Origin of the sequence: Pseudomonas sp. 10(2024), from assembly GCF_045164175.1 — a bacterium.
Lineage (GTDB): Bacteria > Pseudomonadota > Gammaproteobacteria > Pseudomonadales > Pseudomonadaceae > Aquipseudomonas > Aquipseudomonas alloputida.
Window position 1 is genome coordinate 2038668 of record NZ_CP174006.1, and the last position, 225830, is coordinate 2264497.

The following is a 225830-nucleotide window of genomic DNA, read 5'->3' on the forward strand; positions in this document are numbered from 1 at the left end:
TTCGATGGGGAAGACGAAACCTACCAGGCCATTGACCAGGAGATGGTCAAGCTGGGTGGGCTGCAGGAAGCGTCTATCGACTGGGACTACATCGAGGAGGCCTCTGGTCAGTACCTGGAGCGACAGTGCAAGCATCTGCGGATCGTCGCGCACTTGAGCGTTGCGTGGCTGCGCAGTGGTTGTTGGGAGCGCTGGGGGTTCACCTTGGCGTTGCTGGGCGGAATGATCGAAGGCTATTGGGAAACCGCTCATCCAGCGCCTGGCCCGAAGGGCTTCCTGACCAAGCGCAAGGTCGTTGGCCTGGTGCTCAATCGCTTGATCGATGCGCTGCCGCGCCTTGATCGTTTCACTTACACCCCGGCTCACGCCGCAGCGGCGAAGGGTGCATTGGCCCGTTTGCTACGTCAGCAGGAAGCCGCCCAGCTTGACCCGGCTGTTCTGGGTGAGCTGGAGCGCCTGTTGCGCAAACACACGGCGCTTGCCAACGGTATTGGCGAGTGCGATGCGCCCAAGAACCCGGTGGAGAGCCCCCAACCTGCGCCGCTGGTGGATGTCATCGCCACGCCGAAACCCTGCATGTCGATCGGTAACGAGCGCGAGACGCGCCGAGCCATCCTGAGCATGGCCGAGCTGATCAACCAGCAGGACCCTTACGACCCGACCGGCTACCAACTGCGTCGCTTCGGTCTGTGGGCCCACATTCAGGCCGCACCGCAAACCCGGCAGGGCAACCGTACAGAGTTGATGGCAGTGCCGCGGGATATTGCCAGCGACTACGAGGAGGCCATCGCCGGTACCGTAATCGACGCGGCGTTGCTCCAGCGGGTTGAAAAAAGTGTGTCGGCTTCGCCCTTCTGGATTCGCGGCAGCTTCCTTGCCGCAACCGCCGCGTCGCGGCTGGCGATGGGCGAAGTGGCTGAGGCCATCCGTGCGGCGACCGCTCGTTTCGTGCTGCGCATGCCAGCGCTGCAGCAGCTGTGCTTCAGCGACGGTCGGGTGTTTGTCGACGACCAATGCCTGGTCTGGCTCAAAGGGGCAGACGGGCAATCCGAGCAAGCCGGAGCTTCCCAAGAGTTCACCAGCCTTCGCGAAGAACTGGTCAGCCAGCTGGAAAGCGGCGGCGTAGAACCGGTGTTGCTAAGGCTGCAGGGGATGCAGGCAGATTTTCGAGCCCCTCGCGAGCGCTGCCATACCACCCTCATCGCAGCGGACCTGTTGGCCGCACGAGGCGTGTCCTGGTTAGCCCAGGACCTGTGCGCCGGGGTAGCGCGCACGATGCAGCAAACCACCGCCAGCGACTGGGAGCCCGAGGTATTCCAGCGGCTTCAACAATACGCGTCCTCCCACGTGCTGGCCGATCGGAACAAGGAGCAGGAGCCTCGATGAATCAACTCTGGAAGTACCTCAAACGTTGGGGCTGGCCGCTGATGACCCGTATCGGTCTGGCAATGCCGCTGCTACTTGGGCTTGGCGCTGTGCTGATGCTGGTCGCCATCTGGTGGCTCGGCCCGCAATGGACGTGGCGCGATCAGCAGCCGTTGGCCAGTGTGGCGCATCGTAGTATGGCCAGCCTGGTGTTCGTGTTGGTGGCGCTGTTGTGCTGGCTGGTTGTCTTGAGAACGCGCTTTCGCCGCTTGCAAGCAGAACGTCAGCAGGCGATGGCTGCCGAGGTGGATCCGGCGCAACCGTTCGTTCATGCACAAGAGAAGGCGTTGAGCCAAGGGCTCGCACGCTACCTGGACAATGCCGGTGGGCGTCGCGCGCTGTACCGATTGCCGTGGTACCTCGTGCTGGGCGCCAGGCAGGCCGGCAAGAGCAGCTTTATTGACTGCACCGATCAAAGTTTCTCGTTGACCCGCATCGACAAGGCGCAGGCACGGGGACGGCCAGCGCAGGCGCTCGCCTACCCCGTGGGGTGGTGGATCAGCAATGATGCGGTGATCATCGACCCGCCCGGTGCCTTTATCAGCCAGAACGGCCCCGCAGATTCGCTGGGCAGTGACTCCACTGACGTTGAGTCTTCGGTACCGTCTGGAACCCAAGCCAAACTGTGGCAGCATCTGTTGGATTGGCTGCAGCGCAATCGAAGCCAGAGAGCCCTCAACGGCCTGGTGCTGGTTGTCGACCTGCCCGCGCTGCTGCACGGTACCGTCGAGCAACGCACGGCACTTGCCCACCTGCTGCGCACACGTCTTTACGAGGCGAGCAGCCAGTTGGGCTCGCGCTTGCCGCTGTATGTCGTGTTGAGCAAATTCGATCTGCTGGACGGCTTCGACCAATTCTACAGCAAGCTTTCGGCCGCCAAGCGCAACAGCCTGTTTGGATTCACGTTCAAGCTGGATGCTGTCGACACCTTCGACGCTTGGCTGGGCGAGTATGGCGAACACTACGATCGGTTGCTGGAGCAGCTGTTCGAGCAGGTGATCGATCATCTGGACGTGCAGGGTAGCCCTGCGTTGCGTTCACGTCTCTACTCACTGCATAGGCAGTTGCTCGGGTTGCGTCCAATGCTGTTGAGTTTTCTGCGCGAGACCTTGGCAAGTGACCGTTTCACCACCCCGGCGCTGGTGCGCGGTGTGTATTGGTCGTCAGTCGTACAGCACGGTGACGTGCGCAACGCCTTTGTCCGTGAGGCGGCGCAGCCTTACAAGACCAGCCTCCCCTTGCTGGAGGGCAAGGCGCAGGGCAAGGCGTTGGCCTACTTCATTCAACAGGCCTTTGGGCGGGTCATCTACAAGGAGGCCGGCCTTGCCGGCGACAACGTCAGGGTGGCACGGCGCAAGCGACAATTGCTGTGGGTGGGTGCTTCTGTAGGCGTCCTGGCCTTCTGTGTCGCTATTGCCAGCTGGCATCGTTACTTCGACATCAATGGCATCAAGGCCGCCAGCGTGCTGGCCAAGAGCCGGGAGTACAGCCATCACGAAGTGGATCAGCGTCTGGACCCGACCGGGCGCAACTTGCTGGAGCCGCTGGACCAGATCCGCGATGCGGTAGCAGTGTTTGGCGACTACCGCGCTGCGTGGCCGGGCGTTGCTGATCTGGGGCTGTATCAGGGCCGCGCCATCGGGCCGACCGTGGATGAGGCGTACCTCAGTTTGTTGTCCAGGCGTTTCTTGCCTGCGTTGGCCAGCGGCGTGATCGATGCCATGGATGCGGCGCCCCCCGGCAGCGAGCAGCAAATGGCCGCGCTCCGGGTTTACCGGATGATCGAGGATCGCCGGAACCGCCGAGCGGAATGGGTCGAAGACTGGATGGCGCGACAGTGGCAACAGGCCTTCCCCGGCCAGGGGCAGCTGCAACGTGACCTCATGCGGCACCTGAAGTATGCCCTGGCCTACGCGGATACCGACCTGCCGCAGTATCGCCAGCGTGTCAGCGACGTGCAGCAGACCTTACGCAAGGTGCCGTTGCCACAACGCGTGTATGCAGGCCTGAAGCAGCAGGCCCAGGAGCAGTTGCATACCGGTCTGGACCTGCGTCATCAGGTGGGGCCTGCGTTCGATGTCGTTTACCAGCTGTCTTCCGGCTCGAGCCAGGGCGACAATGGTGTTTTGCTGGCGCCCATACTCACCGCCAAAGGCTTCAAGGAGTATTTTGAACCGCGTAGTCAGCGCTTTACGGAAATGGCAATGATCGACCAGTGGGCACTGGGGGAACGTGCTCAACTGGACTACTCCGATGCCGACCAGGCTGCGCTGAACGAGCGCCTGCGCAACCTGTACAGCGCCGACTACATCGACAGCTGGCGCCGCGCCTTGAACGCATTCTCCGTGGCGGATTTTCGAGACCTGGATCATGGCATCACGATCCTTGAACAGTTGGCCGGGCCAGCGGCGCCGTTGCACCGATTGCTGGAGACGGTTCGCGACAACAGTTCGCTGTTATCACCAATGAATGTTGGCGTGGCGGATGAGGCCCCCTCTCTTGTTTCGGTCAACGGCAAGCCCGAGCAACAACAGGCGCTGGCCATCCAGCGGGCGTTTGCAGGCTTGAACGCCATGTTGCACGCTGCAGGCGAAAAACCGAGCTATTACGATGAAACCCACGCAGCCATAACCGCCGTCCACGACTATGCCAAGGCGGTACAGGGTAGCCCACACCGGGGCAAGGCCGCGCTGCACGCGGTGCATCAGCGCTTTTCAATGACCGGGCACGACCCCATCGGCACCTTGCAACGCGTCGCCACTGGCTTGCCGGAGCCAATCAATCATCACGTCAGAAAGGTGGCAGAGCAAACGGCGCAAGTGCTGAACGTTGAAGCGCTGCGCGAGCTGGAGCGACGGTGGGATGCTGAAGTCTACAGCTTCTTCCAGCAGCGCCTGGCCGAGCGCTACCCATTCGTCGTCAGGGCACCCGACGCTTCGCTGGAAGACTTTGAAGCGTTCTTTGGACCGAATGGGCGACTGCAGCAGTTCCAGGATCAATACCTGAAGCTCTTCCTCAAGGACAATCTGGAGGCCTTGCAGGCTGGTCTGCAGGGGCGTTCCCTGATCCGTACTGATGTGATCGAGCAGCTGAAACTGGCTGATCGCATCCGCGAAACGTTCTTTGATCAGCGCGGTAACCTCAGCGTGCAGTTCAGCATCGAGCCATTGGGGCTCAGTGCAAATCAACGCACCAGCCTGCTGGATCTGGATGGCCAGCTGATTTCCTACACCCACGGCCCAAGCCAGATCACCGGCATTGTCTGGCCCAATACCTTGGGGCAACACGTGCGCAGCAACCTGACCCTGCTCAGGCAGAACGGCAATAGCAGCAGCCTGGAGTATCGAGGGCCTTGGTCGATGTTCCGCCTGCTGAGCCGCGGTTCGCTCAATGGACGTACGGCAACCAGCGTGGACCTGAGCTTCAGGACGGGTGATGGTGTGATGCGCTACCGGCTGAACGCGGAAAAGGCTTTCAACCCAATTACTCAACAACCGTTCAAAGGTTTTCGGTTGCCCCGAGGGTTGTTGCAACAGCCAGCCAGGGTGGTGTTGGTCGAACAGGCGGATGTGCCTGTCATGTAAGCAGGAGGTGGTGCAAAACGAAGCGCGAGTCCAGGCGCGGCATTACTGTACCCAGGCTATCGAGCAACTGAAGTCGGGCATGCGCTCGGGCAGGGACTTACAGGCATGTTGAAGCGCTGATCAAGCCCAGAACCCAACCAGCACCAACGCCGCCACACCCAGCCCGACCGCAACCGAGCAGCCACCCAGCGACAGCGCCGCCCGGCCTTGCCGATACCAGCCGTCATGGCCCAATTGCCGTGCCGGCGCCAGCAGGCTGCGCCACCGCAGTTCCGTATCGTGAAACGCCTGCAAGTTCGCCGTATCGGCATCCAGCCAGCGGCGGAAGTCGATACGCTCGCACGCCGTCACCTGCGGGCTCTGCAAGCGCACATACCATTGCCCGGCCACGCTCGCCAGCACATCCCGGCGCGAGCGGCCAGCTTGCAGCGCCTGGCCCATGTTGCGCTCGATACTCGCCAGTGGCAGGTCAAGGCGCACAGCAATGCTGGCGAAGTCCAGCTGATCGAGGCGGTTGAGCAGGAATACTTGCTGTACGCGCCGTGGTAGCCGCCTCAGTGCATGCAGCAGGGCATCGTCGGCATCATGCTCGGTAGCAGGAGTGGGGTGCTCAAGGGGCAGTAGCAGACGGGTCATGGACAGCTCCTTGCTCTATAAAGGGGAGGAGGGGGCATCTTCCTTGATGCGGAAACAGCGTAGTAGAAACGAGATTGATTCTCAAGTGCTGATTCCGCAAAGTTTTGTAACGAGCGTTCACGCCCTGAAACACCTTTGCTATCATGCGCGCCATCACGATCTTCATTAGCCTGAAGAGCCAAAAAAAAGACCCGGCAAAAAAGCCGGGTCAAAAACCGTGATTAGCCTGATGAGGAGATAATCTGAGAGCGACCTAAGCTTTCAGGTTATCCAGCGGATCTCGCGATCAGCTGAGTGCAATAATAATCGTTATCATTTGGCAGTCAAATGAATTTTCGCTAATCCGGTAAAAAAGTTTTACCGGCGCGCTTCCTTGTCCCGGCAATCGGGGCTTTTGCCGTTACGCGGCCATCACGTTCTCTCCCTCCTTTCTTGTCTATAAACCCGGTCACTCGGTGTGTTTGTGCTCCAGCAGTGCGCGAGCCATGTCCATCATGTGCATCAACGCGAACGTCAGTTCGCGCTGGCTGCCGTGCTGGTGGGTGGCGGTTTCCTGGGCGGTGGCCGCAGCGCAGCGCAGTAGGGCGATGGCGTGTTCCTTGGCCTGTTCGCCGGTTACGCCTTCGTGCAGGGTCCAGATCCTGTTGTCCAGGGTGGGCCGCGGTGGGTTGGGGTTGAGGTAATAGTCGAGCGCGCGGCGGGCTGCTTCGCTGTCGAGATCTGTTTCGTCGTTTTTCGGTAGTTTCATCCTGATACCTGCCGGAGCCAGTAGGGAAGGGGTCAGGTCGATGGTAATACCTACAGTATTTTTATTCTTCCCGATAAATAATACTGAATGTTTATTGAGCGCTTGAAGGCAGTCCGTATCGTGCCAGCGATGAATATGGATAAATGGATTGCCCTCGTCCGTGACCGGATGGAGGAGCTAGGGCTCACTCAAGAGCAGCTTGCCGAGCGCGTTGGTGTGTCTCAAGGCAGTGTCGGTCATTGGGTGAACAAGCGGCGTCAGCCGAAAATCGAATCGATGAACCGCACGTTCGTCGAGCTTGGAATGCCTCATTACAACGTCAGCCTGCAGCTGCGTATCCAGGGGCAGGTTGGCGAGGAGCGTAGTGTTTACGAGATAGCAGACGATGATGAACTCGACCTCATGCGGTACATCGTTTGCTTCCGTTACCCGGTGCTGGGTTGGAGTGAGTTAGAGGCTGCGACGGCTGTAGAGCCTGCTGTTTTCGAGCAGACTGACTACCTGGCACAGGGCAAGGCGTTCTGGCTAACCGTGGAAAACGATGCCATGAGCGCTGTCAGTGGCCGCAGTGTGCCGCAGGGCATGCGGATGCTGGTGGACCCAGGTGTAGAGGCTGAGGCGGGGCGTTTGGTTATCGCTCGTCAGCCGGGCAAGCCGGCGATTTTCCGCGAGCTGGCCGAGGAAGGTGGGCAGCGTTATCTGAAGGCATTGAACAGTAACTACCCGGCGCTGTTGTGCGAAGAGGGTTGCGAATTTCTTGGGGTGGTCGTGCGGGTGCATGGGGCCTTTTGAAAGGGTTTGAGTAGCGGCGGCAACGGTGAACGGCGGGTGGAAGTTGGCCAGCAGGGCCGGCCCTTTCGCGGGTAAACCCGCTCCTACACGCGGCCTGTGCCCAATCACCGATGTGTGTCCACCCCCGATCAGGTGTAGGAGCGGGTTGGGCCTGCCCCGTGACAACGGACGCCAAGAAGCGATACTTACATCGCTATCTTGGAGGTTGTCATGTACCCAACCACTCGCCGTAATTACACCGATGAGTTCAAGATTCAGGCCGTTGCGCTGGCTGAAACGCTTGGCAGGACGGAAGCTGCTCGCCAGCTGGAGATGTCTGTGAAGACGTTGGACAACTGGGTCAACGCTTCCCGCAACGGCCAGCCGTTGAGCTCTCCTGACCGTCGCGCAATCACCAGAGAGGACAGCGAGTTAGCACGATTGCGAGCCGAGAACGCCGAGCTGAAACTGGAGCGTGAAATCCTAAAAAAGGCGGCGGTATTCTTTGCCAAAGAGTCCAGGTGAGATACGCCTTCGTCGCTGAAGAAAGGGCTCAGTTCCCGGTGCGTCTGTTGTGCCGGGTAATGGGTGTCTCGGTTTCAGGGTTTTACGACTATCAGCATCGCCAAGGCCGTCCAGATCCGGATGCACAGATTCGCATCGATCTCCACAAGGTTTACGCGGCTAGCCGCAAGACCTATGGCCGACCACGGCTAGTCGAGGCACTACGGCAGCAAGCCTATGCGGTAGGTCACAAGCGCATTGACCGGCTAATGCATGAAGAACACATACAGGGCCGATCCAAGGGCGGTTTCAGACCGTGCACCACCGACAGTCACCATGCGCTGCCAGTGGCGAGCAATTTATTGGGTCGTCAGTTCTCCGTTCAAAGCTCCACCCCAGCCTGGGTCAGTGATATCACTTACATCGCTACGAAAGAGGGCTGGCTTTATCTGGCAGTGGTACTGAGCATCCAAACCCGCCAGGTGCTGGGGTATAGCCTGGCGGACAGGATGCCTGACGACTTGGTCGAGAGCGCTTTCATGAACGCCTGGAACGCATGTTTGGGCGTCTACGGAGTGATTTTCCATTCCGACCAAGGGCGCCAGTACGCGAGCAGCAGGTTTCGTCTCGCTTTGGCCAAGAAGGGCTTCGCGCAAAGCATGAGTCGGAGAGGAAACTGCTGGGATAACGCCGTAGCTGAAAGTTTCTTCGCTACATTGAAGAGAGAGGAAGCTTGCGCGGTCTACCCCACAAAGAAACAGGCTCACCTGGCAATTGCCAGCTACATCCATGGGTTTTACAACAGCTGTCGACTGCATTCAGCGCTGGGTTACCGTTCACCGAACGAGTACGCAAAAGGCTTAAGGCAGTTGGCTCAGTAACCAGCTTCTTGGCGTCCGCTGCCACAGGACAGGCCCAGGTTTACCCGCGAATACGGTAGCGGCGGCAACGGTGAACGGCGGGTGGAAATTGGCCAGCAGGCCCGGCCCTTTCGCGGGTGAATCCGCTCCTACACGCGGCCCGTGCCCAACCACCGACCTGTGTCCACCCCCGATCGGGCGTAGGAGCGGGTTTACCCGCGAATACGGTAGCGGCGGCAACCGTGAACGGTTGGTGGAGATTGGCCGGCAGGACCGGCCCTTTCGCGGGTGAACCCGCTCCTACACGCGGCCTGTGCCCAATCACCGATGTGTGTCCACCCCCGATCGGGCGTAGGAGCGGGTTTACCCGCGAATACGGTGGCGCCGGCAACAGTGAACGGCTGGTGGAGATTGGCCGGCAGGACCGGCCCTTTCGCGGGTGAACCCGCTCCTACACGCGGCCTGTGCCCAATCACCGATGTGTGTCCACCCCCGATCGGGCGTAGGAGCGGGTTTACCCGCGAATACGGTGGCGCCGGCAACAGTGAACGGCGGGTGGAAATTGGCCAGCAGGGCCGGCCCTTTCGCGGGTAAACCCGCTCCTACGGCGGCCTGTGTCCAACCCCCGAGGTGTGTCAACCACCAATCTGCGTAGGAGCGGGTTTACCCGCGAATACGGTGGCGCCGGCAGCGTTGAACGGCTGGTGGAGATTGGCCAGCAGGGCCGGCCCTTTCGCGGGTAAACCCGCTCCTACGGGCTGTTGCAGGGGCGGCCTTGTGTTGCGTTAGGGCCGCAAAGCGGCCCTCCGGCACCGTTATTCCACCAGTTCGACCAGCACAGTCCCTTCGCTGACCATATCCCCCTCCAGGCAGAACAGCGCCTTCACCGTGCCGGCATGCGGCGCACGAATGCTGTGCTCCATCTTCATGGCCTCCAGTACCACCAGCGCAGTACCGGCTTCCACCACCTGGCCAGGTTCGACCAGCACCCGCACGATACTGCCGTTCATGGGCGCACCCATCCCACCCTGATGGCTGTGGCTGGCTTCAGCCTCGGCAATCGGGTCGAAAGCTTCGATGGCATGCATTTCACCATCCCAGTGCAGGTACAGCGTGCCACCCCGACGGATTGCCAGATGCTGGCGACGCACGCCGTTCTGGTCATGCACCAACTGCTCACCTTGCAGCTGCCAGGTAGAAGCAGCGCTGCGTTCCAGGGCCACTGCCTGATCTTGCCCAGCGCTCACCAGATGCAAGCTGCTGCGTGCCGGTAGGCCCAAGCGCAGGCCGTTACGCCCGCCCCAAGGTGAATGGCGGTCGTCTTCGCGCTGATGGACCCCCTGGCCCTGCAGCCACGCCTCTGCCGCCGCTTCCCAGAAGGCTGCCGGCAGTGCTTGCGGCGCAGGCAGCAGAACCGCCTGATGACGCGGAATGAAGCCGGTATCCAGCTCCGCCGCAGCAAATGCCGGGTGGGCGAGAATGCGCCGCAGGAAGGCAATGTTGGTCTTCAGCCCGCCAATGGCAAACTCGTCGAGCATGGCCAGCAAGCGCAGGCGTGCCTGTTCGCGGTCTTCGCCCCAGGCGATCAGCTTACCCAGCATCGGGTCGTAGAACGGCGACACCACATCGCCTTCGCTGACCCCGCTGTCCACCCGCCGGCCTTCGCCAGGCGCCGATTCACGGTACAGCGCCAATTTGCCGGTCGCGGGTAAGAAATCGTTGGCCGGGTCTTCGGCATACAGGCGTACTTCGATGGCATGGCCGATCAGCGGCACCTGTTCCTGTGTGATCGGCAGGGCTTCGCCGCAGGCCACGCGAATTTGCCAGGCAACAAGGTCCAGGCCGGTTATGGCCTCGGTGACCGGGTGTTCCACCTGCAGGCGAGTGTTCATCTCCATGAAGAAGAATTCGCCACGTGCATCAAGCAGAAACTCCACGGTGCCGGCACCCACGTAACCGATAGCCTGAGCGGCACGCACCGCCGCTTCGCCCATGGCCCGGCGCAGTTCGGGCGACAGGCCGGGGGCAGGGGCCTCTTCCACCACCTTCTGGTGGCGGCGCTGAATGGAACAGTCGCGTTCGTTGAGGTACAGGCAGTTGCCGTGCTGGTCGGCGAACACCTGAATCTCCACGTGGCGTGGCTTGAGCACGTACTTTTCCACCAGCATGCGCGCATCGCCGAACGACGACTGTGCCTCACGCTGGGCCGAGGCCAGGGCGTCGGCCAGTTGGCTTTCTTCCTCGACCACTTTCATGCCCTTGCCACCGCCACCAGCGCTGGCCTTGAGCAGCACCGGGTAGCCGATGCGTTCGGCCGCAGCGCGGAAGGTGTCCAGGTCCTGGGCCTCGCCGTGGTAGCCCGGCACCAACGGCACGCCGGCCGCTTCCATCAGTGCCTTGGCTGCCGATTTGCTGCCCATGGCGTCGATGGCGCTGGCCGGTGGGCCGAGGAATATCAGCCCGGCCTGCTCGATGGCGCGGGCGAAACCTGCGTTCTCGGACAGAAAGCCATAACCTGGGTGGATAGCCTGGGCGCCGCTGGCCTTGGCTGCTGCCAGCAGCTTGTCGACCAGCAGGTAGCTTTCGGCGGCCTTGGTGCCACCGAGATCCACGCGGATGTCAGCTTCGCGGCTATGCCGGGCGTCACGGTCGGTGGCGCTGTGCACGGCAACAGTGGTCAGGCCCATGGCCTTGGCGGTGCGCATCACCCGGCAGGCGATTTCGCCGCGGTTGGCGACCAGCAGGGTGGTCAAAGCGGGGCGGCTCATGGGCGCGGCTCCTTCTTGTCAACGGTTTGCCAGGCAGGGCGGCGTTTTTCCAGGAAAGCGCGCAGGCCCTCCTGGCCTTCGGCGCTGACGCGGATGCGGGCGATGGTGTTTTCGCAGTAACGGCGCAGGGCCGGGCTGAGTTCGCCGTCGTCCACTTCGCGCAGCAAGTCCTTGGTGGCGCGCAACGCTTGTGGGCTGTTCTGCAGCAAATTGCTTACCCAGGCTTCCACGTGGTCGTCCAGTTCGCTGGCCGGGTATACCTCGGCCAACAGGCCAAGCTCGCGGGCGCGCACGCCAGTGAAACGCTCGGCGGTGAGGGCGTAGCGGCGCGCGGCGCGTTCGCCAATGGCCTTGACCACGAACGGGCTGATCACCGCCGGGGCCAGGCCGATGCGTACTTCCGACAGGCACAGTTGGGCGTCTTCGGCGCCGATGGCCATGTCGCAGCAGCTGATCAGGCCCAGCGCGCCGCCGAAGGCTGCGCCTTGCACCACGGCCAGGGTCGGGGCCTTGAGGCGGTGCAGGGCGTACATCAGCTCACCCAGTTCGTGGGCGTCATCCAGGTTGGTGTTGAAGTCCAGTTGTGCCGACTGCTGCATCCAGGCCAGGTCGGCACCGGCGCTGAAGTGCCGGCCACGGCCGCGCAGCAGCACAAAGCGCAGGCTGGCGTCTTCGGCCAACTGGTCGATGGCCACGATCAGCTCGCGGATCATCTGCGCGTTGAAGGCGTTGTTCTTGTCCTCGCGGCTTAACCACAGGGTGGCGAAGCCGCGTGGGTCGCGGATCACTTCGAGGGTGCTGAAATCGCTCATGGGTCACATCCGGAAAATGCCGAAGCGGCTCGGTTCGATCGGCGCGTTCAGCGCGGCAGACAACGCCAGGCCGAGGACGTCTCGGGTCTGTGCCGGGTCGATGACGCCGTCGTCCCACAGGCGGGCACTGGAATAATAGGGGTGGCCCTGACGTTCGTACTGGTCGAGGATCGGCTGCTTGAGCCTGACTTCGTCTTCAGCGCTGAATGGCTGGCCGCTGCGTTCGCTCTGCTCGCGCTTGACCTGGGCCAGCACCCCGGCGGCCTGTTCGGCGCCCATCACGCCAATCCGCGCGTTGGGCCACATCCACAGGAAGCGCGGGTCGTAGGCGCGGCCGCACATGCCGTAGTTGCCGGCGCCAAAGCTGCCGCCGATGATCACCGTGAACTTTGGCACCTGGGCGCAGGCCACGGCGGTGACCAGTTTGGCGCCGTGCTTGGCGATGCCGCCTTCTTCGTATTTCTTGCCGACCATGAAACCGGTGATGTTCTGCAGGAACAGCAAAGGGATGCCGCGCTGGCAGGCCAGTTCGATGAAGTGCGCGCCTTTTTGCGCAGCTTCGGCGAACAGGATGCCGTTGTTGGCCAGGATCGCCACCGGGTAGCCGTGCAGGTGGGCGAAGCCGCACACCAGAGTGGTGCCGAACAGCGCCTTGAATTCATCGAACACCGAGCCATCGACCAGGCGGGCGATCACCTCGCGCACGTCGAACGGTTGCTTGGCATCGGCCGGAACCACGCCGTACAGCTCATCGGCCGCATAAAGCGGTGCCACTGGTGCCAACCGCTGCAGCTTGCCGAGCTTGTGCCAGTTGAGGTTGGCCACACTGCGTCGTGCGATGGCCAGGGCGTGTTCGTCGTTGTCGGCATAATGGTCGGCGACGCCGCTGGTGCGGCAATGCACATCGGCGCCGCCGAGGTCTTCGGCGCTCACCACTTCGCCGGTGGCGGCTTTCACCAGCGGCGGGCCGGCGAGGAAGATGGTCGCCTGCTGGCGCACCATGATCGCTTCGTCGGCCATGGCCGGCACGTACGCGCCGCCAGCGGTGCACGAGCCCATCACCACGGCGATCTGCGGGATGCCTTGCGCGCTCATGTTGGCCTGGTTGAAGAAAATGCGCCCGAAATGCTCGCGGTCGGGGAACACTTCGTCCTGGCGTGGCAAGTTGGCGCCGCCGGAGTCCACCAGATAGATGCACGGCAGGCGGTTCTGCAGGGCGATGGTTTGTGCACGCAGGTGCTTCTTCACCGTCAGCGGGTAGTACGAACCGCCTTTTACCGTGGCGTCGTTGGCCACGATCATGCATTCCACGCCTTCCACGCGGCCGATGCCGGCGATCACGCCCGCCGCTGGCACGTCTTCGCCGTACACCTCATGGGCGGCCAACTGGCCGATCTCGAGGAACGGCGAGCCTGGGTCCAGCAGGCGGTCGATACGCTCGCGCGGCAGCAGTTTGCCACGCGAGGTATGCCGTTCCTGGGCCTTGGGCCCGCCGCCCTGGGCAACCTGGGCGAGCAGGCCGCGCAGGGCCTGGACCTGTTCGAGCATGGCCGCGCTGTTGACGGCAAATTCTGCCGAACGCGGGTTGATCTGGGTGTGCAAGGTAGCCATGTGCGCCGTCCCTTATGTTCAGCGGGTTTCGTTGAACAGTTCGCGGCCGATCAGCATCCGGCGGATTTCACTGGTGCCGGCACCGATTTCGTACAGCTTGGCGTCGCGCAACAGGCGGCCAGCCGGGAATTCGTTGATATAGCCGTTGCCGCCAAGAATCTGGATCGCTTCCAGGGCCATTTGCGTGGCACGCTCGGCGGTGTACAGGATCACGCCGGCAGCGTCCTTGCGGGTGGTTTCGCCACGGTCGCATGCCTGAGCCACGGCATACAGGTAGGCGCGGCTGGCATTGAGCTGGGTGTACATGTCGGCAATCTTGCCCTGGATCAGCTGGAACTCGCCGATGCTCTGGCCGAATTGCTTGCGGTCGTGGATATACGGCACCACCAGGTCCATGCAGCTTTGCATGATGCCGGTCGGGCCGCCGGACAGCACCACACGTTCGTAGTCCAGGCCGCTCATCAGGACGCGCACGCCGCCGTTGAGCTGGCCCAGAATGTTCTCAGCCGGCACTTCCACGCCATCGAAGAACAGCTCGCAGGTGTTGGACCCGCGCATGCCCAGCTTGTCGAACTTGTTGCTGCGGCTGAAGCCTTCCCAGTCGCGCTCGACGATGAACGCGGTGATGCCGTGCGCACCCTTGTCCAGGTCGGTCTTGGCGTAAATCACGTAGGTATTGGCGTCGGGACCGTTGGTGATCCAGGTTTTGCTGCCGTTGAGCACGTAGTGATCGCCGCGTTTTTCTGCGCGCAGCTTCATCGACACCACGTCGGAGCCGGCATTGGGCTCGCTCATGGCCAAGGCGCCGATGTGCTCGCCGCTGATCAGCTTGGGCAGGTACTTGAGCTTCTGCTCGTGGGTGCCGTTGCGGTTGATCTGGTTGACGCACAGGTTGGAATGGGCGCCGTAGGACAGCGCCACCGAGGCGGAGCCACGGCTGATCTCTTCCATTGACACCACATGGGCCAGGTAGCCCAGGCCAGCGCCGCCGTACTCTTCCGGTACGGTGATGCCCAGCAGGCCCATGTCACCGAACTTGCGCCACATGTCGGCGGGGAACAGGTTGTCGTGGTCGATCTGCGCGGCGCGCGGGGCCAGTTCGGCGGCGACGAAGGTGCGCACCTGGTCGCGGAGCATGTCGATGGTCTCGCCCAGGGCGAAGTTCAGGGAGGGGTAATGCATGCTGGGGCACCTTCTTGTTCTTGAATTTGGGTTACACCATAGCTTGGGATCCAGCCCCGCCCCCTGTGGGAGTGGGCATGCCCGCGAATACGTCAGCAGGGTCACCGTCATTACCTGATCGGTCGCATTCGCGGGCAAGCCCGCTCCCACAGGGGGTGGCGTGACGCCTCAAGTGGGTGTCGTTCATCACCTTTACGTTAACGTAAACCTGCATGAGGTCACTGTCAATCCACTCGTCACCTTTACGTAAACGTAAATCTGCGCCAGAGTATTCCCGCTTGCTTCAGCCGTGCCCAAAACAACCACAAGAAGGGACACCCATGAGTCAACCGAGCTATACCCGCGGTCGCCAGGACCGACCCTTGCTGACCCAGACCATCGGCCAGGCCTTCGATGCCACCGTGGCCCGCTGTTCCGACAGCGAGGCCCTGGTGTCCCGCCACCAGGGCCTGCGTTACAGCTGGCGGCAGTTGGCCGAACAGGTCGAAATATACGCCCGCGCCCTTATCGCACTGGGCGTGAACACCGGCGACCGTGTTGGCATCTGGTCGCCCAACTGCGCCCAGTGGTGCATCTTGCAGCTGGCCAGTGCCAAGGTCGGTGCCATTCTGGTCAACATCAACCCGGCCTACCGTGTGGGCGAACTGGAATACGTGTTGCGCCAGTCCGGCTGCCGCTGGCTGGTCTGCGCTGAAGCCTTCAAAACGTCTGATTACCACGCCATGGTGCAGGAGCTGGTGCCTGAACTGGCCAGTGCCGCGCCTGGTGAGCTGGCCAGTGAATGCCTGCCCGAGTTGCGTGGCGTCATCAGCCTGGCCGCCAACCCGCCTGCCGGCTTCCTGCCCTGGCACGCATTGGCCGAGCGGGCAGGGCAGACGTCTGCCGAAGCCTGCACAGCCCGTCAGCAAAGCCTGCAGTTCGACCAGCCGGTAAACATCCAGTACACCTCCGGAACCACCGGTGCGCCCAAAGGTGCCACGCTCAGTCACTACAACATCCTCAACAACGGTTTCATGGTGGGTGAAAGCCTTGGCCTGACGGCCCGCGACCGTATGGTGATCCCGGTGCCGCTGTACCATTGCTTCGGCATGGTCATGGCCAACCTCGGCTGCATCACCCACGGCAGCACCATGATCTACCCCAACGATGCTTTCGACGCCGAACTTACCTTGCGCGCCGTGGCCGAGGAGCGCGCCACCATCCTCTATGGCGTACCGACCATGTTCATCGCCATGCTCGACCACCCGTCCCGTGCCCACATGGACCTGTCGACCCTGCGCAGCGGCATCATGGCCGGCGCTACCTGCCCGATCGAGGTGATGCGCCGGGTCATCGACCAGATGCACATGGCAGAAGTGCAGATCGCCTACGGCATGACCGAAACCAGCCCCGTGTCGCTGCAGACCGGCCCGGACGACGATCTGGAGCTGCGCGTGACCACCGTCGGCCGCACCCAGCCGCAGCTGGAGAACAAGCTGGTGGACGCCGATGGCTGCATCGTCCCTCGCGGAGAGATTGGCGAACTGTGCACCCGCGGCTACAGCGTGATGCTTGGCTACTGGGACAACCCCCAGGCCACGGCGGATGCCATCGACCCGGCCGGCTGGATGCATTCGGGTGACCTGGCGGTGATGGACGAGCAGGGCTATGTGCGCATCGTCGGGCGCAACAAGGACATGATCATTCGCGGCGGCGAGAACATTTACCCGCGTGAGCTGGAAGAGTTTTTCTACACCCACCCGGCGGTGGCCGATGCGCAGGTGATCGGCATTCCGTGCAGCCGCTATGGCGAAGAGATCGTCGCCTGGATCAAGCTGCACCCGGGGCACAGCGCCACGGTCGAGGAGCTGCAGGGCTGGTGCAAGGCACGCATTGCCCACTTCAAGGTGCCGCGGTATATCCGCTTTGTCGACGATTTCCCGATGACGGTGACCGGGAAGGTGCAAAAGTTCCGGATGCGTGAGATCAGTGTGGCGGAGATTGCAGCTGCATCTGCGGGTTGATGTGCTGGCGCGGCCGGCCTCTTCGCGGGTAAACCCGCTCCTACACAGGGGCAGCGCCGCATTCAAGGCCGGCACGGTCCCTGGTAGGAGCGGGTTTACCCGCGAAGAGGCCGGCCCGATCAATGCAAGATCTTCACCTTGCCAAGCACCCGGTCATCCTCAACCTTTCAATGAAGCAGCGGAGATCAGCTGTTCACGCTGGTGCCGTGGTCTACCCTTAAGCCTTCACCGGTGGCTCCTGGCTCGGCGGGTCACCTACCGTCGGCGGCACGGTCGGCTTGATCGGCAGCTCGTCCGGGTCTTCTTCCGGTACGGGTGGCGGCAAGCTCGGGTCGTCGATGTTGGGATCGGGTGTCTCCGGTGGAATGGGAATGTTCATGGCCTGACCTCGCGTGGGTGGGTGAAGAGGTGCTGTAGGCTCTGACCGCTGGCAGCTGCCGTTCGCTCAATTATTTTGAACCCCCCGCCTGTGCCCGGCTCTGAACCCTTACCGCCACCAGCCTGAGGGAGCAAGGTCGATGTCACGAAACGAGCCCTTTGAAAGCGTGCCCATGGCGAACGATCACCCGGACCAGGCCATTAGCCTGGCCCAGGCGCTGTTGGCGCCACGCATCGTGATCGAAGACACCCAACCCGTGCTCGACGCCGGCAGCTTCGCCGCCAAGGCCGTCAGCGGCCAGCCTGTGGCCGTCAGCACCAAGGCCTACAGCGACGGCCACGACCGCCTGGCGGTGATGCTCAACTGGCGCCAGGCCCACAGCCGGCGCTGGCATTGCGTGCCGATGCAGTCGGCGGGCAACGACCTGTGGCAGGCCGAATTCACCCCCACCGAGCTGGGCCCGCACCGGTTCAGTATCGAGGCCTGGATCGACCCGTTTGCCACCTATTGCCACGATCTGGAGAAGAAGTACCACGCCGGCGTCGAGGTAAAACTGGAACTGGAAGAAGGCCGCTTGATGCTGGGCAAAGGCATCGAGCTGTGCAGCGGCGCCCTGCGCGAGGCGCTCGAGGCCGTGCAGAGCCGCCTGGCCACGCTCAGTACCGATGATCAGGTGGCCGTGTTTCTCGACCCGACCACCGCCCGCCTGATGGGTGAAGCCGAACACCGCAGCTACCTGACCCGCAGCCCTGATTTCCCCCTTGATGTCGACCGCCCGGCCGCATTGTTCGCCAGCTGGTACGAGCTGTTCCCGCGCTCGATGACCGACGACCCGCAGCGTCACGGCACCTTCAACGACGTGCACGAACGGCTGCCGATGATCCGCGACATGGGCTTCGACGTCCTGTACTTCCCGCCCATCCACCCCATCGGCATGCAGCATCGCAAGGGCCGCAACAACGCCCTCAAGGCCGACCCGGGCGACCCGGGCAGCCCTTATGCCATCGGCAGCCCGGAGGGCGGCCACGAGGCGATTCACCCGCAACTGGGCAGCCGCGATGACTTCCGTCGACTGGTGGCTGCGGCGGCGGAACACGGCCTGGAAATCGCCCTCGATTTCGCCATCCAGTGCTCTCAGGACCACCCCTGGCTCAAGGAGCACCCGGGCTGGTTCAGCTGGCGCCCGGACGGCACCATCCGCTACGCCGAAAACCCGCCGAAAAAGTACCAGGACATCGTCAACGTCGATTTCTACGCCCCAGAGGCCGTGCCCTCGCTGTGGCTCGCCCTGCGCGATGTGGTGGTCGGCTGGGTCGAGGAGGGCGTGAAGACTTTCCGCGTCGACAACCCGCACACCAAGCCGCTGCCGTTCTGGCAATGGCTGATCGGCAATGTGCGCAGCCAGCACCCCGACGTCATCTTCCTCGCCGAAGCCTTTACCAAGCCGGCAATGATGGCGCGCCTGGGCAAGGTCGGCTACGCACAGAGCTATACCTATTTCACCTGGCGCAACCACAAGCAGGAGCTGCGCGAATATTTCGAGCAGCTCAATCAGCCGCCGTGGAGCCAGTGCTACCGGCCCAACTTCTTCGTCAACACGCCGGACATCAACCCGTTTTTCCTGCACACCTCAGGCCGCGCAGGTTTTCTTATCCGTGCGGCGCTGGCGACCATGGGCTCAGGCTTGTGGGGCATGTACTCGGGCTTCGAGCTGTGCGAGGGCACGCCGTTGCCGGGCAAGGAGGAGTACCTGGATTCGGAGAAGTACGAAATCCGCCCACGCGATTTCACCCAGCCCGGCAACATCATCGCCGAGATCGCCCAGCTCAACCGCATCCGCCGGCAGAACCGCGCCTTGCAAACCCACCTGGGCGTGGCCTTCTTCAATTGCTGGAACGACAACATCCTGTACTTCGCCAAGCGTACGCCCGAGCGGGACAACTACATCCTGGTGGCCGTCAGCCTCGACCCACACAACGCCCAGGAGGCGCACTTCGAGTTGCCGCTGTGGGAGTTGGGGCTGGACGACAACGCCGAAACCCAGGGTGAAGACCTGATGAACGGCCACCGCTGGTCGTGGTACGGCAAGACCCAATGGATGCGCATAGAGCCCTGGCACCTGCCGTTCGGCATCTGGCGCATCGAGAAAGCCGGGTAAAACCGGTCTGTAGCCTTTTCCCCTGTGGGAGCGGGCCTGCCCGCGAACACCGGCAGAGCCGGTGCCAAGCACCGCGGTGGCTGATTCGCGGGCCCGCCCGCTCCCACAGCGATGGTGCAAGAAGGGGCAAACATGCAATTGAAAGGAGTCGCACATGGCCAAGCGTTCCCGCCCGGCAGCCTTCATCGACGACCCGCTGTGGTACAAGGACGCCGTCATCTACCAGCTGCACATCAAGTCGTTCTTCGACTCGAACAATGACGGCATCGGCGACTTCGCCGGGCTGATCAGCAAGCTCGACTATATCGCCGAGCTGGGCGTCAACACCCTGTGGCTGCTGCCGTTCTATCCCTCGCCACGCCGTGACGACGGTTACGACATCGCCGAATACAAGGCCGTGCACCCCGACTACGGCAGCATGGCCGACGCCCGCCGTTTCATCGCCGAGGCCCACAAGCGCGGCCTGCGGGTGATCACCGAGCTGGTCATCAACCACACCAGCGACCAGCACCCGTGGTTCCAGCGCGCCCGCCACGCCAAGCGCGGCAGCAAGGCGCGCGATTTCTACGTGTGGTCGGACGACGACCAGAAGTACGACGGCACGCGCATCATCTTCCTCGACACCGAAAAGTCCAACTGGACCTGGGACCCGGTCGCCGGCCAGTACTTCTGGCACCGGTTCTATTCCCACCAGCCGGACCTCAATTTCGACAACCCGCAGGTGCTCAAGGCGGTGATCGGCGTCATGCGCTTCTGGCTCGACCTGGGTGTAGATGGCCTGCGCCTGGACGCGATCCCTTACCTGATCGAGCGCGACGGCACCAACAACGAAAACCTCGCCGAAACCCACGACGTGCTCAAGGCGATCCGCGCCGAGATCGACGCCAACTACCCCGATCGCATGCTGCTGGCCGAAGCCAACCAGTGGCCGGAAGACACGCGCCCGTACTTCGGCGAAGGCGACGGCGACGAATGCCATATGGCCTTCCACTTTCCGTTGATGCCGCGCATGTACATGGCCTTGGCCATGGAAGACCGCTTCCCGATCACCGACATCCTGCGCCAGACCCCGGAAATCCCGGCCAACTGCCAGTGGGCGATCTTTTTGCGCAACCATGATGAACTGACCCTGGAAATGGTCACCGACCGCGAGCGCGACTACCTGTGGAACTATTACGCCGAAGACCGCCGCGCGCGCATCAACCTGGGCATTCGCCGGCGCCTGGCGCCCCTGCTGCAGCGTGACCGTCGGCGCATAGAGCTGCTGACCAGCCTGCTGTTGTCGATGCCCGGCACGCCAACCCTGTATTACGGCGACGAACTGGGTATGGGCGACAATATCTATCTGGGTGACCGCGATGGCGTTCGCACACCCATGCAGTGGTCGCCAGACCGCAACGGCGGTTTTTCCCGCGCTGACCCGCAGCGCCTGGTGCTGCCGCCGATCATGGACCCGCTCTACGGTTACCAGACCGTCAACGTCGAGGCGCAAAGCCACGACCCGCATTCGCTGCTGAACTGGACCCGGCGCATGCTGGCGGTGCGCAAGCAGCAGAAGGCCTTTGGTCGCGGCAGCCTGCGCACCCTCACGCCCAGCAACCGGCGCATCCTTGCCTATATCCGCGAGTACACCGACGCCGACGGCAATACCGAGGTCATCCTCTGCGTGGCCAACGTGTCCCGCGCCGCCCAGGCTGCCGAACTCGAATTGTCACAATACGCCGACAAAGTACCGGTGGAGATGCTTGGCGGCAGCGCGTTCCCGCCAATCGGCCAACTGCCGTTTCTGCTGACCTTGCCACCTTATGCGTTCTACTGGTTCCTGCTGGCCAGCCGCGATCGTATGCCCAGCTGGCACATCCAGCCCACCGAGGGGTTACCCGAATTGACCACATTGGTACTGCGCAAGCGCATGGAAGAACTGCTGCAAGCCCCCGCAAGCGATACGCTGCAAAGCACCATCCTGCCGCAGTACCTGCCCAAGCGCCGCTGGTTCGCCGGCAAGGAAGGGCCGATCGATGCCGTGCGCCTGTGCTACGGCGTGCGTTTCGGCACCGCCACCACGCCGGTGTTGCTCAGCGAAATCGAGGTACACAGCGACGGCACGGCCACCCGCTACCAGCTGCCGTTCGGCCTGCTGCGTGAGGAACAGATCCATACCGCGCTGCCGCAGCAGCTGGCGTTGTCGCGGGTGCGCCGTGCCCACCAGGTTGGCTTGATCACAGACGCCTTCGTCCTCGAACCGTTCATTCACGCCGTGATGCAAGCCTGCCAGGATGGCCTGCGTCTGCCGTGTGGCGACGCTGAGGGTGAATTGCGCTTCGAATGCACAGAGCAGCTGGCCAGCCTGGCGCTCGACGAGGAGAGCGAAGTGCGCTACCTCAGCGCCGAGCAGTCCAACAGTTCGGTGGTCATTGGCGACCGCGTGGTGCTCAAGCTGATCCGCCGGGTCAACCCGGGCATCCATCCAGAGCTGGAAATGAGTGCCTACCTGACCGCCGCCGGCTTTGCCAATATCTCGCCGCTGCTGGCCTGGGTCAGCCGGGTGGACGAACAACATGCGCCGCACCTGCTGATGATTGCCCAAGGTTACCTGAGTAACCAGGGCGATGCCTGGGGCTGGACCCAGAACACGCTGGAAAGGGCCATCCGCGACCAGATGGAGCCCACCCGCAACGACGCCGAAACGCACACTGACGCATTGGCCGAACTCAGCGGCTTTGCGGCCTTGCTTGGCCAGCGCCTGGGCGAGATGCACCTGCTGCTGGCCGCACCCACCGAAGACCCGGCCTTCCAGCCGCGCCCCAGCGATGCGCAGGACAGCGAGCGCTGGCGTGCACAGATCAGCACCGAACTGACCCACGCCCTCGACCTGCTGGCCCAGCATCGCGACACGCTGGACGGCGACAGCCAGGCCTTGGTCGACGATCTGCAGCAACAGCGTGACGGCCTGGCCCAGCACATCGGCAACCTCGCCGAGCAGGCTCAGGGTGGCCTGCTGATGCGTGTGCACGGCGACCTGCACCTGGGCCAGGTGCTGGTGGTGCAGGGGGATGCGTACCTCATCGATTTTGAAGGCGAACCCGCCCGGCCCCTTGAAGAGCGCCGGGCAAAACACAGCCCCTACAAGGATGTCAGCGGCGTGCTGCGATCCTTCGACTATGCTGCTGCGATGATCTTGCGCAGCGCGTCTGCGGTGGACCTTTCCGAGCCGGCGCGGCAAGCCCGGCAGCGGGTTGCCCGGCAGTACTTGCACCAGTCCCGGCATGCCTTTGTCGAAGCCTATGGCCTGGCCACTGCCGCCATGCCCCACGCCTGGCAGCACGCCGAGGGCGAGCGAGCGGCACTGGAGCTGTTCTGCCTGGAAAAAGCCGCCTACGAGATTACATACGAAGCCGAAAACCGTCCGAGCTGGCTGGCCGTGCCTTTGCATGGTCTGCATGGACTGATCAGTACCTGGGGAGAGTCAGAATGAACGTTACAACGCGTGAAAACGGTGGCCTTCGGCAACGGGACCTCGACGCCCTGGCCCGCGCCGAACACGCCGATCCTTTTGCGGTACTCGGCCCCCACGGCGACGGCGCAGGCGGGCAGGTGGTCCGCGTCTTTCTGCCCAATGCCCTGAAAGTGCACATTCAGGCCCGGGAGGACGGGCGAGTCCTCGCCGAAATGGAGCAGGGCAGCCTGCCCGGTTTGTTCAGCGCGCACCTCGATAAGGCACAGCCCTATCAGCTTCACATCGTCTGGGCCGGCGGCGAGCAGGTTACCGAAGACCCCTACAGCTTCGGCCCGCAATTGGGAGACATGGACCTTCACTTGTTTGCGGAAGGCAATCACCGCGATTTGTCCGGGCGCTTCGGTGCCCAGCCGACTCAGGTCGATGGCATCGACGGCGTGTGTTTCTCGGTCTGGGCGCCGAATGCCCGGCGGGTGTCGGTGGTGGGTGATTTCAACAACTGGGATGGTCGCCGCCACCCCATGCGCCTGCGCCACGGCGCGGGGGTGTGGGAGCTGTTCATTCCGCGTCTGGGCGTGGGCGAAACCTACAAGTTCGAAGTACTCGGCAAGGAAGGCATACTACCGCTGAAGGCCGACCCGCTGGCCCGTGCCACCGAGCTGCCGCCGAGCACGGCATCCAAGGTAGCCGGTGAACTCAGCCACGCCTGGCAGGACCATGACTGGATGGCGCAACGCGCCCAGCGCCATGCCTACAACGCGCCGTTGTCGATCTACGAGCTGCACCCAGGGTCATGGCGCTGCGAGCTGGACGAAGCGGGGGAAATCGGGCGTTTCTACAATTGGCGCGAACTGGCCGAGCGGCTGGTGCCCTATGTGCAGGAACTGGGCTTTACCCACATCGAACTGCTGCCGATCATGGAGCACCCGTTCGGCGGCTCCTGGGGCTATCAACCACTGTCGATGTTCGCGCCCACCTCGCGCTACGGCAGTGCCGAAGATTTCGCCGCGTTCATCGACGCCTGCCACCAAGGGGGCATCGGTGTGCTGCTGGACTGGGTGCCGGCGCATTTCCCCACTGACGAACATGGCCTGGCGCGCTTCGACGGCACGGCCCTGTACGAATACGACAACCCACTGGAAGGCTACCACCAGGACTGGAACACGCTGATCTACAACCTCGGCCGCAACGAGGTACGCGGCTTCATGATGGCCTCGGCGCTGCACTGGTTGAAGCATTTCCACATCGACGGCCTGCGCGTCGATGCGGTGGCCTCGATGCTGTACCGCGACTACTCGCGCAAGGCCGGCGAATGGGTACCCAACCGCCACGGCGGGCGCGAGAACCTGGAAGCCATCGACTTCATCCGCCACCTCAACGGCGTGGCTGCCCACGAGGCCCCGGGTGCGCTGATCATCGCCGAGGAGTCCACCGCCTGGCCCGGGGTCAGCCAACCTACCCAACAGGGCGGCCTGGGTTTTGCCTACAAGTGGAACATGGGCTGGATGCACGACACCCTGCACTACATCCAGAACGACCCGGTGCACCGCACCTACCACCACAACGAGATGAGCTTCGGGCTGATCTATGCCTATTCCGAGCACTTCATCCTGCCCATTTCCCATGATGAGGTGGTGCACGGCAAGCATTCGCTGATCGACAAGATGCCCGGCGACCGCTGGCAGAAGTTCGCCAACCTGCGTGCCTACCTCACCTTCATGTGGGCACACCCGGGCAAGAAGCTGCTGTTCATGGGCTGCGAGTTCGGCCAGTGGCGTGAGTGGAACCACGACAGCGAGCTGGACTGGTACCTGCTGCAGTATCCCGAGCACCAGGGTGTGCAGCGCCTGGTGGGCGACCTCAACCGCTTGTACCGCGAAGAGCCGGCGTTGCACGAGCAGGATTGCCAGCCGCAGGGTTTCCAGTGGTTGATCGGTGACGACGCGCAGAACAGCGTGTACGCCTGGCTGCGCTGGAGCAGCAGCGGCGAGCCGGTGCTGGTGGTGGCCAACTTCACCCCGGTACCCCGAGAGGGCTACCGCATTGGCGTGCCGTTCGGCGAGCGTTGGCAGGAGCTGCTGAACAGTGATGCCGAGCTGTATGCCGGGTCGAATGTCGGCAATCTCGGGGCGGTGGCCAGTGACGAAGTGGCCAGCCACGGGCAGCCATTATCGCTGGCCCTGAACCTGCCGCCGCTGGGGGTGTTGATCATGAAGCCCGCCTGATCGGTTGGCCGCACTGGCCTTTTCGCCTGTAGGAGCGGGTTTACCCGCGAATCCGGTAGCGGCGGCAACCGTGAATGGCCTTTGGAAATTGGCCGGCAGGCCCGGCCCTTTCGCGGGTAAACCCGCTCCTACGCAGCTACCGCACCCGGCGGTGGCCCGTGTAGGAGCGGGTTTACCCGCGAAGAGGCCGGCCCTGCCTACCACCGCATCCGCACCCCAAGGCTGCCAATCAACCCGTTCAGGTCATTGTCATCCACATCACTGCTGTAATCGGCGCTGACGAACAACGCCACCGAAGGCGTCACCCGCGCCACCAGCCCCAAGCCTAACTCCACCGTGGTGGAGTAGCGCGAACTGGAGATCTTGTCGACCTCGTCCAGTTTCAGTTCATCGGCATTGCTGAAGTCATACCACACGTTGGTCCGCACATAGGGTTCGATGGGCATGCCGCGCACTTCGTAGCGCCCGGACAACTTGGCACCGACCCGGCCGCTCCAGCTCGGCTGGCTGTCGAAGGCTTGCAAGGTCTCTTCCTGCACTTGGCTGCCAGGGAAGAACTGCTGGTTGATCAACTGTGCCTGGGGCTCGATGACCCAGTTGCCCCCCAGGCGGATCGGGTAACCGCCCTCTACCGAGAAGGTCATTGCGTGGCCACTGTCGTCCAGGCGCTGGCCGTTTTCGCCACGGCCCATCACGTCGATCCGCGAGCCCATGGCCACGGCATCCAGGTGCCAACCCTGTTCATGGGTCATGCTCCAGTACACCCCCAGGCTTTCCCCGCTCAAGTTCACCGCTTTGCGCTGCTTGTCGCCCAGCAGAGGGCGCGCGCCTCTGAAGCTGCTTTGCAGGTTGTTGTGCCCCACGAAAATCCCTGCGCGGTGCACATCGCCCGCTGCAGTTTCACGCACGAACAGGTCCGGGCCGATCATCAGTTGCTGGCTGGGCGCCTCCAGCTGTGCCGGGGGCAGCGCGCGGCCGCGCGCACTGGTGGGGAAGAACTGCGCCCACTGACTGGCAATCAGGTCGGGTGCCGGCTGCTGGTGGCGTTCGCTCATCTGCTGCGAAAACGCATTGAGGGTGCCGAGACTCAACCCACTGGCACTGAGCGGGTCGAGCGACAGTTGCGCCGCCACGGGTTGCTGCAGATAGCCGGGGGAAGTGGGGTCACCCTGCAGTTCGTACGCGATCGTTTCCACTGGGGTTGCCAGAAGCAGCGACGTGGAAACCGCGTAGAAAATGCTGTCGAAGCGCAAGGGGTTCGAGGTGCTTTTCATGGCGGATCTCCTTTGTTTTTGTGGTGCAGCCCGAGAACCTGGCCTGTTGTCACGAGCTGTACGGCAAAAACAGTGGGCGACCCAAACCAGCACGCCAGTTATCGCAAACGCGCACGAAGGCGCGAGCTAGAGGCCCGGCGCAAGTTTTTTACAGCTTGGTACTGTTCAGCTAAGGAGAGGTCGCGGCTTGCGTCAAGAAAGCGTGAAGGAAGTGCTCAGGGTGCGTCGTAACGCCCAACCTGTTGTTTTATCGGTAAAAACAGCAGGGTATAGCGGGGATCGCTATTTGCCGTGCCGTGGCTATGAAGAATGATTGCTAAAGTCGCACTTCAACGGCCAGCGGCAGGTGGTCTGACAGGTGCGACCAAGGTTTGTGCCCCAGAATCCGCGGCCCATGGCTTTCGGCGTTACGCAGGTAAATGCGGTCCAGTCGCAGCAGTGGCAGGCGGGCCGGGTAGGTGCGCGCGAGGTGGCCGTGGTGGCGTTCGAAGGCTTCGTGCAGGTCGCGTTGCAGGCCAAGGGTGCGGTTGCCGTGGCTTTTCCAGTCGTTCAAGTCGCCGGCGATGATCACCGGGGCGTTGGCCGGCAGGGCGTCCAGCAGCTTACGCAGCAACTGGAGCTGCTTTTGCCGGTGGCTTTCCAGCAACGACAGGTGCACGCAGACCGCATGCACCTGGCCTTGACCCGGCACCTCCAGCACACAGTGCAACAGGCCGCGGCGTTCGGGGCCGGTGATCGACACGTCCAGGTTGCGGTGCTCGATGATCGGGTATTTGGACAGCAACGCATTGCCGTGGTGGCCGTCAGGGTAGACCGCGTTGCGGCCATAGGCAAAGTCGCTCCACATGCTGTCGGCGAGGAATTCGTACTGCGAGGTCTGTGGCCAGCCGGGGTAGCGCGCGGCGTGGCGGTCGTGGCTGCCGAGCACTTCCTGAAGGAAGACAATGTCGGCCTGTGTGCTGCGCACGGCCTCGCGCAGCTCCGGCAAGATAAAGCGCCGGTTGAAGGCGGTGAAGCCCTTGTGGGTATTCACCGTCAGTACCCGCAGGCGTTTCACGGCCGGGGCCTGGCTGACGCTGGCGAAACCATTACTGCCGGCTTCGAGGCTCACGATTCCTCCTGAAGTTAACCCTGCCTCACTGTCGCCGCCAAACCCTGTGGGGGCTGGTACACCGCTCCCACCGGGTTTGGCGTGGCGATCACAACGTAGGACCTGCCTGGGCTATCACCGTTCACTCCTCGTCGTACTGCAACACCATCAGCAGCATCGACCGACCCTTCACCTCGAAGGTACTGTCGAACTGCAGGTGCTGCCCCTTGCGCAACTCCGGCCGGTCGGTGTCGACCAGGCAGCTCCAGTAATCGCCTTCGGGCACGGCCGGTAGCTTGAATGGCACGATGTCATGGTGGGCATTGACGATCAGCAACACGGTGGCCTCGGCACCTGGCCGGGCGATACCGCTGACCTGCGCGCGGCCATCTATCAGCATGCCCAGGCAACGCCCGTGTGGGTCTTCCCATTGCTCAACGCTCATCTCGCTGCCATCGGGTGCCAGCCAGGTCACGTCCTTGACCCCAATTGCCTCATTGTAGTCACCCACCAGAAAGCGCGAGCGGCGCAGCACCGGGTAGGCCAGGCGCAGGCGCGTCAGGCGCTTGACGAAGGCCAGCAGCTCTTGGCCTTCCTCGTCCAGGTCCCAGTTCACCCAACCGATCTCGCTGTCCTGGCAGTAAGCGTTGTTGTTGCCGTGCTGGGTGCGGCTGAACTCGTCGCCGGCAACGATCATTGGCGTGCCCTGGGCCAGCAGCAAGGTGGCGAAGTAGTTGCGCATCTGGCGCATGCGCAGGGCATTGATCGCCGGGTCGTCGGTCGGCCCTTCGACGCCGCAGTTCCACGACAGGTTGTTGTCGGTGCCGTCCTGGTTGTTTTCGTCGTTGTCTTCGTTGTGCTTGTGGTTGTAGGACACCAGGTCGCGCAGGGTGAAACCGTCGTGGGCGGTGATGAAGTTGACCGAGGAATAGGGCCTGCGCCCGCGGTTGTTGAACATGTCGCCCGAGGCGGTCAAGCGCGCGGCAAAATCGGCCAGCTGGCCTTCGTCGCCTTTCCAGAAGGCGCGTGCGGTATCGCGGAAGCGGTCGTTCCATTCCGCCCAGCCCGGGGCGAAGTTGCCCACCTGGTAGCCGCCGGGGCCGCAATCCCACGGTTCGGCAATCAGCTTGACCTGGCTCAGCATCGGGTCCTGGCGGCAGGCGACCAGGAAGCCATGACGCTCGCTGTAGCCATCGTGGTAACGGCCAAGGATGGTCGCCAGGTCGAAGCGAAAGCCGTCCACGTGCATTTCGCCGGCCCAGTAGCGAAGCGAGTCGGTGACCAACTGCAGCACGCAGGGGTGGCTCAGGTCCAGGGTGTTGCCGGTGCCGGAGTCGTTGATGTAGTAGCGCTTGTCGTCCGGCATCAGGCGGTAGTACGAGGCGTTGTCGATGCCGCGCATCGACAGGGTCGGGCCGCGCTCGTTGCCTTCGGCGGTGTGGTTGTAGACCACGTCCAGGATCACCTCGAGCCCGGCGTCGTGCAGGTGCGCGACCATCTCCTTGAACTCGGCGATCTTGCCGCTGGCCAGGTAGCGCGGGTGCGGGGCGAAAAAGGCGATGCTGTTGTAGCCCCAGTAGTTGTTCAGGCCCTTGTCCAGCAGGTGCTGGTCGTTGACGAAGGCGTGAATCGGCAGCAGCTCGATGCTCGACACGCCAAGGTCCTTGATGTGTTTGAGCAACTCGTCGTTGGCCAGGCCGGCGAAGGTGCCGCGCAGTTCTTCAGGCACAGCCGGGTGGCGCATGCTGATGCCGCGGGCATGCGCTTCATAGATGATCGTGCGCTCCCATGGGATCTGCACGCGCTGGTCGCGGCCCCAGGTGAACGCCGGGTCGATGACCTTGCATTTGGGCACGAAAGGCGCGCTGTCGCGCTCGTCGAACGACAGGTCACCATCGGGGTGGCCGATGGTGTAGCCGAACAGTGCCTCGGACCATTTCAGGCTGCCGACCAGTTGCTTGGCATACGGGTCGATCAGCAGTTTGTTGGGGTTGAAGCGGTGGCCGTTTTCCGGCTCGTAGGGGCCATACACCCGGTAGCCATAGACCAGGCCGGGGTGAGCGTCGGGGAGGTAGCCATGGTAGATCTCATCGGTGTATTCGGGCAGCTCTATGCGCTCGAGTTCCTGCTCGCCGGTGGAGTCGAACAGGCACAGCTCGACCTTGGTGGCGTTGGCCGAGAAGAGGGCGAAGTTGACCCCAAGGCCATCCCAGGTGGCGCCGAGGGGGAAGGGCATGCCTTCGCGGATGCGCGATGGTGCTACCGAGCGGGTTTTCTTTGGGGTGCGGGGGCTCATGACGATCCTCGAGTGGCCGTGATGGGAGGGGGATTTGGGCTGTCCGGCATGGCCTCTTCGCGGGTAAACCCGCTCCTACAGGTCATCACAGGTGCCTGTAGGAGCGGGTTTACCCGCGAAGAGGCCAGGACAGGTTTAACCGGCAGTAGGCTTTTTCACCGCCCGGGGCTTTTTCACCGCAGCGGGTTTAACCCCTGGCAGGGCAGCCGCCTTGGGTTCGGCAGGCGCCTTTGGCTTGGCCGCTGCTTTCTTGCGCGGGGCTGCCTTTGGCGCCAGCGCTTCGGCCTCGGCCAGCTTGCGGGCCATTTCCCAGTGGCGTTCTTCTTCCCCTACGGGCTTACCTTCGGATTCCCAGATCTGGTAGGCAAATTCGCGAATACGCTTTTCATCGACACTCATCATGACGCTCCTGATGCTCAAGATTGTTGTATCAACACGTTGACCGGAAATTCCGCCAGCACGGCGCTCAACGGCAACTCCTTTGAAGAGCTGACCGCCGCACAGGCGAAAAGTCCCGTCGAGTTGGCAGGTGACAAGGCAAACGGCAATACCAGCCGGGTGTCGTCCCAGTTCTGCGCCGGGATCAACGGTGTAGCGGCACCTCCGAGCAGGCTGCTGGCCAGGCGCGGTGCGACGACGATGGCGTGCTCGCCTTCCCCCAGGCGAGCAAAGGCAATGACCTTGTCAGCGTGCCGGCCCTGTACGGTCAGTGGCAGGTAGGCACCGCGGCGGAACAGCTCGGCATGGGCCTGGCGGCAGTCCAGCACGCGGGCGATCAAGGCCTGTTTGACACGGCCGTCGCGCCAGTGCGCCAGCAGCTCGGCGGCCGGTGTGGCATCGTCCAGCGTGCGACGCCTCGAAGCGTAGTCCACGGCGCGGCGGTTGTCCGGGTCGACCAGGCTGAAGTCCCAGTATTCGTTACCCTGGTACAGGTCGGGCACACCGGGTGTGGTCATGCGCAACAGGGCCTGGACCAGGCCATTGAGAGCGCCGGGGCAGGCCAGCAGCTGCGCCGCGTCGGCCAGCGACTTGCGCAGTTGCTGGTTCTCGCTGTCCAGCAGCAGGCCGTCGAGGTAATGAGCGCAGGCGCCTTCGTAGGCCTCGTTCGGTGCGCTCCAGCTACTGCGCAGCTTGGCCTCGCGCAGGGCCTTCTGCTGCCACTGGCGAACACGCTCGGCGTATTGACGCAGGGCATTGTCGTCGTTCAGGTCGAGGTCCAAGGGCCAACTGCCGAGCAGGGTTTGTAGCAGCATCAACTCGTCGCCGGGGCTGGGTGCCAGCCCGTCGTCCAACTGCGCGCGCAGGGGGGCGGCCAGCTCACGCCAGTGCTCTACCCGGCTGGCCAGCCACGTGCCGCGCTCGCTGAGTACGGCCAGGCGTGCACGCGTGTCTTCGCCGCGCTTGTGGTCGTGGGTGGCGGTGGTCAGCAGGTTGTCGGGGAAATCGCGCAGGCGCCGCTGGGCCTCGTTGTGGAAATGCATGGGGGGTGCGCTGAAGCGCTCGGCCTCGAAACCCACGTCGTTACGCGACAGCAGCCGCGCGCTGCGGTAGAAGGCGGTGTCTTCCACGGCTTTGGCGGCGCTGGGCGCAGTCAGTTGCTGGAAGCGCACGCAGGCGTGGCGCAGTTGCTTGCGGGCGCGCCCCGGTGGCAGATGCCGCCAGGCTTGCCCGCCCAGCCACCGTTCAAGTTGGTCCAGTAGCGGCCAGTCAGCTTCGGCAAGGTCTTGCCGGGCATTGGTCAGGGCCTGCTGGAAGAACGTTTCGTCCTGCGCCGGGCGCCCGCAGGCATTGAAGTAGGTTCGGTAAACCGGGTAATGCGCCACCAACGCCTGCAAGGCCCGGCGAATCGCGCCCAGGGTCAGGTCACGGGTCATCAGGTCGTTGCGCGCGACCTGCAACAGTGCCTGGGCCACCGACTCGCAGTCACCGGCCAGGCTGGCGTTGAGCACCAGGTGACGGGCCTGGCGCACTTCTTCAGGGAAGTCCGGGCGCTCGCTGACGTTGCTCCACAGTTCGCTCAGCGGCGCTTCGCCGGCCGGATCATGCTGCAGCAGCGACACCTGGTTCATGAACTCGTAGCCGGTGGTGCCGTCGGTAAGCCAGTCGCGGTGCAGGTGCTCGTCGGCACCCAGGATCTTTTCCACGTACAGGGGGAAGTGCTCCAGCCCTGCATTCAGCGGCCGCCGCGCCAGCAGGTTATCAACCCGCCGGCGCAGTTTGCGGCAGTAGCCACGCGGGTCGGCAAGGCCGTCGATATGGTCGATGCGCAGGCCGTCCACCAGGCCGCGTTCGATCAGTTCGAACAGCTTGGCATGGGTGGCTTCGAACACCACGGCGCGCTCCACGCGCAGGCCGCCCAATTCGTTGATGTCGAAGAAGCGCCGCCAGTTGATGTCGTCGGCAGCAGTACGCCAGCTGGCCAGGCGGTAGGTCTGGCGCTCCAGCAGCAGGTGCAGGCGCTTGAAACCGGCCTCGCTGCGGCTGTCGAATGCCACCAGGGCCGATTCGAGGTCGGCACCTTCGCGCACCAGGCGTGCCAGTTCGGCTTGGAGCGGCAGGCTATCGGCCAGCGGGGTGGACGAGTCGCCCAATGCCGTGAAGCGCTCGGCCAGCACCTTGAGTGCAGGTTCCGGGCTGAGCGCGAGAATCCAGCCGTAATCGACCGGGCAGATCGGGAAACGATGCGCGTAATGGGCCACTTGCAGCAGCCCCTGCTGTTTGTCGAACTGCAGCGGTATCTCGCCATTCTTGAGCGCCACGCCGTAGTCGCTGCCGAGGAACGGCAACAGCAGTTGCCCGGCCAGCAGTGGGTCGCTGGAGTGCCACTGGATGTCGAAAAACTCGGCATACGGACTGCGCCGTCCCCAGGCCAGCAGGCTTTGCCACCAAGGGTTGTCGGCACCGCCTACGGCCATGTGGTTGGACACCGTGTCGAGGATCAGCCCCATGCCATGCTGGCGCAGGGCGGCAACCAGGCGCTCCAGCGCGGCCTCGCCGCCCAGCTCCGGGTTGACGCAGGTAGGATCGACCACGTCGTAGCCATGGCGCGAGCCAGCGCGGGCCTTGAGGATGGGCGAGGCATACAGGTGGCTGATGCCCAGCTGGGCGAAATACGGCACCAGCGGCACAGCGTGGTCGAGGGTGAAGTCGCTGTGGAATTGCAAGCGCAGGGTCGCGGTCAGTGGCTTCATCGGTCACGCTCCCACGCCTGTTCGCGGGCCTGGGCCAGCAGCTCCAGGCGCCGTGCGGCATCCTCGTCGTCGAGCAGTTCGCGTACCGGACGGGCAAAGCGCCGCCGCCAGTTGGGATGGCCATTGGTGGTGCCCGGCAGGTTGGGTTGCTCGTCGCAGCCCAGCAGGTCTTCCAGCGGTACCAGCACCAGCGGCGCACGGGTATGGCCAACGAAGCGGATGGCCGCATCGATCAGCGCGTCGTTGTCCTTCAGTTCGCCGTAGTTGGCCTCCAGGATGCGGCGCAGGCCTTCGCGTTCTTTCTGACGCTCGTGTCGCCAGTGCAATTCGGTCGCTGCGTCGATCAGTTGCAAACGGTGTCTCCAGTCGATGTCGCGGTTTGCCAGCCAGCCGGCCAGTGGCGCCAGGTCGTGGGTGCCGGTTGTGGCCAGGGCATTGTCGGGCCAGTCGAGAATCGGCTTGAACTGGCCCGGCTGGGTTTGCTCGAACGGCAGCACGCGCATGCCCAGCACCGCTTTCTCGGCCAGCTTTTCGCGCAGGCTGTCGGGCACGGTGCCCAGGTCTTCACCCAGGATGATCGCCTGGTGACGCACCGACTCCAGCGCCAGCAGGCGCAACAGGTCGTCTAGCGGGTAGTCGAGGTAGGCGCCCTCGCTGGGTTTGGCCCCCTGCGGGATCAGCCATAGCCGGCGCAGGCCCATCACATGGTCGATGCGCAGGCCGCCAGCGTGGGCGAGGTTGGCCCGCAGCATCTCGATGAAGGCGCGATAGCCATTGCGCTTGAGGCCCTCGGGCGAGAAGGCGCAAATGCCCCAATCCTGCCCTACGTGGTTGAGGATGTCGGGCGGCGCACCCACGCTCAGGCCGGCCAGCAGTTCGTCCTGGCGGCTCCAGGCCTGGCTGCCGGCACCGTCGGCACCCACCGCCAGGTCGGCGATCAGGCCCACGGCCATGCCGTTGCTGCGGGCCGCTTCCTGGGCGCGTTGCAGGCCACGTTCGGTCAACCACTGGCAGAAGGCGTGGAACTCGACCTTGGCCGGGTAGGCATTGGCTAAAGCCTCCACTTCCGGGTGGTAGGGGTCGTGCCAGGCTTTGGGCCAGTTGCGCCAGTCGGCCCCGAGGCCGTGCTCCACCGCCTGGGCCTGCAGCACCTCGAAGCGGCAGTGGTGCTCCAGCGTCTGGCCGCCGGCTTCGCGGAAGCTGTCAAAATCAGTGCGTAGCGGGTGGTCGCCGTGGCTGAAGCCTTGGTAAAGCGCTTCAAGCAAGCGCAACCGGGCGCTGGCGGCGCGTGGCCAGTCGACCAGAGGGCGTTGCTCCAGCTCTTCGAGTTGTTGCTCCAGCCCGCAGGCTTCGATGGCCATGCGCACTTCCCGTTCACCCAGCAGGGCCGCGGGGCTGGTGTACAGGGTGTTGAGCAGCAGGCGACTGGAAGGTGAGTAGGGGCTGTAGTGTTCCTGGTCGATGGCCGACAGGGCGTGAATCGGGCTGATAGCCAAGGCATCGGCGCCGCGCTCGGCGGCCGAGCGGGCTAACTGCTCCAGCGCCAGGCAGTCGCCGAAGCCACCATCGCCGGGGCGGCGCAGGCTGTAAAGCTGCACTGCCAGGCCCCAGCAGCGTGGTGGCGGCTGTTGCACCTTGTCTTCCAGGCTGTGGCAGCGTGTTGGCGCCACTGCCACGGTGAAGCGGCGGCTGTCGATTTCCACCTGGTGATAGCCGATGGGCAGCTCGCCGGGCAGGCGCGCCTGGTCATCGAGGCGGATGGTGACAGAGGTGTGGTCTTCCAGGGTGCAGTGGGCCACGCTGGCGGCACTGAAGTAGCGCGAGAGCGCTAGCGGCTGGCCTACGTCGGCGGTCAGCAAGGGCGGCAGGTGTTCGCTGTCTTCGGCGGTTTCCACCGCACGCAGGCTGGCGGCAACGGCCGCGTCATCGCCGGCCGGGTGGCCAAGGCCTTCGAGGATGTTGCGCAGCACGTCGTCGCTGACACGCTGGGGCCTGGCATTGGCGTCGATCCAGTCGCGGCTCAGCCCGACGCTGGATGCCAGACGGTGCAGGGCGGTTTCGCTCATGGGTGCTCCTGGGCAGGGGGAAGCAGGCTGACCACACAGCTGTAGGCAGCCAGGTGGGTATCCGGGTGGCGGGTGTCGCTGCTGTCGAACAGCCGTGTGAATGGCGCGGGCAGTTCGACCGCCTGCGGGGTGTCGGCCAGGTTCAGGTCGATGCGCAGAGTGTTGCCGTTGCCCAGCTGCCAGCGCGCGGTCAGCGCTTTGTCAGCGTGCACCTCGGCGCCCAGCGCACGGCTACCGGGCAAGTGCGGGATGATGTGGCGGCGGCGCAGGTCGAGCAGTTGCTGGTAAAGGCCGTGCCAGCCGGCGATCACCGCCTTGTTCTGCGGGCGTGAAGAGGTGAAGGTCTGTTCGGCGTTGGGGTCGGGAATGTGCTCACGCTGCTCGGGGTCGGCGAACGCGGCGAAGTGGGCGAACTCGCCACGACGGCCTTCGCGTACCGCGTCGGCCAGCGCGTCATGGAAGTCGGTAAAAAACAGGAACGGCTGGCAACTGCCGGCTTCGTCGCCCATGAACAGCAGCGGAATCATGGGGGCCAGCAGCAACAGGCCGGTGGCTGCACGCAGGGCTGGCGCGGGGCATAGGCGGGTCAGGCGCTCACCCAGCGCGCGGTTGCCGATCTGGTCGTGGTTCTGCAGGAACAACACGAAGGCGCTGGGCGGCAAATGCCCGCTGGGTTCGCCGCGTGGTTTGCCATGCCGGTTGGCCTGGCCCTGGAACACGAAACCTTCGCCAAGGCACCGTGCCAGTTGGTCGATGGGGCGATGCTGGAAGTCGGCATAGTAACCTTCGGTTTCACCGGTCAGCAGCACGTGCAGGGCATTGTGGCCGTCATCGTTCCACTGGGCGTCGTAACCCTGTTCCAGCAGGCCCGCCTGGTTGTGCTCGTTCTCCAGCACCAGCCACACGTGCCGACCCGGTTCTACGGCGGCGCGCACCCGTTGGGCCAGCTCGATCAGGAAGTCGGGCTGGTCGATGGCATGCACCGCATCCAGGCGCAGGCCGTCGAAGCGGTAGTCGCACAGCCACATCAGGGCGTTCTGGATAAAGTACTCGCGCACCTGCGGGCGGCGAAAGTCGATGGCCGCGCCCCAAGGTGTCTGCCGGTCTTCACGGAAGAAAGGGCTGGCGTACTGGTGCAGGTAATTGCCGTCGGGGCCGAAGTGGTTGTACACCACATCGACCAGCACCATCAGCCCGTGGCCGTGGGCCTGGTCGACCAGTGCGCACAGCTGCTCGGGGCTGCCGTAGGTATTCTGTGGGGCGTATGGCAGTACGCCGTCGTAGCCCCAGTTGCGTTCGCCGGGGAACTGCCCCAGCGGCATCAGCTCGATCGCGCTGATGCCCAGTTCGGCCAGGCGCGGCAGTTGCCGGGCAACCCCGGCGTAACCCCCGAGCAGGCCGACATGCACTTCCTGGATCACGGCCTCATGCCAAGGCCGGCCTTGCCACGGGTGTTGCCAGGCGTAACCGGCCACATCCACTACCTGGCTGGGCCCGTGTACGCCGTCGGGCTGGTAGCGCGAGGCCGGGTCGGCCACCTGCAGCTCCCCGTCGATACGGTAGTGGTAACGGTCACCGGCCTGGCATGGCGCAACGCCGCTGTACCAACCCTCATCATCCGGCAGCAGTTCGATGGCCGGCTGCCGCTCCAGTTCCACGCTCACGCTGCGCGCATCCGGCGCCCAGAGGGCGAAGCGCGCCGACGTGGCGTCCAGCAAGTGTGCGCCATGTCTGTGCATCTTCCGGCCCCCGCTCAGTAATGGCTCAGTTGTGTCTGCTTGACCAGGTCCTCGTACAGGCGGGCATAGGGTTCAACCGCCTGGCACCAGTTGAACGGCTGGGTCATCGACAGGCAGCGCATGGCGTTCAGCAGGTCCTTCTTGCCGTAAACATAGAAGGCGCGGCTGAGTGCCTCGCGGTAGCTCTCGACGGTGGACTCGTTGAACAGGAAGCCCGTCACGCCGCACTCGATGGTGTCGGCCAGGCCACCGGTATTGCGTGCTACCGGCAGCGAGCCGAAGCGTTGCGCGTACATCTGGCTGAGGCCGCACGGCTCGTAGCGCGACGGCATCAGCAGGAAATCGCTGCCGGCGAACATGCGCCGGGCATCGGTTTCATTGAAGCCGATACGCACACCGATGCGGCCCGGGTGGCGCAGCGCCAGCTCGCGCATGGCCTGTTCCTCTTCCGGCTCGCCGCGGCCGATGATCGCGATCTGCCCGCCTTGCTCGACGATGTAGTCGGCCACGCCCAGGGTCAGGTCCAGGCCCTTTTGATAGACCAGCCGCGACACCACGGCGAACAGCGGGCCTTCGGAATCGTCCAGGCCGAACAGCTCGCGCACCTCCTGGGTGTTACGTGCTTTGCCCTCCCAGTCATTGATGCTGAAGTTGTGCTGCAGGTGCTTGTCGGTAGCCGAGTCCCAGCTTTCGTCGATGCCGTTGGGGATGCCACCGAGCAGGCCTTGCTGGGCCTTGCTGGCGAGGAAACCGTCCAGGCCGCAGCCAAATTCCGGGGTGGTGATTTCCCGGGCATAGGTGGCGCTGACTGTGGTGATGTGGCTGGAGTAGGCCAGGCCGGCCTTGAGGAACGACAGCTTGCCGTAGAACTCCATGCCTTCTTGCTGCATGGCATGTTCGGGTATTGCCAGCTCCGGGCTGCAGCCGCGGCTGTACACACCTTGGTACGCCAGGTTGTGGATGGTGAACAGTGTGGGCGTATTCAGGCCGCGCCAGTGCATATAGGCCGGGGCCAGGCCGGCGGGCCAGTCATGCGCGTGCACCACTTCCGGCGTCCAGTGGATCTTGCCTTCGCCCGCAGCGATTTCGGCGGCAGCCAGGCCCAGGCGGGCGAAGCGGATGTGGTTGTCAGGCCAGTCGCGACCATTGTTGGCACCATAGGGTGTGCCGTCGCGCTGGTACAGTTCGGGGCAGATCAACACATAGATGACCAGGCCGTCGGCCATGTCCATGCGCCCAATCTTGCAGGGCGGCAGGGCCGCATGGCCGCCCAGTTCACCCACGATATGTATAGGGTTGTCGCTTTCCATCACCTGGCGGTAGCCGGGGATGAGGACCCGCACATCGTGCAGGTGCGCCAGGGCACGGGGCAGGGCAGCGGACACGTCACCCAGGCCACCGGTTTTCACCAGATCGGCGATTTCCGAGGTCACGAACAGAATCTTGCGCATGTTCGGGTTTTGCTGGCGCTGGGCGCCGGGTGCCTTGGCTGTCGTGGCGAAATCCGGGGTAAGCGGCTCGCGGTTATCCGGTTTGAAAGCGTCTACGTGAGGCTCGACAGCGGCACTGATCATACTTCTCTCCGTCCCTATGCTTGGTCGGGTGCTGGCACCCGTGGCGATGTTTCGTGCTGGTTCTCTCTGCTTGCTGAATGCTGCGTAGTGCGTTCCATGCCCCAGTGTTGTGCGCGCACGCACGGCGCGATCGGCGTTCCGGCCGAAAGCGATTGGGCTGTTGGGTTGGTGGCCGTGGCTGGGAAGTCCCTTTGCGTTTGGCCTACTTAGTTCCTGACCTGCCCGCTTTCCGTAAAGTTCGACTTTTTTCGTCACTCTTCCATTGAGCAAATGGCGGGCCGAAACCTGAGTGTAGGAGAGAAATAGATAAAAAGGTGACCCACTGGTCACCATTGAGATGCTGCGGAATAGACGCAAACGTTGGCGTATGGAAGCGGATGTGAACGCATGGCTGGCGAAGAGAGTGAGGGGCGAACGGCATGCCCCATTCATGACGGTTGCGCACTATTTTGGTGCGTGCTTGTACCGCCAAATGGGGCTGCGGGTGCATGTCCGGATGTGCCCAGTCCTATATCGGTGCGACGCCCTGCACAGGGGCGAGTATCCAAGCAGTTCCAAAAGTTTGGCTCGAATAATTATCTGAGTTACAGGGTCGGCAGTCAGGCAAACGGATCGCATGATAAAAAGTTGTAAGTTCATGCTGTAGGAAATTGCCTGCGGAATCTCCATTTATATTAAACCCACCGTTCCTGTCTTATCGTGGTGATACGGTTTAGGTTGCTCCTCAATCCACTGCCTCATCCTGATCGCCATCATGGGGTGAAGCCCGAAATGCCAAGCATTTAGCGGGCTTGCACCTTGGTGGCAGGCCAATTTCGTTCGACATTCTCATCTTGAAGAAAGCCAGGGTGTGGTTGTTTTTTCGCCGATAAACATGATGGCGGGTAGAGCAACTCATGAAACAGTCTGACTTTCGCTTCAGTTTTCAGGCACTCGCCGGGCGCACGGAATTCGAAGTGGTTTCATTCAAGCTGGATGAAGCCCTCAACCAGCCATTTGTACTGAACCTGGAACTTGTCAGCTACGAAAGTGATATCGACTTCGGCCACGTCCTCGACAAGCCTGCGTTATTCACCCTTTATTGCGCAGACCGGCCACTGCGTCATGTGCATGGCTTGGTCAGTGCCTTCAGCCAGGGTGAAACCGGCTTTTGTCGCACGCGCTACCACGCCGTGGTCGAGCCGCAGCTGGCCCGCGCGCGGTTGCGTTCGAACTGGCGGATCTTTCAGCACAAAACCGTGCCGCAGATTCTTGAACTCATGTTCAAGCGTCAGGGCATCACCCGCTTTGAGCTGAAAAGCAGCGCGCAGCACCAGGTGCGGGAGTTCTGTGTCCAGGCGGGTGAAACCGACCTCGACTTCATCCATCGCCTTGCCGCTGAAGAGGGGTTCGTCTACCGCTTCGAACACTGCGCCCGGCAGCACACGCTGATCGTTACCGACCGTTTGCTGTCGTTTGGGCTGCTCAGCCGGGGCGCGCTCAAGGTAGGGGAAGACGAGGCGCTTTGGCTGGATGAGGATGATGTCGGCCCCGACAAGGTGCTGTACCACGCCAGCAGTGGTGGCGACCAGGCCCGCGCCTGCCTGCGGCGCTTGCGCTATTGCGAGCAGGTACGTACTGCGCGGCAAGTGCAGCGCGACTACACCTTCACCAACCCGGCCTACCGGCAGGAGCACAAGGCCCAGACCAATGGCGTCACGCACCAGTCACTGGACTACGAGCGCTTTGATTACCCGGGGCGCTACAAGCGCGATGCGGTGGGCAAGCCCTTCACTGAAACACGGCTGACGGCGCTGCGCCACGACGCATGCCTGGCCAAAGTGCAGGGCGACGACGTGCGCCTGCAGACAGGTCTGAGCTTCACCCTCATCGGCCACCCGCGGGAAGACCTCAATGTTCACTGGCGCGTGATCAGCCTGAGTCACGAAGGTACCCAGCTCACCAGCCTGCAGGAAGAAGCTGCTGGCGCAGAACAAGGCACCCGCTACGTGAACGATGCGCTGCTGGTGCAGGGCATGGCCGAGTGGCGCCCGGCCCCCATGGCCAAGCCGCGCATTGATGGCCCACACATGGCTACCGTGGTCGGCCCGCCTGGTGAGGAGATCTATTGCGACGAATGGGGGCGGGTCAAGGTCAGCTTCCCGTGGGACCGGGAGAGCAAGAACAACGAGTTCAGTTCCTGCTAGGTACGGGTGTCGCAAGGCTGGGCCGGTGGCAGCTGGGGTTCGATGGCCATCCCGCGTATCGGCCAGGATGTGATTGTCCAGTACGTCAATGGCGACCCCGACCAGCCGATGATCACCGGGCGCACCTATTGCGGTGACCAGCTGCCGCCGTACGACCTTCCGGATCACAAGACCCGCATGACCATCAAGAGCCAGACCCATAAAGGCGATGGCTTCAACGAGTTGCGCTTCGAGGACGAGCTGGGGCGGCAGGAAGTGTTCATTCATGCCGAGCGCGACCAGAACAATGTTGTGAAACACAACGAAACCACGCTCATTGGCAATGACCGTAGCGAACGCGTCGAGCATGACGAAGTGGTGGACATAGGTGGCAACCGCAGCGTCACGGTTGGCGCCAGCAAGCGCGAAACGGTCGCCCTTGGCAAAGTCGAAAGCATTGGCCTAGGCAAGTCGCTGGCCGTTGGCGGGGGGCTAAGTGTAATGGTCGGCCTTGAGGCCACCGAGCAGGTCGCGCTGGACAAGCGCGTGCAGGTCGGCGGGCAACTGCGGGTCGACGCCGATGAGGATGTGTCGATCACCAGTCATCACGGCCACGTGCATATCGACAGCCGAACGTCGCTGACCCTGAGCTGCGGCGGGGCCTTTATCAAGCTGAGCGATGGCCGCATCGAAATCGGTTGCCCCGAACCACTGCTTTTATACGCCATCGCCCAGGTCAAGGCGCCTGCACGTTACGGAGTGCCGCCTGCACCCGAGCAGGACGAAATCGAGTTTCGCCTGGTGCATGCCGACGGTACGCCGATTGCGGGCACGGCCTACGTGGCAACGTTGTCCGATGGCACCCAGCGCCAGGGCGTGGTCGACCAGAACGGCTATGCCCGCCTGGCTGGCGTTACCCCCGGTTGCAGCGCCCAGGTGCGCTACGAAGTTGGCCCTGGCCCGCTGCAGCTGACGACCGCTACCGAGCTGGATACTGCCTTGCAGGCATTGCTTGCCGGCTGCACCTCGGCAGGTGGCCAGCCATGAGTTCGACAGCTGACTGGCTGGATGAAGCAGTGGAAAAAGTGGCCGACGGCTTTGGCTGGCTGCGTGACCTGGTGCTTGGCGAGTTTGCCGAGGAGCGGCCACTGAGCGTGGTCATCGCCGACATGCTGCTGTCGTTGGTGCCGGGGGTGGTGATCGTGCTCAGTGCCCGCGACCTGGCTGCGGTGTGCCTGCGCCTGGGCAAGCGCTACGCGGCGGACGGCAGCCAGGCAACGCCGCAGCCGCCAGAATGGCAAGAGTGGGTGTTGCTGGTGGCCTGCCTGATGACCTTGATCGCGCCGATCATCGGTGCTGTGGCGGGGGCTGTGGGCACGCCCGTGGGCTCGGTGGCAGGAGCACTGGTTGGGCAGGAAGCAGCAGCGTTCTTGCGTGGTTTGTGCTTGCTGTTGATACGTGAAAGTCAGGTCATCCTGCAGACAGTGGTTGCGTTTCTCGGCAAGTTCACCCGCGGCAGCGTGGAGTTCTGGCTGCACCAGGTCAGGTTCGCGAGCTATGAAAAGGACTTGCTGGCCTACCTGAACCTGTTTTTGACCAAGGTTCTCGCGGCAACGGCAAAGCTTCGCAGCTACCTGGGCAACTGGCCGTTCAACCAGGCGGCCTCGCACCTGTTGGTGCGGTTGCAGGCCATGGAAGCGCAGTTCTACGCCGTGCAGGTGCATGCCTTGCGGGAAATCCCGCATGCGCTGATGCAGCTCGATGCCAGGCTGGCCAAGGTTCTGGAGCAGGCCAGCGACCTGCCCGCGCAGGTTGCGCAAGCCGGGGTGCATGCGCAAAAGCCGGTGCCCATGGCCATGAGTGGTGGGCGGGTGACCTCTGGCATCGGCATGCGCCCGCGTTACCTTGAGCGCCCCGAAGGTGTGCTCGGCCCGCCCGTGCCCACGTCGCCGACAGTCGCTGCGCAGGGTGCCAATGTGCACGTGTTCGATCACGCGACGGCGACGCGGGCGCAGAAGGGCATTTATGGGGAGGTGGTTAGTGATCAGTACATGCTCGGCAAGGGCCATGAAAACCTGTTGTCCGCCGCGCGTGGGCCTCGCAGCCTGGAAATGAAACCCACCGGGCGTGGGCTGGATGGCGTCTATCGTAATGCCCATCCGCCACCGCCGTTCATTATTACCGAGACCAAGTATCGAACGGGGGGCGTGTTTTCGCCGGGTAGTTTGCCGGTTACGAAGGGGAGTGAGGGGTATCCGAGTGCCCGGCAGATGAGTGATGCGTGGATTGGCCCCAGATTACAAAGCGCGTTGGGGCGTAAGGAGGGAGATGCGATTCGAGAGGCGGGGTACGAGCGGTGGCTAATAGTTGTAAACGAAAACGGGGTCGTATCGAGTGTGACTAAGCTCGACGGTAATGCTAGAGCCATTGTTGATACTGTTCGATAGGAGGTGTCAGGTGCATTTTGATCGGGTTAAAAGAGAGCCGCTCCTGCAAGAGAAGCTTTATGTGGATGATGTGTCTTATCTGAAGGAGAAATATTTTGAGCGGAGCGCTGAAGAGTTTTTGGCTAAGTCTTGGCCAGATTATGTTAATGTGGAGGGGTTAAGTTGGGGGTGGTGCTATCAATCACTTGAGCTATTGATTGAGTTGTATTCAGGAGGCGAGCCATTAGAGACCCTCCGGCCCTATGCTGAGCACGTGTTTTCTCAGTTTCAGCGTCATAAACAGGCCTATCCGAGCTTCTCGCTGAAACTATGGGAGCCCGACGCATACCAATTTGCTCTTTGGCTTTTGTCTTTGGCAGTGCTGTTGAATATGCCCGGGCGCCTCACGCAAATTGTAGGCTATTTAAGTAAAGATCCTGATGACGGTGAAGACATCTTGTTGCGACAACTGTTTTCTCGTGTTGGGGTGACTATCCCTGGGAGCACATTGATTCATGAGCGCCCTTATCATGAATTGCTCAATGCTTTAAATACTGAGAAGGATGAGCAGCAACAGTCAATGCGTAGTTACCTGAAGCAGTGGTATCGAGGCATGCGCAACTGTTATTGGCATGATCGGCACAAAGTACGAAGCGATGCGGGTTTCTTTGGCTACTGGGCATTTGAGGCAGGATTGGTCACTGTGCTGTGGGGCGTCGACGATGCACCCTACAGAGACCTTCCTTTTTACCCGAAGGATTTGGTAGACGATGCTCGCAAGCGTCAAGTGATCAAAAGCTTCCCAGAACACCTGCAAAGTGCGCCGTATTCGGATGCACTTGCCAAGTCGGGTGAAATTTGCCCGCGCACGGGAGTGTGGGTGTGTGATGAATGGGCTGTAGGGCCTCAGACATTCATGCAAGGCGTAGAGATGCCGAGCGAAAATGGGCGCTCCGTGGTTTGGCGCTTGGTGAAAGGCTTATAGCGTGCGGGAGGGCCTATGGACCCGTTCGACAGCATCAAGCGCGACCCGTGGATGGTCGAGCAGCATTACCACGCCTCGACCCGTGAAAAAGAGCAGGAGTTTGCCGACCCTGATACCCAGGCATTGCTGGCCGAGTCCGCCGAGCGCAAGCATCATTACCGTGGCCTCAGTCGCGACTGGGCGCACATGGCACTTGAGCTGGCCATCCAGCGCTACTCGGGTGGCGAGCCGATGGAACTGGTGGAGGCCTATGTTGATTACGCGTTCGCCCAGTTCACCCGGCATTTTACGGCGTACCCGACAACCTGCGAGCAACTGCGCCCCTGGGTGGCGGACGAATACCGGGTTGCTTTGTGGCTGCTGTCGTTGGCCGTGCTGTGCGGTTACCCCGATCGTGTCGGCCAGGTGCTGGGCTGGCTGAACCAGGACGACGAGCGCAGCCCCGACCTGCTGCTGCATCGCCTGTTCCTGCGGCTGGGCAAGGCATACCCGGGGACCTCGCTGCTTCACCCCGAGACCTACGCCGCCTTGCTGGAGAGCCTCGACCTGCGTGGCCAAGCGCAGCATGAAGCGCTCTTGCGCTATCTCGAACGCTGGTATGCCAAGGCGCACGTCTGCTATTGGCACGAGCGCCATGCCCGGGCACGGGGTGACCACCTGGGCTACTGGGCATTCGAAGCGGCGCTGGTAGCGTTTTTATGGTCTGTGCCAAGGGATGCTCTGGAGAGCGCCCCACATTTTTTTCCAAAGGCACTCATCGCAAGGGCGCATTACCGACGACTGGGCAAGCAGTTCCGCGACCCGGAAACCGCCAGGCGCGAGGACGCTCCTGGCTGGCCTTCTGGCACCCCTTGCCCATGGCCCGGTCATTACACCTGCGTCGAGCGCAGTGTGGGTGAACAGGTGTTCATGCACCAGACACCCTTCCCCAAGATCGATGGCCAGGTGGTGCACTGGCGGCTGTCGAGGACATTCTGATTGGCGCTGCCGGCATGAGTGCCTGGCGCTTTACATGATTCAGGAGTGGCGACAATGCCTGCCATCGTTCTGCTTGGTCACCCTCACCATTGCCCATTGTGCGGCTCCACCAGCGTCAGCAGCGGCTCCAGCCTGTTCTTCGTCAACGGCAGGGCGGCCGCCAGGGTTGGCGACAGGCTCGGCTGTGGGGCGGCGATCACCAGCGGCTCGGCGCTGATGATGGATGAAGGACAGCCGCTTGCTAGGGTAGGCGATGCTACCAGTCATGGCGGCGTCCTGGAAAATGGCGATAAAAGTTGGTTGCTCGATTAAGCGAAGTGGGAGCGGTTCAGCCCCCACAGGGAATGGGCAAGATCAGAGGCTGACGGCCTTGCCATCGGTGCGCGCTTGCGCCAACAGCAGGTTCAACTGGGCGACCTGCTGACGCAGCTGGTCACGTTCGTCTTTAAGTTTACGCAGCTCATCACGGCGCACGGAGACATAGAGGGTCTGGGGTGGGGTTGCTGGCATCAATGTACCCATGAGCACACCTCGCGGTTTTGGCTGGTGACAAGTCAAAGCGTAGACGCTTCACGCGGGGCGCATTCTGAATTCTTTCACCGGGCTTGGGAACTTTTTTGTTTATTGTGGTCTTGCCGTTCGTCGCTGAACCCTCGGGCGGCATGCTGGACTAATCTGAAAAGCTGGACTGTCGTCATCCATTTCGAAAAGGGAGCATTGGCTCATGCAACTGGGAATCATCGGGCTGGGCCGTATGGGCGGCAATATCGCAAGGCGCCTGATGCGCGCCGGTCACCGCACCGTGGTGCACGACCGCAACCGTGAAGCCATCACCGGCCTGGAGGGCGAAGGCGCCCAGGGCGCGCATGACCTCGGTGCACTGGTACAAAAGCTGAAAGCGCCGCGCGCGGTATGGGTGATGCTGCCGGCTGGCGACGCCACCGAGCAGACCATCGCCCAGCTGGCCGAAATGCTGGAGCCGGGCGATGCGATCATCGACGGCGGCAATACCTTCTACAAGGACGACATGCGCCGCGCCGCCGAACTGGCCAAGCGCGGCCTGCATTATCTGGACGTCGGGACTTCCGGCGGCGTGTGGGGCCTGGATCGCGGCTACTGCATGATGATCGGCGGCGAAAAGGACGTGTTCGAGCGCCTCGAACCGCTGTTCAAGGCGCTGGCGCCGGGCGTAGGCGACATCCCGCGTACCCATGGCCGCAGCGGCGAGCACCAGCGTGCCGAGCACGGCTACATCCATGCCGGCCCACCCGGCGCCGGGCACTACGTGAAAATGGTGCATAACGGCATCGAGTACGGCCTGATGCAGGCCTATGCCGAAGGCTTCGACCTGCTGCGCAGCAAAGGCGGCAACGAGCTGCCCGAAGACCAGCGCTTCGACCTGAACGTGGCCGAAATTGCCGAAGTATGGCGACGCGGCAGCGTGGTGACCTCGTGGCTGCTCGACCTCACCGCCGATGCGTTGGTGGCCGACCCTCAGCTGTCGCAATTCAGTGGCTCGGTGTCCGACAGTGGCGAAGGCCGCTGGACCATCGACGCCGCCGTCGAGCAGGCGGTGCCGGTGCCGGTGTTGTCCAGCGCACTGTTCGCGCGCTTCCGTTCGCGCCAGCAACAGGGCACCTACGGTGACAAGATTCTCTCGGCCATGCGCCTGGGCTTCGGTGGCCACGTCGAGAAGAAAGGCGAATGACTAAACAGACCCTTGCGGCCGCCCCCCCTTGTACCCTGTTCCTGTTCGGCGCCAATGGCGACCTGGTCAAGCGCCTGCTGATGCCCGCGCTGTACAACCTCAGCCGTGACGGTTTGCTGGACCGTAACCTGCGCATCGTCGGCGTTGACCATAACCCGGCCAGCGCCGAGGATTTCGCCGCGCGCCTGCACGCGTTCATGGTCGAGCGTGACAAAGGAAGCGAGGGCAGCGCCAAGTGCCTGGACGAGAAACTATGGGCCCGCCTGGCCAAGCGCCTGGATTACCAGACGGGCGACTTTCTCGATCCGGCCACCTACCAGGCCCTGGCCAGGCGCATCGACAAGACCCGCCATGGCAACGCCATCTTCTACCTTGCCACGTCGCCGCGCTTCTTCCCCGAGGTGGCGCAGCGCCTTGGGCAGGCCGGCCTGCTGGACGAATCTGCCGGTGGCTTTCGTCGGGTGGTGGTAGAAAAACCGTTCGGCACCGACCTGGCCAGCGCCGAGGCGCTCAACGCCTGCCTGCTGAAGGTGATGGGCGAGCGGCAGATCTACCGCATCGACCATTACCTGGGCAAAGAGACGGTGCAGAATATTCTGGTCAGCCGCTTTTCCAACGGCCTGTTCGAATCGTTCTGGAACAACCACTACATCGACCACGTGCAGATCACCGCAGCGGAAACCGTCGGTGTCGAGACCCGTGGTGCCTTCTATGACAGCACCGGCGCCCTGCGCGACATGGTGCCCAACCACCTGTTCCAGTTGCTGGCGATGGTGGCCATGGAGCCGCCGGCCGCGTTCGGCGCCGATGCGGTGCGCGGTGAAAAGGCCAAGGTGGTCGGCGCTATTCGCCCATGGTCGGCAAAAATGGCCCTGAAGAATTCCGTACGAGGCCAGTACAGCGCCGGCAAGCAGGGGCGCAAGCCGTTGCCAGGCTACCGGCAGGAGGCCAACGTCGCGCCGGATAGCCAGACCGAGACCTACGTGGCGCTGAAGGTGATGATCGACAACTGGCGCTGGGCCGGCGTGCCGTTCTACCTGCGCACCGGCAAGCGCATGAGCGTGCGTGACACCGAGATTGCCATCTGCTTCAAGCCCGCACCGTATGCGCAGTTTCGCGAGTCGGAGCTGGAACGGCCCAAACCCAACTACCTCAAAATCCAGATCCAGCCCAATGAAGGCATGTGGTTCGACCTGCAAGCCAAACGGCCCGGGCCAGAGCTGGTGATGGAGAATGTCGAGTTGGGTTTTGCCTACAAGGACTTCTTCAAGATGACCCCGGCCACTGGCTACGAGACGCTGATCTATGACTGCCTGACCGGTGACCAGACCCTGTTCCAGCGGGCTGACAACATCGAAAACGGCTGGCGAGCGGTGCAGCCGTTTCTCGATGCCTGGGCCCAGGGCGGCGAAGTGCATGAGTACTCGGCTGGCGAAGACGGGCCTGAGGCCGGCAATGAATTGCTGACTCGCGACAAGCGGGAGTGGCACCGGTTGGGGTGAGAGGTTTGCAAGCCTGTGCTGGCCCTTTCGCGGGCAAGCCCGCGCCTGCAGGGAATTCCATTTTCCCTCAGGCACCTGCGAAGAGGCCAGCACAGGCAACCACACAAAGGAGACCTAATGCCTGCCCATATCGAAGACTACGCCCTGCTGGGCAACTGCCGCAGTGCGGCGCTGGTCAGCCGCGATGGCGCGCTGGACTGGCTGTGCCTGCCACGCTTCGACGCCCCCGCCGTGTTCGCGGCCCTGTTGGGCAACGAAGAAAATGGCCGCTGGCGCCTGGCCCCTTGCGACCCGGTAACGCACAGCAGCCGCCAATACCTGGGCGACACCCTGGTGCTGGAAACCACTTGGGTCACCGCCAGCGGTCGTGCCCGGGTGCTCGACTTCATGCCCCTGGGCGAAGTCAATTCAGTGGTGCGCATCGTCGAAGGCTTGTCTGGCGAAACCCATTTCGAAATGGACCTGGTCATGCGCTTCGACTACGGCCGCAGCGTGCCCTGGGTGGAACGACTGGACCCACTGACCCTCAGCGCCGTCGCCGGCCCTGACCGGTTGATCCTGTGCAGCACCGTGCCCCCGCAAGCCCGCGACCACCATACCGGCTGCCGCTTTCGCGTCAGCACGGGCCAGCGCCAGGTCTTCAGCCTGCGTCACCAGCCCTCGCACTTGCCGGTGCAGCCTGACTGCAACATCGACCAAGCCCTGGCAAACACTTGCGAGCAATGGCAGGCCTTCGCCGACCGCTGCCCGCAGGTAGGGCCGTATACCGCCCTGGTGCGCCGCTCGCTGCTCACCCTCAAGGCCATGACCTACGCTCCCACCGGCGGTATTGTCGCTGCCGTCACCACGTCGCTGCCCGAGCGTGTGGGCGGGGAGCGCAACTGGGACTACCGCTTCTGCTGGCTGCGCGACGCGACCATGACCCTGCTGGCCTTCATGAACCTTGGCTACTTCGACGAGGCCCAGGCCTGGCGCGAGTGGCTGCTGCGCTCGGTGGCCGGCAACCCCGAGCAGATGCAGATCATGTATGGCCTGGCTGGCGAGCGCGACCTGCAGGAGTACACCTTGCCGTGGTTGGCCGGTTATGAGCATTCGCAGCCGGTGCGGGTGGGCAACGCCGCTTCGGCGCAGAGGCAACTGGACATCTATGGCGAACTGGCCGATGCGATGACCCAGGCGATCAAGGGCGGGTTGCCCCGCCACCCGCGCAGCGCCGCCATTTCGCGCTTGATATTGCCTTATGTCGAACGCATCTGGCGCGAGCCGGACGAAGGCATCTGGGAAGTGCGTGGCGGCCGGCAGCAGTTCGTGCACTCCAAGGTGATGGCCTGGGTCGCCTTCGACCGCGCCGCAGGGCTGGCCGACACCACGGAAGAAGGCCGCGAGCGTGGGCAGCATTATCGCCAGGTGGCTGACGAGATTCACCGCGACGTGTGCGAGCACGGCCTGGACCCCAGCGGCCGGTTCTTCGTCCAGGCCTATGGTTCGACCGAAATGGACGCCAGCCTGTTGCAGATCGCCCTGACCGGCTTCCTGCCGGCGGATGACCCACGCTTCATGCGCACCCTCGAACAGATCGAACAGCGTCTGATGAAGAACGGCCTGCTGCTGCGCTATGACAGTGACAGCTGCAGCGACGGCCTGACGCCGGGAGAGGGCACCTTCCTGGTGTGTTCGTTCTGGCTGGCTGACGTTTATGTATTACTGGGGCGCCAGGCCAAAGCCGAAGCGCTGTACCAACACCTGACCGGCCTGTGCAACGACCTCGGCCTGCTGGCCGAACAGTACGACCCGGCCGGCCAGCGCATGCTCGGCAACTTCCCCCAGGCCTTCAGCCAGATAGGCATCATCAACACCGCGCTGAATCTGCACCGCGCACAGTGCCCGGCGCGCGACCGGGCGCGTTGTGGGTAGCGAATGAGTAGGGCGACTGCCTTGACCGGAGTAGACTAGGCCAAACCCTTTCGGCACGGAGCATACATGGGCATTCGCGGTACTGACCGGCAGATCGACAACATCGAGTTCAATGTCAGCGACATCTCACGGAGCAAGGCCTTCTATGGCAGTGTGTTTGGCTGGGCGTTCACCGACTACGGGCCGACCTACACCGAGTTCAGCGATGGCCGGTTGACGGGTGGCTTCACCACGGGTGAGCCGGTGCGCCCGGGCGGGCCGCTGGTCATCCTGTACGCTGACGACCTGGAGGCCACGCAGCAACGGATCGAAGCTGCCGGGGCGAAAATCAGCCGGGCGACCTTTGCCTTCCCCGGCGGGCGGCGCTTTCATTTCATCGACCCGGACGGTTATGAGCTGGCGGTGTGGACGGCCCAAGCCTGATGGCCAATCACAAGATCGAAATCCGCCGACGCAATATCGAAAAAATCCTGCAAGCGGCGGAAAAGGTGTTTGCCGAGAAGGGCTATGGCGCCACCTCCATGGGGGATATCGCCGAGCAGGCTGAGCTGCCACGCTCCAACCTGCATTATTATTTCAGCACCAAGGACGAGCTGTTCCGCGCGGTGCTGCAGGACCTGCTGGATGTGTGGAAGCAGGACGCCCTGTGCTTCGAGAACTTCGACGACCCGCGTGTGGTGCTGACCAGCTACATCCGGGCGAAGATGGGGCATTCGCGCTCGCGGCCGCTGGGCTCGAAAATCTGGGCCGAAGAGATGCTGCACGGGGCGCCGGTGCTGGGGGTTAACCTCGACGAAAGCCTGGTGCCCTGGGCGAAGATGAAAGAAGCCAAGATCCGCTGTTGGGTGGAAGAGGGGCGCATCCTGCCGGTGGAGCCGTCGGCGCTGCTGTACATGATCTGGGCCTCGACCCAGCATTACGCCGACTTCGGCTACCAGGTGCAGTTGCTAAACGGCGGCGAGATGCTGTCGGACATGGCGTTCGAGAGTGCGGTGCAGACGGTGACCAGCGTAATCTTGAGGGGGATCGGGCTGGAGCCGTGAACCGGCGATGGAGGCCGCTGCGCGGCATTCGCGGGCTTGCCCGCTCCCACAGGTTCTGCGCTGTCCTCAGAAATGGCGCAGTCCTGTGGGAGCGGGCAAGCCCGCGAAGGGCTGCATGGCAGCCCCCATTGCTTCAACTGGCCTCGCGGTACGGGTTACGCGGATCCTGCGTCCAGTTCAGGTACGGCTTGCCGGTATCCTGTGCCTCCATTTCGATGCAGTTTTCCACCGGGCAGGTGATCTGGCACAGGTTGCAGCCTACGCATTCCTCTTCGATCACACTGTAGGCATGCGTGCCGTCAGCCTTCAGCGTGCTGGCAATCGCCTGGTGCGAGGTGTCCTCGCACGCAATGTGGCAGCGCCCGCAGCCAATGCACGCCTCCTGGTCAATGTGCGCTACCGATTTATAGTTGATATCCAGGTATTTCCAGTCGGTGGTGTGCCCCACCGCCTGCCCGCGGAACGCTTCGATAGTGGCATGCCCATGCTGGTCCATCCAGCGTGCCAGGCCGTCCTGCATGTCCTCGACGATACGGAAACCATGCAGCATCGCTGCCGTGCACACCTGCACGGCGCCACTGCCCAGGGCCATGAACTCGGCGGCGTCACGCCAGTTGCCGATGCCGCCAATGCCACAAATCGGCAAGCCCCGCGTTTCCGGGTCGCGGGCGATTTCCGCCACCATGTTCAAGGCAATCGGCTTCACTGCCGAACCGCAATAACCGCCATGGGTGCTCTGGTCTCCGACGATCGGGTGGGCCACCATGCGGTCCAGGTCGACGCTGGTGATTGAGTTGATGGTGTTGATCAACGACACGGCATCGGCCCCGCCTCGATGCGCGGCGCGGGCCGACTGGCGGATATCGGTGATGTTCGGCGTAAGCTTCACGATCACCGGCAGCGCGCAGTACGTCTTGCACCAGCGGGTGACCATTTCCACATATTCCGGCACCTGGCCGACGGCCGCCCCCATGCCGCGCTCCGGCATACCGTGCGGGCAACCGAAGTTCAGCTCGATGCCATCGGCCCCCGTGGCTTCCACCAGCGGCAGGATGAACTTCCACGATTCCTCTATGCACGGCACCATCAGCGACACGATCAGTGCGCGGTCGGGCCAGTCCTTCTTCACCTGGGTGATCTCGCGCAGGTTGATTTCCAGGGAGCGGTCGGTGATCAACTCGATATTGTTGATCCCCTGTACCTGACGGTTGGGGCCATAGTGCGCCGAGTAGCGCGACGACACGTTGACCGCCGCAGGGTCTTCGCCCAGGGTCTTCCAGACCACGCCGCCCCAGCCGGCCTCGAAGGCGCGGACCACGTTGTAGGCCTTGTCGGTTGGCGGTGCGGAGGCCAGCCAGAAGGGGTTGGGTGCCTTGATGCCGGCAAATACGATAGACAAGTCGGCCATTTACGCTGCCTCCACGTTGAGCATGAGTTGGGCATGGATGGCTTCGGCGGCCAGCTTGCCGTGTTGCACGGCCTGCACGGTAAGGTCCTGCCCCAGCGCGGTGCAGTCGCCGCCTGCGTACACGCCCGGCAGGCTGGTCTGCAGGTTTTCGTCAACGCGGATGCGCTCACCCTCGCGGGCCAGTTGCGCAGCCACCGGGTCGGCGAGGCTGGCATCGTCAAAGCGTTGGCCAATGGCCTTGAAAATGGCGTCCGCAGCCAGCTCGAAGGTTTCGCCGGTATCGCGCAGGCGGCCTTCCGCCAGCTCGGTGCGGGCAAAACGCATGCCGCGGACCCTGCCGGCGTCATCCAGCAGCACGGCATCAGGGCGGGCCCAGGTGTGCAGGCGTACCTGGTTGGCCTTGGCAATGTCCTGCTCGTGGCCGGTCGCGCCCATGTCGGCGTGGCCACGGCGATAAACCAGGTTGACGTCGCGGGCACCCAGACGGCTCATCTGCACGGCCATGTCGATGGCCGTGTTGCCAGCACCGATCACCAGGCAGCGGTCGGCCAACGGTAGCTGGCTCAGGTCATCGGCCTGGCGTAGCTCACGGATGTACTCGGTGGCGGCGAGCATGCCGGGTGCTTCCTCGTCGGGCAGCCCTAGCTGGCGCACGGCATTCAGGCCGAGGCCCAGGAACACCGCGTCGTACTGATCGCGCAGTTCGCCCAGGCTGAGGTTGCCACCCAGGCGCTGGCCATGGCGGACTTCGATACCGCCAATGCCCAACAAGAAATCCACTTCACGCTGGGCATAGTCGTCTACCAGCTTGTAGCGGGCGATGCCGTACTCGTTGAGGCCACCGGCTTTGTCGCAGGCCTCGAACACCACCACGTCATGCCCGTGCATGGCCAGGCGGTGGGCGCAGGACAGCCCTGCCGGGCCGGCGCCCACCACGGCGATACGCTTGCCGGTGGCTGCCGAGCGCTTGAACGGGTGTGCGCTGAACTGGGCGTTGTCCAGGGCGTAACGCTGCAGTTGGCCGATCAGCACCGGCGCGCATTCCTGGGCGTTGTTGCGCACGCAGGCTTGCTGGCAGAGGATTTCGGTGGGGCACACGCGGGCGCAACTACCGCCCAGAATGTTGGCCGAAAGAATGCGCTCGGCGGCGCCTTGCAGGTTTTCGTCACTGATGCGGTGTATGAACGAGGGGATGTCAATTTCGCTGGGGCAAGCGTTGACGCAGGGGGCGTCGTAGCAGTACAGGCAGCGTGCACTTTCCAGGGCGGCCTGGCGCGCGGTGAGGGGTGGGGCCAGGTCGCTGAAGCGCTCGGCCAACTGGTCGGCGCCGGCCCGGGGGCGCGGCAAATGGTTCAGGGCGTTGGTCACGGTTGTAGCCTCTCTATTTTTTTTTGGTGCAGGCGACAGGTATTGCGGTCGATTCTGGGGCCGCTCCCACAGGCGATGGCGGTCCTTGTGGGAGCGGCCTTGCGTCGCGATGGGCTGCACAGCAGCCCCAATGACTTCAGCGCTGAACAGGCATCGGCCGCTGATGCTCGGCCCGGCGCCCCAGCACCTCATACACCGCCGGGTACGCCGGCCGTTCCACATAGCGCCCCGCGCCCGGCTCGGCGCGCAGGTCGCCATCGGCCCAGAGCACCTTGCCCTGGCTGATGGTGTGGCTTGGGATGCCGCGCACGGTGCGGCCTTCGAAAATGTTGAAGTCCACTTGCTGGTGGTGGGTTTTGGCGGAGATGGTGCGGGTGCCCTGCGGGTCCCACAGCACCAGGTCGGCATCGGCACCCACGCGGATAGCGCCCTTGCGCGGGAACAGGTTGAAGATTTTCGCCGTGTTGGTAGAGGTCAGCGCGACGAATTCGTGCATCGACAAACGCCCGCTGTTGACCCCGGCATCCCACAGTACCGCCATGCGGTCTTCGATGCCGGCGGTGCCGTTGGGGATGCGGCTGAAGTCGTCGCGGCCCATGGCTTTCTGCTCGGCGCAGAAGCAGCAGTGGTCGGTGGCGGTGGTGTGCAGGTTGCCCGACTGCAAGCCGCGCCACAGCGCCTCCTGGTGTTCGCGTGGGCGGAACGGCGGGCTCATCACATAACCGGCGGCGGTGGCCCAGTCCGGGTCGCGGTAGACACTGTCGTCCAGCAGCAGGTGGCCGGGCAGCACCTCGCCATACACCGGCTGGCCCTTGCCTCGGGCATAGGCGATTTCATCCAGTGCCTCGCGGCTGGAAATGTGCACCAGGTACAACGGCGTGCCGAGGGTTTCGGCAATGCGGATGGCGCGGCTGGCCGCTTCGCCTTCAACCTGCGAGGGGCGCGACAGCGGGTGGGCTTCCGGCCCGGTCATGCCCTGGGCGAGCAGTTTTTTCTGCAGGTGGTACACCAGCTCGCCGTTTTCGGCATGCACGGTGGGCACCGCGCCCAGTTGCAGGCAACGCTCGAAGCTGGCCACCAGGGTATCGTCGGCGGCCATGATCGCATTCTTGTAGGCCATGAAATGCTTGAAGCTGTTCACCCCGTGCTTGGCCACCAGTTCGCCCATCTCTTCGGCCACCTGCTCGCTCCACCAGGTGATGGCGACGTGGAAGCCATAGTCGCTGGCGCTTTTCTGGGCCCAGCCACGCCAGGTGTGGAAGGCCTCCAGCAACGACTGCTGCGGGTTGGGAATGACGAAGTCGATGATCGAGGTGGTGCCGCCAGCCAGGCCCGCAGCGGTGCCGCTGAAGAAGTCCTCGCTGGCCACCGTGCCCATGAACGGCAACTGCATGTGGGTGTGCGGATCGATGCCCCCAGGCATCAGGTACTGGCCGCTGCCGTCGAGGATCTCGCAGTCGGTGGGCGGTTCGAGGTTTTGCCCGATGGCACGGATCAGGCCATCGGCACACAGGACATCGGCGGGGTAACTCTCTTCGTGGGTAACCACGGTGGCGCCACGGATCAACAGGGACATGCCGTTTTCCTCGCAGGCTGACCGGTCTTGGCCGGTTCTTTGCATTGTCATGGATGCAGGACGGGCAGGGCGGTCAATCCTGTCAGGCCTGACAAGATTCGAGGCTAGATGCTGATTCTGGATTCAGCAAGAAAATTTTCCCATTAAATTTGTGGTTTTTAAGTTGTTGATATCAATAGGAAAAAATTAACGCGCGAATGGGCTCCGGGGTTTTCCGGGTATTTGACTAACTTGACAAGATGAAAATCTGGTCGAGATTTCTAAGCACATTCCGCGTGCGAACTCCGGTCATCGAATCAGCCTGATGAGCGAAAAAATAGAAGAAAAACTGGAGAAGGGCCTATGCAACAGAGCAGATCGGAAGTGGTCGAGCAAGATGGCCTGTTCGAGCTGTCCGAGGGCAGCGATGTCCTCGACAGCCCGCGCTACAACCCCGACATAGCACCGACCAAGGTGCACCAGCGCACCTGGAACAAATGGCACATCACCGCCCTGTGGGTGGGCATGTCCATCTGCGTACCCACCTACACCCTCGGCGGTGTGCTCACCGCCTACTTCGGCCTTAGCGTTGGCGAAGCGCTGCTGGCGATTTTGCTGGCCAACGTAATCGTGCTGATACCGCTTACCCTCAATGCCTTTCCCGGTACCAAGTACGGCATCCCGTTTCCGGTGCTGCTGCGTTCGTCGTTCGGCATTCTCGGCTCCAACGTACCGTGCCTGATCCGCGCGGTGGTGGCCTGTGGTTGGTTCGGTATCCAGACCATGTTTGGCGGGCTGGCCATTCACCTGTTCCTGGGTTCGGTGTTCGACGGCTGGAAGGCGCTGGGCGGGACAGGCGAGGTGATTGGCTTCATGATCTTCTGGTGCCTGAACCTGTGGGTGGTGCTGCGCGGCGCCGAGTCGATCAAGTGGCTGGAAACGCTGTCGGCACCGCTGCTGGTGGCGGTGGGCGTCGGTCTGCTGTTCTGGGCCTTGCCGCACATGTCGATGACCGAGCTGTTGGCACAGCCGCCCAAGCGCCCGGAAGGGGCGAGCGTGGTCAGTTACTTCTGCGCCGGGCTGACGGCCATGGTCGGTTTCTGGGCGACACTGTCGCTGAACATTCCCGACTTCAGCCGCTACGCCCGCAGCCAGAAGGATCAGATTCTCGGGCAGATCTTCGGCCTGCCGCTGACCATGTTCCTGTTCGCTGCGCTGGGTGTGGTGCTGACCGCCGCTTCGGCGTCGCTGGTGGGCGAGACGGTGTCCGACCCGGTCAGCCTGATCGGCAAGATTCAAAGCCCGTTCTGGGTGGCCCTGGCCATGGCGCTGATCGTGATCGCCACGCTGTCGACCAACACCGCGGCGAACATCGTCTCGCCCACCAATGACTTCCAGAACATTGCCCCACGCCTGATCGGCCGAAGCCGCGCGGTATGGCTGACCGGCTTTATCGGCCTGGCGCTGATGGGGCATGAACTGCTGAAGAAGCTGGGCCTGATTGTCTCTGACCTTAGCCTGGAGAGCGTGTACTCCAACTGGCTGCTGGGCTATTCCAGCTTGTTGGGGCCTATTGCCGGCATCATGGTGGTGGACTACTTCCTGATCCGGCGGCAGAAGCTGGACCTGGCCGGGCTATACCGCGACGACGTGTATCCCGCGTGGAACTGGGCCGGTTTTGCCGCCTTCGCCTTGCCAGTTGGGCTGACGGTAATGGCGATTGGCAACAGCAGTTTCAGCTGGTTCTACGACTACGGCTGGTTCACCGGCTCGCTGCTGGGCGGTGCACTGTACGCCATGCTTGGCGGTTTGGCGGCACGCAACCCGGTGCGGCTGGCCAAACCCTCGCCTTGAGGCCTCGAAGAGGCCCGTACAAACAATAAGAAGCCTGAAGGAGAAGCCCGTGACCCCCGTCAAAGAGATCCTGAAGACCAACGCCCGTCACGTCGACAGCACCCGCCTGTGGCAGTCGCTGATGGACCTGGCCCAGCTCGGTGCCACTGCCAAGGGCGGTGTCTGCCGCCTGGCCTTGACCGACCTCGACCGCCAGGCCCGTGATCTGTTCGTGCAGTGGTGCGAGGCGGCTGGTTGCTCGGTCAGCATCGACGCCGTCGGCAACATATTCGCCCGCCGCCCGGGCCGTAACCCCAAGCTGCCGCCGGTGATGACCGGCAGCCATATCGACACCCAGCCCACTGGCGGCAAGTTCGATGGCTGCTTCGGGGTGATGGCCGGGCTGGAGGTGATCCGCACCCTCAACGACCTTGGCGTGGAAACCGAAGCGCCGCTCGAAGTGGTGGTGTGGACCAACGAAGAAGGTTCGCGTTTTGCGCCGTGCATGATGGGGTCTGGGGTGTTCGCCGGCAAGTTCACCCTGGAAGACACCCTGGCCAAGCGCGATGCCCAGGGTGTCAGCGTTGGCGAAGCATTGAACACCATTGGCTACGCCGGTCCGCGTGCCGTGTCGGGGCACCCGGTGGGGGCGTATTTCGAAGCGCATATCGAGCAGGGTCCTATCCTTGAGGACCAGGCCAAGACCATCGGCGTGGTCCTCGGCGCCCTGGGCCAGAAGTGGTTCGACCTGACCCTGCGCGGTGTTGAAGCCCATGCCGGCCCTACGCCGATGCACCTGCGCAAGGACGCCCTGGTGGGTGCAGCCGCTGTGGTAGAGGCGGTCAACCGCACGGCACTTGCCCACCAGCCCCACGCCTGTGGCACGGTGGGTTGCCTTCAGGCGTACCCGGGCTCGCGTAACGTGATCCCGGGCGAAGTGCGCATGACCCTGGACTTCCGCCACCTCGAGGGCGAGCAGTTGAATGCGATGATTGCCGATGTGCGCGGGGTGATCGAGGCGACCTGTGCCAAGCATGGCCTGAGCCATGAGCTGGTGCCCACGGCCGACTTCCCGGCGCTTTACTTCGACAAAGGCTGTGTCGACGCCGTGCGCGAGTCGGCCAAGGCGCTGGGCCTGCCGCACATGGACATCGTCAGTGGCGCGGGGCATGACGCGATCTTCCTGGCCGAGCTGGGGCCGGCGGGGATGATTTTCGTGCCGTGCGAAAACGGCATCAGCCATAACGAGATCGAGAACGCCACGCCCGAAGACCTGGCGGCGGGCTGCGCGGTCTTGTTGCGGGCGATGCTGGCGGCGTCGGAGGCAATTGCCAGCGGGCGCCTGGCGGCCTAGGCACTGGCCTCAAGAAGGCCGTTACGGCCAAGGTGATAGCGCTGCAGGTCCTGCGCCAGGGTCAACTGCCCGCTGTAATGGGCGAGGGCCTCGTCGCGCACGTTGTCGATGTGCGGGCTGCGCCGTGGGTCGTTCTGGTAGCGGGCGCTGAAATGCGTCAGTACCAGGTTGCGCACGCCAGCGGCCTCGGCAAAGCGTGCCACCTCAGCGGCGGTGCTGTGGCCGAACGTGCCCCCGGTGCGTTCGACCACCGTCTGGGTGAAGGTGGCTTCGTGCACCAGTACATCCGCACCCCTGGCGACGGCTGCCAGCAGTTCTGGCTTGTCGTTGTCCCCGCACACGATCACCCGCCGGGGCGGACGCGAAGGGCGCAGGTAGTCGTTGCCGTTCAGCAGTTGCCCGTTGTACGTCACGGTCAACCCCTTGGCCAGCTCGCCCCACAGCGGACCACGCGGTATGCCCTCGGCGTCCAGGCGCTGGATGTCCAGGCGTGGCTCAGGGTTGATTTCGGTGAATACGAAACCCACGCTGGGCACCCGGTGCGACAGTTGCACGGTGGTCACCTGCAGGGTCTCGCTGCGCCATGCGATCAGCTCTTCCACGGACAACAGGCGCAGCTCGAACGGCAGGAAGGTGTCGCTGGCAACCAGGCCCTGGCGTACCCAGTCGTGCAGTACGGCGGGCAGGATCACTTCCAGCGGCTGGGTGCGCCCGCTCATGCCCGCGCTGGCCAGCAGGCCAGGCAGGCCGAAGCAATGGTCTCCATGCACGTGGGTGATGAAGATCGCGCGCAGGTCGCGGATCGAAAGCGGGGTGTGCAGCAGGCGGTGCTGGGTGCCTTCGCCGCAATCGACCAGATACCAGTGGCTGCCACTGGCTTCGATCACGGCTGTGGCGCTGACATTGCGTGCCTTGGTGGGCACCCCGGCGGAGGTGCCAAGGAACAGCAGGTCCATGCTCAGGCTCCTGTTTCAGGCCAGAAGCGGCCAAGGTGATACGGGGCGCACACCTTAGCCGGATTGCCGCCCGCCGTCGACGGCCTGCTAGTTATCCTGCCGCCAGATGAGCTCGCTGGTGTCATAACCTTGCTCTCGGGCGATTGTCAGCAGTTGCTCGCGCTGCTGGTCGGTGACCGCTGGCGTGCGCGAAAGCAGCCACAGGTACTCGCGGTTGGGGTGGCCGACCAGTGCCACGCGGTAGTCCTTGTCGTGGTAAAGCACCCAGTACTCACCCTTGGTCAGGCCCGGTGCCAGGCGGCTGAACCAGTTGTCGAAGCGCACCCACAGCTTGTCGGTGCTGCCCGGTTGCTGAGCCTCGGCGATGCCCTGGGCTTCATTCCACTGGCCGTCCTTTTCCTGGCAGCGGTTGGTTACATCGATACGGCCGTCCTCGCGCAAGCCGTAGCGCGCCTCGGACTTCACGCAGTTACGCTGGAAGAACATCGGCAGTCGCGCCAGTTCGTACCAGGTACCCTGATAGCGTTGCAGGTCCACCTGCTGGGTACGCGGCGGTGCCGGGTGATCGTTGCCGGCGCAGCCGAGCAGGGCCAGGGTCATGCAGGAAAGCAGCAGTGTTGTGCGCAGCGCCATGGGTGACCTCCTTGGAGCGGATGGGGCGTACCTGTGTTTCGACGCCTGTGCGGGGAAAAAGTTGTAGACGATCTTGCCTGCGGCGAAACCCATGCAGGAGCGGGTTTGCCCGCGAAAGGCCCCGCACAGGTCCGCACAGGCCTGCCTCACAGCCAGTACGTCACCGCCCACCATCCCAACCCGCCCATCACCACGGTATAGGGCAGCGCCATCCACACCATCCGCCCATACGACAGCCGGATCAGCGGTGCAATGGCCGAGGTCAGCAGGAACAGGAACGCCGCCTGCCCGTTCGGCGTCGCCACGCTTGGCAGGTTGGTGCCGGTGTTGATCGCCACCGCCAGGGTTTCGAAATGCTCGCGGCTCATGCTGCCATCGAGAAATGCCTGCTTCACTTCGGTGATGTAGATGGTGGCAACGAACACATTGTCGCTGATCGCCGACAGCAAGCCGTTGGCCAGATACAGCATGCCCGGTTGCTGTTCGGCCGGCAGCGTCAGCACCCAGTTGATCAATGGGCTGAAAAGCTGCTGCTGATGAATCACCGCGACCACGGCGAAGAACACCACCAACAGCGAAGTGAACGGCATGGCGTCCTGGAAGGCACGGCCCAGGCGGTGCTCGTCGGTGATGCCGGTGAAGGCCGTGATCAGTACGATCACCATCAGGCCGATCAGGCCGACCTCGGCCACATGCAGCCCCAGGCAGATGATCAGGATCAGTGCAGCGAGCCCTTGTACCCACAGCGCGATGCGCTGGGCCTGGGTGCGCGCCGCATCGTCTTCGGCCGCATAGGCGGTCAGCACCCTGCGCACCGGTTCGGGCATCAGCGTGCCGTAGCCGAACAGGCGCGCTTTTTCCAGCAGCACGCAGGTCACCAGGCCAGCACCCAGCACTGGCAGCGATACGGGCGCCACCTTCAAGAAGAAGTCGACGAAGTGCCACCCCATCTCGTGGCCGATCAACAGGTTCTGCGGCTCGCCCACCAACGTGCAAACGCCGCCCAAAGCGGTACCCACAGCGCCATGCATCAGCAGGCTACGCAGGAAGGCGCGGAATTGGTCGAGGTCTTCCCGGTGCAGGTGAGCGACTTGCTGGTCGCTCTCCAGTGCGCTGTCCTCGCGCGGATTGGCCCCGGACGCGACGCGGTGGTACACCGCGTAGAAGCCGACCGCAGCGCTGATGATCACCGCCGTGACGGTCAGGGCATCGAGAAACGCGGATAGAAACGCCGACAGTACGCAAAACAGCAGCGCCAGAATGGCCTTGGAACGCACCCCGAGCAAAATGCGTGAGAACAGGAACAGCAACAGTTCCTTCATGAAGTGGATGCCGGCGACCATGAACATCAGTAGCAGGATTACCGGGAAGTTGTGCTGCAGTTCCTCGTACAGCGCCTGTGGCGTGGTCATCTGCAACAGCAGGGCTTCGATCAGCAACAAGCCACCGGGCATCAACGGGTAGCATTTCAGGGCCATGGCCAGGGTGAAGATGAATTCGAGCACCAGTGCCCAGCCGGTCGCAACCGGGCCAATGGTTACCAACAACAGCGGGTTGAGCACCAAAAACAGGCAGATGACCACCTTGTACCAAATCGGCGACTTGCCCAGAAAACCGTGGGCGAGGGCGCCGGTCAGGGGGCGTGACATAAATATGTATCCTTATAATTCAGCGATGGCGCACGGTGCCGGATATACGCGTCTTAGGCAAGGCGCACAGTCCCGTTTTTGGCACATGTACGGCCATTGGGCTGGGTTACCATCGGTGTCATGAACCTTTCATCCTCAGGAGTGCCGCCCGTGACCGAGTACAGTGCATTCAAGGTCGAACTGACCGACAGCGTCGCCCATGTTCAGATCAATCGCCCAGAGAAGGTCAACGCGATGAATGCGGCCTTCTGGGAGGAAATCGTCGACATCTTCCAGTGGATCGATGACACCGATGCCGTGCGCGTGGTGGTGATCAGTGGCGCTGGCAAGCATTTTTCCGCCGGTATCGACCTGATGATGCTGGCCTCGCTGGCTGGGCAGATGGGCAAGGACGTGGGCCGCAATGCACGCTTCCTGCGCAAGACCATCCAGCGGCTGCAGGCTTCGTTCACCGCTGTAGACGCGTGCCGCAAACCCGTACTGGCGGCCGTGCAGGGCTACTGCATCGGCGGCGCCATCGACCTCATCTCGGCGTGCGACATGCGCTACTGCAGCAGAGACGCGCAGTTCTCGATCAAGGAAATCGACATGGGCATGGCTGCCGATGTCGGCACATTGCAACGTTTGCCACGCATCATTGGCGACGGCATCATGCGTGAGCTGGCGTTTACCGGGCGCAATGTCGAGGCCGACGAGGCGCTGCGTATCGGCCTGGTCAACCGAGTCTATGATGATCAGGCTGCACTGATGGACGGCGTCTTTGCCATTGCCCGCGAGATTGCCGCAAAATCGCCGATCGCCGTGGCCGGCACCAAGGAAATGCTCAGCTACATGCGTGACCATCGCATCGACGATGGCCTGGACTACATTGCCACCTGGAACGCCGCAATGCTGCAGTCCGAAGACCTGCGTGTGGCTGTGGCGGCGCACATGAGCAAACAGAAACCGACGTTCGCCGACTGATCGGGCCGGGGGACGCGCAGTAAAGGAACCCCCGACATGTCAGCACGCTGGACTACTGCAGTACTCGACCCACAGATGACCGGGGGGCTGGCCTTGGCCCGCAGCCCTGAAGGGTTTCTGGTGGACGCCAACGGCGCGCTGTTCCCCCGCGACTGGCTAAAGCGCCAGGACCTCGACGTGCTGTGCGAGCATGGCATCGGCCACTTTGACGGCCAGCCGGTGTTCCTGCTGGAACTGCGCAGCGCCACTGATGTGCCTGGCTGCAGCTGGCGCGGCCTGCGTGCGTTCATGCTCGAAGGCGACTTCGACACCTACAAGGTGCTGGGCTATGCCGCACAGATCGGCACCTGGGCCCGCGAGCATCGCTTCTGCGGCAGTTGCGGCCAGGCGATGACGCAAATTCGCTGGGAGCGGGCGATGTATTGCCAACCCTGCGACCTGCGCAGCTATCCGCGAATTTCACCCAGCATGATCGTGCTGGTGACCCGCGGCGATGAAATCCTGCTGGCGCGTTCGCCGCGCTTCGTCACCGGGGTTTACAGCACCTTGGCAGGTTTTGCCGAACCGGGTGAATCGGCCGAAGACTGCCTGGTGCGCGAAGTGCGCGAAGAAGTGGCGGTGGAGGTGAAGAACATTCAGTACGTCGGCAGCCAGTGCTGGCCGTTTCCGCATTCGATGATGCTCGGTTTCCATGCCGAGTACGCCGGTGGCGAGATTGTCATGCAACCGGACGAGATAGAGGACGCCAAGTGGTTCAGCGTCCACGACCTGCCGCCGCTGCCGGCTGGGCGGTCGATTGCCCGATACCTGATCGACCTGTATGTTGCGCGGCGGCTGGGCTGTGATATCCCTGCTTTCCCGTCCTAGCTGCAGTGAGAAGTGTTCATCGCCCCTCACCGACAGGCCCATGCACAGGCCGGCGATGTAGTCCACCTGCCCGGAAATGATGAACACCGTCAGCGCCGAAATGTTGCTGACGAAGTTCATGCTGCGCGCCACGTCGCTGGCGCGAACCGGGTCGATGGGTATTCAGGAATCGTTATTCTGATTACTGGTATATGCTCGGGAATCTGGTGTCGCTTGGGGGGAGCTCCCTGCCCTACGTATGGTATTCCTTGCCTGAAAAAAAGGGTTGGGGAGACCTAAGCTATCTGGGCTAGTTTCGGAATACGGCGGTGGTGGAAGACCTTGATTTTGTGAAAGAGCAGCAGCTAATTCGTGCGGGGTCAATCCAGACTGTAGTTCTGCAAGCCTGCTGTCAGTGGCTTCGATCTTAGCGGTGACATACTGTAATCGTTTTACCAGCTTTGGGAGGAGGTTATACGATCGAAGTTGTGCTGCTTCTGGTATGTCGCGCTCAAGCTGAGCCTTTTCTGCCAGTCGTTTTGGTAGCTTTTTCGCCATTTTAACATCCCAGCCAGTTGCCTTGCTGCTGAAACGCCACCCCGAGTACTTTTGCAGTTCTGGATGGTCGTGAGCGGCTATTATCTCTGTCATCTTATAAGCAGGTTCGGGGCGACTGAACAGTTTCTTGATCCAATTCTGGCCTGAATGATCTAGCCTGTTTATTGGGTCGGCAGAGCAATAGGCGTAGGCGTTTATGCCTCCTTTGCTAAAAGGGCTTAGGCTGTCGGGCGAGAGGAACCTCATCAAATTCGGGTTATAAGTACGCTTGCCGTTTCCCAGTAGGTAGCAGCCTGTCCATATGTCGCGAGGTGCTCCCGTGAAACCCAGTACGTAAATATTCCCTGGCTTAGCTGAGGCTCCATAGCAGGTATATTGGAAGGAAATAACCTTGCTTTGCATTTAGATATTTCCGTTGATGAGAGGCGTCATATATTTACAATTCCTTGCGCACCCCTCAACTGGCATAAATGATAGTACGGCTGATGGGCCTCATGATCGGGTACAAAGGTTCAGGCCTGCCCGAACCAGTGTTGCCACGCTAAGCGCACGGTCAACGCCAGCACCACGGTGATGAACACCGGGCGGATGAACTTGCTGCCACCGCTGATCGCCGTGCGCGCGCCGAAAAAGGCGCCGACCATCACCGACAGGCCCATGCACAGGCCGACGATGTAGTCCACCTGCCCGGAAATGATGAACACCGTCAGCGCCGCGATGTTGCTGACGAAGTTCATGCTGCGCGCCACGCCGCTGGCGCGTACCAGGTCGATGGGGTATAGCAGCAGGGTACTGACCGTCCAGAACGCCCCGGTACCTGGGCCGGCTACGCCGTCGTAGAAGCCCAGGGTGAAGCCTTGCGGCACTTGCCACTTTTTCTTGATCGGTGCATCGGCATCCAGCGGTGCCTTGGGCGTGCCGCCGAACAACAGGTAGATGCCACAGGCGAAGACGATCACCGGCAACATCTTGTTCAGCCATTCGGCTGGCATGTAGTGGGCGATGACGGCGCCGAGCGACGCCCCGGTCAGTGTGGCGAACAATGCCGGGCGCCACTGCGCCGGGTGGAACAGTTTGCGTTTGTAGTAAGTGAAACCTGCAGTGGCCGAGCCGAAGGTGGAACTGAGCTTGTTGGTGCCCAGGACCAGGTGCGGTGGCATGCCGGCAGTGAGCAGGGCCGGAGTGGTGAGCAGGCCCCCGCCACCGGCGATGGCGTCGATGAATCCGGCGACGAAGGCGACCAGCGCCAGGATCAGCAGGGTGAGGGGTTCTACGGTGAGTTCGAAGGGCATGGGTTTTTGACAGGCAGGGAGGCAAGGAGGCGGCAAAGTGCTGCACTAGAAGGGGAGCATGGTAATCCTGGGGAAGGTGCGTTGCCAGTGCCGGCCCTTTCGCGGGCAAGCCCGCTCCTACGAAGATGGCGTAATCCCGTAGGAGCGGGTTTACCCGCGAAAGGGCCGGTACTGGCGAAAACATCAACTACGAATAAACGCCAGCAAATCCGCATTGATCACATCGGCATGGGTGGTGGGCATGCCATGCGGGTAGCCTTTGTAGGTTTTCAGCGTGCCATTGGGAAGCAGCTTGGCCGAAAGTACCCCGGAGTTTTCATAGGGCACGATCTGGTCATCGTCGCCGTGCATCACCAGTACCGGCTGCTGGATGCCCTTCAGGTCGTCGGTGAAATCGGTCTGGGAAAACGCCACGATGCCATCGTAATGGGCCTTTGCACTGCCGATCATGCCTTGGCGCCACCAGTTGCCAATGATGCCTTCGCTGGCTTCGACCCCTGGGCGGTTGTAGCCGTAGAACGGCCCTGTTGGCACATCCCGGTAGAACTGCGCCCGGTTGCTGGCAACCTGGGCCTGGAAACCGTCGAATACCGACTTGGGCAGGCCACCGGGGTTGCCGGGGGTTTGTACCATCAAGGGTGGTACGGCCGCGATCAGCACGGCTTTGGCCACCTTGTCTTCAGGGTACCGGGCCATGTAGCGCACCACCTCGCCGCCGCCGGTCGAGTGGCCGACATGCACGGCACCCTGGGTGCCCAGGTGGGCGACCACGGCGGCTACGTCGTCGGCATAGTGGTCCATGTCGTGGCCGTCCCATACCTGGCTGGAGCGGCCATGGCCTCGCCGGTCGTGGGCGACCACGCGGTAGCCTTCAGCGAGGAAGAACAGCATCTGCGCGTCCCAGTCATCGGCACTGAGCGGCCAGCCGTGGTGGAAGTGGATCACAGGTGCATCGCGCGGGCCCCAGTCCTTGTAGAAGATCTGTACGCCGTCCTTCGTGGTTACATAGCTCATGGTCGTGTCTCCTGAGTGCAGGAAGCGAAGGGAGCTATTGAGAATAGGAGGAATTTTGGCGGGTATCGGGATGTTGTGTTGCCTGTGCGGGCCTCTTCGCGGGTTCACCCGCGAAGAGGCCCGCACAGGCAAGAGTCATGCCCTTCAGACGCGATCGCGCATGCGGTACCAGGCCTTTGCCGCCGCTTCCAATGGCGCAGCCAGCAGGTCGCCACCGGGGAAGCGGCCGTTGTCGATGCCTTGGTACAGCGCCAACAGGTCTTCATCGCCGAGAATGGCATCACTCACCGCACGCGCCGCCGCCAGGGTCGGCAATACGCCATGGCCGGAGAAACCCTGCAGCCAGTAGCGCTGGCCCTCGCGGCCGACGTCCGGGGTGCGCTTGATGCTGCAATCGATGTGGCCGCCCCAGGCATAGTCGATGGCCACCCCGGCCAGTTGCGGGAATACCCGCTCCAGGTACGGGCGGGTGGCGCTGGCGACGTCCTTGGGAATGCCGCCCAGGTAAGTGCAGCCACCGCCGAACAGCAGGCGGTGGTCCGGGGTCAGGCGGAAGTAGTCGGGCACGAACTGGTTGTCGATCACGCAACTGTTGCGAGGTAGTAACGAATGGGCGAAGTCGGCATCCAGAGGCGCAGTGGCTACCTGGTAGGAACCGACTGGCAACAGGCGGCGCGACAGACTGCGGTCAAGGCGATCGATGTAAGCGTTGCAGGCCAGCACCAATACCTGGCAGCGAACTTCGCCACGGTCGGTACGGGCGACATAGCCGTCGCGAGCCTGCTGGTAGCTGAGCACCTGGCTCTGTTCGTAGATTCGCCCGCCGCCAGCCTCGATGGTATTGGCCAGGCCCTGTGCCAGTTTCAGCGGGTTGAGGTGGGCACCTTTGGCGTCGTACAGCGCGGCCTGGTAGCGCGGGCTGTCGATCCATTGCGGCAACTCGTCACGGCCGATCAGGCGCAGGGCGTCGTAACCCCATTTATGCTCGGCATCATGCAGGGCCTCTTCGAGCATTTTCACCCGGCGCGGCAATACCGCAGTCCACAGGCTGCCCTGCCGGTAGTCGATGTCGAAGCCGTGGCGTTGGGGCAGTTCGCGCATTTCGTCGGCGGCCCAGCACATGCTGGCCCATAGCCGTTGGGTGCGTTCGATGCCAAGGGCCTGCTCCAGCGGCGGCATGTCGCACGACCAGCCCAACAGCGCCTGGCCACCGTTGCGTCCGGAGGCCGCCCAGGCAACCCGGCTGGCCTCCAGCAACGTTACGCGTTTGCCGGCCTGGGTCAGGCGCAGGGCAGTGTGCAGGCCGCTGAAACCGGCGCCGATGATCAGCACGTCGGTGTCTTGAGCGCCTTGCAGGGTAGGGCGTAATGGGATGTTGGCGGGGTAGGTCTGTGCGTAGTAACTGGCGACGTGCTGGGCGGATTGTTTGAACATGCCGGATTTTCCGTGAAAATTATTATGTTTATTTTCATGAAAAGTTAGCAGTTAAATTTCACGTTGCCAATGTGTTGGTCGGGGTTTGTGGTTTGCCTGTGGTTAATGTGTTGCCTGGGCTGGCCTCTTCGCGGGTGAACCCGCTCCTACAGGGGGGCTCGCTTTTTTCGCGCCTGCCGTGGCTTGCCTGGGGTCGCCTTGCTTCCAGTCGCTTTGCTCTTCCCGCCACCGCGACGTTTCTTTTTCCAGGGCGGGGCCGCCCCGGCCGCTGGCCCGCTGATGGTCATGCGCATGCCGCTGCAACGCTCGACCAGCTTGCCCATCCACGCCGACTGTCGGGCAACGAACTCTTCCAGGGTCATCTCGCCGCTTTGCACCATGTCCAGCGCCTGCTCCCAGATCGCCGTGGTGCCGGGGTCGGCAATCGCGCGGGGAACCGCGTCGATCAGGCTGAAGGCCGCAGGTGTGGCCGACAACGCCTTGCCGTTCTTCACCAGGTAACCGCGGTCGAGCAGGCCCTGGATAATGCTGGCGCGGGTGGCTTCGGTGCCGATGCCGGTGGTTTCCTTGAGCTTTTGCTTCAGCCGAGGGTCATCCACCAGCTTGGCCACGCTTTTCATCGCCTTGATCAGGTCGCCTTCGGTAAACGGCTTGGGCGGCTGGGTCCACAGGTCTTTCAGTTGCAGGCCGTGTACGTTGCAGTCCTGGCCTTCGCGCAGCGCCGGCAGCACCTGGGCTGGTGCTGCCTCGCGGCCTTTGGCCGGGGTCAGCGCCTCGGGCAAGGCGCGGCGCCAGCCCGGCTCGACGATCTGTTTGCCCACAGCACGCAGCGCATGACCGGCGCAGTCGAAGTCGGCCTGGGTGCGGTCGTACTCATGGTTGGGCAGGAACTGCGCCAGATAGCGGGCGCGGATCAGGGTGTAAACGGCCTTGTGCTTGGCCGGCAGGCGCGAGGGGTCGCTGGCGGCGGCGGTGGGGATGATGCCATGGTGAGCGCTGACCTTGGCGTCGTTCCACGCCCGCGAGCGGCGTTGCGGCTCCAGGTAGGGCTGCAGCGGCGCAAGGCTGGCATCGGCCCGTTGCAGGGCGGCAAGGATGGCGGGTGCCTCGGCGTGCTGGCTTTGTGGCAAATAGCCGCAATCGCTGCGCGGGTAGGTGATCAGCTTGTGTGTTTCGTACAGTGCCTGGGCAATGTCGAGGGTTTCCTGGGCGCCGAGGCCGAACTTTTTCGAGCACAACTCCTGCAGGGTGCCAAGGTCGAAGGGCAGCGGTGCTGCTTCGCGCACACGCTCGGTCGCCACCTTTACCGCTCGGGCAGTGCCGGCATGGCCGATGTCGGTGGCGGCCTGCTGTGCCAGGCTTTGCTTCAGGCAGCGGCCTTGGTCATCGCAGGCGTCTTCGGGGGCGCGCCATTGGGCATTGAAGCGTTGGCCGGCGTGTTCCAGCTGTACGTCGATGGCCCGGAACGGCACCGGCACGAAGTCGGCGATGCTGCGGTCGCGGTCGACCACCAGGCGCAAGGTCGGCGTTTGCACGCGGCCTACCGGCAGCACACCCTGGTAGCCGGATTGGCGGCCTAGCAGGGTGAACAGCCGGCTCATGTTCATGCCGATCAGCCAGTCGGCGCGCGAGCGGCCCAGCGCCGAGTGGTACAGGTTGAACGTCTCGTGGCCTGGCAGCAGGCGTGCCAGGGCCTTGCGGATGGAGGCGTCGTCCAGTGCCGACAGCCACAGGCGCTGCACCGGGCCCCGGTAGCGGCAATGCTCGACCAGCTCGCGGGCAATCATTTCGCCTTCGCGGTCGGCGTCGGTGGCAATCACCAGCTCCCGCGCTTCACCGAGCAGGCGCTTGACCGCCTTGAACTGGCTGGCGGTCTTGGGCTTTACCAGCATCTTCCACTTGTCTGGAATGATCGGCAGGTCGGCCAGGTTCCAGCGCTTGTAACGTTCGTCGTAGCTGTCGGGCGGGGCGGTTTCCAGCAGGTGGCCGATGCACCAGGTTACGCAGATGTCGGTGCCTTGCCAGCAGCCGTCGCCTTTGCGGTTGGCGCCGAGCACTTTGGCGATGTCTTTTGCCTGGGAGGGTTTTTCGCAGAGAAACAGGCGCATGGCCGGGGACGCTTCATCGGGGTGGTGGGCCATAGGATGCGCAAGCGGGGGCGCAGAGGCAAGTTTTATCTGGATGGATGTACAGGTTTTTTGTCAGCGGGGATGTATATCGCCTGAGCCGGCCTCTTCGCGGGTAAACCCGCTCCTACAGGGAAGCGCGGTGCTTGTAGGAGCGGGTTTACCCGCGAAGAGGCCAGTGCAGGTAATGGATCAGGCGCGCGAGTCGCGCACCATGTCGACATGCGGGATGCCAGCTTCGAGGAATTCCTCGCTGACTACGCGAAAGCCCAGCCGCTCATAGAACGGCGTGGCGTGCACCTGGGCGCTGAGCATCTGCTGTTTCAGGTCGCGGTTCTGCGCTTCGACGATGACCGCATTGACCAACGCATCGCCCACCTTCAGGCCACGCCAGTCCTTGAGCACCGAGATGCGCCCGATGGTGCCGTCGGCCAGCAGGCGCGCAGTACCGATTGGATAGTCGCCTTCCAGGGCCAGGAAGTGCAGGGCGTCCTGGTCTTCCGAATCGAACTCCAGCTCTGGTGGAATGTGCTGCTCGGCGACGAACACGGCTTCACGGATACGGCGGATGTCGGCGTTGTCTTTGTGCCAATCGGCGAGGCGAACGCTGATCTTATTCATTGGCGAATCCCAGGCTCCCTTGCTTGACCAGCTGCTGTACCAGCATCAGGCCATCCTCATCCTGCAGCCACTCGGCCAGGTTATCGATGTGCAGGGCGTCGGCCGCACATACCAGCTTCAGCAGCTCTCGCAGTTTGCCAGGCAGTGGGCAACTACGGCCGCTGGCGAACAGCAGCAGGTCGTCTTCGAACTCGGACCAAGCCAGGCGTGCGCTGGGGTTGCGGATCAGGATGGCGCCTTGCTCAAGGGCATTGATCAGCTCTTCCTCGCTCAGCTCTTCGCCAACGATCTGCTCGGGGTAGCGCGGCTCGGTCATGAACTGGCCGAACCAGGTCAGCAGCAGGTCCTTGTCGCCCATGTGCTTGTCGAGCAGCGCCTTGAGGCGGTCGAGGGCATCGTGCTGGATCTGGTGCGGGTCGCTGACCGGCTGGGCGTCGGCGTCGCTGTAGCGCTCTTCGTCGGGCAGGAACTGGCCGAGGAAGTCGGTGAAGTGGGTCAGCACTTCGGCAGCGCTCGGTGCGCGGAAGCCGACCGAGTAAGTCAGGCAGTCATCCACGGCCACGCCGTAGTGGGCCAGGCGCGGTGGCAGGTAGAGCATGTCGCCGGGCTCCAGGGTCCACTCGCCGCTCTGCTCGAACTCGGCCAGGATACGCAGGTCGGCGTGCTCCAGCAGCGGGCTGTCACTGCTGCACATCTGGCCGATCTTCCAGTTGCGCTGGCCGTGGCCTTGCAGCAGGAACACATCGTAGTTGTCGAAGTGCGGGCCGACGCTGCCACCCGGGGCGGCGAAGCTGATCATCACGTCATCGATACGCCAGCTGGGCAGGAAGCGGAAGTTTTCCAGCAGTTCGGCCACTTCCGGAACGAACTGGTCAACGGCCTGTACTAGCAGGGTCCAGTCTTTTTCCGGCAGTTCGGCGAAGGTGTCTTCGTTGAACGGGCCGCGGCGCAGTTCCCACGGGTGAGCGCCATGCTCCAGCACGATACGCGACTCGACTTCGTCTTCCAGGGCCAGGCCGGCGAGCTCGTCGGGGTCGATCGGGCTGATGAAGTCCGGGAAGGCCTGGCGTACCAGCAGCGGCTTCTTCTGCCAGTAGTCGCGCATGAATTCGCGGGCCGAGATGCCGCCGAGCAGCTGCAGTGGAGTATCAGGATTCATGTTCAACCTATTGAAAAAACGTAATTTTCGTACGGGAATAAAAACGCCCGGCCAGGCCGGGCGTTGTACGCGACGCTCAGCTTAGATGCGTTTGGCCTGGGCTGCCGCGTTACCGATGTAGGTAGCGGGGGTCAGCTGCTTGAGCTCGGCCTTGGCTTCGGCTGGCATGTCCAGGCCGTCGATGAAGGTCAGCAGCGCTTCTGGGGTGATGCCCTTGCCACGGGTCAGCTCTTTGAGCTTCTCGTAGGGGTTTTCGATGTTGAAGCGGCGCATCACGGTCTGGATCGGCTCGGCCAGCACTTCCCAGCAGGCGTCCAGGTCGGCGGCGATGCGAGCTTCGTTGACTTCCAGCTTGCCGATGCCTTTCAGGCTGGCCTCGAAGGCGATGACGCTGTGGGCAAAGCCCACGCCCAGGTTGCGCAGCACGGTGGAGTCGGTCAGGTCACGCTGCCAGCGCGAGATCGGCAGCTTGCTGGCCAGGTGCTGGAACAGCGCGTTGGCGATACCCAGGTTGCCTTCGGAGTTTTCGAAGTCGATCGGGTTGACCTTGTGCGGCATGGTCGACGAGCCGATTTCGCCGGCGACGGTCTTCTGCTTGAAGTAACCCAGCGAAATGTAGCCCCACACATCACGGTCGAAGTCGATCAGGATGGTGTTGAAGCGGGCGATGGCGTCGAACAGCTCGGCGATGTAGTCGTGCGGCTCGATCTGGGTGGTGTACGGGTTGAACTGCAGGCCCAGCTCGTCTTCGATGAAGGCGCGGGCGTTCTCTTCCCAGTCGATCTGCGAGTAGGCCGACAGGTGGGCGTTGTAGTTGCCCACGGCGCCGTTGATCTTGCCCAGCAGCGGCACGGCGGCAACCTGGGCGATCTGGCGCTCCAGGCGATACACGACGTTGGCCAGCTCTTTACCCAGGGTGGTCGGCGAAGCCGGCTGGCCGTGGGTGCGCGACAGCATTGGCACTTCGGCGTGGGCGTGGGCCAGGGCGCGGATGGCGTCGGCGACCTGGCGCATCAGCGGCAGCAGCACTTCGTCACGGCCGGCGCGCAGCATCAGGGCGTGGGACAGGTTGTTGATGTCCTCGCTGGTGCAGGCGAAGTGGATGAACTCGCTGACCTTGGCCAGCTCAGGCAGCTTGGCGGCCTGCTCCTTGAGGAGGTATTCAATGGCCTTGACGTCGTGGTTGGTGGTGCGCTCGATTTCCTTGACGCGCTCGGCGTGCTCCAGCTTGAAATCGGTGGCCAGGCTGTCCAGCAGGGCGTTGGCTTCGGCGGAGAACGCCGGCACTTCGCCGATTTGCGGGTGGGCGGCCAGGCGTTGCAGCCAGCGCACTTCGACCAGGGCGCGGAAACGGATCAGGCCGAATTCGCTGAAAATGGGGCGCAAGGCCTGGGTTTTGCCGGCATAACGGCCGTCTACAGGGGAAACCGCAGTGAGCGAAGAAAGCTGCATGGGGTGTTCTCGGACAGTCAGGCTTTTGGAAGGGCGCATATCATACATGAAAATTGCGCCTGGGTCGGGTGGCTGACCAAAGGTCGGCCCAATTTGGATCTGGTGGCAGACCCTGTGGAAGCGGGCTGCCCAGCCCGTCAGTTGGGGCTGCGCATCATGTCGTACAGTTCGTTCAGCAACTTGCGCCGGCTGAACACCAGCTGCCAACGGTGCCCGCCCAGCTGCCGCCACAGTCGCGCGGCGCGGATGCCGGCCAGCAGCAGGGCACGGATCTTCGAGGCATTGTTGGGCTGCTGCAGGAAGCGCATGTCGCCGTGCACCTGGATGCGCTGGCGCAAGGTGCTCAGGGTGTCCTGGTACAAGGCTCCACTGGAAGCGATGACGTTTTCGTGAACCAGGCCGAAATGCTCTGCCTGCGACTGGATTTGCGGCAGGCGGTTGCCGATGGTGTCCAGCAGGTCGCCACGCTTGTTCAGCTGGCGCTCCAGGCCCAGCATCGACAGTGCGTAGCGCAGCGGCTCGCGCTGCAGGCTGTTGGGGTCGCGCTCGAGGGCGCCGATCAGTGCCCGGTAGCCGTCGCGCAGGTTCAGGTCGTCACCGCCGAACACCTCCAGGGTGTCCTTGGGGTCGCGCACCAGCAGGCTGCCCAGCATGCAGCCGATATTGGCTTCACTGGCCTGGCCGGTGCGGGCGATGCGGTCGACCAGCACGGCGGCCTGGAACACGCCACCCAACGCAATCAGCTGCTCCTGCAGGTTGCTCATGCGCGCGGGCTCCACGGCTCGGCAGCCTCGATCACGCCACCGCCCAGGCACACTTCGCCGTCGTAGAACACCACCGACTGGCCCGGCGTAACGGCGCGCTGAGGCTCGTCGAACACGGCGCGGTAGCCGCTGGCGGTGCGTTCCAGGGTGCATCGCTGGTCGCTCTGGCGGTAGCGCACCTTGGCAGTCAGCTGGCGCGGGCTGCCGAGGTCGACCGGGTTGACCCAGAAAATTTCCGAGGCCAGCAGGGCGCGGGAGAACAGCCATGGGTGCTCGTTGCCCTGGCCGACCACCAGCACGTTGCGAGCCAGGTCCTTGTGCAGCACGTACCACGGCTCGTCACTGGCATCCTTCAGGCCGCCAATGCCCAGGCCCTGACGCTGGCCGATGGTGTGGTACATCAGGCCATGGTGGCGGCCGATCACTTCACCTTCGGTGGTTTCAATGTCGCCCGGCTGGGCCGGCAGGTACTGCTTGAGGAAGTCGCTGAAGCGGCGCTCGCCAATGAAGCAGATGCCGGTGGAGTCTTTCTTCTTGGCGGTGGCCAGGCCGTGTTTTTCGGCAATGGCACGCACTTCGGGCTTTTCCAGTTCGCCGACCGGGAACAGGGTGCGGGCAATTTCCTGGCCGCCGACGGCGTGCAGGAAATAGCTCTGGTCCTTGTTCGGGTCCAGGCCCTTGAGCAGTTCGGTGAGCGCACCAGTATCGCGGCGGCGCACGTAGTGGCCGGTGGCGATCAGGTCGGCACCCAGTGACAGGGCGTAGTCGAGAAACGCCTTGAACTTGATTTCGCGGTTGCAGAGGATATCGGGGTTAGGGGTGCGGCCAGCCTTGTATTCCTCAAGGAAGTGCTCGAACACGTTGTCCCAGTATTCGGCGGCGAAGTTGGCGGTGTGCAGCTTGATGCCGATACGGTCGCACACGGCCTGGGCGTCGGCCAGGTCTTCACGGGCGGTGCAGTATTCGGTGCCGTCGTCCTCTTCCCAGTTCTTCATGAACAGCCCTTCCACCTGGTAGCCCTGCTCGATGAGCAGAAGGGCTGAGACGGAAGAGTCCACGCCGCCGGACATGCCGACGATGACGCGGGTCTTGGCGGGGTCTTTAAGTGCTGGGCTGGTCATGGGTACCGGTGTGTATCAAGGGGGAAAAACGCCGATTCTATCAAACCCGCGGCGCCGCGTCAGTCGCGTAGCAGGTCGAGGCTGTGCAGCGGGCCTTTGAGGTAGTCATCCAGGCAGCGCGGCACCAGCTCGCTGCGCCAGCGAGTGGGGTCGGCCAGCAGTTCGTCGCGGGTCAGCCACACGGCGCGGACGATGTCGCTGTCCAGTGCCAGGTCGTTGTGATGGCGCACGGGGCGGGCGGCGAAGCAGACGCGCTGGTAGGTCACGCCGTTGCTGGGGGCGGTGTACAGGTAGATGCCGACCACGCCGGTCAGCTCGACTTCCCAGGCGGTTTCTTCCAGGGTTTCGCGCAGGGCGGCCTGGGGCAGGGTTTCATTTGGCTCGAGGTGCCCGGCGGGCTGGTTGAAAACGTGCTGGCCGGCTTTGAATTCTTCGACGAAGAGGAACCTGCCTTCGTGTTCGACGAGGGTGGCGACGGTGATGTGGGGTTGCCAAGTCATTTGCGCTGTCCTTTTGGATGGCTGGGGCTGCTTTGCAGCCCTTCGCGGGCAAGCCCGCTCCCACAAGGTGCAGCGCAGGTCTCACAAACTGCACCTCTCCTGTGGGAGCGGGCTTGCCCGCGAAGGGCCGCAGAGCGGCCCCATTTCCCAGAAAGCACAAACCCCGGTGCGTGGCCGGGGTTTGTGCTGTTACTTCAAGCGAACCTTACAGCGCGGCGATGGCGCTGTTCAGGGTCTGGCTTGGGCGCATCACCTTGGCGGTCAGCTCGGCATCCGGGGCGTAGTAGCCGCCGATGTCGGCTGGCTTGCCCTGAACGGCGTTGAGCTCGGCGACGATGGTCGCTTCGTTCTCGGCCAGGATTTTTGCCAGTGGTGCGAAGCGTGCCTGCAGGGCAGCGTCGTCCGTCTGAGCGGCCAAGGCCTCGGCCCAGTACAGGGTCAGGTAGAAGTGGCTACCGCGGTTGTCGATACCGCCGACTTTGCGCGACGGCGACTTGTTGGTGTCGAGGAACTTGCCGGTAGCCTGGTCCAGGGTGTTGGCCAGAACCTTGGCGCGCGGGTTGTCGTAGGTGTTGCCCAGGTGCTCCAGGGAAGCGGCCAGGGCCAGGAATTCACCCAGCGAGTCCCAACGCAGGAAGTTCTCTTCAACCAGCTGCTGCACGTGCTTCGGAGCCGAACCGCCGGCGCCGGTTTCGAACAGGCCACCGCCGTTCATCAGCGGCACGATCGACAGCATCTTGGCGCTTGTGCCCAGTTCCATGATCGGGAACAGGTCGGTCAGGTAGTCGCGCAGCACGTTGCCGGTCACCGAGATGGTGTCCTTGCCTTCGCGGATGCGGGCCAGGGAGAACTTGATGGCGTCGACCGGTGCCAGGATGCGGATGTCCAGGCCGGTGGTGTCGTGATCTTTCAGGTACTTCTGCACCTTCTCGATCATGACGCCGTCGTGGGCGCGAGCCGGGTCCAGCCAGAACACCGCCGGGGTGTTGCTCAGGCGGGCACGGTTGACGGCCAGCTTGACCCAGTCCTGGATCGGCGCGTCCTTGGTCTGGCACATGCGGAAGATGTCACCGGCTTCGACGTTCTGCTCCAGCACGACGTTGCCCTTGCCATCGACTACGCGAACCACGCCGTCAGCCTTGATCTGGAAGGTCTTGTCGTGGGAGCCATACTCTTCGGCTTTCTGCGCCATCAGGCCAACGTTCGGCACGCTGCCCATGGTGGTCGGGTCGAAGGCACCGTTGACCTTGCAGTCTTCGATGGTGGCCTGGTAGATGCCGGCGTAGCAGCGGTCCGGGATCACGGCCTTGGCGTCTTGCAGTTCGCCTGCGGCGTTCCACATCTTGCCCGAGTCACGGATCATGGCCGGCATCGAGGCGTCGACGATCACGTCGCTCGGCACGTGCAGGTTGGTGATGCCTTTGTCGGAGTTGACCATGGCCAGGGCTGGGCGCTCTGCGTACAGGGCCTGGATGTCGGCTTCGATCTCGGCCTGCTTGTCGGCTGGCAGGTCCTTGATGCGGGCGTACAGGTCGCCGATACCGTTGTTGGCGTTGAAGCCTACTTCGGCCAGGGCAGCGGCGTGCTTGGTCAGCACGTCGTTGTAGAATTCTTCGACGATGACGCCGAACATGATCGGGTCGGAGACCTTCATCATGGTGGCTTTCAGGTGCACCGACAGCAGCACGCCGGCGGCCTTGGCATCGGCGATCTGTTCGGCGATGAAGGCTTTCAGGGCCTTGCGGCTCATGGTGGCGCAGTCGATGACTTCGGCGGCTTTGACGGCGGTCTTTTCTTTCAGCACGGTGGTGCTGCCGTCTTTGCCGACCAGCTCGATGCGCAGGCTGTCGTCAGCTTCGATCAGTGCGGCTTTTTCGCTGCCGTAGAAGTCGCCCTGGGTCATGTGGGCAACGTGCGACTTGGAGTCAGCGGCCCAGGCGCCCATCTTGTGTGGGTGCTTGCGGGCGTAGTTCTTGACCGACAGCGGCGCGCGGCGGTCGGAGTTGCCTTCGCGCAGCACCGGGTTCACGGCGGAGCCCTTGATGCGGTCGTAGCGGGCGCGGGATTCTTTTTCTTCCGCGGTGGCCGGTTCGTCGGCGTAGTCAGGGATGTTGAAGCCCTTGCCTTGCAGTTCCTTGATCGCGGCTTTGAGCTGCGGTACCGAGGCGCTGATGTTCGGCAGCTTGATGATGTTGGCGTCAGGGGTGGTAGCCAGCTGGCCCAGTTCCGCCAGGTGATCGCCTACTTGCTTCTCTGCGCCCAGTTGCTCCGGGAAGGCGGCAAGGATACGGCCAGCCAGGGAAATGTCGCGAGTTTCGACAGCGATGTCAGCCGAAGCGGTGAACGCTTCGATGATCGGCAGCAGCGAGTAAGTGGCGAGGGCGGGGGCTTCGTCGGTGAAGGTATAGATGATCTTGGAACGGGTGGGCATGCGGGTTAACTCTCTGTGTGCTGAGCGTGCTCGAGTCTCGTGGTGCGCAGGGTAGGCGCATCGCCCTGGTAGCACCATGAGCGGAAAGTCGAGAGGCTGCGAGCGGTGATGGTGGATGCATCAGTCGAGCGTCAAGTGCTGAGCTGCGGTAACAACCCAGGCTTTATGGCCATTCATGGCCTAGGGCGGTCCGCATTTTCCTGGGATTCGCCCCGATGACCCTTCGGTCGCGGCGGAGTATACCAAACCATTTGGGCTAATCAGCAAGGCCAAGTGATATCGGCCCATTTATAAGACCAAAGACTAAGCGGCAATGCGGCGGGTTGTCGCATGCCTTGCAGGTCGGCAGATGTGGTTTAGGCTCAGTGGATCGCACGATGTCCAAACCACACCCGATAGCGGAGTAGTGCAAGCATGGGATACCAGAAAATCAAGGTTCCGACCGACGGCAGCAAGATCACCGTCAATGCAGATCATTCGCTCAACGTGCCTGATCATCCGATCATTCCTTACATCGAAGGCGACGGGATCGGCGTCGATGTTTCGCCGGTCATGATCAAGGTGGTCGATGCCGCCGTGGAGAAGGCCTACGGCGGCAAGCGCAAGATTGCCTGGATGGAGGTGTACGCTGGCGAGAAAGCCACCCAGGTGTATGACCAGGATACCTGGCTGCCGCAGGAAACCCTCGATGCCGTGCGTGATTACGTGGTATCGATCAAGGGCCCGCTGACCACCCCGGTCGGTGGCGGCATCCGCTCGCTCAACGTGGCCCTGCGCCAGCAACTGGACCTGTATGTATGCCTGCGGCCGGTGCTGTGGTTCCAGGGTGTACCGAGCCCGGTGAAAAAGCCGGGCGACGTCGACATGGTGATCTTCCGCGAGAACTCCGAAGACATCTATGCCGGCATCGAGTGGAAGGCCGGGTCGCCTGAGGCGAACAAGGTGATCAAGTTTCTCAAGGAGGAAATGGGGGTCACCAAGATCCGCTTCGACCAGGACTGTGGTATCGGCGTCAAGCCGGTGTCGAAGGAGGGTACCAAGCGTCTGGTGCGCAAGGCCCTGCAGTATGTGGTGGATAACGACCGCGAATCACTGACCCTGGTGCACAAGGGCAACATCATGAAGTTCACCGAGGGTGCCTTCAAGGACTGGGGGTACGAGGTGGCGCGTGACGAGTTCGGTGCTGAACTGCTCGATGGTGGCCCGTGGATGAAATTCAAGAACCCCAAGACCGGTCGCGAGGTCATCGTCAAGGACGCCATCGCCGACGCCATGCTGCAGCAGATCCTGCTACGCCCGGCCGAGTACGACGTGATCGCCACCCTCAACCTCAACGGTGACTACCTGTCCGATGCCCTGGCGGCGGAAGTGGGTGGTATCGGCATTGCCCCGGGCGCCAACCTGTCCGATACCGTGGCCATGTTCGAGGCCACTCACGGCACTGCGCCCAAGTATGCCGGGCAGGACAAGGTCAACCCGGGCTCGGTGATCCTCTCGGCAGAGATGATGCTGCGCCACATGGGGTGGACCGAGGCCGCCGACCTGATCATCAAGGGCACCAATGGCGCCATTGCGGCCAAGACCGTGACCTACGATTTCGAGCGGTTGATGGAGGGGGCCAAGCTGGTAAGCAGCTCAGGCTTTGGCGATGAAATGATCAAACACATGTAAGGCAACAGAAAACCGGTCGCCTCCTGTAAAGAGGCGGCCGGTTTTTTCGTCTATCGGCACAGCGCAGGCAGTCAGGCTTTTGCAGTTTCGCTTTGCGGCTCGCCCAGGGTTCTGGCAGCCTCTGCTGCAGCGGCCGCGGCATCTTTGATTTCGACGGCGTGCAAGCCTTTGGGGCCCTGGACGATGTCGAATATCACGGCCTGGCCAGCCTTCAGGGTCTTGTATCCGTCCATTCGGATGGCGGAATAATGGGCGAACAGGTCATCGGATTTACCTTCCTCATTGATGAATCCATAGCCCTTGGCATTGTTGAACCACTTGACTTTACCGCTTGCCATCCCTATGTCCCTCTGCAAAGGACTCCATCACTGGAGTATCATCCACTTCATCCGCATACGAACCTTGCGAAAAATCTGGTTGACTGCGCGGATCTTTATCGACCACGGTGGGTTCTTATTGGTTGTAACACCGTTTTGCCGATAGTCAAGGTCACGCGGCGCCTGCGCTGGCGGTGGCCTGTGCAGTCAACCCGAAACCTTAACCTGACGCTCATGATGAAATTCTTTCCATGCATGCACCTAGTGAGATTCGACTAACATTCAATCAGGATCGCCCGCAATCGAATGAGGACGACGGCTCAGGTCTTGCAGTTCAGGAAGCCAAGCCGATCCTGCAGGCGCCACCGATGTACAAGGTGGTTTTGTTCAACGATGACTACACGCCAATGGATTTCGTCGTCGAAGTGCTCGAGACGTTCTTCAGTCTGAACCGCGAGCTGGCGACCAAGATCATGCTGACCGTCCATACCGAGGGGCGGGCAGTGTGCGGATTGTTTACCCGTGACATCGCCGAAACAAAGGCTATGCAGGTCAACCAATACGCCAGGGAAAGCCAGCATCCGCTACTCTGTGAAATCGAGAAGGACGGTTAATCGCCGACCACTTGGGTATGAGGTGAAGCTATGTTAAACCGCGAGCTCGAAGTCACCCTCAATCTTGCCTTCAAGGAGGCTCGTTCGAAGCGTCATGAGTTCATGACCGTCGAGCATCTGCTGCTGGCACTCCTTGACAATGAGGCTGCCGCGACCGTTCTGCGCGCCTGTGGCGCCAATCTCGACAAGCTCAAGCATGACCTGCAAGAGTTCATCGACTCCACCACGCCGTTGATCCCTGTCAACGACGAAGACCGTGAAACCCAGCCGACCCTGGGCTTCCAGCGCGTGCTGCAGCGTGCCGTGTTCCACGTGCAAAGCTCTGGCAAGCGCGAAGTGACCGGCGCCAACGTGCTGGTGGCGATCTTCAGCGAACAGGAAAGCCAGGCCGTGTTCCTGCTCAAGCAGCAGAGCGTGGCCCGTATCGACGTGGTCAACTACATCGCCCATGGCATCTCCAAGGTGCCAGGGCATGGTGCGCAATCTGAAAGCGACCAGGACATGCAGGACGAAGAGGGCGGTGAAACCTCCTCTTCGAGCAACCCGCTGGACGCCTACGCCAGCAACCTGAACGAGCTGGCCCGTGCCGGCCGTATCGATCCGCTGGTAGGTCGCGAGCAGGAAGTGGAGCGTGTGGCGCAAATCCTGGCTCGTCGGCGCAAGAACAACCCGCTGTTGGTGGGTGAGGCAGGCGTGGGCAAGACGGCCATCGCCGAAGGCCTGGCCAAGCGCATCGTCGATGGTCAGGTGCCTGACCTGCTGGCACAGAGCGTGGTGTACTCCCTTGATCTGGGCGCCTTGCTGGCCGGTACCAAATACCGTGGTGACTTCGAGAAGCGCTTCAAGGCGCTGCTCGGTGAGCTGCGCAAGCGTCCGCAGGCCATCCTGTTCATCGACGAAATTCACACCATCATCGGCGCCGGTGCGGCGTCGGGCGGGGTGATGGATGCCTCCAACCTGCTCAAGCCGCTGCTGTCGTCGGGTGAAATCCGCTGCATCGGTTCGACCACGTTCCAAGAGTTTCGCGGCATCTTCGAGAAGGATCGTGCCCTGGCGCGTCGCTTCCAGAAGGTGGATGTCAGCGAGCCATCGGTCGAAGACACCGTGGGCATTCTGCGCGGCCTGAAAGGGCGTTTCGAAAGCCACCACAACATCGAGTACAGCGACGAAGCCCTGCGCGCCGCTGCCGAACTGGCTTCGCGCTATATCAATGACCGGCACATGCCTGACAAGGCCATCGATGTGATCGACGAGGCTGGCGCCTACCAGCGCCTGCAGCCAGAGGCCAGTCGCGTCAAGCGCATCGATGTGCCGCAAGTGGAGGATATCGTCGCCAAGATTGCGCGAATTCCGCCGAAGCACGTCACCAGTTCCGACAAGGAGCTGCTGCGCAACCTTGAGCGCGACCTGAAACTGACCGTGTTTGGCCAGGACCAGGCAATCGACTCGCTGGCCACCGCGATCAAGTTGTCCCGTGCCGGCCTCAAGTCGCCAGACAAGCCGGTTGGTTCGTTCCTGTTCGCCGGCCCTACCGGCGTCGGCAAGACCGAAGCGGCGCGGCAATTGGCCAAGGCGCTGGGTGTGGAGTTGGTGCGTTTCGACATGTCTGAGTACATGGAGCGCCACACCGTCTCGCGTTTGATTGGTGCGCCGCCGGGTTATGTCGGTTTCGACCAGGGTGGCCTGTTGACCGAGGCGATCACCAAACAGCCGCACTGCGTATTGTTGCTCGACGAAATCGAGAAGGCCCACCCGGAAGTCTTCAATCTGCTGCTGCAGGTGATGGACCACGGTACCCTGACCGACAACAACGGGCGCAAGGCCGACTTCCGTAACGTGATCCTGATCATGACCACCAACGCCGGTGCAGAAACTGCGGCGCGGGCGTCGATCGGCTTTACTCATCAGGACCACGCGTCCGATGCCATGGAAGTGATCCGCAAGAGCTTCACGCCAGAGTTCCGCAACCGTCTGGATACCATCATCCAGTTTGGCCGCCTGAGCACGGAGACGATCAAAAGCATCGTCGACAAGTTCCTTATCGAATTGCAGGCGCAGCTGGAAGACAAGCGTGTGCTGCTGGAAGTCAGCGATGAAGCACGCGGTTGGCTGGCGGTTTCGGGCTATGACGTGCAGATGGGCGCGCGGCCAATGGCGCGGCTGATCCAGGACAAGATCAAGCGGCCGCTGGCCGAGGAGATCCTGTTTGGCGAGCTGGCCGAGCATGGTGGCGTGGTGCATGTCGACCTGCGCGATGGCGAACTGGTGTTCGACTTCGAAACCACGGCTGAGGTCGCGTGATGTGCAGGGGCTGCCTTGCAGCCCCTTGCAGTTTCTTGAGGCACAAAAAAGCCCGGCACCTGGCCGGGCTTTTTCATGGCTTGAGCTTAGCGCGCACGGTAGGTGATGCGGCCCTTGCTCAGGTCGTACGGCGTCAGCTCGACGCGGACCTTGTCGCCAGTGAGAATGCGGATGTAGTTCTTGCGCATCTTTCCGGAGATGTGCGCGGTTACGACGTGCCCGTTTTCCAACTCCACGCGGAACATGGTGTTGGGCAGGGTGTCGACGACAGTACCTTCCATTTCGAAGCTGTCTTCTTTCGACATGCAGTTGAGCCCTCGGATCCAATGTTAGCCCGACGCATATCCGCACCGGGCAAAAAAGTGGCGTGGATTATGCCGGAAAACTGCGTGTCAAGCCAATGCTTTCAGTTGAGGGTGACCCAGCGCTGGTTTATCAGCAGCTCGATAGGTCGGTACTGCGTCTTGTAGTTCATCTTCTTGCAGTTCTTGATCCAGTAGCCCAGGTAAACCGCCTCCAGGTTCTGGCGCAGCGCTTCGGTGATCTGCCAGAGAATGGCGAAACGGCCAAGGCTGCGGCGCTCCTCGTCCGGCTCGTAGAAGGTGTACACCGCCGACAGGCCATTGGGCAGCAGGTCGCACACTGCCACCGCCATCAACCGGCCTTCCAGGCGAAACTCGTAGAACCAGCAGAACGGCAGGTCGCGTACCAGGAAGGTGGAAAACTGATCGCGGCTGGGCGGGTACATGTCGCCATCGGCGTGGCGGGTTTCGATATAGCGCCGGTACAGCTCGAAGTACTCTTCCTTGAACGCCGGGCGCGCTGCGGTTACGGTCAGGTCGGCGTTACGTTTGAGTATGCGACGCTGCTGGCGGTTGGGAATGAAGCGCGCCGCCGGGATGCGCGCCGGCACGCAGGCGTTGCAGTTCTGGCAGTGTGGGCGGTACAGGTGGTCGCCACTGCGGCGAAAGCCCATTTCCGACAAATCGGCGTATACGTGCACGTCCATCGGCTGGCTGGGGTCGAGGAACAGCGTGGTCGCCTGCTCCTCCGGCAGGTAGCTGCAGGAGTGGGGCTGAGTGGCATAGAACTTCAACCGCGCCAACTCTGTCATGATCAACCCCTTCGGTGAGACTTTGTTTTAAGTGTAAGCCAGCTACGGGAACTCGCCTAGGCAACCCATGAAGCGCTGTTGGGCTGGTCAAGGTGGCGTGCCAGGTAGCTGGCGAACTCGGCACGGCTGATGGCGTGGGCGCCCAGGCTGTGCAGGTGGTTGGTCGGCATCTGGCAGTCGATAAGCACGAAGCCGGCGTCTCGCAGGTGGTTGACCAAGGTCACGAAACCGACCTTGGAGGCGTTGTCGGCGCGGCTGAACATCGATTCGCCAAAGAACAGCTGGCCCATGGCCAGGCCGTACAGGCCCCCGACCAGTTCGCCGTCCTGGCGAACTTCGACCGAATGAGCGATGCCACGGCGGTGCAGCTCGCAGTAGGCGTTGCGCATGGTGTCGGTGATCCAGGTGCCGTCAGCGTAGTCGCGAGGCGCGGCGCAGGCGGCGATCACGGCCGGGAAGTCGGTGTCGAAGCTGACCTGGTAGCGGCCTTGGCGCATCAGCTTGGCCAGCGAGCGTGACACATGCAACTGGTCAGGCAACAACACCGTGCGCGGGTCGGGTGACCACCACAGGATCGGTTGGCCGTCCTGGTACCACGGGAAGCAGCCATGGCGATACGCCTGCACCAGGCGCTCGGGGCTCAGGTCACCGCCGGCGGCCAGTAGGCCGTTGGGATCGTGCAGCGCCTTTTCCAGGGGCGGGAAGGTCAGCGAGTCGCGGGTCAGCCAGGTGAGCATGGTCTATCGTGCGGTGGGGGAGGGGAGAGGGCAGCATGGCTTGGGTGAAAAGCGGGGTCAATCTCTTTGGGGGTTTCAAAGCCAGCGCGGTAACCTGCACAAGGCTACCCCTACAGGGAAGTGAGGCAGTTTTGCGGCAATTCAGGGCAATTTCCTACACATTCATCAAACCGCAGGCACCATCCGCTACATTTGCTGTCACACCTGTGCAAAAACACAGCATAAGCCTTTGTCACGAAAGAAAATGCATGCTCAAATTGCAGCTATATGAATTCGCCCCCGGCCAAACCCCCATACGGCGTGCCGCCATGGCGGCTGGCGGGCAGTAATGTTAAAAGTAGTGGTTCGTTGGTCGCGCAGCGGCCGATCACTATTGGACGCGCACCACGCGCAGGAATAGACGCGTTTTGAAGAAATCCACCGCAACTCCAGCTCCATTGCCTGTGCCACTGTGGCGGCAGCAGCTGCATTATCGCCTCAAGGAAGGTGCGTTGATCGCTGTCGGCGCGCTGTGCCTGTACCTGTGGATGGCGCTGCTGACCTACGATACGTCGGACCCGGGCTTCAGCCACACCAGCAACGTCGACCAGGTGCAGAATGCGGCCGGGCGTGCCGGTGCCTACTTCGCCGACATCCTGTTCATGGTGCTGGGTTACTTCGCCTATATTTTTCCGCTGCTGCTGGCGGTCAAGACCTGGCAGATTTTCCGCGAACGCCACCAGCCATGGGACTGGAGCGGCTGGCTGTTCTCCTGGCGGCTGATTGGCCTGGTGTTCCTGGTGTTGTCGGGGGCGGCGCTGGCGCATATCCACTTCCATCCGCCCGCCAGCCTGCCGTTCTCTGCCGGTGGTGCACTGGGCGAAAGCCTGGGCGACCTGGCGCGCAACCTGCTCAACGTGCAGGGCAGCACGCTGATGTTCATTGCCCTGTTCCTGTTCGGCCTGACCGTCTTCACCGACCTGTCGTGGTTCAAGGTGATGGACCTGACCGGCAAGATCACCCTCGACCTGTTCGAACTGGTGCAAGGGGCTGCCACCCGCTGGTGGGAAGCGCGCAACGAGCGCAAGCGCCTCGAGGCACAGCTGCGCGAGGACGAACCGGTGTTCAAGGCCGCGCCGATGGCTGCCGAGAAGCGCGAGCCGGCCAAACCGTCACTGCGCGAGCGCATCCTCAAGCGTGAAGAGCCACCCGCTCAGCCTGTCGAGCCGCGTGAGCCAACCCTTGCACGCGAACCGATTGTGCCGCCACGTGAAACGGCGCCTGAGGCATTGGCGCCGCGCGAAACCGTGGTGCCCCGCCAGCAGCACGCAGCGCCCACCATTGTGCCGCCGTCCGCCGCCAGCAGAGCGCCGGAGCCGAGCAAGCGGGCGATGAAGGAAAAGCAGGCGCCGCTGTTCGTCGACAGCGCCGTGGAAGGCACCTTGCCCTCGATTTCCATCCTCGACCCGGCCGAACAGAAAAAGATCGAGTATTCGCCAGAATCCCTGGCCGGCGTCGGCCAGTTGCTGGAAATCAAGCTCAAGGAATTCGGTGTGGAAGTGGCGGTGGATTCGATCCACCCCGGCCCGGTGATTACCCGTTACGAAATCCAGCCGGCCGCTGGTGTGAAGGTCAGCCGCATCGCCAACCTGGCCAAGGACCTGGCGCGTTCGCTGGCCGTGACCAGTGTGCGAGTGGTCGAGGTCATCCCTGGCAAGACCACGGTAGGTATCGAGATACCCAACGAAAACCGCCAGATGGTGCGCTTCTCCGAAGTGCTGGCCACGCCGCAGTACGACGAGCAGAAATCGCCCGTCACGCTGGCGCTGGGCCACGACATTGGTGGCAAGCCGGTGATCACCGACCTGGCCAAGATGCCGCACCTGTTGGTGGCCGGTACTACCGGCTCCGGTAAGTCGGTGGGTGTGAACGCGATGATTTTGTCGATCCTGTTCAAGTCCAGCCCGGAAGACGCGCGGCTGATCATGATCGACCCGAAAATGCTTGAACTGTCGATCTACGAAGGCATCCCGCACCTGCTGTGCCCGGTGGTCACCGACATGAAGGACGCCGCCAACGCCCTGCGCTGGAGCGTGGCCGAAATGGAGCGGCGCTACAAACTGATGGCGGCCATGGGCGTGCGTAACCTGGCTGGTTTCAACCGCAAGATCAAGGACGCCCAGGAAGCTGGCGAAATCATCCATGACCCGCTGTATCGCCGTGAGAGCATGGACGATGAGCCGCCTGCGCTGAAAACCTTGCCGACCATCGTGGTGGTGGTGGACGAATTCGCCGACATGATGATGATCGTCGGCAAGAAGGTCGAAGAGCTGATCGCCCGTATCGCGCAGAAGGCACGGGCGGCCGGTATTCACCTGATCCTCGCCACCCAGCGCCCGTCGGTGGACGTGATCACCGGCCTGATCAAGGCCAACATCCCGACCCGTATGGCGTTCCAGGTGTCGAGCAAGATCGACTCGCGTACCATCATCGACCAGGGCGGTGCCGAGCAGTTGCTGGGCCATGGCGACATGCTGTACATGCCGCCGGGCACCAGCCTGCCGATCCGGGTGCACGGCGCATTCGTGTCCGACGACGAAGTGCACCGCACGGTCGAGGCGTGGAAGCTGCGTGGCGCCCCGGACTACAACGACGACATCCTCAACGGCGTCGAAGAGGCCGGTAGCGGCTTTGACGGCGGCGGCGGCGGTGGCGAGGGTGACGATGCCGAAACCGACGCCCTGTATGATGAGGCGGTGCAATTCGTGCTCGAGAGCCGTCGTGCCTCCATTTCTGCCGTGCAACGCAAGCTGAAGATCGGCTACAACCGTGCCGCGCGCATGATCGAGTCGATGGAGATGGCCGGCGTTGTCACCCCGATGAACAGCAACGGCTCGCGGGAAGTGATAGCCCCGGGCGGCCCGCGCGACTGATGAACACCCTGCCTGGCGCCAACGGTGGCGCCAGGCCTTTTCAACGCTCAATGAGGATTCCCATGCGCGCGATTCGCATGCTGTTGGTTTCTGCCCTGACCCTGGGCTCGGTTACTGCTTATGCCGGTGAGCAAGACGTACAACGCCTGACCCAGTTGCTGGAAAAGTCGCAGACCATCGAGGCCAACTTCTCCCAGCTGACCCTGGGCGCCGATGGCACCAGCCTGCAGGAAACCTCGGGCAAGATGACGGTCAAGCGCCCGGGCCTGTTCTACTGGCACACCGATGCACCGCAGGAGCAGGTGGTGGTGTCGGACGGCAAGAACGTCACCCTGTGGGACCCGGACCTGGAACAGGCCACCATCAAGAAGCTCGACGTGCGCCTGAACCAGACCCCGGCCCTGTTGCTGTCCGGTGACGTGTCGAAGATCAGCCAGAGCTTTGATATTGCGTCCAAGGAGCAGGGCGAAGTAATGGACTTCACCCTCAAGCCAAAGACCAAGGACACCCTGTTCGACTCGCTGCGCGTGTCGTTCCGCAAAGGCCTGATCAATGACATGCAGCTGATCGACAGCGTCGGCCAGCGCACCAACATCCTGTTCAATGGCGTCAAGGCCAACCAGGCGGTGCCGGACAGCAAGTTCAAGTTCGACATCCCCAAGGGTGCGGACGTGATCAAGGAGTAACCAGAGCTCGCCATGGACCTGTTTCGAAGCGAACCCGTCGCCCAGCCCCTGGCCGCCCGTCTGCGCCCGTCCAGCCTGGATGAGTACGTCGGCCAGGAGCACCTGCTGGCGCGCGGTAAACCGCTGCGCGAAGCGCTGGAACAAGGTGCGCTGCACTCGATGATCTTCTGGGGGCCGCCCGGGGTCGGCAAGACCACGCTGGCGCGGTTGCTGGCGCAGTTCTGCGATGCGCACTTCGAAACGGTGTCGGCGGTGCTGGCCGGGGTGAAAGAGATCCGCCAGGCGGTGGAGGTGGCCAAACAGCAGGCTGGCCAGTATGGCCGTCGTACCATCCTGTTCGTTGACGAGGTGCACCGCTTCAACAAGTCGCAGCAGGACGCCTTTTTGCCCTATGTCGAGGACGGCACCCTGCTGTTCATCGGTGCCACCACCGAAAACCCGTCGTTCGAGCTGAACAACGCGCTGCTGTCACGGGCGCGGGTGTATGTGCTCAAGAGCCTGGACGAAGCCGCCCTGCGCAAGCTGGTCAACCGTGCGCTGACGGAAGAGCGTGGCCTGGGCAAGCGCAACCTGCGGGTGGGCGACGACGCCTTCAAGATGCTGATGGCCGCTGCCGACGGCGATGGCCGGCGCATGCTCAACTTCCTCGAGAACGCCTCGGACCTGGCTGAAGACGGCAGCGAGATCGACGTCGAGATGCTACAGAGCCTGCTGGGTGACAGTCGCCGCCGCTTCGACAAAGGCGGCGAGGCGTTCTACGACCAGATATCCGCGCTGCACAAGTCGGTGCGCGGCTCCAACCCCGATGGCGCCCTGTACTGGTTTGCACGCATGCTCGACGGCGGCTGCGATCCGCTGTACATCGCCCGCCGCGTGGTACGCATGGCCAGCGAGGACATCGGTAATGCCGACCCGCGTGCGCTTAGCCTGTGCCTGGCTGCCTGGGATGTGCAGGAGCGCCTTGGCAGCCCCGAGGGCGAGTTGGCGGTGGCCCAGGCCATCACCTACCTTGCCTGTGCACCCAAGAGCAACGCGGTGTACGTGGGCTTCAAGACCGCCCTGCGTGAAGCGGCCGAGCATGGTTCGCTGGAGGTGCCGTTGCACTTGCGCAATGCCCCGACCAAGCTGATGAAGCAGTTGGGCTATGGCGACGAGTACCGCTATGCCCATGATGAACCCGACGCCTACGCCGCCGGAGAGGATTACTTCCCCGACGAACTGGAGCCGCGCCAGTACTATCAGCCGGTGCCCCGTGGCCTGGAACTGAAAATTGGCGAGAAGCTGCGCCACCTGGCTGACCTCGACCGCAACAGCCCCCGCCAGCGGAGAAAACCATGATTGCACTCATCGCCGCGGTCAGCGCCGGTGGTATTGCTGGTACCTTGTTGCGCTTTGCTACCACCAACTGGGTGGCGGCCCACTGGCCACGGCACTTCTATGCCGGTACGCTGGCGGTCAACCTGGTTGGCTGCCTGCTGATCGGCTTGCTCTATGGCTTGTTCTTGCACAAGCCGCTGGCTCCGGTCGAATTGCGCGCCGGCCTGATTGTCGGCTTTCTCGGTGGCCTGACGACCTTTTCCTCCTTCTCGCTCGATACCGTGCGCCTGATGGAAAGCGGGCAAGTGCCCCTTGCCTTGGGCTATACCAGTATCAGCGTGGTGGGCGGGCTGCTCGCAACCTGGGCTGGCCTGTCCCTGACCCGATTCTGAACCAACACCTACATATAACGAGAGAACGATATGCTCGATTCCAAACTGTTACGCGGCCAACTTCAGGAAGTGGCGGACCGCCTGGCCTCCCGTGGCTTCAGCCTGGATGTCGCGCGCATCGAATCACTGGAAGAGCGCCGCAAGGCGGTGCAGACCCGCACCGAACAACTGCAGGCTGAGCGTAACGCCCGTTCCAAGTCCATCGGCCAGGCCAAGGCCAAGGGCGAAGACATCGCCCCGCTGATGGCTGACGTCGAGCGCATGGCCAACGAACTGGCTGCCGGCAAGGCTGAGCTGGATGCCATTCAGGCCGAGCTGGATGGCATCCTGCTGACCATTCCCAACCTGCCGGACGCCAGCGTACCGGTCGGTGCCAGCGAGGACGACAACGTCGAAGTGCGTCGTTGGGGCACGCCGAAGGCGTTCGACTTCGAAATCAAGGACCATGTTGCCCTCGGTGAAATCAGCGGTGGCCTGGACTTCGAAGCGGCTGCCAAGCTGTCCGGCGCCCGTTTTGCTGTGCTGCGTGGTCCGGTTGCCCGCCTGCACCGCGCCCTGGCGCAGTTCATGATCAACCTGCACACCGGCGAACATGGCTACGAGGAACACTACACCCCGTACATGGTGCAGGCGCCGGCGCTGCAGGGCACTGGCCAGTTGCCGAAGTTCGAGGAAGACCTGTTCAAGATCACCCGCGAAGGCGAGGCTGACTTCTACCTGATCCCGACCGCCGAAGTGTCGCTGACCAACCTGGTGGCGGGTGAAATCCTCGACGCCAAGCAGCTGCCGCTGAAACTGGTTGCCCATACCCCTTGCTTCCGCAGCGAAGCCGGCGCTTCCGGCCGTGACACCCGCGGCATGATCCGCCAGCATCAGTTCGACAAAGTCGAGATGGTGCAGGTGGTAGAGCCGTCCAAGTCGATGGAAGCCCTGGAAGGCCTGACCGCCAATGCCGAGCGCGTGCTGCAGCTGCTGGAACTGCCATACCGCGTGCTGGCCCTGTGCACTGGCGACATGGGCTTTGGTGCGGTGAAAACCTACGACCTGGAAGTGTGGGTGCCAAGCCAGGACAAATACCGCGAAATCAGCTCGTGCTCCAACTGTGGTGACTTCCAGGCGCGCCGCATGCAGGCTCGCTGGCGCAACCCGGAAACCGGCAAGCCAGAGCTGGTGCACACGCTCAACGGCTCCGGTCTGGCCGTAGGCCGTACCCTGGTTGCTGTGCTGGAAAACTACCAGCAGGCCGACGGTTCGATCCTGGTGCCGGAAGTGCTCAAGCCTTACATGGGCGGCGTCGAGGTCATCCGCTAAATGGATTACCTGCCGCTGTTCCACAAGCTGCAGGGCGGCCGCGTGCTGGTCGTCGGTGGCGGTGAGATCGCCTTGCGCAAGGCGCGCCTGCTGGCCGATGCCGGCGGCGTGCTGCGCGTGGTGGCGCCGGACGTCGACGGCCAGTTGGCCGCGTTGGCCCGGGAAGGTGGCGGTGAGGTGCTGGTGCGTGGCTATCAGGCAGCCGACCTGGTCGGTTGCCGGCTGGTGATCGCGGCGACTGACGACCCTGGGCTGAATGCCCAGGTGTCGGCCGATGCGCAGGCCCTTAGCCTGCCGGTCAATGTGGTGGATGCGCCGGCCCTGTGTACGGTGATCTTCCCGGCGATCGTGGACCGTTCGCCGCTGGTAATCGCTGTTTCCAGCGGCGGTGACGCCCCGGTACTGGCACGCCTGATTCGAGCCAAGCTCGAGGCGTGGATCCCTTCGGCCTACGGTGAGCTGGCCGGGCTGGCTGCACGCTTCCGGCACAAGGTCAAATCCCTGTACCCGGACGTCAACCAGCGTCGCGGCTTCTGGGAAACCGTGTTCCAGGGGCCGATCGCCGAGCGCCAGCTGGCCGGGCAGGGTGCTGAAGCCGAACGTCTGTTGCAGGCGATGGTGGATGGCGCACCGGTGCAGCAGGGTGGTGAGGTGTACTTGGTTGGTGCAGGCCCGGGTGATCCGGACTTGTTGACCTTCCGTGCGTTGCGCCTGATGCAGCAGGCCGACGTGGTGCTGTACGACCGCCTGGTTGCACCCGCCATCATCGATATGTGTCGCCGTGATGCCGAGCGTATCTACGTAGGCAAGCGCCGCGCTGATCATTCAGTGCCGCAGGACCAGATCAACCGCCTGTTGGTCGATCTGGCTCGGCAGGGCAAGCGGGTGCTGCGCCTGAAGGGTGGCGACCCGTTCATCTTCGGCCGGGGTGGCGAAGAGATCGAAGAGCTGGCCGAGCACGGCATTCCGTTCCAGGTGGTGCCGGGCATTACGGCGGCCAGCGGCTGCTCGGCGTATGGCGGCATTCCGCTGACTCACCGCGACTATGCCCAGTCGGTGCGCTTCGTCACCGGGCACCTCAAGGATGGCACCAGCAACCTGCCGTGGAATGACCTGGTGGCGCCGGCGCAGACCTTGGTGTTCTACATGGGGTTGGTGGGCTTGCCGACCATCTGTGCCGAGCTGATTCGCCACGGGCGTGCCGCGAGTACCCCGGCGGCGTTGGTGCAGCAGGGGACCACGCGTAATCAGCGCGTGTTCACCGGCACCTTGGCGGACTTGCCAGACCTGGTGGCCCAGCATGAGGTGCATGCGCCGACCCTGGTGATTGTGGGGGAAGTTGTGCAGTTGCGTGACAAGCTGGCCTGGTTCGAAGGTTCGCAGAACAGCTGAAATCGTTGGGGCCGCTTTGCGGCCCATCGCATATGCCCCAGGCATTGCAAGGTCCTTGTAAGAGCGGCCTTGTGTTGCGATGGGCTGCAAAGCAGCCCCGGCTTTCTCAAGCCTGCCAAATCCCTTTGCCCGCCAACCGCTCTCGATCATGCGGCAAGCCAAAGTCCTGCAAAGGCCCTTTAGGCACGATCCCGTTCGGGTTGATGGTCTTGTGGCTCATGTAATAGTGCTTCTGGATATGCTCCATGTTCACCGTACCCGCCACCCCGGGCCACTGGTACAGCTCACGCAGCCAGTTCGACAGGTTGTGGTAGTCGCTCAGGCGGCGCAGGTTGCACTTGAAGTGCCCGTGGTACACGGCATCGAAGCGCACCAGTGTAGTGAACAGGCGTACATCAGCCTCGGTCAGGTACTCACCCGCCAGGTAGCGATTGCGGCCTAGCAAGGCTTCCAGGTAATCCAGCTCGTTGAACACATCGTCAAAGGCAGCCTCGTAAGCGTCTTGCGTGGTGGCAAAGCCTGCGCGGTACACGCCGTTGTTCACCGCCGGGTAGATGCGCTCGTTCAGTGCTTCGATGGTCGGGCGCAGCGATGTGGGGTAGAGGTCCAGGGTATTGCCGGTCAGCTCGTTGAACGCGCTGTTGAATATGCGGATGATTTCTGCCGACTCATTGTTGACGATGCGCTTCTCTTTCTTGTCCCACAGCACAGGCACCGTCACGCGCCCTGTGTAGTGCGGGTCATCCTGGGTGTAGCGCTGGTGCAGGTACTGCAGGGCGTCGAGGTGGTCCCCGCTGGAGCCTTGCTGCTGATCGAAGGTCCAGCCATGGTCCTGCATCAGCCAGCTGACCACCGACACGTCGATCAACGGCTCCAGGCCTTTCAGCGCGCGAAAGATCAGGGTGCGGTGGGCCCATGGGCAGGCCAGCGACACATACAGGTGGTAGCGGCCGACCTCGGGGGCGGGCAGCTGATTGCGGCGCTGGGCATTCTCACGCTTGAACGTGCCGTCCTTGCCGTTTTCATACCACTGGTCGTGCCAGCGACCGTCGATCAATAGGCCCATGGTGAGCTCCTGAAACAAAGTTGTTTGTCGTTGGAGCCCAGTCTAGGGCAAATCGTTCGAAGAAATAGCGCAAAGATCGGGGTTCTATTATCGGCTAGATCGATCTATCTCGAGTGTCCCAGTAGCCTTGCGCTGTTACGAACGCCTGCTCACGGTGCTGTCCCAAGCCACGCAGAGCCAGGGCCATGGTCGCGATCAGGGCCTTCTCGCCATAATTGTCTTCCACTTCGCCACGCCAGAACGCCAGCAAGTGCTCTGCCTGCAGGCTGGGCGGCTTGACATGGCGTCGTTCGCTCAGCGCTGGCCACTCTTCATCCCACGCCTCACCCGCCGTGGTGCCGTAGAGATGGCTGATGACATCGGGATTGACCTCGATTTCGCCACCATCACCCTTGATCACCACGGCATGGTCGCCCAGCAAGCGGCTGGCCTCGCGGTGCACTGCCTGGTAACCGGGGTGAAAGATGCTCTGCAATCCACAGCGAGCGCCCAGCGGGTTGAGCACCCGAGCCAGCGAGTGGATGGGCGAGCGCAGGCCCAGGGTATTGCGCAGGTCGATCATGCGTTGCAGCTGCGGCGCCCAGTCGTGCAGCGGGAAGAATGCCAGCTGGTGCTGGTCCAGCGCGTTGCCGACGGCGGCCCAGTCGCGGCACAGCGGAATCTGCAGCAGGCCGAGCAGTTGCTCTGTGTACATACGCCCGGCAGTGTGTGCGCCACCGCCGTGCATCAGGATGCGCACGCCATTGTTGGCCAGGCACTTGGCGGCCAGCAGGTACCAGGGCAGGTGACGCTTCTTGCCGGCGTACGTGGGCCAGTCCAGGTCAACGGCGATGCGCGGCGCCTGCAGGTGGGCGCGCAGGGCCTCGGTGAAGCCGGCCAGCTCTTCGGCGCTTTCTTCCTTGTGCCGCAGCAGCATGAGGAAGGCACCGAGCTGGGTGTCTTCGACCTTGCCTTCCAGCAGCAGGGTCATGGCTGCACGGGCCTCCTCGCGGGTCAGGCCACGCGCGCCGCGCTTGCCTTTACCGAGAATACGCACGAATTCGGCGAACGGGTGTTCGGCGGGGGTTTCCAGAGTGAGCGGACGAGGTTCGGTCATATGCAGTTGGTCGGCTTGGGCAGGCCCGCCAGCTTGGCGGCAAGTTTGGCGGGGGTGCCGTTGAACAGGCGGTTAAGGTGCGGGCTGTTGCCCTTTTCAGGGCCCAGCTTGAGGGCCGTGTACTTGATCAGCGGGCGGGTGGCCGGAGACAGCTGGTATTCCTGGTAGAACTGACGGAGCAGTTCGAGGATTTCCCAGTGGTCCGCCGTCAACGGGATACCCTCGCGCTTGGCCAAAGCCTCGGCGGCGTCGTGGGACCAGTCTTGCAGGTCGACCAGGAAGCCATCCTTGTCCAGGGCGATCACCTGATCGCCAACGGTGAGCGTATTCATAGCCAGCTGTTGACCTTGTCGTATTGCAGCGACAGTTCGACGAACCCGGCGTAGTCCACGGCCGTTGCCAGGTCGTTGCCGACCGCCCGGGACTGTACATCCTCGTCCAGGGCGAACAGGCGCTGGGCCAGGCCGGCGGCTTGCAGATGGCCATGCGGCTCGCTGCCGCTGCGCAGGGCATACACGGCATCGCCGCACAGCAGCAGGGCATCTTCGGCACCGAGCAGGCGCAGGCAACTGGCCAGGCGCTCGTCGCCAAACGGGGAATGGGCAATCACATGCAGGGTCTTCATCAGAGCGTTATCACCTGGTCGAAACGGGCTATCAGCGCGGCCAGCGCTGCGTTATCGAGCACTTGCACCGGCAGCGCCAGGGTATGGGCTGCCAGGCCACGACGGGCCAGGCTGTGGTTGCAGGCGAACAGTTCTTCGACACCGAACATCGGCAACGCCTGCAGGTTGGCGGCCAGGTTCTTCTGTTGCACGGCGGCGGGTTGCTGGTCCGGCGCGAGCTGGAACACACCATCGTCGAGGAACAGCATGCCCAACGGCAGGTCGAACGCGCCGCCGGCCAGGGCGATGTCCAGCGCCTCGCGGGCAGAGGGGCCATTCCACGGTGCCTGACGGCTGATGATCAACAAGGACTTGGCCATATCAGTCGCCTCCGAAGCAGACAAGGCGGTCAGCCACTTGCGCGGCCTCGTGCAGTTGGCCCAGCCCCGACAGTTCCCAGGGCTTGGGCAGGTTCACGGCCGGGCGCTGGTAGCGGTTGGCCTCGGCTTCGTCGAGCACGCCACGGCGCAGGGCGGCGGCGATACACACCACGGCGTCCAGCTGATGGGTCTGTATGAAGGTGCGCCACTGGCCAGCCACGTCCAGTTCGTCCTGGGGCGCGACGACGTTGGCCGAGGCACTGTGCACCCCGTCCTGATAGAAGAACAGCCGGGCAATCTCATGCCCGCCGGCCAGCACCGCCTCGGCGAAGCGCAGGGCGCGTCGCGAAGAGGGCGCATGGGCCGGGGAGAACACCGCGATAGCGAATTTCATGGCTAACTCATGCAAAGGAATGGTGCCATGATAAAGCAAAAAAGCCCGCGCCCGCTTGTGCAAGCGGGCGCGGGCTTTTCATTCAATCTCCAGGTTCAAGCCTGCTCCTTGCCCTCCGGCAAGAACCAGTTCAGCACCAGCGCACAAATCCCTCCGGTAGCCACACCCGACTCCAGCACATTGCGAATCGCCGCCGGCATGTGTGCCAGGAACTCTGGCACCTGCGCCACACCCAGGCCCAGTGCCAACGACACGGCGATGATCAGCAGGGCCCGACGGTCCAGCCGGGTGCTGGCCAGAATATTGATCCCCGACGCCGCAACCGCACCAAACATGACCATCGCCGCGCCGCCCAGCACCGGCTCCGGCACGGCCTGAATCACCCCGGCAACACTCGGGAACAGACCCAGCAACACCAGCATCACGGCAATCCACATACCGATATGACGGCTGGCAATACCGGTCAGCTGAATCACCCCGTTGTTCTGGGCAAAGATCGAGCTAGGAAAGGTGTTGAACAGACCGGCCAGCAGCGAGTTGGCGCCATTGACCAGCACGCCCCCCTTGATCCGCTGCATCCACACCGGCCCTTCGACCGGCTGGCGCGACACCTTGCTGGTGGCGGTAACGTCACCGATGGCTTCCAGCGAAGTGACCAGGTAAATCACCAGCATCGGAATGAACAGCGCCCACGAGAAGCCCAAGCCAAAGTGCAGTGGTGTCGGCACCTGGAACAGCGCGGCCTCGTGCATGCCGGTAAAGTCCAGACGGCCCAGGTATCCGGCCAGCGCATAGCCGACCGCGAGGGCGATGACGATGGCGCAGCTGCGCATCCACACCACCGGGATACGGTTGAGAACGACGATGATCGCCAGTACCACGCCCGACATCAGCAGGTTTTCGCCATTGGCAAAGGTGCCATTGGCCATGGCTCCAAAACCACCGCCCATGCTGATCAGGCCGACCTTGATCAGCGTCAGGCCGATCATCAACACCACGATGCCGGTCACCAGCGGGGTGATCAGGCGTTTGACGAAGGGCAGGATGCGCGACACGCCCATCTCGACGAACGAGCCTGCGATTACTACGCCAAAAATGGCTGCCATTACGCCCTCAACCGGCGTGCCTTGCTTGACCATCAGCGCACCGCCGGCAATCAGCGGGCCGACGAAGTTGAAGCTGGTGCCCTGAACGATCAGCAGCCCCGCGCCAAATGGGCCGAAGCGTTTGCACTGGACGAAGGTGGCGATACCCGAGATCACCAGCGACATCGAAACGATCAAATTGGTATCACGTGCAGATACACCCAACGCCTGGCAGATCAGCAGGCCAGGGGTGACGATCGGCACGATGATCGCCAGCAGGTGCTGCAGGGCTGCCAGCAGGCCGATCAACAGCCGTGGCTTGTCCTCCAGACCAAGCACCAGTTCATTGGCAGGCGCCGCTGCGCCTGGGCTGTGTTCGTGTGAGCTCATTGCTGAAAGCCGCCCCGGAAGAAAAAAGGAGCGCATTCTACGGGGTGATGGCGGATAGCGGTAGAGAAAACGGGATGACGGCACGAGCATCTTGCAGCTCAACCCATTTCCAGCGCCCACAAAAAAGCCCGCCGAAGCGGGCTTCTTGCGGTACAGCAATCAATCAGTCATCACGACCCATGATGCCAAACAGCTGCAGCAGGCTGACAAACAGGTTGTAGATCGACACATACAGGCTGATGGTTGCCATGATGTAGTTACGTTCGCCACCATGAATGATCGCGCTGGTCTGGAACAGGATGCAGACCGACGAGAACAGCACGAAGCCAGCGCTGATTGCCAGTTGCAGGCCGCTGATCTGGAAGAAGAAGCTGGCAACGACAGCACCCAGCAGAACGAAGAAGCCCGCAGTGATGAAGCCACTCAGGAAGCTCATGTCCTTGCGGGTGATCAGCACATAGGCCGACAGACCACCAAATACCAGCGCAGTCATGGCAAACGCGGAGCTCACTACTTCAGCGCCACCGGCCATGCCCAGGTAACGGTTGAGGATCGGGCCGAGGATGAAGCCCATGAAACCTGTGAGCGCGAAGGTGGACACCAGGCCCCAGGCCGAATCACGCAGTTTGTTGGTAAGGAAGAACAGCCCGTAGAAGCCGATCAGCACCACGAACACGTTCGGGTAGCCGACGCGCATCTGCTGGGCAACGAAAGCCATGACACCGCTGAAGGCGAGAGTAAGCGCCAGCAGGCTGTACGTGTTGCGCAGGACCTTGCTGATCTCCTGCTGCTCGACCTGCTGGCCGTGGTGGACGGCGTAATCCTGTTCGCGCATGGCGACACTCCTTGGTAAACCTGTGGTTTCGGACGTTCAGATGCTAGGAGTCTATCAGAGCTCCTGCAACCCGCGACACAGAGAGTTTGACAGCGTGTTTCATTAAGGTATTATGGCGGCCGCAAAACGAGCTGGAAGCGTGGCCGAGTGGTTTAAGGCAACGGTCTTGAAAACCGTCGATGGGCAACTATCCTAGAGTTCGAATCTCTACGCTTCCGCCATACAAGTGCTTGATTTCATTGATGTTCGCACCGCTGAACCCGCAAATGGGAGCGTTTTGGGAACACACTTGGAATGACAGGCAGAAGAAAGGGGCCCTTGCGGCCCCTTTTTTATTGGGTTCAGGTCCACCTGAGCGCGTGGTTCATCCCCCCTCAAATATTGGCCGTCCTGGCTGACTCACTTCGCGCAGTACTTGAAAATCACTGCCGTCGAGGTATGCCCCATTGCCCTCGATGTGGCATTGGGCGCCTTTGCGCAGAGACACGCCGACGATCTCGGCGACCTTCCCGAGCAGCGATACGCGGTGCCACTGGTGTGCTCGACCTTCTCGCCTGAGCGCCTGAGCGCCTGAGCGCTTGAGCCTGAGTGGAGCAGAAGATCTCGCGCGCTTTGGCAACTGACGCCGCGGACGATGGAGTCCCTCAACCATGAAAGAACCCTGCTCCCATGAGGGGCAGCGCAATCAGAAAATGATATTAATTGTCATCTGCGGATGATTTTCATGTAGATTCTTGCGCCAAGGATTTTCCATGAACAAGGAGTCAGCCCGCGATGCCCCCGTCGATCAACCCTTCCATGACACTCACTCTCGGCCTGTGTGCTTCCGTCTTCTGCCCGTTGTCGCTGGCCGAGGCAGAAACCAAATCCGAGGACAGTGTGCTGGAGCTTGGTTCCACTGATGTGGTCGCTACCAGCTTGGGTAGTACCACTGAGAACAGTGGCTCCTACACTACCGGGAGCATGAGTGCAGCCACGCGCTTGAACCTCTCGATCAAGGAAACACCCCAATCGGTCTCGGTGATATCCCGGCAGCAGTTGGACGATTTCCAGCTCAACACGCTGTCCGAGGCCATGGCCCATGTGACGGGGGTAACGGTTCAGCGAAATGACTCGGAGCGACCTAGCTACTACTCACGTGGTTACGCGATCAATAATTTCCAGATCGATGGAATGCTCAACACGTTCTCCGGGCTTAAGTCCGACTCGGATACCATCATCTACGATCGAATTGAGGTCGTGCGCGGAGCCACTGGGCTGACGACAGGCGCTGGTGATCCCTCGGGCACTATCGCGATGGTGCGCAAGCGGCCAACGCATGAACTGGCGGTCAAGAGCGGTGTCAGTGGGGGCAGCTACGACAACTACTACACCTACCTGGATGTCGGCGGCCCATTAGGCTGGGAGGGGCGGCTGCGCGGTCGCACAGTGTTGGCGTATCGCGACAACAAGTCGTTCATGAATAAATATGCCACCCAGCGTGAGGTGGCGTATGGCGTACTCGAAGCCGACCTGACCGACAGCACGGTCCTGGCGGTGGGATATGACTATCAGAACAAGCACGTCCAAGGTTCCTCATGGGGTACGGTGCCTTTCTGGAATGCCGATGGCAGTAAAGCCAATCTGCCACGCTCGACCAACCTCAGCGCCCCATGGTCTTCCTGGCCATTGAAAGACCAGACGGTATTCGCAACCCTTGATCAGCGCCTGGGTAACGACTGGCTGATGAAGGTGGCCTACACCCATCGGCAAACCGACAGTGACGGCAAGGTGTACTACGGAGGTAATGGTTTCCCGGAAGCTGACCGCAGTGGCATGCGGGCCTGGTACGCGCATTTTGGTGGGGAGGAGAAGATGGATGCGATCGACTTCAACCTCGCTGGCCCCTTCCAATTTATGGGGCGCAGTCATGACTTCATGATCGGCTACGGCGAGTCAGAACGGCGCAATAGTGAGCCATATCGCCTTGGTCTCCCTGTGCCCCAAGACTACGACAAGATTCCTGATTGGAAGTACATGGGGTCTATCCCCAAGTTCTATGACATCGATACCGGACTGGACAGTTCGCGCTCCTACACCCGTCAGAAAGCCGGGTATATCGCAACACGGCTGAACCCGACAGACCGCCTTCACTTCGTGGTTGGCAGCCGCTACGGCAGTTGGGAGACGGAGCGTCGGGAATGGGACTATGACGACGCGCTGAATGTCGCCGGTCAGTCCACTACCAAGCAGACGCAAAACGATCAGTGGACACCCTACGCTGGTGTGCTTTTTGACCTGAATGACCAGTTCACCGCCTACGTCAGTTATACCGACATTTTTAACCCGCAGACCGTGAGAGACGTCAACAAGCAGTACATTGAACCTATCGTTGGCAAAGTCTATGAGGTAGGTCTCAAGGGCAGTATGTTCGAAGAAAGGCTGAACCTGAGTACTGCCGTGTTCCGCAGTAAACAGGACAATGTGGCGGAACAGGATGACTCGGTGCCGCCCAATGGCAATGAAATTTTCTACAAAAGCGGCGGTAAAGGTGTAGTCGTTGAAGGTTTCGAAGCTGAAGTCGCGGGCGAGGTGATGATCGATTGGCAGATGAGCCTGGGCTACAGCTACACCCATGCCGCCACAGCCGAGAAAAAGCGAAAGAATACCGAGCAGCCATTGAACCTTGTGCGCTTCTCCAGCACCTACAAGATGACCCCGGCATTGACCGTTGGGGCGAGCCTGGATTGGCAGAGCGACAACTTCAAAATAGCCAACCGCCCAGTGGGGCGCGATGGTGACAGGATCATCACTGCCAAAGACAAGATCGGCCAGAAGGCGTTCTCGGTGGTTGGGCTGATGGCACGCTATCAAATCGATGAACACCTGTCAGCGTCGGTTAACGTGAAGAATCTGTTCGATGAGCATTACTACAACAACGTTGGATTCTACAACGGCGTTTACCAAGGTGAGCCACGGACAATGATGGTCAGCTTGGACTGGAAGTTGTAAGGCTTTGGCGCCGCCGGGCGTGACGCCTGATGCCTTCGCACTTAGGTGTCTGACAGGGCTCATCGAATGATGGGCCTTTCTCATCTCTACTCAATCGCTTGAAATTGGGACGGTACCATCGTTCCGCACTCCTTCCTCTAGTGGGTGACGCAAGCCAAGTCCCGGTGGGATTGTTGCGCAGATTGCCCACCCTTTTGACCCGCGCCTCCTAAGCGCGGAGGGCATCGCCCACACTGTTCAACTCGCGCTCAATGGCGAACGACTGCTCGCGACACGCAAGGCGTCACGGGGGCAGGGTGGCTGAATAAGGAGGTTCCCGGCGGATCATGAGGGTTTACATTCAGTTCGTATGATAATAAGGTTTTAATCATACGGGCTGCATGTATTTTGCCTTGAGCGTGACTGGCCAAGGGCCTTTCGATAAGGAGAGTCGAGCGTGTTCAGTACCTACCGCGAGTTGTTCCAGGCCAAAGGCGCCAAGGGCTTCGCCTTGGCCGGCCTGCTGGCCCGGCTGCCGTTGCCGATGACCGGTATCGGGATCATCACCATGTTGTCTCAGATCACCGGCAGTTACGGCCTGGCCGGTGCGGTGGCGGCCACCTTCGTGCTGACCTATGCACTGATGTCGCCGCAGATCTCGCGCCTGGTCGACCTTCATGGCCAGGGCCGCTTATTGCCGGCCGCCGCCGGGCTCAGTGTGCTGGGCATCCTTCTGCTGTTGGCTTGCAGCTATTGGCGGCTGGCGGACTGGACCCTATTCGTCGGGGCCGCGCTCGCCGGCTTCATGCCCAGCATGTCGGCGATGGTGCGCGCGCGCTGGACCGCGATTTACCGCGGCAAGGCGCAACTGAAGACAGCCTACTCGCTGGAAACCGTTCTTGACGAAGTCACCTTCATTGCTGGCCCGCCGATTTCGGTGGGGCTGAGCGTGGCGGTACTTCCGCAGGCCGGTACATTGGCTGCTGCCGTGTTCCTGGCCATCGGCGTGTTCGCCTTGGCGGTGCAGGTCGGCATCGAGCCGCCAGTAGAGGCCGATGCCGCCACCGGGCAAGACAGCATGTCGGTGTTCAGGCTGGCCGACGTACGCCTGCTGACCTTGCTGATGGTCGCTATGGGCTTGATCGTCGGTACGGTCGACATCGTCAGCGTGGCATTCGCCGAGCAGATGGACATGCCGGCTGCGGCCAGCGTGGTGCTGTCCTGTTATGCCATCGGCTCCTGTGTCGCGGGGCTGGTGTTCGGTGTCCTGAAACTCGATACCCCGCTACACAAGCTGCTACTGCTGGGTGGGTTGGCGACGGCGGCGACAACCTTGCCGCTGCTGGTGGTGGGAAACATCATCGGGCTGACCATTGCCGTGCTGGTTGCGGGCCTGTTCTTCGCCCCGACCATGATCGTGGCGATGTCGCTGGTAGAGCGCATCGTGCCCGAAAGCAAGCTGACCGAAGGGATGACCTGGTTGCTCGCCGGTCTCAACGTTGGAGTTGCCGGCGGTGCCGCAGCATCTGGGCAGGTGGTCGATGTGTGGGGTGCCCAGGCCGGATTCAACGTGGCCTTGGCCGCCGGGGCCGCAGTGTTGTTGGTCGCGCTTTGGGGCTACCAGCGCATGCGCGACCGAGCCCGACAGGCGTCGTATTCGCTTTGATCGGCTTCAGGGCTGGCCGCCAGGCTTGGGGGTTCGGTCACCGCGCGACGATACGACAGGCTTGTCAGTGCGCCTCGCGCCCAAGACAATGCGTGCAAGCGGTATGAATACTCGTATACGCCTACCCCATGCCGCCAGAACACAAGGAATAGCTGGATGGTTCGCCGCACCCGCGCCGCAATGCAAGAAACCCGAGCCCTGTTACTGGCCACCGCCCGCCAGATGTTCAGCGAGCAGGGGTTTGCGCACGCCTCGATGGATGATCTGACCGCCCGGGCGGGCTTGACGAGGGGGGCGTTGTACCACCACTTTGGCGACAAGAAGGGCTTGCTGGCAGCCGTCGTTGAGCAACTCGACGCTGAAATGGACGAGCGCCTGCGTGCTATTACCGAGACCGCCGATAACGCTTTGGACGGCTTCCGCCAACGCTGCCACGCCTACCTGGAGATGGCGCTGGAGCCCGAGATCCAGCGTATCGTGCTGCGCGACGCCAGAGCGGTGTTGGGAGGCGGCTCGCCTGAGGCCCAGCGGTATTGCATAGAGTCGCTGCGCCAGTTGATCGACAACCTGGTACTAGAGGGCGTTTTCGTCAACGCGCACGCTCAAGCGCTGGCTGCGTTGATCTACGGCAGCTTGGCTGAAGCGGCTGTGTGGATCGCGGAGGCCGAAGACGGCAATGCACGCTTGGCGCAGGCTGGCCAGGCGTTCGACCTGCTGTTGCTCGGGGTGCTAAAGCGGCCAACAGACTCTACGGAGGCGTGAATGCGCGCGACAGTTCCACCCTGTTGGGAGCCCCGTCCCCCTCAGGGCAGTTCCGCTACCTGACTACCCGTTAACGTCTGGCAGGGCAGGCTTGGTGCTGCTCAAGGTTTTTCGGTAGCGCTCGGTTGGCGAGCGGCGGGTTCTGTGGAAGAAGACGCGGCAGCATGAAGCTTGTCGGTAATCTGCTTGGCCAAGGCATGGTAAAGCGAGACCGGAGACACCCATCCAGAGATGGCCGCCGCCATCAGTGTCGCGGCCAACATGGGAATGGCCAGGTCCGGGCTATGTGTCAGTTCAAGCACGATGACCGAGGCGGTCAGTGGCGAGCGTGTCACACCGGCCAGGTATGCGCCCATGCCGAGTAGTGCGCCTGCCTGAGGGTCAACATCGGGCAGCAAGCTCAACAGCGGCGCAAAGGCGGCGCCGATGCTCAGCGAAGGCGAAAAGAGCCCGCCTGGAATCCCGGAAAGATAGGACGCGACGTTGGCCAGAAACTTCCACAGGAGAAAGCTTGTGTCCGTGATCGGCTGCCCCTCCAGCAACGCACGCGTTTCTTCATACCCGGTGCCGAATACATGATTGCCAGAGACGAGCCCCAAGGTGGCCAGCAGCAACCCACAGGTGGCAGCAAAGCGCACTGGATAGCGTCCGCGTAACGTACAGACCTGGCCGAGTATGCCCTTGTCGGTGGGCAGCACAAGCTTGGCGTAAAAACCACCCAGCAGCCCGCCCAGCACTGCACAGGCAGGAACGACGCTCCAGCCCCAGCCCACCGGCATCCGACCGCTGATCTCGCCAAAGTAGGCGTAATGCCCCATCAGCCCCAGCGTCACGACCCCGCCGATCAGCACCGCAGTGAGCACCAAGCCACTGAAACGTTGCTCGAACGTGCGGCTCAACTCCTCAATGGCAAAGACTACCCCCGCTAACGGTGTATTGAAGGCTGCCGCAATACCCGCGGCGCCTCCGGCGAGCACCAGGCCAGCGATGGTGCGCCGGCCGTGCAGGCCTAAGCGTCGGCCAAAGGAATAGAGCACTGCGGCGCCGATGTGGACGGTCGGGCCTTCCCGGCCAACCGAACCGCCGACCAGCAAGGCGCCCAGCGTCAGGCTCATGCGTGCTGCAGCCACAGGGAGCGAGAGTAATCGGGCGCGCAGCCGGCGAGAGGGCATTTCCAGGGCGGCGATGACTTGGGGGATGCCGCTACCCTTGGCATTCTCAAACCATCGTTGCGTCAGATAAGCCAGGAGCGCGAAACCCAGCGGAGTGATGAGAAGAGGTGACCAGGGTGCCCATTCCAGCAAACGCTTGAACGAAGCGAACGCCGCGTCGGCTAGCCAGGCGAATGCCAGCGCAACGAGCCCCACCAGCAATGCCCCGATCCAGAACGCCAGTCGCTGGCGCCATTCTCGCCAGCGTGAACGGCGGGGGAGTGAAGGTGCAGGTCGGGTAGGGTCGGACATTGTCCACACATGGCTGACTTGGAAAGCCGCGAGTATGGCGTGTTTTCCCGCACAGGCCTACCCGACACAGGTTGTAGCCGCACCAGGAGTGGCGATCCGCTTGCCCAACTGCAAGGGATCGCCAGTCCCGGAATGTGGCTAGGTGGGCGAACCGGCTTTGGTAGCAGACGCTGCGCTGCGCATGCTCCACACCCCCCAGGTCAACCCCAGCACGGCCGCGATCAACGACGCGGATAGCACACCGAGTTTCGCTGCCCCGAGTGAGCCAGGGTCGACGAACGCGAGGTTGGCGATGAAGATCGACATGGTGAAACCGATGCCGGCCAGCAGCCCGACCAGCATGATGCTACGCCAGTTGACCTCGGCGGGAAGCACGCACCAGCCCAGGCGGACCATCAGCCAACTGACGCTGACGATGCCCAAGGGCTTTCCTGCGACCAGGGCGACAGCGACGGCGATCATGACCCACTGGGGGCCTTCTGCGGACAGGTCGACACCCGAAAGGCTGACCCCGGCGTTGGCCAAGGCAAACACCGGCATGATGCCGAAGGCTACCCAGGGGTGCAGGGTGCCTTGCATGCGCACTACCGGCGGCAGCAGTTCGCGCTGGGCCAGGCGCAGTCGTTTCAACGGGTCCATGAGGTCGCTGGCATCTTGCTCAGGCGCTTTGGCGCGCCCCAGCAATTCGCCGGTGAAGCGGGTAATGGCGTCCAGTGGGCGCTCACGCATCGGCATTGCGGTGACAGGTGTCATCAGGCCCAGCACGACGCCTGCGAGGGTCGGGTGGGCGCCGGTCAACAAGATGCCCAGCCAGACGATCGCACCGGGAATGACATAGGCGTAGGCTGAACCCACTCCGATCTTCTGAAGCCCGATCACCATTAGCAGGCCGATCACTGCAACGCCGAAGCCGGTGTAATCAAGGCCGCCTGAGTAGAAGAACGCGATGATCAGGACTGCGATGATGTCATCGATGATTGCCAGGGCGAGGAGGAACACACGTACGTTGGACGGGATCGACTTGCCGAGCAGGGCCAATACGCCCACCGCAAAGGCGATATCCGTCGCCGTTGGCACGGCCCAACCTTGTTGGTCTGCTGGCGCGTGACCAAAACTCAGGTAGAGGAGTGCGGGTACCGCTACGCCGCCGACAGCGGCTGCCATGGGAAGCGTGGCTTGACGCAGGCTGGACAGTGCACCCTCGTGGATCTCGCGGCGGATCTCCATGCCCACGACCAGGAAAAAGATGGTCATCAGGCCATCATTGATCCAGAAATGCAGGGACTGCGAATAGACATGCGAGCCCACGCCGAACGTCAACGGGGTATGCCAAAGGGCTTCATAACTGTCGGCAGCCGGGGAATTCGCCCAGATCAGGGCAGCGACTGCGGCAATCAACAGAACGATGCCGCTGACCGCTTCAATGTGCAAAAAGCGTTCAAGGTTGGCGAAGGCGCGCTCGGCCAGTTTCTGGGCGCGAGGTAATTCTTGTTTATGCATAGGCACAGGTGCTCCCGCATGGCGGCCCGACCTGCGCTGTTCTTTAACCTGCCTCACTGCACCGTGCAGCTGGCACCCGTGCGGTAGTCTACCGAATAACCACTCGCAGATGAACAAAAAGCGCCAAACCATTCACTCCAATGAGGCGTCGGTTTGAGATTTTTTCCTGCAGACGTTAGGGTTTGTGGTTGTTTTCGAGCACACCGAGCTTGGCAAACGAGAGTTTATCCAGCTGCTAGCCTTGGTAAATGTCGTCGTGCCCAGGCACGCTGTGCTCATCGCCTTGCAAGGAGAACTGCCGCTATGACTGCAGCCCCCAAACCCAGGAGCACCCTCAATCCACCTGTCTTCTACACCAGTGCGATACTTGTTTTTCTGCTGGTCTTGTACGCCACGGCATTTCAGGAGCACGCCCAAACGCTGTTCGAGCAAGTCCAGCGATGGATCATCACCAATGCCAGCTGGTTCTACATTCTTGTTGTAGCGTTGGTGTTGATCAGCGTGGTGTTTCTGGCCGTCAGCCGCTATGGCGACATCAAGCTAGGCCCTGACCACAGTGAGCCGGATTACCGAAAGAGCAGTTGGTTCGCCATGCTGTTCTCGGCAGGAATGGGGATTGGCCTCATGTTCTTCGGCGTGGCCGAACCGGTCATGCATTTCTCCACGCCGCCCGTGGGCGATCCCGGCACCGTTGCCGCGGCGCGCGAAGCCATGAAAATCACCTTTTTCCACTGGGGCCTGCATGCCTGGGCGATCTATGCCATCGTCGCGCTGATCCTGGCCTACTTCAGCTTCCGCAATGGCCTGCCGTTAACCTTGCGTTCGGCACTCTATCCGCTGATCGGTGAGCGAATCTATGGCCCTATAGGGCATGCCGTGGATGTCTTCGCCATCCTCGGCACGGTGTTTGGTGTGGCCACCTCGCTGGGTTATGGGGTATTGCAGATCAACAGCGGGTTTCATCATGTGTTCGGTTTGCCGGTAAACACCACCGTGCAAGTCATCCTCATCACCGCCACCTGCGCATTGGCGACGCTTTCGGTGGCTAGCGGCCTGGATAAAGGTATTCGCATCCTGTCCGAACTCAACCTGAGCCTGGCGGTGATCCTGATGCTGTTCGTGCTGCTGCTTGGGCCTACGGTGTTCCTGCTGCAGACCTATGTACAGAATACCGGCGCCTACCTTTCGGACATCGTCAATAAAACCTTCAATCTCTACGCTTACGAGCCCACCGACTGGATCGGCGGCTGGACCTTGCTGTACTGGGGCTGGTGGTTGTCCTGGTCGCCCTTCGTGGGTTTGTTCATCGCACGTATTTCGCGAGGGCGGACCATCCGCGAATTCGTCTGCGGCGTACTGTTCGTGCCTGCGGGTTTCACCTTGCTGTGGATGACCGTGTTCGGCGACTCGGCAATCCATATGATCCTCAACGATGGCGTGAAGGATCTGGCTGCTGTGGTCAGTGAGGACAGTTCCCTCGCGTTATTTGCTTTCCTGGAGCATTTTCCGTTCTCCAGCATCATTTCGCTGGTCGCGGTGCTGATGGTGGTCGTGTTCTTTGTGACCTCGGCGGACTCTGGTGCGCTGGTCGTGGATATGCTCGCCTCTTCCGGACAAGGTCACTCACCCCTGTGGCAACGTATCTTCTGGTCAGTCTGCATAGGCGCAGTCGCGATCGCGTTGCTGCTGGCGAACGGTCTGAAGGCGCTGCAGACCGCGACCATTGCGAGCGCTTTGCCGTTCGCGGTCATCCTGCTGGTTGCGATTTGGGGCTTGTTCAAGGCGCTGAGTCTTGATGCGACTCGCCGCGGGTTGCGCAATCAAGCCTTGCCGGGCCCACGCCATACCCGCCACCCACACGGCGGCTGGCAGCGGAGGCTGCGCAATATTGCATTGATGCCTCGCCGGGTTCATGTCACGCGCTTTATCGCCGAGGTGGTGAGGCCGGCCTGTGAAGAGGTCGCCCAGGAGCTGCGCAAGCAAGGCTACGAGGTGAGCGTGAATGAGCGTGATGATGGGCGGGTATCTCTGGAGCTCTCCCATGCCGGTGAAGGACGTTTCCTCTACGAGGTGCGGCCACGGGCCTTCAATACGCCAAGCTTCGTCATGCGGGACACCGAAGACGGTGCCGATTCCCGCAAGTATTTCCGCGCGGAAGTGCATCTGCGAGAAGGGGGCCAGGACTACGACATCATGGGGTGGAGCCGTGACGATGTGATTGGCGACATCCTGGATCAGTACGAACGCCACCTGCATTACTTGCACGTGGTGGGCTGAAGTGGATTCGGTCCTGCCCTGTCGCCGTCAGGGCAGGGCGGTTCGCCTGCTGTCCAAAGGCGGATTTTCACAGGCCCAGAAGTCTACTGCAGCAATGCGTTCGCTCGGCGGTCCTAACCAATAGGACAGTGGCTGGCACCCGTCTGTCGTGCAGACCTGGTAGTCACCAGCCTCGGGCGTTCGCCCGGCGTGCAAGGGCTGCAGCGGTGGTAGATGACGACGATAGTGCCAAGTGCCGTCACGCAGTTGAGCGTCGTCCGGAATCTCCATGCCGGCCCCGCTGCCTTTGACCCGTGCCTCTACCAGTACCAGGCCCGCCGGGGTCACTTGGTAATCCTCTTCCCAGCGGACCTTTTCGATACTGTGCTGCCACGCAAGGGTAAAACCGTTCAGTGGCAGGCTGACCCAGACCACACCGGCCAACCCAACGCAAAGGCTGATCATGCGAGGCGTCCAGAGGCCGGTCGGCTTCGCCAGCAGTGCCAACCCAGCACTGCCGCACCCAAAGCGAAACCGATCTCATCGCTGATGGGCAGGGCAAGTATCAATGACACACCAGCCGCGAACGCCAACAGGCGCTCCCACCAGGGCATGGGGGCACGCAAATGCCCGATCGACGCACATCCCCAGAGGGCTACCGCGAACGCCGCCTTGATCACCATGTACAACGTGGAGCCCATGCTGTCACCTTGCATCATCAACGCCGGGTCATAGACCGCCATGAAGGGCACAACGAAACCGGCCAAGGCAATGCGCACCGCCCAGAAGCTGATCAACAGGCCTTTTTCCTTGGCAATCGGGGCCGCTGCAAAGCATGCCAATGCCACTGGCGGCGTCAGGTCGGCCAGGATGCCGAAATAGAACACGAACATGTGCGAGACGATCAGCGGGACCCCGAGCTCCAACAGGGCGGGGGCGGCAATGGAGCTGGTGATGATGTAGTTGGGGATGGTCGGGATGCCCATACCCAGTACCAGGCAAGTGAGCATGGTCAACACCAGCGAGAGGAACAGGTTGTCCCGTCCTAGGTCAAGGATGTATCCGGCAAAGGTGGTGGCCAGGCCGGTCAGCGAGATGACGCCGATAATGACGCCGACCAGCGCACAGGCAATGCCCACCGGCACCGCATGACGGGCACCCTCCGCGAGGGCCATGACGCATGCGTGCAGGGTGGCACGGCCGCCCTGGACAAAGCAGCACGCAATGGCCAGGCCGGCAATGACCATCAGGATCACCCCGATCCCCATGCGGAAAAAACCTGAACACAGTATCCCGAGTGCAACCCAGAAAGCCGCGCGCAGCCAGGTTTTTTGAGCGCGCAGGATGATCGCCGAGCCTAGGATGACGATGGCGGTCAGGGCCAGGCCGACCATTCCCGAGTACAAAGGCGTTCGCCCGGAAAACAACAGGGCGACCAGGACCATCAGCGGTACGAGCAGGAACCAACGTTGTCGCAACGCATCCCAGGCACTCGGGCACTGTTCGCGAGGCAAGCCGTGCAGATGGCTGCGCCGAGCCTCCAGGTGGACCATCCAGTAGACCGAGCCGAAGTACAGCAATGCTGGGATGAGCGCGGCTTTCGCCACCTCGGCGTAGGGCACGTTGATCGTCTCGGCCATGATGAACGCCACAGCGCCCATCACCGGCGGCATCAGCTGGCTGCCCATGCTGGAGGTCGCCTCGACGCCACCGGCAAATGCAGGTTTGTAGCCAAAACGCTTCATCAGCGGAATGGTGAACTGTCCGGTGGTGACGACATTGGCCACCCCCGAGCCGGTAATGGTACCCATCAGTGCCGAGGAGAACACCGACACTTTGGCCGGCCCTCCGCTGCGATGGCCGAACAGCCCCATGGCGAAATCGGTGAACAGACGAATCATGCCCGCCTGCTCAAGAAATGCGCCGAACAGGATGAACAGGTAAATGTAGGTGGCTGAGACATAGGTCGGTGTGCCATACAGCCCCTCGGTGCCGAAGGCCAACTGATTGACGATCTGATCGAGGCCGTAGCCTCGATGCGCGAGTTCGCCTGGCAAGTGTTGGCCAAGCAACCCATAGGCCAGAAACAGGGCGCAAATGATGGGCAACGCTATGCCCATGACGCGTCGCGCGGCTTCAAAGACCAAACCAATAAGCAACAGCCCCACGATCAGGTCACTGGTGGTCAGCTCACCGGAGCGTTGAATCAGATCCCCTTCGAAGTACCACTGGTATGCAGCCGTCGCCATTCCCGCAAGGCCCAGCAGCCAGGCAAGGGGTTGCCACGGCCGACGGTGGCCAACGAATGAATAGCTCAGGTACACCACCAGCAACAGGAACCCCACGTGTATTGCACGCAGTACTTGGGTGGAAATCAGGGGGAAGGCCGCCGTGGCGATCTGGAAAACCGAAAAGACCAGTGCCACGGCAAAAAGCGCGGCAGGCCAGCGATCGGTGCTGGCGTGAAGACCTTGCGCGGTATCACTCATACGCTGCTCCATGGCTCAGAAATGTCATCAGGGGAGCAGGTTTTTCTCCTTGAGGTACCTCTCTGCTCCTGGATGCAGCGGAATGGGCAGGTTCTTGGCGGCATTTTCTGCCTGGATATCTTTCGCTGCAGCGTGGGCCGTGACCAGGCGTGGAAGGTTCTCGAATATCAGCTTGGTCATCTGATAGGCCAGGTCATCGCCGATGTCGGCGCGGGTGACGAGGATGTTGTTGATGGCCGCCGTTGATACGTCCGCCTTCTGGCCATCATAGGTGTTGGCAGGAATGGTGGCGGGTTGGTAGGCATTGTTGCCAATGCGGGTGACGACGTCGGCAGGGATAGGCACGAACACTACCGGCAAGGTCGCGGCCAGGTCTCGGATAGCCGCTTGACCGAGCCCTGAGGATTGCAGCGTGGCGTCAAGCTGACGGTTCTTGATCAGTTCGACGGACTCCGCATAGGGCAGGTATTCAACTTTTCCCATGTCCTGGTAGGTAAGCCCCGCGGCTTTGAAGATGGCTCGGGCGTTCAGTTCTGTCCCGGACTTGGGGGCTCCAACCGAGATACGCTTGCCTTTGAGGTCTGACAGGGATGTGATCCCAGACTCCTTGCTGGCGACGATCTGGATGTAGTTCGGGTAGGTACCTGCGATGGCACGGAGTTTCTTCAAGGGCGTTTTGAATCCAGCCTCTGCATCGCCCTTCCAGGCATCTGCCACCGAATCCCCCAGTGCGAATGCCAACTCCCCTCGACCGGCTTGCAACAGGTTGAGGTTCTCTACCGAGGCCTTGGTGGCTTGCACCGTGGTCTTGCTGCCCTCTATGCCGTGGCTGTAGATCTGTGAAATGCCTACGCCTACCGGGTAATAGACACCACTGGTACCGCCTGTGAGGATGTTGATGAAGGTCGGTGCGGCCTGGGCAGCCGCGCTGACAGCAAACAAGGTGCTGGCCAATGCCAGGCGAAGGGCTGGGTTCATGGCGTCGTTCTCCGCTTGTTGTTGTTATTCCTGCGCCAGTAAACCTAGAACGAATATGCTGTCCCTGCCCAATTTTATGGCTGATTGGCTGGATGGCCTCTGCTCTAGAATCGCCAGAAGACTGGCGAGACCAGTACCAGTACGGTGAGGATCTCGAGCCGTCCAAGCAGCATGCCAACCGTCAGCAACCATTTCGCTGCGTCCGGCAAGGAGGCGAAATTACCTGCTGGACCGATAAGCGTGCCCAGGCCTGGACCGACGTTGCACGCGGCGGTGGCCGCCCCGCTCAACGCCGTCATCCAGTCGAGTCCTATCAAAGACAGGCCCAGGGCGATGACCGCAATGGTGACGGTGAAGAAGAACGAGAACGTCAGCAGTGACCGTACGATCTCTTCATCGATGGGGTGCCCATTGTATTTCTTCGAGATCGTTGCCCGTGGATGGATCAACTGCTTCAGGCTGCTGACAAGCAAGGCAGCGGCCACCTGGAACCGGAATATTTTCAAACCGCCAGCGGTGGAGCCCGAGCACCCGCCGACAAACGTCAGGTAAAAGAACAGCATGATGGCGAAGCTGCCCCAGAGCGTGTAATCACCCACGGCAACGCCTGTTGTGGTTACTACCGAGGTCACATTCACCGCAACGATACGAAACGCATCCCACCAGGCCAGATCGCTGTGCAGGCAGAGCCAGGTTCCGACGGTGAGCCAGACGAAGACGAGAAAACCAATGAAACCGCGAACTTGATGGTCCTTGAGCAGGATGCCTCGATGGCCACGCAGCGTGGCGACATACAGCGTGAAGGGCAGGCTGCCGAGTATCATGATGACCACAGCCACCCAGTGCACCGCTGGCTGCTCCCAATGGCCCAGCGAGGCATCCGAGGTAGAGAAACCACCGGTTGAAACCAGCGACATCGAATGATTGATGGCTTCGAACGGGGTCATGCCGGCAGCCCACAATGCCCCTGTCCCCAATGCAGTCAGGCCCAGGTAGACCAGCAGGATTATCTTGGCTGCCACATGCGAACGCGGCGTCACTTTGTCAGACCAATCCGAAGACTCGGTTTGGAACAGGCGCATGCCGCCCACGCGCAGCAGTGGCAGGATCGCCACGGCCATGCCGATAAAACCAATGCCTCCCAGCCAGTGCAGCAGCGAACGCCATATCAGCAGCCCCGGCGATGCACTGTCCAGGCCGGTCAGCACGGTCGAGCCGGTGGTGGTGATTCCTGACATGGTTTCGAAGAACGCGTCCGTGTAACTGATGTGTCGAATGAACACCATTGGCAGCGCCGCGAATGCGCACACGATGACCCAGCTTGCCGTCGTGAGCAGATACATGTCCCTGGTCCGCAGTTGCGGTGTGTCGGGTACGCCGCGGGCCACCATGAGCAGGCCGACACACAGAACGATCAGGCTCGACCAGACGAATGCACCGAGGTCGTCGCTGCGGTCGTACACCAGCAGCGTCAGCATTGGAATCACCATGCTGACGGCCAACGTGATCAGGAATACACCAATAATGAAGGCGATGAAACGCAATGCAGGAAGCGGCATTGAGGGAGCTCGTTGGGACAGTGCCGGCAGTATTGCCTGCTTTACGGTAATGTCGAGTAAAAAAGGCGTAAAGTCGTGGCCGGCAATTTTTTACGCCGCTATCTGGCTCCCGCTCGATAGCTCATTGGGTTGACCTCTCCGAGAGTTCTCGTCTATCGGCTCCGAAGCGGTTGGAAAGGCGGCCTCAAGCACCGCGTGCTCCCTGCTCGCGGCGCTTGTGCGGCACTATCGATAGTGCCGCAGAGGGCATGGAAAGCCCTAAGTCTTCCTGGATCACTTGATCAGCGGCACGCCACTGAGTTTCTGCAGCTCGTCAAAGTCGATGTCCGCGCAGATTTCGACCACTTTCAGCCCTTCAGGTGTCACTTCCAGCACGGCCAGGTCGGTGTAGATGCGGCTGACGCAAGCGATACCGGTCAGCGGGTAGGTGCACTCGGGCACCAGCTTGCTTTCGCCGGTCTTGGTCAGGTGGTCCATCATCACGAACACCTGGCGGGCGCCGGTGGCCAGGTCCATTGCGCCGCCTACGGCCGGGATCGAACCTTCGGCACCGGTGTGCCAGTTGGCCAGGTCGCCCTTGACCGACACCTGGAAGGCGCCCAGTACGGCGATGTCCAGGTGGCCGCCACGCATCATCGAGAACGAATCGGCATGGTGGAAGAAGGCACCACCGGTCAGCAGGGTGACGTGCTGCTTGCCGGCGTTGATCAGGTCATCGTCTTCCTCGCCCGGCGCAGGGCTTGGGCCCATGCCCAGCAGGCCGTTTTCGCTGTGCAGGAACACTTCCTTGTCGCCCAGGTAGTTGGCCACCAGGGTTGGCGCGCCAATGCCCAGGTTTACATACGCGCCTTCCTGGATGTCTGCGGCCACGCGTTGGGCCATCTCGGTGCGGGAGAGCTTTTTGGTGATGGTCATGGCAGGCCTCAGACAGCTTTGGCAATCGAAGAAGCGGTAGCACCGGTGACGGCGACCACGCGCTGGACGAAGATACCCGGGGTGATGATGTGTTCCGGGTCCAGTTCACCGAGTTCGACGACCTGGTCGACCTGGGCGATGGCGGTCTTGGCAGCCATGGCCATGATCGGGCCGAAGTTGCGGGCGGCCTTGCGGTAGGTCAGGTTGCCCCAACGGTCACCCTTGTGCGCCTTGATCAGTGCGAAGTCGGCGTGCAGCGGCATTTCCAGCACGTACATGCGGCCGTCGATCTCACGGGTTTCCTTGCCCTCGGCCAGCAGGGTGCCGTAGCCGGTTGGCGAGAAGAACGCACCAATGCCGGAGCCTGCGGCGCGGATACGCTCGGCCAGGTTGCCCTGCGGGACCACTTCCAGCTCGATCTTGCCGGCGCGGTACAGTTCGTCGAACACGTAGGAGTCGGACTGGCGCGGGAACGAGCAGACCACCTTGCGCACGCTGCCTGCCATGAGCAGGGCGGCCAGGCCGATCTCGCCGTTGCCGGCGTTGTTGCTGATGATGGTCAGGTCGCGGGCACCGGTGGCAATGAGGCCATCGATCAGCTCGGACGGCATGCCAGCCGTGCCGAAGCCACCGACCATGATGGTCGAACCGTCGGTGATCCCTTCCACCGCGCTGGCGATGGACTCGTACGTTTTATTGATCAAGGCGAGCTCCTGGTTGTTCCTGGAGTTGTGGTTGTCGGGCTGGCCGGAGCGCGTGAAGCGATGGGGCCTGTCAGCACTTGAAATAGCTTGCTGACTTTCGCTATAGCGTGCCGCAAGATAGGGCAACAGTAGAGAGGGTTTGGCTGAATTTGTGCGATTATCGAACTGTTGTGCGATCTGCGAGCAGTTCTGGAGGCTATTTGCCTCATTTCAGTTGAATGCTTAAACCGCTCATTTTTGCCCGTGGCTGGTGCGTTCCGGGGTTGCCTGCCGGCATCTTGCACTGATGAAGTGCATCCACTCCGCGGGATCGCCGATTAATCATGCCTCCCGCCGTTGGCGTGCGACTTGCTATCAGATTGCCATTCGATGTCGCGTATGGTGAAGATAATGTCGCTTTCCAGTGGTTCGATGCAGTTATCGGCGAGTGAAAAGGGTTGGCTGCCGTGGTTTGGCAAAACCGGCAAATTCAGCATGGGTTGGGCGTGCCGCCTTAACCGGGCCAGTTACCCGCAGGTCGAGCAAACGTTCGAAGCCATCGCTCAGACCCGCGTGCAGTTGCTGCATGAGTGGGTGCGCGAACAGTGGGAGCACCTGGCCGACCTGGCCGAGCAGGTGGCGCCCGGGCTCGCTCAAGTCGATAGCGCGATGTTGCGCAACACGCTGGCCCAGGCGGAGGACTTTTCCGAACTGTTTGTCGTCGATGTGCATGGCAGCGTCATCGCTTCGACCTGGCCCCAGCGTGGCACGCCACGTATCGAGTATTTGGCAGCCCTGGCGCAGGGGCTGAAAGCACCGTTTCTGCACGGGCCCTACAGCGACTCGCTGACCTTGCAGATCGGCCCGTCTTCCTCGCGCTTCCACGATGAAGTCACGTTGATGTTCTACCAGCCCCTCATGCACGAGGGCAAAGTGCTGGGTTGTCTGTGTGGGCGGGTGCCCAACGATGTGCTGGGTGACCTGATCCAGCGCGAGGCAGGGCACATTTACCCCGAGTCGGGCGACAACTACCTGTTCATGGCGCAATCGCGCTTCGACCCCACCATACAACCCGGTACCGCGTTGTCCCGCTCGCGCTTCGAGGACGCCACTTTCACCCATGGCGAAAACCTCAAGAACGGTGTGCACACGCCCTGGGCCACTGTACAGGTCCAGCGCCATACCGAGCTGGAGCTTCGTTTCACCGACCCTTCCACGCGGGAACTGCACCCTGGCGTGAGGGAGACGATCAGGCGGGGTGCCAACCTGTTCGTGACCTACCCCGGCTATTCGGACTACCGTCATGTGCCAGTGGTGGGCAAGGGCGTGACCTTCCAGTTGCCGGGCTCACCCGACCGCTGGGGCATGATGTGCGAGGCGGACCTGGAAGAGGTCTACCGCCGGCGTTCGCTGAGCTACGGGTTGATGAAACCCTATGTGGCGATCATGGCGGGGCTGTTCGGCTGCAATTTTCTGGTACAGCACTATGCAGGCCTGCCGCAAGGACTGACTGACGTGATCGAGGCCGTGAGCATGCTGGGCGCCACCTTGTTGTTTGGCGTGCTCGGGCCCAAGCGCCTGGCCGCCAGGTTGAATGGCATGAGCAGTGTGCTATGCACCATCGCCGAGGGTGAAGGCAACCTGCGCCAGCGCCTGGATACCAGCACCTTGGCCAATGATGAGAGCGGCGACATGGCACGCTGGATCAACAGCTTCATCGACCGCCTGGACGCGGTGGTCGGGCAGGTGGTCAAGGCCAGCCGCACGGTCGGCAGCACCAACCAGATGATGCTCGGGCGCAGCCAGGAGGCCAGCGTAAGCTCCGCCGACGTGGCCGACGCTGTGCACCAGATGATGATCATCATGGAAGAGCAACTCGGCGAACTGCAGCAGGCCTCGGTCAGCGCCGAGCAGATGAAGCAGGCCATGGACGAAGTGGTCAGCCGCGCACGCGCGCAGTACCAGGCGGTGCAGGCGGGCACGCAGTCGATCCGGGATGTGGTGGCGCGCTCATCATCCAGCGTGCAGCGGCTCGACAGCCGCATGGTCGAGATCGACAACATCACCGGGTTGATCAGCGAAATCACCAACCAGACCAACCTGCTGGCGCTCAATGCCGCTATCGAGGCGGCGCGTGCCGGGGAGCATGGCCGTGGCTTCGCGGTGGTGGCCGACGAGGTGCGCAGCCTGGCCGCACGCACCTCGCGTGCCGCCGACGACATCCGCCACATGGTCGAGAGCCTGCAGGGCGAAACCCGGCAGGCGGTAAGCTTCATGGAGCAGGGCGTGCAGGACGTCGACAACAGCCTGCGCCTGGCGGAGGACGCCTCTTCCGAAAATGTACAGCTGCACCAGGCGGTGGAGAGCATGTTCGCCATTATCCAGCAGCTCAACCGTCGCAGCGTGGAATACGGCAAGACGATCGAGCAGGTCAACCAGTCCTCCAGCGAGATGCGCCAGACCGCCCTGGTGCTGCAAAGCAGTGCGCAGAAGGTGAAGGTGGATGCTGGCAAGTTGCAGAAGCTGGTGGGGCAGTTCGAAGTCAGCGATGATGGCGAACGAGGCGTCGCTGCTTGAGTAACGCACCTGTCCGGTAACCCGGGAGTCCGTCATGATCCGGCTGGCTGTACGTGCCACTCATCAGGTGCAAGCCAGCCCCGATGACTGCTGACTTCCAGGCAGGTAGCGGGCGAAGAGTGGGTATGCTCGCGCAGAAAGCAAAACGATCAACGGCAGCGGCTCTGCCGGTGTTAGCCGGTCCGCCATCTCCGCCATCAGCCCAGCCGAAAAAGCCGCGCAATGGCTCAATGTCTGTGGCAGTGTTGGGTATCTGGCCAGCCCCACAGGGACCGACATGCAAACTCGCAAAACCGGTGTTCGCGCCCAGCAGGCCGATCGCACCCGGGACAATATTCTCAAGGCCGCAGTGAAGGTCTTCAGCAAGGAAGGCTTCACTGGCGGGCGCATCGAGCAGATCTCCACGCTGGCCAAGTCCAACGACCGGATGATCTATTACTACTTCGGCAGCAAGGAAAAGCTGTTCATCAGTGTGCTGGAACACATCTATGCCAGCTTCAACCAGGCCGAAGCGAAGCTGCGCCTCGACCTCGCCGACCCTGAGCAGGCCCTGCGCGAGCTGGTGGCGTTTATCTGGGACTATTATGTGCGCCACCCCGAATTCGTCACCATCCTCGCCACCGAAAACCTTCACCAGGGCTTGCACGCGCGCAAGTCGCAAAACCTCAGGGCGCTGTCCGGCGAAGCGGTCGGCGTGCTGCGGCCGATCATCGAGGCCGGACAGGCAAAGGGCCTGTTCCGCGACGATATCTGCATTACCCACGCCTACCTGATGATTGCCTCGCTCTGCTACTTCTATAACTCCAACCGCCATACGCTCAGCTCGTTCCTGGCCGTGGACCTGGCCGACAAGCAGGCCAAGGCCGATTGGCTGGCCTTCATCAGTGACCTTGCGCTGCGCGGCTTGCGCCGCTGAGCCTCAGTGGCTGCCAGGGTTGGCGCGTACCTGCGCAGCCTTGGACGCCAGCCCTTGCCAGGCCGGTTTGTCGGCGGCAAAACGATGGCGCAGGTAGGCCGCGAGGTCGGCTACCTGGCGGTCCGACAGGCTGTCCTTGAAACCAGGCATGTAGCCCAGGTCGCGGGTTGCCGGGGTCGGAATGCCGTGCAGCACCACGCGCAGCAGGTTGTCCGGCAGGTCGCTGTGGACGTTGCTGTTGACCGCCATCGACGGGCTGACGCCAAACAGCTTCGGCCCCAGCCCATCACTGTGGCAGGCCAGGCACGCACCTTTGAATACCCGCTCGCCGTTGCTCAGCGACACGTGCGTGTCCACCTGGGGCGCGGCATTGGCGGCCAGTGCCTGCGGCTCGCCCTCCAGGGAACTGAGGTAGTGGGCGATGGCGCGCACGTCGCTTTTTGGCAGGGTGGCAAGCTCACTGACCACCGGGCCCATGGGGCCGGCCGCCACGCCATGTTTTTCGGAGAAGCCAGTGCTCAGGTAGTTGAACAACTCGTCTTCGCTCCACGGCGTCGATGACTTGGCCAGGGCATTCAAGGCCGGGGCCTCCCAGCCATCGACCATGCCGCCGGCAAGGTAGCTGCTACCGCCTTTTTCTGCACCCATCAGGTTACGCGGCGAGTGGCAGGCCGTGCAGTGGCCCAGGCCGTCGACCAGGTAGGCACCGCGGTTCCACTGCGCGCTGCGCTGCGGGTCGGGCTGGTATTCGCCGCGTTGCAGAAACAGCGCATTCCAGCCGGCCATCAGCGGCCGCTGGTTGAACGGGAAGCGCATCTGGTTGGCGGGCGCTTCCTGGCGTACCGGGGTTTGCGACATCAGGTAGGCATACAGTGCTTGCATGTCGGCGTCGTTGATGTTGCGAAACGAGGTGTAGGGAAACGCCGGGTACAGGTGCCGGCCATCGCGGCTGATACCTTCGCGCATGGCCCGCTCGAAGGCCGCGAAGGACCAGCGGCCGATGCCGGTTTCCGGGTCGGGGGTAATATTGGTGCTGTACAACGTGCCGAAAGGCGTATCCATTGCCAGCCCCCCGGCATTGACCTTGCCGCCGCTGACCGTATGGCACACGGCGCAGTCGCCGGCCGCCGCCACCTGGCGCCCGCGCTCGAGCATGGCGGCGCTCCAGCTGCCGACACCAGGTGGCGTTACCGGGGCGATTTCGGCGCGCCAGGGCAAGGCGGTGGCAAGCATGCCCAATGCAGCGCCGAACACCCCGGCCAGCGAGCCGAACCACCACTTCGAACGCTTGGTTGACGGCTGCGCTGGCGCGGGTGCATCTGGCCCTTGGCCTTCGCCACCGAGCGCAGCGCGCACGCGTTCGGCAGTGATCGGGAGCTCGCGAAAACGAATGCCGGTGGCGTCGAAAATGGCATTGGCGATGGCCGCTGCGCTGGGTACCGAGGCTGATTCGCCGCTCCCCATTGGCGGCTCGTGCTGGCGCGGCAGCATCATTACGTCGATAGCCGGCAGCTCGGGGAAGGTCAGGATCGGGTAGCCGCCCCATTCCTTGCTCGCCACTGTCGATTCTTCGAAACTGACCTGCTCCTTGAGCACCCGGCTGGTGGACTGGATGACGTTACCGTGGATCTGGTGACGCACACCCTCGGGGTTGACCATCATCCCGGCATCGTGGCCGATCACCACGCGGGTGACGGCCACTTCGCCCGTGCGCCGGTCCACTGCGACATCGGCTACCCAAGCTGCCCAGGCCGCGCCGAAGCCGGGGAATTTACTGTGGATATAGCGCGCATAGGCAAAGCCCCTGCCGCGCAGCACATCACCTTCGGCCTGTGTCTGCATGGGCCGGGTATGCGGCTGCCATTGCGCGCGTTCAGCGGTGGCTTTGACCAGGTCGATGGCGCGCGGGTCGGACAGGTGCTTGAGGCGATATTCGACCGGGTCGACGCCAGCGGCGAAGGCCAGCTCATCAATGTACGACTCGTGGGCGAAGCTGTTGGGCATGGCCGACACCCCCCGCATCCACGAGGCGCGCACCAGTGGCGTCATGTCATTGATAGTGACGCGCATGTGTTCGTAGTCGTAAGGCGGGATCGACGTTCGATCGCCCATCTCGAACAGCGCCGGCACCGGCTCCACGGCACCGGTCAGTAGCAGGGCCAGGGTGGGCGCGCCATTGGACGGGTAGCTGGTCTGGAAGTCATAGGCGGCCACGCTGCCATCGGCGTTCAGGCCGCCGTCGATTTCCATCAACTGCGCGGTGCCCTTGGGCTCCCACACGTGTTCCTGTTCGCGGGTCAGCTGCACCCGCACCGGGCGCTGCACCGCACGCGACAGCAGCACCGCGTCGGCGCACACGTCATCGGCGCAGTTACGGCCATAACAACCGGCTGCTTCCATGCGAATGATCTCGATGCGTGCTTCGTCGCACGCCAGCAGCCAGGCCAGGTCTGCGCGCAGCAGGTGCGGGTTCTGCGTACCTGACCACACGCGGATCTGCCCTGCGGTGAAGTCGGCCAGCGCACATGATGGGCCGATCGATGCGTGCAGCTGGTAAGGCCATAGGTAGCTGCGGCTCAGGCGCTGGCTGGCGTTGGCGATGCTGCCGTCGACATCGCCCTGGTCCAGCACGGTGCGCTGCACGCGCGGGTTGTCGCGGATGGCCTGGGCGACATCGCTAAGGTCGGGCAGCTTGCCTGTGAATGGCTTCCAGCTGATTTTCAGCTCATGGGCTGCACGGATGGCTTGCTCTTCGCGCTCTGCCACCACGCCGACGAAGTCGCGGATGACCACCACGGCGACCACGCCGGGTAGATGGGCGATGGAGGATTCATCCACCGCCAGCAGGCTGTTGCCGACAAAGTCGCCGCTGTCATGGCCGGCATAGGGCGGGCGGATGACCCGACCGTGAAGCATGTTGGGCAGGCGCATGTCGTGCACATAGGTCAGCTCGCCGGTGGCCTTGCCAGGGATGTCTACTCGAGGGGCGCTGCGCCCGACCAGGCGGTAGTCCTCGATGGCCTTGAGCGGGGCGTCGTCGGCAATGTGCAGTTGGTGGTTCTCGCCTTGCACCAGTTCGGCAAAGCTCAGCGTGCTGCCGTTACTGGCGATAACCGTGCCGTCTTCAATGCGCAGCATTTCGGGCGGGCAGCCAAGGCGTAGGGCGGCCTGTTGCAACAGATAGCGTCGCGCTGTGGCTGCAGCCTTGCGCAGCGGTACCGCGGAAATCTGCAGGGTGGCGCTGGCTATGGTCGCGCCCTGGTTGGGGGCCCGCTCGGTGTCGCCCAGCACCATGTGCACCTGGTCCATGCGCAGGTCCAGCTCTTCGGCGACGATTTGCGCCAGCGAGGTACGGATGCCAGTGCCCAGGTCGACATGGCCATTGAAGGCGTAGACCATGCCGTCGTCGCTGACCGCGATGAACAACGCCAGCTCACGTTCCTTGACTGCAGGTGTCACGCCCTTGGCCACAGGGCCTGAGGGCGGGGTGATCTGGTCGACGATCAGCAATACGCCGGTCTTGGCCAGCAGTTGGTCGCGGCTGGGCACCTGTTGTGAGTGGTTCATGGCTTTCTCCGGGTCTCGGCAGCGCGGCGCACGGCGCGCAGGATTTCGACGTGGGTGCCGCAGCGGCACAGGTTGCCGGACAGCTCATTGCGAATCTGTTCGTCGCTGGGGTCGGTAATGCGATCGAGCAGGGCCTTGGCAGTCATGATCATGCCGTTCATGCAGTAACCACACTGGGCCGCCTGCTCGTCGATGAACGCCTGTTGCACGGGGTGCGGCGCGGCCTTGCTGCCCAGCCCTTCGAGGGTGGTGATATTGCGGCCGGCGGCGCCGGCCAAGGGGATGACGCAGGAGCGGGCGGCCACGCCGTCGATGATCACCGTACACGCCCCGCATTCGCCCAGGCCGCAGCCGTACTTGGGGCCGTTCAGGCACAGGTCGTTGCGCAGGATCAGCAGCAGCGGGGTGTCAGGCATGGCGCTGACTTCGACGGGCTGGCCGTTGACCTGCAGGGAGATGGTTGTTTGCATTATTGGCTCATCTCTGGAGGTTGCTTGCGCTACCAAAGGACTCAAATGACGCGAGCGTTTCGGTAAGTACTCACTACATGAAATGAGTGAGCAAGAAGCAGGCCAGAGATGAATCTGCAGAGAACTGTGATGGTGGGGCAGGGATGAAGATTGTCGGCGCCGGGGAAACCGAGCGCCGCCCGCGCGGCGCATCTCGCTGTGCCGAACCCCCGATGTTGTGTGTGTGTGTAGGAGCGGGTTTACCCGCGAATACGGTGGTGGCGGCACCGGTGATCGGCAGGTGGAGATTGGCCAGCAGGACCGGCCCATTCGCGGGTGAACCCGCTCCTACGACGGCCTGTGCCGAACCCGCGATGTTGTGCCGAACCCCCGATGCGCGTGTAGGAGCGGGTTTACCCGCGAATACGGTGGTGGCGGCAACAGTGATCGGCAGGTGGAGATTGGCCAGCAGGACCGGCCCATTCGCGGGTGAACCCGCTCCTACGGCGGCCTGTGCCGAACCCGCGATGTTGTGCCGAACCCCCGATGTTGTGTGTGTAGGAGCGGGTTTACCCGCGAATACGGTGGTGGCGGCAACGGTGATCGGCAGGTGGAGATTGGCCAGCAGGGCCGGCCCATTCGCGGGTGAACCCGCTCCTACGACGGCCTGTGCCAAACCCGCGATGTTGTGCCGAACCCCCGATGTTGTGTGTGTAGGAGCGGGTTTACCCGCGAATACGGTGGTGGCGGCAACAGTGATCGGCAGGTGGAGATTGGCCAGCAGGGCCGGCCCATTCGCGGGTGAACCCGCTCCTACGACGGCCTGTGCCGAACCCGCGATGTTGTGCCGACCCCCGATGTTGTGTGTGTAGGAGCGGGTTTACCCGCGAATACGGTGGTGGCGGTGACGGTGATCTGCAGGTGGAGATTGGCCAGCAGGGCCGGCCCATTCGCGGGTGAACCCGCTCCTACGGCGGCCTGTGCCGAACCCGCGATGTTGTGCCGACCCCCGATGTTGTGTGTGTAGGAGCGGGTTTACCCGCGAATACGGTGGTGGCGGCACCGGTGATCGGCAGGTGGAGATTGGCCAGCAGGGCCGGCCCATTCGCGGGTGAACCCGCTCCTACGACGGCCTGTGTCCAATCACCGATGCGTGTCCAATGTGAGCGAGCTTGCTCGCGATGCGCTTGATCTCTCAGGCCGCGTATCTGTGACGGCCACCGCGGCAGTCACAACAATTTTCAGCCCGCGTTCTCGTCGCTGTCGATCATCTTGCGCAGCAGGTACAAAATGGCTACGCGCTCCCCGGCATTCAGGTTGCCCATGCTCAGTTCGCTGATCTGCCGGGCGCAGGGGATCATTGCATCGAGCAAGGCCGCGCCGCTTTCGGTGAGTTCGACGATGACCTTGCGCCGGTCGCCCGGGTCTGGTGAAAGCTGCACCAGCTCGCGCGCCTTCAGGCGCTCGACGATGCCGCGGATGGTTGCCTGGTCCACCGCGGTGGCCTTGATCAGTTCGGCCTGGGAGCTGGGGCCGTGATCGCGCAGGGCGCACAGGGTGACGAACTGGATCGAGGTAAGCTGCGGGTCGCAGGCCTGTTGCTGGAAGATCGCCGTGTGCCGTTGGTAGGCCTTGCGCAGCAAGTGCCCGACCTGTTCAGTAACGTCGTAGGGGGTGTTGTCGAGCGGGGCGCTGCTGGGGGTGGTTTTTTTCGACATAGGATGGCTTGGGCTGGGTGGAAAGAGGCTGGCCGGCCGCCAATAGCGGAGCGCCCGGCCAGTATAACCCCTATCGCGCTCGCGACTCCTCTGGTGCAACCACGTCGCCGGCCAGCACTACCGCCTTGTCATCCAGGTAGATATCGCAGTTGCGCAGCGGGATGTCCAGGTGGCACGGGGTCTTGCGCTTGCCGCCGACCTCGGTGTTGGGGCCAGTGGAGAACAGGAAGTTGCCGTAGAACGCACGGGCATCCATGCACATGCCGTCGTTGCGGTCGTGCAGGCCCATGGCCGTCCATTGCGCGCGCGGCTGCAGGCCCCAGCCTATGTGCGAGATGCCGTATACCTCGGGGTCGTTGAAGTACTTCATGTAGTCACGCAGGTACTCGGCCTCGAAGCCGCCATGTATGCCGGTGATGAAGCCTTTTTCGATTTCCAGGGTGATGCGCTCGCGGCAATAGTTCTTGAACGGCAGGATGATGTCACCCACGTCCAGCACCAGCGTGCCCTCGGCGCTGTCCTCGTTCGGCCAGGTGAACAGAAAGCCGCTGGGCCAGTGGTCCCAGCGCCCCGGTTCGTCGGCATAGCCGTACTCAGTCACGGCCGGGTACTGGCCGAGCGGGGCATGGAAGTCGCTACCGGCCTTGGACCGCACATGCAGGCTGCGCGCCTGTTTCAACAGGGTTTCGGCAGCCAGCACCCGACGTTTGTCGTCTTCGGTCGGCAGCATGCGCGCCAGCACCTCGGGTGGCTCCACGGCCAGCAGGATGCGCGTGCCGGTCTTGAGAATCTGCTCCTGCTCGGGTGAGTGCAGCAGCATCATGGTGTCGACGATCAGGTCGGCGGCTTCCAGCGCCCGTTGCGCCGCCAGGTTGCCGGTCAGCGCGGTGTCGCCGCAGTAGGCCGTCATGTCGTTGCCCATGGCGGTCGGGTGGTTGAACGCCGGCAGCTCTACTGCATACACCTTGGCCTTCAAACGTTGGGCGGCCTCCATGGCGGCGTTTACCGTGCGCGGGTCGGAGTAGTGGCTCTTGAGCACGGCCACGCTCTGCGTTTCGTCCACGCGAGATAGCTTCAGTACGTGCTCGAACATCTGGGTCAGTTGTGCATTGCTCACCGGCATCGGGGTTCTCCTGGGTGGCGTTGACAGGGGCGCACCATGGCAGTGCCTGGTGCTTCATCTCGGTGCAAAATAATAGTGTGTACACCATATATGTGCAGATGAAAACGCATCCTGCCAGCGAGCGCAAGTGATCTGTTCAAACGTTACATATCCACACATTGACCAGTATTTGCGGTAACAATCAGCCGGGTGTCGTTTCTATCAGCTGTTTGAAAAATATTTTCAGCTGGCTCTTTTCAAAGGCCATTTACAGAGTATACGCTCTAAATCGTCAGGCGGTTGAACCGCTGGCCACCTATCAGAACAAGAGGAGACATACCCATGCGGGGTAGGCAGAAAATCGCAATCGTCGGTGCAGGTCTGGGTGGGGCGGCCGCCGCCACGTTGCTGCAACAGGCCGGGTTCGATGTCGAGGTATTCGAACAGGCTCCGGCGTTCACCCGCCTGGGCGCGGGCATTCATATCGGCCCTAACGTGATGAAAATCTTCCGCCGCATGGGGCTGGAGCAGAAGCTGGAGCTGATGGGCTCGCACCCGGACTTCTGGTTCAGCCGCGACGGCAATACCGGTGATTACCTGTCGCGCATTCCGCTGGGCGAGTTTGCCCGCCGCGAATACGGCGCCGCCTACATCACCATCCACCGTGGCGACCTGCACGCCCTGCAGATCGAGGCCATCCAGCCGGGCACCGTGCACTTCGGCAAGCGCCTGGAAAAGATCGTCGACGAAGGTGACCAGGTGCGCCTGGACTTCGCCGACGGCACCCACACCGTGGCCGACATCGTCATCGGGGCCGACGGCATCCACTCGAAGATCCGTGAAGAGTTGCTGGGGGCTGAAGCGCCGATCTACAGCGGCTGGGTCGCGCACCGTGCACTGATTCGCGGGGTGAACCTGGCACCGCATGCCGATGTGTTCGAGCCCTGCGTCAAATGGTGGTCCGAAGACCGCCACATGATGGTCTACTACACCACCGGCAAGCGCGACGAGTATTACTTCGTCACCGGCGTGCCACATGAAGCCTGGGACTTCCAAGGTGCGTTCGTCGACAGCAGCCAGGAAGAAATGCGCGCAGCCTTCGAAGGCTACCACCCCACGGTGCAGAAGCTGATCGACGCTACCGAATCGATCACCAAGTGGCCGTTGCGCAACCGCAACCCGTTGCCGTTGTGGAGCCGTGGCCGCCTGGTGCTGCTGGGCGACGCCTGCCACCCGATGAAGCCACACATGGCCCAGGGCGCGTGCATGGCCATCGAGGACGCGGCCATGCTGACCCGCTGCCTGCAGGAGACCGGGCTGTCCGACCACCGCACGGCGTTCGCCCTCTACGAGGCCAACCGTAAAGAGCGGGCATCGCAGGTGCAATCGGTATCCAACGCCAACACCTGGCTCTACAGCCAGGAAGATCCAGCCTGGGTTTACGGCTACGACCTCTATGGGCAGCAGCTTGAAAGCGGGGAGGCGGCATGAGCACCTTCGTCGCTGGTGGTAACGTCAGCGCCAATGGCATCCGCCAGCATTACCTGCGCTATGGCGGCAAGGGCCATGCGCTGATCCTGGTGCCGGGCATCACCAGCCCAGCGATCACCTGGGGCTTTGTCGCCGAGCGCCTTGGGCAGTATTTCGACACCTATGTGCTGGATGTGCGCGGGCGTGGCTTGTCTTCAAGCGGCCCCGACCTGGACTACGGCACCGACGCTTGTGCTGCGGATATTCCCGCCTTTGCCGCCGCGCTGGGCCTGGATGGCTACCATCTGCTCGGTCACTCGATGGGGGCGCGTTTTGCCATCCGCGCAGCCGCCCAAGGGGCACCGGGGCTGCAGCGGCTGGTGCTGGTCGACCCACCGGTGTCCGGGCCCGGCCGCCGTGCCTACCCGAGCAAGTTGCCGTGGTACGTCGATTCGATCCGCCAAGCCACGGTTGGCATGAGCGGCGATGACATGCGCGCCTTCTGTGCCACCTGGAGCGACGAGCAGCTGGCCCTGCGTGCCGAGTGGCTGCACACCTGCTACGAGCCGGCGATCGTGCGGGCCTTCGATGATTTCCACGAGGTCGATATCCACCAGTACCTGCCCGCGGTGCGCCAGCCGGCATTGCTGATGGTGGCCGGGCGGGGTGGAGTGATCGAGCCCCGTGACATTGCTGAAATGCGCGAGCTCAAGCCGGATATCCAGGTCGCGTACGTGGACAACGCCGGCCACATGATCCCCTGGGATGACCTGGACGGTTTCTTCGCCGCCTTTGGCGACTTCCTCGACCACCCCCTCGTCTGACGGAGCACGAGACATGACCCAGCTATACCGCATCGGCCAGATCGTGCCGAGTTCGAACACCACCATGGAAACCGAAATTCCGGCGATGCTCAACGCACGCCAGGCGATCCGCCCCGAGCGGTTCACCTTCCATTCCAGCCGCATGCGCATGAAGCAGGTGAAGAAGGAAGAACTGGCCGCGATGGACGCCGAGTCCGACCGCTGCGCAGTCGAGCTGTCCGACGCCAAGGTCGATGTGCTGGGCTATGCCTGCCTTGTGGCGATCATGGCCATGGGGCTGGGCTATCACCGCCAATCTGAAAAGCGCCTGCAGCAGGCCACCGCCGACAATGATGCACTGGCACCGGTGATCACCAGCGCCGGGGCGCTGGTCGAGGCCTTGCATGTGATGAAGGCCAAGCGCATTGCCATCGTCGCGCCGTACATGAAGCCGCTGACCGAGCTGGTGGTGAACTACATCCGCGAGGAAGGCTTCGAGGTGCAGGACTGGCGCGCGCTGGAAATCCCCGACAACCTCGCCGTGGCCCGTCACGACCCGGCCAACCTGCCGGACATCGTCGCCGGCATGGACCTTGAAGGCGTCGATGTGGTGGTGCTGTCGGCGTGCGTGCAGATGCAATCGCTGCCGGCAGTGGCCAAGGTCGAGGCGCAAACCGGCAAGCCGGTAGTCACCGCTGCCATCGCCACCACCTACGCGATGCTCAAGGCGCTGGACCTGGAGCCGATCGTGCCGGGCGCCGGTGCCTTGCTGTCGGGCGCCTACTGAAATCGGGAGACGGACATGAGCGACGCACAAAGCGCCCGTGACAACTACCAGGGTGTGTGGGGCCAGCGCATCGGCTTTGGCCGCAAGCCGGCCCTGCTGATGATCGACTTCATGCAGGGCTACACCACCCCGGGCGCACCGCTGTACGCCCCGGGCGTGGTCGCAGCGGTCGAGCAGGCCGCCGGCCTGCTGGCGCTGGCCCGCGGCTGCGGTACCTTGGTGGTGCATACCAACATCCGTTACCAGCCGCCGCATTTTGCTGACGGCGGCGTGTGGGTGCGCAAGGCGCCGGTGATGAAGGACATGGTCGAAGGCAACCCGCTGGCAGCCTTTTGCGAGGCCGTTGCGCCACAGGCAGGGGAGGTGGTGCTGAGCAAGCAGTACGCCAGCGCTTTCTTCGCCACCAGCCTGGCCCCGCTGCTGCATGCACAGGGGGTGGATACCGTGGTGCTGGCTGGCTGCTCGACCAGCGGCTGCATCCGCGCCAGTGCGGTGGATGCCATGCAGCACGGGTTTCGAACCATCGTGGTGCGCGAGTGTGTCGGTGACCGCCACAGCGACCCGCACGAAGCCAACCTGTTCGACATCGACAGCAAGTACGGCGATGTCGTCACCCGGCAGGATGCCATGCAGCAACTCAGGCGCCTGGCCGGCTGAACGCCGGGCAGCGCCTACCCAATAACAATCAAGGACCGGTGCGGGAAGCCCGTCCATGACCGCCTGCTGTCCGGGTGGTCGCCCCGCAGGAGCACTCGGGGTCTTCAGGCGCTGTCCAGGCCCGCCGCGTAGAATGCGCGGCGTGCCCGGCGCGTCGAAAACTGCTGGCCTTAAAACAACCACAAAGTCGCCCGCCAGGAGACAGGAAATGCCAATTGCGAATGCAACCACGGTCCACAGTGACATCGACCATGGCACGAAAGCGCTGTACAGCAAGATCACCTGGAGGCTCATCCCCTTCTTGTGCTTCTGCTACCTCGCAGCTTATCTGGACCGCATCAATGTCGGCTTCGCCAAGCTGCAGATGCTCGAAGACCTGCAGTTCAGCACAGCGGCCTATGGCCTGGGTGCAGGGCTGTTCTTCGTCGGCTACATCATCTTCGAAGTGCCGAGCAACCTGATCCTGCAGCGCGTTGGCGCCAAGCTGTGGATCGCCCGCATCATGATCACCTGGGGCCTGCTGTCGGCCTGCACCATGTTCGTCACCAGCACCACCCAGTTCTATATCCTGCGTTTCCTGCTGGGGGCGGCCGAAGCCGGCTTCCTGCCAGGCGTGCTGTACTACCTGACCATGTGGTACCCCACCTATCGCCGCGGGCGCATCATTGCCCTGTTCATGATCGGGCTGCCGTTGTCGAGCGTGATTGGCGGGCCGATTTCTGGCTGGATCATGGGGCATTTCGACCAGGTTCAAGGTTTGCATGGGTGGCAGTGGCTGTTCCTGCTGGAGGCGATCCCCAGCGTTTTACTCGGCATCCTCACGTTCTGGGCATTGCCTAACCATTTCCAGCAGGCCAAATGGCTGTCGGCTGACGACAAGGCACAACTGGCGGCAGACCTGGCCGCGGACGATGCCGAGGGCAAGGACAGCAAGCACAGCTTCCGCGATGGCTTCTTCAACCTTAAGGTGTGGATGCTCGGTGGTATCGACTTTTCGATCCTGCTCAGCGCCTATGCGATGGGCTTCTGGATGCCGACCTTCATCCGCGATGCGGGCGTCAGCGACACCTTCCATATCGGCCTGCTCACGGCCATTCCAAGCCTGGCCGCGCTGGCCGGCATGCTCATGATCGGGGCCAGCTCCGACCGCCACCGCGAGCGCCGCTGGCACATCATCGTGCCGTTCATCATTGGTGCAATCGCCATGGCCAGCAGCACCTTGTTCAGCCAGAACCTGGTGATGACCGTGGTGCTGTTCGCCATTGCCTCGGCGGCGATCATCGGCGCGGTGCCGGTGTTCTTCAGTCTGCCGGCGACTTTCCTCAAAGGCACCGCAGCCGCCACCGGCTTTGCCCTGGCCTGTTCGGTAGCCAACATCGCCGGCCTGGTGAGCAACTCACTGATGGGTGTGGTCACCGACCTCACCGGCACCTCGCACGCTGCGCTGTGGGTGTTTGCCGGCTGCCTGATCCTCAGCTGCTTCCTGGTCATCGCCTTGCCGGCCAAGCTGGTCAACCGCTAGCGGCCCAGCGCTTCACGCAACGGCAGGGCAGGCGGGCCGGGGGCCCGCCTGCCGACCTCTCTCGATGCAACCCGCACGTCGGTGGCCATGCAGTGCCGCCGCGCCGGGTTGCTGTTGCCCAAATCCAGGAGTAGCCCTATGCAAGGTTTCACTGCGCCGCGTTTTTCTTCGTCTGCACGCCTGGCCGGCGGTTGTATTGCCGCCGCTTTGTGTGCAGAGGCCACGGCAGAAGAGGCCGGTTTCATCGAAGGTGCCCGCGCCACGCTGCAGGCGCGCAATTACTTCTTCAGCCGCGACTATGCCGATATCAAGGGCGCCAGCACCCAGTCGCGCACCCAGGAATGGGCGCAAGGGTTTATCCTCAATGCCAGCTCCGGTTATACCCAGGGCACCGTTGGCGTGGGTGTGGATGTTACCGGCCTGCTGGGTTTCAAGCTCGACAGCAGCCCGGAACATGCCCGGTCCGGGTTGCTGCCCAGCCTGGACAGCGGCAAGTCGGCGGACGAATACAGCCGCGTGGGTGCGGCGATCAAGTTCAAGGTGTCGCAAACCGAGCTGAAAGTGGGCGAGTTGATGCCCAACCTGCCGGTGCTGCTGTTCAGCGATTTGCGCCTGCTGCCGCCGACATACCAGGGCGCGATGCTGGAGTCGCGCGAGTTCGCCGGGTTGACCCTGAGCGCCGGCCAGTTCCGCTCCACCAGCCTGCGCGACTCGTCCAACAGCCAGAAGATGTACGCGCTGGTCAACGACCCGATCAACCCGGCGCGGCTGGCGCGTTTTACCAGCGACCGGTTCAACTACGTGGGTGCCGACTATGCCTTCAACGACAACCGAACCAGCGTCGGTGTCTGGCAGGCGCAGCTGGAGGATATCTACCAGCAGCGCTTCTATAGCTTCAAGCATGCCGAGCCGCTGGGGAGCTGGACGCTGGGGGTCAATGCCGGCTACTTCGATGCCCGCGAGGACGGGAGCAAGGTGGCTGGCGACTACGATAACCATGCGCTGTTCAGCCTGTTCTCGGCCAAGACCGGCGGGCATACCTTTTATGTGGGCTATCAGCAGATCGGCGGCGATGACGGCTTTATCCAGGTAGGCGCCAACACCAACCCGATGGGTAATACGCTGCCGACCTATGAGTTCTCGGCGCCGGGTGAACGCTCGTGGCAGGTGCGACATGATTACAATTTTGTCGCCTTGGGGCTTCCAGGGCTGACGTCGACCCTGCGTTATGTGAAGGGGCGGGACGTGGAGACAGGGCTGGGCTTTGAAGGGCGTGACCGCGAACGTGACCTGGACCTGGCCTACGTGGTGCAAAGCGGGCCGTTGGCCGGGCTTGGGATACGGGTGCGCAACGTGATGGCGCGCTCCAACTACCGGACAGATATAGATGAGAACCGCTTGATTCTGAGTTACACGATCAAGGTGTTCTGAGGGGATAGGTGACCCGGCGCCAGCTCGGCTTCCGAAGCAACCTTATGCTGCGAAGAAGCAATAGCTGCCTAAGGCAGTCGTTTGCCTTACCGCTCTCTTCGCAGCGCAAGGCTGCTCGTGCAAGGGGATGGGTAGGCCTGAGCTGTGGAGCATGACAATGGCTCTTGCAGGTCACTGCAAGGTGTCGGGCTTCAGGCTATCCGGCAGTTGCCGAATGGCCTCCTCAAGCCGCGCGATCGGCCCAGTGAGTTGATCCGCTTCCTTGTCCTTGCCTTCACCTCTCAGGCGCTCACGCGCAACGCGCAGGTTAAGCAGATTTTTCTGCAACTTCAGTGCAGAGGTTTTGAACGAGTCCATGCTTTTCTCACGCTGTAGGCTTCCGTACCGTTGTAGGAAAAATGGACCGTAGCAGCTCGAATTTGCCGGAGAAACTGATGTTTCATACAGGCAATACTCATTGCCGCGTCCTTTCCTACGGAGTGCGGTAAATAATCCTACAAGTCGTGTTTCAGATCGTGTCCTCCCAAGCAAGCTCAATCTACCGTATTGGCTGGGTTCGGGCGCTTTCGAGGGGCAGCGCACCCAACGCAGGTGCTGGGTAAACCCGGAGGCGTGTTTAGAAACTTCATGTATCAATTGCCGGCCCGCGAGCGACACGTGCTCAGCGTCAACCACTGCGGCTGAATCCAGCTCGGCGGCCTCTGCGCATCACATCTGATCCGCTTTTTTTCCATAAACCTGAATCTGTAACCGTATCAGCCCAAGCTCGACAATATGCCCATTCCCGCATCACAACTGTAGAGGTTCCAATGGGCAAGCTGGCGCTGTTCCTGGGTGGTTTTCTGCTGCTGACCATTCTGATTGGTATTCTTGGCACCATTCCGCCAAGCTGAGTTCAACTGCGTTTCCCCCTGCGCGGCCCGTCCACTCCAAGCGACGGGCCCAATCTATTGGCCAATGGCCGGTCATCTTTTTCATCGCACTGCTGGGTCAGCATCAGGTGCAAGTCATTCTCAGGGCAGGCGTGGATCGAGCGGGTCAGGTTGGCCAGTTCGCCTTTCTGCTTGTGCGATAAGTCGTTCTTTACGCTGGGAAATCTGTCCACAAAAAACGTGGGTAGGTCTGTGGATAAAGTGCTGCAAGCCAGACCCGCGGCGGGCTCTGTTAAATTGAGCAGAATTTGAACAGTCGTTTCATGGCTTGTTTCAGTACAGCGGGCCGGCTCGGCGGAGGGCGGCCAGCAAGTCACGTACCCGCGTCGGCAACTCGCCGGCAGGGTATACAGCATGCATCTGTGGGTCCTGGCCGCTACTGGACGTCAAGCGGTACTGCGGGCACACCCGCACCAGGCGGCCGGCCTTGACCTGTGCTTCGCCAACCCAGGCGGCAAGGCGGGCGATGCCGGCGCCGGCCAGGGTGCTGTGGTACACCGCGCCTCCTGAGCCCAGGCGGAGTCTGGGCCTGGGGCGCAGGCTGGTGATCTGGTCATCGTGGCAGAAGTGCCAGGCCTTGAGGATGCGTGGCGCGGTATGCAGGATCAAGGTGTGTCCATCCAGGTCTTCCGGATGTTGCGGTGTGCCAGCCAGGGCCAGATATGCCGGGCTGGCATACAGGTGGCGCTGGTAGGGCCAAAGCGGGTAGCCGATCAGCTCGCTCGATTGGGGGAAGGCACCGCGCACCACGAAGTCGAATTTACCTTGCAGCGGGTCAAGGGCTTCGTCGCTGTACTGCACGTCCAGGGTCACCTGAGGGTGGCGGCGGGAAAACTCGGCAAGCACTTGCGGTAGCACATGCTCTCCCAGCAGTTGCGGCGCGGCAAAGCGAATCCAGCCTTGGGCGCTGCCGCTGAGCGCGGCCAGTTCGTCGGCAGCATCGCGTTGCACATCCAGCAAGCGTTCGGCATGCGGCAGCAAGCGCTCGCCGGCCTCGGTCAGGGTGACGGCGTTGGCGTTGCGGTTGAGCAGTTTGCTTCCCGCATTGTCTTCCAGGGTTTGTACCGCGCGCGTAACTGCGCTGGGTGAACGCCCCAGGGCGCGGGCGGCAGCAACGAAGCTGCGCTTGTGCGCCACGCTGACGAACGCCTGAATTTCCCGCAGCATGTCCAGTGCCATGGCCTGCTCCTCGTTGCAGTTATCGCAATATGGCATTTCAACACAAGTGTGCCACTTTGATTAGCCTTGCAGGCGTCTTCACTGCCTGGAACCGCGTCATGATGGATATTGCTGTGCTTTCTGTGTTCGCCTTCGCCGCTGGGTTGATCGACGCCGCGGTGGGTGGCGGCGGGCTGATCCAGATCCCGGCCTTGTTCAACGTGTTGCCCTCCGCGCAACCGGCCGCCTTGCTCGGCAGCAACAAACTGGCGTCCGTGTGCGGCACGGCCTTCGCGGCCCGCTCGTTCATCCGTAAAGTGACGCTGGATTGGGGGTTGATCGTACCGGCGGCACTCAGTGCCTTTGTCATGTCGTTCGCGGGGGCCGCCACGGTGTCGCTGGTACCCCCCAGCGTGATGCGCCCGGCAGTGCTGGTGCTGATCGTGCTGATGGCTGTCTACACCTTCTGCAAGAAGGACTTCGGCACCTTGCACACACCTGCGCAGGTCGGCCGCAAGGAGCAGTGCCTGGCAGTGCTGATCGGCGGTGCTATCGGCTTCTACGATGGCCTGTTCGGCCCGGGCACCGGTAGCTTCCTGATCTTCCTGTTCATCCGCTTCTTTGCCCTGGACTTCCTGCACGCCTCGGCTTCGGCCAAGGTGGTGAACATTGCCACCAACCTGGCGGCGCTGGTGTTCTTCGTGCCGACGGGCAACGTGCTGTACGCCATAGCCTTGCCCATGGCGGTGTGTAACATTCTCGGCGCGCTGACCGGTACCTGGCTGGCGGTACGCAAGGGTGCCGGGTTTGTCCGCGGGCTGTTCCTGGTGCTGTTGTGTGTGCTGATCGCCAAGCTGTCGTGGGACCTGCTGGCCGGCTAGTTCAGATCACCAGGCGCTGTGCTTCGGCCTGTTCGACGCGGTTGCGGCCCCGGGCTTTGGCCCGGTACAGCGCCTGGTCGGCACTCGCCAGCAGTTCGTCCAGGCTGGGGGCCGGCATGTCTGCGTCGCAGCCTGCCACACCGATACTCACGGTAATTTGGAGGCGCTGGTCGGCCTGTGCCACGTGCAGGTCTTGGATGGCGCGGCGCAGGCGTTCGGCGATGAAGTTGGCCCGCTCTGGCGCAAGTCCGGGCAGGATGACAACGAATTCTTCGCCACCCAGGCGTGCGATCAGCTCATCGTTGTGCAGCTGGTCCTGGAGGGTGCTGGCGAATTGGCGCAGCACCTGGTCACCGACTGCATGGCCGTGGGCATCGTTGATCGACTTGAAGTGGTCGATGTCCAGCATCATCAGGGTCAGCGGCAGCGCCTGGGCGTGCTGTTGGCGGCTCTCCAGCAGCGCGTTGGCGCGGCGTGTGAAGGCGCTGCGGGTGAGCACACCGGTGAGGTGGTCGACGGTGGCCTGGTGCGCCAGGCGGGCCATGAGGCTACGGTTGGCCTGGCTGACGCAGGCCACCACCAGCGGCCCGAGCACCAGCATGGCGATGCCCAGGCGCGCCGACATCAGCGTGGTAACCCCAGGTTCGCTCTGCGGCACGCTGAAATGCATGAGGTTTTGCGCCACGGCCACGATCAGCGTACTGCCGGCCGTGAGCGTCAGCAATGAAACCAGGAACGGTGAGTAGGTCCAGGCACACCACAGTAACGCGGCAATCGGGAAGGCAATGGCCCCAGGGCCACCGAATGCGATGCTGAATGCCAGCGAGGCCAGCAGTACCAGCAACGGCGCCAGGCGAATGGGCTGCGCGCCGCCGCGCACCAAGGCCCGCACCGAGGGCGCTGTAAGCAGCACCGGCAGCACCAGCACGCCGGTCGAGAACTGTTCGCTGAACCAGGCTAGCCAGGTGGCGCGCAACGACTGTTCGAACCAGGGTGCGGCCATTACCGCTGCCATGCTGGCCGCCACCATGGCAGCGGCGGCGCAGGCGGCGAACACGCTGAGTACGCCGTGCGGGCTGCGCATGCGCCGGTGCATGCGTGGCAAGCGCGACAGCAGCTGCCAGAGGGTGACCACCACGCCAAGATTGCACAGGTTTAACCACAGAGCCGGTACCCAGGCGCTGCCACACAGCAGGTCGGCCCCGACCATGGCCAGCCACACCAGGCTAAAGCCCGTAAACGTGGCTTGACGGGGGTAGCGCAGCAGTACGCCGGCCAGTACCGCATTGACTGGCCAGAACAGCGACAGCGATTCGATCGGGCGTGCCAGGATACCGCCCAGGGTAAGGGCGAAGGTTACGCCAACTACAACGACATAAGGCAACACGCGCGATTGGGCTGGAAAAACCATGAACTCGACCGGCAAGCGGAAACGAAATCCAGGACAACGCGATACAGCACCTGGGGCAATTACCCGCAGTGTGTTGGCTCAGGGTGGTTGATGTCAATCTGCCGCGATTGGTTGCGATAATGTCAAATTGCCTTTATTTCTGGTCACTTTCCTCACAGCCCGAAGAACCACGGCACCATCACGACGGTAACCAGCATCACCAGCACGGTGAACGGCACGCCAATCTTGACGAAGTCAGCGAAGCGGTATTGCCCGGGCCCAAGCACCAGCGTGTTGACCGGTGATGACACCGGCGTCATGAAAGCCGCCGACGCGGCCAGTGCGACGGTCATGGCGAACGGGTAGGGCGACATCCCCAGCTGCGCCGCAGTGCTGACAGCCACCGGCGCCATCAGTACGGCGGTGGCGGTGTTGGAAATGAACAGCCCGATCACTGCGGTGACGGCGAACAGGCAGGCAAGAATGGCGCTGGGGCCGGCACCACCCAGCACGTTCACCAGCCCACTCACCGCCAGGTCGATGCCGCCGGTTTTCTGCAGCGCCTGAGCGAAGGGCAGCATGCCCACGATCAGCACCAGGCTTTGCCAGTGGATGGCGCGGTAGGCACTGTTCATGTCGATGCAACGGCCTGCGCCCATCAGCAAGCAGCCGATCAACGCTGCCATGACATTGGGTACGGCGCCGCTGACCATTAGCCCGACCATTACCGCCAGGCTAAGCAACGCCTGCGGCGCGCGAGTGCGGGCTGGTGCGACCAGGTCGATCTCGGCGGGCAGGCTCAGGACCAGGAAGTCTTTGGGCTTGCTTTGCAACTGGCGTACTGCCTTCCACGGGCCGACCACCAGCAGTGTGTCGCCCAGGCGCAGCTTTTCTTCCACCAGTTGCTCTTCGATAGCGGCCTGATCGCGGCGCAGGCCGACCACGTTGAGGCCATAGCGGGTGCGGAATGCCAGTTCGAGGATACTCTTGCCGATCAACTGCGAGCCGGGCGGCAGCGAGACCTCAGCCATTCCCAAATCCTGGGACTGGTCGATGAAGTAGGCGGCCTTGAAGTGCAGGGGCTCCAGGTGCATGGTTTGGCACAGGCTGCGCAGGTCGTCATGCTTGGTGAACAGGTCGAGCAGCAGCACGTCGCCCTGATGCAGCACGGTGCCCGAGTCGGCCGCGATCACGCGCGTGGTGAACTTGTGCTGGCGCTCGATACCGATCACGTTGGCGCCGTGTCTGGTGCGCAGTTGCAGCTCGCCAAGGTTGTGGCCGATCAGCGGCGACTGAGGGCGGATGCGCAGGCGTCGTTCACGGCCGTTGAGCTTGTAGTCCAGTACCAGGTCCAGCAAGGTGCGGCGGCTTTCCACCCGGCCGTCCTTGCGCACTTCACCGTTGAGCCAGTGCCGGGTCAGCAGCATGTAGCCAATGCCCAGCACCAGCACCACCAGGCCGAACGGGGTAAAGCTGAAGAAGCTGAACCCCGCTTCGCCATGGCGGACCAGCACGCTGTGCACCACCACGTTGGGCGGTGTGGCGACCAGGCTGAGCATGCCACTGATGAGGCCGGCAAAAGCCAGTGGCATCATCAGGCGGCTGGGTGACAGCTGCAGGCGCGCAGCGATGCTCAGCACCACCGGGATGAAAATGGCCACCACGCCGGTGGAGCTCATGATTGATCCCAGCCCGGCCACCGCCACCATCAGCAGTACCAGCAGGCGTGCTTCGCTATTGCCGGCCCGCTCGCTCATCCATTCGCCGATGCGATAGGCAATGCCGGTGCGCACCAGGCCTTCGCCAATCACGAACAGGGCGGCGATCAGCACCACGTTGGGGTCGCTGAACCCGGCCAGGGCCTGTTCCACGGTAAGGATGCCGAGTAGTGGCAGGGCGAGAATCACCAGCAGCGCGACCACGTCCATGCGTGGGCGGTTGATGACGAACAGGATGATCACGATGGCCAGCAGGCCGAGGACCCAGAGCAACTCATGGTTCATGGGGAGGGGGTGTTCCTTCACACGGTGGCACGATAGACAGTAGCAGTCAGTGTGCCAGCTTGTAGTGAAGGGGGTGTTGATGTGCTGCAACAAAAAGGGCCGCTATGCGGCCCTCCGGTCACGGGGTCAGTGACGGTGGCGGTGGTGCTTCTTGCTGCCGCGGTTGTTGTCGCCCAGATGGTTGCCGAGGGCACCACCGGCCGCGCCGCCCAGGCCGGCACCCACGGTCGAACCGGTCTTGCCGCCTACTGCGCCGCCCAGCAGCGAGCCGCCGGCCGAGCCCAGGCCACCGCCGATGGCGGCTTCGGTACGGTTGCCCTTGCGCGCACCGACAGCGCTGCCGGCTGCGCCGCCAACGCCGGCACCGATGGCTGCGCCGGTCTTGCCGCCGAGCTGTTGACCAACAACGTTGCCCAGGACACCCCCCAGGCCACCGCCAATGGCGGCAGTACCGTCACCGGCGAAAGCGCCCTGGCATAGCAGCAGGCCGAGGGCAAGGGAAGGCAGAGTCAGACGCATGATACGAACCTCAAAGGAATCATCAGGATAAGTCGCCGCGCAACGGGCGGCAGGTCAGGGCTGAAAGGACGCTTCAGCGGTAGTAGCGGTCACCGCGGTATTGCCGATCGTCATCGTCGTCGCGGTCATGGCGGTGGTGGCGATGGTCACGGTCGCGGTCACGCCAGCCGTCGTCATCATGGTAGCGATGGCTATGGCAACCTGCGGTCAGCAGGACAACAGCAACCAGAGAAAGGCTTGCAAGACGCGTGAGCACGATATAGGTCCTTGATCCGCATAGGTTTACGGGGCACCTTTTAAGACTGGGACCGATCGATTTGGTTTCCCGGGCGGGCAAAAAAATTGTGCTTCAAGTGATCAGCGCCAAGGCGTCCGCCTGAAAGAACGGGCTGTGGCGCTGACCGGCATTGATCGTTCCAAGCGTATCAACACGTTCCGGCCGTGCTTGGCCGGCGGCGAAGTGCTGTGCAATGGGTCGCCTTGGCCGGGGCGTGTCGAATCAGGATGCCGGTTGAATCGCCAGCACCACGCCATTGGTGATCTGCACCAGCACATAATGCTTGCCCATGCGCACCCAGTGGCTTTCCTTTTCCGGTTCGGGCAGGCCTTTGGCTTTCCAGTCCTGGATGGCCTGGTCATCGCGTTTGTACTGGTCCGGGGCCTTGTCGCCGACGTTCAGTTCACGGTTGTGGGTTTCGGGGGCGGTGATGCTTTCTTCGCTCGAGGGGGCGGCGCTGACGCTCAGAGGCAGGCAAGGCAGGGCGGCGAGTAGCAGATAGTGCAGTTTCATGATGCGTTCCTCGTGATGGCATGTTTTATCTGCGACAGCGGCAAGTGCGTGGCAATTCACTCGGGATGCCTGCCAGTGCTAGAGTCGCCTTCTTTTTTGCGACCCCGAGGATGGAACATGCGTGCGATTCTGCCGTTGGCTGCGGTGCTGATGCTGGCCGGTTGTGCTTCTGCGACCATGGAAACGGCGCGTGGCGGCAAGCCGACTGCGCAGCTCGACTCGCACAAGGCGCCAGAGCTGGTGGCCCAGTGCATCCAGTTCAGCTGGCAGGAAGAGAAGGTGTTCGGTGATGACGCCAGCGGCTACCTGGAGCCTCGCAAGCAGGGCGGGTTCACCGTGTTTACCCGTGAGGCCGAAGCGTTCGTGGACGTTTACCCGCAGCCGGGCGGGACGCGTGTGGATTACTACGCGAAGCAGAACGACGGCGTGGCCCTGCAGCGCCGAGCGGCTGCTGCAACCTGTCTGTAACGGCTGGCGCTATCGCCGCTCCTGTAAGGGCCCGTGCATTCAGGGTACTGAGCAAGGCAGTTGTTGCCACAGCAGAGGCGCGCGGGCTTTACAATTTTTATCAAGTCAGTTGTGTCTCAGGGCGCGGGGTGACGGCTAGCATAAGGTGCTTCCACGCAAGGACGACACCATGGACCGTTCACTGCAACTCAACCGCATCAGCTGGGATGAGCGTGCCCCGTTGCACGCCGCTTCGAAGGACTACGAGGTCGAACGCCTGGTCCAGCAACACGGGCACTTGTCCGAAACCGTACGCTTCGACCTGCCATTGCTCGGTGACATTGACGGGCTTGATACGGTCCACTTGCAGTGCCACATCGGCACCGACACCCTGTCGCTGGCGCGCCTTGGCGCCAAGGTTTGTGGCCTGGATTATTCCAAGGCTTCGCTGGCCGAGGCACGGGCATTGGCCGAGCGATGCGCGCTGCCCATCCAGTATGTCGAGTCTGACGTCTATGCCGCCGACAAGGTACTGCCGACGGGTACGTTCGACCTGGTCTACACCGGTATTGGCGCGCTCTGCTGGTTGCCCCGCATCGAGCCTTGGGCGCGCACCGTCGCGGCACTGCTGAAACCGGGCGGGCGGCTGTTCCTGCGCGACGGGCACCCGATGCTGATGACTGTCAACGAAGATCATCAGGACCGCCTGCAGCTCGAATATCCGTATTTCGAACACGAAGCGCCGACGGTGTGGCACAACGACCAGACCTATGTCGAAACCGATCAACGCCTGGCCCACACCGAAACTCACGAATGGAACCACGGCCTGGGTGAAGTGATCACCGCCTTGCTGGCCCACGGCCTGCAGCTGACAGCGCTGGTCGAGCACCAGAGCATCCCCTGGGAGGCGCTGCCGGGGCAGATGGTCAAGGGCGAAGACGGCGAATATCGCCTGCGCGAGCAGCCTGCCCGCCTGCCCCTGAGTTACACCTTGGTCGCCGTCAAAGCCTGATCAGGACAGGAAGCCACCGTCGACATTGAGGGTGGTGCCGGTGGTGTAGCTGGAGGCATCGCTGGCCAGGTACAGCACCGCGCCCGCCATTTCCTTGGGGTCGGCCACGCGCTTGAGCGGGATCTGCTGCAAGGCGGCATTGAGGATGGCTTCGTTCTTCACCAGTGCCGAAGCGAACTTGGTGTCGGTCAGCCCCGGCAGTAGCGCGTTGCAGCGAATACCGAAGGGTGCGCACTCTTTGGCGAACACCTTGGTCATGTTGATGACCGCCGCCTTGGTCACCGAATAGATGCCTTGGAACAGCCCGGGCGAAACACCGTTGATCGACGCCACGTTGATGATGCTGCCGCCGCCGTTCTCGCGCATCAGCTTGCCAGCCTCCACCGACATGAAGAAGTAACCACGGATGTTCACGTCCACGGTCTTCTGGAACGCCCCTGGGTCGGTGTCCAGCACATTGCAGAATTGCGGGTTGGTGGCAGCATTGTTGACCAGCACGTCCAGTCGCCCGAACTGTTCGCGAATGCCGGCGAACACCTGCTGAATCTGTTCCAGCTCACCAATGTGGCAGGCCACAGCCGTGGCCTTGCCGCCGGCGGCAATGATGGCGTCGGCCACCTGCTGGCACCCATCAAGCTTGCGGCTGGAAACGATCACATGGGCCCCTTGCTGCGCGAGCAAGTGGGCGATGGCCTCGCCGATGCCACGGCTGGCGCCGGAAACAAAGGCAATCTTGCCGTCGAGGTCGAACAGGTGGGTCTTAGACATGCTGTTTTCCTTGTTATCCGTCGTCGTGGGCTGTGCTCAGAGGCTGGACTTGGAAATGACCTGCAAGGTCATTTGTTCCAGCAAGCGGTTCATGTGAATGAACTGGGCGAAACGCTTGTCCTGGGTCTGGCCATGGTAGTAGCGGTAGTAGATCTGCTGAACGATGCCTGCCAGGCGGAACAGGCCATAGCAATAGTAGTAATCGAAGTTGTCCAGGCGGATGCCGGCGCGCTCGGCGTAGTAATCGACGAACTGGCGACGGCTGAGCATGCCTGGCGCGTTGCTTGGCTGGCGGCGCATCAACTGCACTGGCGTCGGGTCGCCGGCTTCGATCCAGTAGGCCAGGGAGTTGCCCAGGTCCATCAGTGGGTCGCCCAGGGTGGCCATTTCCCAGTCCAGCACACCGATGATGCGCATGGGGTTGTCCGCGTCCAGGATGACGTTGTCGAACCGGTAGTCGTTGTGCACGATGCCTGGGCGCGGGTGGTCGGCGGGCATTTTTTCGTGCAGCCAGGCGGTTACCGTTTCCCAGAGTGGCGCATCCGGTGTCAGGGCTTTTTCATAACGGCTGGTCCAGCCCTCGATCTGGCGCTGCACGTAGCCCTCCGGCTTGCCCAGGTCGGCCAGGCCGCAGGCGGTGTAGTCCACCTGGTGCAGCTCGACCAGGCGGTCGATGAAGCTTTTGCACAGGGCTTCGGTCCGGCTGGCGTCCAGGTTCAGTTCGGCCGGGATGTCCGAGCGCAGGATGATGCCCTTGACCCGTTCCATCACATAGAACTCGCCGCCGATCAGGCCGGTGTCGGTGCAGTGTGCATAGGCCTTGGGGCAGTAGGGGAAGCCGCTGTTCAGCTGGTTGAGGATGCGGAACTCGCGACCCATGTCGTGGGCCGACTTGGCCTTTTGACCGAAGGGTGGTCGACGCAGCACGAAGTCGCGGCCCGGGTAGCTGACCAGGTAGGTGAGGTTGGAGGCGCCGCCAGGAAACTGGCTGATGCTCGGCAGGCCGTGCAGGCCGGGGATATTGGCTTTGAAGTAAGGGTCGATGACGGCCGCGTCGAGTTCTTCGCCGGGGCGTACCTGGGTGGACTGGTCGGTGAGCGTCATGCGTCTTCCTTATTCTCGATAGCAAGTACTATTGGGTAATCTAATGGTCCGCCAGGGTTGGAACAATCGTCCCATGTGCCAAATAGGTGAGGGTGTTGCTGGTGGATCACTGCACCGAATGCAGGGCAAAAAAAACCGAAGCCGTCAGGCTTCGGTTTTTCGATCATCCGGTATTCTCAGCCCTCAGGACGGGAACAGCTCGCTGAGTTTCATCGACAGCATCATGTCGCCTTCAACCCGCAGCTTGCCACCCATGAAGGCCTGCATGCCGTCGGTTTCGCCGCTTACGATACCCTTCAGGGTTTCGGCGTCCATCACCAGGGTGCAGTTGGCATCCGGGTTTTCGCCTTCCTGCAGGTCGCAGGTGCCGTCCTTGACGATCAGCGCGTAGTGCTTGTCTTCGTCGGTAATGTTGAAGCCGAACACCAGGTCCAGGCCGGCGGCAGCGGATGGGTTGAATTTCTCTTGCATCTTTTTGACGGCATCAGCTACGGAGGTCATGGCGCATTCCTTATAGAGTGATTTACACGTCCCCGCAGGGACACAACAAGCCGGGCTTATCGGTAGGTGACAAGCTCCGGCGCCCTCAACAGCTGCACATGGGCCTGGCTGTTGAAGGAGGCTAGTGCCACGTCGCGGCCGCGAAACTTCAGCTGGCTGAGCGACGTGTTGATGATCTGCCAGTTCAGCGCGAACGCCTGGCTGGGGGTAATACCGGTAACCAGGTGGAGCAGGGCGGCAATGGTGCCACCCGAGGTGAAGATAGCAACATGATCGCCGCTGCCGGCGCTGTCCAGCACGCGTTGCAGGCCCCCTTGTACGCGTGACGTAAACGAATGCCAGGTTTCCAGGCCATTATCGGCATGCTCGCCATCGTGCCAGCGCTGCACCATCAACGCGAACAGGCGCTGAAACTCGCTGCGATGCTGCGCAGCATTGCGCAGCACATGCAGGGCATCGGGCTCTTCCGGCAGCAGGTCGGGCAACAGGGCGCGGATCACACCGTCGGCATCGAACTCATTGAATGCGGCGTCGGTCTCAACCGCCGGCACCGGGCAGCCGTTGGCGTGCAGCGCCTGCAGCGCCAGCCGTGCGGTATCCTGCTGGCGGCGCAGGTCGCCAGCCACGCAGCGGTCCAGCCGCACGCCCAACTGGGCCAGGTGTTCACCCAGGGCCTGGCTCTGGCGCACACCCACGGGCGAGAGGACGTCGTAGTCATCGGCACCGAAGGAGGCTTGGCCATGTCGAATCAGGTAGAGATTGCCCACGAAAGGTTCCGGCCTGTTGGAGGTTGCTGCGAGGTTAGGATGCGGCTCACGGGCTGTCAACGAAAAAACATACAAGCGTTTGAAAAGGTTGTTTGAAAGATGTTGCCAGCGTTTACACCGGCTGGCAGCACCACAGACGCAACGGTATGCTTGCAACAGTGACGCGCCGTAGTGGCGCAGGCATTTAAGGAGTCAACGTGGAGTTTCTTGCCGAATACGCAAGCTTTCTCGCCAAAACCGCCACCCTGGTCATCGCCATCCTGGTGGTGCTGTCGGCCATCGCCGGTCTGCGTGGCAAAGGTCGGCGCAAGTCGGGCGGGCAATTACAGGTCACCCGACTGAACGATTTTTACAAGGACCTGCGTGAGCGCCTGGAGTCCGGCCTGCTCGACAAGGCCCAGCTCAAGGCCCTTCGCAAGCAGCAGGCCAAGGCGGAAAAACAGCAGAAGAAGGGCAAGGCCGAGGACAAGAGCCGGGTATTCGTACTGGACTTCGATGGCGACATCAAAGCCTCGGCCACCGAAAGCCTGCGCAACGAAATCACCGCGCTGCTGACGCTCGCCACCGCGCGTGACGAAGTGGTACTGCGCCTGGAAAGCGGCGGTGGCCTGGTGCACAGTTACGGCTTGGCTGCGTCGCAACTGGCGCGTATTCGTCAGGCAGGCATCCCGTTGACCGTGTGCATCGACAAGGTGGCTGCCAGCGGTGGGTACATGATGGCCTGCATCGGCGAGAAGATCGTCAGCGCCCCATTCGCCGTACTGGGGTCTATTGGCGTGGTGGCGCAGTTACCCAACGTCAACCGCCTGCTGAAAAAGCACGACATCGACTTCGAAGTGCTGACTGCTGGCGAGTACAAGCGCACCCTGACCATCTTTGGCGAAAACACCGAGAAGGGCCGGGAGAAGTTCCAGGAAGACCTGGACATCACTCACCAGTTGTTCAAGGATTTCGTCTCCCGCTATCGTCCGCAGTTGCACATCGATGAAGTGGCCACTGGCGAAGTCTGGCTGGGCGTGGCCGCCTTGAATCGCAAGCTGGTTGACGAGTTGCAGACCAGTGACGAGTACCTGAGCGAGCGCGCACGCAACGCCAACCTGTTCCACCTGCACTATGCCGAACGCAAGAGCCTGCAGGAGCGGATTGGCATGGCCGCCAGCGGTACAGTGGAGAACGCGGTGGTGGGCTTGTGGAGTAAACTCAGCCGCCTGCGCTAACACCTTGAACCTGTTGAAATTTTTTTTCGTTCAGGGGGTTGCAAGGTTAAAAGAATGAAGACATAATGGCGCCCATCGAAACGCAGCAAACTTTGAAAAAGGTTCAGCGTTTCAAGGAGATAGCAAAGCGCAAGCAGCTAGATCCGACCTTTGAGGCCGAGTAGCAAAGTGGTTATGCTCCGGATTGCAAATCCGTCTACGCCGGTTCGATTCCGACCTCGGCCTCCACCATTCGAGAGCCCCGCAGTTTAACGTCTGCGGGGTTTTTCTTTGTGGGCTTGAAAATACCGAAGTCCCAAAACTCTGAACAGCCAATCCCAAAACTTCCTCCTTTGGAGGGTTTGGCGATGGCTCCGACGCGCCGGTAAACGCGCTCGGTTTTACCTCTTGCGAGTAGCCCAGAAGCACGCTTGATTTCTTTGCCTTAGCGCCGATTTCTCCGGTTAAGGCAAAGAATTCTTTGCTTGATGGGGGCGGGATAGGCCAGACCTTGTTTGCGCCAGTGAGCAGGTCATTCCCAAAGGCCTTTAAATTGGTACCGCTGCTGTGATGGGTTTCACCTGCAAAGTCGAAATGGGCGGCGCCGAAGTCTCCATAGCGTCTCCCACCCGCCTGGGATCAGCACCTCGAAACTCATAGATCCGCTGTTCGGGGCCGGCTACCGGTATCTCGGCTCAGGCGGATGCGGGAATGGCATGACCATAGGAAAATGACGAATATTTCAATATTGAAAAACCTCTCAATTTTTTATACCTTCATCCTGCCTGACGAGGAGGCCTCTGCGCCTTCATGACCCTAATCACAACAAGGGCTCGAGATGAACAAGAACAAGAATGCGATCGAATTTCTTCCCGCCGAGATCGACGTGCTGGTCGTTGGCTACGGCCCGGTAGGTGCGACCATTGCAGCGCTGCTTGGCCGCTACGGCGTGTCTACCCTGGTGTTGGACAAGGCACACGAGGTGATGTTGATGCCCAGGGCCATCGCGCTGGACAACGAGGCTTTGCGGATTCTGCAGTTGGCCGGCCTTGCGGAAGATGCATTCGCAAAGATCGTTATTCCTCAGGTCAAAATGCATTCACCGGTCCTTGGGCAGTTTGGCCGTGCCGATACTCAGGGGTGCATCGATGGCCACCCCAAGCTCGTGACCTTCTACCAACCTGACCTGGAGCATGCGATGCGCGACCAGGTTTCTCGCCTGAAGTCGGTGACCAGCCTGGGCGGCTTCGAGCTTGAGAGCCTGGTCCACGAAGCGGAATACGTGGTCGCTACGGTCCGTGATCAAGCAGGGCAGGCCCATAATGTTCGCTCCCGGTACCTGGTCGGTGCGGATGGCGCCAGTTCAAAGGTCAGGGCATTGATCGATCAGGAGTTCGAGGGCCGGACCTATGCCGAGGACTGGCTGATCGTGGATGTCAAGAATCGCCATGCGTCGGCTATCGACCACGTTGAATTCATTTGCGACCCGCAGCGCCCCACGCCGCATATGCCGGCTCCCGGGGGCAGGGAGCGTTGGGAGTTCATGCTGCGCCCGGGTGAGTCTCGCGAGGCGCTGGAAAGCGAGCAGAGCATTGTCCGCCTGATCGCGCCGTGGATCGACCCCAAGGAACTGGAAATCGAACGCAAGGCGGTCTATCGCTTCCACGCCCGCTGCTGTAAACGGTTCAGCAAGGGGCGGGTGTTTCTGGCTGGGGACGCCGCACATATTACCCCGCCATTCGTCGGGCAGGGCTTGGTGGCCGGTTTGCGGGACGTCGCCAACCTTGCCTGGAAACTGGCCTGGGTACTGCGCGGTCATGCAGCCCCTGCCATTCTCGACACCTATGACGTCGAGCGCCGCCCACATGCGCAGGCAATGATCAACCTGGCGAAACTCATGGGGCGGTTGGTCATGCCCAGGAACAAGATCGCTGCCTTCGCGATCCATGGCCTTATGCGCCTGCTGGCACTGACACCCGCGACAAGGCGGTATTTCGAGCAACTCGATATCAAGCCTGAAAACACCTTCAGGCACGGGCTGTTCATGGCGCATGTCAGGGGTGAAAAGCTGGTTCATGGCAGCCTGTTCCCGCAGGCGTGGGTGCGGAACATGCAAAAGCATGTCGTGCTTAGCGATGATGCTTTGCGAAATGACCTGACCCTGGTTGGCTTTGGGGTGAATCCAAGGTCGTTACTGAGCAGCGAGCAAGTCGCTGCGTGGGTCAATCAAGGTGGGCAATTCCTGGAGATCAGAGCCCGCGGCCAAGTCTCTGACGGCACATGCGACTTCATTGAAGACATGAACCATGAGATTCTACCCCTTGCTGCCAAGGGAACGATCGCCGCAGTGCGCCCAGACCGCATTATCATGGATCATGCGCCGGGTGCAGCAGCGGAGCGCCTGCTTCGAAATTGTCGGGCGTTGCTGCTGGGCGAGAGGGCTGCTGCGGCGAGCGTGTCCATTAGCCTGAATGATCCTCTCGGCCTGCGAGTTTGATGATGCTGCCCCCACTTCCGCTTCCAGACACTGCGACACCGCCTCCGACGAGGGGGCATAAAAAGCGCGAACGCACCCGCCGTGGACTGGTGGATGCGGCATTGAGGCTCGTCGCGCGCAAGGAAGTCGGGGAAATCGCCCTGCTGGAAGTCGCCACGGAGGCGGCGGTTTCCAACGGTACGATCTACAACTACTTTCGCACGCGAGAGGAAGTGCTGGAGGCCGTGGGTATTGCCATGGCCGCCGAGTTCTCCGATGCCATTTCCGTCCTGAATGCCGATGTCTCCTGCGGCGCGCAGCGGCTTTCCATCGGTGTGCGCATGTTCATTTGCCGCGCCGCAGCTGACCATCAGTGGGCCAACGCCTTGCTGCGGATCATCCACTTCGATCAGGCCATGCGCTCGCGGCTGGCCACGCATGTGCTGGGCGATCTGCGCGAAGGTCTTCGCGCGGGCACGTTTTCCTATGAGGATGAGGGTGTTGCCCTGGACCTGGTGCTCTCCTGTACAACCGGCGCCATGCGCTCGGTTGTCGAAGGTCGAGCGGTGGAAGGGCATGATGTGCGGGTCACCAAAATGGTTCTTCAGGCGCTAGGCGTATCGCTTGCCAAAGCCAGCAAGATTGCCGCAAAACCTCTGCCTGTCTGAGTAGCCTGCTTTGTCACTGTTGCTGCACTGGGGGAGCCTCCAGTCGGTGGTGGTTTGTCGTCCGACATTGAACAAGTGTGTTCAATGAAATAATCATTGACGAAAATTGAACACGAGTGTTCAATCTAGATTCAGATGAGTCTGGAGATTTTTTGTGCACAGCCTGAATCCAGTACAGCGGCGAATCCATCAAGCGGCCGTCCGCTTATTCTCTCAACGCGGTTCGGCGGACGTCAGTATCAGCGATCTCGCGCAGGAGGCCGGCGTTGCGCGCGGCACCATCTACAGCCATGTGCAGAGCACCGAGCAGCTGTTCAGCGTCGTGGCGGCCCAGCTGAGTGCTGAAATGCATGGGCGAGTGGAAAGAAGTTTCGCGGACCTTGCCGACCCGGCTCAGCGGCTGGCGAATGGCATCCGCTTCTTCATACGGCGTGCCCATGAGGACGCACAATGGGGGGCGTTCATTCACAAGTTCTCCATGCACAACGCCTCGCTACGCGAGATGTTCACCAGCCAGGCGACAACCGACCTGCTGAGCGGCCTTGCCGCTGGCCGCTACAGCTTTCGCCGGGATCAGCTTCTAAGCGTCCTCAGCCTGATCTCGAGCAGCGTGCTCGGTGCCATGTTCCTGGTCCTCGAGGGGCACCGGACCTGGCGCGAAGCGGGGGCTGACACCGCAGAGCTGGTTCTCCGGGCACTGGGTGTACCTCCGGAAGAAGCCAGGCAGCTGTCAACCCGGGAATTGCCGGTACTGCCGCCTCTCGACTAAGCGCAGTCGCGTTATTTGAAGATTCTCGACCCCTGTTCATTCCGGGGTCCGGGAGCGCTCAGCCTCAAGAAACTGGAAAACAACAACAATGAATCAGCACAATGAGACACCCCGGTTGGCCACGCCACAGCCGTCACGCCATCTGCATCCCACAGTCAGGGCCAAGGCGCTGACCCACCTGATCTTCCAACGGCCCGACCTGGACAAGGCATCCGGGTTTCTGGTGGACTTCGGCCTGATCGTCAGTCAGCGGTCCGCCGATACACTGTACCTGCGCGCAACTGAACCCAGCCCCTACTGTTACCGAATCCACCAGGCGGACGAAGCCCGCTTTGTCGGGTTTGGCCTGGCCGTGCAATCGCGCGCGGACCTGGAAAAACTCGCGCAAATCCCAGGCGCGTCCTCGGTACAACCCGCGCCCCATCCGGGCGGCGGGTATTTCGTCAGTCTCACCGACCCCTCGGGCTTCATTGTCGAGGCGGTATACGGACAGAGGCCAAGTCAGGCATTGACGAGCAGGGCTCCGCTTCCGTTGAACCTGGCCACTGCGCAGCAGCGAATCAACGCCACGCAACGCCCGCCCATCGCGCCTCCCGAGGTGCTGAAACTGGGCCACATCGTGCTTGAGGTGGCCGCATACCAAGCCACTTGCGCCTGGTACACGCAGCATTTCGGTTTTATCCCAAGCGATGTCCAGGTGTTGCCCGACGGCTCACCCATTGTCGCCTTCATGCGTCTGGACCTCGGTGACGTCCCGGCCGATCACCATACCCTGGCCATCGCACAAGGCTTCATGGCGACCTACAGCCACAGCGCCTATGAAGTGGTTGATGCCGATGCGGTAGGCATGGGGCAGCGCGTTATGCGAGATCGCGGTTGGGAGCATTCCTGGGGGATCGGCCGGCACATTCTAGGCAGTCAGATCTTCGATTACTGGCAGGACCCATGGGGCGACAAGCACGAGCATTACTGCGACGGCGATATCTTCACCGCCACATGTCCTACGGGACTTCATCCCGTGAGCCCCGAAGCGATGGCGCAATGGGGCCAGCGCATGCCCAGGAGCTTTACCAAACCCAGGCTCAGCCTACCCAATCTGGTCACGCTGTTGCGCAACCTTCGGCGCACCCCTGACCTGACTTTACGCAAGCTGATCACGCTCATACGGATGTTTGGGTAGTGCTTGCCATGCCAGGCAAACCTAAGCCTTTCGGCAGGCGCGACATGCTCAAAGCCGGGGCCGTAATAGCCGGCGGCTCGTTGTTTTACGGTCTGGCCAGCTCTTCATCGGAACAACATCAAAGTTCTCGTGCCACTGAGCCCGGGACAAACGCTGCTTCAGGAGTACCTTCCATGTCTGTCGTGCACGTAGTTCGTTTTGAGTTCGAGAACGGTATCCACTGGGGCGTGATCCGCCAAGGACGTATCACGCTTGTGCCAGGCGCTTTCGCTACCACGGGCGATTTCATCAGCAACAATCGCGTCGAGGCGCTTGCAGAGTTGAAAGGCAAGGAGCTGGACGAGTATGAGGTGAAGCTGTTGTCGCCTCTCACCCGTAATCAGCAGTTCGTTTGCCAAGGGGCAAACTACCGGCAGCACATGATCGAGTCGGGCATGGACCCCGACGCGAAGAAGTACAACATGATTTTCACCAAGGCGACCAGTTGCCTGGTGCCAGCGGACAGCGTCCTCATCAAGCCGAAATCGGTGCGTTTCCTGGATTATGAAATCGAACTGGGCCTGGTCATGAAGCGTGCCATCACCGGTGCGGTTTCTGTCACTGAGGCCAATCTGCACGAGTTCATTGCAGGGGTCGTCATCGTCAACGATTATTCGGCGCGAGACATTCAGATCCCGCAGATGCAGTTCTATAAAGGCAAGAGTTTCCGCACCTTCGGGCCGGTTGGCCCTTACCTTTGCCTGCTGGGTCCCGATGACATGCATTACCTCAAGGAGCTGAACCTGCGCCTTACGGTAAATGATGAAGTGCGTCAGAGCGATAGCACTGCCAACTTGGTGTATGGCCCCGCTGAAACGCTGACCGAGCTGTCTGGTGTGCAGGACCTGGCCCCCGGCGACCTGATCGCCACCGGTACGCCGGCGGGATGCGCTTTGTCGATCCCGTCCCCTGCCAAGCAGCGCATCGCTGCACTGATGCCTGAAGCCACCAAGTGGCAGCTGTTCCTCAAAGCGCAAGAAGGCCGCACGCAGTACCTCAAGCACGGTGATGTAGTCGAAGCGCGTATTCGCAGTGCCGATGGCGTGATTGACCTCGGCGTACAGCGTAACCGCGTAGTGGGGGAAGCGTGATGCTTGTCCGGTCCCTGAAGGATGTTGTCGACCTTGAACAGGTTCCGTTAGCGCAGTGTGGGTTGGCTTCAAGCACGTATGAAGCGTTGCGTCTTGCCGCTGAGCGCCGGCCCCAGGCCCCGGCGCTGAGCTTCTTGCCCGACGCGGCTAACTTGTCGTGCACCCACCAGTGGAGTTACTCCCAGCTCTTCGCGGACGTTACCCGTGCAGCCAATGCCTTTTACGACCTGGGCGTCAAGCCCGGTGATGTGATTGCGTTTCTGCTCCCCAACCTGCCCGAAACCCATTTCACGATCTGGGGCGCAGAGGCAGCAGGCATCGTCATGGCGATCAATCCGCTGCTGGAAAGCAGGCAGATTGCCGCGTTGTTGAACGCGGCGAAAGCTACCGTGGTCGTTACCCTTGCGCCGACGTGCAGCGATCTGTGGCCGAAGCTTGCATCGCAACTGGAGCACCTGCATTCGGTCAAATCGATCGTGTGGGTCAGCATGAGGCACTACGTCAGCGAACCCGTGCGCGCCCCGCTTGACGCGTTGGCGCTGAAGGCGCGGGCTGGTCACGATAACATCGAGATCCATGAATGGCATGCGCTCATGGACGGGCAGCCCGCCACGCACTTGAAAAGCGGGCGGCAAATCCGCTCGGAGGAACTGTCTTCCTATATCTGCACGGGGGGGACTACCGGCCTGCCCAAGATTGCCGCGCGAACCCATGGTGCGGAAGTGTTCAATGCCTGGGCGGCTGCGGCACATTTGCAGCCGCACAACGAAGGCGATGTGTTCTTCTGTGGTCTTCCGCTGTTTCACGTGAATGCCCAGATGGTCACCGGCCTGATGCCCTGGACCCAGGGTGGGCATGTCATCCTCGGTACAGCGGACGGCTATCGTGGCGATGGAGTGATCGCGCGGTTCTGGGAGATGGTGGAGCACTTCGGCATCAACTTCTTTTCGTGCGTTCCAACGGTGTGCGCGGCCCTGCTGCAACATGAGTCGAAGGGCCGTGACCTTTCTACGCTGCGCTATGCGGTGTGCGGTGCCGCACCCATGCCGGCTGAACTGTTCCGTGAGTTTGAACGTAGCACAGGCGTGAAGATCCTCGAGGGATATGGGCTCACCGAGGGCACCTGCATTTCCTCGGTCAACCCGCCGCATGGTGAACGCCGAATCGGCTCCATCGGCATTCGGATCGCTCATCAGCAAATGCGCTCGGTCCTGCTCGATGAGGCGGGGCATTACCTGCGTGATGCTGGTGTAGACGAGGTCGGCGTCATTTCGCTGTCAGGCCCGAATGTCTTCAGCGGATACCTGGAGGCGGGTCACAACCGGGGTTTGTGGATCGAGATCGATGGTCAACGATGGCTTAACACCGGGGACTTGGGGCGCCAGGACGCCGAAGGCTACTTCTGGCTGACGGGGCGCAAGAAGGAACTGATCATTCGCGGGGGCCATAACATCGATCCGAAGCAGATCGAGGAAGCCTTGCAGATGCATCCTGCCGTGGCACTGGCTGCAGCGATCGGCAGCCCGGATGCCTACTCCGGTGAGGTTCCGGTCGCGTTTGTACAATTGCGGCCTGATCACAGCTGCGACGCGAAGACGCTCGAAGCGTTTGCCCAGCTCAACATCAGCGAGCGGGCAGCGATACCAAAGCGGATTGAAATACTCGAGACAATGCCGTTGACGGCAGTGGGGAAGATTTTCAAGCCGGCTTTGCACCAGAGAGAGATCAGCAGGGTGATCGGGCGTGAAGTGGAACGTGTGGGGCTCAGGCATATTGCCGTTGAAGTACGCCAGGACGAGCGGCGTGGGTTGGTCGCGCACATTCAAGCGGGTGACCATAAGGAAACCCTGGCGCGCCTCCTCGGTCGCTACAACTTCCAGGTGGAGTGGGTGACCCATTAAAAGCGCCACCTGAACAATCAGCCGATCGCTGGCAGAAATAGCTCGGATCTATATGCAGATGTATTCACTTGCCCAGGGCGGAAATCGTCCCGGTAGGCGAAGCCTTGTCTGCGTGCAACAAAAACAATAATAAGAGGTGGGAAATGAAGCGGGAAAACCGTTCAATCTTTGTCGTTGGTCATGTGCTACTGAGCCCGTCGATAAAACTCCTCGGTTCGTTGCTGGTACTGGGTGCCTCTGGCGTTGCTAGCGCCAATGGCATTGCTCTTAACGAGCAAAGTTCCAGTAGTGCCGGAACAGCGTACGCAGGCAGGTCATCTTCCGCACTGGATGCAAGCACTCTTTACGGTAACCCTGCCGGGTTGACCAAGCTGAAGCGCAGTGAGCTGTCCGGCGGATTCGCCTCCCTCGCAGTGAGCGACGATATCAGCCATGCCCGGAGCAGTGTTTCAGGGACGAATAAAGGCGACTCGGTACCTCTGGCGGCCATACCCTTCGGCTATGCATCCACACCCATTGACGAGCGGTTATCGATTGGCCTGGGTTTTTATGCGCCGAGTGGGCTGGTCAATGATTATGAACGTTCATTTCAGGGGCGTTACCACGGCTCCTACAGCACGACCAAGGAAATGACCCTGCAACCGACCATCGCCTATCGCGTCAATGACGTATTGTCGATTGGTGGAGGACCGACGATCAATCGGTTCAATGCGAAACTTGAGAACTCTCTGGCTACAGGCCCCTTGAATGGCCAGGACACACTGGTAACCATCAAGGGCGATGATGTGGCGATTGGCTACAACGTCGGCGTGCTTGTCGATGTCAGCGAGTCGACACGTTGGGGGGTGACTTATCATTCAAAAGTCAGCTACCACCTCGAAGGGCATACCGAGGTATCCGGGGCGCCCAGCGCACTGTCACTGGACGGAAAGTATGCCGCGTCGATGGATCTCACAATGCCAGAGTCTCTGGATACCTCTATTACTCACAAGTTCAACAGCCGTTGGACCGGATATCTGGGAACCACCTGGACCCGTTGGAGCCGGCTTCAAAAGTTTGAGGCGGTCAATAGTAGTGTTTCATCCACCGGCCAACTACTCGGTTTCGGGAAAGTGGGGGAGTCGTTGAACTGGCATGATACATGGTCCGCGGCGATAGGGGTGTCCACCCAATTGACATCACGGTGGCTGTTGAGGGCTGGTTACGCTTATGACCCTGCACCGGTAGGAAACACCGACCGCAGCGTGCGCATTCCGGTGGGAGATCGCCAAGCTGTGACCGTGGGCGGTGCCTACTCACCTGATGCGGACCTCACCATTGATTTCGCCTACGGTTACCTCTGGGATGCCAGGGTTTCAGTGAAGCATGAAAACAAAACCGGACTCCAGCCGCAGTACTCGGCTGAATATCAGAATCACGCACATGGAGTATCAGTCCAGGCAACCTATCGTTTTTGATCGTGGTGCAGCGTCTCGAAACCAAGGGGGCACTTCACATACATGAAAAGGTCTTGTCCGCCCTAGCTACCCTCAATAAACCACGCTGCGACGATTTAATCTGGGCTAGGGGGAATAAATCTGTCCCCTTTTCAGTCAATAATTCGTTCATAAAACAATTTCAGAGAAACGCTCGGTGCATCACCCCGGGAGCGGCCGTGTCGACCCTGCCCCCTTGGCATAGGCGGTCGAAGTCCGGCTGGTGTTGTTCACCCTGCGCCAGGTTTATCCGACGGATCCGGTAAGGCACGCCAAGCGCCTCTAGCATGATCAGGATCTTGTGACCATTGGCCGTCGGCGCGAAATAAAGTGTGTACATGGATACGGCTCGCAAAAACCAATCAGTGGCGGGAGGGGCAATCGGCGCGGTTGAGCCCGGCCCGTTCCGCCAGGGCTCAGGCAATCGGATAACGCTTGAACAGATCGGTCTGTTCCAGGCGGGCCGCATGGGCATTGATGGCCGGGAAATCGCTGGCCTTGACTACGTCGGGCAGCATCAACTGCATGAACGACCAGGCCACCGCACAAGTGACCTCAACCTGGTCTGGGCGCACGCCGTCCGACGCTTGTGCCGCCAATTGTTTGTCCAACTCCGCGCACGCCGCCAGCAACTGCCGGGTGACGCGTTCCACCCAGGGCTGATGAAGCTTTTCCGCCGGGCGAAGATTGTGTTCATAGACGATCTGGACGGTCTTCTCGCATGCCGTCAGCGCCAGCCCCAATGTACTCAAAGCTCTGGCCAGCGCCTGCGGTTGGCTTGGCAATAGCTTGCTCCCGGGTGGGCTGAGGGTCTCGAAATAATCGATGATCAGGGTCGAGTCCATCAGTACGGAGCCGTCATCGAGCAGCAGAGTGGGCGCTTTGACCACCGGATTGATCCTCGAAAACTCTTCGAATGTGCTGAACACCGACAGTGGGGCATGTTCGAACTCGATGCCTAGAAGGTCCAGGGATATAGCTACCCGGCGAACGTAAGGTGAATCCAGCATCCCAATGAGTTTCATCGATAGTTTCCTTGATTGATGTTGATCTCTAATGCCGTTGTCTGGCGTTTGAACAGCAGGGGCAGCGGCCATGGGAACGGATACGCCGGGTGCTGCTTCTGTGCCCTGACTGGCTCCAGCTGCAGAAGACCTTCCCCATCAATCAGCGCTAGCCCGGCAGACAATTTCACACGCTCGCCGGGGCCAATTGCGAAGTCGACACCGTCCGCGCTGATCCAATGCTTGCCGCTCACCGCACGCGTGTAGATGTCGTGAGTAAACCGCACCGAAACCAATTGCGCGCTGGTCAATGAAATCTGCAACCACTGGTGGTCTTCACAGTCAGGATTACCCGTTGTCATTTGCCGTGCTCCCCACGCACCGTCTATGGCTCCAGTCCTCTTGCCAGTCGAAGACTTTACCGTCACTTACATTAATGAGAGCCTTGCCACTTATAAATCAGTTTTTTTTCCACTATTTGTAAGAAATACTTACATGTCGAATATTCCTCCAATCACCTGCCTACGCTGCTTCGAATCGGTTGCAAGGCTGGGGAGCGTCACCGCAGCCGCCAAGGAGCTGCATGTCACCCATTCGGCCATCAGCCAGCAGATCAAGGTGCTGGAAGAGATGATCGGCGTCACCCTGTTCGTCCGTGAGGGACGGGGTCTGCGGGTCAGTGAGGACGGACGACTGTATGCCTTGCAGATCCGCGAATGCTTGGGCGGAATCGCCGAAGCCACGCGACTGATCAAGACGCAACCCAAGTCAACGGAGCTGGTGATCGCCGTTCTCCCTTCGTTCGGATTCAGTTGGTTGTTGCCCCGCTTGCCACGTTTCCAGCAATCACAGCCGCATATCAGCGTCCGGCTGCAGGCCAATCTGGCGCTATCGGACCTGACGCGGGAATCTGTCGACGTAGGGATCCGCATGGGCAAGGGCGACTGGGACGGGGTGGAGCAGCATCTGCTCTTTCATGACGAGACGCTGGTGGTTGCCGCTCCGCACTTCAACGGCGGGGCGCTACCACAGACCCCTGAAGAGATCATCGGCAGCAACATTATTTTCAACATGGAATCATGGCAACCGTGGTGTCAAGCGGCCGGGCTGGATAGGGAAGTCCCACGCATCGGCCTGTGCAGCAACGACTCCAACCTGGTACTTCAAGCCGTGCGCTTGGGCCAGGGGATCGCCCTGGAGCGCCGCAGCCTTGTGCACGACGCGATCCAACGAGGGGAGTTGGTGCAACTCTCCCCCGTGATCGCTCCCTATCCCTACCCGTATTGGCTGGTATTACCCAACCGCGAGCGTTCGGAAACAAAGCAGCAGGTGTTCTCAAGTTGGCTGACACATGAGGTCGCTGTATATCTGAACAAACTGGATCATGGCAGCAAGACGGTCCGATGATGGCCGACTATTGCCTTTGCCAAGGGGCTGTTACCGACCCTTTGCAGCCGTTCGAGGTGTCTAAGAAACCTGTGGCGATTAAGAAGCCACTCACTATGGGTCGCTTCCGGCCAATTCGGCCATCAAATATGTAGGGGTAACAAAGGCGACTCGAGGCGACTTAATAGCTGTCCCGAGTCGCAAAGAATTAAGCGGAGAAACCACCATCAATCGTCAAACTGGCGCCGGTGATGTAGCCGGCTTCCGGACCGGCCAAGTAAACAACAAAGCCGGCAATTTCCTCAGCTTTGCCGTAGCGATCCAATGCCATCAGACTTTTCAGATACTCGGCGCCATCTCCATCGGCCGGGTTCATCTCTGTGTCCACCGGACCGGGTTGCACATTATTTACAGTGATGCTGCGTGGACCTAGATCGCGAGCCATGCCTTTGGCCAAGCCAACCAGCGCCGATTTGCTCATAGCGTACACTGCACCACCGGCAACCGGGATACGCTCAGCGTTGGTGCTGCCGATGTTGATTATGCGCCCGCCGTCGACCATGTGCTTGGCAGCTTCCTGGCTGGCGACGAATACACTGCGCACATTCACCGCTAAGGTATGGTCAAGTTGCTCCAGGGTGAGCTCTTCGGTGCTACCCCAAGCAAGTACGCCGGCGTTGTTGACTAAAATATCCAGGCCGCCGAAGTGCTCGACTGCCGCGCGAATAGCTTGCTGCACGGCTGCAGCATCAGTGCTGTCGGCCTTGATAGCAAAAGCCTTACCACTCGCTGCAATCACTTCACTGGCCAAAGCATTAGCTCGCTCGGCTGACGATGCATAGGTGAAAGCCACTGCTGCGCCTTCGCGGGCCAGGCGTTTTACGATGGCCGCACCGATACCGCGAGAGCCGCCTTGTACAAAAGCCACTTTCCCTTGCAGGGTCCGGGTAGAGGTCATGCTGTATCTCCATTACAAAAAAGTTAGGCCAGTCTGCCTATGTGTGAGCAATATAATGACTTTTGCTAGGTTTCATTTTTGTCTAGGTAGAGATCATCACAGTTGGCGATTAAGTCAGGATTATGGGAGCCCGATTTGGGTTTACTGACTTCCTCAGGGCGTGAGGTGGCCCTTCGCAAAGTACCGCAATCGGCCAGAAGCGGACCTCAACGGTCGTTACTTCAATCAGCCTTCACGCCCGCAGCGCTCACTTGCCATCCCGGTAAGGTGCAGCTACTGTCAGCTCTATGAATCAACCACGAATTGCCTTGACCACGACCGTCACGACCGCCAGAGGCTGGTCGTGAGGAGGGCGTGAGCCAATAACGCACGAACTTCAAAGGCCTGCCAGTGATGGAAAGGGCCTTTTCTTTTGCCCTTGTGTCGCTGGCCAAAATGCAAGGGAAAAGCATTATGTATGCACTGTTGATTCTCGACATGCAGATTGGATTGTTTCATGGCCCGGATAAGCCATGGGCTGGCGACGCGCTGCTAGACACATTGAATAATTTATTGAGTAAAGCCCGAAGTGCAGGAGCACCCATTTTTCTCGCCCGCCATATTGGTCCACCTGGGTCGCCAATCGAGCCTGGAAGCCCGTTGACGCAACTGGTGCAGGAGCTGGTGCTACAAGGCGACGAAGTGATCTTCGAGAAAAGCCGACCCAACGCGTTCTCCAAGACCGCCCTGGCTGATCGGTTACGGGATTGTGGAGCTCAGGGTGTGGTCATTACCGGAATGAAAACCCAATACTGTGTCGATAGCACCTGCCGCGCCGCACGAGATCTTGGATTCGATGCAGTGCTGATCGCCGATGGCCATACCTGCACCGACACCCCTGCCCTGAAGGCCGAAGAGATTGTCGCTCATCACAATGCGACCCTCGCGGGACCATTCTGTCGTGTCGTACACGCCGAGGACTGGTGTTTCTAATTGCCATCGCCAGACGGTTCGATTCCGACCTCGGCCTCCACCATTCCAAGGCCCCGCAGATTAACGTCTGCGGGGTTTTCTGTATGGGTCCCCAAAAGCCACGAGTTCGGTAACTTTTGGCATGGAGATTCCGAAATCTCTTGGCCAACCTTGAGTCGCGGTACTGCGCGATCAGGGCCGGCGTGCTGGGGGCCATTGATGTCTAGTCAAACACTGAGCGCAGCTGCTTGAGCTCGTAGATGTTGGCGGATGACCAGCTTGCGCTCGTCGTGCTGCTGTTCGGTCATGTCGTGGTTCTTGCGTGCAGGCGCCGCCCTCGCCGGGAACGCCTTATCGTTGAACTAGAGGTGATATGCTTCGCCGCTTACCAAACAGGGAGGGTGGTAATGAAACTGCGGGAGAGGCACAAGGCGTTTCAGGAATGGTTCACGCCGAGGCGGCGTAGGCGAGCGGGCGGAACCTTACTCGCCATCTGGGCTGTCGGCATCTTCATCTACCCTGGCCAGCACTGGATCTATGTATTGGTGCCAGGAATTATGTGGTTCTTTAGCGCATGGCCCCCGGAGCTTCACGACAAGCGCTGAGTCTCTGGCGGGGCTGCTGAATAGCCGATTGTCCGATTCAGCTCACAGATGAGTCAGACGAATTTGCGTAAAACTGCACGTTCGCTATGGTGGCAATAAACCACCTGACTACAACTAAAGTCGTAGGAGCGTCTCATGAGAATACGCGGTGATGTTTTCTGGGCATGGGCTGACCCGACGCTTCATCACCGAACTCACGACGAGACACTTGACGATGGGACATACATTGATGTTCAGACGCGGCTGTCGCGGACAGGCAAAACGCAGATGTTCATCGGGGTGTATGCCCCTGGTGGCATGGCTATCCTTGAAGAGGCCTTCGATTCTCGCCCTGGCGAGTCGATGACCAGGGCACTGGCGTGGGGCGTTGGCCGGGCCCGACGTGTCGCCGCTGAAGGTGCGGCTGCCGCAGGCTTTCTGGCTGCCTCGAAATAGCGGCCAGGCGCGCGGCGCCGGAGGTCGAGCGGCGACTTACTGTCATCAGCGAAGACGCAGTGCGTGAAATGCCTGCGTCGCCACACTTCCAGCTATCCGACAGAGTGGGCATCATCAGCCTGGCCCGTCATCCTCGCTGGCCAGCGCCCTCACTTTTGGATTTTTTCATCAAGGAGCCGTTGACATAGCGCACCGTGTTTTCCAGGGCTTGTGTCATGTCGGGATGCGTAAACTGGTACTTGCGCTCCAATTGCCTGCTGTTTCCCATGTCGAAGCGCTGCGTCTGAATAAAGTTCAATGACTCGGCGCTGATCGCCAAGCGGGTCGCCAGTCCCGGAATCGTCAATATCGACCTGAGCAACCCTATGGGTATATGGCGGCGGGGTGCCTTGATCTTTAGCGTGTCTGCGATCTGCCCAAGCATTCCCTGCAAGTTCGGTGTTCGCTCATACAGCGCCAGAACTTGCCGGTTGGCCATGGAGGGGTCGAACGCCACGCAAGTTATCATGTTCACCAAATAATCGACGCTGACCAATGGCAACCAGTGACTGGCGGAACCGGGAATGGCTTTGAACCGGCCTTGTGCCAGATTGCGAATGAGTTCGGCAAGCGGTTGTCCGTCCAGGATATGCCCGTTCTCGCTGTGGCCGCACACCGTAGCAGGGTGCACAATCGTGTAATCCGCATCCGCGTCTTGCATATAGCGGATGACTGCAAAATGGGACTCGAGTTTGCTGCCTTCGTAGCCGCCTACACGGGCGTAGACTGCGGGCCAGTTTGTGTTTTCAGGGCACTGAGTATCAACCCCGATACTGGCAAGGTGGTTGAGGTTTTGCAGCATGAAGCCGCCTACCATGAGCAATCGGACGCGCTGGCTGGCCGCAAGCCTGGCCACTCTCAGAGCACCTTGGACATTGACTGTGCGGGCGCGCTCCGCTGTCAGCCCCCAGGAAAATTGCGCCGCGAGATGGAAAAATACAGCGGCCGAAGTGACGCGTTCTTTGTCTGCTTCGCTGAGGCCAAGCCCCTCCTGGCTGATATCGCCTTCAACGGCATGGATATACTCAGGGTTACCCCCCAGTTGGCCTACCTGCTCCTTGAGGCGTTCGATGTTACCGGGGCTGCGCATCAGCACCCAGGTCTTGTGCCCTTGCGCAGTAAGACCGGCCAGCAAATGTTGCCCCACAAAGCCGCTGCCGCCGGTGACAAAGCACTCCACGCTCATGTTTGAACCCTTGTTTGAATGATGGGCGCAGGCTAAGGTGTAGAGCCTGCTCTACAGTCAAGGATTTTTAACGTGAATATTGGAGAGTTGGAGCGCCGGAGTGGGCTCAGCCGCCATACATTGCGCTATTACGAACAGCTCGGGCTTATCGAGCCACACCGACAAGCCAACAACTATCGCAGTTACAGTGAACAGACCGTTGCTGACTTGGCTTTCATACAGAGTGCCCAGGGCGGAGGCTTTTCACTTGCTGAGATTGGGGACATTCTAGTGGCCAGGCGGGGGAACACGATCGATTGCGCGCAAGGCGCCGTCTTGGTCGCCGCCAAGATGGCCGAGATTCAAACGAAGATCACCACGCTACAGGCCGCTTATGTTTTTCTGGACGCGGAGCGTGCCAAGCTCGAAGCCAGTGCTATTGCCAATGGGCAGATAATTCCCTGAAGGCCGGTCCATGACCCTTTTCGATCGAGCGTCAGCCTTCAGGTAAGGTTACACCGCAGATAAATTCATGCGTCCCCAAGCGGTGCGAGCCGAATTCCACCACGTAGCCGTCTCCTCTGCGCTGCGCCTCTGCCATGGCCGTTTTCTGGTCAGCATAAACGTCGACAAAATGCCATGGGTGTCGGTCTCTCAGGACCCCCCATCCGATGACCCAGCCTTCCCGCGAAGGGTCCGGCGGCAGGTGCTTCGCCAAGCTTCGAATGGACATACCGATCTCCTCATATGCACAGGCTCGCCCTTGCAGGTTGAGCACTTTTCTTGAACCACACCTAGCGGGCGTCGGTCTTCAGCATGAAGGATGAGTGATATTTCCAGGTTTCCTCATCAAATATTGAAATGTTCGCAGTCTAGGATTGAACTCAAGCCAATTCCACCATCGAGGGAGTCAGGAAATGGATTATTCCAGCATGGTTGAATCGTTGGACAAGATGCTGAAGGCAACGGCTGCAGCCAAGGCCTGCCTGCAGCCGTCAGAGACAGAGCGTCAACCATACCTCCGTAGCCATTCGTCCGCGACGTCACCCATGGTTGATGGGGTGCCACTCTTGATCCAAAGCATGAATCCTCGGTCGAACTTGAATGCCGCCCCGCACTCGCTGAGTAGAAACTGACGAACCTTCTGCGTGTTGCGGTAGTGCTTGTCCAGTGGAGTTGTACGGGTGATCGGCCCGGCGTGCCAGTCTACGGTCATGGTCTGTTCCTTTGACAATTGAGAAAGCAGAAAGCCCGAAGATGTTCATCTACGGGCTTTGCTGTGGTTCCACATGGCCTGGCTCGGCCTGTCAGCCTTCGAACTGTATCACCATCCGGCCTTTGATCTTGCCCTCCAGCATCTCGTCAAAGATCTGGTTGATATCCTCGATCGGTCGCAGCGTCACCTTGGGCACCACTTTGCCTTCAGCGGCAAACTGGAAGGCTTCCTGCAGGTCCTGGCGTGTACCTACCAGCGAGCCCACCACTTCGATCCCATCAAGCACCAGGCGGGGAATATTCAGGTCCATGCACTCCGACGGAAGCCCGACGGCCACCAGTCGCCCGCCAGCGCGCAAGGCATCGACCGCTGAGTTGAACGCGCCTTTGGCCACGGCAGTAACGACAGCAGCATGTGCGCCACCGGTCTTGGCCTGGATGACCTTCGCGGCGTCTTCGTTGAGCGGGTTGACGACCAGATCCGCGCCCATCTCGCTGGCGAAGCGCAGTTGCTCTTCGTTGACGTCGATGGCGATGACTTTGGCGTTGAACACATTCTTGGCATATTGCAGGGCCAGGTTGCCCAGGCCGCCGAGCCCGTAGATGGCGAGCCATTGGCCGGGGCGGACGTTGGAAATTTTCACTGCCTTGTAGGTCGTGACGCCGGCGCAGGTAATGCTGCTGGCGGCAGCGGAGTCGAGGCCGTCGGGTACTTTAACCGAGTAGTCGGCCTTGACGATGCAGGCCTCGGCCATGCCGCCGTCCACGGTGTAACCGGAATTCTTCACGTCGCGGCACAGGGTCTCGTTGCCGCTGTTGCAGTATTCGCAATGTCCGCAACCTTGGTAGAACCAGGCAACGCTGGCTCGGTCGCCTGGCTTGAGCGAGGTGACGCCCGGGCCAACTTCCTGGACCACGCCAATACCTTCGTGGCCCAGTACTACCCCGGTCTTGTCACCAAAGTCGCCATTTTTGACGTGCAGGTCGGTGTGGCACACACCGCAGCACTGCATCTTCAGCAGCGCTTCGCCGTGTTCGAGAGGGCGCAGGGTTTTCTCTATCACGTCCACGCGACGGCCTGGTGCAACGACAGCAGCTTTCATGAGAGCCTCCGTGTCTATCCGATGTGAGCTTGGGTTATCGTCGGGACAGCATAGACCTTGCCGGGCCAGGCAAAACTGCTTCAGGTCATGGTCAAGGTGGGCGCTTCCACAAAATACCTGCGTATGCCTGGCTGGCCTTTGCGGAAAAAGAAAAGCCCGCGGCAAGGATGCGGCGGGCTGCAAGAACATACGGAGCAGGGCCAGTGTGCCCATCCGGATGTCGACATTTCGTGAAGGTCAGGTCATGAGGCTGTCATCATCTGCACCGAAGTGCGCAGGGTCATAAAAAAGCCCGCCATGGAAGGCGGGCAAAAGACGTTTGAAGGGAGAGCCTGCAGGTTGCGCCGGTCCGGTTAACCCAGGATTAAGCGACCACGCATTGACCCGGCACCCTGATCAGCCTATACAGGCCTGCCATTATCCCAGGAGCCAGCATGCGCGACGAAGACGACCTGCACGAACCCGAGCACGATCACCTGCTTGACCACGAGTTTCTCTATGACGACATGGAGCCCGAGGCAGATGCCCAAGGCGCCGAGGATGAAGTGGAGGAAGACGAGGAAACGCTGGATGACCTCGATGACGAAGAGCGCGATCACCCAGCCTGGTTCGACGACTGCGACGACTGACTCAGCGACCATCCACCGAGAACCGCCCGGGCCCGCTTACCGCGAGCAACAGCAGGCCGCCCATGATGCTGAGGTTTTTCAGAAACTGAGTCATGTTGGCGCTGCGCTCGGGGTCGACCATGTTCCAGAATGGGTGGCCCAGCAGTGCCGTGCCCAGCACGAACAGCGCGAACAGAAAGGCTAACGGCCGTGTGTAGAAACCGAGGATCAACAGGATTGCGACGAGGAACTCCATGATGACGGCAATCCCAGCTGCCAGCATCGGGGCAGGGGCGCCGAGCGAGGTCATGTAGCCTACCGTGCCATCGAAGCCGGTCAGCTTGGCCCAGCCAGACAAGACGAAGAGGACCATCAGCAGTACGCGGGCGATCAGGATAATGATGTCGCGTTGACCATCGAACAGGGAGTAGCGCATGGCGGCGTTCCAGTGGACGGGGACAAGCTCCACTTTAGCAGCTGCGCCAGACATTGCTGTCAGGCAGCAAAAAGGCGCCGCGAGGGCGCCTTTTCAACGAAGTTTGGTGCGAGTGGCGGGACTCGAACCCGCAAGGCTCACGCCGACAGATTTTAAGTCTGCTGTGTATACCAATTCCACCACACTCGCACGCTTGAAGGGGTCGCAACGACCAGCTCGCTTCTAAGCAGAAGGGCTTCGCAATCAAGCGCGCTTTATAACCCATTGTTATAGTTGAGTCAACTGCAGCGCCTATGATCAACAGATAGAAGGGTGATCGAGCCGGCAATTGACACCGTGCTGTCGTTACGCCACTGTTGCCCATCATTGGATCCAAGAGTGTTGCGTAATGACTCAGGGCCGAGTTGGCGAAGGTGTGGTGCGTCCACGGTTATTCTGGCGGCTGTTGTTCGCGCAGGTGCTCGTGCTGGCTGCATTTCTTTACATCAGCCTGATCAGCCTGGGCGGTTATCTGTTGTTGCTGGGCTTCGATGCGGAGCACTCACAACAGCAGCGTATGTTGGCCCTGGCCGGCGGTGGTATGATCATGTTGCTCAGCCTGTGGTTGCTGAAAGTGGCCATGCCGCGATGCATCAGCCCGACACTGGCCGAGCCGGAACGCTGACTGCCTGTAGTCGTTCAGCTGTCTACTGGCAGACACTCCGGGCTACGCTCATTTCCTCCCTCCTGCTGTGCCAGTGGAGTTTGCATGGTTTCAGCTGACTGCCTCGACGCTTCCGTCATGCCCGCCCATCGTTACGAACAGCTGGTTCAGTCGGTGGTGGATTATGCCATCTACATGCTCGACCCTTCTGGCCATGTGGTGTCGTGGAACGCAGGCGCGCAACGGATCAAGGGTTACCGTAGAGATGAAGTGATCGGTAAGCACTTTTCGTTGTTTTTCACACCGCAGGATTGTGCGGATGGCCGCCCTGAGCGTCTGCTGTGCCAGGCGCTGGAGCAGGGTGTGGCGCAGGACGAAGGCTGGCGGGTGCGCAAGGACGGCACGCAGTTCTGGGCCTTGGCGGCACTGGATGTGATCCGTGATGAAAATGGCCAGATCATTGGCCTGGCCAAGGTGACACGCGATATCACTGACCGTCGCGAGACGGCGCTGCAGCTCGACGCAGTGCGCGCCCAGCTGTTCCAGGCGCAGAAGCTTGAAGCCCTCGGCCAGTTGACCGGTGGTCTGGCGCACGACTTCAACAACATGTTGACCATCATCATCAGCTCCGCGCGCCTGGCGCTGGCCACCCAGGACCCGGCACGCACCCAGCGCATGTTGCAGCACATCCTCGATGCCAGCCAACGCGGCACCGAACTGACCCAGCAACTGCTCAGTTTTGCCCGTCACCGCAAGTTCGATGTGGCCAGCGTTGCCCCGGCAGACCTGGTTAACGCTACGCGTGGCCTGCTTGAACATGCATTGCCAGGCTCGATTGACTTGAAGGTGTTGCTACAACCGGACCTGCCGTTGATCGAGGTGGATGCCGGGCAACTGCAGATGGTGTTGCTCAACCTGTTGTTCAATGCCCGTGATGCCATCGACGGGCATGGCCGCATCAGTCTGACTGTCGATGTGGTCGAGCTGTTCGGCGAAGTTGAAGGGCTGAAGGGCAGCTTCGTGCGCTTCGAGGTGGAAGACAGCGGCGAAGGCATACCCACAGAGATACTGCCGCGTATCTTCGAGCCGTTTTTCACCACCAAGCCATTCGGCAAGGGTACCGGCCTGGGGCTCAGCCAGGTCTATGGTTTCGCCCGGCAAAGTGGCGGTGCCATTTGTGTCGACAGCAAGCCTGGCCGGGGAACTTGCATGCGACTGTACTTGCCAATGTATCAGGACCAGACGGATAGCCCACTCGACAGGTAGACAACATGGCACAGGCACTGAAGCGGCTGGTAACGGGGATCGACGGGCTCGACGCGTTGCTCAAGGGTGGCCTGATAGCTGGCGCCTCCTACATTATCCAGGGGCCGCCGGGGGCCGGTAAGACCATCCTCGCCAATCAGCTGGCCTGCGGCCACGTGCGTGGCGGTGGTCGCGTGCTGGTGGCCACTTTGCTGAGCGAGTCGCACGAACGCTTGTTCCAGTACCTGTCCACGCTGGACTTCTTCGACCCGGCGCTGGTCGGTGACAAAATCCAGTTCGTCAGCGCCTTTGATACCCTTGAGCAGGACGGGCTGGATGCGGTGGTGCGGTTGCTGCGCCAGGAAATTGCCCGGCAACAGGCCAGCCTGCTGATCGTCGACGGTGTGCTCAATGCCCGGGTACGTGCGGAAACCGCACTGGACACCAAGAAGTTCGTCTCTGAGCTGCAGGGGCATGCGGCCTTCGCCGGTTGCACCGTACTGTTGCTGACCAGTGCCCGGCTCGACGAGGGCAGCCCGGAACACACCATGGTCGATGGTGTGATCGAACTGGGTGAGCAACTGGTCGGCAGCCGCGCCGTGCGCCATGTCCAATTGCGCAAGACCCGCGGCAGTGGTGCGTTGTCGGGGCGTCACGAATGCCTTATCGATGAGTCCGGCATGCAGGTCTATCCTCGCCTGGAAGCGTTGTTCAGCCACCCCAGCCAATTGGGCAGTGGCACCTTGGCGCGTATCAGCAGCGGCGTACCAACTTTCGATGAAATGCTTGGCGGTGGCTTGGCCACCGGGTCAGTCAGCCTGTTGATGGGGCCTTCGGGGATTGGCAAGACATCATTGGGCCTGGCCTTTCTGGGTGCCAGCACCCCGCAGGCGCCGGGGTTGCATTTCGGTTTTTACGAAACACCCGAACGCCTGCGCAGCAAGGCCGCTTCGCTCGGTTACGATTTTGCCGCGATGGAGCAGGGCGGTAGCTTGCAGCTGTGCTGGCAGCCGACCACCGAGGGCTTGCTGGACCAGGTTGGCGCGCGACTACTGGAGCGTGTAGCGGCGCAGGGCAGCAAGCGCGTGGTGATCGACAGCCTTGGCGCATTCAGCCGCCTGGCTATTGACCCGACGCGGCTAAATGCGTTTTTCCGCGCGCTGGCGGGTGAGTTGCGCGCGCGCGATGTCAGCGTGATGCTGACCTGGGAGATGCGCGACATCTTCGGCGCGGAAATCAGCGCCCCCGCGCCGGACCTGTCGAGTATCGTCGACAACCTTATGCTGATGCGCTTTGTCGAACTGGACTCGCAACTACGGCGCATGCTGTCGGTCCTCAAGGTGCGTGACAGTCACCATGACCCGGCCTTGCACGAGCTGCTGATCGGGCCGCAAGGCATTACCTTGCGCAAGGCGTTCGAAGGTGCCTGCGGTGTGCTTTCGGGAACGCCGACGCCGCAGGAGAGCGGGTGACGGACGAGCCGATGAACACCATCCTGATTGTCGATGACGAATACCTGATCGCCGATATCCTCGGGTTTGCCCTGGAGGACGAAGGTTTCCTGGTGGAAAAGGCGAGCAATGGCTGCAAAGCATTGGAGGCGTTGAAGGAAAAACGCGTGCAGCTGGTGATTACCGACTACATGATGCCGCTACTCAACGGTGAGGAGTTGGCGCGTGCCATCCGCGAGGACCCGGCGTTAAGCGAGTTGCCGGTCATCCTCATGAGCGGCGCACAGGCCAGCCAAGGATGCCCGGCCCTGTTTGCCGCAATATTCGACAAACCGTTCGACATGGATGAGATGATCGCCACGGTGCATCAGTTAATAGGCACCTGAGGCTGGCGGTCGAGCGCATCCATGCCCCTCGGGTGACGCTCAGTGTGAGTCTTCGTGTTTCTCCGGAGCCGGGCTGCCGGCCTGGATGCGTTTGAAGATCTCTTCTCGATGGACCTGAACATCTTTCGGTGCATCGATACCGATCCTCACCTGCATCCCTTTGACGCCCAGAATGGTGACTTTGATGTCATCGTTGATGACGATGCTTTCGCCAACCTTACGGGTGAGTATCAGCATGTAGTTCTCCTTGGTGATGTATAAGTCCGCTGGGCTAGTTGCCGCGGCGGCGGGAGCTTGTCCCTCTTCCTTCTCATTAAAGACGCTTTCGGCGGATAGTAATTCCCCGACAGACAAATTCTGTTGCGTGTCTTCAGTTGCAGGTGCCAAATCAAACCGTCAACGGTTTGTCGGCCAAGGTGCTCGCTGGCAAGAATAGGGGGGTTGGCGGCTAATGGGAAATTTCTTCGCATCATGGGCTGAATAGACAAGCTCAATGGTCCTCCTGTTCCTCGAGTGCCTGAAGAAACAACAGCAAGGCCACTTCCTCCGGGTCCAGGCCTTTGCGCACACGGTTTTTCGGCAAATTGGCCAGGCGCCCCAAGGCATAGTGCTCCAGAACTGCCGGGTGGATGTAGCAGCGCCGGCACACTGCCGGCGTATTGCCCAGGCGCGTGGCTACCTGGCGGACTATTGCGGCGACCTGACGTTTGGCTTCACTCTCCGGCTCCCAGGCCAAGGGCTTTAGCAGGTTCAATGCCAGGCTGCTGCCGGCCCAGGTGCGATAGTCCTTGGCAGTAAAGTCGGCACCGGTCAACTGCTGCAGAAACTGATTGACCTCGCTGGAGCCGACACTATGGCGCTGGCCATCTTCATCCAGGTACTGAAACAGTGCCTGCCCAGGCAGTTCCATGCAGCGTTTGAGCAGGTTGGCCAAGCGCCGGTCGTTGAGGGTGACGCTGTGTTCGACGCCGCGCTTGCCGCGGAACTGGAAGCGGATAGTGCTGCCTTTGACCTGCACATGGCGATTGCGCAGGGTGGTCAATCCGTACGACCGGTTATCGCGCAGGTAGCGCTGGTTGCCGATGCGGATCAGGGTGTGGTCCAGCAGGCTCACCACCAGCGCCATGACTTTTTCCCGGTCCAGCCCTGGCCGCGCCAAGTGGGCTTCCAGCTGTGTGCGCAGCTTTGGCAGGGCTTGGGCGAACGCAAGCATGCGCCCGTATTTGTGCTGGTCGCGCAGCTCGCGCCACTGTGCGTGGTAGCGGTACTGCTTGCGGCCACGGGCATCGCGGCCGGTGGCTTGCAGGTGGCCTTGCGGATCGGCGCAGATCCACACATCCGTGTAGGCCGGGGGGATCACCAATGCGGCGATGCGCGCAAGGGTTTCGCTGTCGCGTACCCGTTGGCCATCGGCATCCAGGTAGATGAAACGGTCGCGCCAGCGCCGACGGGTCAGGCCCGGCTGACTGTCGTCAACGTAGTGCAGGGTGCGCGGCAGGGGGCAGTCAAGCATGGGCGGCGGGCCTCGATCAGGTCACTGATCAATGGACAATACGCGCGCTAAGGATGCTCAACCCAAAAGGGCCACCGACTTGATCTGGGCGAACAGTATCTGCCCCTTGTGCAAACCGAGCTGGTCTGCCGAGAAGCGGGTGATGCGTGCAAGCAGGGCATTGCCGCCAGCATCCAGGCTGACCAGCACATGCGCCGGGTTGGCTGCCGGGCAGCTCTCGCGCACACGCACCGGCAGGCGGTTGAGGATGCTCGATGCGCTGTCCGCCGCCAGTGCCAGGCTGACATCCCGGGCCTGCACCTTGACGCGCAGGGTGCTGCCCATCACCTGCGCCGCGTGGGTGATGCGCAGCAGCGGCCCGCTGCTGCCGGGCAGGCGCAGGTCCAGCAGGCCGTAATGCGGGTCGTGCCCAACCACCCTACCTTCGAACACGACGCCGGCGTCGTCGCCCTGGGCCAGCGACAGGTCAAGGCGAGCCAGGGTTTCGCCGATCGGGCCGCTGGCGATCGCCCGGCCTTGTTCCAGCAACACCAGGTGGTCGGCCAGCCGCGCGACTTCATCCTGGGCGTGGCTGACATATATCAGAGGGATGTCCAGTTCGTCGTGCAGGCGCTCCAGGAAGGGCAGTATCTCGCGCTTGCGCGGGCCGTCGAGGGCTGCCAGCGGCTCGTCCATCAACAACAGCCGCGGGCTGCTGAGCAGGGCGCGGGCAATACCCACCCGCTGCGCCTCGCCACCCGACAGGGTTGCCGGGCGGCGGTCCAGCAAGTGGCCGATACCCAGCAGTTGGCACGCCTGGTCGAGGCTGACCTTGCGTTCAGCGGGCGCTACCCGGCGCCAGCCGAACGTCAGGTTGCCGCGCACCGACAGGTGCGGGAACAGGCTGGCTTCCTGGAACACATAGCCCACCGGGCGCAGGTGCGGTGCCTGGAAGTAGCCTCGGGTGCTATCTTCCCAGACTTCGCCGTTGACTTCGATATAGGCGCTGGCGGCCCGTTCCAGCCCGGCCAGGCAGCGCAGGCAACTGGTCTTGCCGGAGCCAGAGTGGCCGAACAGCGCGCTGATGCCGCGCCCGGGCAGGTGCAGGTTGACGTCCAGGGTAAAGTCGTCGCGTGCCAGTTTCAGGTGCGCCACAATCGATGCGGTCATTTCAGCTCCAGCCAGCTTTGCCGCGGCGTCCAGCGTACAGCAGGAGCAGCACCAGGAAAGAGAACACCAGCATGGCCCCGGCCAGCCAGTGGGCTTGCGAATACTCCATGGCTTCGACGTGATCGAAAATCTGCACCGAAACCACGCGAGTCTTGTCGGGGATGTTGCCGCCGATCATCAGTACGACGCCAAACTCGCCCACCGTGTGGGCAAAGCCGAGGATGCTGGCAGTGACGAAGCCAGGGCGGGCCAGCGGCAGCACCACATGAACGAAGGTATCCCATGGGCTGGCGCGCAGGGTAGCGGCGACTTCCAGGGGGCGCTGGCCGATCGCGCCAAAGGCATTCTGCAGGGGTTGCACCACGAACGGCATGGAGTACACCGTCGAGCCAATCACCAGGCCTGTGAAGCTGAACACCACACTGCCCAGGCCTAGCGCCTGGGTGGCCTGACCAAGCCAGCCGTGCGGGCCAAGGGCGATCAACAGGTAAAAGCCGATCACCGTCGGTGGCAGTACCAGCGGCAGTGCCACCACCGCACCCACCGGCCCGCGCAGCCAAGAGCGCGTGCGCGCGAGCCACCAGGCGACCGGTGTGCCGATGATCAGCAGGATCAGGGTGGTCAGGCTGGCCAGTTTTACGGTCAGCCAGATGGCGCCCAGGTCACTGGCATCGAGTGGCATCAGCGTTCATAACCATAGGATTTGATCACCGCTGCGGCTTTTGGGCCCTTGAGGTATTCGACCAGTGCCTTGGCGGCCGCATTGTCCTTGCCTTTGTTGAGGATGACGGCGTCCTGGCGGATCGGGTCGTGCAGGTTGGACGGCACGATCCATGCCGAGCCATGGGTTACCTTGCCGTCCTTGTAGATCTGCGAAAGGGCGACGAAGCCCAGCTCGGCGTTGCCGGTGGAGACGAACTGGAAGGCCTGGGTGATGTTCTGGCCTTCGACGATCTTGCCTTTGGTGGCCTCGGTGAGCTTCAGCCCGTCCAGTACCTGGGTGGCGGCCAGGCCGTAAGGTGCCGCTTTCGGGTTGGCGATGGACAGGTGTTTGTATTCGTTCTTTTTCAGCACTTCACCCTTGGCATCTACGTAGCCTTCCTTCGCAGACCACAAGGCCAGGGTGCCGATGGCGTAGGTAAAGCGTGAGCCAGGCACGGTTTCCTTTTCTGCTTCCAGCTTCTTGGGGGTGGTGTCGTCAGCGGCGAGGAACACTTCGAACGGTGCACCGTTCTTGATCTGCGCGTAGAACTGCCCGGTGGCGCCGTAGGCCGCGATCAGTTTGTGGCCGGTGTCTTTTTCGAAGTCCTTGGCGATGGCCTGGACAGGGGCTGTGAAGTTGGCTGCGACCGCGACCTGGACTTCGTCGGCCCAGGCAGTGTTGAAGGCGAACAGACTGGCCAGGGCAGTGACGGCCAACTGGGGCGAGCGGATACGCATGAAGACAGCTCCTTGAGGTTATCGTTATAGCCTTGACTATATAGCGATAAGCCATTGGCCGGGAAGAGGCCAGGCCTGCCTGTCAGAATGCCTGGTGACCGATCACTGCCAATGCCTTACCGGCAATCTCCCGGGTCAGCTCACCCGCCGGCATGTGCCGGCCCAGCCGTAACGCCTGCCCCGACCACAGATTGCTGAAATCACTATTACCCTGCGGATCGGTGATTGCCCGTAAAGGCATCAATGCCCCGCCCGCCAGCGGGAAGCGCGGTGCAAGCTCGCTCATCGGCCCCAGCTCGCGCATGAGGCGATTGTTGATGCCGCGCGCCGGGCGGCCGGTGAACAGGTTGGTCAGGGCAGTGTCGCTGGCAGGCGCGCTGTCCAGCGCCTGGCGATGCGCTGGCGACACCTTGGCCTCGGGGCAGAACAGGTAAGCCGTGCCGATCTGCACTGCCGAGGCACCCAGGGCCAGTGCCGCCAACAGCCCGCGGTGGTCGCCGATACCACCGGCGGCAATCACCGGCACGCCGACGGCATCGGCCACCTGCGGTACGAGCGCGAAGGTGCCTATCTGGCTGGTGATGTCATCGCTGAGGAACATGCCGCGATGGCCACCGGCTTCGTAACCCATGGCGATGATCGCATCGCAGCCATGTCGCTCCAGCCAGACCGCTTCTTCCACAGTCGTGGCGCTGGACAATACCTTGGCACCGCTGGCCTTTACCCGCTGCAACAGTTCGGCCTGCGGCAGGCCGAAGTGGAAGCTCACCACCTCCGGGCGCAACGCTTCGACCAGCAGGCAGCTCTGCTCGTCGAAAGGCGCACGGTTTGACACCGGCGTGGGCGCCGTGAAATCGGCGCCCACTTCGCTGTAATAAGGCTCAAGTGCCTGCTTCCAGCGCGCATCGCGCTCGGCATCGGGCGCTGGCGGCTGGTGGCAGAAGAAGTTCAGGTTCAGCGGGCGCCCCGGGCAGCCGGCGCGGAATGCAGCGATCTCGGCGCGCACTTGTTCGCCGCTGAGCATGGCGCAGGGCAGGGCGCCCAAGCCACCTGCCAGGCCCACGGCAATGGCCATGGCCGAGCCGGTCGCCCCCGCCATGGGTGCCTGCAGAATGGGCAGCTCGATGCCCAGCAGGTCGAGGATACGGCGGTCGGGCCAATGGCTCATGCGATTCTCCTTGCGTGGGGCGAGCGCTGCGGCGGGGGCTTGCGGCGAGTCTTACAGGGCCTTGCTGACCTGGATGTCGCTGATTTTCTCGGCGTCTTCGCCGTGGATCTTGCGCAGGGCCTCGAGGGCTTGCTCTTGCGAGGCATCGGGCATCAGCGCGAAATCCCAGCGACGCTGGCCGTCGAGCTTGTATTTGATGACGTACTTGATGGTCTGGGTCATGGTGGCCTTATCTGAGTTTCGACGACGAGCGACGGATGATCTTGATCTTGTGGGTCAGCGTTGGCTTGCGGGTGACCGAGATCGGGCGAGTGGTGACGGTATCGATGGTGATGTTCCAGAAGCCGGTGCTGGGTACGGTGATCTTCGCCGGAAACTTCTCGAAATGGCCGCCGTGGTAGGTATGACGGCCGCCGTTCTTGAAGCTGCGGAAGTTGGCGTCGTTCATCAGGCGGATATTGCAGCGCTGGGAGCACTCGATGACGACAATATCGTCCTCGTTGAGGTGCTCGCGCTGGTGTACGAATTTCATGTGATGCTCCGCAAGGTTTGGATCTGCAAAAGCAAAAGATACCACGATGTGCCGTTACACTGCCGCGTTGATCGCCGGGCGTAGATAATTCTGCCAAAGCAGGGAGCAAAACCGCCTGGATGTGGTCGAAGCGAATTCTTGAAGGCAGAGGTGCAGCAAATGAAGTGGATGGTGGCGGCGTTGTCGGTGACGCTCGGTGGCTGCGTGAGCGTCGCGGAGCTGGAGCAATCGCGTGAAACGATGGATGTGATCTCTGGCAAGAGCCCACGCGCCTATGCCGACTGCGTAAAGGAGAAGCTTGCCGATACGCGTGACCCGCTGACCGAAGAGCAGCGTGGCGACGGCCTGCGGCTGATCGTACCGCAGAAAATCACCTCAGGTGCCGGCCCAGCGGCGCTGGTGGATATCGACAAGCGCGGCAGCGGCAGCAGCATCAAACTGCACGAGCGGCTGAATAACTTCCCGCTGCGCCTTGGCGATGTGCGCACTGCCGCAACACAGTGCATCTCCGGAAGTTGATCTGAAGCAACGGGTCCTCCTTTCTCTGCTTATATGTTTTAAGCCTAAACATATAACAAAAGAAAAGGAGATTCGTGATGACACCGTTGAGACGCGTGATGATCGGCAGCTTGCTGATCCTGATCTGGCCCACGGCACATGCCGCTGATGGTCAGAAGGTCTTCACCCAGGGTGGGGCCAACCCCGCCGCCATGGCCTGCCTGGGTTGCCATGGCCCGGACGGCAATGGCATTGCGGCTGCCGGCTTTCCACGTTTGGCTGGGCTACCGGCCGGTTATCTTGCCAAGCAGTTGCAGGACTGGCGCAACGGCAGCCGCAAGCAGCCAGTGATGGAACCTTTGGCCAAGGCCCTGAGCGACGACGAAATCAAGGCCGTCAGTACCTACCTGGCCAGCCTGCCGGCAGTGCCCGCTGGCGACCTGCACCGCCAGCAGATTGCCGATGACCCGACTACCCGCATGGCCCTGTACGGCGACTGGAGCCGGCAGATTCCTGGTTGCGTGCAATGCCACGGGCCGGGTGGCGGCGGGGTGGGCGAACACTTCCCACCCTTGGCCGGCCAGCCCGCCAGTTACCTGGTGGCACAGCTCAATGCCTGGCGCGACGGTAGCCGCAGCAATGACCCCAACCAGCTGATGGTCGGCGTGGCCAAGGCCATGACCGATGAGGAGATCAAGGCCGTTGCCGAGTTCTTCGCCCGCCCCGCCAGCCAGGAGGTCACGCCATGAAAACCCTGATTCCCGCCTTGTTGCTGCTGGCCGTGGGCAGCGCCCAGGCCACGCCGATCGCCATGGAAGACCAGTCGCAGTTGAAGGTTCCCGGTGTGCAGGCAGCACCGCAGTTCGTGCCGCCTGCTGAGCGTGAGTTGCCCGATAATGCCTTTGGCAAAATGGTGCGTGAAGGCCACGCCTTGTTCGTCGACACCCGCCGACTGATGCCCGAGGCGGTGGGCAACGGCATGAACTGCAGTAACTGCCACCTCGATCAGGGGCGGTTGGCGCACTCGGCGCCGCTGTGGGGGGCCTACCCGATGTACCCGGCCTATCGCAAGAAGAATGACAAGGTCAACACCTTCGCGGAGCGTATCCAAGGGTGTTTTCAGTTCAGCATGAACGGCAAGCCGCCGGCCGCTGACAGCCCGCAGATGACGGCATTGGCGGTGTATTCATACTGGCTGTCGACCAAGGCGCCGACCGGTGTGGAGATTGCCGGACGTGGTTATCCGGAGGTGGCACAACCCAAGGGCGGTTATGACTTCAAGCGCGGCCAGCAGGTTTACCGTGAACAATGCGCGATTTGCCATGGCGATAACGGTGAAGGGCAAAAGGTCGCAGGCGAGTACGTAATGCCGCCGCTTTGGGGCAAGGACTCCTACAACTGGGGGGCCGGCATGCACCGCATCAATACCGCGGCGTCGTTCATCAAGTACAACATGCCGCTTGGCAAGCCGGGCAGCCTCAGCGATCAGCAGGCCTGGGATGTGGCGGCCTGGATCAACCGCCACGAGCGGCCACAGGACCCGCGGTTGGTAGAGGGATCCATCGAGAAGACGCGGGTGAAGTTTCATGCCAATGATGGGGTTAACCTGTATGGTCAGCAGGTTGATGGGGTGCTTATCGGACAAGGGACGGGTAGCTGAGGTAAGCCGGTGGCGGCCTCTTGGCGCGCGAGCCCGTCGGAGAGGCCGCCACCGGCACGCTGATTTCCCTGTCATCCAACAGTCATGTATGACAGCAATATTTACGATCCCCCGGAACTATCTACACTGGGATATCTCTATGATGGCAACGGTCGTTATCGGGGGCATTGTAAGGTGACTGCCGCCTGATTAGACTGCGCCGAATTCCACAGGCCTAGCCTTTTGTAAGGACGTATATGATCAAAAAATGCTTGTTCCCGGCAGCCGGCTACGGCACGCGCTTCTTGCCTGCTACCAAAGCCATGCCCAAGGAAATGCTGCCGGTGGTCAACAAGCCACTGATCCAGTATGGCGTTGAAGAAGCATTGGATGCGGGTCTGAACGAGATCTCCATCGTTACCGGGCGCGGCAAGCGCGCCCTGGAAGACCACTTCGACATCAGCTACGAGCTGGAAAACCAGATCAAAGGCACCGACAAGGAAAAATACCTGGTCGGTATTCGTCGTCTGCTCGACGAGTGCTCGTTCTCGTACACGCGCCAGACCGAAATGAAGGGCCTCGGCCACGCCATTCTCACTGGCCGCCCACTGATCGGCGACGAGCCGTTCGCGGTGGTGCTGGCGGACGACCTGTGCGTCAACCCGGAAGGTGACGGCGTACTGACTCAGATGGTCAAGCTGTACAAACAGTACCGCTGCTCGATCGTCGCCATCCAGGAAGTCGACCCGCAGGAAACCAACAAGTATGGTGTGATCGCCGGTGAGATGATCCGCGACGACATCTTCCGTGTGACCAACATGGTCGAAAAACCGGCCCCGGAAGACGCGCCTTCGAACCTGGCGATCATCGGCCGTTACATCCTGACCCCGGATATCTTCGACATCATCGCCAACACCAAGCCAGGCAAAGGCGGTGAAATCCAGATCACCGATGCCCTCCTGCAGCAGGCGAAGGATGGCTGCGTGATTGCCTATAAGTTCAAGGGCAAGCGTTTCGACTGCGGTGGCGCCGAAGGCTACATCGACGCGACCAACTTCTGCTTCGAGAACTACTACAAGACTGGCAAGGCTTACTGATAAGCCCTGCTGGCCTCAAAGCCATCCTTCGGGATGGCTTTTTTGTGTGCGCCAGGCATGGCGCGTTGCGCGTAAGCGCAACCCGCTTGGCTGTGGTGGCCAAGCGGGTGACTTGGAGGTGAAAGTCCTCTACACACCCGGCAAGGGGAAGTGTTAGCCAGAGGCAAGGGTGTCGCGGGTGACCGCGAATCTGAAGGAAGCCCGAGGCAAAATGCTGGCCTGACGAACAGGAAGCGGATAGAGGCGGCACAGCGGGGTGAGGTGGCACAAATCGCCAAAGCCCAATACTTGCACGGAACGCTGTGACGTAGATCCGACAGGCATAAGCAGGAAGGTCGCGCGAATTACCCTGGGAGATCTGTACGTTTGCCATTGTGCTACCGCGCGTCGAAAGGCGACGGGATGAGCGTGCAGAAGTCAGCCGAAGCCGTAGTAAGTGGCGGTTAACCGCGCCACCAAGGGCCGAACAGGTTATGCCGCCAGTAGGCGTCGCCGTCTCGTTGGTAACCGTAATGCAGAAATTTCCCACAGCGGAAACTGTCATCCCGAGTTCCGGCCAGAAGCCGAGGGTGACGCCTGACAGTGCAAAGGTATCGACGGCGTCCGTGACGTGGACGAACGCGGAGCCGGACACGCTGATGGAGCGGGTGCTTGCACCGGCCAACCTCAGGCGTGCGTATCAACGCGTGGTTAGCAACAAGGGGGCTCCGGGTGCCGATGGCATGACGGTCGCTGACTTGGCGGGCTACGTGAAACAGTATTGGCCAACCCTCAAGGCCAGGTTGCTGGCCGGTGAATACCATCCCCAAGCAGTGCGAGCGGTTGAAATTCCCAAGCCGCAGGGCGGCACACGGCAACTGGGAATCCCCACCGTCGTGGATCGCCTGATCCAGCAAGCACTGCAGCAGCAGCTCACACCTATCTTCGACCCACTGTTCTCGGACTACAGCTATGGTTTTCGTCCGGGCAGAAGTACGCATCAAGCCATCGAGATGGCTCGTGCTCATGTGACAGCGGGACACCGCTGGTGCGTGGAACTCGATCTGGAGAAGTTTTTCGATCGGGTCAATCACGACATCCTCATGGCCTGCATCGAACGTCGGATCAAAGACAAGTGCGTACTCAGGCTTATACGCCGCTACCTTGAAGCCGGGATCATGTCGGGCGGTGTCGTCAGCCCACGGCAGGAGGGGACGCCGCAAGGCGGCCCGCTTTCGCCGTTGCTGTCGAATATCCTTCTGGATGAGCTCGACCGCGAATTGGAACGGCGGGGTCATCGCTTCGTGCGCTATGCCGATGACGCGAACATTTATGTACGCAGTCCTCGGGCGGGCGAACGGGTACTGGCCAGTGTCGAACGCTTCCTGAATCAACGTTTGAAACTGACGGTGAATCAGAAGAAGAGTCGAGTCGCGAGAGCCTGGAAGTGTGACTACTTGGGCTATGGGATGAGCTGGCATCAGCAGCCAAGGCTGCGGGTGGCAACGACGAGCCTGGGTCGCCTGCGCGACCGGCTCGCAGAGCTGCTACGCGGTGCACGGGGTCGCAAGATGACGAATACCATCGAGCGGATAAACCCTGTCCTGCGAGGCTGGGCGGGTTACTTCAAGCTTAGCCAGAGCAAACGGCCACTTGAGGAACTGGATGGCTGGATCAGGCACAAACTCCGCTGTGCCATCTGGCGCCAATGGAAGCAGCCCTCTACGAGGGCGCGCAACCTGATGCGTCTGGGCTTAAGCGAAGAGCGTGCCTGTAAATCGGTCTGTAACGGCCGAGGCCCGTGGTGGAACTCGGGGGCGCCACATATGAATCAGGCGCTGCCGAAGAAGCTATGGGATCGACTCGGACTGGTCTCGATACTGGATACGATCAACCGGCTTAGCCGCATAGCTTGAACCGCCGTGTACGGAACCGTACGCACGGTGGTGTGAGAGGACGGCGGGTGTGAGCCCGCCTCCTACTCGATTTGCGGCGGCCAACGGCGGTATGCTGGACGCCTGCCTGGGAGAGTGAATACATGGCCTTCGATTTTGATCTGTTCGTGATTGGCGCCGGGTCCGGTGGTGTGCGCGCAGCGCGTTTTGCTGCCGGTTTTGGCGCAAAAGTGGCAGTGGCTGAAAGCCGCTACCTGGGGGGGACCTGCGTCAACGTCGGTTGTGTGCCGAAAAAACTGCTGGTATACGGCGCGCACGTTGCCGATGAGCTGGAGCAAGCCGCGGGTTTCGGCTGGACGTTGGAAGAGGGGCATTTCGACTGGGGTACCCTGATTGCCAACAAGAATCGGGAAATCGAGCGCCTTAACGGCATCTACCGTAACCTGCTGGTCAACAGCGGGGTGACCCTGTTGCAGGGCCACGCGCGTCTGACGGGTGCAAACGAAGTGGAAGTGGACGGTCAGCGCTACACCACCGAGCATATCCTCATCGCTACCGGTGGCTGGCCGCAGGTTCCGGACATTCCTGGCAAGGAACTGGCCATCACCTCCAACGAAGCTTTCTACCTCAAGGACTTGCCGCGCCGCGTGCTGGTGGTGGGTGGGGGTTATATTGCCGTCGAATTCGCCGGCATCTTCCAGGGCCTGGGGGCCGACACCACACTGCTGTACCGTGGCGACCTGTTCCTGCGCGGCTTCGATGGTTCGGTGCGCACCCACCTGAAGGAAGAGCTGGAAAGACGCGGCCTCGACCTGCAGTTCAACGCCGACATCCAGCGCATCGACAAGCTTGAAGATGGTCGCCTGAAAGCCACGCTCAAGGACGGCCGCGAGCTGGTAGCCGACTGTGTGTTCTATGCCACCGGCCGGCGCCCGATGCTGGACAATCTGGGCCTGGAGAACACCGGCGTCGAGCTGGATGAGCGCGGTTACATCCGGGTCGATGAGCAGTACCAGACCACCGCGCCCTCGATTCTCGCCATTGGCGATGTGATCGGCCGTGTGCAGTTGACCCCAGTGGCCTTGGCTGAAGGCATGGCCGTGGCGCGGCGCCTGTTCAAACCCGAGCAGTACCGCCCGGTGGATTACCAGAACATCCCCACTGCGGTGTTCAGCCAGCCACCCATCGGTACCGTAGGCTTGACCGAAGAGCAGGCGCTGGAGGCCGGGCACAAGGTGCAGGTATTCGAAAGCCGCTTCCGGGCCATGAAGCTGACCCTGACCGACATTCAGGAAAAGACCCTGATGAAGTTGGTGGTCGATGCCGAGACCGACAAGGTGCTGGGCTGCCACATGGTCGGGCCTGACGCTGGCGAAATCATTCAGGGCCTGGGCATTGCGCTTAAAGCCGGTGCCACCAAGCAGCAGTTCGACGAAACCATCGGCGTGCACCCGACGGCGGCTGAAGAGTTCGTGACCATGCGCACCGTCACCCGCTGATGACGCGGAGCCTGCTGTACAGCCTGTAGACGCAGCCTTGTGCTGCTACGAGGTCCTTGCTGACACCGGAACGTTTCTGTCATTCGGGCCTCGTTGCAGCACAAGGCTGCTTCAGGGGGGGCAAGGCCGGGTCAATACACCCACACCTCGACCCGCCGGTTGCGCAGCCGGCCTTGCTCCAGTTCATTCCCGGCCACTGGCAGTTCATCGCCCATCCCGGTCACCTGCAACACCTCCACGCCACCGCGCGCCAGTTCGCGGCGCACCGCTTGCGCACGTAGGCGGGAGAGCAGGGCTGCGCGCCCAGGTGTTTCCTTGGGGTCGCCGAACCCCACCAGCACTGCCTTGCCCTGCAGCTTCCTGGCCTGGCGCAGGTACTCTGTCACCCGCTGTACGTCGCGCAGGGCCTTGTTATCCAGGCTGGCGCTTCCTTCCTGAAAGCGGAAGTTCACACTCAGCCGCTGCGCCTGCTGGGCCAGGGTGCGATAACGCGGTGGCATGTCGCGTTGGGGGGCGACAGACAGGGCCTTGATCTGCTGCGAAACGAAACCCTGCTGGGCGATGATCGCCTGGCCGGCCGGGCTCTGGGCAAAATCGACCAGGGCCTTGGCCTGGGGCTTGGGGTTGGCCGGCAGGTAAAAGTACAGGCGCCGTGAGAGCGGGTAATCCTCGCTGGCCACCCGTGCGCGCTCCGGCAGCATGGCCGGCGCGTCGCCCTCGGCCACCGCCAGCACCTTGGCCCCGTGTACGGCGGCCAGGCTGCTGAAACCGATGGCCTGGCGGTCGGTACCCACGCGTGCCGCCAATTCGTCACTGGACTCGAAACGCTTGGCCTTGGCCGAAAGCTCGCCATGCTGAGGTTCCAGCACCAGCGCCTTGAAGGTCTCGAAGGTGCCGGAACGGTCGTCTCGGGCATACAGGTGAATGGCCCCGCCAGGTATGCCCAGTTGTTCCCAGCGCTGGATCTGCCCGGAGAAAATTTGCGCCAGTTGCCGGGTGTTCAGTTGGGGTATTGGGTTGTCGGGGTGGACGAAGACTGCGACGCCGTCGAGGCCGATCACGTGTTCGGCGCCAGCTGCGCGTAGGTCGCCCAGCGCCTGCAACTGGCGGACTTCACTGTCGTTGATCGGCCGCGAAGCAGCGGCCAGGTCCGCTTCGCCACGGCCCAGCGCGACAAAGCCGGTGCTCGAGCCGTGGGCGGCAATGTCGATGCGCAAGGGCTGGCCGTGCCCGTCGCGGGCGGTAATCACCCACTCGTTGGCGACCTTGCACGGCTGTTGTTCGATGGCGGTGGCCTGCTGTGCGCGCAATTGCCCCTGTACCAGCGCCGGCAGCAAGGCCGCGCCGATGGTGTTGGAGCCTTGCACGCGCAGGTGCAGGGGCTCAGCCAGGGTCGCGAGTGGTAGCAGGGTGAGCAGCAAGACAAGCAGGCGGAGCATGCCGGGTGACCTGTGGCATAGAGTTGGCCGGCAGATTACGACAGTGGCGTGATGATAATGTGACGGGGCGTACGCCTCCAATAGTGCAGCGCCTGCCAGATCGTGTGCCGCGCGGGCGGTGCTCGATCTGGCAGGCGCTGCAACGCACAAGAGCGTTAATGCGCCCCGGCCGACTTGCTCAGGTCGCTCTCGGCCCATTCGGTATAAATGCAAGCGTCTGCCACTGCCCAACGCACCTTCACGCTGTCGCCCGGCTGCATCGGCATGCCCGCCGCCGACAGTGCCTTCACGGTCAGCTCGGTACCCCCTGCAGTCACCACATGGCAGGTCTGGCTTTCACCCAGGAACAGCACTTCGCCAACCTTGGCAGTGACCTCGTTCCAACCCGCCGGCAGCGGTTCACGCATGGCCTGTTCGGCGCTCAGGGCCACGGCCTTTTCCGGGCGCACCATGATCAGTGCATCCTGCGAGGCGGCCAGCCCCGGGGTCAAGCGAATGGCCACTGGCTGGCCCTCGAAGCTGCCCGCACCGTTGCTGCTGGCCTTGATCCGCAGGAAGTTGGAGTTGCCCAGGAACGATGCGACAAAGGCATTCGGTGGGTTCTGGTACAGGTCGTAACCGGTGCCCAGGCCGACGATCTTGCCGTGGCTGAAAATGGCGATGCGCTGGGACAGGCGCATGGCTTCTTCCTGGTCGTGGGTGACATAGACGATGGTGATGCCCAGGCGGCGATGCAACTGGCGCAGTTCGTCCTGCAGGTCTTCACGCAGCTTCTTGTCCAGCGCGCCGAGCGGCTCGTCCATCAGCAGGATACGCGGCTCGTACACCAGCGCCCGGGCGATCGCCACGCGCTGCTGCTGGCCGCCCGACATTTGCGAGGGTTTGCGGTGCGCGAACTGTTCCAGTTGCACCAGCTTGAGCATGGCGTCGACGCGCTTGGCGGTTTCGGCAGCGCCGAGTTTGCGAATGGCCAGTGGGAAGGCGATGTTGTCACGCACATTCAGGTGCGGGAACAGCGAATACCGCTGGAACACCATGCCAATGTCACGCTTGTGCGGCGGCACGTTGACCAGCGACTGGCCGTCGACCAGAATCTCGCCGCTGCTCGGTGTTTCGAAGCCGGCCAGCATCGACAGGGTGGTGGACTTGCCCGACCCGCTGGAACCGAGGAAGGTCAGGAACTCGCCGTCCTGGATCTCCAGGTCGAGGTTGTCCACGGCGGTGAAGTCGCCGTAGTGCTTGTTCAGGCCGCGCAGGCTGACCAGGGTTTTGCCGTGCGCGTTGTCTTTGATCACTGCACTCATTGTTGTTTTCTCCGCGCTCAGGCGTTTTCGGTGCGCCGGCGCAAGGCGGCGGCAATGAACATGACCAGCAACGACAGGCCGATCAGCAAGGTCGAAGCCACGGCGATGACCGGGCTCAGGTCCTGGCGCAAGGTGGTCCACATCTTCACTGGCAGGGTCTGCAGGTCGGGGCTGGCCATCATTACGCTCAGCACCACTTCATCCCACGACACCAGGAAAGCGAACAGGCCACCGGCGATCATGCCGGGGCGGATGGCCGGGAACGTGACCTTGAAAATGGCCTGCAGGCGCGAGGCACCGCAGATCACCGCGGCATCTTCGATCGACTGGTCGAACAGTTTCAGCGAGTTGATGATCGAGATGATGGTGAACGGCAGGGCGACGATCACGTGGCTGACCACGAAGGCGAACAGCGTGCCGGTGTAGCCTAGCTTGAGGAACAGTGCGTATACCGCCACGGCAATGATCACCAGCGGCACGATCATCGGCATGGTAAACAGCCCGTACAGCAGCTCGCGGCCCGGGAAGCGGCCACGTACCAGGGCGAATGCGCTGGGCAGGCCCAGCAGCACGGCGGCGACGGTGGTCAGCACGGCCACCTTCAGGCTGGCCAGCGCGGCCTCCATCCACTCCGGGTTGGAAAAGAACTGGCCGTACCACTTGAAGGTCCAGCCCGGTGGCGGGAACACCAGCCACTGTGACGAGCCGAATGACAGCAACACGATGAACACCACCGGCAGCAGCAGGAAGGCCGCGATGACCCCGGTGGTCAGGTACAGGCCCGTACGCAGCGGGCGGCCCATGGCATTGGGAGACAGGAGCATGGCGGTTTACCTCGCGTTGCCAACCGGGGATTCCGGCTGCAGCTTCAGGTACAGGTAGAAGAGCACCAGGGTGATCGCCACCAGCAGTGCGGCAGCGGCGCTGGCCAGGCCCCAGTTGAGGAACGACTGCACCTGCTGGATGATGAATTCAGGCAGCATCATGTTCTGCGCGCCCCCCAGCAGCGCCGGGGTGACGTAGTAACCGAGCGACATCACGAACACCATCAGCGCCCCGGAGAACAGCCCCGAGCGGCACAGCGGCAGGAACACCTTCCAGAAGTTGGTCCACGGGCTGGCGCCACAGATCGAACCTGCCTGCAGCACCATCGGGTCGATGGCGTGCATGGTCGCCTGCAGTGGCAGCACGATGAACGGGATCATGATGTAGCTCATGCCGATTACCACGCCGGTGAGGTTGTGCACCATTTCCAGCGGGGCATCGATGATGCCCATGGCCATCAACGCCTTGTTGATCACGCCCGAGCTCTGCAGCAGCACCAGCCACGAGTAGGTGCGCGCCAGCAGGCTGGTCCACATCGACAGCAGCACGATGTTCAGCAGCCAGCGGCCCCAGCCCTTGGGCACCAGGGTGATCGCCCAGGCCAGCGGGAAGCCCAGCAGCACGCTGATCAGGGTCACCACGCCGGCCACGGAAAAGGTGTTGAACAGCACACGTGCGTAGGCCGAGTTGGCAAACAGCTGCTCGTAGTTACCCAGCCCCGGGGTGGGTTCCAGCACCCCGCGCAGCAGCAGGCCGACCAGCGGGGCGAAGAAGAACACGCCAAGGAACAGCAGGGCGGGCAGCAGGTTGCGGCTGCCTTTCCAGCGCTGGCTCAGGCTTGCGCGGCGCGGGGTGGTGCCCGGGGCGCCGGCACCCGTGGGGGTACCTTGCGCATTGTGCAGGGCGTTGATGGCGACTTTCATTTGACCAACCACTCATTCCAGCGGGCCGCGATGGCTTGACCGTTCTTGGCCCAGTAGGCGAAGTCGAGGGTGACCTGGTCCTGGGCGTAGGCAGTTGGCAGGTTTGGCGCGAGGTCTTTGTCCAGTTTGGCCACGCTGTCGACGTTGACCGGCGCGTAGGCGGTCTTGTTGGCGAATTCGGCCTGGCCCTCGGCGCTGCTGGCGTTGGCCAGGAACTTCATGGCCGCTTCCTTGTTCTTGGCGCCTTTGGGGATGACCAGGAAGTCGGCCATGACCAGGTTCTGCTTCCAGCTCACGCCCACCGGTGCACCGTCTTGCTGCAGGGCGTAGACACGGCCATTCCAGAACTGGCCGAGCGAGGCTTCACCCGAGGCCAGCAACTGCTGCGACTGGGCGCCACCGCCCCACCAGACGATGTCTTGCTTGATGGTGTCGAGCTTCTTGAAGGCGCGGTCCAGGTCCAGCGGGTACAGCTTGTCGGGGGCTACGCCGTCGGCCAGCAGGGCCAGTTCCAGCACGCCGGGGCTGGGCCATTTGTACAGGGCTCGCTTGCCGGGGTAGGCCTTGGTGTCGAACAGCGCGGTCCAGTCCACCGGCTTGTTGGCCCCGAGCTTGCCTTCGTTGTAGCCGAGCACGAAGGAGAAGAAGAATGAGCCGACGCCATGGTCGGAGACGAAGCGTGGGTCGATCTTGTCGCGCTTGATCTGGTTGAAGTCGAGGGGTTCGAGCAGGCCTTCGCTGGCAGCGCGCAGGGCAAAGTCGGCTTCGACGTCGACCACGTCCCACTGCACGTTGCCACTCTCGACCATGGCCTTGAGCTTGCCGTAGTCGGTGGGACCGTCCTGCACGACCTTGATGTTCGTGGCTTTGGTGAACGGTACGGCCCACGCTTCTTTCTGGGCGTCCTGGGTCGTACCGCCCCAGCTGACGAAGTTGAGGCTGTCGGCGGCCTGGGCGGCCTGACATGCCAGGGTCAGCAGGCTGGCAGACAGCACTGCGGTTACACGTTTGCTTAACAGCATGGTTACGCCCTCGTTGCTTTTGTTATTCGAGGCGGGGCTTTTGGTGCGCCCGCCAACAGTGTTCGGGGAGCAGCTAAAACAAAGTGTTCTGGTGGCCGTTTTTAATTGTAGGTGCCGGCCTGTAGATTCAAGGTCTACGGGATATCATATTATGGTATTCCAAGATTTTGGCAAGAGGTATGGGGCGACCGGCCATCACTCCGCCCTGTCAAAAGCACCAAGGGCCCTGTAGGAGCGGGTTCACCCGCGAATGCGATGGTGACGCCACCGACGCATTCGCGGGTGAACCCGCTCCTACAATCAGTTGCTGATGTTGCTTTTAGCTTGCAATCCCGGGTTCGAAGGGGATGCTCTGCACCACCTCCAGCTCATAGCCCGCCAGCCCCGCGTACTTCAACGGTGGCCCCAGGTGACGCAGCTTGCCCACGCCAAGGTCCTGGAGGATCTGCGCCCCGGTACCCACTTCGGAATACACCTTGGACTGGCCACGTTGATAGGGCCGCACAGGGTGGGTCAGTTGTGGCACGCGCTCAAGCAGGGCCTGGGAGGATTCGTGGTTGGCCAGGATCACCACCACGCCAGTACCTTCATCGGCCACCTTCTGCAGCGCCGCCCACAGCGTCCAGTTGGCGGGGCCGGCGTATTCGGCACCCACGAGGTCGCGCAGCGGGTCGATCACATGCACCCGCACCAGGGTCGGCTGTTCGCGACGAATGTCGCCCATGACCATGGCCATGTGCACACCACCTTCGATGCGGTCTTCATAGGTGACCAGGCGGAAGGTGCCATGCACCGTCGGCAGCTCGCGCTCGCCGATGCGCTTGATGGTCTGCTCGGTGCTCAGGCGGTAGTGGATCAGGTCGGCGATGGTGCCAATCTTGATGTCATGCCGGGCGGCGAACACTTCCAGGTCGGGGCGGCGAGCCATGGTGCCGTCGTCGTTCAGCACTTCAACGATGACCGAGGCCGGGCTGAAGCCGGCCAGGCGTGCCAGGTCGCAGCCTGCTTCGGTGTGGCCGGCACGGGTCAGCACGCCGCCTTCGCGGGCGCGCAGGGGGAAGATGTGGCCAGGTTGCACCAGGTCTTCGGGGCGGGCGTTGGGGGCCATGGCCGCTGCCACGGTGCGTGCCCGGTCAGCGGCAGAAATGCCGGTGGTGACCCCGGTGGCCGCCTCGATCGACACGGTGAACGCGGTGCTGAACACGCTACCGTTGGCCGGAACCATCTGCTCCAGGCCCAGGCGCTGGCAGTGATCGTCGGTCAAGGTCAGGCAGATCAGCCCACGCGCCTCGCGGGCCATGAAGTTGATGGCCTGGGCGTCGCAACGCTCGGCGGCGATCAGCAGGTCGCCTTCGTTTTCCCGGTCCTCGTCATCCACCAGCAGGACCATCTTGCCTTGCCGGTAGTCCTCGAGAAGTTCCTCGATGGTGTTGAAAGCCATGGTGCACGCTCACTGTGGTGGGGTGAATTTTATGGTATACCATCATACACAAATATCACCGTAACAGGAGAGCTGCACATGAAGGCCTACTGGATAGCCCATGTGGACGTGACCGACCCCGAGCAATACCAGCAGTACACCCAGCGCGCCCCGGCTGCCTTCAAGGCATTCGGTGGGCGCTTCCTGGCCCGTGGCGGGCGTAGCGAGGCGATGGAAGGAAGGGCTACGCCTCAGCGTAGTGTGGTGATCGAGTTCGATTCGTACGCGCAGGCGGTGGCGTGTTATCGGTCCGAGCTGTATCAGGAGGCTTGCAGCCATCGCCAAGGTGTGGCGAAGGCTGAGGTGATAATTGTGGAGGGGTTTGAGCCCTGAGCAGGATTTGCCGGCCCTTTCGCGGGTAAACCCGCTCCTACACAGGCCACCATAGAATTTGACGGTTGTGGTGCCTGTGTAGGAGCGGGTTTACCCGCGAAAGGGCCGGACCTGCCGCACCGCTGGCAGATTCATTGAAGCCTGCGGGCCGTTTCCGCAAATAGAAGCAAAAGACCCGCTCAGGCGGGTCTTTTGCTCATCGCCTCACTGCAGATGCACTTTAAGTTCGTTGCCCGCCTGCCGCAGTGCCGCCTTTACTGCCGGCACTTGGCTCAACGGGTTGAGCAGCCCATAGTCATGAATCATTCCGTTGTAGCGCACCGAGGTTACTGTCACGCCCGCCGCATTCAACTTGCGGGCATACGCCTCACCTTCATCCCGAAGCACATCGAACTCAGCCGTTTGCACCAGGGCCGGTGGCAAGCCCTTCAGCTGTTCGGCGGACGCCCGCAGCGGCGAGGCGTAGATCTGCGCCCGCGCCTTTGCATCAACGGTGTAGTTGTTCCAGAACCACTTCATCATCCCGGTGGTCAGGAAGTGTCCTTCGGCAAACTGCTTGTACGACGCTGTCTCGAAGCTGGCGTCGGTCACCGGCCACAGGAGCAACTGGAAGCGTAGGGCAGGGGTACCGGCCTCTTTGGCCTTGAGTGCAACTACCGCCGCCATGTTGCCGCCAACGCTGTTGCCGGCTACCGCCAGGCGCTTGCCATCCACGTCGATCTCCTTGCCATGCTCGGCCACCCAGCGCGTCGCGGCGTACGCCTGGTTGATCGCCGTCGGGTAGTGCGCTTCCGGTGACGGGGTGTAGTCCACATAGACCGCCACCGCACCCGAGCCGACTACCAGGTCGCGGATCAGTCGCTGGTGGGTCGGGAAGTCGCCCAGCACCCAACCGCCGCCGTGGAAGAACATGAACACCGGCAGATCACCTTTCGCATGGGTTGGGCGCACCACTTGCAGCTTGATCGATTGGCCATTGGCCTGAATCGTGCGTTCCTTCACCTCGACCCCCGAGAGGTCGACCTTCACCGAAGCCTGGGCGCCGGTCAGTACCGCGCGGGCGTCGTTTGGTGAGAGCTGTTCCAGCGGCTTGCCACCCCCTTTCTCCAGGGCTTCGAGGAAGGCCTGGGTGTGTTGTTCGACACCAGGGCTGCCTGCGGCGAAGGCACTGGAAACGGACAGGGCCAAGAAGGAGGTGGTGAGGGCTTTGTGGACAATGTTCATGGGCGAATCCTTTTCTGTGCAAGTGTTGGTAGTGGGCGTCTTGCCTGGCCTGAAGGGCCATCGCTGCGACTTGTGCGTAGATTAGGCAGATGCACTCGTGGGAAAAAGCCGCTATAAAGTGTTTGACTGTAAGCAAGAGCGAGACAATGAACCCTTACGAAGACATGCGGATCTTTGCCCAGGTGATGGAGGCCGGTAGTTTCACCGCTGCCGCCGACCGTCTGGGCATGTCCAAGCAATCGGTCAGTCGGCGCCTGATGCAGCTTGAGGAGCGCCTGGGCGTGCGCCTGCTCAACCGCTCCACCCGGCGCCTCGACGCCACGCCACTGGGGCAGCACTACTACCAGTCGGCCCTGCGCCTGCTGGGTGAAGTGCAGCAGGTCGAGCACGACATCAGCGGCCAGGCCCAGGTCTTGCGCGGCACCTTGCGCCTGAGCGCGCCGCTGTCGTTTGCCATGGCGCACCTGGGCTGCCTGCTGACCGAGTTTCTGCAGTTGCACCCCCAGGTTGATGTGGAGGTAGACCTGAGCGACCGCGCTGTGGACCTGATTGGTGAAGGCTATGACCTGGCACTGCGGATTGGTGCACTGGAGGACTCCAGCCTGATCGCCCGGCGTATCGCCAGTGTCGAGCGGGTCTACTGTGCGAGCCCGGCGTATTTGCAAGCACGGGGAGTGCCGGGAAAACCGGATGAGCTCGCCGCGCATGATTGCCTGCCCTATGGGCATTCGCGGCAGGTGCAGTGGCAATTCCACAAAGGTGGCAAAACCCAGGCAATTCAAGTGACCGGGCGCATGCGGGCGAACAATGGCGAGTTGCTGCGGGGGGCTGCGATTGCCGGGATGGGGGTCACTTACCTGCCGACCTTTATCGTTGGGCAGGCGTTGGCGGAGGGGCAACTGGTGACGGTTCTGGATGAGTGGCGCCCGCCCGCGCTGCAGCTGTCGGCGGTGTATCCGCAGCACCGGCAGGTGGCGCGGCCGGTGCAGGGTTTTGTCAGCTTCCTGCGCGCGCGGCTGGCGCAGCTCTGACCGTCGGTACAGGCTATGCTTGCCCTATGAGTACACCCGTTCCTTTACGCCAACCTTGCCCCCCTGGCGCCTGCGTCTGCGGCCGCGAGCAACTGGCCGACCATCCGCAGGCCGCCCAGCGCATCCTCTTGCTGACCCGGCAGGAAGAAAAACGCCTGCTCGAACGCCTGGAAAACCTGAAGGACCTGGAAGACCTTCAACGTCTGCAGCAGCGCCTGTACGAAAACCTCGGCATCCGCGTGCACATCGCCCCCGGTTACAACGAGGTACGGACCATGCGCGGCATCGTCATCGAACTGGACGATCAGCCCGGGCTGTGCCGCAAGACCCGGCAGTCTATCCCGGCGGCGATCCGGCGCGGGCTGGAGCGTAATCCGCAGGTTGCGTTCCGGTTGCTCGATACGCACGACCTGTTGCGTGATACCTGAGGGTTAATACCGGCATCGGCCTGCCCACATGGGGGCGCGTCAATTCCGTTAATTTTTACAGCGCTTGCTACGTCTACTTGAAAGCCACCCTGCGCCAGGCGCGCAGCGGCATCATCATTTAAGGAGACAGGCAATGACTTCCGTTTTCGACCGCGACGATATCCAGTTCCAGGTAGTGGTCAACCACGAAGAGCAATACTCGATCTGGCCCGACTACAAAGCCATCCCCAATGGCTGGCGTGCCGTGGGCAAAAGCGGCCTGAAGAAGGATTGCCTGGCCTACATCGATGAAGTCTGGACCGACATGCGCCCGCTGAGCCTGCGCCAGAAAATGGCCGAAGCTGCTGCCCAGTGACCGTGCTGAACCTGCTGTGCCTGCCGTACTCCGGGGCCAGCGCCATGGTCTACAGCCGCTGGCGGCGCAAGCTGCCGGCATGGTTGCAGGTACGCCCGGTAGAGTTGCCTGGGCGGGGGGCGCGCATGGCAGAGTCGCTGCACACCGACATGCAAGTGCTGGCTCGGCAACTGGCCAGCGAGCAGCGCCTGACGGCAAGCGCTCCTTATGCGCTGCTCGGCCACAGCCTGGGTGCACTGCTGGCCTTCGAGCTGGCCCATGAGCTGCAGGCATTGGGCTGCCCGGCGCCGCTGGCCTTGTTCGCCTGCGGCACCGCGGCACCTACCCGGCGTGAGGACTACGACGGCAACAACTGGCGCGAGCCCAAGAGCGACGCCGAGCTGATCAGCGAGTTGCGCGCGCTGCAGGGCACGCCTGAGGAAGTGCTGGCCAACGCTGAGCTGATGAGCCTGACCCTGCCGACCTTGCGCGCGGATTTTCTGTTGTGCGGCACTTACACATACCGGCAGCGAGCGGCGTTGCAGTGCCCACTGCATGTGCTGGGTGGCGTGGATGACCGGGCCAGCGATGAGCAACTGCAGGCATGGCGCTGTGAAACCCACGGCGCGTTCTCGCTGCAGATGTTCCCGGGTGGTCATTTTTTCATCCATGAGCAGGAAGACCGTGTGCTCGCTGCGCTGACCGCGTCGCTGCAGCCGCTTCGGCTGTCTGCCTGATTGACGTCACCGCTTGCCTGGGGGAGGCTAGGGTTTTCCCAGGCAAGAGGCAGACAATGCTGATCGACCCACTCAACGCCACGCTACTGGTCGTCGACATCCAGGAAAAACTGATCGGTGCCATGAGCGACCCCGAAGGCACTCGGGCACGGGCCCGTTGGTTGCTGGCGGCGACTGCCGAGCTGGCGCTGCCGACGGTGATTTCCGAGCAGTACCCTAAAGGCCTGGGTCATACCTTGGCCGAACTGCTGGCCGCAGCGCCGGCAGCCGAAGTGGTGGAAAAAAGTCACTTTTCCTGCGTGGCTGCCGAGTGCCTGCCAGCCAGTTTGATGGCGCGTGAGCAGGTGATCGTCTGCGGCATGGAAACCCATGTTTGCGTGCTGCAGACCGTGCTCGGCCTGTTGGCGCTGGGCAAGCAAGTGTTCGTGGTCGAGGATGCCTGCGACAGCCGCAGCCCGGCCAGCAAGGCCGCAGGCCTGGCGCGCATGCGTGCCGCCGGCGCGCAGGTGGTGACCCGCGAGATGGTGTTGTTCGAATTGATGGGCAGTGCCGGGCACCCGCAGTTCCGCCACATCAGCAAAACCTATCTGGTCGGTGAACAGCCCTGAACGGCCGGTTACTGGCCATTTCGGTGATGGCCCTGGTGCTGTTGCAAGGCTGTGCCGGGCGCCGCGAAGAAGCGCCCGAAGCGGACCCGGCGAAAGTCCGTGCGCAGCTGTTGCGGCTGTTACCCGCCCAGCTCAAGGACCGCGAGGGTTGGGCCAAGGATATCCAGGCAGCCTTCGAAGCCCAGCGCATAGCGCCCAGTAAAAGCAACCTGTGTGCAGTGCTGGCGGTGACCGAACAGGAGTCGACCTTCACTGCGGACCCACAGGTGCCCAACCTTGGGCGTATCGCCCGCCAGGAGATCGACCGCCGCGCTGCGCGCCTGCATATTCCCAAACTGCTGGTCGACGGTGCGCTGAAGACGCCGTCGGGCAACGGCAAGAGCTACCAGCAGCGGTTGCAGACGGTGCGCAGCGAAAAGCAGTTGAGTGAACTGTACGACGAAGTCGTTGCACGCCTGCCGCTGGGCAAGACCTTGCTGGACGGGCTGAATCCGGTGCACACCGGCGGGCCGATGCAGGTCAGCATCGACTTCGCCGAAAAGCATGCAAGGGATTACCCCTACAGCCATGAAGGCACAATTCGCCAGGAAGTGTTCAGCCGGCGCGGCGGCATGTACTTCGGTATTGCCCACCTGTTGGGCTACCCGGCCAACTACGAGCGCCAGCTTTACCGTTTCGCCGATTTCAACGCGGGCTGGTACGCCAGCCGCAATGCGGCATTCCAGGCGGCATTGAGCAAGGTCACGGGGGTGAAGTTGGCACTGGACGGCGACTTGGTGGCGCCGGGGGCGATCATGCCAGGGACCACCGAACTGGCCGCGCGCAAGCTGGGGGTGAAGCTGGGGCTGCGTAACCCGCAGATCCGAAGCCAGCTGGAGGAGGCCGACAGCCTGGCGTTCGAGGACAGCAAGCTGTACAGCGGGGTGTTTGCCCTGGCAGATGCCAAAGCCGGCAAACCGGTGCCCCGCGCAGTGCTACCGGGCATCGAGCTGAAGAGCCCGAAGATTACCCGCAAGCTGACCACGGCCTGGTTTGCCGGGCGGGTGGATGAGCGTTATCAGCGGTGCATGAAGCGTTAGCCTGGCAGCAACCCTTGAACGGGTTTACCCGCGAATACGGTGGTGGCGGCAACGGTGATCGGCGGGTGGAAATTCGCCAGCAGGTCCGGCCCTTTCGCGGGTGAACCCGCTCCTACGAGCCCCCGATGCGTGTGTAGGAGCGGGTTTACCCGCGAATACGGTGGCGGCGGCAACGGTGAACGGCGGGTGGAAATTGGCCAGCAGACGGCCGGCCCTTTCGCGGGTGAACCCGCTCCTACGAGCCCCCGATGCGTGTGTAGGAGCGGGTTTACCCGCGAATACGGTGGCGGCGGCAACGGTGAACGGCGGGTGGAAATTGGCCAGCAGGTCCGGCCCTTTCGCGGGTGAACCCGCTCCTACGAGCCCTCGATGCGTGTGTAGGAGCGGGTTTACCCGCGAATATGGTGGCGGCGGCAACGGTGAACGGCGGGTGGAGATTGGCCAGCAGGTCCGGCCCTTTCGCGGGTGAACCCGCTCCTACGAACCACCGGTGCGTGTCCACTGCAGCCGCTCGGGCCTGTCCGATCAGCGCTCGCCCAGTGCCCCAACCACCTGGTCAACGCTGGCCTCGAGCCCCGCAATCGCATCCTCAGGGTCACTCTCCACCACCACCAGCCTGGCCCCGGCCGCCTTGATCACCTCGGCCACTGCCGCGTCCGGCTGACGATGGTCCAGCACCAGCGCCACGTCCTGCGCCTTCAGGTTCTCCCCCAGCGCCTTGAGTGCGGCCGCATCCCATTCGGCCGGCAGCGGCTGCTCGACCGCATCCAGGTTCAACCCGTTGACCAGATACCCCAGCCGCTCCGACAGGCTCACCACCGTCAGGTTGTCGACTTTGGCCAGCCGCGTCTGGCTGCTGGCCGAAAGCTCCAGCAATTGGCGCTTGAGCCCTGCCAGGTTGCCCTGGATCTTTGCCTTGTCGGCAGGCGCCAGGCGCTCCAGGTCATTGGCCACCACGTCGGCCATGCGCCCGAGGTTGGTCGGGTTGAGCCAGGGGTAAGCGTCATAGGCATCGTCACCGCTCACCGCAATGCCCGGCAGGGCACCATCCACCGGTCGTGCGGCATCGATCTCGACAATGCGGATATTGCTGCGCCGGGCCATCGGGTACAGCGGGTCGTCGCGCCAGATCGAACGCACGGCGATCACCGCATCTGCCTGCTGGGCGGCCTTGTGCAGGCCTGCGCCGCCACGCCCACTGAAATACGACGGCTGGCGGCTGGCAGGCAGGTTGGCCGGTGCCGCCCGCTGGAGCTGCACCGCAGTGCCTTCGAGCAAGGCGCTGGCCAGGCTGTGGGTGACCGGCAGGGTCGTCAGCACTTGCGTGGCGAAAGACAGGGACGGCAGGCCGGCCAGTGCCAGCGCCAGGGTCAGGTGTTTGAAGTTCATGCCGGGTTTCCTTGCAGGCGGGGAACGAGCGCGCGGGCCAGGGCGGCCAGGGCAAAGCAGATGCCGGCGACCAGGATGATCGCGGCCCCTGACGGCACTGGCAGGTCGAAAACGATCGGTAGCAGGATGCCGAACAGGGTACTGATGGTGGCAATCAGCACCGACAGGAAGAAAAAGCCCTTGAGCGACTGGCTGACCAGGCGAGCGGCGGCGGCCGGGATGACCAGCAGTGCACCGACCAGGATGGCGCCGATCACCTTCACCGCAGCCACGGTCACCAATGTCACCAGTACCACGAACAGATAGTCCAGGGTCTTCACCGCCACCCCGCGCACAGCCGCCAGCTGCGGATTGAAACTGGCCAGCATGATGCGGTTGTACAGCGGCAGCGCCAAGGCCAGCACCAGCACTGCGACGATGCCCAGCACGACCAGATCTTGGGCGCTAACGGTCAGCACCGAGCCGAACAGCACGTTCTCGAGGATGTGCACGTTGATCTTGCCCGCCAGCATCAGCAGCAGGCTGGCGCCCAGCGCCAGCGACACCGACAGGAACACGCCAATCAGTGTGTCCGGCGACAGCCCGGTACGGTTGCGCAGGAAGTTGAGCAGGATGCCGAACAGCAGGCAGTAGCCGAACAGGCTGCCGTAAGGGCCGGTATAGGGCTCACCCAGCAGGATACCGATGGCCACGCCGGTCAGCGCCGCATGGCCGACCGCTTCGGAGAAGAACGCAAAGCGCTTGACCACCACCAAGGTGCCCAGGCCACCCAACACCGGGCCGATCATCAGGCCGGCCAACAGGGCGTTGACCACGAAGCCGTAGGCCAACGCCTCGGGCAGATAGCCGGCAGTGGCCCAGTCCTGGACCGTTTGGCGAAAGATTTCAAAACTCATCAGGCAAGGCTCTCGCTACGCGGGTGAACGGAGAACAGGCCGAGCAGGCGCTCCGGGGTCAGGGCCTGGGCAGGCGGCGCATCGAACAGAACCTGGCGGTTCAGGCCTGTTACCCGGTCCGCCAGACGCAACACGGCTTCCAGGTCATGCTCGATCCACAGAACGGTAGTGCCGGCCTGGCGCCAGCCCTGCAATAACTGTTCGAACACCTGGATTCCGGCTTCATCGAGGGCCGACATCGGTTCGTCCAGCACCAGCAACTGCGGCTCGGGGATCAGGCCCTGGGCCAGCAGCACGCGCTGGCGCTCACCGCCAGACAGTGCACCCATGCGCCGCGTGCGCTTGTCGAGCATGCCAACCTTTACCAGGGCTGCATCAATGTCCGGCTTCACGCGCCGCGACAGGCCGAGGAAGGCCGGGCGGCGCTGGCACATGGCGGCCATGAAATCGTCCACGGTCATGGGCAGGCCGCGGTCGAACTCCAGTGCCTGCGGCACGTAGCCAATCACTTCGCGCTCACCAGGCCAATGCAAGGTCAGCTGGCCTTGGTGTGGCATCTGCCCGAGCAGGGTTTTGATCAACGAGCTCTTGCCGCCGCCGTTGGGGCCGACGATGGCGTGCACGCTGCCTGCTGCCACGCTGAAACTGACATGTTCGAGGATGCGCGTACGCCCCAAAGTCAGGTCGATGCCAGTGAACTCGATGCGCGGCCCGCAGGCTGTCACCAGGTTGGCGGCAGCGGTCATGCGCGGTTCTCCTGAATGGCGCGGACCACCGTGTCGAGGTTGCGCTTCATTTCCACCTCGTACTTGTCCTTGGTGTACTCGCCGTAGGAGATATGCGTCAACGGATACAGGCGCACACCGGACTCACGCTGAATGGTTTCGACATAGGCCGACGGGAAGTCCATTTCCGAGAAGATCACCCGCACGTCCAGCGCCTTGAGCTGGTCGATGGTCTTTTTCAGCTGCGCCGGGCTGGGCTCGATGCCATGGGCCGGCTCGACGACAGCGGTCACCTCCAGGCCGAAGTCACGCACCAGGTAGTCATAGGCTGCATGGATGGTAGCGACCCGGAACGTTGCGCCAGGGGCTTCGGTGACCTTGGCCAGGGCCTCGGCACGCAGGGCGCGCAGGCGCTTGGCGTAGGCACGGGCGTTTTGCGTGTACAACTTGGCGTTGTCCGGGTCGAGCTTGCCCAGTTCACGGGCGATGTTGTTCACCTGGGCGATGGTGGTGCTGATCGACAGAAAGGTGTGCGGGTTGACCACCTTGCCGGCACCGCGCGCGGCGATGCCAGTGGCCGCCAGCAGCGGTACGTTCTGATTGGCTTCGATAGTGGCGATGTCGGGTTTTTCGCTGGTGGCGATCATGCGGTCTGCGAAATCGTCATGGCCAACACCGTTGAGCACCACCACGTCCAGCGTGCCGATGCGCTTGATGTCCTCGGCCCGCGGCTCGTAGGCATGCGGGTTGAAGCCCGCCGGAATCAGGGGAACCACCTCGGCCTTGTCGCCGACAATATTGCTCACGTAGCTGTAGTAGGGGTGCAGGGTGATGCCGATTCGCAGCGGCTTGCTGTTATCGGCCAGGGCCAGTGCCGGCAGGGCAAGGGTCAGGAGCAGGGCGAGGGCGGAGCGAAACATGGGCGGGTCCTTGGGTTCAGTGACGGTGTTCGCGGGTAACACCGGCGTCGTAGTGGCTGACCACCTGCTGCCAGCCAGCGGCGATCAGGGCGGCCTGGCCGAGGTCGTCCGGGATCACGGCGGCGCTGTCGCGGCGCAGCCAGACATCGGCTTGGCCTGTGCTGTCGGGTGGCAGGATCAGCAGCAGGCTGCCGGCAACTTCCGGGGCCTGGCTGCGACCCAGGTAGGCGCCGGGTTCCAGCCATGACCATTGGTGGCCGCCACGGCTCTGGCTGCCGGCATCGACCACGAACGGCGGCAGGCCTTCTTCGGCCAGGGCCTTTACGCTGGGCGTGACGGCGTTTTCTTCGCGCAGTAGCTGGATCTCGTCGAAGGCTACCCGCAGGTCGGTGTACAGGCCTTGTTCGGCGGCGGTGAGGTCGCGGCGGGCGTCGATCTGGTAGCTGGCGATGGCCTGTTCGTCCTCGCGCTCACCGCGCAGCAGCACCACGCTGGCGGCGAGTACCACGATCAGCAGGCTTGCCAGCAGCACGTACAGGGTTTCGTGCCCGGTACCGGCCGGGCGAATGACTTGGGCGCGGCTCATGGTTGGGCGATATCGGCGTAGTCCACTTCAACCACGTGCCCGGGGCCGGCATCGAACAGCACATAGAATTCGCCGTCCGGGCGCTTGAAGGTCAGCGTCGAGTCGTCGCCAAGCTTGCCGCCGACCAGCACCTGTTCGTCATAACCGATCACGTCCAGGGTCACCCCGGGGGCACCGCTGCCGTCCGAGAAACCGCCGGTGCACTTGACCTGGCCGTTGGCCTGCTCCTCGCATTCGCACATCGGGTTGTGCGCCAGCGCCGGGCTGGCAGCCAGTATCAGGAAGGGCAGCGTCAGGGTGCGCATCAGGTGTTTCATTTGTTGCCTCCTTGTTTCTCGAGCCATGCAACGGTGGCTGGCGATGCCTTGGCCAGGGGGATCGACGCCTGGTGCATGCTGCCGTCCCAGCCTTCCAGGGTGATCCAGATGTGCGCATCGGGTTTGGTGCGCGGCGGGATCGGCAACGAGGTGCCCATGTTGTAAGGTGCACCGAAGAAAATGGTGCCGGCGGCGCGCAGGCTGCGTGGCTTGCCGATGCGCAGGTAGGCGGCCTTGACGTCCTTTATGCAGGCCTTGCACAACGCTGCATTGAACGATTTGAAGTAGCCGGCCGGGCCGTCGGCGCGTGGCGCCTCGTCACGCAGTTCGGCAAGGTCGAGGCTGTAGGGGCCGACCTGGATGTCACTGATCACGTTGGCGCCAAGGCCCGCCTCGCCGCGGAACAGCCTGGCGTCGGCGAAGTACTTGGGCATGAAGCCCAGCGGGATCAGGATCAGCAGGATGTTCAGGTGAAAACGCCACTTCAGCCAAAGCTGCTTCAGCGGGCTGGCGGGCAGGGCCTGGCTCATGAGTGGATCTCCACGGTGGTTTCACTGTGTGCCGCACGTGGAGCGCGCTCGCTGCGCTTGAGGGCCGCGGCGGTGGCCTGGGCGGTGCGTTTGGTCCAGATCAGCAGGCCGCTGAGCACCATCAGGGTCAGGATCAGGCCGAAGAAGAACCACACCAGCTTGATCGGCAAACCGCCAAAGTCGCCGGTGTGCAGCGGGCGCATGGACTCGGTGACGAACTCCAGCGCCGAACGGTCGCTGATCAGGAACTGGCTGTCGACATTGCGTGTGTACGGATTCACCGAAGCACTCTGGAACATCAACGGGTACCAGCCCGGGCCAGACAGCGTGACGTGGCTGTAGGCAGTGGCGGGGAGCGAGATGGAGGTCACTTCCAGCCCTGGGATCGCCAGACCGGCAAGGCGTGCCGCCTCATCCAGGTCGATGCGCGAGGCGGGGCTGCCATCTGGCGTTTGTGGCACTTCCTCACGGGCGATCACCGGCACGATGGGCTGGCTGGAAAGGGTGATGTGGTTGTCAGACAGGATCGCCTGGATCAGGAACCAGGTGCCGGTGATGGAAATGACCGCAATGAACCAGATTGACCACACCCCGGACAGACGGTGCAGGTCACCCCAGAAAATTCGCGAACCATGGCCGGTACGCACGGGTTTGAAAAAGCCTTTCCAGAACTTCTTGTAAACCACCAGGCCGGTGACCAGCGAGGCCAGCATCGGCAGGCCGAGCAGCGATACCAGGTACCAGCCCCAGCTGAAACCGTTGGTGAACGGCACCAGCCACCAGCCGTGCAGGGCGCGGGTGAAGGCTTCGAAGTTGAAGTCTGGGGTCCTGCCCTGAATGGTTCCGGTGTAGGGGTTTACATACAGCGTCGGGCTGGTGCCGTCAGGCAGGGTGACATTGGCTTTTACCGCGAAGTGCGAACCATCCGGCTGGCTCAGGCGCTCCACCACCATGTCCGGCTCGGCCTTGTTCAAGGCCTCCAGTACCTGCTGAAAGCTCATGCGCTCGGTGTCCGCGTCTGGCTTGTTGGCGCGTGCGGCCGGATCGGCGAGCCAGACGATTTCCTGACTGACCACGGCGAGCATGCCGGTGAAACAGACGATCAGGACAAAGAACCAGATCGGCAAGGCGAGCCAGCTGTGGACCAGGAACCACAGCCTGGATTTGGATTTTTTCGGTGATTTGGCCATCAGACGGTCTTCTGCTATTGGTGGTCGAGCGTGTGCCAACCAAAGAGTGCTGTACTGATAAGGACGAATGAGAATTGAAAACCTGCAGGTTAAAATGAAACTAAATGTTTCAAAGCACAAAAACCGGACTGCGCACGAGGCATCAGTCCGGCCTTGATGGCGGGTTGCAGAGGGGTCAGGCGCGGGTCAGCGCCACTGCTGCTTGGGGTTTTTCGTGCAGCTGCTCCAGATCCTGGTACAGCGCTCGGCCAATTTCCGCAGCGCGGGTTGGCAGGACCGAAAGCAGGGTGTCACTCAGGCCGTGGCTGCTTTCGCAGAAGCCCTGCAGGTACACCGAGGCTTGCAAGTCAGGGCTGGCCAGTACGCGGTAGTTGCGGTCGACGCTGAAGTCCTCCAGGTAATCGGCCAGCGGCGCCAGCAATTCACGGTGCGAGCGGCGCTCGTAGCCGGTGGCGAGGATAACGGCATCGTAGCGGTGGGTTTGCTGCTGGCCGGTGGCGAGGTCGCGCAGGGTCAATTCCAGGCCTTCGCGGGTGGCCACCACTGCTTCCACCTGGCGCCGGCACAGCACGTTGTGGCGGTGCTGATGGGCAACCTTCTGCCGGTAGAGGATGCCGTAGATGCGCTCGATCAGGTTGAGGTCGACCACCGAGTAGTTGGTGTTGTGGTATTCGCCCAGCAGTTTGCTGCGCTGGTCGGCCGGTTCGTTGTAGACCAGATCGGTATAGTCGGGCGAGAAGATCTCATTGACGAAGGGGCTGTCGTCGGCGGGCTTGAGGGCTGAGCCGCGCAGAATCATGTCGACCTTGACTGACGGATAGCTGTCGTTGAGGTCGATGAACGCCTCGGCGGCGCTTTGGCCTGAGCCGATCACGGCAATGCGCATGGGCTTGCCAGCCGTGCACGGCAGTTTGGTCAGGCTGCTCAGGTACTGTGAGTGGTGGAACACTCGCGGGTCGTCCTTGAAGGCGCCGAAGTTTTCCGGAATTTTCGGTGTGCCACCGCTGCCCACCACCACCGAGCGGGTGGGGCGGCTGTATTCGCGGCCTTGTCTGTCACGCGTGATCACGCACAGGTGTTGGACCCGGCCTGCATGCACGTGCGGTTCGATGCGCAACACTTCCTGCCCATACACCGCCTGGGAGGTGAAATGCTCGGCGGCCCAGCGCAGGTAGTCGTTGTACTCCAGGCGGCAGGGGTAGAAGGTGCCGAGGTTGATGAAGTCGGCCAGGCGCTGCTTCTGGTGCAGGTAGTTGACGAAGCTGTACGGGCTGGTCGGGGTGCGCAGCGACACCAGGTCCTTGAGGAACGAGATCTGCAACTCGCTCTGGGTAGCCAAGGTCTCACCGTGCCAGTGGTAGTCTTGCTGCTTGTCGATGAACAGTGCGTCGAGCGCATGGCCCCGGGATTCGGCGAGTTCTTCCAGGGCGATGGCCAAGGCCAGGTTGGAGGGGCCGAAGCCCACGCCGATCATGTCTTTGATGGTTTCCTGCTGTGAGGACTGGCTCATGGCTGCGATTCCCTGAATGGTCGAATATGGACGCCCGCCGGGGCTCCGGCTCCTGCGCAAGTACATGAGTTGGAACGAGCCAGCCGAGGGGGAATTTAAGCGGGCTAAAGAACAGCGTGAGGCGGCCGATGTGTTGGTTACGGCAAGGACCAATCTTTCAGGCAGGGAATCGACATGAGCGGCATCACGGCAAGCAACCTGATGATCAATGGTGTTTCAGCGCAGACGCTGAGCGCGAACGCAGCAACCGAGCGTGAACAGGCGAAACAGGCCGGTGAGGCGGTGGGGCCGTTGAGCGTCAGCAGTGACAGCATGAAGGTGTCGGTGGGTAGCCAGGCGCAATCCACCGACGCTGAAGGCAGTGGCGAATCGGGGGCTGTGAGCGAGCTGCGTCAGTTGATCAAGGATCTGCAGAAGCAACTGGCAGAAGAGCAGAAACAGCTGGCGGCATTGCAGAACAGCAAGATGGACGAGGCTGCCAAGGCGGCAGCGATAGGTGCCAAGCAGGCGAGCATTGCCACCCTCAACGGGCAGATCATGGCGGCCACGGCGCAGTTGCTGGAGCTGTTGCAGCAAGAGGGCGGCAGCAGTGCAGGCGGTATGGTAAGCGCTACGGCCTGACTGGACATGCACAGGCCGCTGTAGGCGCGGGTTTACCCGCGAATGGGCCAGGCCTGCTGGCCAATTTCCACCCGCCGTTCACCGTTGCCGCCGCGACCGTATTCGCGGGTAAACCCGCTCCTATGTATGCACAGGCCGCTGTAGGCGCGGGTTTACCCGCGAATGGGCCGGCCCTGCTGGCCAATTTCCACCCGCCGTTCACCGTTGCCGCCGCGACCGTATTCGCGGGTAAACCCGCTCCTACACATGCACAGGCCGCTGTAGGAGCGGGTTTACCCGCGAATGGGCCAGGCCTGCTGGCCAATTTCCCCCCGCCGTTCACCGTTGCCGCCGCGACCGTATTCGCGGGTAAACCCGCTCCTACACCTGATTGGGGGTGGATACACATTGGTGATTGGGCGCAGGCCGTCGTAGGCGCGGGTTTCCTCGCGAACACGGGCGAAGCCCGTGCTATCCACCGCGTGGTCTGTTTCGCCAACAAGCCCGCACGTTTCAGGATATGGCGGTCATTCGGCCGCCAACCGCCCCTTGTTCTGCCGGTCGGCCTTGTACTGCATGGCCACCGCCGGTGCCGGCTTGGCGCTACCGGTTTCCAGCCATTGACGCATGCGGCTGGCATCGGCGAAGTGGGTGTACTTGCCAAAGGCATCGAGAATGACCATGGCCACCGGGCGGTTGTCCATGCGGGTCAGCAGTACCAGGCAGTGCCCGGCCTCGTTGGTGAAGCCGGTCTTGGTCAGCTTGATATCCCAGTTGCTTTTGTTCACCAGGTGGTCGGTGTTACGGAAGCCCAGGGTGTAGTTGGGCTTGCGGAAGGCGACGGTCTTTTCGCGCGTGGTCGACAGCTCGCTCAGCATGGGGTACTTGCGCGAGGCCATCAGCAGCTTGGCCAGGTCGCGGGCAGTGGATACGTTCTGCGTCGACAGGCCGGTCGGCTCAACATAGCGGGTATGGGCCATTCCCAGGCTGCGGGCTTTGGCATTCATTGCCTTGATGAACGCCGGATAGCCGCCGGGGTAGGCGTTGGCCAGGCTGTTGGCCGCACGGTTTTCCGACGACATCAGGGTAATCAGCAGGGTTTCGCGGCGGTCCAGTTGGCTGCCCAGGCGCACGCGCGAGTACACGCCTTTCATTTCCGGGTTGTTGGCAATGGTCATGGTGAGCATTTCATCCATGGGCAGCTTGGCATCCAGCACCACCATCGCCGTCATCAGTTTGGTCACTGAAGCAATCGGCACCACGCGGTCGGCATGGCTTGAATACAGCTCCTTGTTGCTGTTCAGGTCGATCAGCAGAGCGCTGCCTGAAGCCAGATGCAGTTTGGATGGGTCACGTTGAACCTGGGCCGGGGGTTGTGCAGCAGCAGTCGACGGAAGGGTCGCGGTACCTGTGAGCAACAGCAGCAGGCTGAGGATGGACAGGGATGTTTTCACGTTGAGGCTCACTAAAAGTTGGTATGTCGTTGGCTGTGCAAGGGTTTTCCCCCTAAAACCGATGCATTTTGGAGTATGGCTGAATTGCTGTCGAATGCCTTATGACTAAAGGGCGCAAGGTGAACGATATTTAATCCTGTACCCATTACGTTCTTTTCCAGCTTCGCCAGTTCCGTCCAATCGTTGGCAGAATTCAACCACTTGGCGTAGGTCGAGAGAAGCACCTGCACCGAGCGCCCAAGCTGCCCAGCAATGAACGCTGGATTCGTGGTGACGAGCCAGAAGGTTGGAAAATGAATGGCGACTCCGTCGAGACGCGGCGCTTCTGCTTCGAGCGGTATTGCGCGATCTCTCTGGCCCTTGCCAGTGCGCCAAGAGCCCGGCTGTTCAACATTACGGTGCGGGTGTATTTCGTCTTGGTCCGCTCGACTGCCTGCTTTTCAACCACGATCCGGCAGATGTGAGCCGTCTTTTTCTCGACGTCGACCTCATCCCAGCGCAGCGACATAATCTCGCCTGTGCGCATACCCACCCTGCGACACGCTGCTGATGACCCGATTTGCCTCAGAGGCGGTCGACCGTATCTTCAGGCCCGGTTTTCGGTACAGCAAGGCAGAGGTGCTGCTGATGGACTTGCGGCAACCCGGTGAGTTGGCAGAGGACTTGTTTGCGCTCAAGCAATGAGTGGCTGCATTCGACCTACATCTGCCTTTAAAAAAAGGACAGCTAACGGCCAAAAGCGGCCCTTGATTATCTACGAAATCAGGGCCCATTCAGTAGCCGTGGAAAGAAAGTCGGTGTTGGTTATCAGAAAATCCCGCAGGCAGCAGTTGCGGAATAGTCAGAGCCAGCGGCGAACCTCGGCCTTGTAGCGGCGGTAGTCGTCGCCGAACTTGGATTCGAGATAGCGCTCCTCGCGGGCGATTACCTGTTTCTGGATCACAATCAGCACCAATGGAAGCAAAGCCAAGGCGATTGCTCCGTCGAAGCCGACCGCAATGCCGGCATAGACAAGCGCCATGCCGAGATACATGGGATTGCGGGTCCACCGATAAGGGCCGGTCGTTGCGATGAGGGTCGTTGGTCGCGACGGCGGAATGTTGGTGCCCAGACGCCGGAACAGCCCCGCCGCCGCAAGCATCATCACCGCGCCGGCAGCGAACAGCAGCGCGCCCGTCGCGACCAGCAACCACCGGTCGATGCCGAAGTAGCTCAGGGCGACGAGCCGATCCGCCGCCAGCCCCAACAGCAACGCTCCTAGATAGATGAAGGGCGGAGGTAAGCGCACCCCCGCGCTGTCCGGTTCGACGGCCATGTTCATTTCCTCTCTAAGCGCTCAAGCCAGCATCGACTGCTGGGCAAAAATACCCGCCATCGCGCCCTGCGATGATGCCTGGGTGACCGAGGGCAATATGGGCGTGGTGAGATCGCCGGCGGCGTAGATGCCGGGTGTGCTGGTTTGGCGGCGTTCGTCGACCTTGAGGACGACGCCGGTTGGCGTATCCATCGTGGCGAGGCCCAGCGATTCATGCAGGTTTGCGGATGGCTTGTTGCGCGGATGAGCAAACAGGATGTCGACCGCAACAGTGGAGCCAGTGTCGAGATTGACAGTAGCGATATGCCCTTGGTGATGGGCGATCTCGACGATCCGCCCGTCGATGACAGATATGTTGCGGTGAGCCAGATCGGCCTGGATATCAGGCGCAATGTCGTGACCATCGGCAAAGACAGTCAACCTGTCGGTCCAATCGAGGAACAGCCTGACCTGGTTGTGAGATTGCGGGCCGGACCACACGAGGCCCCAATGTTGCCCGGCGACTTCAAAGCCGTCGCAATAGGGGCAGGGGACGATGGACGTGCCCCAGCTCTCGGCAAAGCCTGGAACATCAGGCATCTGATCTGCGACGCCATAGCTTAGGATTACGCGGCGGGCCTTGAGGCTTTCGTGATCGTCAGTGACAACGCAGAAATCGTCGATTACGCCAGAAATTTTCTCCGCCCGGGCATTGACCAGCCTGACCGTTGGATAGCGCGCTAACTGCTGCCGCGCCGCGGCCAGGATTTCCAGCGGCGGTGTGTGATCGTGACCAAGCAGACCATGTGAATGGCCGGCAAAACGGTTACGCGGGCAGCCGGTATCGAGAACCATGACCTTGCGACGGGCACGGCCGAGCTGTAAAGCGGCGGCGAGACCGGCAAAACTTCCGCCGATGATGATGACGTCATTCATGGTGATGGGCTCCGCTGGAGGGCAGGTTGAAACCTAGCCTTTGAATTGCAAATTTAAGATACCGAATGGTATCGTATACCTTAAATAAAGATACTGCAAAGTACTAATATCATGTCTGAGACCATACAGGGCCGGCGCGGCCGGCCCACCAACGAGGCGCTTGCCCAAACGATACTCAACGCCGCGAGCGAACTTTTTGTGGAATTGGGTTTTCAAGCGACGACGTTGGACAAGGTCGCCCAGCGGGCGAAGATATCCAAGCTCAGCATCTATAGGCGCTTCGAGAACAAGGAGGCGCTGTTCAGCGCAGCCATCACGGCTGGTTGCCAGCAGTCGTTTGCACCACAGGCCCTGCTTGAAGGTGCCGAAGGTTCGGTCGAAGACCAGCTTATGACGGTGGGAACATCACTGCTGCGCACGCTGTTGAGACCAGACGTCAGAAGTATCGAAGCCATGGTCATGGCCGATAAAACGAGTCAAAGCGCCTTGAGCAAGCGTCACTACGAAGCCGGCGCCGCTCATGTCATCGCCGACATCGAGACCCTTTTGCGCCAACTTCACGCGAAGGCGCTTCTCAACGTGCCCGATCCTCTCCAAGCCGCCCGCTTGTTTGCCGCGCTCTTCAAAGGGTCCGATCTACTGATGATCGCCCGCTTCGATCAGGCGAGAGCAGAGGACGAAAACGAAATTGAATCCTACTGCCGGTCGGCCGTCGCCATGTTCATAGCCGCGCACGGTCGCAGCGACCGCGCAAGTGGATAAGCATTTAATTGCCCCAGGGCAGCTTGGCCTTGGCTTGGTTTTGCGCTTCAGGGTTCGCAGCGGAATCACAGGCTGCGTCCGATAACTACGCAGTACTGACGCAAGTGCTCAGCATCGCAGCCTGAATCGACCATAGACTCGGAGACTCCTTCAAGCTGCTGGCTGCTATTGACCGTTTGCTGTCCTTAGCGAGAGACCGCTTTGGGTCGACAGCGGACTGTGGGAGGTGGCTGTAGCTGACGACCCAGGATGGATCTTGGTTGGCTGAGCGCCTGGATGGGGGAATAAAGCTGTCTAAAACCGCCCGAAAGCGTCTCGGTTTTATTGGGCCAAAGTCGCTGAAACTGGCTGAACCCTATTAGACAGGCCAGATGCTCAGGCCGCTTGCGGTGCGGTCTGAGGCTAGATTCCCACGCTACTGCTGCATTGCCGGGATGTGCTGGATGGACGTACAGCCGGCGCGTACCAATTTTTGTACCAATGGCTATGTCTTTGAGTGGGATGCAGTTCAGCGAAAGGTCTCGGTATTGAGGTTCTCGCCCGTGTCCGGTGATCTGATATAAAACCTTTCTGGACAGGGTAAGCGCACACTTGATGTAGCTCAGAGCTTCTGAGCATTGAGAGGTGCGTATGACCATAGATAGGGATGGAATGGATTGTGATCAGCAGGCTATCAGGCCGGCTGAAAACAATGGTCCGCCAGGCAGTCAAGACTCGGAAGGTAAAAGGGAGCAGCCCGGGGATCGCGACGATTCCGCACATAATCGGCCCTTTCGAGGCAGGCAGAGACCAGGCCCGCCGGACCCATCGCGGGCATCCAATGCCGAGCGTTATAGTTATCACAAGCGCCCACTGGAGTAACTGCCAGTACAGTGTGTAAAGGCTGGCGGAAGTACTGTTCAGCCCAGCTGATAGAAGCCCAGCCCCGCGCTGGGCTTTTTGCATTCATGAGACGCCATGAGGGCTTGTGATAGCAGGGCTGGGCATCGACGTTCAGCGATGGATGAGCGAGAGCTCGCTGATGATGCAGATCGAGCCGTCCTCGGCGGGCGTTGCGTCGGTGTAGTCGACCTGGTTGTAGACCCCGCCGTGGAACTCGAACAGGCGTGAAGCCCAGGTACTGTCGAGCTGCAAATCGCCCGACGAAGCGGATACCCCGTTGCATTCGGCCGTCACGGTTACCACGCCTTCAGACGTGGTGTGAATGCTGATGTTGAACGTCGCACCCAGTGGCACCCCCTTCAGGACTGTGGAATTCACCGGGTCGGTCTGGTTGAAGGTGCGCCGAAACCCCAGGGTGATGTTGCCCTTGTTCCAGAACACCTTTACCGGCGGGCCGTCGTCCCCGCGTACGTGCATCTGGGCGATGACCACCTTCTGCGCCGAGTTGACCTTGGTCAGCGTCATTGTCTGGCGATTCCAGTGATCCTGGGCGCTGGCCAGCGTCCAGTCTTGCGTTTCCGTCCATTCGCAGCGTGTCCTGTGGGTGCTTTTGCTCGAAGCTCCTTTGGTTGGGGCTGAGAACTGGATCGAGCCATCGCTGAGCACCGTCACAATGCTGGGAAAGCGGGCAATCGCTTCAGCACCGTTCAGCTCCAGAGCAACGGGGTTGGTTGAGGAGACGGCTACCGGCGTGGCGATGGTGAGGTGGCTGATATCTACGGCCATGGGGAACTCCTGGCGAAAAGGTTTGAGTGGCATAGCCGCCGTACAAGCGACGGCTGAACATAAACTTAGCCTCAAGCTAAATCATGGTCAATAGCTTGTGGCTAAATTAATTTCGCTTCACGGGAAATTACCTACTGGCGAAATTTTCCTCAGTGGGGGGCTTTACGCAGGATTTGGCGGTGAGATAAGCTTTTGCTGAGTGCTGTACGAATATACAGCTATCAGGATGAGAATATGGCAAGCCACATGAAGTCGGAACCCCATCAGCGCCAGGAAATGACCGGATTAGAGCGGCTTAGCCTGCGGGTATCGTCAATGATCAACCACCCGCTCGCACAGACGCAGCGCTGGGTAGTGGTGCACCGTCTGGATAGCGACGGTGAAGCGGAATGGGAGGAGGTGATGGGCCAGCTGCTGGAAATGCCCGAGTTGCAGCTGACGTTCAATGATGACGCTAGCGTGACGGTGCGATGGGCGCGCAGTAGCGTGGAAGAGCGTGATGATTTTATCGTCGAGCGCGACTGCGAGGCTCAGGTCGAGGAGGCTGCACCGTTCTGAGCTTCAGCAAAAGCCCGCTGGTCAGGGCGGGCTTCGGTTTATACAAGGTGGGCATTCCACACCAGCAGGACCCTGGCCTGTATGTAGGTCTCTTCTCGACGAATCATGCGGTCTTTGTGCCGCGAGTTGTCGGAGATCATCTCGAAGTGGTCCTCGTCCGCGATCTGTAGCCGCTTGATGTAGATGTGGTCGCCCCAGGAAAAGAAGTAGATACCATCGCCGACGAATTCGCGGATGCTGACGTCGACGATCAGCGGGTCGCGGTGCCTGATGGTCGGCTCCATCGACTGGCCCCAGCCGGTCACCATCTTCAGGTGATGGTGCTCGCTGAACGTCACGCCCAGTTCGCGCAGGTGGCTGGGGCTGACGCGAACGTCCTTGAACATCTCGGGGTAGTCGTGGGGGATCTGGCCGCCACCCATGGCTGCCCGCACGTCATAGTGGGCGATCCACACTTCGTCACCGACCAGGCCGGGGCGAAGCGGCTCGGCCTCCAGCAGCGTGGCATCTGCAGGCTCTTGCGCCGCTGCCAGTAGCCTTTGCCGGGTTTCTTCGGAGATACCTTTGCCGCTTCGGGCAAGCATCTGTTTGACCAGGTCGGCTGCAGAGAGCTTGTTGTCACCTGGCTCGACAGCCGCTTGCATGTTTTCGCCTGGCGACAGCGCGTCGAACCAGCCCCGTGGCAAGCCTTCGATGCCCTCGATGCGACGGGCCACGTCATCGCCCAGGTTTTTCACGGTCTTGTCGGAAAGGATCTGGCTCAGGTGTGCAGGCGCCATCCCCCAGCGCTCTGCGCAGGTCCCCTTTCTCTGGCTGCCGATCAGTTTCACCAGGTTGTGCTTGCGAATTTGGTAGATGTCCATGGGGTGAAGCATGCCAGTGTTTAGCTTGCTGCTAAATGTGCGCATGGCTAAATCTGCTCTTGTCGTGTTGTTAGCTGTAGGCTAAATTAAGCGCACGAACAAGGAAAGCTGACGAGACATTTTTCTCCAGGGCTGATCACATCATCATCTGTAATGAGGTTCACATGGATCCGACCGACCTCGGCCCGGGTACCGTCACTTGGCTGGGCGGTACGGGGACTGTATTGCTGGGTGCGTTTCTGTGGCTGCGTAAATGGTTGTCCAGGGATGCAGTCGACCGCGCGACGGACACCGCAGAAATTGCCGTCATCCGCCACCTGACAGAGCTGCTGGACATCGAACGGGATGCTCGAAGGGAGGCGCAGGCAAAAGCTGATCTGCTCACCAAGGAGCGAAACGAGCTGGTGATGACCGTAGGCCGGCTGCAAGGCAAGGTCATGGTGCTGACCAGTAAGCTGGGAAGTAGCGGCCAAACATGAGGTGGCAGCCCGGGCAATCCGTGAAGAAAAAAAAGCCCGCCAAATTGGCGGGCAACAAGGGCGTAGGGAGCAACGCACAACAAATTCGGTTCAGGCAACCAAAGTGCCTGGTTGCAACTGTTCGGCCAGTGCCTGGGCTGAGGCGCGGGTCGGCATCGGGCCGCTCACGGCTTCGCCGTTGCGAACCAGGTACCAGCACGCCAGCAGGCCCTGCTCACGCAGTGAGGCGGGAACGGCGCTACCGACAACGGACATGATCTGGATAGTGGCCATGGGGACCTCCTTTAAAACATGGCTCTACCATACGCAGCAGCCGGATCTGTTTGAAATCAACTTCCTCGATAGTGATCATTGGTCCTGTCAACCTTTACCAGCGCGGTGGCCCGTAATACACCGGCGGCGGCCCATAATAGGTGCGGTAGCCCGGTGGCGGCGGGGGAGGCGCGTAGTAGGGCTGGTAGTACACCGGCTGTGGAGGCGGTTGTACGTACACCGGCGGCGGCGCGTAATAGACCGGCTGGCGCTCGACATACACCGTACGGTCATGGCCGCCATAAACCGTCGCCCCCACCACGGCGCCGACCACTGCCGCACCCAGCAGGGGCCCCGGCCCATACCAACCACCGTGCCCATGGCCGCCATAGCCGCCGTGAGCTGCTGCAGGCCCGCTGATGGCCAGGGCACCGACCAGCAGGACGATTCCGGGAATGAGACGGTTCATAAAACAACCTCGCAGGAAAACCCCACGTCCGGGGCCCTGTTACTATGACTCCGGTCTCTGTCAGCTGAGCACAGGGGAACGGTAAAGGTTGTGTAAGGGACGACCAGTGGCTGACTCTGTTACGCTGAATAAACGTTTCAGTCATGACCAAGGAGCCTGTTATGCCGACAACTCCCAGCCGGGACACCGTGCTTTGCATCTCTCTGGCCGGTCGCCCCGGCACCTTCGGCGTGCGCTTTCACAACCACCTGTACCAGCAGTTGGGCCTGGACTTCTACTACAAGGCCATGCGCACCGATGACCTGCCGGCGGCGGTGGCAGGGATCCGCGCCCTGGGTATTCGCGGCTGCGGGGTGTCGATGCCGTACAAGGAAGCCTGCATGGCCTTGGTCGACGAAATCGATCCCTCGGCGGCGGCCATCGAGTCGGTCAATACCCTTGTCAATTGCAATGGCCACCTCAAGGCTTACAACACCGATTACCTGGCCGTGCGCCAATTGCTGGCTCAGCATCAGGTCGATCCGGGCACGGCCTTTGCCCTGCGAGGCAGCGGGGGCATGGCCAAGGCCGTGGCCAGCGCCTTGCGCGATGCCGGGTTTGCCGAAGGCATCATCGTTGCACGCAACGAGCAGGCCGGGCGTCAGTTGGCGGATGTCTGTGGTTATCGCTGGGTGCCTGAGCCAGGCGACATTTGCCCGCCCATGCTGGTGAACGTGACGCCGATCGGTATGGCAGGCGGGCTGGAGGCAGAAGAGCTGGCGTTTCCCGAGCACGCCATCGCGGCGGCGGAACGGGTGTTCGATGTGGTGGCGATGCCGGCGCAGACGCCGTTGATTCGCCGGGCTCAGGCGTTGGGCAAGCCGGTGATCACTGGGCTGGAGGTCATTGCGCTGCAGGCGCTGGAACAGTTCGTGTTGTACACCGGGGTAAGGCCGACGCAGGAGCAGGTGGATGCGGCGGTGGCATACGCGCGGGCTACCTAGTTAATACTACCCCCCTTCGCAGCTCCGGCGGCGAAGGGGGGTACAGGCGAAACCGGATCAGAACACCTCGTGCCCGTTATCCAGCTGTTTGTCGACCAGTGCGCGGCCATGGGCCAGCGACACACGCTGCGCATTTTCAAGGTCGGAGAAGAATTGCATGGGCATCGACATACGCTTGCTGGTGTGCCCGTCAGGTGCCGTGATCAGGCAGCCGGCGGCATAGGGCAGGGGTGAGTCGGGATGGGGCATCACGCTGGCAGTGATGGTGTGCTCGCGGTATTCACAGTGAAGAGATTGCATCGTCCTTACCTCGCTGTGGTATGTGAAGCAGTTACCTTCATATACCACAGCAAGAGGCCGGGAGTTCCCGGCCTGACGAGCGCGCCGCGACGAACGCTTAGCCTTCGAGCTCGGTTGGCTGGATCACTTCGATCCAATAACCGTCCGGGTCCTTGACGAAGGCCAGATGGTTCATGCGGCCGTCCTGCAGGCGTTTCTGGAACGGCACTTCCAGTTCCTCGAAGCGCGCGCAAGCGGCGCGGACGTCGGGTACCGAAATGCAGATGTGGCCAAAGCCGCGTGGGTCGGTGTTGCCATTGTGGTAGGCGAAATCGGCATCGTTTTCGGTGCCATGGTTGTGGGTCAGCTCCAGCACGCCAGGGATCGACTTCATCCACTGGTGGCGGGCGTTGTCATCAGCGGGGATCTGGGCAGGGTCGACCAGGGCCAGGAAGTACAGGCTGAAAGCGGCTTCAGGGAAGTCACGCTTGTCCACCAGGCGGAAGCCCAGCACGCGAGTGTAGAAGTCCAGCGACTTCTCGATGTCCTTGACCCGCAGCATGGTGTGGTTGAAGACGAACTGGGCGGTGGCGGCGTCAGGTTGCGCGGTGACGCCAGGCAGGGTTTGCAGATCGTGCAGGCTCATGGGAACTCCTGAGACGGGGCCGGGCGCAGGGCGCCGGCAAAACAGACAGGCTGGCCATGATACGGCAGTGCGCCGATTGCGCAAATGAAAGCGCCCTGCAAAGGCAGGGCGCTGAAATTAGAGGCCCGCATGTGCGGGCGCGTGATGGGGTCGCTAGTCCTTTAGCTGTTTCGATACTGAGCCAGTCCTTGTGAAAAAAGTGTGAAGCCTATGTGGGCATTTCATCAGCGTACCCAGCTTTCTACCGTGGCGGCCCCATACTGTTCTTTCCAGGCCTTGAGGCCACGGTGGTTGCCGCCTTTGGTCTCGATGCGTTCGCCGGTGTGCGGGTTCTGATAGACCTTGACCACCCGCGGGCGGCGTTGTTGCTTGGGGGGTGTGCTGGAAGCGCGGGCCACAGCCTTCGGGTCGAGGATGGCGATGATATCGCGCAGGCTCTTGTCATAGCTTTTCATCAGGCCGACTAGTTTCTGCTCGAATTCGATTTCGCGTTTGAGGCCGGCATCCTTTTTCAACGCTTCCAGTTGCGCCATCTGTTCCTGGAGCGCTTTTTCGGCAGCACGAAACTCTGCAAGTCTGGACACTGTAATCACTCCTGTACGTCGGTCGTGGCAGGGCGTGACGAACATTGAAGACGCGTAAAAACGCCGGCCACGCAGTTGGGTTTCACTGTTCGCTGATATCGAGTGTAGTCATTCATGGCTACTGGGTAAACTGCTAACTTTTTGCAAGTAAGGCGGGAACTTTCCTAGTTTTGCGCGCGGTATTTTCCGATTTTTCTGCGGTTGCACGACAGAGGGCCTAGACCATGGTCCAATGGCCCGCGCCAGAGCCTTTGCGCGATCATTTCAGATGATGGCCGACTTATGTTCGGACCTGCCGCAGTACCGTGGCCAACACGTGCCACAGGTTGTTAACTCGTCTTCATTCTGGATGTTTCCTCGCATGTTTTCCCCTTTCCCCCTCGCCCCTGGGCGCCGTGTTACCGGCCTGTTTCTATTGTGTGCCGGTGTCAACGCCCAGGCTGCCGGGTTTCTTGAAGACGCCAGTGCCAAGATCGAAGCACGCAATGTCTATTTCAACCGCGATTTCCGGGACGGTTACAGCAGTTCCAGCCAGGGCGCATCCAAGCGCGAAGAGTGGGCACAAGGCTTTATCCTCAATGTGCAATCGGGTTATACGCAAGGCCCGGTAGGTGTTGGTGTGGATGCACTGGGCATGTTCGGCTTCAAACTGGATTCCAGCCCGGCCGACAGCAACAGTGGATTGCTGCCCTCGTCTGGCCACGACCCCCGGCACTCGGCCGACCAGTATGCGAAGATGGGCCTGGCGGCCAAGGTCAAGGTGTCCAATACCGTGCTCAAGTACGGTTCGATGATGCCGGATGTGCCGTTGCTCAAGTACAACGATGGCCGTCTGCTGCCGACCCTGTTCCATGGGGCCATGCTCACCTCTGAAGAACTGCACGACCTGAAGTTCACCCTGGCTCGCCTGGACAAATACACCGCTCGGGATTCCACCGACCGCCAGGACATCCGCGTGCACTGCAAGAACAAGCGTTATGCCTGCGATACAGAAGCCGACCACTTCGACCTGGCCGGTGTCGACTACCGTTTCAACGAGCGTTTCAGCGCGCAGTACCAAGTGGCCAAGCTGGAGAATATCTACCGCCAGCACTTCCTCGGCCTGGTGGCCAGTCAGCCGCTGTCGGTGGGCAGCCTGTCGGCTGACATGCGCCTGATCAAGAGTGATGACATCGGCAATGCCCGTGCGGGCGATATCGACCATCGCGCCTTCAGCGGCATGCTTGGCTACAGCCTCGGTGGCCACAAGCTCAGCGCCGGCTGGCAGCGCATGTATGGCAACAGTGCCATGCCGTACCTGGATGGCAGCAACCCGTACTTGGTCAACTACGCCCAGGTCAATGATTTTGCCGCTGCACAGGAGCGCTCCTGGCAAGTGCGCTATGACTACGACTTCAAGGCGCTGGGTGTACCCGGCCTGACCTTCTTCACCCGTTATATCAACGGCGACAATATCAAGGTGCCGGGTAGCAGTGTCGAAGGCAAGGAGTGGGAACGCGACACCGAGTTCAAATACCAGGTGCAAAGTGGCACCTTCAAGGATGTCAGCGTACGCCTGCGTAATTCCACTTACCGCAGCACCTATGAACGGTGGGCGCGTGACATGGATGAGACGCGGGTCATTGTCAGCTACAACTTCTCGATCTTCTAAGCAGCTGCTTTGCCAAATACCGGTAACCGCCTGACAATGGTGGCGGGTTCCCGCAAAGGGCAGGGCAATGAAAGACCTGTTGTTGATCGGTATCGGCGCGGGTGACCCGCGCCAGGTCACTTATGAAGCGGTCGATGCGCTGCGCAGTGCCAGCGTGTTCTTCGTGCTCGACAAGGGCGACGACAAAGATGAACTGGTGCGCCTGCGCAAGGCCATTCTGCAGCGCTATCGCCCCGAAGGTGGTTATCGCCTGGTGCCGGTGGTCGACCCGTTGCGCGATGCGCAGGCGCAAGACTACCTGGGCGCGGTGCAGAACTGGCACCGGCAGCGTGCTGCGCTGTATGCGCGCCTGATCGAGGAGGAAATTGGCGACGGTGAAACAGGTGCCTTCCTGCTGTGGGGCGAGCCCACCCTCTACGACAGCACCCTGCGCATACTTGACCTGGTTCGCGACCAGGGCGTGACGCTGCGCTTGCAGGTCATCCCTGGCATCAGCAGTGTGCAGGCGCTGGCGGCGCGGCACCAGGTGCCGCTCAACCGCATCGGCGAGCCCCTGACCGTGCTGCCGGGGCGACGCCTGGCCGAGCAGGGGGCTGTCGACAATGTGGTGGTGATGCTCGACGGGCAGTGCGCCTTTGCCGGGCTCGATGACCCGGCGTTGACCATCTACTGGGGCGCGTACCTGGGGACCGAGGATGAAGTGCTGATTGCCGGGCCGTTGCAGGCGGTGAAGGCGCAGATACTGGAAGTGCGCGAGCGGGAGCGGGCGCGCAAGGGGTGGATCATGGATACCTATCTGCTGCGCAGAGAGCTGTGAGGTGGGTTGCCTGTGTCGGCCTCTTCGCGGGCAAGCCCGCGCCTACGAGTGAAACAGGCGCCGCCGTGCTCAAGGGGTACCCAGAATACCCACCACCGTGTCCCGCAACTGGTCGATGCTGAACGGCTTGCCGATCAGGTGCATGCCCTCCGGCACATTGAAACTGTCGGCGTAGCCGCTGGCGAACAGCACCGGTAACAGTGGCCGCAGTTCGCGCGCTTTTCCCGCCAGCTCCTCACCTCGCATGTCCGGTAGACCCACGTCGGTCATCATCAGTGCCAGTGCCTGGCTGGGGTCTTCAAGTACACGCAGGGCGGCTGTGGCGTCTTCTGCCTCGATGACCTTGTAGCCCAAGTCGTCGAGCACTTCGACCATCAGCATGCGTACGATGTCGTCGTCTTCGACTACCAGAAGGTGCATGGTTCAAATCCTGTACAAATGAGTGTCTTTAATCTGTGTACCGCGCGGCATCAGAAGTTCCCGAGGATACCGCTCCATGCAAATAGATGGAACGATTGCCGAACGCTACCTTCAAATACTGGCTCAATGCCCTGCCAGACCCGTCAAAGCTGGTTAGACTCGCATATCAGGACAGGCAGTGGCAGATAACAACAACGACGGATCGGCCACTCTTTTCAATGGACTTTTCTAGCTCGGGCGTTTTCTCATGATTCAAGCAGCCTCGATGGACCAGCGAAGCTTTCGCAAGCTGTTGAGCCGCAACATCGGCCTCCCCCTGGGGGTTGGCCTGCTGGGGGCCGTGGCCTTCGTTGCGGTGATCAATTACCTGCTTTCGGCCATGCAGTGGGTCGAGCACACCGACCGGGTGATCGGCAATGCCAACGAAGCGGTCAAGCTGTCGATCGACATGGAAACGGGCATGCGCGGCTTCCTGATCACGGGCGACGAGCGCTTCCTTGACCCCTACGAGGTGGCCAAGCCACGTATTCTCGGCAGCCTGCAAAGCCTGCGCAGCATGGTCGAGGACAACCCGCAGCAGGTTGACCGTATTGACCGGCTGATGGCCTTGCAGCAGGCCTGGAACGACTTCGGTAACGAGATGATCAGCCTGCGCCGCAGCCAGGGCGATTACCAGGCCTCGATCGGCAATGGCCGGGGCAAGCGCATCACCGATGAAATCCGCAAGGAGTTCGATGACCTGATCATTACCGAACAACAATTGCGCATGGCCCGTAACGAAAAAGTCAGTACCGTCACCGTGACGGCGATTTCGGCGTTCGTGCTGTTCATTGTCGGCCTCAGTGCATTGCTGGCCTACCTGGGCCGTCGTGACCTGCTGGCACTTTCGGCCAACTACGCTGAAAACCTGCAAGCCCAGCAACGCTCGGCGCAGCGCCTGGAGCACCAGGCCTGGTTGCGCACCGGCCAGACCCAACTGGCGCAGCAGGTACTCGGGCAGCTGACCTTGCCCATGCTTGGCGAGAACATCCTGCGCTTCTTTGCCTCTTATCTGGGCAGCGTGGTCGGCGCCGTGTACGTGCGCGACGAGCATGGCCGGCTGGTGCGTGTGGCCTGTTATGGCCTGAGTACCGAAGAGCAGGCCCGCGAGCAGATCGAGTCGGACCACCATGGCCTGTTGGCCCAGGCGGTCCGCGAAGGCCGCTTGCTGCGCCTGGAGGAACTGCCCGAAGATTTCTATCGCTTCAGTTCCGGCCTGGGCAGCGGCTTGCCGCGCAGCGCACTGCTGATGCCGGCGACCGAAGACGGGCAGATCAACGGGGTGATCGAGCTGGGCTTCCTGCGCCCCTTGCAAGAACGGGATGAAGAGCTGCTGGAGCGGGTCGGCGGCAACCTGGGCATGTCGATCGAGAGTGCCCGTTATCGCCAGCGCCTGCAGGAAGTGCTGGCCGAAACCCAGCAACTCAATGAAGAGCTGCAGGTGCAGCAGGAAGAGCTCAAGACTGCCAACGAAGAGCTCGAAGAGCAGTCACGGGTGCTCAAGGAGTCTCAGGCCCATCTGGAAACCCAGCAGGCCGAACTCGAGCAGACCAACGAGCAGTTGTCGGAACGCACCGAAGCGCTGGACCGCAAGAACGATGAACTGAGCCAGGCGCAGCTGGAGCTGCAGGCCCGTGCCGACGACCTGCAGCGATCGAGCAAGTACAAGTCCGAATTCCTCGCCAACATGTCCCATGAGCTGCGCACGCCGCTCAACAGCTCGCTGATCCTGGCCAAGCTGTTGGCAGAAAACGCTGAAGGCAACCTCAGCGAGGAGCAGGTCAAGTTCGCCGAATCCATCTACTCGGCCGGCAACGATCTGCTCAACCTTATCAACGACATTCTCGATATCGCCAAGGTCGAGGCCGGCAAGCTTGAAGTACGGCCCGAAACCACCCAGGTCGAGCGCCTGGTCGAAGGCTTGCGCGGCATGTTCCAGCCGCTTGCCGGTCACAAGGGGCTTGCCTTCGAGGTCAAGGTCGAGCCGCAGGTACCGGTCACGCTGTTCACCGACCGTCAGCGCCTGGAGCAGATCCTCAAGAACCTGTTGTCCAACGCCATCAAATTCACCGAGCGTGGCCAGGTCAGCATGAACGTCAGCTTCCAGGCTGACAGCGGTATCGTGTTCGCAGTCCGTGACACCGGCATCGGCATCGCGGCCGATCAGCAGCAGGCGATCTTCGGCGCCTTCCACCAGGTCGATGGCACCAGCAATCGCCGTTATGGCGGCACTGGCCTGGGTCTGTCGATCTCCCGTGACCTGGCGCATTTGCTCGGAGGCCAGATCAATGTCGACAGCAGCCCCGGGCAAGGCAGCGTGTTCAGCCTGATTCTGCCGGAGCGCTATGCCGCCGAGGCCGAAGACGTCGAACCGCAAAGCCTGCGCCCGGCCGTCGATGCGTTGCCGCCTGCACCGCAAGCGCCGCTGGCCGCTGCTGTCACGCGCCCGGCGCCGGCCTTTGCCGACGACCGCGAGCGGGCCCCTTTCGATACCCGCTGCATTCTGGTGATCGAAGACGAGCCCAACTTTGCCCGCATCCTCTTCGACCTGGCCCATGAGCTGGGCTATAGCTGCCTGGTGGCCCATGGCGCCGACGAAGGCTTCGAGCTGGCAGCCCAGTACATTCCGGATGCGATCCTGCTGGACATGCGCCTGCCCGACCACTCGGGCCTGACCGTCCTGCAGCGCCTCAAGGAGCAGGCCAGCACCCGCCATATCCCGGTGCACATCATTTCGGTGGAAGACCGCGTCGAGGCGGCCATGCACATGGGGGCGGTGGGGTATGCGGTCAAACCCACCAGCCGCGAGGAGCTCAAGGAGGTGTTCGCTCGCCTGGAAGCCAAGCTCACGCAAAAGCTCAAGCACATCCTGCTGGTGGAAGACGACGACCTGCAGCGCGAGAGCATCGCCCGGCTGATCGGCGACGACGATGTCGAGATCACGGCCGTCGCCATGGCCCAGGATGCACTGGCGCTGTTGCGCCAGAACATCTACGACTGCATGATCATCGACCTCAAGCTGCCAGACATGCTCGGCAACGAGCTGCTCAAGCGCATGACCGCCGAGGATATCCGCGCCTTCCCGCCGGTGATCGTGTATACCGGCCGCAACCTCACCCGCGAGGAAGAAGCCGACCTGCTCAAGTACTCACGCTCGATCATCATCAAGGGCGCACGTTCGCCGGAGCGCCTGCTGGACGAAGTGACGTTGTTCCTGCACAAGGTCGAATCGCAGCTGTCCAACGAGCGTCAGCGCATGCTCAAGACCGCGCGCAGCCGCGACAAGGTGTTCGAGGGCCGCAAGGTGCTGCTGGTGGACGACGATGTGCGTAATATCTTCGCCCTGACCAGCGCCCTGGAGCACAAGGGCGCCATTGTCGAAATCGGCCGCAACGGGCGCGAAGCCATCGAGCGCCTGGAGCAGCACGACGACATCGACCTGGTGCTGATGGACGTGATGATGCCGGAGATGGACGGCTTCGAGGCCACCCGGCTGATCCGCCAGCAACCGCGCTGGCGCAAACTGCCGATCATCGCCGTGACCGCCAAGGCCATGAAGGATGACCAGCAGCGTTGCCTGCAAGCCGGTGCCAATGATTACCTGGCCAAGCCGATCGACCTGGACCGCCTGTTCTCGTTGATCCGTGTCTGGCTGCCGCAACTGGAGCGAATTTGACTAGCGAACGCAACACCGACATCGAGATCCGACTGCTGATCGAGGCGATCTACCTCAAGTACAGCTACGATTTCCGCAATTATTCCGGCGCTTCGATCAAGCGCCGGATTCTCCACGCGCTGCGTCAGTTCGATTGCCTGACGGTGTCTGCGTTGCAGGAGCGCGTCCTGCACGACCCGGGCATGTTCATGCAGTTGCTGCAGTACCTGACGATCCCGGTCAGCGAGATGTTCCGTGACCCTGACCACTTCCTTGCCGTGCGCAACGAAGTGGTGCCGCTGCTGCGCACCTGGCCGTCGATCAAAGTCTGGATCGCGGGCTGCAGCACGGGGGAGGAGGTGTATTCCATGGCCATCCTGTTGCGTGAGGAAGGGCTGCTTGAACGCACCATCATCTACGCCACCGACATCAACCCGCATTCGCTGGACAGGGCCAAGCAGGGCATCTACTCGATGCAGAGCATGCGCGAGTACGAGGAAAACTACCGCCTGGCCGGTGGCCGCCGTGACTTCGCCGAGTACTACACCGCCGCCTATGGCAACGCCATCATGGACAGCAGCCTGCGCGACAACGTGACCTTCGCCGACCACAGCCTGGCCACCGACAGCGTGTTCTCCGAGACCCAGTTGGTGTCGTGCCGAAATGTGCTGATCTACTTCAACAAGGACCTGCAGGATCGGGCGCTGGGCCTGTTCCATGAGTCGCTCTGCCACCGCGGTTTCCTGGTGCTGGGTAGCAAGGAGTCGGTGGACTTTTCGGCCTACAGCGATCGTTTCGAGCCGCTGGTCAAGCCCCAACGGATCTTCCGTAAATCATGAGCGGCGTACGCGCAGTGGTGATCGGCGCCTCGGCCGGTGGCGTGGCGGCATTGTTCCAGGTGCTCGGCACGCTGCCATCGGCGTTCGCCATACCGGTGCTCTGCGTGCTGCACCTGCCGGACGACCGCCACAGCCAACTGGCTGGCGTGCTGCAGCGGCGGCTGCATCGGCCGGTATGCGAGGCACGTGACAAGGAGAGCATCAGCAGCGGGCAGATCTATGTGGCGGGGCCGGGTTACCACTTGTCGGTGGAGCGCGACCTGACGCTGTCGCTGAGCCAGGAAGAACCCGTGCACTTCTCGCGCCCGGCGATCGATTTCCTGTTCATCTCGGCGGCCGATGCCTATGGCGATGGCCTGCTGGGTGTGCTGCTCACCGGGGCCAACGAAGACGGCGCCAGGGGCCTTGCCTACATCAAGAACAATGGGGGGCGCACGATCGTCCAGGACCCTCGTGACGCACAGGTTGCCCTGATGCCGGAGGCCGCCCTGGCCCAGCACCAGCCCGACCATATCCTTACTCTGAGCGGTATCGGGCAGTTGCTCGCGACCCTGGAATACAGCGCATGCTAAGCCACACCACCGCCAAACTGCTGATTGTCGACGACTTGCCGGAAAACCTGCTGGCGCTCGATGCCCTGATCCAGGGCGAGGACCGCGAGGTGCACCAGGCACAGTCTGCCGAGGCTGCCTTGTCGTTGCTGCTCGAGCACGAGTTCGCACTGGCCATTCTCGATGTGCAGATGCCGGGCATGAACGGTTTCGAACTGGCCGAGCTGATGCGCGGTACCGACAAGACCAAGCACATCCCGATCGTCTTCGTCAGCGCGGCGGGCCGCGAAATGAATTATGCCTTCAAGGGCTACGAGAGCGGGGCCGTGGACTTTCTGCACAAGCCGCTCGACACCCTGGCGGTAAAAAGCAAGGTCTCGGTGTTCGTCGACCTGTTCCGCCAGCGCAAGGTGCTTGGCCGGCAGCTGGAAGCCCTGGAGCAGAGCCGCCAGGAACAGGAGCTGCTGCTCAGCCAGCTGCAGGTGGCACGGTGTGAGCTGGAGCACGCCGTGCGCATGCGTGACGACTTCATGTCGATCGTCTCCCACGAGGTGCGTACGCCGCTCAATGGCCTGATCCTGGAAACCCAGTTGCGCAAGATGCACCTGGCACGCGGCAACCTGGAAGCGTTCAGTGTCGACAAGCTGCAGGCCATGGTCGAGCGCGACGAACGGCAGATCAACAGTCTGATCCGGTTGGTCGAGGACATGCTCGATGTTTCGCGCATCCGGACCGGTAAACTGTCGCTGCGGCCCAAACTGTTTGACCTGGGCCAACTGGTGCGTGGGCTGGTGGAAAATTTCACGGCTCAGGCCATGGCCCTGGAAACACACATCGAATTGCAGCGTTGCGAAGCGCTGAAGGGGGAGTGGGACGAATTCCGGATTGAACAAGTAGTGGCCAACCTGTTGTCCAATGCAATGCGTTACGGCGAGCGCAATCCGGTGCAGGTGCGGGTGTTCGAGCAGGGCGGCATGGCCTGGGTGCAGGTGCAGGATCACGGTATCGGTATCAGCGCCGCCAACCAGCAGCGGATCTTCCAGCAGTTCGAGCGGGTCGCTGCCCAGCAGGCCAGCGGAGGTCTGGGCTTGGGGCTGTACATCTCCGAGCAGATCGTCCAGGCGCACGGTGGCCGGATACAGGTTGAAAGCGAGGAGGGCAAGGGTGCCACATTCACCCTGCAATTGCCGCTGGCAACATTCAAAGAACAAAACGACCAGGCGCGGGCAACCTCTGTGTAAGCCTGGGGTCTGATGGCCAACTGTAAGTATTTCAAGGCGTTAACATGAGTGAAGATGCACAAGATGTGGTTCTGGTCGTCGAGGATGAACCGGCGATTCGCATGATTTTGCGCGATTACCTGGCGGGTGAGGGGTACCACGTCCTGGTGGCTGAGGATGGCGAGCAGGCGTTTGCCATCCTGGCCAGCAAACCGCACCTGGACCTGATGGTGACGGACTTCCGTTTGCCGGGTGGGATCTCGGGGGTGGATATTGCCGAGCCCGCGGTGAAGTTGCGGCCCGACCTGAAGGTGATTTTCATCAGCGGCTACCCGGCGGAGATTCTCGAATCTGGCAGCCCGATCACCCGCAAGGCCCCTATCCTGGCCAAGCCGTTTGACCTGGATACCTTGCACGAGCAGATCCAGTCGCTGTTGCGCTGAGGCATCCGGCCTCTTCGCGGGGCAAGCCCGCGCAGAGGCCCTGGCAGGCTAGCGCAGCGTCCGCTCAATCCCGCCGACCAGCAAGTTTTCCATCAGCTCCAACCCCTGCGCTTCAGGCATTGCTTTGAGCAACCCCGGCAGCTGGTTGAGAAGCGTCGCCAGTACATGCGCTGTGGCGTCCAACGCTTGCCCTGGCAGTTTCGCTTGCGGTGCGATCAGGCGCAGCAAACCTGCCTCATAGCGCTTGCGCAACGAGGCCAGGTGCGCCTGTTGCGCCTCACTCAAACAACACAAATCCCGTTCGGCCAGCCGAAACTGCAGCGGCCGCTCGGCATGCAGCTGCCAGTGCGCAGCAATCAGGCAGCTCAACGCCGATGCCCCACGGGCCATGGCCCGGCGGGCCTGGTCCAGGGTGGCCTGCAGCTCTTCGTACAACTCTTCGATCAAGTCGTACAGCAGGTCCTGCTTGCTGGGAAAGTGATGGTACAGCGAGCCGGCGGTCAGCCCCACATGGGCCGCCAGCTCGCGCATGCTGACCTGGCCAAAGCCCTTTTCGGCAAACAATGCCATGGCCCGGTCACGTCGCTCCTCAAAGTTGGCACAGCGCATTGCGGCATTGACCGGGGGCATGGCGCTTGGTCCTCAGTAGGTGAAGAAACCGCGACCGCTCTTGCGCCCCAGCCAGCCGGCCGCGACCATTTCCTTGAGCAGTGGAGCAGGGCGGTACTTGCTGTCGCTGAAGCCTTCATGGAAGGCCTCCATGATCGCCAGCAGGGTGTCCAGACCGATCAGGTCGGCCAAGGCCAGCGGGCCGATCGGCTGGTTACAGCCCAGGCGCATGCCGGTGTCGATGTCCTCGGCACTGGCCAGGCCTTCCTGGCGCACGAAGATCGCCTCGTTGATCATTGGCACCAGGATGCGGTTGACCACGAAGCCCGGGCGGTTGCCGGCGGTGATCGGGGTCTTGCCGACTTTTTCGGTCACCACCAGCGCTTGGGCGTAGGTGTGGTCGCTGGTCTGCAGGCCACGAATGATCTCCACCAGCGCCATCATCGGTACCGGGTTGAAGAAGTGCACACCAATGAAGCGCTCGGGGTGCTCGATGCTGGCGGCCAGTTGGGTCACCGACAGCGAAGAAGTGTTGGTGGCGATCAGGCAGTCGGCGGCGACGTTGGCTGCCACCTGCTGCAGGATGCGCTGCTTGAGCTGCAGGTTCTCGGTAGCCGCTTCGATCACCAGCTGTGCAGCGCTGAGCTGGGTGTAGTCGGTGCTGGTGCGGATGCGGGCTTTGGCGGCTGCGGCTTTGTCGGCGTCAAGGGTGCCCTTGCTGACCTGGCGCTCGAGGTTCTTGCTCAAGGTGGCCACACCGCGCTCAAGCGCTGCGTCGGAAACATCCACCAGCAGCACCTGGTAGCCGGCAATGGCGCACACCTGGGCAATGCCGTTGCCCATGGTGCCCGCGCCGAT

Annotated in this window: 204 protein-coding genes, 3 tRNA genes and 4 pseudogenes (2 of these 211 cut by a window edge); 92 read left to right on the forward strand and 119 right to left on the reverse strand. The window is 62.0% G+C overall.

The window, feature by feature from the left end:
* Window positions 1-1386 carry the 3' portion of a type VI secretion system protein TssA gene (gene tssA, locus ACI7M0_RS09185; protein WP_129933775.1) on the forward strand. It extends 81 nt beyond the left edge of the window, so 1386 of the gene's 1467 nt are visible here — the last part of the coding sequence; its start codon lies beyond the left edge, outside the window; its stop codon occupies window positions 1384-1386.
* Complete coding sequence (gene tssM / locus ACI7M0_RS09190; RefSeq protein ID WP_129933776.1) at window positions 1383-5009, forward strand: type VI secretion system membrane subunit TssM; 3627 nt, start codon at window positions 1383-1385, stop codon at window positions 5007-5009. The genes tssA and tssM overlap by 4 nt, the downstream gene beginning before the upstream one ends.
* Before the next feature lie 120 nt (window positions 5010-5129).
* On the opposite strand, the gene ACI7M0_RS09195 is transcribed toward tssM, so the two are convergent.
* Together ACI7M0_RS09195 and ACI7M0_RS09200 are read right to left on the reverse strand one after the other, a co-directional pair.
* On the reverse strand, window positions 5130-5645 hold the full coding sequence (locus ACI7M0_RS09195; RefSeq protein WP_129933777.1) for a DUF4880 domain-containing protein: 516 nt from the start codon (window positions 5643-5645) through the stop codon (window positions 5130-5132).
* A 448-nt stretch (window positions 5646-6093) separates the two neighbouring features.
* The gene (locus ACI7M0_RS09200; protein ID WP_010954861.1) at window positions 6094-6393 is read right to left on the reverse strand and encodes a DUF6124 family protein; all 300 of its coding nucleotides are present in this window, start codon (window positions 6391-6393) and stop codon (window positions 6094-6096) included.
* A gap of 87 nt (window positions 6394-6480) precedes the next feature.
* Between ACI7M0_RS09200 and ACI7M0_RS09205 the strand changes: the two genes are divergently transcribed.
* The 3 genes from ACI7M0_RS09205 (at window position 6481) to ACI7M0_RS09215 (ending at window position 8549) form a co-directional block, all read left to right on the forward strand.
* A complete protein-coding gene (locus ACI7M0_RS09205) occupies window positions 6481-7185 on the forward strand; it encodes a LexA family transcriptional regulator (RefSeq protein ID WP_010954860.1) in 705 nt (234 codons plus the stop codon).
* A gap of 210 nt (window positions 7186-7395) precedes the next feature.
* Complete coding sequence (locus ACI7M0_RS09210; RefSeq protein WP_023661668.1) at window positions 7396-7689, forward strand: IS3 family transposase; 294 nt, start codon at window positions 7396-7398, stop codon at window positions 7687-7689.
* A complete protein-coding gene (locus ACI7M0_RS09215; RefSeq protein WP_165367000.1) occupies window positions 7686-8549 on the forward strand; it encodes an IS3 family transposase in 864 nt (287 codons plus the stop codon). Before ACI7M0_RS09210 ends, ACI7M0_RS09215 begins: the two co-directional genes overlap by 4 nt.
* A gap of 794 nt (window positions 8550-9343) precedes the next feature.
* Here the strand turns inward: ACI7M0_RS09215 and ACI7M0_RS09220 are convergent.
* From ACI7M0_RS09220 to ACI7M0_RS09235, 4 genes are read right to left on the reverse strand one after another with little or no spacing between them, the layout of a single operon-like run.
* Window positions 9344-11296 carry an acetyl/propionyl/methylcrotonyl-CoA carboxylase subunit alpha gene (locus ACI7M0_RS09220; protein WP_129932006.1) on the reverse strand — a complete coding sequence of 651 codons (1953 nt, stop codon included), beginning with the start codon at window positions 11294-11296 and terminating at the stop codon, window positions 9344-9346.
* A complete protein-coding gene (locus ACI7M0_RS09225; protein WP_003251320.1) occupies window positions 11293-12108 on the reverse strand; it encodes a gamma-carboxygeranoyl-CoA hydratase in 816 nt (271 codons plus the stop codon). Before ACI7M0_RS09225 ends, ACI7M0_RS09220 begins: the two co-directional genes overlap by 4 nt.
* A 3-nt stretch (window positions 12109-12111) precedes the next feature.
* Entirely contained in the window at window positions 12112-13719 is a 1608-nt protein-coding gene (locus ACI7M0_RS09230; protein ID WP_129932005.1) for a carboxyl transferase domain-containing protein, read from the reverse strand.
* A gap of 18 nt (window positions 13720-13737) precedes the next feature.
* Window positions 13738-14901 (reverse strand): isovaleryl-CoA dehydrogenase, encoded by a 1164-nt coding sequence (locus ACI7M0_RS09235; RefSeq protein WP_129932004.1) that lies wholly within the window; start codon window positions 14899-14901, stop codon window positions 13738-13740.
* A gap of 320 nt (window positions 14902-15221) precedes the next feature.
* Here ACI7M0_RS09235 and ACI7M0_RS09240 point away from each other — a divergent pair, with 320 nt between their 5' ends.
* Window positions 15222-16904, forward strand: a complete 1683-nt coding sequence (locus ACI7M0_RS09240; RefSeq protein WP_104961282.1) for an AMP-binding protein — start codon at window positions 15222-15224, stop codon at window positions 16902-16904.
* A 217-nt stretch (window positions 16905-17121) separates the two neighbouring features.
* On the opposite strand, the gene ACI7M0_RS09245 is transcribed toward ACI7M0_RS09240, so the two are convergent.
* Window positions 17122-17283 (reverse strand): hypothetical protein, encoded by a 162-nt coding sequence (locus ACI7M0_RS09245; RefSeq protein WP_003251307.1) that lies wholly within the window; start codon window positions 17281-17283, stop codon window positions 17122-17124.
* A 139-nt stretch (window positions 17284-17422) separates the two neighbouring features.
* Between ACI7M0_RS09245 and ACI7M0_RS09250 the strand changes: the two genes are divergently transcribed.
* The 3 genes from ACI7M0_RS09250 to glgB all read left to right on the forward strand — a co-directional run bounded on the left by ACI7M0_RS09250 (window position 17423) and on the right by glgB (window position 25123).
* Entirely contained in the window at window positions 17423-19441 is a 2019-nt protein-coding gene (locus tag ACI7M0_RS09250; RefSeq protein ID WP_129932003.1) for an alpha-1,4-glucan--maltose-1-phosphate maltosyltransferase, read from the forward strand.
* A 154-nt stretch (window positions 19442-19595) separates the two neighbouring features.
* Window positions 19596-22916 (forward strand): maltose alpha-D-glucosyltransferase, encoded by a 3321-nt coding sequence (gene treS, locus ACI7M0_RS09255; protein WP_129932002.1) that lies wholly within the window; start codon window positions 19596-19598, stop codon window positions 22914-22916.
* Entirely contained in the window at window positions 22913-25123 is a 2211-nt protein-coding gene (glgB, locus tag ACI7M0_RS09260; protein ID WP_129932001.1) for a 1,4-alpha-glucan branching protein GlgB, read from the forward strand. Before treS ends, glgB begins: the two co-directional genes overlap by 4 nt.
* Window positions 25124-25320: 197 nt before the next feature.
* On the opposite strand, the gene ACI7M0_RS09265 is transcribed toward glgB, so the two are convergent.
* The 8 genes from ACI7M0_RS09265 to glgA all read right to left on the reverse strand — a co-directional run bounded on the left by ACI7M0_RS09265 (window position 25321) and on the right by glgA (window position 38353).
* Entirely contained in the window at window positions 25321-26397 is a 1077-nt protein-coding gene (locus ACI7M0_RS09265) for an autotransporter outer membrane beta-barrel domain-containing protein (protein ID WP_129932000.1), read from the reverse strand.
* A 316-nt stretch (window positions 26398-26713) separates the two neighbouring features.
* The gene (locus ACI7M0_RS09270) at window positions 26714-27508 is read right to left on the reverse strand and encodes an endonuclease/exonuclease/phosphatase family protein (protein ID WP_129931999.1); all 795 of its coding nucleotides are present in this window, start codon (window positions 27506-27508) and stop codon (window positions 26714-26716) included.
* Between the two features lie 121 nt (window positions 27509-27629).
* Complete coding sequence (gene glgX, locus ACI7M0_RS09275) at window positions 27630-29783, reverse strand: glycogen debranching protein GlgX (RefSeq protein ID WP_010954850.1); 2154 nt, start codon at window positions 29781-29783, stop codon at window positions 27630-27632.
* A 135-nt stretch (window positions 29784-29918) separates the two neighbouring features.
* On the reverse strand, window positions 29919-30185 hold the full coding sequence (locus tag ACI7M0_RS09280) for a DUF2934 domain-containing protein (RefSeq protein WP_064614872.1): 267 nt from the start codon (window positions 30183-30185) through the stop codon (window positions 29919-29921).
* Between the two features lie 14 nt (window positions 30186-30199).
* Window positions 30200-32974, reverse strand: a complete 2775-nt coding sequence (locus ACI7M0_RS09285; RefSeq protein WP_129931998.1) for a malto-oligosyltrehalose synthase — start codon at window positions 32972-32974, stop codon at window positions 30200-30202.
* Window positions 32971-35040: a 4-alpha-glucanotransferase gene (malQ, locus tag ACI7M0_RS09290; protein ID WP_129931997.1), complete on the reverse strand. Its 2070-nt coding sequence runs from the start codon at window positions 35038-35040 to the stop codon at window positions 32971-32973. The genes ACI7M0_RS09285 and malQ overlap by 4 nt, the downstream gene beginning before the upstream one ends.
* Window positions 35037-36779, reverse strand: a complete 1743-nt coding sequence (gene treZ, locus ACI7M0_RS09295) for a malto-oligosyltrehalose trehalohydrolase (protein ID WP_129931996.1) — start codon at window positions 36777-36779, stop codon at window positions 35037-35039. The genes malQ and treZ overlap by 4 nt, the downstream gene beginning before the upstream one ends.
* Before the next feature lie 14 nt (window positions 36780-36793).
* Window positions 36794-38353: a glycogen synthase GlgA gene (gene glgA, locus ACI7M0_RS09300; protein WP_020192069.1), complete on the reverse strand. Its 1560-nt coding sequence runs from the start codon at window positions 38351-38353 to the stop codon at window positions 36794-36796.
* An 896-nt stretch (window positions 38354-39249) separates the two neighbouring features.
* On the opposite strand from glgA, the pseudogene ACI7M0_RS09305 reads away from it, so the two are divergent.
* The 5 genes and pseudogenes from ACI7M0_RS09305 (at window position 39250) to ACI7M0_RS09325 (ending at window position 45219) form a co-directional block, all read left to right on the forward strand.
* A pseudogene (locus ACI7M0_RS09305) lies at window positions 39250-41565 on the forward strand (type VI secretion system Vgr family protein).
* The gene (locus ACI7M0_RS09310; RefSeq protein WP_129931995.1) at window positions 41562-42965 is read left to right on the forward strand and encodes a hypothetical protein; all 1404 of its coding nucleotides are present in this window, start codon (window positions 41562-41564) and stop codon (window positions 42963-42965) included. The pseudogene ACI7M0_RS09305 and the gene ACI7M0_RS09310 overlap by 4 nt, the downstream one beginning before the upstream one ends.
* A 10-nt stretch (window positions 42966-42975) precedes the next feature.
* On the forward strand, window positions 42976-43929 hold the full coding sequence (locus ACI7M0_RS09315) for a PoNi-like cognate immunity protein (RefSeq protein ID WP_177413595.1): 954 nt from the start codon (window positions 42976-42978) through the stop codon (window positions 43927-43929).
* 15 nt (window positions 43930-43944) lie between these two features.
* Complete coding sequence (locus ACI7M0_RS09320) at window positions 43945-44907, forward strand: PoNi-like cognate immunity protein (RefSeq protein ID WP_129931993.1); 963 nt, start codon at window positions 43945-43947, stop codon at window positions 44905-44907.
* 54 nt (window positions 44908-44961) lie between these two features.
* Complete coding sequence (locus tag ACI7M0_RS09325; protein ID WP_129931992.1) at window positions 44962-45219, forward strand: PAAR domain-containing protein; 258 nt, start codon at window positions 44962-44964, stop codon at window positions 45217-45219.
* Between the two features lie 42 nt (window positions 45220-45261).
* Here the strand turns inward: ACI7M0_RS09325 and ACI7M0_RS09330 are convergent, their stop codons facing one another.
* Window positions 45262-45429 (reverse strand): DUF6026 family protein, encoded by a 168-nt coding sequence (locus ACI7M0_RS09330; RefSeq protein ID WP_014860810.1) that lies wholly within the window; start codon window positions 45427-45429, stop codon window positions 45262-45264.
* Between the two features lie 202 nt (window positions 45430-45631).
* On the opposite strand from ACI7M0_RS09330, the gene gnd reads away from it, so the two are divergent.
* From gnd to ACI7M0_RS09355, 5 genes are all read left to right on the forward strand, one after another.
* Window positions 45632-46615, forward strand: coding sequence for a phosphogluconate dehydrogenase (NAD(+)-dependent, decarboxylating) (gene gnd, locus ACI7M0_RS09335; protein WP_064491943.1), 984 nt, complete (start codon window positions 45632-45634; stop codon window positions 46613-46615).
* Entirely contained in the window at window positions 46612-48117 is a 1506-nt protein-coding gene (zwf, locus tag ACI7M0_RS09340) for a glucose-6-phosphate dehydrogenase (RefSeq protein WP_012051802.1), read from the forward strand. Before gnd ends, zwf begins: the two co-directional genes overlap by 4 nt.
* 117 nt (window positions 48118-48234) lie before the next feature.
* On the forward strand, window positions 48235-50031 hold the full coding sequence (locus ACI7M0_RS09345; RefSeq protein WP_129931991.1) for a glycoside hydrolase family 15 protein: 1797 nt from the start codon (window positions 48235-48237) through the stop codon (window positions 50029-50031).
* 66 nt (window positions 50032-50097) lie between these two features.
* A complete protein-coding gene (locus tag ACI7M0_RS09350; RefSeq protein ID WP_003251273.1) occupies window positions 50098-50454 on the forward strand; it encodes a VOC family protein in 357 nt (118 codons plus the stop codon).
* A complete protein-coding gene (locus ACI7M0_RS09355; protein WP_028697673.1) occupies window positions 50454-51074 on the forward strand; it encodes a TetR/AcrR family transcriptional regulator in 621 nt (206 codons plus the stop codon). Before ACI7M0_RS09350 ends, ACI7M0_RS09355 begins: the two co-directional genes overlap by 1 nt.
* Window positions 51075-51207: 133 nt before the next feature.
* Here the strand turns inward: ACI7M0_RS09355 and preA are convergent, their stop codons facing one another.
* From preA to hydA, 3 genes are all read right to left on the reverse strand, one after another.
* A complete protein-coding gene (gene preA, locus ACI7M0_RS09360) occupies window positions 51208-52482 on the reverse strand; it encodes an NAD-dependent dihydropyrimidine dehydrogenase subunit PreA (protein ID WP_064491940.1) in 1275 nt (424 codons plus the stop codon).
* Window positions 52483-53850 carry an NAD(P)-dependent oxidoreductase gene (locus tag ACI7M0_RS09365; protein ID WP_129931990.1) on the reverse strand — a complete coding sequence of 456 codons (1368 nt, stop codon included), beginning with the start codon at window positions 53848-53850 and terminating at the stop codon, window positions 52483-52485.
* Window positions 53851-53986: 136 nt separating this feature from the next.
* On the reverse strand, window positions 53987-55426 hold the full coding sequence (hydA, locus tag ACI7M0_RS09370) for a dihydropyrimidinase (RefSeq protein WP_014590358.1): 1440 nt from the start codon (window positions 55424-55426) through the stop codon (window positions 53987-53989).
* 342 nt (window positions 55427-55768) lie between these two features.
* On the opposite strand from hydA, the gene ACI7M0_RS09375 reads away from it, so the two are divergent.
* Both ACI7M0_RS09375 and ACI7M0_RS09380 read left to right on the forward strand, forming a co-directional pair.
* Window positions 55769-57259, forward strand: a complete 1491-nt coding sequence (locus ACI7M0_RS09375; RefSeq protein WP_121161320.1) for an NCS1 family nucleobase:cation symporter-1 — start codon at window positions 55769-55771, stop codon at window positions 57257-57259.
* Window positions 57260-57308: 49 nt separating this feature from the next.
* The gene (locus ACI7M0_RS09380; protein WP_121161322.1) at window positions 57309-58592 is read left to right on the forward strand and encodes a Zn-dependent hydrolase; all 1284 of its coding nucleotides are present in this window, start codon (window positions 57309-57311) and stop codon (window positions 58590-58592) included.
* Here ACI7M0_RS09380 and ACI7M0_RS09385 read toward each other — a convergent pair.
* The 3 genes from ACI7M0_RS09385 to nhaB all read right to left on the reverse strand — a co-directional run bounded on the left by ACI7M0_RS09385 (window position 58589) and on the right by nhaB (window position 61830).
* On the reverse strand, window positions 58589-59548 hold the full coding sequence (locus ACI7M0_RS09385; RefSeq protein ID WP_129931989.1) for a ribonuclease Z: 960 nt from the start codon (window positions 59546-59548) through the stop codon (window positions 58589-58591). The two genes, ACI7M0_RS09380 and ACI7M0_RS09385, sit on opposite strands and share 4 nt — an antisense overlap.
* A gap of 87 nt (window positions 59549-59635) precedes the next feature.
* Window positions 59636-60181, reverse strand: a complete 546-nt coding sequence (locus ACI7M0_RS09390; RefSeq protein ID WP_104886356.1) for a lipocalin family protein — start codon at window positions 60179-60181, stop codon at window positions 59636-59638.
* A gap of 146 nt (window positions 60182-60327) precedes the next feature.
* Window positions 60328-61830 carry a sodium/proton antiporter NhaB gene (nhaB, locus tag ACI7M0_RS09395; RefSeq protein WP_104961304.1) on the reverse strand — a complete coding sequence of 501 codons (1503 nt, stop codon included), beginning with the start codon at window positions 61828-61830 and terminating at the stop codon, window positions 60328-60330.
* A gap of 150 nt (window positions 61831-61980) precedes the next feature.
* On the opposite strand from nhaB, the gene ACI7M0_RS09400 reads away from it, so the two are divergent.
* Window positions 61981-62793 (forward strand): crotonase/enoyl-CoA hydratase family protein, encoded by an 813-nt coding sequence (locus ACI7M0_RS09400; protein WP_020193699.1) that lies wholly within the window; start codon window positions 61981-61983, stop codon window positions 62791-62793.
* Window positions 62794-62829: 36 nt separating this feature from the next.
* Window positions 62830-63660: an NAD(+) diphosphatase gene (gene nudC, locus ACI7M0_RS09405; protein WP_129931988.1), complete on the forward strand. Its 831-nt coding sequence runs from the start codon at window positions 62830-62832 to the stop codon at window positions 63658-63660.
* A 27-nt stretch (window positions 63661-63687) separates the two neighbouring features.
* Here the strand turns inward: nudC and ACI7M0_RS09410 are convergent.
* The 13 genes and pseudogenes from ACI7M0_RS09410 to ACI7M0_RS09470 form a co-directional block, all read right to left on the reverse strand.
* A pseudogene (locus ACI7M0_RS09410) lies at window positions 63688-63819 on the reverse strand (hypothetical protein); the annotation flags it as partial.
* 3 nt (window positions 63820-63822) lie between these two features.
* Entirely contained in the window at window positions 63823-64599 is a 777-nt protein-coding gene (locus tag ACI7M0_RS09415; RefSeq protein ID WP_129931987.1) for an RHS repeat-associated core domain-containing protein, read from the reverse strand.
* A gap of 110 nt (window positions 64600-64709) precedes the next feature.
* Window positions 64710-65489, reverse strand: a complete 780-nt coding sequence (locus ACI7M0_RS09420; protein WP_060489072.1) for a TSUP family transporter — start codon at window positions 65487-65489, stop codon at window positions 64710-64712.
* Between the two features lie 183 nt (window positions 65490-65672).
* Window positions 65673-66503 carry an alpha/beta fold hydrolase gene (locus ACI7M0_RS09425; RefSeq protein WP_104961307.1) on the reverse strand — a complete coding sequence of 277 codons (831 nt, stop codon included), beginning with the start codon at window positions 66501-66503 and terminating at the stop codon, window positions 65673-65675.
* A gap of 144 nt (window positions 66504-66647) precedes the next feature.
* Window positions 66648-67937, reverse strand: coding sequence for an FAD-binding oxidoreductase (locus tag ACI7M0_RS09430; RefSeq protein WP_104961308.1), 1290 nt, complete (start codon window positions 67935-67937; stop codon window positions 66648-66650).
* A 146-nt stretch (window positions 67938-68083) separates the two neighbouring features.
* The gene (locus ACI7M0_RS09435) at window positions 68084-70045 is read right to left on the reverse strand and encodes a DNA topoisomerase III (RefSeq protein WP_129932008.1); all 1962 of its coding nucleotides are present in this window, start codon (window positions 70043-70045) and stop codon (window positions 68084-68086) included.
* 210 nt (window positions 70046-70255) lie between these two features.
* A complete protein-coding gene (locus ACI7M0_RS09440; protein WP_003251237.1) occupies window positions 70256-70684 on the reverse strand; it encodes a GNAT family N-acetyltransferase in 429 nt (142 codons plus the stop codon).
* On the reverse strand, window positions 70677-71843 hold the full coding sequence (locus ACI7M0_RS09445; protein ID WP_014590368.1) for a cupin domain-containing protein: 1167 nt from the start codon (window positions 71841-71843) through the stop codon (window positions 70677-70679). The genes ACI7M0_RS09440 and ACI7M0_RS09445 overlap by 8 nt, the downstream gene beginning before the upstream one ends.
* Before the next feature lie 81 nt (window positions 71844-71924).
* Window positions 71925-73295 carry an adenylosuccinate lyase gene (gene purB / locus ACI7M0_RS09450; RefSeq protein WP_010954819.1) on the reverse strand — a complete coding sequence of 457 codons (1371 nt, stop codon included), beginning with the start codon at window positions 73293-73295 and terminating at the stop codon, window positions 71925-71927.
* A 137-nt stretch (window positions 73296-73432) separates the two neighbouring features.
* Entirely contained in the window at window positions 73433-74059 is a 627-nt protein-coding gene (gene hflD, locus ACI7M0_RS09455; protein ID WP_010954818.1) for a high frequency lysogenization protein HflD, read from the reverse strand.
* Window positions 74056-75180 carry a tRNA 2-thiouridine(34) synthase MnmA gene (gene mnmA, locus ACI7M0_RS09460; protein ID WP_010954817.1) on the reverse strand — a complete coding sequence of 375 codons (1125 nt, stop codon included), beginning with the start codon at window positions 75178-75180 and terminating at the stop codon, window positions 74056-74058. Before mnmA ends, hflD begins: the two co-directional genes overlap by 4 nt.
* 59 nt (window positions 75181-75239) lie before the next feature.
* The gene (locus ACI7M0_RS09465) at window positions 75240-75680 is read right to left on the reverse strand and encodes an NUDIX hydrolase (protein ID WP_129931986.1); all 441 of its coding nucleotides are present in this window, start codon (window positions 75678-75680) and stop codon (window positions 75240-75242) included.
* 205 nt (window positions 75681-75885) lie between these two features.
* Window positions 75886-78111, reverse strand: a complete 2226-nt coding sequence (locus ACI7M0_RS09470; RefSeq protein WP_129931985.1) for an NADP-dependent isocitrate dehydrogenase — start codon at window positions 78109-78111, stop codon at window positions 75886-75888.
* 414 nt (window positions 78112-78525) lie between these two features.
* On the opposite strand from ACI7M0_RS09470, the gene icd reads away from it, so the two are divergent.
* Window positions 78526-79782: an NADP-dependent isocitrate dehydrogenase gene (gene icd / locus ACI7M0_RS09475; protein ID WP_014755963.1), complete on the forward strand. Its 1257-nt coding sequence runs from the start codon at window positions 78526-78528 to the stop codon at window positions 79780-79782.
* A gap of 71 nt (window positions 79783-79853) precedes the next feature.
* On the opposite strand, the gene cspD is transcribed toward icd, so the two are convergent.
* A complete protein-coding gene (cspD, locus tag ACI7M0_RS09480; RefSeq protein ID WP_014590372.1) occupies window positions 79854-80120 on the reverse strand; it encodes a cold shock domain-containing protein CspD in 267 nt (88 codons plus the stop codon).
* Window positions 80121-80350: 230 nt separating this feature from the next.
* Here cspD and clpS point away from each other — a divergent pair, with 230 nt between their 5' ends.
* The gene (gene clpS, locus ACI7M0_RS09485; RefSeq protein WP_003251220.1) at window positions 80351-80713 is read left to right on the forward strand and encodes an ATP-dependent Clp protease adapter ClpS; all 363 of its coding nucleotides are present in this window, start codon (window positions 80351-80353) and stop codon (window positions 80711-80713) included.
* Window positions 80714-80743: 30 nt separating this feature from the next.
* Entirely contained in the window at window positions 80744-83014 is a 2271-nt protein-coding gene (gene clpA, locus ACI7M0_RS09490; protein ID WP_064491929.1) for an ATP-dependent Clp protease ATP-binding subunit ClpA, read from the forward strand.
* A gap of 86 nt (window positions 83015-83100) precedes the next feature.
* Here clpA and infA read toward each other — a convergent pair whose 3' ends face one another.
* The 3 genes from infA to aat all read right to left on the reverse strand — a co-directional run bounded on the left by infA (window position 83101) and on the right by aat (window position 84865).
* Window positions 83101-83319, reverse strand: a complete 219-nt coding sequence (gene infA / locus ACI7M0_RS09495) for a translation initiation factor IF-1 (protein ID WP_002553999.1) — start codon at window positions 83317-83319, stop codon at window positions 83101-83103.
* A gap of 101 nt (window positions 83320-83420) precedes the next feature.
* Window positions 83421-84128, reverse strand: a complete 708-nt coding sequence (locus ACI7M0_RS09500) for an arginyltransferase (protein ID WP_003251215.1) — start codon at window positions 84126-84128, stop codon at window positions 83421-83423.
* Window positions 84129-84184: 56 nt separating this feature from the next.
* Window positions 84185-84865 carry a leucyl/phenylalanyl-tRNA--protein transferase gene (aat, locus tag ACI7M0_RS09505; protein ID WP_003251213.1) on the reverse strand — a complete coding sequence of 227 codons (681 nt, stop codon included), beginning with the start codon at window positions 84863-84865 and terminating at the stop codon, window positions 84185-84187.
* A 407-nt stretch (window positions 84866-85272) separates the two neighbouring features.
* Here aat and ACI7M0_RS09510 point away from each other — a divergent pair, with 407 nt between their 5' ends.
* The 6 genes from ACI7M0_RS09510 to cysG all read left to right on the forward strand — a co-directional run bounded on the left by ACI7M0_RS09510 (window position 85273) and on the right by cysG (window position 92875).
* Window positions 85273-87777 (forward strand): DNA translocase FtsK, encoded by a 2505-nt coding sequence (locus ACI7M0_RS09510; protein WP_014590374.1) that lies wholly within the window; start codon window positions 85273-85275, stop codon window positions 87775-87777.
* A 62-nt stretch (window positions 87778-87839) separates the two neighbouring features.
* The gene (gene lolA / locus ACI7M0_RS09515; RefSeq protein WP_003251209.1) at window positions 87840-88463 is read left to right on the forward strand and encodes an outer membrane lipoprotein chaperone LolA; all 624 of its coding nucleotides are present in this window, start codon (window positions 87840-87842) and stop codon (window positions 88461-88463) included.
* 12 nt (window positions 88464-88475) lie between these two features.
* Complete coding sequence (locus tag ACI7M0_RS09520) at window positions 88476-89801, forward strand: replication-associated recombination protein A (RefSeq protein ID WP_010954809.1); 1326 nt, start codon at window positions 88476-88478, stop codon at window positions 89799-89801.
* Entirely contained in the window at window positions 89798-90172 is a 375-nt protein-coding gene (gene crcB / locus ACI7M0_RS09525; protein WP_003251205.1) for a fluoride efflux transporter CrcB, read from the forward strand. The genes ACI7M0_RS09520 and crcB overlap by 4 nt, the downstream gene beginning before the upstream one ends.
* A 30-nt stretch (window positions 90173-90202) precedes the next feature.
* On the forward strand, window positions 90203-91483 hold the full coding sequence (serS, locus tag ACI7M0_RS09530) for a serine--tRNA ligase (protein ID WP_010954808.1): 1281 nt from the start codon (window positions 90203-90205) through the stop codon (window positions 91481-91483).
* Window positions 91484-92875 (forward strand): siroheme synthase CysG, encoded by a 1392-nt coding sequence (gene cysG / locus ACI7M0_RS09535; RefSeq protein ID WP_010954807.1) that lies wholly within the window; start codon window positions 91484-91486, stop codon window positions 92873-92875. It abuts the gene before it with no gap.
* Window positions 92876-92981: 106 nt separating this feature from the next.
* On the opposite strand, the gene ACI7M0_RS09540 is transcribed toward cysG, so the two are convergent.
* The 8 genes from ACI7M0_RS09540 to ACI7M0_RS09575 all read right to left on the reverse strand — a co-directional run bounded on the left by ACI7M0_RS09540 (window position 92982) and on the right by ACI7M0_RS09575 (window position 98725).
* On the reverse strand, window positions 92982-93941 hold the full coding sequence (locus tag ACI7M0_RS09540) for a glutathione S-transferase family protein (protein ID WP_129931984.1): 960 nt from the start codon (window positions 93939-93941) through the stop codon (window positions 92982-92984).
* A gap of 94 nt (window positions 93942-94035) precedes the next feature.
* Complete coding sequence (locus ACI7M0_RS09545) at window positions 94036-95037, reverse strand: glycosyl transferase family protein (RefSeq protein WP_129931983.1); 1002 nt, start codon at window positions 95035-95037, stop codon at window positions 94036-94038.
* Window positions 95034-95369, reverse strand: coding sequence for a TusE/DsrC/DsvC family sulfur relay protein (locus ACI7M0_RS09550; RefSeq protein ID WP_010954804.1), 336 nt, complete (start codon window positions 95367-95369; stop codon window positions 95034-95036). Before ACI7M0_RS09550 ends, ACI7M0_RS09545 begins: the two co-directional genes overlap by 4 nt.
* A complete protein-coding gene (gene tusB, locus ACI7M0_RS09555) occupies window positions 95366-95662 on the reverse strand; it encodes a sulfurtransferase complex subunit TusB (protein ID WP_104961314.1) in 297 nt (98 codons plus the stop codon). The genes ACI7M0_RS09550 and tusB overlap by 4 nt, the downstream gene beginning before the upstream one ends.
* Window positions 95662-96021, reverse strand: a complete 360-nt coding sequence (tusC, locus tag ACI7M0_RS09560; RefSeq protein ID WP_129931982.1) for a sulfurtransferase complex subunit TusC — start codon at window positions 96019-96021, stop codon at window positions 95662-95664. The genes tusB and tusC overlap by 1 nt, the downstream gene beginning before the upstream one ends.
* Window position 96022: 1 nt before the next feature.
* Complete coding sequence (gene tusD, locus ACI7M0_RS09565) at window positions 96023-96415, reverse strand: sulfurtransferase complex subunit TusD (RefSeq protein WP_003251188.1); 393 nt, start codon at window positions 96413-96415, stop codon at window positions 96023-96025.
* A 95-nt stretch (window positions 96416-96510) separates the two neighbouring features.
* Complete coding sequence (locus ACI7M0_RS09570) at window positions 96511-97890, reverse strand: nucleobase:cation symporter-2 family protein (protein WP_104961315.1); 1380 nt, start codon at window positions 97888-97890, stop codon at window positions 96511-96513.
* 163 nt (window positions 97891-98053) lie between these two features.
* A complete protein-coding gene (locus ACI7M0_RS09575; RefSeq protein ID WP_003251184.1) occupies window positions 98054-98725 on the reverse strand; it encodes a Bax inhibitor-1/YccA family protein in 672 nt (223 codons plus the stop codon).
* Between the two features lie 133 nt (window positions 98726-98858).
* Between ACI7M0_RS09575 and ACI7M0_RS09580 the strand changes: the two genes are divergently transcribed.
* A tRNA-Ser gene (locus ACI7M0_RS09580) sits at window positions 98859-98946 on the forward strand.
* Window positions 98947-99173: 227 nt separating this feature from the next.
* Here the strand turns inward: ACI7M0_RS09580 and ACI7M0_RS09585 are convergent.
* Window positions 99174-99289: pseudogene (locus tag ACI7M0_RS09585) on the reverse strand (single-stranded DNA-binding protein); the annotation flags it as partial.
* A 210-nt stretch (window positions 99290-99499) separates the two neighbouring features.
* On the opposite strand from ACI7M0_RS09585, the gene ACI7M0_RS09590 reads away from it, so the two are divergent.
* The 3 genes from ACI7M0_RS09590 (at window position 99500) to ACI7M0_RS09600 (ending at window position 104123) form a co-directional block, all read left to right on the forward strand.
* A complete protein-coding gene (locus ACI7M0_RS09590) occupies window positions 99500-101716 on the forward strand; it encodes a TonB-dependent siderophore receptor (RefSeq protein ID WP_129931979.1) in 2217 nt (738 codons plus the stop codon).
* A 436-nt stretch (window positions 101717-102152) separates the two neighbouring features.
* Complete coding sequence (locus ACI7M0_RS09595; protein WP_129931978.1) at window positions 102153-103361, forward strand: MFS transporter; 1209 nt, start codon at window positions 102153-102155, stop codon at window positions 103359-103361.
* A gap of 156 nt (window positions 103362-103517) precedes the next feature.
* A complete protein-coding gene (locus ACI7M0_RS09600; RefSeq protein ID WP_129931977.1) occupies window positions 103518-104123 on the forward strand; it encodes a TetR/AcrR family transcriptional regulator in 606 nt (201 codons plus the stop codon).
* A 101-nt stretch (window positions 104124-104224) separates the two neighbouring features.
* On the opposite strand, the gene ACI7M0_RS09605 is transcribed toward ACI7M0_RS09600, so the two are convergent.
* Together ACI7M0_RS09605 and nhaA are read right to left on the reverse strand one after the other, a co-directional pair.
* Window positions 104225-105586, reverse strand: a complete 1362-nt coding sequence (locus tag ACI7M0_RS09605; protein ID WP_256658180.1) for a chloride channel protein — start codon at window positions 105584-105586, stop codon at window positions 104225-104227.
* A 138-nt stretch (window positions 105587-105724) separates the two neighbouring features.
* Window positions 105725-107086: a Na+/H+ antiporter NhaA gene (nhaA, locus tag ACI7M0_RS09610; RefSeq protein WP_010954774.1), complete on the reverse strand. Its 1362-nt coding sequence runs from the start codon at window positions 107084-107086 to the stop codon at window positions 105725-105727.
* A 303-nt stretch (window positions 107087-107389) separates the two neighbouring features.
* Between nhaA and ACI7M0_RS09615 the strand changes: the two genes are divergently transcribed.
* Window positions 107390-109363 (forward strand): choline BCCT transporter BetT, encoded by a 1974-nt coding sequence (locus ACI7M0_RS09615; RefSeq protein WP_010954773.1) that lies wholly within the window; start codon window positions 107390-107392, stop codon window positions 109361-109363.
* A gap of 27 nt (window positions 109364-109390) precedes the next feature.
* On the opposite strand, the gene ACI7M0_RS09620 is transcribed toward ACI7M0_RS09615, so the two are convergent.
* The 6 genes from ACI7M0_RS09620 to ACI7M0_RS09645 form a co-directional block, all read right to left on the reverse strand.
* Entirely contained in the window at window positions 109391-109807 is a 417-nt protein-coding gene (locus tag ACI7M0_RS09620; RefSeq protein ID WP_104961319.1) for a DUF1850 domain-containing protein, read from the reverse strand.
* Entirely contained in the window at window positions 109804-111831 is a 2028-nt protein-coding gene (locus ACI7M0_RS09625; RefSeq protein WP_129931976.1) for a TRAP transporter permease, read from the reverse strand. Before ACI7M0_RS09625 ends, ACI7M0_RS09620 begins: the two co-directional genes overlap by 4 nt.
* 27 nt (window positions 111832-111858) lie before the next feature.
* Window positions 111859-112809, reverse strand: coding sequence for a TAXI family TRAP transporter solute-binding subunit (locus ACI7M0_RS09630; RefSeq protein ID WP_129931975.1), 951 nt, complete (start codon window positions 112807-112809; stop codon window positions 111859-111861).
* A gap of 104 nt (window positions 112810-112913) precedes the next feature.
* Entirely contained in the window at window positions 112914-114368 is a 1455-nt protein-coding gene (locus ACI7M0_RS09635) for a TrkH family potassium uptake protein (RefSeq protein ID WP_129931974.1), read from the reverse strand.
* 273 nt (window positions 114369-114641) lie between these two features.
* Window positions 114642-115283 (reverse strand): 3-oxoacid CoA-transferase subunit B, encoded by a 642-nt coding sequence (locus ACI7M0_RS09640; RefSeq protein WP_003251131.1) that lies wholly within the window; start codon window positions 115281-115283, stop codon window positions 114642-114644.
* Between the two features lie 8 nt (window positions 115284-115291).
* A complete protein-coding gene (locus tag ACI7M0_RS09645; protein WP_064491891.1) occupies window positions 115292-115987 on the reverse strand; it encodes a 3-oxoacid CoA-transferase subunit A in 696 nt (231 codons plus the stop codon).
* Between the two features lie 1905 nt (window positions 115988-117892).
* Between ACI7M0_RS09645 and ACI7M0_RS09650 the strand changes: the two genes are divergently transcribed.
* Together ACI7M0_RS09650 and ACI7M0_RS09655 are read left to right on the forward strand one after the other, a co-directional pair.
* Window positions 117893-118543, forward strand: coding sequence for a methyl-accepting chemotaxis protein (locus tag ACI7M0_RS09650; RefSeq protein WP_370688786.1), 651 nt, complete (start codon window positions 117893-117895; stop codon window positions 118541-118543).
* A gap of 277 nt (window positions 118544-118820) precedes the next feature.
* Window positions 118821-119459 carry a TetR family transcriptional regulator gene (locus ACI7M0_RS09655; protein ID WP_012051871.1) on the forward strand — a complete coding sequence of 213 codons (639 nt, stop codon included), beginning with the start codon at window positions 118821-118823 and terminating at the stop codon, window positions 119457-119459.
* A 3-nt stretch (window positions 119460-119462) separates the two neighbouring features.
* On the opposite strand, the gene ACI7M0_RS09660 is transcribed toward ACI7M0_RS09655, so the two are convergent.
* The 4 genes from ACI7M0_RS09660 to ACI7M0_RS09675 all read right to left on the reverse strand — a co-directional run bounded on the left by ACI7M0_RS09660 (window position 119463) and on the right by ACI7M0_RS09675 (window position 126316).
* Entirely contained in the window at window positions 119463-123026 is a 3564-nt protein-coding gene (locus ACI7M0_RS09660) for a molybdopterin cofactor-binding domain-containing protein (RefSeq protein WP_129931972.1), read from the reverse strand.
* Window positions 123023-123496, reverse strand: coding sequence for a (2Fe-2S)-binding protein (locus tag ACI7M0_RS09665; RefSeq protein ID WP_129931971.1), 474 nt, complete (start codon window positions 123494-123496; stop codon window positions 123023-123025). The genes ACI7M0_RS09660 and ACI7M0_RS09665 overlap by 4 nt, the downstream gene beginning before the upstream one ends.
* A gap of 1220 nt (window positions 123497-124716) precedes the next feature.
* Window positions 124717-125193 (reverse strand): MarR family winged helix-turn-helix transcriptional regulator, encoded by a 477-nt coding sequence (locus ACI7M0_RS09670; RefSeq protein WP_129933291.1) that lies wholly within the window; start codon window positions 125191-125193, stop codon window positions 124717-124719.
* Window positions 125194-125263: 70 nt separating this feature from the next.
* Window positions 125264-126316: a 2,5-dihydroxypyridine 5,6-dioxygenase gene (locus tag ACI7M0_RS09675; protein WP_028699472.1), complete on the reverse strand. Its 1053-nt coding sequence runs from the start codon at window positions 126314-126316 to the stop codon at window positions 125264-125266.
* Between the two features lie 321 nt (window positions 126317-126637).
* Between ACI7M0_RS09675 and nicC the strand changes: the two genes are divergently transcribed.
* The 6 genes from nicC (at window position 126638) to ACI7M0_RS09705 (ending at window position 132965) form a co-directional block, all read left to right on the forward strand.
* A complete protein-coding gene (nicC, locus tag ACI7M0_RS09680; protein WP_129933293.1) occupies window positions 126638-127786 on the forward strand; it encodes a 6-hydroxynicotinate 3-monooxygenase in 1149 nt (382 codons plus the stop codon).
* The gene (nicD, locus tag ACI7M0_RS09685) at window positions 127783-128589 is read left to right on the forward strand and encodes an N-formylmaleamate deformylase (RefSeq protein WP_020193774.1); all 807 of its coding nucleotides are present in this window, start codon (window positions 127783-127785) and stop codon (window positions 128587-128589) included. The genes nicC and nicD overlap by 4 nt, the downstream gene beginning before the upstream one ends.
* A 13-nt stretch (window positions 128590-128602) precedes the next feature.
* Window positions 128603-129355 carry an Asp/Glu racemase gene (locus ACI7M0_RS09690; RefSeq protein WP_104886337.1) on the forward strand — a complete coding sequence of 251 codons (753 nt, stop codon included), beginning with the start codon at window positions 128603-128605 and terminating at the stop codon, window positions 129353-129355.
* 15 nt (window positions 129356-129370) lie between these two features.
* The gene (locus ACI7M0_RS09695; RefSeq protein WP_129933295.1) at window positions 129371-130012 is read left to right on the forward strand and encodes an N-carbamoylsarcosine amidohydrolase; all 642 of its coding nucleotides are present in this window, start codon (window positions 129371-129373) and stop codon (window positions 130010-130012) included.
* A 208-nt stretch (window positions 130013-130220) separates the two neighbouring features.
* The gene (locus tag ACI7M0_RS09700; RefSeq protein WP_003251108.1) at window positions 130221-131534 is read left to right on the forward strand and encodes an MFS transporter; all 1314 of its coding nucleotides are present in this window, start codon (window positions 130221-130223) and stop codon (window positions 131532-131534) included.
* A gap of 138 nt (window positions 131535-131672) precedes the next feature.
* Window positions 131673-132965, forward strand: a complete 1293-nt coding sequence (locus ACI7M0_RS09705) for an OprD family porin (protein WP_020192497.1) — start codon at window positions 131673-131675, stop codon at window positions 132963-132965.
* A gap of 171 nt (window positions 132966-133136) precedes the next feature.
* Here ACI7M0_RS09705 and ACI7M0_RS09710 read toward each other — a convergent pair whose 3' ends face one another.
* Complete coding sequence (locus ACI7M0_RS09710) at window positions 133137-133322, reverse strand: hypothetical protein (RefSeq protein WP_129933297.1); 186 nt, start codon at window positions 133320-133322, stop codon at window positions 133137-133139.
* An 848-nt stretch (window positions 133323-134170) separates the two neighbouring features.
* Window positions 134171-135076 (reverse strand): LysR family transcriptional regulator, encoded by a 906-nt coding sequence (locus ACI7M0_RS09715; protein WP_104961331.1) that lies wholly within the window; start codon window positions 135074-135076, stop codon window positions 134171-134173.
* Window positions 135077-135174: 98 nt separating this feature from the next.
* Here ACI7M0_RS09715 and ACI7M0_RS09720 point away from each other — a divergent pair, with 98 nt between their 5' ends.
* Window positions 135175-135936, forward strand: a complete 762-nt coding sequence (locus ACI7M0_RS09720) for a TSUP family transporter (RefSeq protein WP_010954755.1) — start codon at window positions 135175-135177, stop codon at window positions 135934-135936.
* Window position 135937: 1 nt separating this feature from the next.
* On the opposite strand, the gene ACI7M0_RS09725 is transcribed toward ACI7M0_RS09720, so the two are convergent.
* The 5 genes from ACI7M0_RS09725 to ACI7M0_RS09745 all read right to left on the reverse strand — a co-directional run bounded on the left by ACI7M0_RS09725 (window position 135938) and on the right by ACI7M0_RS09745 (window position 140638).
* Window positions 135938-137362 carry a GGDEF domain-containing protein gene (locus ACI7M0_RS09725; RefSeq protein ID WP_129933299.1) on the reverse strand — a complete coding sequence of 475 codons (1425 nt, stop codon included), beginning with the start codon at window positions 137360-137362 and terminating at the stop codon, window positions 135938-135940.
* A 137-nt stretch (window positions 137363-137499) separates the two neighbouring features.
* Window positions 137500-139329 carry an SLC13 family permease gene (locus ACI7M0_RS09730; RefSeq protein WP_129933301.1) on the reverse strand — a complete coding sequence of 610 codons (1830 nt, stop codon included), beginning with the start codon at window positions 139327-139329 and terminating at the stop codon, window positions 137500-137502.
* 126 nt (window positions 139330-139455) lie between these two features.
* Complete coding sequence (locus ACI7M0_RS09735) at window positions 139456-139848, reverse strand: glycine zipper domain-containing protein (protein ID WP_010954752.1); 393 nt, start codon at window positions 139846-139848, stop codon at window positions 139456-139458.
* Between the two features lie 73 nt (window positions 139849-139921).
* Entirely contained in the window at window positions 139922-140104 is a 183-nt protein-coding gene (locus ACI7M0_RS09740) for a hypothetical protein (protein WP_129933303.1), read from the reverse strand.
* Between the two features lie 243 nt (window positions 140105-140347).
* Complete coding sequence (locus ACI7M0_RS09745; RefSeq protein WP_010954750.1) at window positions 140348-140638, reverse strand: RcnB family protein; 291 nt, start codon at window positions 140636-140638, stop codon at window positions 140348-140350.
* Between the two features lie 117 nt (window positions 140639-140755).
* Between ACI7M0_RS09745 and ACI7M0_RS09750 the strand changes: the two genes are divergently transcribed.
* Together ACI7M0_RS09750 and ACI7M0_RS09755 are read left to right on the forward strand one after the other, a co-directional pair.
* The gene (locus ACI7M0_RS09750; protein WP_003251087.1) at window positions 140756-141106 is read left to right on the forward strand and encodes a hypothetical protein; all 351 of its coding nucleotides are present in this window, start codon (window positions 140756-140758) and stop codon (window positions 141104-141106) included.
* Between the two features lie 169 nt (window positions 141107-141275).
* Window positions 141276-142097, forward strand: coding sequence for a bifunctional 2-polyprenyl-6-hydroxyphenol methylase/3-demethylubiquinol 3-O-methyltransferase UbiG (locus ACI7M0_RS09755; protein WP_129933305.1), 822 nt, complete (start codon window positions 141276-141278; stop codon window positions 142095-142097).
* Here ACI7M0_RS09755 and ACI7M0_RS09760 read toward each other — a convergent pair whose 3' ends face one another.
* From ACI7M0_RS09760 to ACI7M0_RS09775, 4 genes are all read right to left on the reverse strand, one after another.
* Entirely contained in the window at window positions 142098-142865 is a 768-nt protein-coding gene (locus tag ACI7M0_RS09760; RefSeq protein WP_003251082.1) for an SDR family oxidoreductase, read from the reverse strand.
* 36 nt (window positions 142866-142901) lie between these two features.
* Window positions 142902-143969, reverse strand: a complete 1068-nt coding sequence (locus ACI7M0_RS09765; protein WP_129933307.1) for a phosphotransferase family protein — start codon at window positions 143967-143969, stop codon at window positions 142902-142904.
* Window positions 143970-144152: 183 nt separating this feature from the next.
* Window positions 144153-144470: an SCP2 sterol-binding domain-containing protein gene (locus ACI7M0_RS09770; protein WP_003251077.1), complete on the reverse strand. Its 318-nt coding sequence runs from the start codon at window positions 144468-144470 to the stop codon at window positions 144153-144155.
* Window positions 144471-144526: 56 nt separating this feature from the next.
* On the reverse strand, window positions 144527-145237 hold the full coding sequence (locus tag ACI7M0_RS09775) for a histidine phosphatase family protein (RefSeq protein ID WP_010954748.1): 711 nt from the start codon (window positions 145235-145237) through the stop codon (window positions 144527-144529).
* Between the two features lie 197 nt (window positions 145238-145434).
* Between ACI7M0_RS09775 and sohB the strand changes: the two genes are divergently transcribed.
* The 9 genes from sohB (at window position 145435) to ACI7M0_RS09820 (ending at window position 156014) form a co-directional block, all read left to right on the forward strand.
* Complete coding sequence (gene sohB, locus ACI7M0_RS09780) at window positions 145435-146454, forward strand: protease SohB (RefSeq protein ID WP_014590427.1); 1020 nt, start codon at window positions 145435-145437, stop codon at window positions 146452-146454.
* Between the two features lie 154 nt (window positions 146455-146608).
* Window positions 146609-146682: transfer RNA gene (locus ACI7M0_RS09785), tRNA-Cys, on the forward strand.
* Window positions 146683-147271: 589 nt separating this feature from the next.
* Entirely contained in the window at window positions 147272-148930 is a 1659-nt protein-coding gene (locus ACI7M0_RS09790; protein ID WP_129933308.1) for a bifunctional 3-(3-hydroxy-phenyl)propionate/3-hydroxycinnamic acid hydroxylase, read from the forward strand.
* The gene (locus ACI7M0_RS09795) at window positions 148930-149577 is read left to right on the forward strand and encodes a TetR/AcrR family transcriptional regulator (protein ID WP_129933309.1); all 648 of its coding nucleotides are present in this window, start codon (window positions 148930-148932) and stop codon (window positions 149575-149577) included. Before ACI7M0_RS09790 ends, ACI7M0_RS09795 begins: the two co-directional genes overlap by 1 nt.
* Window positions 149578-149731: 154 nt before the next feature.
* Entirely contained in the window at window positions 149732-150346 is a 615-nt protein-coding gene (locus tag ACI7M0_RS09800; RefSeq protein WP_129933310.1) for a TetR/AcrR family transcriptional regulator, read from the forward strand.
* Window positions 150347-150434: 88 nt separating this feature from the next.
* Complete coding sequence (locus ACI7M0_RS09805; RefSeq protein WP_129933311.1) at window positions 150435-151526, forward strand: VOC family protein; 1092 nt, start codon at window positions 150435-150437, stop codon at window positions 151524-151526.
* Between the two features lie 173 nt (window positions 151527-151699).
* Window positions 151700-152656, forward strand: a complete 957-nt coding sequence (locus ACI7M0_RS09810; RefSeq protein WP_129933312.1) for a fumarylacetoacetate hydrolase family protein — start codon at window positions 151700-151702, stop codon at window positions 152654-152656.
* Window positions 152656-154557: an acyl-CoA synthetase gene (locus ACI7M0_RS09815; RefSeq protein WP_129933313.1), complete on the forward strand. Its 1902-nt coding sequence runs from the start codon at window positions 152656-152658 to the stop codon at window positions 154555-154557. Before ACI7M0_RS09810 ends, ACI7M0_RS09815 begins: the two co-directional genes overlap by 1 nt.
* A gap of 143 nt (window positions 154558-154700) precedes the next feature.
* A complete protein-coding gene (locus ACI7M0_RS09820; RefSeq protein ID WP_256658268.1) occupies window positions 154701-156014 on the forward strand; it encodes an outer membrane protein transport protein in 1314 nt (437 codons plus the stop codon).
* A 160-nt stretch (window positions 156015-156174) separates the two neighbouring features.
* Here the strand turns inward: ACI7M0_RS09820 and ACI7M0_RS09825 are convergent, their stop codons facing one another.
* The 3 genes from ACI7M0_RS09825 to ACI7M0_RS09835 all read right to left on the reverse strand — a co-directional run bounded on the left by ACI7M0_RS09825 (window position 156175) and on the right by ACI7M0_RS09835 (window position 157398).
* The gene (locus tag ACI7M0_RS09825) at window positions 156175-156372 is read right to left on the reverse strand and encodes a hypothetical protein (protein WP_405314579.1); all 198 of its coding nucleotides are present in this window, start codon (window positions 156370-156372) and stop codon (window positions 156175-156177) included.
* A 76-nt stretch (window positions 156373-156448) separates the two neighbouring features.
* Window positions 156449-157057 (reverse strand): glutathione S-transferase, encoded by a 609-nt coding sequence (locus ACI7M0_RS09830; RefSeq protein ID WP_405314580.1) that lies wholly within the window; start codon window positions 157055-157057, stop codon window positions 156449-156451.
* Window positions 157054-157398 (reverse strand): hypothetical protein, encoded by a 345-nt coding sequence (locus ACI7M0_RS09835; RefSeq protein WP_129934044.1) that lies wholly within the window; start codon window positions 157396-157398, stop codon window positions 157054-157056. Before ACI7M0_RS09835 ends, ACI7M0_RS09830 begins: the two co-directional genes overlap by 4 nt.
* A 133-nt stretch (window positions 157399-157531) precedes the next feature.
* Between ACI7M0_RS09835 and ACI7M0_RS09840 the strand changes: the two genes are divergently transcribed.
* Complete coding sequence (locus ACI7M0_RS09840) at window positions 157532-158443, forward strand: LysR substrate-binding domain-containing protein (protein ID WP_405314581.1); 912 nt, start codon at window positions 157532-157534, stop codon at window positions 158441-158443.
* Window positions 158444-158630: 187 nt separating this feature from the next.
* Here the strand turns inward: ACI7M0_RS09840 and ACI7M0_RS09845 are convergent, their stop codons facing one another.
* Window positions 158631-159380 carry a 3-oxoacyl-ACP reductase family protein gene (locus ACI7M0_RS09845; protein ID WP_070096540.1) on the reverse strand — a complete coding sequence of 250 codons (750 nt, stop codon included), beginning with the start codon at window positions 159378-159380 and terminating at the stop codon, window positions 158631-158633.
* Window positions 159381-159833: 453 nt separating this feature from the next.
* Here ACI7M0_RS09845 and ACI7M0_RS09850 point away from each other — a divergent pair, with 453 nt between their 5' ends.
* A complete protein-coding gene (locus ACI7M0_RS09850; RefSeq protein ID WP_129933711.1) occupies window positions 159834-160352 on the forward strand; it encodes a cysteine hydrolase family protein in 519 nt (172 codons plus the stop codon).
* 719 nt (window positions 160353-161071) lie between these two features.
* Window positions 161072-161371, forward strand: a complete 300-nt coding sequence (locus ACI7M0_RS09855; RefSeq protein WP_064492607.1) for a hypothetical protein — start codon at window positions 161072-161074, stop codon at window positions 161369-161371.
* Between the two features lie 127 nt (window positions 161372-161498).
* On the opposite strand, the gene ACI7M0_RS09860 is transcribed toward ACI7M0_RS09855, so the two are convergent.
* Window positions 161499-162596, reverse strand: a complete 1098-nt coding sequence (locus ACI7M0_RS09860; protein WP_129933710.1) for an SDR family oxidoreductase — start codon at window positions 162594-162596, stop codon at window positions 161499-161501.
* A gap of 72 nt (window positions 162597-162668) precedes the next feature.
* Between ACI7M0_RS09860 and ACI7M0_RS09865 the strand changes: the two genes are divergently transcribed.
* Window positions 162669-163040: a MerR family transcriptional regulator gene (locus ACI7M0_RS09865; protein WP_076402891.1), complete on the forward strand. Its 372-nt coding sequence runs from the start codon at window positions 162669-162671 to the stop codon at window positions 163038-163040.
* A gap of 31 nt (window positions 163041-163071) precedes the next feature.
* Here ACI7M0_RS09865 and ACI7M0_RS09870 read toward each other — a convergent pair whose 3' ends face one another.
* From ACI7M0_RS09870 to adhP, 3 genes are all read right to left on the reverse strand, one after another.
* Window positions 163072-163308 carry a hypothetical protein gene (locus ACI7M0_RS09870; protein WP_020191348.1) on the reverse strand — a complete coding sequence of 79 codons (237 nt, stop codon included), beginning with the start codon at window positions 163306-163308 and terminating at the stop codon, window positions 163072-163074.
* Window positions 163309-163584: 276 nt separating this feature from the next.
* Entirely contained in the window at window positions 163585-163791 is a 207-nt protein-coding gene (locus ACI7M0_RS09875; protein WP_019438758.1) for a DUF6434 domain-containing protein, read from the reverse strand.
* A 91-nt stretch (window positions 163792-163882) separates the two neighbouring features.
* Window positions 163883-164893, reverse strand: a complete 1011-nt coding sequence (gene adhP / locus ACI7M0_RS09880) for an alcohol dehydrogenase AdhP (protein ID WP_129933709.1) — start codon at window positions 164891-164893, stop codon at window positions 163883-163885.
* A gap of 434 nt (window positions 164894-165327) precedes the next feature.
* On the opposite strand from adhP, the gene ACI7M0_RS09885 reads away from it, so the two are divergent.
* A complete protein-coding gene (locus ACI7M0_RS09885) occupies window positions 165328-165522 on the forward strand; it encodes a hypothetical protein (protein ID WP_020191346.1) in 195 nt (64 codons plus the stop codon).
* Window position 165523: 1 nt separating this feature from the next.
* Here ACI7M0_RS09885 and ACI7M0_RS09890 read toward each other — a convergent pair whose 3' ends face one another.
* Window positions 165524-165937: a DoxX family protein gene (locus ACI7M0_RS09890; protein ID WP_010954664.1), complete on the reverse strand. Its 414-nt coding sequence runs from the start codon at window positions 165935-165937 to the stop codon at window positions 165524-165526.
* Window positions 165938-166041: 104 nt separating this feature from the next.
* Window positions 166042-166126 (reverse strand) — tRNA-Leu (locus ACI7M0_RS09895).
* A 199-nt stretch (window positions 166127-166325) separates the two neighbouring features.
* Here ACI7M0_RS09895 and ACI7M0_RS09900 point away from each other — a divergent pair.
* From ACI7M0_RS09900 to ACI7M0_RS09915, 4 genes are all read left to right on the forward strand, one after another.
* Window positions 166326-166601, forward strand: a complete 276-nt coding sequence (locus ACI7M0_RS09900) for a hypothetical protein (RefSeq protein WP_020191344.1) — start codon at window positions 166326-166328, stop codon at window positions 166599-166601.
* An 84-nt stretch (window positions 166602-166685) separates the two neighbouring features.
* Window positions 166686-167846 carry a nitrogen regulation protein NR(II) gene (locus ACI7M0_RS09905; RefSeq protein ID WP_104886219.1) on the forward strand — a complete coding sequence of 387 codons (1161 nt, stop codon included), beginning with the start codon at window positions 166686-166688 and terminating at the stop codon, window positions 167844-167846.
* Window positions 167847-167851: 5 nt separating this feature from the next.
* Window positions 167852-169297 carry an ATPase domain-containing protein gene (locus ACI7M0_RS09910; RefSeq protein WP_104961374.1) on the forward strand — a complete coding sequence of 482 codons (1446 nt, stop codon included), beginning with the start codon at window positions 167852-167854 and terminating at the stop codon, window positions 169295-169297.
* Between the two features lie 11 nt (window positions 169298-169308).
* Window positions 169309-169662 (forward strand): response regulator, encoded by a 354-nt coding sequence (locus ACI7M0_RS09915; RefSeq protein WP_010954660.1) that lies wholly within the window; start codon window positions 169309-169311, stop codon window positions 169660-169662.
* Between the two features lie 39 nt (window positions 169663-169701).
* On the opposite strand, the gene csrA is transcribed toward ACI7M0_RS09915, so the two are convergent.
* The 8 genes from csrA to ACI7M0_RS09955 all read right to left on the reverse strand — a co-directional run bounded on the left by csrA (window position 169702) and on the right by ACI7M0_RS09955 (window position 175464).
* Window positions 169702-169899, reverse strand: coding sequence for a carbon storage regulator CsrA (csrA, locus tag ACI7M0_RS09920; protein WP_012051904.1), 198 nt, complete (start codon window positions 169897-169899; stop codon window positions 169702-169704).
* A 253-nt stretch (window positions 169900-170152) separates the two neighbouring features.
* Window positions 170153-171175, reverse strand: coding sequence for a DNA topoisomerase IB (locus tag ACI7M0_RS09925; protein ID WP_129933708.1), 1023 nt, complete (start codon window positions 171173-171175; stop codon window positions 170153-170155).
* 57 nt (window positions 171176-171232) lie between these two features.
* Entirely contained in the window at window positions 171233-172324 is a 1092-nt protein-coding gene (gene modC, locus ACI7M0_RS09930) for a molybdenum ABC transporter ATP-binding protein (protein ID WP_129933707.1), read from the reverse strand.
* 1 nt (window position 172325) lies between these two features.
* Complete coding sequence (gene modB / locus ACI7M0_RS09935; RefSeq protein ID WP_010954656.1) at window positions 172326-173006, reverse strand: molybdate ABC transporter permease subunit; 681 nt, start codon at window positions 173004-173006, stop codon at window positions 172326-172328.
* The gene (modA, locus tag ACI7M0_RS09940; RefSeq protein WP_129933706.1) at window positions 173006-173764 is read right to left on the reverse strand and encodes a molybdate ABC transporter substrate-binding protein; all 759 of its coding nucleotides are present in this window, start codon (window positions 173762-173764) and stop codon (window positions 173006-173008) included. Before modA ends, modB begins: the two co-directional genes overlap by 1 nt.
* 82 nt (window positions 173765-173846) lie before the next feature.
* Entirely contained in the window at window positions 173847-174932 is a 1086-nt protein-coding gene (locus tag ACI7M0_RS09945) for a nitronate monooxygenase family protein (protein ID WP_064492597.1), read from the reverse strand.
* 51 nt (window positions 174933-174983) lie between these two features.
* Window positions 174984-175154 (reverse strand): hypothetical protein, encoded by a 171-nt coding sequence (locus ACI7M0_RS09950; RefSeq protein WP_012051910.1) that lies wholly within the window; start codon window positions 175152-175154, stop codon window positions 174984-174986.
* Between the two features lie 7 nt (window positions 175155-175161).
* On the reverse strand, window positions 175162-175464 hold the full coding sequence (locus tag ACI7M0_RS09955; protein WP_003250918.1) for a DUF1883 domain-containing protein: 303 nt from the start codon (window positions 175462-175464) through the stop codon (window positions 175162-175164).
* Window positions 175465-175623: 159 nt separating this feature from the next.
* Between ACI7M0_RS09955 and ACI7M0_RS09960 the strand changes: the two genes are divergently transcribed.
* The 6 genes from ACI7M0_RS09960 (at window position 175624) to gorA (ending at window position 182071) form a co-directional block, all read left to right on the forward strand.
* On the forward strand, window positions 175624-175983 hold the full coding sequence (locus ACI7M0_RS09960) for a hypothetical protein (RefSeq protein WP_019438771.1): 360 nt from the start codon (window positions 175624-175626) through the stop codon (window positions 175981-175983).
* Window positions 175984-176060: 77 nt separating this feature from the next.
* Complete coding sequence (locus tag ACI7M0_RS09965; protein WP_129933705.1) at window positions 176061-176711, forward strand: cytochrome c; 651 nt, start codon at window positions 176061-176063, stop codon at window positions 176709-176711.
* Window positions 176708-177622, forward strand: coding sequence for a c-type cytochrome (locus ACI7M0_RS09970; protein ID WP_064490963.1), 915 nt, complete (start codon window positions 176708-176710; stop codon window positions 177620-177622). The genes ACI7M0_RS09965 and ACI7M0_RS09970 overlap by 4 nt, the downstream gene beginning before the upstream one ends.
* 236 nt (window positions 177623-177858) lie before the next feature.
* Window positions 177859-178698, forward strand: coding sequence for a UTP--glucose-1-phosphate uridylyltransferase GalU (galU, locus tag ACI7M0_RS09975; protein WP_014590484.1), 840 nt, complete (start codon window positions 177859-177861; stop codon window positions 178696-178698).
* A gap of 473 nt (window positions 178699-179171) precedes the next feature.
* On the forward strand, window positions 179172-180593 hold the full coding sequence (ltrA, locus tag ACI7M0_RS09980; RefSeq protein WP_405314582.1) for a group II intron reverse transcriptase/maturase: 1422 nt from the start codon (window positions 179172-179174) through the stop codon (window positions 180591-180593).
* Window positions 180594-180715: 122 nt separating this feature from the next.
* Complete coding sequence (gene gorA, locus ACI7M0_RS09985) at window positions 180716-182071, forward strand: glutathione-disulfide reductase (RefSeq protein ID WP_129933873.1); 1356 nt, start codon at window positions 180716-180718, stop codon at window positions 182069-182071.
* A gap of 131 nt (window positions 182072-182202) precedes the next feature.
* On the opposite strand, the gene ACI7M0_RS09990 is transcribed toward gorA, so the two are convergent.
* The 6 genes from ACI7M0_RS09990 to ribBA all read right to left on the reverse strand — a co-directional run bounded on the left by ACI7M0_RS09990 (window position 182203) and on the right by ribBA (window position 189025).
* Entirely contained in the window at window positions 182203-183510 is a 1308-nt protein-coding gene (locus tag ACI7M0_RS09990) for a substrate-binding domain-containing protein (RefSeq protein WP_129933874.1), read from the reverse strand.
* A 155-nt stretch (window positions 183511-183665) separates the two neighbouring features.
* A complete protein-coding gene (locus tag ACI7M0_RS09995; protein WP_064490966.1) occupies window positions 183666-184814 on the reverse strand; it encodes an ABC transporter ATP-binding protein in 1149 nt (382 codons plus the stop codon).
* A gap of 17 nt (window positions 184815-184831) precedes the next feature.
* A complete protein-coding gene (locus tag ACI7M0_RS10000; protein WP_129933875.1) occupies window positions 184832-185638 on the reverse strand; it encodes an ABC transporter permease in 807 nt (268 codons plus the stop codon).
* A 6-nt stretch (window positions 185639-185644) separates the two neighbouring features.
* The gene (locus tag ACI7M0_RS10005) at window positions 185645-186562 is read right to left on the reverse strand and encodes an ABC transporter permease (RefSeq protein ID WP_010954644.1); all 918 of its coding nucleotides are present in this window, start codon (window positions 186560-186562) and stop codon (window positions 185645-185647) included.
* Entirely contained in the window at window positions 186559-187584 is a 1026-nt protein-coding gene (locus ACI7M0_RS10010) for a polyamine ABC transporter substrate-binding protein (RefSeq protein WP_020190567.1), read from the reverse strand. The genes ACI7M0_RS10005 and ACI7M0_RS10010 overlap by 4 nt, the downstream gene beginning before the upstream one ends.
* 319 nt (window positions 187585-187903) lie before the next feature.
* On the reverse strand, window positions 187904-189025 hold the full coding sequence (gene ribBA, locus ACI7M0_RS10015) for a bifunctional 3,4-dihydroxy-2-butanone-4-phosphate synthase/GTP cyclohydrolase II (protein ID WP_129933876.1): 1122 nt from the start codon (window positions 189023-189025) through the stop codon (window positions 187904-187906).
* Window positions 189026-189103: 78 nt separating this feature from the next.
* Here ribBA and ACI7M0_RS10020 point away from each other — a divergent pair, with 78 nt between their 5' ends.
* Window positions 189104-189397 carry a DUF1330 domain-containing protein gene (locus ACI7M0_RS10020; RefSeq protein ID WP_129933877.1) on the forward strand — a complete coding sequence of 98 codons (294 nt, stop codon included), beginning with the start codon at window positions 189104-189106 and terminating at the stop codon, window positions 189395-189397.
* Window positions 189398-189601: 204 nt separating this feature from the next.
* Here the strand turns inward: ACI7M0_RS10020 and ACI7M0_RS10025 are convergent, their stop codons facing one another.
* A complete protein-coding gene (locus tag ACI7M0_RS10025; RefSeq protein WP_129933878.1) occupies window positions 189602-190621 on the reverse strand; it encodes an alpha/beta hydrolase in 1020 nt (339 codons plus the stop codon).
* 146 nt (window positions 190622-190767) lie between these two features.
* On the opposite strand from ACI7M0_RS10025, the gene ACI7M0_RS10030 reads away from it, so the two are divergent.
* The 6 genes from ACI7M0_RS10030 (at window position 190768) to ACI7M0_RS10055 (ending at window position 194838) form a co-directional block, all read left to right on the forward strand.
* On the forward strand, window positions 190768-191652 hold the full coding sequence (locus ACI7M0_RS10030) for a LysR family transcriptional regulator (RefSeq protein WP_010954640.1): 885 nt from the start codon (window positions 190768-190770) through the stop codon (window positions 191650-191652).
* Window positions 191653-191678: 26 nt separating this feature from the next.
* Window positions 191679-192080 carry a hypothetical protein gene (locus tag ACI7M0_RS10035; RefSeq protein WP_010954639.1) on the forward strand — a complete coding sequence of 134 codons (402 nt, stop codon included), beginning with the start codon at window positions 191679-191681 and terminating at the stop codon, window positions 192078-192080.
* 133 nt (window positions 192081-192213) lie between these two features.
* The gene (locus ACI7M0_RS10040) at window positions 192214-192435 is read left to right on the forward strand and encodes an MbtH family protein (protein ID WP_003256222.1); all 222 of its coding nucleotides are present in this window, start codon (window positions 192214-192216) and stop codon (window positions 192433-192435) included.
* Window positions 192432-193151, forward strand: a complete 720-nt coding sequence (locus ACI7M0_RS10045) for a thioesterase II family protein (protein WP_004576597.1) — start codon at window positions 192432-192434, stop codon at window positions 193149-193151. The genes ACI7M0_RS10040 and ACI7M0_RS10045 overlap by 4 nt, the downstream gene beginning before the upstream one ends.
* A gap of 56 nt (window positions 193152-193207) precedes the next feature.
* Complete coding sequence (locus ACI7M0_RS10050) at window positions 193208-193759, forward strand: hydrolase (protein WP_129933879.1); 552 nt, start codon at window positions 193208-193210, stop codon at window positions 193757-193759.
* A gap of 26 nt (window positions 193760-193785) precedes the next feature.
* Window positions 193786-194838 (forward strand): DUF1615 domain-containing protein, encoded by a 1053-nt coding sequence (locus tag ACI7M0_RS10055; RefSeq protein WP_129933880.1) that lies wholly within the window; start codon window positions 193786-193788, stop codon window positions 194836-194838.
* A 525-nt stretch (window positions 194839-195363) separates the two neighbouring features.
* Here the strand turns inward: ACI7M0_RS10055 and ACI7M0_RS10060 are convergent.
* The 9 genes from ACI7M0_RS10060 to ACI7M0_RS10100 form a co-directional block, all read right to left on the reverse strand.
* Complete coding sequence (locus ACI7M0_RS10060; protein WP_129933978.1) at window positions 195364-196227, reverse strand: metal ABC transporter solute-binding protein, Zn/Mn family; 864 nt, start codon at window positions 196225-196227, stop codon at window positions 195364-195366.
* Window positions 196224-197123, reverse strand: a complete 900-nt coding sequence (locus tag ACI7M0_RS10065) for a metal ABC transporter permease (RefSeq protein WP_064491487.1) — start codon at window positions 197121-197123, stop codon at window positions 196224-196226. The genes ACI7M0_RS10060 and ACI7M0_RS10065 overlap by 4 nt, the downstream gene beginning before the upstream one ends.
* A complete protein-coding gene (locus tag ACI7M0_RS10070; RefSeq protein WP_104961389.1) occupies window positions 197123-197869 on the reverse strand; it encodes a metal ABC transporter ATP-binding protein in 747 nt (248 codons plus the stop codon). The genes ACI7M0_RS10065 and ACI7M0_RS10070 overlap by 1 nt, the downstream gene beginning before the upstream one ends.
* Entirely contained in the window at window positions 197866-198768 is a 903-nt protein-coding gene (locus tag ACI7M0_RS10075) for a metal ABC transporter substrate-binding protein (RefSeq protein WP_019436719.1), read from the reverse strand. The genes ACI7M0_RS10070 and ACI7M0_RS10075 overlap by 4 nt, the downstream gene beginning before the upstream one ends.
* Window positions 198769-198784: 16 nt before the next feature.
* On the reverse strand, window positions 198785-199354 hold the full coding sequence (locus tag ACI7M0_RS10080) for a DUF6162 family protein (protein WP_129933977.1): 570 nt from the start codon (window positions 199352-199354) through the stop codon (window positions 198785-198787).
* A complete protein-coding gene (locus tag ACI7M0_RS10085) occupies window positions 199351-199671 on the reverse strand; it encodes a hypothetical protein (RefSeq protein ID WP_104961391.1) in 321 nt (106 codons plus the stop codon). The genes ACI7M0_RS10080 and ACI7M0_RS10085 overlap by 4 nt, the downstream gene beginning before the upstream one ends.
* Complete coding sequence (locus ACI7M0_RS10090; protein WP_014590504.1) at window positions 199668-200201, reverse strand: hypothetical protein; 534 nt, start codon at window positions 200199-200201, stop codon at window positions 199668-199670. Before ACI7M0_RS10090 ends, ACI7M0_RS10085 begins: the two co-directional genes overlap by 4 nt.
* A complete protein-coding gene (locus ACI7M0_RS10095; protein WP_129933976.1) occupies window positions 200198-201391 on the reverse strand; it encodes a PepSY domain-containing protein in 1194 nt (397 codons plus the stop codon). The genes ACI7M0_RS10090 and ACI7M0_RS10095 overlap by 4 nt, the downstream gene beginning before the upstream one ends.
* A gap of 175 nt (window positions 201392-201566) precedes the next feature.
* A complete protein-coding gene (locus ACI7M0_RS10100) occupies window positions 201567-202901 on the reverse strand; it encodes a lysine N(6)-hydroxylase/L-ornithine N(5)-oxygenase family protein (RefSeq protein WP_010954626.1) in 1335 nt (444 codons plus the stop codon).
* A gap of 174 nt (window positions 202902-203075) precedes the next feature.
* Between ACI7M0_RS10100 and ACI7M0_RS10105 the strand changes: the two genes are divergently transcribed.
* Complete coding sequence (locus ACI7M0_RS10105) at window positions 203076-203522, forward strand: hypothetical protein (protein ID WP_020192949.1); 447 nt, start codon at window positions 203076-203078, stop codon at window positions 203520-203522.
* A gap of 506 nt (window positions 203523-204028) precedes the next feature.
* Here the strand turns inward: ACI7M0_RS10105 and pbpG are convergent.
* A complete protein-coding gene (gene pbpG / locus ACI7M0_RS10110; protein ID WP_104961394.1) occupies window positions 204029-204955 on the reverse strand; it encodes a D-alanyl-D-alanine endopeptidase in 927 nt (308 codons plus the stop codon).
* Between the two features lie 193 nt (window positions 204956-205148).
* Window positions 205149-205481, reverse strand: a complete 333-nt coding sequence (locus tag ACI7M0_RS10115; RefSeq protein WP_081273289.1) for a tyrosine-type recombinase/integrase — start codon at window positions 205479-205481, stop codon at window positions 205149-205151.
* Here ACI7M0_RS10115 and ACI7M0_RS10120 point away from each other — a divergent pair.
* Window positions 205481-205636 (forward strand): annotated as a pseudogene (locus ACI7M0_RS10120) (DNA polymerase V subunit UmuC); the annotation flags it as partial. The gene ACI7M0_RS10115 and the pseudogene ACI7M0_RS10120 sit on opposite strands and share 1 nt — an antisense overlap.
* Window positions 205637-205796: 160 nt before the next feature.
* On the opposite strand, the gene ACI7M0_RS10125 reads toward ACI7M0_RS10120, so the two are convergent.
* Together ACI7M0_RS10125 and ACI7M0_RS10130 are read right to left on the reverse strand one after the other, a co-directional pair.
* Window positions 205797-206270: an isoprenylcysteine carboxylmethyltransferase family protein gene (locus tag ACI7M0_RS10125; RefSeq protein WP_129933642.1), complete on the reverse strand. Its 474-nt coding sequence runs from the start codon at window positions 206268-206270 to the stop codon at window positions 205797-205799.
* A 21-nt stretch (window positions 206271-206291) separates the two neighbouring features.
* A complete protein-coding gene (locus ACI7M0_RS10130) occupies window positions 206292-207185 on the reverse strand; it encodes an NAD(P)/FAD-dependent oxidoreductase (protein ID WP_129933641.1) in 894 nt (297 codons plus the stop codon).
* A 111-nt stretch (window positions 207186-207296) separates the two neighbouring features.
* Here ACI7M0_RS10130 and ACI7M0_RS10135 point away from each other — a divergent pair, with 111 nt between their 5' ends.
* Window positions 207297-207947, forward strand: coding sequence for a TetR/AcrR family transcriptional regulator (locus tag ACI7M0_RS10135; protein WP_129933640.1), 651 nt, complete (start codon window positions 207297-207299; stop codon window positions 207945-207947).
* 993 nt (window positions 207948-208940) lie between these two features.
* On the opposite strand, the gene ACI7M0_RS10140 is transcribed toward ACI7M0_RS10135, so the two are convergent.
* Window positions 208941-209615 carry a polysaccharide lyase family 7 protein gene (locus ACI7M0_RS10140; protein ID WP_010954604.1) on the reverse strand — a complete coding sequence of 225 codons (675 nt, stop codon included), beginning with the start codon at window positions 209613-209615 and terminating at the stop codon, window positions 208941-208943.
* Between the two features lie 234 nt (window positions 209616-209849).
* On the opposite strand from ACI7M0_RS10140, the gene ACI7M0_RS10145 reads away from it, so the two are divergent.
* The gene (locus tag ACI7M0_RS10145) at window positions 209850-210173 is read left to right on the forward strand and encodes a DUF1654 domain-containing protein (protein WP_129933638.1); all 324 of its coding nucleotides are present in this window, start codon (window positions 209850-209852) and stop codon (window positions 210171-210173) included.
* Between the two features lie 38 nt (window positions 210174-210211).
* On the opposite strand, the gene ACI7M0_RS10150 is transcribed toward ACI7M0_RS10145, so the two are convergent.
* Window positions 210212-211036, reverse strand: a complete 825-nt coding sequence (locus tag ACI7M0_RS10150) for a S24 family peptidase (RefSeq protein ID WP_104961397.1) — start codon at window positions 211034-211036, stop codon at window positions 210212-210214.
* Window positions 211037-211200: 164 nt separating this feature from the next.
* Here ACI7M0_RS10150 and ACI7M0_RS10155 point away from each other — a divergent pair, with 164 nt between their 5' ends.
* Window positions 211201-211515 carry a chemotaxis protein gene (locus tag ACI7M0_RS10155; protein ID WP_129933637.1) on the forward strand — a complete coding sequence of 105 codons (315 nt, stop codon included), beginning with the start codon at window positions 211201-211203 and terminating at the stop codon, window positions 211513-211515.
* 90 nt (window positions 211516-211605) lie between these two features.
* On the opposite strand, the gene ACI7M0_RS10160 is transcribed toward ACI7M0_RS10155, so the two are convergent.
* Both ACI7M0_RS10160 and ACI7M0_RS10165 read right to left on the reverse strand, forming a co-directional pair.
* On the reverse strand, window positions 211606-211788 hold the full coding sequence (locus ACI7M0_RS10160) for a hypothetical protein (RefSeq protein ID WP_010954600.1): 183 nt from the start codon (window positions 211786-211788) through the stop codon (window positions 211606-211608).
* A gap of 94 nt (window positions 211789-211882) precedes the next feature.
* Window positions 211883-212236 (reverse strand): hypothetical protein, encoded by a 354-nt coding sequence (locus tag ACI7M0_RS10165; protein WP_003256193.1) that lies wholly within the window; start codon window positions 212234-212236, stop codon window positions 211883-211885.
* A gap of 161 nt (window positions 212237-212397) precedes the next feature.
* Here ACI7M0_RS10165 and ACI7M0_RS10170 point away from each other — a divergent pair, with 161 nt between their 5' ends.
* The gene (locus ACI7M0_RS10170) at window positions 212398-213219 is read left to right on the forward strand and encodes a shikimate 5-dehydrogenase (protein WP_020192075.1); all 822 of its coding nucleotides are present in this window, start codon (window positions 212398-212400) and stop codon (window positions 213217-213219) included.
* Between the two features lie 57 nt (window positions 213220-213276).
* On the opposite strand, the gene ACI7M0_RS10175 is transcribed toward ACI7M0_RS10170, so the two are convergent.
* From ACI7M0_RS10175 to ACI7M0_RS10185, 3 genes are all read right to left on the reverse strand, one after another.
* Window positions 213277-213519 (reverse strand): hypothetical protein, encoded by a 243-nt coding sequence (locus tag ACI7M0_RS10175; RefSeq protein ID WP_003256190.1) that lies wholly within the window; start codon window positions 213517-213519, stop codon window positions 213277-213279.
* 97 nt (window positions 213520-213616) lie between these two features.
* A complete protein-coding gene (gloA, locus tag ACI7M0_RS10180) occupies window positions 213617-214144 on the reverse strand; it encodes a lactoylglutathione lyase (RefSeq protein ID WP_129933636.1) in 528 nt (175 codons plus the stop codon).
* A 224-nt stretch (window positions 214145-214368) separates the two neighbouring features.
* Window positions 214369-214728 (reverse strand): histone-like nucleoid-structuring protein, MvaT/MvaU family, encoded by a 360-nt coding sequence (locus ACI7M0_RS10185; RefSeq protein WP_010954596.1) that lies wholly within the window; start codon window positions 214726-214728, stop codon window positions 214369-214371.
* Between the two features lie 361 nt (window positions 214729-215089).
* Here ACI7M0_RS10185 and ACI7M0_RS10190 point away from each other — a divergent pair, with 361 nt between their 5' ends.
* Together ACI7M0_RS10190 and cobF are read left to right on the forward strand one after the other, a co-directional pair.
* Window positions 215090-216379: an OprD family porin gene (locus tag ACI7M0_RS10190; RefSeq protein ID WP_129933635.1), complete on the forward strand. Its 1290-nt coding sequence runs from the start codon at window positions 215090-215092 to the stop codon at window positions 216377-216379.
* Window positions 216380-216446: 67 nt separating this feature from the next.
* Window positions 216447-217196, forward strand: coding sequence for a precorrin-6A synthase (deacetylating) (gene cobF / locus ACI7M0_RS10195; RefSeq protein WP_129933634.1), 750 nt, complete (start codon window positions 216447-216449; stop codon window positions 217194-217196).
* 69 nt (window positions 217197-217265) lie between these two features.
* Here the strand turns inward: cobF and ACI7M0_RS10200 are convergent, their stop codons facing one another.
* Window positions 217266-217616, reverse strand: coding sequence for a response regulator (locus ACI7M0_RS10200; RefSeq protein WP_010954593.1), 351 nt, complete (start codon window positions 217614-217616; stop codon window positions 217266-217268).
* 247 nt (window positions 217617-217863) lie between these two features.
* Here ACI7M0_RS10200 and ACI7M0_RS10205 point away from each other — a divergent pair, with 247 nt between their 5' ends.
* From ACI7M0_RS10205 to ACI7M0_RS10225, 5 genes are read left to right on the forward strand one after another with little or no spacing between them, the layout of a single operon-like run.
* Window positions 217864-221331, forward strand: coding sequence for a response regulator (locus ACI7M0_RS10205; RefSeq protein WP_129933633.1), 3468 nt, complete (start codon window positions 217864-217866; stop codon window positions 221329-221331).
* Window positions 221328-222149 (forward strand): protein-glutamate O-methyltransferase CheR, encoded by an 822-nt coding sequence (locus ACI7M0_RS10210; RefSeq protein ID WP_010954591.1) that lies wholly within the window; start codon window positions 221328-221330, stop codon window positions 222147-222149. Before ACI7M0_RS10205 ends, ACI7M0_RS10210 begins: the two co-directional genes overlap by 4 nt.
* Window positions 222146-222721, forward strand: a complete 576-nt coding sequence (locus ACI7M0_RS10215; protein WP_014590523.1) for a chemotaxis protein CheB — start codon at window positions 222146-222148, stop codon at window positions 222719-222721. Before ACI7M0_RS10210 ends, ACI7M0_RS10215 begins: the two co-directional genes overlap by 4 nt.
* Complete coding sequence (locus tag ACI7M0_RS10220) at window positions 222715-223941, forward strand: hybrid sensor histidine kinase/response regulator (RefSeq protein WP_129933632.1); 1227 nt, start codon at window positions 222715-222717, stop codon at window positions 223939-223941. The genes ACI7M0_RS10215 and ACI7M0_RS10220 overlap by 7 nt, the downstream gene beginning before the upstream one ends.
* A 44-nt stretch (window positions 223942-223985) precedes the next feature.
* Entirely contained in the window at window positions 223986-224363 is a 378-nt protein-coding gene (locus tag ACI7M0_RS10225; protein ID WP_003256176.1) for a response regulator, read from the forward strand.
* Between the two features lie 48 nt (window positions 224364-224411).
* Here the strand turns inward: ACI7M0_RS10225 and ACI7M0_RS10230 are convergent, their stop codons facing one another.
* Both ACI7M0_RS10230 and ACI7M0_RS10235 read right to left on the reverse strand, forming a co-directional pair.
* Window positions 224412-224993 carry a TetR/AcrR family transcriptional regulator gene (locus ACI7M0_RS10230; RefSeq protein ID WP_129933631.1) on the reverse strand — a complete coding sequence of 194 codons (582 nt, stop codon included), beginning with the start codon at window positions 224991-224993 and terminating at the stop codon, window positions 224412-224414.
* Window positions 224994-225005: 12 nt separating this feature from the next.
* A protein-coding gene (locus ACI7M0_RS10235; protein WP_129933630.1) for a 3-hydroxybutyryl-CoA dehydrogenase crosses the window boundary here: on the reverse strand, window positions 225006-225830 show its 3' portion. 24 nt of this gene lie beyond the right edge of the window; the window shows 825 of its 849 coding nt (coding positions 25-849); the start codon falls outside the window, past its right edge — the gene reads right to left on this strand; the stop codon is at window positions 225006-225008.

Excerpts from the sequence above, each read along its gene's own strand:
- tssM (WP_129933776.1), top strand. The coding sequence starts at position 1,383 with ATGAATCAACTCTGGAAGTACCTCAAACGTTGGGGCTGGCCGCTGATG.
- ACI7M0_RS09195 (WP_129933777.1), bottom strand. The coding sequence starts at position 5,645 with ATGACCCGTCTGCTACTGCCCCTTGAGCACCCCACTCCTGCTACCGAG.
- ACI7M0_RS09200 (WP_010954861.1), bottom strand. The coding sequence starts at position 6,393 with ATGAAACTACCGAAAAACGACGAAACAGATCTCGACAGCGAAGCAGCC.
- ACI7M0_RS09205 (WP_010954860.1), top strand. The coding sequence starts at position 6,481 with ATGTTTATTGAGCGCTTGAAGGCAGTCCGTATCGTGCCAGCGATGAAT.
- ACI7M0_RS09210 (WP_023661668.1), top strand. The coding sequence starts at position 7,396 with ATGTACCCAACCACTCGCCGTAATTACACCGATGAGTTCAAGATTCAG.
- ACI7M0_RS09220 (WP_129932006.1), bottom strand. The coding sequence starts at position 11,296 with ATGAGCCGCCCCGCTTTGACCACCCTGCTGGTCGCCAACCGCGGCGAA.
- ACI7M0_RS09225 (WP_003251320.1), bottom strand. The coding sequence starts at position 12,108 with ATGAGCGATTTCAGCACCCTCGAAGTGATCCGCGACCCACGCGGCTTC.
- ACI7M0_RS09230 (WP_129932005.1), bottom strand. The coding sequence starts at position 13,719 with ATGGCTACCTTGCACACCCAGATCAACCCGCGTTCGGCAGAATTTGCC.
- ACI7M0_RS09235 (WP_129932004.1), bottom strand. The coding sequence starts at position 14,901 with ATGCATTACCCCTCCCTGAACTTCGCCCTGGGCGAGACCATCGACATG.
- ACI7M0_RS09240 (WP_104961282.1), top strand. The coding sequence starts at position 15,222 with ATGAGTCAACCGAGCTATACCCGCGGTCGCCAGGACCGACCCTTGCTG.
- ACI7M0_RS09245 (WP_003251307.1), bottom strand. The coding sequence starts at position 17,283 with ATGAACATTCCCATTCCACCGGAGACACCCGATCCCAACATCGACGAC.
- ACI7M0_RS09250 (WP_129932003.1), top strand. The coding sequence starts at position 17,423 with ATGTCACGAAACGAGCCCTTTGAAAGCGTGCCCATGGCGAACGATCAC.
- treS (WP_129932002.1), top strand. The coding sequence starts at position 19,596 with ATGGCCAAGCGTTCCCGCCCGGCAGCCTTCATCGACGACCCGCTGTGG.
- glgB (WP_129932001.1), top strand. The coding sequence starts at position 22,913 with ATGAACGTTACAACGCGTGAAAACGGTGGCCTTCGGCAACGGGACCTC.
- ACI7M0_RS09265 (WP_129932000.1), bottom strand. The coding sequence starts at position 26,397 with ATGAAAAGCACCTCGAACCCCTTGCGCTTCGACAGCATTTTCTACGCG.
- glgX (WP_010954850.1), bottom strand. The coding sequence starts at position 29,783 with ATGAGCCCCCGCACCCCAAAGAAAACCCGCTCGGTAGCACCATCGCGC.
- ACI7M0_RS09280 (WP_064614872.1), bottom strand. The coding sequence starts at position 30,185 with ATGATGAGTGTCGATGAAAAGCGTATTCGCGAATTTGCCTACCAGATC.
- ACI7M0_RS09285 (WP_129931998.1), bottom strand. The coding sequence starts at position 32,974 with ATGAAGCCACTGACCGCGACCCTGCGCTTGCAATTCCACAGCGACTTC.
- malQ (WP_129931997.1), bottom strand. The coding sequence starts at position 35,040 with ATGAGCGAAACCGCCCTGCACCGTCTGGCATCCAGCGTCGGGCTGAGC.
- treZ (WP_129931996.1), bottom strand. The coding sequence starts at position 36,779 with ATGCACAGACATGGCGCACACTTGCTGGACGCCACGTCGGCGCGCTTC.
- glgA (WP_020192069.1), bottom strand. The coding sequence starts at position 38,353 with ATGATCAGTGCCGCTGTCGAGCCTCACGTAGACGCTTTCAAACCGGAT.
- ACI7M0_RS09310 (WP_129931995.1), top strand. The coding sequence starts at position 41,562 with ATGAGTTCGACAGCTGACTGGCTGGATGAAGCAGTGGAAAAAGTGGCC.
- ACI7M0_RS09320 (WP_129931993.1), top strand. The coding sequence starts at position 43,945 with ATGGACCCGTTCGACAGCATCAAGCGCGACCCGTGGATGGTCGAGCAG.
- ACI7M0_RS09325 (WP_129931992.1), top strand. The coding sequence starts at position 44,962 with ATGCCTGCCATCGTTCTGCTTGGTCACCCTCACCATTGCCCATTGTGC.
- ACI7M0_RS09330 (WP_014860810.1), bottom strand. The coding sequence starts at position 45,429 with ATGGGTACATTGATGCCAGCAACCCCACCCCAGACCCTCTATGTCTCC.
- gnd (WP_064491943.1), top strand. The coding sequence starts at position 45,632 with ATGCAACTGGGAATCATCGGGCTGGGCCGTATGGGCGGCAATATCGCA.
- zwf (WP_012051802.1), top strand. The coding sequence starts at position 46,612 with ATGACTAAACAGACCCTTGCGGCCGCCCCCCCTTGTACCCTGTTCCTG.
- ACI7M0_RS09345 (WP_129931991.1), top strand. The coding sequence starts at position 48,235 with ATGCCTGCCCATATCGAAGACTACGCCCTGCTGGGCAACTGCCGCAGT.
- ACI7M0_RS09350 (WP_003251273.1), top strand. The coding sequence starts at position 50,098 with ATGGGCATTCGCGGTACTGACCGGCAGATCGACAACATCGAGTTCAAT.
- ACI7M0_RS09355 (WP_028697673.1), top strand. The coding sequence starts at position 50,454 with ATGGCCAATCACAAGATCGAAATCCGCCGACGCAATATCGAAAAAATC.
- preA (WP_064491940.1), bottom strand. The coding sequence starts at position 52,482 with ATGGCCGACTTGTCTATCGTATTTGCCGGCATCAAGGCACCCAACCCC.
- hydA (WP_014590358.1), bottom strand. The coding sequence starts at position 55,426 with ATGTCCCTGTTGATCCGTGGCGCCACCGTGGTTACCCACGAAGAGAGT.
- ACI7M0_RS09375 (WP_121161320.1), top strand. The coding sequence starts at position 55,769 with ATGCAACAGAGCAGATCGGAAGTGGTCGAGCAAGATGGCCTGTTCGAG.
- ACI7M0_RS09385 (WP_129931989.1), bottom strand. The coding sequence starts at position 59,548 with ATGGACCTGCTGTTCCTTGGCACCTCCGCCGGGGTGCCCACCAAGGCA.
- ACI7M0_RS09390 (WP_104886356.1), bottom strand. The coding sequence starts at position 60,181 with ATGGCGCTGCGCACAACACTGCTGCTTTCCTGCATGACCCTGGCCCTG.
- nhaB (WP_104961304.1), bottom strand. The coding sequence starts at position 61,830 with ATGTCACGCCCCCTGACCGGCGCCCTCGCCCACGGTTTTCTGGGCAAG.
- nudC (WP_129931988.1), top strand. The coding sequence starts at position 62,830 with ATGTCAGCACGCTGGACTACTGCAGTACTCGACCCACAGATGACCGGG.
- ACI7M0_RS09415 (WP_129931987.1), bottom strand. The coding sequence starts at position 64,599 with ATGCAAAGCAAGGTTATTTCCTTCCAATATACCTGCTATGGAGCCTCA.
- ACI7M0_RS09420 (WP_060489072.1), bottom strand. The coding sequence starts at position 65,489 with ATGCCCTTCGAACTCACCGTAGAACCCCTCACCCTGCTGATCCTGGCG.
- ACI7M0_RS09425 (WP_104961307.1), bottom strand. The coding sequence starts at position 66,503 with ATGAGCTATGTAACCACGAAGGACGGCGTACAGATCTTCTACAAGGAC.
- ACI7M0_RS09430 (WP_104961308.1), bottom strand. The coding sequence starts at position 67,937 with ATGTTCAAACAATCCGCCCAGCACGTCGCCAGTTACTACGCACAGACC.
- ACI7M0_RS09435 (WP_129932008.1), bottom strand. The coding sequence starts at position 70,045 with ATGCGCCTGTTTCTCTGCGAAAAACCCTCCCAGGCAAAAGACATCGCC.
- ACI7M0_RS09440 (WP_003251237.1), bottom strand. The coding sequence starts at position 70,684 with ATGAATAAGATCAGCGTTCGCCTCGCCGATTGGCACAAAGACAACGCC.
- ACI7M0_RS09445 (WP_014590368.1), bottom strand. The coding sequence starts at position 71,843 with ATGAATCCTGATACTCCACTGCAGCTGCTCGGCGGCATCTCGGCCCGC.
- purB (WP_010954819.1), bottom strand. The coding sequence starts at position 73,295 with ATGCAGCTTTCTTCGCTCACTGCGGTTTCCCCTGTAGACGGCCGTTAT.
- hflD (WP_010954818.1), bottom strand. The coding sequence starts at position 74,059 with ATGAGCAACCTGCAGGAGCAGCTGATTGCGTTGGGTGGCGTGTTCCAG.
- mnmA (WP_010954817.1), bottom strand. The coding sequence starts at position 75,180 with ATGACCAGCCCAGCACTTAAAGACCCCGCCAAGACCCGCGTCATCGTC.
- ACI7M0_RS09465 (WP_129931986.1), bottom strand. The coding sequence starts at position 75,680 with ATGACTTGGCAACCCCACATCACCGTCGCCACCCTCGTCGAACACGAA.
- ACI7M0_RS09470 (WP_129931985.1), bottom strand. The coding sequence starts at position 78,111 with ATGCCCACCCGTTCCAAGATCATCTATACCTTCACCGACGAAGCCCCC.
- icd (WP_014755963.1), top strand. The coding sequence starts at position 78,526 with ATGGGATACCAGAAAATCAAGGTTCCGACCGACGGCAGCAAGATCACC.
- cspD (WP_014590372.1), bottom strand. The coding sequence starts at position 80,120 with ATGGCAAGCGGTAAAGTCAAGTGGTTCAACAATGCCAAGGGCTATGGA.
- clpS (WP_003251220.1), top strand. The coding sequence starts at position 80,351 with ATGCATGCACCTAGTGAGATTCGACTAACATTCAATCAGGATCGCCCG.
- clpA (WP_064491929.1), top strand. The coding sequence starts at position 80,744 with ATGTTAAACCGCGAGCTCGAAGTCACCCTCAATCTTGCCTTCAAGGAG.
- infA (WP_002553999.1), bottom strand. The coding sequence starts at position 83,319 with ATGTCGAAAGAAGACAGCTTCGAAATGGAAGGTACTGTCGTCGACACC.
- ACI7M0_RS09500 (WP_003251215.1), bottom strand. The coding sequence starts at position 84,128 with ATGACAGAGTTGGCGCGGTTGAAGTTCTATGCCACTCAGCCCCACTCC.
- aat (WP_003251213.1), bottom strand. The coding sequence starts at position 84,865 with ATGCTCACCTGGCTGACCCGCGACTCGCTGACCTTCCCGCCCCTGGAA.
- lolA (WP_003251209.1), top strand. The coding sequence starts at position 87,840 with ATGCGCGCGATTCGCATGCTGTTGGTTTCTGCCCTGACCCTGGGCTCG.
- ACI7M0_RS09520 (WP_010954809.1), top strand. The coding sequence starts at position 88,476 with ATGGACCTGTTTCGAAGCGAACCCGTCGCCCAGCCCCTGGCCGCCCGT.
- crcB (WP_003251205.1), top strand. The coding sequence starts at position 89,798 with ATGATTGCACTCATCGCCGCGGTCAGCGCCGGTGGTATTGCTGGTACC.
- serS (WP_010954808.1), top strand. The coding sequence starts at position 90,203 with ATGCTCGATTCCAAACTGTTACGCGGCCAACTTCAGGAAGTGGCGGAC.
- cysG (WP_010954807.1), top strand. The coding sequence starts at position 91,484 with ATGGATTACCTGCCGCTGTTCCACAAGCTGCAGGGCGGCCGCGTGCTG.
- ACI7M0_RS09540 (WP_129931984.1), bottom strand. The coding sequence starts at position 93,941 with ATGGGCCTATTGATCGACGGTCGCTGGCACGACCAGTGGTATGAAAAC.
- ACI7M0_RS09545 (WP_129931983.1), bottom strand. The coding sequence starts at position 95,037 with ATGACCGAACCTCGTCCGCTCACTCTGGAAACCCCCGCCGAACACCCG.
- ACI7M0_RS09550 (WP_010954804.1), bottom strand. The coding sequence starts at position 95,369 with ATGAATACGCTCACCGTTGGCGATCAGGTGATCGCCCTGGACAAGGAT.
- tusB (WP_104961314.1), bottom strand. The coding sequence starts at position 95,662 with ATGAAGACCCTGCATGTGATTGCCCATTCCCCGTTTGGCGACGAGCGC.
- tusC (WP_129931982.1), bottom strand. The coding sequence starts at position 96,021 with ATGGCCAAGTCCTTGTTGATCATCAGCCGTCAGGCACCGTGGAATGGC.
- tusD (WP_003251188.1), bottom strand. The coding sequence starts at position 96,415 with ATGAAATTCGCTATCGCGGTGTTCTCCCCGGCCCATGCGCCCTCTTCG.
- ACI7M0_RS09570 (WP_104961315.1), bottom strand. The coding sequence starts at position 97,890 with ATGAGCTCACACGAACACAGCCCAGGCGCAGCGGCGCCTGCCAATGAA.
- ACI7M0_RS09575 (WP_003251184.1), bottom strand. The coding sequence starts at position 98,725 with ATGCGCGAACAGGATTACGCCGTCCACCACGGCCAGCAGGTCGAGCAG.
- ACI7M0_RS09590 (WP_129931979.1), top strand. The coding sequence starts at position 99,500 with ATGCCCCCGTCGATCAACCCTTCCATGACACTCACTCTCGGCCTGTGT.
- ACI7M0_RS09600 (WP_129931977.1), top strand. The coding sequence starts at position 103,518 with ATGGTTCGCCGCACCCGCGCCGCAATGCAAGAAACCCGAGCCCTGTTA.
- ACI7M0_RS09605 (WP_256658180.1), bottom strand. The coding sequence starts at position 105,586 with ATGTCCGACCCTACCCGACCTGCACCTTCACTCCCCCGCCGTTCACGC.
- nhaA (WP_010954774.1), bottom strand. The coding sequence starts at position 107,086 with ATGCATAAACAAGAATTACCTCGCGCCCAGAAACTGGCCGAGCGCGCC.
- ACI7M0_RS09615 (WP_010954773.1), top strand. The coding sequence starts at position 107,390 with ATGACTGCAGCCCCCAAACCCAGGAGCACCCTCAATCCACCTGTCTTC.
- ACI7M0_RS09620 (WP_104961319.1), bottom strand. The coding sequence starts at position 109,807 with ATGATCAGCCTTTGCGTTGGGTTGGCCGGTGTGGTCTGGGTCAGCCTG.
- ACI7M0_RS09625 (WP_129931976.1), bottom strand. The coding sequence starts at position 111,831 with ATGAGTGATACCGCGCAAGGTCTTCACGCCAGCACCGATCGCTGGCCT.
- ACI7M0_RS09630 (WP_129931975.1), bottom strand. The coding sequence starts at position 112,809 with ATGAACCCAGCCCTTCGCCTGGCATTGGCCAGCACCTTGTTTGCTGTC.
- ACI7M0_RS09635 (WP_129931974.1), bottom strand. The coding sequence starts at position 114,368 with ATGCCGCTTCCTGCATTGCGTTTCATCGCCTTCATTATTGGTGTATTC.
- ACI7M0_RS09640 (WP_003251131.1), bottom strand. The coding sequence starts at position 115,283 with ATGACCATCACCAAAAAGCTCTCCCGCACCGAGATGGCCCAACGCGTG.
- ACI7M0_RS09650 (WP_370688786.1), top strand. The coding sequence starts at position 117,893 with ATGGACGAAGTGGTCAGCCGCGCACGCGCGCAGTACCAGGCGGTGCAG.
- ACI7M0_RS09655 (WP_012051871.1), top strand. The coding sequence starts at position 118,821 with ATGCAAACTCGCAAAACCGGTGTTCGCGCCCAGCAGGCCGATCGCACC.
- ACI7M0_RS09660 (WP_129931972.1), bottom strand. The coding sequence starts at position 123,026 with ATGAACCACTCACAACAGGTGCCCAGCCGCGACCAACTGCTGGCCAAG.
- ACI7M0_RS09665 (WP_129931971.1), bottom strand. The coding sequence starts at position 123,496 with ATGCAAACAACCATCTCCCTGCAGGTCAACGGCCAGCCCGTCGAAGTC.
- ACI7M0_RS09670 (WP_129933291.1), bottom strand. The coding sequence starts at position 125,193 with ATGTCGAAAAAAACCACCCCCAGCAGCGCCCCGCTCGACAACACCCCC.
- ACI7M0_RS09675 (WP_028699472.1), bottom strand. The coding sequence starts at position 126,316 with ATGCCGGTGAGCAATGCACAACTGACCCAGATGTTCGAGCACGTACTG.
- nicC (WP_129933293.1), top strand. The coding sequence starts at position 126,638 with ATGCGGGGTAGGCAGAAAATCGCAATCGTCGGTGCAGGTCTGGGTGGG.
- nicD (WP_020193774.1), top strand. The coding sequence starts at position 127,783 with ATGAGCACCTTCGTCGCTGGTGGTAACGTCAGCGCCAATGGCATCCGC.
- ACI7M0_RS09690 (WP_104886337.1), top strand. The coding sequence starts at position 128,603 with ATGACCCAGCTATACCGCATCGGCCAGATCGTGCCGAGTTCGAACACC.
- ACI7M0_RS09695 (WP_129933295.1), top strand. The coding sequence starts at position 129,371 with ATGAGCGACGCACAAAGCGCCCGTGACAACTACCAGGGTGTGTGGGGC.
- ACI7M0_RS09700 (WP_003251108.1), top strand. The coding sequence starts at position 130,221 with ATGCCAATTGCGAATGCAACCACGGTCCACAGTGACATCGACCATGGC.
- ACI7M0_RS09705 (WP_020192497.1), top strand. The coding sequence starts at position 131,673 with ATGCAAGGTTTCACTGCGCCGCGTTTTTCTTCGTCTGCACGCCTGGCC.
- ACI7M0_RS09710 (WP_129933297.1), bottom strand. The coding sequence starts at position 133,322 with ATGGACTCGTTCAAAACCTCTGCACTGAAGTTGCAGAAAAATCTGCTT.
- ACI7M0_RS09715 (WP_104961331.1), bottom strand. The coding sequence starts at position 135,076 with ATGGCACTGGACATGCTGCGGGAAATTCAGGCGTTCGTCAGCGTGGCG.
- ACI7M0_RS09720 (WP_010954755.1), top strand. The coding sequence starts at position 135,175 with ATGATGGATATTGCTGTGCTTTCTGTGTTCGCCTTCGCCGCTGGGTTG.
- ACI7M0_RS09730 (WP_129933301.1), bottom strand. The coding sequence starts at position 139,329 with ATGAACCATGAGTTGCTCTGGGTCCTCGGCCTGCTGGCCATCGTGATC.
- ACI7M0_RS09735 (WP_010954752.1), bottom strand. The coding sequence starts at position 139,848 with ATGCGTCTGACTCTGCCTTCCCTTGCCCTCGGCCTGCTGCTATGCCAG.
- ACI7M0_RS09745 (WP_010954750.1), bottom strand. The coding sequence starts at position 140,638 with ATGAAACTGCACTATCTGCTACTCGCCGCCCTGCCTTGCCTGCCTCTG.
- ACI7M0_RS09750 (WP_003251087.1), top strand. The coding sequence starts at position 140,756 with ATGCGTGCGATTCTGCCGTTGGCTGCGGTGCTGATGCTGGCCGGTTGT.
- ACI7M0_RS09755 (WP_129933305.1), top strand. The coding sequence starts at position 141,276 with ATGGACCGTTCACTGCAACTCAACCGCATCAGCTGGGATGAGCGTGCC.
- ACI7M0_RS09760 (WP_003251082.1), bottom strand. The coding sequence starts at position 142,865 with ATGTCTAAGACCCACCTGTTCGACCTCGACGGCAAGATTGCCTTTGTT.
- ACI7M0_RS09765 (WP_129933307.1), bottom strand. The coding sequence starts at position 143,969 with ATGACGCTCACCGACCAGTCCACCCAGGTACGCCCCGGCGAAGAACTC.
- ACI7M0_RS09770 (WP_003251077.1), bottom strand. The coding sequence starts at position 144,470 with ATGACCTCCGTAGCTGATGCCGTCAAAAAGATGCAAGAGAAATTCAAC.
- ACI7M0_RS09790 (WP_129933308.1), top strand. The coding sequence starts at position 147,272 with ATGAACAAGAACAAGAATGCGATCGAATTTCTTCCCGCCGAGATCGAC.
- ACI7M0_RS09795 (WP_129933309.1), top strand. The coding sequence starts at position 148,930 with ATGATGCTGCCCCCACTTCCGCTTCCAGACACTGCGACACCGCCTCCG.
- ACI7M0_RS09805 (WP_129933311.1), top strand. The coding sequence starts at position 150,435 with ATGAATCAGCACAATGAGACACCCCGGTTGGCCACGCCACAGCCGTCA.
- ACI7M0_RS09810 (WP_129933312.1), top strand. The coding sequence starts at position 151,700 with ATGTCTGTCGTGCACGTAGTTCGTTTTGAGTTCGAGAACGGTATCCAC.
- ACI7M0_RS09815 (WP_129933313.1), top strand. The coding sequence starts at position 152,656 with ATGCTTGTCCGGTCCCTGAAGGATGTTGTCGACCTTGAACAGGTTCCG.
- ACI7M0_RS09820 (WP_256658268.1), top strand. The coding sequence starts at position 154,701 with ATGAAGCGGGAAAACCGTTCAATCTTTGTCGTTGGTCATGTGCTACTG.
- ACI7M0_RS09825 (WP_405314579.1), bottom strand. The coding sequence starts at position 156,372 with ATGTACACACTTTATTTCGCGCCGACGGCCAATGGTCACAAGATCCTG.
- ACI7M0_RS09830 (WP_405314580.1), bottom strand. The coding sequence starts at position 157,057 with ATGAAACTCATTGGGATGCTGGATTCACCTTACGTTCGCCGGGTAGCT.
- ACI7M0_RS09835 (WP_129934044.1), bottom strand. The coding sequence starts at position 157,398 with ATGACAACGGGTAATCCTGACTGTGAAGACCACCAGTGGTTGCAGATT.
- ACI7M0_RS09840 (WP_405314581.1), top strand. The coding sequence starts at position 157,532 with ATGTCGAATATTCCTCCAATCACCTGCCTACGCTGCTTCGAATCGGTT.
- ACI7M0_RS09845 (WP_070096540.1), bottom strand. The coding sequence starts at position 159,380 with ATGACCTCTACCCGGACCCTGCAAGGGAAAGTGGCTTTTGTACAAGGC.
- ACI7M0_RS09850 (WP_129933711.1), top strand. The coding sequence starts at position 159,834 with ATGTATGCACTGTTGATTCTCGACATGCAGATTGGATTGTTTCATGGC.
- ACI7M0_RS09855 (WP_064492607.1), top strand. The coding sequence starts at position 161,072 with ATGAGAATACGCGGTGATGTTTTCTGGGCATGGGCTGACCCGACGCTT.
- ACI7M0_RS09860 (WP_129933710.1), bottom strand. The coding sequence starts at position 162,596 with ATGAGCGTGGAGTGCTTTGTCACCGGCGGCAGCGGCTTTGTGGGGCAA.
- ACI7M0_RS09870 (WP_020191348.1), bottom strand. The coding sequence starts at position 163,308 with ATGTCCATTCGAAGCTTGGCGAAGCACCTGCCGCCGGACCCTTCGCGG.
- ACI7M0_RS09875 (WP_019438758.1), bottom strand. The coding sequence starts at position 163,791 with ATGACCGTAGACTGGCACGCCGGGCCGATCACCCGTACAACTCCACTG.
- adhP (WP_129933709.1), bottom strand. The coding sequence starts at position 164,893 with ATGAAAGCTGCTGTCGTTGCACCAGGCCGTCGCGTGGACGTGATAGAG.
- ACI7M0_RS09885 (WP_020191346.1), top strand. The coding sequence starts at position 165,328 with ATGCGCGACGAAGACGACCTGCACGAACCCGAGCACGATCACCTGCTT.
- ACI7M0_RS09890 (WP_010954664.1), bottom strand. The coding sequence starts at position 165,937 with ATGCGCTACTCCCTGTTCGATGGTCAACGCGACATCATTATCCTGATC.
- ACI7M0_RS09900 (WP_020191344.1), top strand. The coding sequence starts at position 166,326 with ATGACTCAGGGCCGAGTTGGCGAAGGTGTGGTGCGTCCACGGTTATTC.
- ACI7M0_RS09905 (WP_104886219.1), top strand. The coding sequence starts at position 166,686 with ATGGTTTCAGCTGACTGCCTCGACGCTTCCGTCATGCCCGCCCATCGT.
- ACI7M0_RS09910 (WP_104961374.1), top strand. The coding sequence starts at position 167,852 with ATGGCACAGGCACTGAAGCGGCTGGTAACGGGGATCGACGGGCTCGAC.
- ACI7M0_RS09915 (WP_010954660.1), top strand. The coding sequence starts at position 169,309 with ATGAACACCATCCTGATTGTCGATGACGAATACCTGATCGCCGATATC.
- csrA (WP_012051904.1), bottom strand. The coding sequence starts at position 169,899 with ATGCTGATACTCACCCGTAAGGTTGGCGAAAGCATCGTCATCAACGAT.
- ACI7M0_RS09925 (WP_129933708.1), bottom strand. The coding sequence starts at position 171,175 with ATGCTTGACTGCCCCCTGCCGCGCACCCTGCACTACGTTGACGACAGT.
- modC (WP_129933707.1), bottom strand. The coding sequence starts at position 172,324 with ATGACCGCATCGATTGTGGCGCACCTGAAACTGGCACGCGACGACTTT.
- modB (WP_010954656.1), bottom strand. The coding sequence starts at position 173,006 with ATGCCACTCGATGCCAGTGACCTGGGCGCCATCTGGCTGACCGTAAAA.
- modA (WP_129933706.1), bottom strand. The coding sequence starts at position 173,764 with ATGCGTATCCGCTCGCCCCAGTTGGCCGTCACTGCCCTGGCCAGTCTG.
- ACI7M0_RS09945 (WP_064492597.1), bottom strand. The coding sequence starts at position 174,932 with ATGAGCCATTGGCCCGACCGCCGTATCCTCGACCTGCTGGGCATCGAG.
- ACI7M0_RS09950 (WP_012051910.1), bottom strand. The coding sequence starts at position 175,154 with ATGACCCAGACCATCAAGTACGTCATCAAATACAAGCTCGACGGCCAG.
- ACI7M0_RS09955 (WP_003250918.1), bottom strand. The coding sequence starts at position 175,464 with ATGAAATTCGTACACCAGCGCGAGCACCTCAACGAGGACGATATTGTC.
- ACI7M0_RS09960 (WP_019438771.1), top strand. The coding sequence starts at position 175,624 with ATGAAGTGGATGGTGGCGGCGTTGTCGGTGACGCTCGGTGGCTGCGTG.
- ACI7M0_RS09965 (WP_129933705.1), top strand. The coding sequence starts at position 176,061 with ATGACACCGTTGAGACGCGTGATGATCGGCAGCTTGCTGATCCTGATC.
- ACI7M0_RS09970 (WP_064490963.1), top strand. The coding sequence starts at position 176,708 with ATGAAAACCCTGATTCCCGCCTTGTTGCTGCTGGCCGTGGGCAGCGCC.
- galU (WP_014590484.1), top strand. The coding sequence starts at position 177,859 with ATGATCAAAAAATGCTTGTTCCCGGCAGCCGGCTACGGCACGCGCTTC.
- ltrA (WP_405314582.1), top strand. The coding sequence starts at position 179,172 with ATGCCGCCAGTAGGCGTCGCCGTCTCGTTGGTAACCGTAATGCAGAAA.
- gorA (WP_129933873.1), top strand. The coding sequence starts at position 180,716 with ATGGCCTTCGATTTTGATCTGTTCGTGATTGGCGCCGGGTCCGGTGGT.
- ACI7M0_RS09990 (WP_129933874.1), bottom strand. The coding sequence starts at position 183,510 with ATGCTCCGCCTGCTTGTCTTGCTGCTCACCCTGCTACCACTCGCGACC.
- ACI7M0_RS09995 (WP_064490966.1), bottom strand. The coding sequence starts at position 184,814 with ATGAGTGCAGTGATCAAAGACAACGCGCACGGCAAAACCCTGGTCAGC.
- ACI7M0_RS10000 (WP_129933875.1), bottom strand. The coding sequence starts at position 185,638 with ATGCTCCTGTCTCCCAATGCCATGGGCCGCCCGCTGCGTACGGGCCTG.
- ACI7M0_RS10005 (WP_010954644.1), bottom strand. The coding sequence starts at position 186,562 with ATGAAAGTCGCCATCAACGCCCTGCACAATGCGCAAGGTACCCCCACG.
- ACI7M0_RS10010 (WP_020190567.1), bottom strand. The coding sequence starts at position 187,584 with ATGCTGTTAAGCAAACGTGTAACCGCAGTGCTGTCTGCCAGCCTGCTG.
- ribBA (WP_129933876.1), bottom strand. The coding sequence starts at position 189,025 with ATGGCTTTCAACACCATCGAGGAACTTCTCGAGGACTACCGGCAAGGC.
- ACI7M0_RS10020 (WP_129933877.1), top strand. The coding sequence starts at position 189,104 with ATGAAGGCCTACTGGATAGCCCATGTGGACGTGACCGACCCCGAGCAA.
- ACI7M0_RS10025 (WP_129933878.1), bottom strand. The coding sequence starts at position 190,621 with ATGAACATTGTCCACAAAGCCCTCACCACCTCCTTCTTGGCCCTGTCC.
- ACI7M0_RS10030 (WP_010954640.1), top strand. The coding sequence starts at position 190,768 with ATGAACCCTTACGAAGACATGCGGATCTTTGCCCAGGTGATGGAGGCC.
- ACI7M0_RS10035 (WP_010954639.1), top strand. The coding sequence starts at position 191,679 with ATGAGTACACCCGTTCCTTTACGCCAACCTTGCCCCCCTGGCGCCTGC.
- ACI7M0_RS10040 (WP_003256222.1), top strand. The coding sequence starts at position 192,214 with ATGACTTCCGTTTTCGACCGCGACGATATCCAGTTCCAGGTAGTGGTC.
- ACI7M0_RS10050 (WP_129933879.1), top strand. The coding sequence starts at position 193,208 with ATGCTGATCGACCCACTCAACGCCACGCTACTGGTCGTCGACATCCAG.
- ACI7M0_RS10055 (WP_129933880.1), top strand. The coding sequence starts at position 193,786 with ATGGCCCTGGTGCTGTTGCAAGGCTGTGCCGGGCGCCGCGAAGAAGCG.
- ACI7M0_RS10060 (WP_129933978.1), bottom strand. The coding sequence starts at position 196,227 with ATGAACTTCAAACACCTGACCCTGGCGCTGGCACTGGCCGGCCTGCCG.
- ACI7M0_RS10065 (WP_064491487.1), bottom strand. The coding sequence starts at position 197,123 with ATGAGTTTTGAAATCTTTCGCCAAACGGTCCAGGACTGGGCCACTGCC.
- ACI7M0_RS10070 (WP_104961389.1), bottom strand. The coding sequence starts at position 197,869 with ATGACCGCTGCCGCCAACCTGGTGACAGCCTGCGGGCCGCGCATCGAG.
- ACI7M0_RS10075 (WP_019436719.1), bottom strand. The coding sequence starts at position 198,768 with ATGTTTCGCTCCGCCCTCGCCCTGCTCCTGACCCTTGCCCTGCCGGCA.
- ACI7M0_RS10080 (WP_129933977.1), bottom strand. The coding sequence starts at position 199,354 with ATGAGCCGCGCCCAAGTCATTCGCCCGGCCGGTACCGGGCACGAAACC.
- ACI7M0_RS10085 (WP_104961391.1), bottom strand. The coding sequence starts at position 199,671 with ATGAAACACCTGATGCGCACCCTGACGCTGCCCTTCCTGATACTGGCT.
- ACI7M0_RS10090 (WP_014590504.1), bottom strand. The coding sequence starts at position 200,201 with ATGAGCCAGGCCCTGCCCGCCAGCCCGCTGAAGCAGCTTTGGCTGAAG.
- ACI7M0_RS10095 (WP_129933976.1), bottom strand. The coding sequence starts at position 201,391 with ATGGCCAAATCACCGAAAAAATCCAAATCCAGGCTGTGGTTCCTGGTC.
- ACI7M0_RS10100 (WP_010954626.1), bottom strand. The coding sequence starts at position 202,901 with ATGAGCCAGTCCTCACAGCAGGAAACCATCAAAGACATGATCGGCGTG.
- ACI7M0_RS10105 (WP_020192949.1), top strand. The coding sequence starts at position 203,076 with ATGAGCGGCATCACGGCAAGCAACCTGATGATCAATGGTGTTTCAGCG.
- ACI7M0_RS10115 (WP_081273289.1), bottom strand. The coding sequence starts at position 205,481 with ATGCGCACAGGCGAGATTATGTCGCTGCGCTGGGATGAGGTCGACGTC.
- ACI7M0_RS10125 (WP_129933642.1), bottom strand. The coding sequence starts at position 206,270 with ATGGCCGTCGAACCGGACAGCGCGGGGGTGCGCTTACCTCCGCCCTTC.
- ACI7M0_RS10130 (WP_129933641.1), bottom strand. The coding sequence starts at position 207,185 with ATGAATGACGTCATCATCATCGGCGGAAGTTTTGCCGGTCTCGCCGCC.
- ACI7M0_RS10135 (WP_129933640.1), top strand. The coding sequence starts at position 207,297 with ATGTCTGAGACCATACAGGGCCGGCGCGGCCGGCCCACCAACGAGGCG.
- ACI7M0_RS10140 (WP_010954604.1), bottom strand. The coding sequence starts at position 209,615 with ATGGCCGTAGATATCAGCCACCTCACCATCGCCACGCCGGTAGCCGTC.
- ACI7M0_RS10145 (WP_129933638.1), top strand. The coding sequence starts at position 209,850 with ATGGCAAGCCACATGAAGTCGGAACCCCATCAGCGCCAGGAAATGACC.
- ACI7M0_RS10150 (WP_104961397.1), bottom strand. The coding sequence starts at position 211,036 with ATGGACATCTACCAAATTCGCAAGCACAACCTGGTGAAACTGATCGGC.
- ACI7M0_RS10155 (WP_129933637.1), top strand. The coding sequence starts at position 211,201 with ATGGATCCGACCGACCTCGGCCCGGGTACCGTCACTTGGCTGGGCGGT.
- ACI7M0_RS10160 (WP_010954600.1), bottom strand. The coding sequence starts at position 211,788 with ATGGCCACTATCCAGATCATGTCCGTTGTCGGTAGCGCCGTTCCCGCC.
- ACI7M0_RS10165 (WP_003256193.1), bottom strand. The coding sequence starts at position 212,236 with ATGAACCGTCTCATTCCCGGAATCGTCCTGCTGGTCGGTGCCCTGGCC.
- ACI7M0_RS10170 (WP_020192075.1), top strand. The coding sequence starts at position 212,398 with ATGCCGACAACTCCCAGCCGGGACACCGTGCTTTGCATCTCTCTGGCC.
- ACI7M0_RS10175 (WP_003256190.1), bottom strand. The coding sequence starts at position 213,519 with ATGCAATCTCTTCACTGTGAATACCGCGAGCACACCATCACTGCCAGC.
- gloA (WP_129933636.1), bottom strand. The coding sequence starts at position 214,144 with ATGAGCCTGCACGATCTGCAAACCCTGCCTGGCGTCACCGCGCAACCT.
- ACI7M0_RS10190 (WP_129933635.1), top strand. The coding sequence starts at position 215,090 with ATGTTTTCCCCTTTCCCCCTCGCCCCTGGGCGCCGTGTTACCGGCCTG.
- cobF (WP_129933634.1), top strand. The coding sequence starts at position 216,447 with ATGAAAGACCTGTTGTTGATCGGTATCGGCGCGGGTGACCCGCGCCAG.
- ACI7M0_RS10200 (WP_010954593.1), bottom strand. The coding sequence starts at position 217,616 with ATGCACCTTCTGGTAGTCGAAGACGACGACATCGTACGCATGCTGATG.
- ACI7M0_RS10205 (WP_129933633.1), top strand. The coding sequence starts at position 217,864 with ATGATTCAAGCAGCCTCGATGGACCAGCGAAGCTTTCGCAAGCTGTTG.
- ACI7M0_RS10215 (WP_014590523.1), top strand. The coding sequence starts at position 222,146 with ATGAGCGGCGTACGCGCAGTGGTGATCGGCGCCTCGGCCGGTGGCGTG.
- ACI7M0_RS10220 (WP_129933632.1), top strand. The coding sequence starts at position 222,715 with ATGCTAAGCCACACCACCGCCAAACTGCTGATTGTCGACGACTTGCCG.
- ACI7M0_RS10225 (WP_003256176.1), top strand. The coding sequence starts at position 223,986 with ATGAGTGAAGATGCACAAGATGTGGTTCTGGTCGTCGAGGATGAACCG.
- ACI7M0_RS10230 (WP_129933631.1), bottom strand. The coding sequence starts at position 224,993 with ATGCCCCCGGTCAATGCCGCAATGCGCTGTGCCAACTTTGAGGAGCGA.